This window comes from Campylobacter sp. MG1 (assembly GCF_026616895.1).
GTDB lineage: Bacteria > Campylobacterota > Campylobacteria > Campylobacterales > Campylobacteraceae > Campylobacter_E.
The window spans coordinates 57,672-288,357 of record NZ_JANYME010000001.1 but is presented as its reverse complement, the minus strand read 5'-3'; the positions used below and the strand labels follow the sequence as shown (position 1 = coordinate 288,357).

The following is a 230,686-nucleotide window of genomic DNA, read 5'->3' as shown; positions in this document are numbered from 1 at the left end:
TATTATTATCAATTATTATTGAATTATTTTCAGTATTTTTGTTAATTTTTATAAAAGATGCTAGTTATATTTTTATACTTTTTATATTGATTTTTATAAGACTTGCGGTTGCTAGTTTATATTTTCAAACTCAAATGAGTTTATTAGCTTGTATTTTTGATAGGGATAAATTAAAATTAGCAAATGAGTTATTTTCAATAATTTGGGCAGTATCTTATACGAGTGGTATGGCTTTAGCTGGATTTTTTATACATAAATTTGGCGTATACTCTGCTTTTATGCTTGATTGTTTTTTATTTTTAATTGGAATAATTTTATTATTTTTCATAAAAATAGAAGTAAGCAACAATAAATTTTATTTTAAGAATATAACAAAAATGACTAAAGAGGGTTTTTTATATATTTTTAGAAATAAAAAAATTCTTCATTTGATTTTGATACATGCTTTTGTTGGTCTTACAGCTTATGATACTTTGGTAAATTTTTTAGCTGGTTATGAATATTTTAATAAGGTATTTTTCTTTAAAGAAATGCTTAGTGTTGCGTTGATTATAGGATTAATTAATGCAGTGCGTGCCTTTTCTTTAATCATAGGTCCATTTGTTTTAAGTAAATTTGTAAATAATAAAACATTATTTTATTTATTTTTAGCACAAGGTTTTGGAATAATTATTTGGGCATATTTACAGTTTAATTTTTGGCTTTCTTTTATAGGTTTAGTATGCACCGGTTTTTTTACAAATATTATTTGGTCTTATACTTATACAGCAGTTCAAAGTGCGTGTGATAAAGAATATTATGGTAGAGTTATTGCTTATGTAGATATGATATTTATGAGTTTTTCTTTATTTGCTACATTAATTACTGGATATTTGTTTGATATTGGAATTAGTACATTTAGTATTACTATAATGCTAGGAATTTGCTTTATTTTAGGAGCTTTATATTGGTTATATTTTATAAAAACTTATGAATAGGATTTTAATGCGAAAAGTGATTTTAATAGGTGCTAGCACAGGTGGTCCAGGTCATATAAAATATTTGTTGCAAAATTTAGATCTAAATAATTCAGTTGTAGTTATTGCTCAACATATGCAAGCGAGTTTTTTACCTAGTTATGCAAATCAATTAAATAAAGAATGTTTAAGTGAAGTTGTATTGTTAGAAAATCCTTGTTTTTTAGATGATAAAAAGATTTATATTTGTCAGCATAATACAGAGTTATTTTCAAATCTAAGGGCTAATTTTAATAATGGAGTTTTTCCATTTTGTCCTAATGTAGATTTATTGTTTAATAGTGCTTCAAAACTTACGAAAGACTATGAAATACTAGCAATATTATTAACAGGGATTGGAGATGATGGTGCTAAAGGCTTATTTGAACTATACAAAAAAGGCGCTAAATGTATAGGCGAGAGTGAAAAATCTTGCATAGTTTATGGAATGCCAAAAAGAGCTTATGAATTAAATAATAATCTTTTACAACTTGATATTAATAATATAAGAAAAGAAATTTTAGCATTTGTTAGGTGATTATGTTTGATTTTTTTAAGCGTAAAGATGTAGTAAATATAAATCAAAGTTGTGAATTAAATTTTTACGATAATTTATGTGAATATGATGAATTGATAAAAAAGATTAAAGATATTTGTGGTATTGATTTAGAGATTAAAAAATCCACAATTAAGTCAAAATTATTAAAACTTGCATTAGTTAATAATATTAAAAGTTTTTCAGAATTTAAGATTAGATTATTGTGTGATTTAAATTTCAAACAAGATTTATTTAATTTAATTACCGTTTGTGAAACTTATTTTTTTAGAGAGATAAAACAATTAAAGGAAATAGTTAAGATATTAAAAGAAAATCCTACAAAACGTAAAATACTTAGTATTCCTTGTTCTAGTGGTGAAGAAATTTATTCTATTTTGATATTAGCTATGGAAGCTAATATTTATGATATAGAAATTTTTGGTATTGATATTAATTCTTTAATAATTGATAAAGCTATTAAAGCTGAATATACTTCAAGGTCGTTATATAATGTTAGTAAAGAAAATATTGATAAATACTTTATTAAAAATGGCGATAAATTTATCCTAAAAAAGGATTTATTTAATAAGGTTAATTATAAAGTTTTAAATGTTTTTGATAATGATTTTATAAAATTAGGAAAATTTGACTTAATCATCTCTAGAAATATGATGATATATTTTGATGAAGAACACAAGTATTCTTTGATAGATAATTTTTCTAAAGTTTTAAATAATAATGGCATGCTTTTTACAGGACACGCTGATTTAGTTCCAAAGCATGATAAGTTTAATAAAATTTATTTAAATAATTGTACCTATTATCAGAAAATATAATTATTTAAAATAATCAATTTGCTGGTCAATTACTATATGATTTAAATTTAAAAAACTTTTTGGCAATAAATAATATCCTGCAGCTATAGGGATATCTAGATATGTTTTTTCTAATTGTTCAGTTATCAGTGGTTCTAGTTCTTTATATATAAATGTTGTACAATATAAATTATTATCTTTTGGACTTAAGTTAAAATCTTGATTTAAATATTTTTTTAAATTTTTTATTAACAATATTTTTTCTTCTTTACTTAAATCAATTAATCTTATTATCTTTATTTGTTTAGCACCTTTAAAAAAATTTTTTATGCTAAATTCTTTTACTCCATTTTCGCCTAAATCATCATAAGTTGCATGCAAAATTTTTATAGGATGAATGCTTGATATTATACCTATATGTGTATACTTTGAATGAGTTATTTTTGATATTAATAAGCTTTGACTTCCTGTTCCTTCTCTTAAAATCAAATCTCCTATTTCTAAATTTTGAGGTATAGTAAAAGTATTGATATTCATATCGTAATTAAAATAAGTATAAAAAAATAATAAATTGATTAAAAAAGCAATTTTTTTCATATTACCTTCATTTTAAAAAATAACGGCGTATTGTAGCAGATATTTTTAAAATTCGTTAATAATATTTAAAATAGTTTCGTATTCATTTTTTATATTTTTGCTAAAGTTAAAATTATGTATATAAAAATGTAATGTATCGTTTTTATAAAATAAACTTATTTTGTGATTTAGCATTTTTGCTTTAGTGCTTATAAATTCTAATTTAAAAGGGTCTAAGTATTTAAAAGTTGCAATTTTATTGTCTGTATATAATTTAAAATATTTGTTAAATTCAACATTATCAATTGTGGTAATATCTAATTTTATGCCTAAAAATTTTTTAATTTTTGAATTATTTGCTATACTGAATGGTTTAGAATTAACATTTTCTTTTCGTATGTAAATACCTTTAAAAATATTAATTTTTTCTTGTTTATTGTTGCTATTATGGATGATATCATTTAAATTTAGTTTTAAAATACTTAAATTATCTTTATAAAATGCGTAGTCTATATTTATTTCATCACTTTTAATTAATTCTTTTTTAATATTTTTTAAATTTTGAATTTTTATAAAATTATTTTCGGTAAAAAATGGTTGAATATTAGTTTTGTAATTAATCATGGATATTAAAAAAGTTGATATAATTATGATAAGTATTCCTATAAATAAAGGCATTATGTTTTCATTATTTTTTATAATGAAAACATAAGCATAAAATACCATAAATACTAAACATAATATTCTAATAATATTTAAAAAAGTTATCATTTATTCCTCATTAAATTCTTTGATAATTTTCATAATGCTTTGATATTCATTTTTAATATTTGATGAAAAAATAAAATTATGAATATAAACTTCAAGGTAGTTTTCATTATAAATAATGCTAAATTTTTTATTTATATTTTTTGAAGCTTGAACGATATTTGCTAATTTTTTTGGATTTAAAAATTTAAAATCATCTGTGATATTATTAGGGTATAAGTAAAATTTTTTATTAAAATCAGTGTTGTCAGTCAAAAAAATCTTTTTTTCATGCATGATAATTCCATCATGGTATAAAGACATAAGGTTTTTACTAGCAAAAATTTCAAATTTATTTTTAATTTTATTAGGAATTCTTATATAAATTCCAAAAAAATAAAATCTCATTTTAAAAATATATCTAAGGTAGCTATTGCTAAATAATCTATATATTCTATCAAGCCCATCTTCTTTATCTAGCCTAAATAAAATACATTTAGCTATATCAATATTATTTCTTGAAAAAGCCCAAAAAATATGCGTATTTTCGGGATTAATCATAGTTTTTTTATATTTTTCTTTATCTATTGATTTAAAATGATTTTTATTTAAAAATGGTATTACATATAAAAAAAGATTTATACTAAAAATGATAAGAATTAGCAAAATATCAGCTACTATTAAATATAGCATATGGCTTAAATTTGTAACATCTTGAGTTTTTTCTATGTAAAAATCATTATAGGTTAAATAAATTTTATACATAGTAAAAACTAATAAAGTTATGAGAATAATTTTAAAAAATTTATTCATTAAATAAATCTTTTACATTAGGATTTTTTCTTGCATTCTCACTCGTTTCATAAAAATTAGCCTTTTTAAAATTAAAAGCATTTGCAATTAAATTTGATGGAAAACTCTCACAGACATTATTGTAACTCGTAACCGCTGAATTATAAGCCCTTCTTGTTGCACTAATTTGCTCTTCACATTCTTTTATAGCGTTTTGTAAATTTGCTACATTTTCATTAGCTTTTAAATTAGGGTAATTTTCTATTTGAATATTTAGCCCATGAATTGCTTTGCTAAGCTCATCATTTATGCTAAATTTTTGTTTATCATCGTTTGAATTTATAGCTTTTTCTCTTAATTTTACTATATTCTCCAATGTTATACTTTCGTGTTTAAAGTATGCTTTTACTGATGATACTAAATTTGGTATTAAATCATAGCGTTGGTTTAGTTGAACATCTATGCTTGAATATATACTTTTTACATCATTTCGTTTTGCTACTAAAGCATTATAATTTACTATAATTAGAACAGATATTAATATAATTATTGTCAATATTATGTAAATTATTTCCATATTTTATCCTTTGAGTTTATTGTGAATTTTGATGATTTCTTCTAAATAATCACTTATACCATCTTCTAGGCTATATTGTGGTTTATAATTAAAATTATCATCAAGTTTTGCTTCAGTATGGAATTGATAGGCACTTTTATATGGATTAGGTATATATTTTTTTTCAAGTGCTTTTTCTAATATTTTTCTTTTGACTAGCTCGTTTTGTAAAATATCTACAATACTCTCAAAACTCCTAGCCTTGCCACTACCTACATTATAAACTCCACCATTAGCATTCATTGCAGCGATATTTGCATTTGTAACATCTTTTATATATACAAAATCTCTAAAGATTTTATCACTTCCAACGAAAAGTTTAGGCGAGTTGTTGTTTAGGATTTGCAAACCAAATTGTAAAATCATAGAAGCGGTTGTATCTTTATAAAATTCATTTTTACCATAAACATTGAAATATCTAAGCCCCACAGCTCCTGTATCTTTAGCGATTTTATCCATAGTTAGTTTTGAAAAAGCATAAGGATTTTTAGGCATTTCATTAAGCCCTACGGTTTGTGGGCTTGGTGCATCTCCATAGACACTAGCACTACTTGCGTAAATTAATTTTGCATTATGCTTGTTAGCTAAAAATAATATACGATAAAATGTATTAATATTTGTTTTAAATACTATATTTTCATTATAAAGTGTAGTATCAGAAATAGCCGCAAAGTGATAAATAACCTCAGGTTTAAATTTATCAATAGTTTCATAAAAATCATCATCTAATAAGTTTGCAGTATAAATTAGCCCATTAAATTCTAATAAATTATTGAAAGTTCCAAAATATTTTCTTTTATTATTTTCGTATTTTTCACCATTATCAAAATTATCAATTACTAAAACTTCATGATTTTTACATAATTCATTAGCTAAATTTGAACCTATAAAACCAGCTCCACCAGTTATTACTATTTTCATTTTTTATCCTTTAATATAATAAATTTATTCTATCAACATCGCTCCAGCTAAGTTGATTTTGCTTTTTATAATTTAAAATTCTTTCAGCATATCTTGCCAAAATATCAGTTTCTACATTTACTAAATCGCCTATTTTATAACTATTAAAAAGTGTATCTTTTAATGTAATATCAATGATTGTAAGCCGAACACCATCGTTTATAACATCGTTTATAGTAAGGCTTACTCCATCAATGGCAATGCTACCTTTTTTACAAACAAAAGGCATTAATTTTTCATCAAGACTTATATAAAAATCTATTCCACTATTTAGTTTTTCAATTTTTTTGATTTTACCAAGCCCATCAATATGCCCACTTAAAATATGTCCATCAATCCTATCTCCAACTTTCATTGCTAATTCTGTATGAACTTTAGCTCCAATTTTAAAAGGCTTTACTATGTTTTGTGTTTCTGTACTTAAATTTAAATTAAAACCATCATTATTAATTTTTGTTACACTAAGGCAAATACCATTAGTTGCAACACTATCTCCTATGTTAGGTTTTAAATTTGAAATTAATGTAAGATTATTATTTGAAAAACTTTTTATAATTCCTGTGTGTCTTATTAAACCATTAAACATCATTTATCCTTTATAATTAGTATATTATAAAAAAAAGGATTAATGATGTATGATATTATAGTAATTGGTGCTGGTCATGCTGGTGTTGAAGCGGCACACGCAAGTGCTAAAATGGGTAAAAAAACACTACTTCTTACGATTTTAAACGATAGAATTGGAGCAACTTCTTGCAATCCTGCAATAGGCGGACTTGCAAAAGGACATTTAGTAAAAGAAATAGCCGCACTTGGCGGAATTATGCCAAAGATTACTGATTTAAGTGCGATTAATTACAAGACTTTAAATGAGAGCAAAGGTGCAGCTGTTCGTGGAACTAGAGCTCAAATAGATATGGATGAATACAATAAAAATGCTAAAAATATATTATTAAATATGCCTAATTTAGACATTTCTCAAGAAATGGTTACAGAGCTTTTAGTAAAAGATAATGAAGCTTATGGAGTAAAAACCGAGCTTAATAAAACTTATGAAGCTAAGAAAATAATTTTATGCAGTGGGACATTTTTAAATGGTTTAATTCATGTAGGTTTAAGCAAGATAAAAAGTGGTCGTGTAGGAGAGCTTAGTGCTAGTGAGTTAGGCGATAATTTAGCTGCTTTAGGGCTTAATCGCGGAAGACTTAAAACTGGAACTTGTCCTAGAATTGCAGCAAGTAGTATTGATTTTAGCGTATTAGAAACTCAAGAAAGTGATTTAAATACTAAAGGATTTAGCTTAGAATTTACTTCTCATACATTGCCGCAACTTCCTTGCTATATAGCGCATACAAATACAACAACTCATGATATTATCCGTTCAAATTTTGATAAAGCTCCTATGTTTACAGGACAAATTAAAGGAGTTGGCCCTAGATATTGTCCTAGTATAGAAGATAAAATCAATCGTTTTGCAGATAAAGAAAGTCATCATTTATTTATTGAGCCACAGACAAAAGAAGCTACAGAATATTATATAAATGGTTTTTCAACTTCTTTACCATTTGAAGTTCAACATTCAATGATACGCTCGGTTAAAGGCTTTGAAAATGCTAAAATCACAAGACACGGCTATGCAATAGAATATGATTATTTTGACCCGCTTGATTTGTTTCATACTTTAGAAAGTAAAATTATTAAAAACTTCTATCTAGCAGGTCAAGTAAATGGGACAACTGGTTATGAAGAAGCAGCAGCTCAAGGGCTTATGGCAGCTATAAATGCAAGTTTGGCAATTGATAATAAAGATGGGCTTGTGTTACGCCGTGATGAAGGATATATTGGTGTTTTAATTGATGATTTAGTTACAAAAGGCACAAAAGAGCCTTATAGAATGTTTACAAGTAGGGCTGAGTTTAGATTATTACTTCGTGAAAGCAATGCAATCACAAGGCTTAATAAATACGCTTATGAGTGTGGTTTAAGAGATGAAAATAGCTTTAAATACTATGAAAATCAAATAAATGATATTAAAAAAGGTTTAGAGTTTTTATGTGAAAGCAGGGTTGTTCCTTCAAATTCTTTTAATGAATTATTAGCAAGTATTAATGAAGAGCCGATTTCTCAACCAACAACTCTTCAAAAAATCATAGCTCGTAGCACGATAACAAAGGAAAAAATGCTTTCTTTAGCACCAAGTTTGGCTAATTTAAATGATTTTGTTTTAGATGAAATTTTACTTGATGCAAAATATTATCATTATGTAAAATTACAAGATGAAAGTATTCAAAATCAAGCGAATTTGATTAAGATTAAAATTCCAAATGATTTTACTTATCGTGGAATTAGTGGGCTTAGCAATGAAGTTGTAGAAAAACTTGAAAAAAATAAGCCTGATAATTTGTTTGATGCAAGTAGAATTAGTGGAATTACCCCAGCTGCAATTGATATTCTTCAAATTTATATTAAATTAAAGGCTAAAAATTGATTAGACATTTAAGTAAGTTTAAGAAATTTTATTCTTTTTTAGTACTTGGGATATTTATGGGTATTTTTTCTTTTTTTATATGTATAAAGGAATATTCGCTTATCAAAAGGCTTGATAATTTAACACATGATGTATTTTTTAGGGTTAATGCATATTTGAGTGGTAATATAAAAGGTGATGATAGGATAAAAATAATTGATATTGATGAAAAATCATTAGCAGCTCTTGGTCAATGGCCTTGGGATAGGGATATTCTTGCTTGTTTGGTATATAAATTAAATTTAGCTAGTGTTGTTGGATTTGATATTTATTTTGCAGAAAACGATAAGCGTGGTAATATGACTAAAGGTATGGATGATTCTAGTTTTAGCACTTTAAATATTCCTAAGTATAATTTTTGTGAGAGAACACAAGATACTGATAAGGCATTTGCACTAGCGCTTTCAAAGACTAATAGTGTATTAGCATACGCTGTAAATTTAGGTTCTTATATAAATGATACGGAAAAAAAATTAGCCCCATTAAGTAATCAAAGCATAATAGAAGATAATATTGATTATTCATTTTTACAGCATGGTAAAAATATTACAGCAAGCATAGAAGAATTAAGCGATAATGCTTATGCAAATGGATTTGTTAATTCATATTCACATTTAGATAATGTAATTAGAAGTGCTTTTATGATGATGTATTATGATGATGGGCAATTTAAACAATTACTACCTAGTCTTGGTTTATCAATGTATGCAAAATATAAAAATGTAGATAATATTAAAGCTATAGGTGATGGTTTATCTCATATTAATCTTTTTATAGATGAAAACAAACCTATAGTTTTAAGTCAGCAGGCATTACTTGGTTTATTTTTTAAAGGATATCATCCACATTATCAATATATTAGTGCTATTGATGTGCTAAATGGTAGTGTTAATGAAGAGTTTTTTAAAAATAAAATTGTTTTAATTGGTACAAGTGTTGTCGGGCTTAATGATATTAGGAGTAATGCTTTAGATGAGAATTTACCTGGAGTTGAAATTCATGCAAATGCTATTGACAATTTATTAAATCATGATTTTTTGATTTTACCTAGATATTTAGCTGAAATTACTTTTGCTTCACTAATAGCAATTATTGTTTTAAGCATTGTCTTTATGTATATAAAATCAATATTTTTACAAGTTATATGTAATTTTTTATTAATCGGTTTTATATTGATAGGGCATTATTATATATTAATTAATGATAGATTTGTTCTAAATACTTTTGAACTTGTATTAGTATCAATATTAATGAGTATTTTTGGACTTATTATAAATTTCTTTCTTGAAGCAAAACAAAAAGAATTGATTAAATTAAAATTAGAAAAAAAAGTTTCAAAAAGTGTTGCAGAGCAATTAATTAATACGGATAATAATGTGTTTAGCACTACAAAAAGAGAAATATCAGTATTTTTTAGTGATATTAGAGATTTTACTACGATTAGTGAGAATATGGATGCCGCTGATTTAGTTGAATTTTTAAATACTTATATGACCCCTATGAGTGATATTATTTTTAAATATAACGGAACGGTTGATAAATATATAGGCGATGCTGTTATGGCGTATTTTAATGCTCCAAATGATTTAGAAAATCATGCTGATTGTGCTTTACAAGCTGCAATTGAGCAAATAAAAGCCTTAAAGCTTTTAAACGAAGATTGGGGTAAAAAAGGACTTCCTTATATAAATATAGGTATAGGAATTAACACAGGTGAATGTATTGTAGGGGAGATGGGAAGCCTTTCAAGAAGTGATTATACTTGTATAGGAGATGGGGTAAATACCGCAAGTAGGGTAGAAAGCTCTTGTAAAAATTATAAGGCAAATATTTTAATTAGCGAACAAACCAAAAATGCTTTAGTTGATGAAAATTTATACGAGTTAATATTGGTTGATGAAATTAAGTTAAAAGGAAAAAATGAGTTTACAAGGCTTTATAAGTGTTTAGGTTATAAGGGTGAAAATTTAAGTTTATGGAAAAAATTAAGCTAGTTTATTACTAGCTTAAATTTTTAGAAAATTTCGTATTGATTAAAGAAAGTTTCATCATCATTTATAAGTTTTAAGTCTATTAATTTTTTTATGACTTCTTTATTACATTCTGTAGTTTCAGGCCATTTATTTATATAATTATCTAAAATATTTTTACTATAAGCAGCTACTAAAACTCCGTTTTCATCAATAATAATATCATTTGCAGGGTCATAATTATTAAAAGCTTTCCATATTAACATATAAGGGTTGTTTAAATTTACTCCTTCATCAAATAATACAACAATTCCGCCCAAATAATTTTTACATATTTCATAAATTTCTTTTAAATTATTATCTCTTTTAAGACTAATACAAGTGATTTGCGTTTTACTTTCGGCATAATAAATACTATATTCACATAATCCTAAAGGTTTTAATGTATCTAATAGATTTTTTAAATCAGGTTTATATTCTATTTTTTCTTTTTCTAAATTTTCATCTTTATATGTATTTGCATGATAGTGTGCATTATTTGTAGCGTCTAACCCAAGTTTTCCACCCATACCTAATCTTGTGCTTGAATGATCTAGTTCATCACAAATTCCATAACTTTTTAATAATCTATTTGGTGAGAAATTATTTAAAATATATTCACAAATAGCTGGATAGTCTCTTAAATTTGGTGCATATTCATCAACAAATATAGCGTTTTTTACAAAACTCATTTGTCCTACCCCCCAAAATGCATGCATATTAGCCATAGCTGAACCTAAATAATTATTTTTTATTTTTGCTATTATTAAATTATGAAAAACACCGTTTTCAGGCATACAATAATCAATCAAATCAGGGCAAGTTGTCTTAAGTAGTGGTAAAAATATTCTCTCTGTTCCATACCCCATCCATTTATCTTCAAGTGGAGGTTTTCCAACTACCGTTGCATTATAAATTGGCTCATTTTTGCCTGTAATTTTTGTAATTTTCATAACAGGAAAATTACCTTGCGGGGTATAAAATCCCGTATGGTCTCCAAATGGACCTTCAATAGCAAAATGATTTACATCAATTTCGCCTTCTATTACAAAATCACTATTACTTGGTACATACAAATCATTAGTATCACATTTAACTAATTTTGCTCCTTGTTTTTTGATAAATCCATAAAGCATTAATTCAAATATACCTTTAGGCAGTGGTGCTTGAGCGCAAAATATATGAAGTGGGTCGTCGCCTATCGCAATAGCTATTGGCATTTTTTTATTAGCCTTTTTATATTCATGAAAAAAATTATTTGCGTCTTTATGTAGTTGAAAATGCATAATTAAATGCTTACTATCAATTACTTGCAAACGATACATCCCTAAATTATTTTGCTTACCATCAAGGCTTTTGGTATAAACCTGACCCATCGTAATAAATGCACCTGCGTCTTTTTCCCAAGTTTTAAGAATTGGCAATTCATTTAGTAAATATTCTTTTTGTTTACAAGGTGCATTTTTGTTAATCTCTCTTTTTGGAGCTATATTTTTTAAAGAAAATAATTTTTTGGCTAAGTCAATTTTAGCACCAAATGTTGGTGGGATATGTAAATTTAATAAAGATGAAATTTCATTAGCAATCTCATCTGTGCTTTTTCCAAGTACTAAATTTAATGCTTTTTTATTTGCAAAAACATTCATAATTACTGGAATTTTACAAACTTTTCCATCCTTTATAGGTTTTGTGAATAGTAAAACTTTAGAATCTTCTTTTTTAGCCTCTAAATATGCTAGATGAGGTATTTCCAGCTCAGTATCAAGAGGGGTTTCAATTATGTTTAATAAATTTGCTTTTTTTAATTTTTCTATATAATTTTTCATAGCATTTCTTTTAATAATTCTTCATTTTCAGCTAGAATTTCTAAAGCTCCATGCTTTATAAATTCTTTTGCTAAAACTACCCCAAAATCACTTGCATTTGCTTGATTAATCTTTCTTTGCATTTTTATAATTTTACTAGCATCAATTAAGCCAATAATCGCATTTACACAAATAATCTCATCATCAATAAAAGCTGCATTAATTCCTATTGGAGCACCACAACCACCATTTAAAGTAGCAGTAAAATCACGCTCAATTTTGCATAATAATGCTGTTTTAGGGCAATTTAATTTAGATACAAGATTTAACACCTTTTCATCATTAATACTCTCAATCGCAACAGCACCTTGACCTGCTGAAGGTATCATAATTTTTGTATCTAAAATCTCATAATTTAACTCATCTAAAAGATTTAATCTCTTAAGTCCTGCATAAGCTAAAACTATCGCATCAAATTCGCCATCTTTTAATTTTTTAAGTCTAGTTTGTAGATTTCCCCTTAATGAATGAATAGAAAAATCATCTCTAATTAATCTTAATTGCATTTGGCGGCGAAGACTTGTTGTGCCAATTTTTGCGCCTTGTTTTAGTTCATTTAATGATTTTTCATTTCCACGAAAAACCACAACATCATTAGGAGTTTCTCTTTTGCAAATACTAGCAAGTTTAAAATCATACGCCAAACTTGCCCCAACATCTTTTAAAGAATGAACGCTAATTTGTGCAAGCCCATCGTGCATTGCGTTTTCTAATTCTTTAATAAACAAATTCTTCCCACCAATTTTTGCTAAAGGAGTATCTAAAATAACATCTCCTTTAGTGCTAAGCTCTAATAATTCTATATTTAAACTAGGCTCAATTTCTTGTAATTTCGCCTTTACAAATTCGCTTTGCCATAAAGCAAGTAATGATTTTCTAGTAGCTATTTTCATATTTTTCCTTTAAGATTGTTGTTTTATTCTGCAAACTAATGCTTCTTGTAAAAGTGTTCTTGCAACCACTGCTTCTTCTTTTATCATTTTTACATTTTCACCTAGATTGTCAAATATTTTTTTCTCATCTTTATTAATTCTTATGATTAAATTTACATTTGGTGCATAATCTATGATTTTTTTGCTAACTAATTCTAGTGTTTGTTCGTTTGATATTGTTACAATTACTGCTGCACTAGATTTTATATTCGCATTTTCAAAACTCATATCTTGTTCAGCACTTGCATAATAAACATTTTCACCTCTACTTTGTCCTAATTCAACCAAACTCATATCATTGTCTAATGCTATATAAGGAATACCTTGATTTTTTAGTTTTAATACAACTTCTTGACCTAATAATCCATAACCAAATATTACAAAATGTCCATTTAAACTATCTATTTTCGGCATAATAGCAACTATTTCATCATTTGTAATGGTAGCTATTTTTTTAACATTCTTTAGTATAAATGGTGATATTATCATACTTAATATTACTGATAATGTAAGTAGTCCTGCTATATCGTTATCTATCATTTTATTTGATAGTAATATGCTAAAAATAGCAAGAGAAAATTCTCCTATTTGTGATACACTAAGAGCTGTTTTTAATGCTTCACTTTTTGTATTTTTCAGTGATAACAATACAAAAATACAAATAGTTTTTAATAGCATTATTCCAATAGTTAGAGCTATTATTAAGAACCACTTGCTTATTATTATTTGCAAATTTATTTGCAATCCAACTGTTATAAAAAATATGCCTAATAAAATATCTCTAAATGGGATTAAGTCAGCTTCTATTTGGTGTTTAAATTCAGTTTCGGCTATCATCATTCCTGCTATAAAAGCTCCAAGTGAGTATGAAAAACCAAAATAATATGCTAAAAATGAAGCACCAACTACAGTAAATAATATTGTAGCTATAAAAATTTCTTGTGAATTAGTTTTTAATACATAATATAATATTCTACCATATATGTATTTTCCTATAAAAAATAATAAAAATAATACTATACTAGCCGATACTAATGTTTTTATTATAAGACTACTAATTGATGTTCCATTTTGTCCTAGAATATCAATCATTAATAAAAGTGGTATTACTGCAATATCTTGAAAAAGTAAAATTCCTAATGCCTTTCTTCCATATTTTTCATTTATATCTTTATTTTCGTTAAGTATTTTTAGTACTATTGCTGTAGATGATAGTGATATTGCAAATCCTATAATAAGAGATGTATTTTCATCTACATTAAATCCGTATTGAAGTAGCACAGCAAGTACTAATCCAGTAATACCCATTTGTAAAGCACCATTAACGAAAACATCAGTCTTCATAGTCATTAGATGTTTTACTGAAAATTCAAGTCCTATTGTAAACATTAAAAAAACAATTCCAAATTCAGCAATATGGTTTAGTTGTTCTGATGTTGTTACATAAAACACTTCTTCTATTATAAAGCCAGTAGCTATATAGCCTATGATTGTTGGTATATTAAATTTTTTTAATATTACATTTAACACAATAGCTATAGCACTTGTAGTTAAGAATATTTCCAAAAAGCCTTGCATTAATTATCTTTATCCTCGTAAAAAATGATATCAAATTTGTTATTTTGTTTTACCAAAGCATTTTTTTGCTTTTTTTGATTCATTAGTAATTCTTCATAATTAGATATTTGACTTTTTAATTCTAATATTATGCTAACTCCAGCTAAATTTACCCCTAAATCTCTAGTAAATCTTAAAATCATTTTGATTCTATCTACATCTTTTTGAGAATACATCCTAACTTTTCCACAGGTTCTATTAGGTTCTATTAGACCTTCTCTTTCATACTGCCTTAATGTTTGTGGGTGTATGTTTAATTGTTTAGACACTACAGAGATTAAGAATACTGGTTCATCATAATTCATTTTTTCTCCTTTATAAATACTCTTTTAATATTTTCACTACTTTATCATCAAGTGTGTTTATGTTAGGTAAAATAACCTTGACTCTTAAAAATAAATTACCTTGATTTTTAGAATAAGAATTATAAATTCCTTTTCCTTTTACCCTTATTAATCCACCATTTTTTATATTTTCACCTATTGTTATTTTTAATCCTTTTTCTTTAGGCGTATCAAATTCGATTTTTCCACCAAATAAAGCAGTTTTAAGTGGTATTTGAATTTCTTTTATTAAATCGTCCCCATCTCTTTCATATTCGTTGCTTTTTGTAATTTTTATAACTGCTTTTAGTGTTTTTTTATTATTTGTAACTGAAATTTCTTGATTATTTACAACGCCAGATTTTATATCTACTTCAAAAGATTCTCCATTTATTGTAATATATTTTTTTGCTCCTAATACAGAATCATTAAATGATATTTCTAACTCAGTTTTCATAGGTCTTGAATAATTTTTATTAAATCCATTAAAACCACTAGTGCCGAACTGTGAAAAAATATTATCAAAATCAATATCGTTAAAATCCGAGGAAAAACCGTTTCCAAATCCTCCAAAATTTGGGTTATCATAAGCTTTTCTTTTTTTCTCATCACTTAAAACTTCATAAGCTTCAGTGATTTCTTTAAATTTTTCTTCTGCACCTTTGTTTTTATTTACATCAGGATGGTACTTTCTAGCTAGGCTTCTATATGCTTGTTTTATAGTATCAGCATTTGCATCTTTTTTTACACCTAAAATTTCATAGTAATTTTTCATTTTTTAATCCTAATAATATAAAATGTTTTACAAATTTTAGCTATTAAAGCTTAATAAAGTTTAACTAGCTACTATCAACACTTAAATTATACTTAAAGGAAAAAAATGCAAAAATGTATATTGGTAATAACCGATGGAATAGGGATAAACAAAGAAAATTATTATAATGCTTTTATGAGTGCTGCTAAACCGAATTATAAAATTTTAAATGATGAGGCTAAATTTTGTACTCTAAAAACAAGTGGTAAATCAGTAGGCCTTCCTGACGGAGTCATAGGTAATAGTGAAGTAGGACATATGACTATAGGAAGTGGAAGAATTATTTATCAAAATTTAGTAAGAATTAATAATGCCATTGAAGATAAAAGTATTTATGAAAATGATACATTAAATAAATTTATATCTAAATTTAAAAGAATTCATGTAATAGGTCTATATAGTGATGGTGGTGTTCATTCAAGCTATGAGCATTTTAATGTAATTTGCGAGATTGTAAGTAAAAACAGTAAGTGTTTTGCACATATAATCACTGATGGTAGAGATGTATTGCCACAAGAATTTTATGATTTTTATGAAAAAAATCCAAGTTATATAAAACCAAGTAGTATAAGTGGAAGATTCTATGCTATGGATAGAGATAACAACCTTGATAGAACTAGAGCATATATTGATATGCTTTTTAATGAAGATGAACCAAAGGATATGAGAGAGATTGTTTTAAATGCGTATAAAAATAATATAACTGATGAATTTATAGAGCCAACAAAATTAGATACAAGTGATATTAAAATGAATGATGGTGTTATTATTGTAAATTTTAGAAGTGATAGAGCAAGACAGTTAGCTAAAGAATTACAAGTAAATTTAAGTTCAGAGCAAGTTTTATGTATGTGTGAATATGATGAAAAATTAAATTTAGATGTTATTTTTCCAAAAGTTGAAATTAATAATACTCTAGCTGAAATTTTAAGTCAAAATAATTTAAAACAATTTCACACAGCAGAAACTGAAAAATATGCACATGTAAGTTTTTTCTTTAATGGTGGGGTTGAGAAAGAATTTAAAAATGAAGCTCGTGTTTTAGTACCTAGTCCTAAGGTAAAAAGTTATGCAGAAATGCCAGAAATGAGTGCTTATAAAGTATGTGATTGTGTTTTAAAAGCCATTGATGATGGTTATGATTTTATAGTTGTAAATTTCGCAAATGGAGATATGGTAGGACATACTGGCGATTATAATGCAGCTATTAAAGCTGTAGAAAGCGTTGATTATTGTTTAGGTAAAATTATGTTGAGTGCTAAAAATAATAATTATGCTTTATTAATTACTTCAGATCATGGTAATTGCGAGGCTATGAGAAATAAAGAAGGAAAAAAACTTACAAATCATACTACTTTTGATGTTGGTTGTTGGCTTTATAATTATAAAAAAGACATAAATTTAAAGAATGGCTCATTAGCTAATGTAGCAGCAAGTGTATTAAAAATACTTGATTTAGAAAAACCGAAGGAAATGGAAGAAGCTTTATTTTAAGAATTTACTATGAGAAATCATAGTAAATTTGCATTATTTATTAATACCTAATACTTTACAATATTCACAATAGACGCAACTAACCGAGCGTTTAGCACATACTAAAGGTATGTTTCTTTTTTTAGCTTGATTTTTAATTTTTTTCATAGTGTTATGATTTAAAAAACTTGTAAGCATAACTACACAGCCAGTATCTTGTGGTATATTTTGACGATTTACTCTATTTTCATTCCTAGCATCCCAATGTGTTATATTGCTTGCACCTAAATTTTGTAATACAGCCTTTATAGGTGTAATCTCATCTGCACCAATAACTAATACTGACATTGTATATCTCCTTAAAATAATTTTGAAAATTATAATTAAAAAACTTTAAAATAAACTGATAATTATTATTATTTGATTAAAAAATAAATTTATTTTTATTTTTAAATAAGTTAAAATTAAGTAAAAAAAGAGATAATCAAAGCTTATTTTACAAAAAGGATGAAAGATGAAAATTATAGATTTAATTAAACATAATAAATATCTTACTATCCGTCATCATATCAAACACCTACATAATATCCATTAAATTATATATCGTTTTTAGTTGTGTTTTACACTCTATGATTGTATTTTAGACAAAGGAAAAAAATTGAAGAATTTAGAAAATATTTTTAAAGTAATTTTTCCACTTGCAATAGTGATTATTACTACTTATTATTGTTATCCATTTAAAGAACTTAGCGAAGCAGAGCATTTAGCTTATCTTAAAAGTTATGGCACTACTTTAGGACTTACTTCACTTGGTTTGATTATTGGTCTTACTGGTGGATTTTTATTAGCGTTTTTATTAGTGCTTAGGAATAGATTTTTAACAATGTTAATCAATGAATATTTAGATTTAATTAGGGGTATGCCATTAATGCTGCTTTTAATGATATTTGCATTTGTGGTTTTTGCTCAAGTTGAAAATGTATTTTTTGTAGCTGTTATTGCTTTAGGACTTAATTCTAGTGCTTATGTTGCAGAGATTATTAGAAGTGGGATTGAAAGCGTTGATAAAGGTCAAATGGAAGCAGCAAGGTCTATGGGTTTATCACACTTTCAAGCTATGAAAATGATAGTTTTTCCACAAGCTGTTAAAAATATCATTCCTGCTTTAGCAAATGAGTTCATATCGTTGTTTAAAGAAACTTCAGTAGTTGCGTTTATAAGCGTTGTTGATTTGACTTTTCAAAGCAAGATTTTTCAATCACTTTTATACGACCCTAAGCCTTATATTTTCGCAGGTGTTGTGTATTATGCTAGTGTTAAAGTATTTACTTGTTTTGTAAGATTATTAGAAATGAGGCTAAAAAGAAATGATTAAGATATCTAATTTATGCAAAAATTACGGGAATTTAGAAGTATTAAAAGATATTAGTGTAGAGATTAATAAAGGCGATATTATTGCTATTATTGGACCTAGTGGCGGTGGAAAAAGCACATTTTTAAGATGTTTAAATAAACTTGAAGTTGCAAGTAGTGGGGAGATTTTAATCAATAATGAAAATATCTTAGATGAAAAAATTGATATTAATAAGCACAGACAAAAAGTATCAATGGTATTTCAACATTTTAATCTATTTGCAAATAAAAATGTATTGGATAATTTGATTTTAGCCCCTGTTAGTTTAAATATTTTAAGCAAAGATGAAGCTATTAAAAAAGCTAGAAATCTTTTAGCTAAAGTTGGTTTAGCTGATAAAGAAGAGTTCTTCCCACACAAATTAAGCGGCGGTCAAAAACAAAGAATAGCAATAGCAAGAAGCCTTATGATGGAGCCTGAAGTTATATTATTTGATGAGCCAACTAGTGCGCTTGACCCTGAAATGGTAGGAGAAGTTTTAGGACTTATTAAAGAAATAGCAAGTGGAGATAATGCTCCTATTATGATATTAGTAACTCACGAAATGGGTTTTGCAAAAAATGTAGCTAATAGGGTATTTTTTATGGAAAGTGGCAAAATAGCAGTAGATGATACGCCACAAGTTGTATTTAACTCTAGCACAAATGCTAGATTAAATGAGTTTTTAAACAAAGTTTTAAATCATTAGGATTAGATATGAAAAAGATTTTTTTAGCTTTATTTATAACTTTATTTGCTTATGCAAATGAAGTTGTTAAGGTTGGTATTTCAGCAAATTACGCTCCATTTGATATGATGGTTGATGGTAAATTGAGTGGTTTTGATGTTGATTTAGTAAATGAGATTTCAAAGGTTGCTAATCTTAAGATTGAATTTGTCAATATGAGTTTTGATGGGCTTATTCCATCTTTAGTAGCTGGTAAAATCAATATGATAGCTTCAGGAATGAGTATTAGCGAAAGAAGAATGAAGAATTGTGATTTTTCTAATCCTTATTTTTTTGGAAAAACTATGTATCTTAAAAGAAAGGGCGATACTTTCATTACAAAAGAAGATTTAAAAGGTGTTAAAACAGGAGTGAAACTTGGCACAATTCAAGAAAATACTGCAAGAAAGCTAGGTGCTAATGTGATTTTACACGAAGATTCAGCAGTGGTTGTTATGAGCCTTGTGAATAAGCAAATAGATGCGGTTGTTTTTGATTCTTTTGTGGCTAAGAAATTTATGGCAAAAAATCCTGAAATTGAGAGTTTTTATGAAGAAAATGACGGGGCTTTAGGTTTTGCATTTGCATTTGCAAAGGATAAAAATAAAGACTTAATTGATATAATTAATAAAGCCCTTGAAGAAGTAAAAGCAAGTGGTAAGTATGATGAGCTTATCAAAAAATACGGGCTATAAGGAGTAGTTATGAAAAAGTTTTTATTAGTAGTGTTTGCACTGGTTTTTAGTGCTTGTTTATATGCAAATGACAAGGTTTATAAAGTTGGGATTTCTCCTGATTATCCTCCATTTGATATGTTAGTTGATGATAAGATTAGTGGTTTTGATGCTGAATTATTTGATAATTTAGCAAAAATTGCTGGTATAAAATATGAGTTTAAAGCTATGAGTTTTGATGGACTTATTGCAGCACTTAAAGCGGGTAAGATTGATGCTATTATGAGTGCTATGAGTTCAAGCGAACAAAGAAAAAAAGCTTGTGATTTTAGCAATGTTTATTATAAAGCTAAGACAATTTATCTAAAGCATAAAGATAGTAGTATCGCAACTAAAGATGATATAAAAGGTAAAAAAGTAGGAGTGCAATTAGGCACGGTTCAAGAAGCAGCAGTAAAACAAGTAGGTGCATTAGTACAACCTAATGAAAATCCTGTTGTTTTAGTAATGGCTTTAAATGATAAAAAATTAGACGCTTTAGCATTTGATGCACTTGTGGCAAGAGAATATTTAGCAAAATATCCTAATTTAGCTGAATTTTATAATGAAGATGATGGCACAGAAGGATTTTCTATAGCGTTTAGCAAAAATGAAAATGTAGAGCTAAGAGAGAAATTAAATAAAGCTTTAGAAGAATTTATAAAAACTAGCGAATATGAAGCTTTACTTAAAAAATACAATATAAATTAATATGAGAAGTGATTTTTTTAAGCCTAGATTTAAAACTAGGCAAATTAGTGTAGGCGGGGTTAAAATCGGTGGTGATGCTCCAATTAGCGTTCAATCAATGCTATTTACAAAAACTCAAGATATTAATGGATGTTTAGAGCAATTAATTGAGTTAAAATTAGCAGGTGCTGATATAGTAAGAGTTGCGTGTTTGGATATAAAAGATGCAAGGGCTTTAGCAGAACTTAAAAAGCAAAGCCCACTGCCGCTAATTGTAGATATTCATTTTAATCACAAATTAGCTTTATATTGTGCTGAATTTATAGATGGGATTAGAATAAATCCAGGAAATATCGGTGGCAAAGAAAATATAAAAGAAGTAGTAAATGCTTGTAAGCAAAGAAATATTCCTATAAGAATTGGTGTAAATCACGGAAGTATTGAAAAACAATTTGAAAATAAATACGGCAGAAGTGTAAAAGCCTTGCTTGAGAGTGCTGTTTATAATATTAAATTACTTGAAGATTTTGATTTTAGGGATATTAAAATAAGCATTAAAACTTCAGACGCACAAAGCACAATAGAAAGTTATACTAGATTAAGAGAATTGTGTGATTATCCGTTTCATTTAGGAGTAACTGAAGCAGGAACTAAGTTTCATAGCACGATAAAAAGCTCAATTGCTATAGGTCAGTTATTATTAAATGGCATAGGCGATACTATTCGTGTTTCTATGACAGGAGAGCTTAGCGAAGAAATAAGAGTCGCTAAAGCGATTTTGCAAGATAGCGGAGTGCAAAAAAGCGGTATAAATATAATCTCTTGTCCAACCTGTGGAAGAATACAAAGCGATTTATTAAGTGCTGTTAAAGTGGTTGAAGAAAAGACAAAACACATTAAAGCACCATTAAATATAAGTGTAATGGGTTGTGTTGTAAATGCTTTAGGAGAAGCTAAAGGAGCTGATGTAGCAATTGCGTTTGGCAAAAATGAAGGCTTAGTAATAAGACACGGCGAAGTGGTTGCAAAATGCAAATATGATACTTTAGTAGATAGATTTTTAGATGAAGTATTAGACGAAGCAAAACTTCACGAAGAATAGAATTTGAAATTCCTATTTCAAATTCTTATTTTAATTTCTTTAATTTTTACGAGAGATTAAAATAAGAATTAAGGAAGAATTATGAGTAAGTATTTTGATATTGAATTAGAGCAAAGTATTTTATTAGCTTGTATAGAAAATAATGAAAATATAGATATAGCCGCAAGTATTATTAAGCCAAGTGATTTTTCATATAGATTACACGCTGATATATTTGAGTTTATATTAAATAAAAGAAGACTTAGAGAGAGTGTGGATTTAAAGCAACTTAAAATTGTATTTAATAATGCTAAGGAAAATTTTTGGTCTACATTAGAAAATCAAAATTCATTAATAGATGTAGATTCTTATTCTAAGACTTTAAGAAATTTAAGTTTAAAAGATAAGTTAAATTCATTAATGCAAGTTACTACATCAGAACTTTCAAGTGTTGATGATAGTATAAAATATACCCATGATTTAAATGCTAAGATTTATTCTTTAGTATCAGGTGTAAACGATAAAAATTTAAAAAATTCAATAACTGCTATTAATGAATTTTATGAAGAATTAAATAGGGTATCAAAATTAATTGATAGGGATATTGTAGGTATAGATACAGGTTTTGAGACACTCAATAAATATACAAAGGGTTTTAAGTCAGGTGAATTAATAATTTTAGCAGCTCGTCCTGGTATGGGTAAAACTACGTTTGCACTTAATATTTTACTACATTCTTTAAAAAGAGATGTTGGAGTTGTGTTTTATAGTCTTGAAACTGAAGCACATAAAATTATGGCAAAATTAATATCACAAGATACTGGAATTCCACTACAGTCATTGCTTACTGCTAGATTAGATGGAGATATGGAAAAAATGCAGCATAGCGCTAATTTTTTGAGTGAAAAAACACTATATATTTATGATAATGGAAATTTAAATATAGAATTTTTAAGGTCATCTTTAAGAAGATTAAAAGAAGAACATACAAATATAGGATTATGTATTATTGATTATATTCAACTTATGAATTCATTAAATACGAGAGCAGATAGGCATGTTCAAGTTAGCGAGATTAGTAGGGGATTAAAATTACTTGCATTAGAATTAAAACTTCCTATTTTAGCACTATCTCAAGTTAATCGTTCAGTTGATTCTAGACAAAATAAAAGATTAATTTTATCGGATATTAGAGAAAGTGGTAGTATAGAGCAAGATGCTGATTTAATATTGTTTATTAATCAATCAGATGAAAATTATGATAGAGAAAATAATATTAATGCTGAAAAACATATGATATTAGAAATTGCAAAAAATAGAAGTGGTGGATTAGGGGATATACATTTTGATTTTCAAATTTCTAAGGCAAGATTTACAAAATTAGATACTCATCAAACTGATTATTTAGACTAAATTGTAATTTTGTAACAAATTTGTAATAAAAATTTGATTTTTATTTTATAAATTACTTAAGTGTTATAGAATGAAATTTAATTTATTTTAAGGAGAAAGTATGAAAAAGTATTTAAGCTTTGCACTTGTTTTTGCTAGTACTTGTTCATTTGCTATTGATGCAAGTGTATCTAAGACAAAATCAGCAACTGGGATTGATTTAAAAGAAGCTGAGTGGATTGTTCCTGCCACAATAGGAGATGATGGTTATATTGATGAAAATAAAATGCCAAAGGGTTCAAAATATGCAGAAGCTGTAATTTTAGGTAATAAAATTTTAAATGAAACTACTTATTATATAGGACCAAAAGCAAAAGATGAAAGTAAAAGATACGCAGGAAATAATCTATCCTGTAGTAGTTGTCATGCAAATGGTGGAACTATCCCTTATGAGTCAGGTTTTGTAGGAATTTATGCGAGATTTCCGCAGTATTTAGCAAGGGGTGATAAGGTTGCAACTATTGAAGATAGGATTAATGGTTGTATGGAACGCAGTATGAATGGTAAAATGCTACCTTTAAATTCGCCAGAAATGAAAGCTATGGTTGCTTATATGCATTATTTAAGTCAAGGGGTTGCAATAGGTGCTAATACGAAAGGTCAAGGTTTAGCAAAAATTGATTTATTAAATAGAGCAGCAGACCCTAAAAAAGGTAAAGAAATTTATGCTGATAAATGTGCTGCATGCCATGGAGAAGATGGTGCTGGTATGGTAAATGATGAACAAAGAGGAGGATATTATATTTATCCAGCTTTATGGGGTAATGATAGTTATAATACAGGTGCTGGTATGTATAGATTAATAAAAGCAGCACAATATATTAAGCAAAATATGCCTAAAGGTGATGCTACCTTAAGTACTGAAGAAGCGTTTGATGTAGCAGCTTATATTAATTCACAAGTTCGTCCTGTTAAAGAAAATAGAGACAAAGATTTTCCTGATAGAAGAACTAAACCATTAGATATGGATGTAGAGCCATATGATGATGATTTTAGTATAGAACAACACCGCTATGGTCCTTATATTGAAATGAATAAAGTAAGTAAAGCAAGTAGCAAATAATAAAAAGCCCTTATTTTAGGGCTTATAAATTTATTTTAACTAATTTGTAATGTGGGTCGAATCTAAACGATAGTAAATTTTCATAGATTCCAAAAAGCACCATAAATGTTACAAATGAACTTCCACCGTAGCTAAAAAATGGCAAAGGAACTCCTACAACTGGTGCAAAACCTATTGTCATTGAAATATTTACACCTACATAAATAAAAATTAAAATGGCCAGACCTGAGGTAAAAACTCTTGCAAAATAATCTTTTTTTAATATTCTATTAAGGCTTAATAAATGTAAAATAAGAGATAAATATCCGGCTAGTAAAATACAAGCACCTATAAATCCATATCTTTCTATTGTATAAGCAAAGATAAAATCGCTAGTACTAATAGGTAAAAATTTAAAATGTGTTTGAGTAGCGTCATCTTTGCTTTTTCCACTTACTCCACCACTACCTATTGCAATCATACTTTGTCTTACTTGATAACTTGGTTTTTCACTTAGAAAATCTACTATTCTTTTTTTTTGATAATCATTTAAATTATTATATATTAGCGGAGAAATTGGAGCTAGTATTCCAATGATTAATATTCCAGTTAGTATTATTTTATAGTTTATGCCAACTAAAAATAATACAACATAGCCAACTATTAATATAATTAAAGCCGAACCTAAATCAGGCTCACTTTTGATTAAAATAAATGGTAATATTATGTAAAAACTAAATTTTGCAAATTCTTTAAATTTATATCCTCCTGCTGGCGGTGGATTTATTTTTATTAAATATGCCAACATAAGTAAAAAAGCTGGTTTAAAAATTTCACTAGGTTGGATTGTAAAATTTGTAAAAGGAATCTCTAGCCATCTTTTAGCGCCTAATTTTGTAGCACCTAAAATATCAACTAGCATTAATAATCCTATGCAAAACCAATAAAAAAATGGTATTAGCCATTCTAATTTTCTAATCGGTAATAAAAAAAATACACAAAAACTCATAAACCCTATAGTTATATATAATATTTGCTTATGTGCTAAAACTGTATTTGCCTCATTGATTAATATGAAAGAAAAGCCTATTATAGGTAATACTATAAAAGGTAATATAAAATCAAAATGAGTGAAAATTTTACCGTCTAGTTTTATCAATTTACAACCTTTTGCTAAATTTATTTGTGAATATGAATAAAAAAGGTTAATATTGAGTAAGATTATAGCTGATAGAGTTGAAAGAATTGATGTCTTTATAGCTAATGTATTAAATGATAGTCGTTCAAAAGTAGCGAATTTAATTAAAAATAATAATATTTTAGTGAATAATAGGACAGTTAAAACATCATATAAATTAAATATATGTGATGAAATTATTATAAATTTACCAAAATTGCAAGAAACAAATATTAGATATGAAGTAAATTTTAATGTAGAAATTATTTATGAAGATGATGATATTTTAGTAATTAATAAGCCTATTAGAATAGCTACACACGGAGCTAGTAGTTTAAAAGAAGCATCTTTGGTTGAGTGGTTGCTTGATAATAATTATAAATTAGCTGATATTAATGGTAGGATTAGGGCTGGAATTGTGCATCGTTTAGATAAAGAAACTAGTGGTGTAATGATAGTAGCTAAGACAAACAAAGCTTATTTAAATTTAGCATCACAAATAAAAGATAGATTAGTCGATAGAATTTATATAGCTGTAACAAATCTTAGAGTTAATTGTGAAAATATTGAAAAATACATAAAGAGAAATGAAAATAATAGATTAAAAATGCAATCTTTAAGCGAAGATGAATGTATTAAAAAGTATGGAATGAATAAAGATAGATGGGGAAAATGGGCTAAGACCCATTTTATCAATTTATGCACTAAAGAAAATATAAATTTATTAGCTGCAAAGCTTGAAAGTGGTAGAACCCATCAAATAAGAACTCATTTAGCAAGCATAAATAGATTTATTTTAGGCGATAATATTTATGCTGACAGTAAAAATAAAATAGCAAGTAATCGTTTGATGTTACATTCTTTTTTTATAAATTTTAATCATCCTATAAGTGGTAAAAATTTATGTTTTATCGCCAAATTTGACAATGAATTTGAAAAATATTTAAATAATTTTGAAAATATTTGTTTAGATTATGAGTTTGCAATTAAATTATTAAATGATTTTAATAAAAATATTTTAAAATAGAAAAATAGTTTATTTTGAAGGGGATTATATGAATAATATTACTAAAGCTAGTTTTTTTACAGCAATGATTATAGGATTTAGTGCTTGTTCTTCTACTACGAATTTAAGTGAAGTAAGACCTGTAGATAACCTTACGAGCGTTACTAATATAAAGACATTACAGGGTATGAAAGATATTGGTTTTGAATGGGATCCTATTTATGATACAAATGTAAGTGGGTATAAAATTTTTAGAAAAGAAGTAAAAGAAGATGGTACAATAGGAAATGATGTGTTGATTGCTACAATAAAAGATAGATATGCTACGCATTTTTCTGATAATAATTTAAAAACAAATACTCAATATATTTATACATTTGCTACTTTTAATGATTCTGGATTATCAACTTTGAATCAGGTTAATGTTAAAACAAAGGGTACTATATCTGGTGTTACTTTTATACAAGCAATAGCTGGATTGCCAAATAAAATTAAAATTATATGGAGACCTCATAATGATACTAGGGTTGTAAAATATAATATTTATAAAAAAGATTTAAAATCCGATAATTGGCGTATATTAGCAACGGTAAATAATCGTTTAAGTGCTGAATACATAGATACAGTTAAGCCTAATATGTATGCTAGATATAAAATTAGTGCTGTTACTTTTAATGGTGTTGAAAGTGAATTTAGCCAAGAAGTTGAAGCTATAAGTAAGGTATTACCACCACAGGTTATAAATATTCAGGCTAGTTCAAATTTGCCTAAAAAAATAATACTTACTTGGGATGCACCAAAATATAATGATTTTGCCTATTATAGAATTTATTCTTCAAGAGCTTCATTGTTGCCTTTTTTTGAATTGGCTACAACACACGAAAATCAATATGAAGATTTAGTAAATGATGATGGAGTTACTAGATATTATTATATTACGATGGTAGATAAAGATGGCTTAGAAAGTCAAAAATCAAATGTAAATGTAGCTGGTATGAGTTTAGCAAAACCGAAATCTCCTATTATTACAGGATTTGAATTATATGGTGAAACTGGTCTTAAAGTTAAGTGGGTTAATAATGATAATCGCATAAAACATTTTAAGTTGTTTAAAAATGGTACTGAAATAGCTAATGGTATCAATGGTAATTTTTTCATAGATAGTTCTTATGTATCTGGTGATACATATCAAGTTGTAGGTATAGATGAGTATGGTATAGAATCAAAAGCAAGTTCAAAATTGAGTGTTAAATAATGCCAAATTTTAAAACAAAAGAGATATTAAATTTAGAATTACCAGTAATTTATGATGGTGTTAAATTTAATTTTAGTACCACTGAATATTTAGGTGTTGTTTTAGTTCATACAAGTATAGAAGATAAAAGTTTTTTTATACAAATAAATCATAAAAAAGATGAATTTGTGATTAAAATTGACAAAATGACAAAAATTACTGATTTAGCTTTAATGCAAAAAGCACTTATGGTTTTTGAAAAATATTTTTGTAAAAATATAATTTCTAGAGCTTATGGATTTAATGATAATAAAAAACTAGCAAATAATATTATTTCTAATGTTAGTGAATTTAAAAATTATATTAATAATACTAAAAAAAATATATATTTAGAAATAGGGTTTGGTTCAGGTAGACATTTAATATATCAAGCTAAAAATAATCCAGAAAATATTTATATAGGAATTGAAATTTATAAACCAAGTTTGATTCAAGTAAGTAAGTTAGCAAAATATTTAAATAATGTTTTATTACTTGATTTTGATGCTAGAATTGCTATCAAAGAATTAGAAAATAATACTTTAGATGGTGTGTTTTTGCATTTTCCAGTCCCTTGGGATGATGCTGTTAATAGAAGAGTTGTGTCTACTGAATTTCGTGATGAGATTATGAGAGTATTAAAAAATAATGCTTTTTTTGAATTACGAAGTGATAGTTTGATGTATGTTGATTATACTAAAAATATTTTTTCAGATTTTAATTATGACTTTTTTAAAAATAAAAATGCAAAAATAATTAGTAAATATGAGAGTCGTTGGTTAAAAAATAATAAAAATATTTATGATTTTATTGTATATAAAAGTAACAATAATGAAATAGTTTTTAACAAAAATGACAATTTTAAAGTAAATTTTAAAGTAAATTTTAAAAAAATAGAGCGTATTAAATATGTATGTGATGATTTTTTTGTTAAAATTAATAGAATTTATAATGCTGGTAATTTTATAATTTTACAGGTTGCTTATGGTTCATTTGATACACCTAGTAATTCTTATCTTTTGTGTGAAGAAGGTAAAGAATTTAAATTTTTATTTTATGAATTTTGTCCGAATAATCAAAATATTAAGGCATTTAATAAGCTCAAGGAATATTTAGAATGAATTCGGCTAATGTTTTAAATGCGTCAAATTTAACAATCGCATATAATAAAGAAATAGTGATAAATAATGTAAATTTCAGCGCTTATGAAGGAGATTTTATATTTATTACTGGCAAAAGTGGTAGTGGTAAAACAACATTGCTTAAAAGTTTTTTTGGAGAAATTAGTGATTTTGATGGCAATTTGCATGTTTTATTTAAAAATATGCATAACATAAATAATGTTGAATTATTAAAATTAAGAAGAAAATTAGGAATTATTTTTCAGGACTATAAACTTATAAATGAGTTAAATGTTATTGAAAATATAGCTTTGCCATTAAGAATTGCAGGTTATAAAAATGAACAGATAATGAATCAAGTAGATATATTATTAAAATATATTAAACTTCAGCATAAAGCAAAAAAAATGCCATTAGAGTTAAGTGGTGGAGAACAACAAAGAATTGCTTTAGCAAGAGCTATTATTCATAATCCTAAAATTATAATTTGTGATGAACCTACAGGAAATTTAGATTCTCACTCAGCAGATATTATTTGGCAAATTTTAAATAATGGTGCTAGAAATACTTTTAATTCTTGTATTATAGTTGCAACTCATCAAATTCCAAAAAAAATTGATTTTTCATATAGGCATTTTCAATTAGAATCCGGAGAATTACATGAATTCGCTTAAAATACATTTAGGTTTTATATTGCCATTATTAATTATATGTTTTTGTTTTGAATTTGTATTTTTAATTACTAATACTGTAAAACATTATGAAAATAACTTAAATAATGATTATAGTGTGGTTATAGCGAGTGATATAAAACTTAGTGAAGATAATATGAAGGATGTAAAATATTTTCAAAAATTAGAAATATTAAGTACTGAAGACATTTTAAATCAGCTAAAAAATAACATATCTCAGAAAAATTTGGATACATTAAAAGATAAATTGCCTAATTTTTATAGTATTAAATTTAATAAATTTATTAATGAAAATGAAGTAAATGACATAAAAAATGAATTATTAAAAATAAAGAATATAATAAAAGTTGAAACTTTTTCTAAGACTCATATAAAAATATATAAATTATTAGTTGTTATTAAGTTTATTTTATATACATTTTTGGTTTTTGCGATTTTATTATCAATAGTTTTATTTTTTAAACAGATTAGAATTTGGTTATATCAACACCAAGAAAGAATATATATATTAACATTATTTGGTGCTAATTTTTTTCAAAAAGCATCAACTATGCTATATATCGTTTTTTTAGATAATATCATATGTTTTGTATTGCTTGTTGCGTTTTTTCTTAATTTTTATAATATTAGTTTGATAGTAGATTATTTTGCTAGTATTGGTATTGATTTGCCGGTTTTAAATTTTTTGCCTAGCTTAATTCAAATTTCTTTTTATTCTTTAATTTTTTCATTATTGTGTGTTATTATAGTTATGCTTAAGGTTAGAAAATAATGAAAAAAATTTTATTATTTTTTTTGATATTAGATTTGTATGCTAGTAAAATGGATAATAATGCAAAAAAATTAGAGCAATCCGAATATGAAAAAAAACAAATTTCAAAAAAGCTAGAGGATTTAGCAGATGAAATAATTAGTGGTGAAAAAAAATTAAATGAAATTAATGACAAGGTTAATAAAACTTCAATTGTAACTAAACAACTACAAGAGTTAGTGAATGCTCAAAATGTAGAACTTGATAATTATAAAAATAAAAACGAGGAATTAGTTAAAAGTAAAGATGAATTAAGTAATAAATTAGTTGATATTATTGCTAGGGATTTTGCGTATAATGTTATTGTTTCTAATAAATTTGCAGATAGTTCAGACAGTGTTATATCCACTGAAGTTTTTAGAAATCTTTCAGATATATTAAATAAAGAATTAAGTCAAATTGCAAAAGATTATGATAGAACTTTAGAAAAAATTGATTATAAACAAAAAAAAATTAATGAAATAAGTACAAATATAACTAATTATCAAAAACAATCTAATGAATTAATATCTCTTAAAAAAAGACAAGAAAATTTAATAAATAAACAAAAAAACGATGAAAAAATTTATAAAAAAAGATTAGCAGATATTCAAAAGCAACAAGAAGAAATTAGAAAAACTTTAGAAAAATTAAAAATAGTTGATAATAAAAAACAAGTTGAAAATAATAAAAATAACACTAACATAAAACATTCTAATGTAAAACATTCTAGCAATTTAAATTATGATGTTAAAGTATCTAATTATTCAGGCAAAAAAACCATAGCGCCTTTAGATGATTTTAGAGTTAAGAGATATTTTGGTGATTACACAGATCCGCTTTACAAGATTAAAATTTTTAATGAAAATGTTGTGTTATCGTCTAATGTTAATGATGCTAAAGTAAAGGTAGTTTTAGATGGTAAAGTTGTATTTGCTAATGATACTCAGGTGCTTGATAAAGTTGTGATAGTTGAACACGCAAATGGTATACATACAATTTATGCACATTTATCAAAATTTAGCGAGTTTGCGAAGGTTGGTAGTATTGTAAAAAAGGGTAATGTTATAGGGAGAGTAGAAAAAGATTTAAGCTTTGAAGTAACTCAAAAAAATTATCACATAAATCCATTAGATTTAATAAGTGTTAAATAAGTGTAAAATTTATTACACTTATAAAATTTTTTTCAGTTCATTTGCATGTTTTAACCATGAATTTAAGTTTTCATACTCATTATTTTCTAGCATATTTTTAAAATTTTCTAATTCATTAATAAAACCATTTAAAGCATTTAAAACATTATTTTTATTCTCTACAAAAATACTTTCCCACATGGCAGGACTAGATTTTGCAATCCTACTCATATCAGCAAAACTACCACCAGCAAGGTGTAAAATATTTTTTTTATCTTCACATTCTAAAACATAATTTGCTAAAGAAAAGCTAATTACATGCGGTAAATGTGATATTATAGCACTATGATGATCGTGGTTTATTGCGTTCATAAAAGTTATTTTCATACCTATATTTGATAATAATTCTATTGTTCTATGCTGATGAAAAACACTTGTATTTTCGGCATTACATAAAACACACACGGCATTTTTAAATAGTTCAGCAAAAGCAGCCTTTGGACCATTATGTTCAGTTCCAGCCATAGGATGTGCTAATATAAATTGTTCTTTTAATTCATTAGGTACAGCATTTAATATACTCAATTTTGTACTTCCAAATTCTATTATTGTTGTTGTTTTTGGGATATTTTTTAAATTTTTTACTATGCTAATTATACCCCCGACAGGAACACATAAAAATATTAAATCACAGGTATTTATTTTATCAAATTCAATTATTTCATGGACTAATTTTAATTCTAAAGCTTCTTTTTCGTGTTCTTTATTAGCATCTATTCCATACACAGTGCTAATGAATTTATTTTTCATTAAATTAAGTGCTAATGAACCACCTATAAGTCCTAATCCTATAACCACAGCTTTCATTTTATTCTCCTATAAATTATAATTTAGTGATTTTGAAATTCTTTGCAATTTATCTTTGATTATTGCATTATTTTCCAACACAATTTCATATTCTAATGTATTATTTTTACTGGCATTTGTATTTGTTTTATAAAAATATAAATAATCACTAGAATATGGTAAGTTAAATTCATCTTTTTTTATTTTTATAAAATTATTATATTCTCCATTAATTTTTATACTTTTAACTTTAAATTTACTAGCTATAACTGTTACATCCTTATTATCCATTATTCCTAAGTAACTAACAAAAGTATTGTTTTGGTAGTTTGAGCGAAGCATGATTTCTTTTTTATCATTGTAAAAATCTTCTTTATATGCACATGATGTTATTAATAAAATGAAAACTAAAAATATAAGTCTTTTCATGGTAATACTCTTTTGTTAAATTTAAATATTTATAATTTTCAATAAAAAAGGTAAATAAATGAAAAAAGCATTCGCATTTACTGGCCCATCAAATTCGGGCAAAACTACACTAATTTGTAAAATTTCAGAGCATTTACAAAAGCTTGGCTTAAAGGTAGCAATAATTAAGCACGACCCAAAAGATAAAGCAGTATTTGATACGAATGGTAAAGATAGTTTTAAATTCTATCAAACGGGTGCTGAAGTTGCAGTTTTAAGTCCTGTAAAAACCACTATTTTTTATCACGAAAGCTTAGAAATAGAGCAAATAATAAAGCAATTTAGTGCTGATATTGTTTTAGTTGAAGGACTTAAAAGTTTGCCTTTACCAAGATTATGTGTGTTTTGCAAAGAAGTTGATGAGAGTTATTTAGAATATTCTTTAGCATTAGCTAGTTATTCTAATAAAGATTATGGTTTAAAGCAATTTAATTTAGATGATATTGCTAGTATTAGTGAATTTGTTTTGAATAATGCTAAGGAGATTTAATGCAAGAAATAATAGAAGCTATAAAACAAAGCGTTTTAAAGATTAAGCAAAGCTTTGATAACCCTGAATATGGCTATACAGAATTAAGCAATGCTAGTGGGGATTTACAACTAAAACAAGATGTATTAAGCGATATGATAATTACAAACGAGCTTAGTAAAATTGGCTCAATTAAAGCAATTATTAGTGAAGAAAAAGAAAATCCGCAATTTTTATACGATGATGCAAAATATATAGTTGCGTATGACCCACTTGATGGCTCTTCTTTATTTGATGTTAATTTTGCAGTAGGAAGTATATTTGCTATCTATGAAAATACTGCAGAGCCTAATAGTTTAAAAGCAGCTATTTATTCAATTTATGGCCCTAGAACTCAATTAGTAGTTTGTATAAATGAGCCAAAATTATATGAATACGATGGAAAAGAATTTAAATTCTTAAAAGATTTAAAACTAAATGAAAAAGGCAAATTAAACGCAACAGGTGGCACTCAAAAAGATTGGAGTAAAGCTCATAAAGCAATGATTGATAAAATATTTAGTGATGGATACCGCTTAAGATATAGCGGTGCTATGGTTAGTGATTTGCATCAGATTTTAATAAAAGGTGGGGGATTGTTTTCATATCCAAATACAAGCGAAGCTACATTAAATGATGGTAAATTAGGAAAACTTAGGGCTTTATTTGAAGTATTTCCTTTCGCTTATATTTACGAAAAAGCTGGTGGATTTTCAAGTGATGGGATAAAAGGTTCTAAAGGATATGAGAGTTTGCTTAATTTAAAATTTAGCACAATTCACGCAAGCACACCTTGTTATCTTGGTTCAATCAGTGAAAAGGCATATTTAGATGAATATTTATGAGAGTAATTTGCAAATTGCTAAAAAGAATTTGCAAGATTGCCAACAAAAAACACAAAATAAATTATCTTGTATAGATTGTGAAAAGCTCTGTGAGTGCGATATAAGAAATGCTTTTGTAAAGGCTACTTATGAAAATATGTCGCAAGGTGCTTCACAAGATTTTAATTTTTAAGGATTTAGATGAAAACATATATTACAACTCCAATTTATTATGTAAATGACAAAGCTCATATAGGTCACGCATATACTACTATAATTGCTGATACACTTGCTAGATTTGCTAGACTTAAAGGAGATGAGACTTTCTTTTTAACAGGCACTGATGAGCATGGTCAAAAAATAGAAGAAAGCGCTATCAAAAACAACGAAAGCCCAAAAGCTTATGCTGATAAAGTTAGTAAAAGTTTTAAAGATTTGTGGGCTGAACTTGAAATTAGTAATGATTATTTTATTAGAACAACTGATGAAAATCATAAAAATTGTGTTCGTAAGATTTTTTTAAAAATGTATGAAAAAGGCGATATTTATAAAGATGAATATGAAGGTCATTATTGTGTATCTTGCGAGACTTTTCATACAAAAACTCAATTGCTTGATAATGATAAATGTCCTGATTGCAAAAAGCCTACTAGAATTTTAAAAGAAGAAAGCTATTTTTTTAGATTAAGCAAATACCAAGATAGATTATTAAAATGGTATGAAGATAATCCTACTTGTATTATGCCAGCTAGCAAAAAAAATGAAGTAATAGCATTCGTAAAACAAGGCTTAAGGGATTTATCGGTAACTAGAACTAGCTTTTCTTGGGGTATAAAAATACCTGATGAATTAAATGATAGTAAGCATATAGTTTATGTATGGCTTGATGCCTTGAGTAATTATTTGAGTGCTTTAGGGTATTTAGATAATGATGAAAAAATGTCTTTTTGGCCTGCAAATATTCAATTAGTTGGTAAAGATATTTTAAAATTTCACGCAATTTATTGGCCTTGTTTTTTAATGAGCCTTGATTTAGAGTTGCCTAAAATGATAGGAGCGCACGGCTGGTGGACGGTTGAAGGCGAAAAAATGAGTAAAAGTGTAGGAAATGTAATAAATCCTATTGATGTTAAAAATGAATTTGGCAATGAGCCTTTAAGATATTTTTTATTATCTCAAATGCCTTTTGGAAATGATGGAGATTTTAGCAAACTTGCAATGGTTAATAAAATAAATGCTGAATTAGTAAATGAATTAGGTAATTTATTAAGCAGAAGCATATCAATGGCTAAAAAATATTTTGATTTGAAAGTGGAATTTGAATCAGGATTTAGCGAAGAATTAAATAAAGCAAATGAATATTTTAAAGCAAGTATAAATGCTATAAATGAGCTTAGAATGAATGAATATATAAGCGAAATTATGAAAGCTTTAAGTATAGCAAATGCGATGGTTTCAAAATATGAGCCTTGGACTATGATGAAAAACAACGAAAGCAAACAAACTCAAAGCTTATTAGCAGTAATTTTTAACATTTTAAAAAATGCTAGTATTTTATTAAGTCCTGTTATGCCAAAAGCTAGTGCAAAAATAGCTAATGCTTTAGGAGTAAATATTGATACTAAAACATATAACGATATGTTTAATTTACAAAAAGAATTTAATTTAAAGGAATGCGAACATTTATTCTCAAGAGTTGAGCTTAAAGTTGAAAGCAAAGAAGAAGTAAAAGAAGAAATAAAAGAGCCAAAAATCAAAATTGATGATTTTGCAAAAATCAAAATGCAAGTAGCAACCGTCTTAGAATGTGAAAATGTAGAAGGTAGTGAGAAATTATTAAAATTCCAACTTGATTTAGGAACTGAAAAAAGACAAGTTTTAAGCGGAATTGCGAAATATTATAATGCTAAAGATTTAGTTGGCAAACAAATTATTTTACTTGCTAATTTAGAGAGTAGAAAAGTATTTAAGCATTTAAGTGAAGGTATGATTTTAAGTGCTAAAAATTCAGATGAAAGTTTAGTTTTATTAACACCGCTTACTAAATGTGAAAATGGTGCAGTGATTGGATAAAAATTGAATTTAAGTAATTTTAAAGAGCTAATAAATGCTGAGATTATAAATTCCACTCAATTAAGTGAATTGAGTGGATTTAGTGCTAAATTGTCAAATTTATCTTATGCTAATGCTTTTTTTACAAATAATGAAGATGAAGCAAAAATGGCTGCAATTTTAGGTGCTTATGCCATAGTTTCAGAAAAAAAACTAGAAATAATTGATAGTGATATAGCTTATTTTAGGGTTGATTCTTTAGATATAGCCATTAAAAGACTTATTAAGTTTTTATGTATTGATAAATATGTTTTTTTAATAAATGAATTAGACTGTGAATGTTTTAAACGTCTAAATTATCAACCTTTAAAGTCAAATTTTAAGGATGATTTGGAATTATTTTGTAGCAATCATATTTTAGTTAGTTGCGATGAGGAATATTTAAAATTATTAGGGTTAAGTTACAAAAAACCTGAATATAGTATAAATTTAGTTAAAAATTCAAGTTTTTTTTATCAAGATATAAGGATTAATAATGAATATCATCAAAATATAAATATTCCTAAAATTTTTATAAAGTCAGTAGCTATTGCTAGTTCATTAAATATTAATTATTCTAATGTTAAGTTGTTAGATTATGTTTTTTTTAATGAGGAAAATATACAAGTTAAAATGAGTGAAGCTAGTAAGGTTGTGTTTTTTGAAAATAATGAAATAGTTATTAGTGAGATTAAAAAATATTTAGATTTATTTGAAATTACTGAGCTTAAAAATTATACTTTTATGCTTTATAAAGGTGATAAAATTAAGTTTTTGGAACAAATTAATAATAAACAAGATAAAGGGTTATTTTTATGATTTATATAGTTTCTTTTGTGTTTTCTTTTTTGATGCTTTATTATTTAGCTTTAGTATTGCAGTTAAATAATTATAAATTTAAAAGAGTTTTATTTAATTTTTCTAAAAAGCGTTGGCATTTTTATTATCTAATAGCACCATTTTTACTCTATGTAATTACTTGTGATATTAATCATTTTTTAGCCTTAGGAGTAGCTATAATTTATCTTTTAGCTTTAATTTTTTTAGCAAAAAATATTGATAAACCCTTAGTATTTACAGCTAGAATTAAGAGATTATTTTTATTTAATTTATTAGGTGCTTTTGTATTTACCCCAATTCATTTTTATTACAAACTTGACCCACATACCTTAGATATTATAATTTTTGCATTTTTACTTTCGTATATTTGTGAGTATTTTGTAAATAAGAGTTTTTATGATAAAGCTTACAATAAAATAAGCAATTTAAAAGATTGTAAAGTAGTATTAATCACTGCAAGTTATGGCAAAACAAGTATCAAACATTACCTAGCTAGTATTACTCAAAACTATTTTAAAATTCATTATGCTAAAGGTAGTATCAACACTCTTTTAGGGCTTATTAAAGATATTAATGAAAACCTAGACCTAAATACAAATTTATTAATAATAGAAGCAGGTGCTAGAAAAAAGGGTGATATAGAAGAAATCACAAAATTAGTCCGCCCTCATTATGTGATAATAGGTCAAATTGGCACAGCTCATTTAGAATATTTTAAAAACATAGAAAATACTAAAGAAGTTAAAAAAGAAGCCCTAAAAAGCACTAGATTAGAATTAGCAATCACTCATAGTAGTGTAGGTGAGAGCTTTAGCTATGATAGTGCTTTAAGTGAGATAAAAGCTAGTTTAGATGGGCTTAGTTTTAAATGCAATGATGAAAAGTATTTTGCTAATTTATTAGGTAGTTTTAATGCTAGTAATTTATGTGCTTGTATTTACCTAGCTAAGGCTTTAGGTTTAAATTACGAGCAAATTAGCAAAGAAATAGCTAATTTAAAAGCTACAGAACATAGATTACAAATCATCTCTCGTGAGCCAAAATTTATAATTGATGATGGATTTAATGGTAATTATGATGGTATGAGTGATAGTTATAGAATAATTAAAGATTATAACTTAGGTAAAAAAGTCTTAGTTAGTCCAGGGATAATTGAAGCAAGTGAAGAGTTAAACAAAAAACTATGCGAAGTAATTAATGAATGTTTTGACTTAGCAATTATTACAAGTGAGACTAATGCTAGAATATATGATGAGAATTTAAAAATTAAAAAAATCATTCTAAAAGATAAAGCAAAATTAATTGAAACTTTAGCTAATGAAACTAAAGAAAAGGATTTAATAATATTCTCAAACGATGCTCATAATTTTATTTAAAAGTAGATTAAGTGTATTTAATAGTTATTTTTAAATTATAAGCTATTTAATTACAACAAAATATTAATAATACAGATTTGAAATTTGTATTATAAATTTTTTAAATTTTTAAAAATAAATTAGAATTTTAATATTATTTAAATTATTATAAAAATATTACAAAAAGTAACAATTAATAAAAATTAATAAAGTTTTTTGATATTTATATTTCACTAAATGCTATGATATGAAAAATATTTAAGGTATGGTATGAAAAAAACATTAGAATTCTTAAAAATACTTTTTAAGATTTTTATAATAATTGAAATAATGATTGCTTTTTACTCAGTTTTTGTAGGTGTTAGTTCAGAATTCAATATATTTGGCGCAATTCTTTTTTGCTTTTTTGAGGCTAATGGTTTTGTTTATGAAAATTTAAGTCAAATAATAATTTTATTTTGCAAAGGACTTATACTTTATCCACTAATTTATTTTAAAGTTTTTATAATCATATTTTTTATAATACTTTTCTTTAAATTAAAAAAGAAATTTAATAACAAATTAGCTTTTAAATACAGCATAATACCTATGATAATAATATTTGCTTTATGTAGTTATTTTTTAAAAGTTGTCCCTGATTACTCAAATAAAAGTCATGAAAAAATAGTAACCTTATATGGCTATAAAAAATATCAGCAAGGCTATTGCTTAGAAGAAGATAGAATATTACCTAAAGATGAGCTTTATAAAAGAGTAGTGGTTGATGATTTTACAAAGTTATTAGTGCGTGAAGATATTCTTTATAAAATGATTTATAATAGCATTACAAATCATGAATATGAGATACATAAAGATATAAATCTAGATAATTATAAAGATTACTTAAGAAAAAATGCTTATTCTAAAGAATATGTTAATTATAAAGAATTAGAACTGGTTGATTATACTAAATATCTAGTAGTTAAAAATAATATAGCAGGATTTACTAAACCTATTATTTTACCTGTAGGGGGTGCTTCTGTTTCAATTTCAGTTTATACAGATATAGCTTTTGAATTTGAAGATGATACATACGTAACTTATAGATTATTTCTTGTTGATAAATTTGATGAGCGTGAAGATAAAGCAAAAGAATATAAACATAGGCTTGAAGATATTAATTATAAGATTTTTACATACGAAGATGATATAAAGAAAAGACTTAGTTATAGACGCAAATTTGATAATTGTGGTTATTCAAACTTTAATCCAGAAAAAGAAGCAATTGAGATCTACAATGGTATTTAAAAGTATAAAAAGGAGAAAACATGGCAAATTTTAGATTAGATTTAAATGGTGATTTTACAAGCGAAATATTATCATTGTATTTATGGGGACAAAAAAGAGCTCCTAGTAAAGATGAGATAGCAAGTAATAAATGGATAGGTAGAAAAGAAGAAAGCATTACTGCTATAGTAAATGGAGAACAGTTTGTAAATAAAGCAGGTTGATTGGAGCATACAAAATGAAAATATTAAAAATAAAACTAAATTTGAAAAAGAACCTATTCAATCAAAAGTAAAAACAAGTAATCTATGGCAAGAATATATTAAATATGAAAGTGAAAATAAAAGCAAATTAGATTATAATTTATCGCAAATTAAAATTAAAAGAGAAAAAATTAAAAAATCTTTTAAAGGCTGCAATAAATTTACATTTTATAAATTAAAAAAAGAATTAGAAGATTTAAACCAGGAACAAAAAAATACATACAAAAAGCATAAAAAAATATCTTGGAAAGATTTTTTAATCTCAAAAGCACTTGAAAACAATGAAGAAGCTATTAAAGTTTTATCTAAAAAACAAATAATACCAGATAAAGACGACAATACTATTAGTTCAGAATTAAATAATAGAAAGGTTTTTAAAGATATAAAATGTATTAGCAATGATGGTTTTATGGTATATGAAAATAATCAAAGTAAAATGATAGATAAAGGAGATTTTTTAAAACTTAAAGTAGATATTAAAGATAAAGATTTTATTTTAGATTCTCTTTTAAAATCAATGGAGAGATTTGGGCGTGTTTTAGATATTAATGGTAGCGATGATTTTAAAAAACTAATATTAGATGTAGCAAATGAATATAATTTAGATATTGAATTTAAAGACTTAGCTATGAATAAATTATATAAAGCAAACCAAAGTCATAAACAAGTTTTAAAAACTAAAAATATATTACTAAAAATAGTTGATTTACAAATTAAAAATATAAATAAAGATGATAGTATTGATAATAAAAAGAAGGAAAAAATAATAAAATCATTTAATAAAACAAAGGAAAAATTATTAAATACTAATGCAACTTTTTTTGCTGGAGAATTTAAAAAACTTGGTTTTGATTATAATGATATAGATTCTTTTGAAACCTATGAAGTTAATATACAAATTGATGGATTTAAAGTTAATGATATAAATAATAATGGTTTAAAAGCTATGAATAATTATTTATTAAACAATATAAAAGATGAAGAAGAATTAAAAAAAATTAATAAGTTTTTAAGTATTTTTGATAAATCAGATAAAATCGTAGATATTACTAAAGGTTTTTATGAAAACAGAAAAGTTGATGTTGATGAATTTATAAATAAATACAATATGCAGCTTGAAAAATTAGACAAAAAAGCTAATGCAATTAAATTAGATAGTGAATTAAATATAAAAATTATTGATGATATGTATCATAAACTCAAAAAACAATCTAAATATGATTTAAAAGTTGAAATCATAGAAAGTAATGATATAAATTTAAATGATTTTTAATTAGATAAATTAAAAAGGATAAAGATATGAAATATAATTTAAAATTAAGCGACCAAGTTAAATTTTTTTACGATAAAAATATTTTAATAGATGATGATAGTAATGGTGATAATATAAACAAAAAAGAAGTATTTAAAATTTTAAAAGAAAGAAATTATTTTTTTAAATTTAAAACTTTTAATAAATGTTATGAAAAAGATAATAATGGCATATATAAAAATTTAGATTTTAAGTCTTTACATAGGTTTAATATTTTAGATGCAAGTTTTAGGTCATTAGTATTGGAGTTGTCTCTTATATGCGAACATTTATTAAAAACAAAAATTAATTATTTATGCACTACTAATAATCAAGATGATGGATATAATAGTGTAAAAGATTTTTTAAAAAACTATATGCCAAATGAATTAAAAAGATACCATAATGGTAAAAAAAATTATTATACCGAGTCTTTTATGACAAAATATAGCTCTAATTTTGCAGTATGGAATCTTTTGGAAATTTTAACATTTAGTGAAACATTAGATTTTTATAATTTTTATATAAATAAATATTATAAAGGTAAAGATTTAAAACAATTGATACTTAATGAATTATATGCAGTTAAAAATTTAAGAAATGCTGCGGCACATAATAATTGTATTTTGTATTTACTAGGGGGAAATTTACAAAAATTAGGAAATAAATATACAAATAATAATCAACAACCTAAAGGATATTCATATAATATAAAATATATTTTATATAAAAATAATATGAATGATGATTTGGGTAGAGAATTTTTATTGCACGACTTTTTATGTTTAGTATATGTATTTAATAAATTATGTCCGACAAGCCAGTTAAAAGAAAATGGTAAAAAATCAATAGAAAATTTCTTTATAAATTGCGAAAAAAAAGTATGGTTTAAAATTCCTAGAATAATAAAATACCGATATTTATTTGTTAAAAAAGCAACTAAAATAATACTTAAGTAGAACCACATATTTTAAACTCATATTTGAGATTATGTGGTTCAGGCTAGAAGCCTTTATTCTTTCCAAGTATCGTAATTATATACTTAAAAAGGTAAATATGTTTTATTTTGAATTTAATGAATCAAAATAAGCTTTAAAAAAAATCTGGATTTTCTATGGTAGCTCTAAAATTGTTTGCATATTTTGATGCTGATGAATTTATCAGTTGTTTTTTTTATTCTTCAAATATTAATAAAAATATAATCATACCTATGCTATAGGCACAAAAAGATAAACTTGCAATAAAAATTAATAAAGCTATTATACTTATTATTTCCATTCTATTCCTTTATGATATTTATTAGCTGTATTGCATCATTCTTTTACAAATAATTTAAATCTAATATAAGCACTTCTACTCATTCTATGCTTAGCTGCTTCTTGCGTTAGCTCCAATACTTCTTCTTCTGTTAAATGAATAAGTATACTTTTTGTTCTTTTTGTATTTATATCCATATTAGAGGTCTCACCTCTTGCTGCATTTACAAAATCGTTTTCATTTAGTTTTTTAAATCCCATTTTTTTATCCTTTTATAAATTTATTTGTTTTTTCTAATAATTCTTGATAAAATTGTTCAAAATCTTCACTTGCTTTAGAATTATCAAATTCATTTATGCTTTTACCTTCAATAACAGCTTTTCTATATGCTTGTCTTTCATAAATTACACTATCAAGTAAATATATATCACTAATATTTTTTTCAACTTGCAAGTCTTTTATATAGTTTTGTAAATTTTGTAAATCTTTTTGTAAGAATGGATTAGGAGAAACTCTATTTGTTACTACAAAAACTAATAAATTTTCATTAAATTCTTTAGCTTCTATGATTAATTCAAACATATGATACAAAACACTAACATCATATTGACTAGGTAATGTTGGGATTATAACTATATTAGAATTTAAAATTGCCTTTCTCATTTCTTTACTATCACGACCACCAGTATCAATAATAATTGAATCAAATTTATCTTTCATAAGTTTTATTTCATCACCTAAACTTACACCAGTTTTGCATACATTACTAAATATAGGTTTTAGATTGTTTTGACTTCTCATATCTGAAAATACTTCGGTTGATTTTTGTGGGTCGGCATCAATTAATAAAACACTATCGCCATCTAAAGTAAGTCTAGCTGCTAAATTTACAGCTAATGTGGTTTTACCACTGCCACCTTTTTCATTAATTATTGAAATTACCATTAATTTTCTCCTTTTTGAAATTCTCATATAGTCTTTAAATTTCGTTTCTCAATTTCAATTTTTGCTTCTTCTATAGTATTATATGGTGCTGTGATTTCATTAATTATTGCCATATATTTATTAAAATCTATATTCCAATAATCTGTATCTACAAGTTCATCTGTAATTTTATTAGCTCTTATAATATCTTTGTTATTTTTAAATTCTTCTAAGGTACTAACTCTAGAAATCAATCCAGAAATACCATCTAAAAGTTCAATTAATGCTTCCTTTTCCATAAATGTTGCCATTTTTTTCCTTTTTAAAAATTTTAGCATAGGTATTAAAATTAGAGCTATGCGTTTTTCTAATTTTTTAACGATTTTAAATGCTTTAATTTCAAATAAAATATTTATTATAAAATAATACTATAATTATATAAAAATAAACTTAAAATTATATAAAATATATATAAAAATTATATAAAAATAATACTATAATAATATACCTATAATTAAACCAATAAGTAAAAATATAATCTGACCTATAATAAAAGCTATAAAAATATTTTTTTTATTAAAGTCTATATTTTTTTCATTTTGGAGTTGGTTATAATTTGAATTTGAAATTTTATTTAATTTCAGTTCTTGTAAAATTTGATGATGTTTTTTAAACTCTTCTTGGATATCACTTATTAAACTTTGTTTATAGCTTTCTAAATCAGCTTTATTTTTTATTTGTGTCTTTTCAAGCTGCTTTATATAATCATCAAACATAATTTCATTAGCTGTAACGATTGCAAAAATAGGGTCATTTTCATCTAATATCAAATGATGTTTTTTTGCTATTTCATCTATAATTTGCTTTTTATCCATTTTTTTTACTCTTAGTAAATTAATCAAAATTATATGAATTTTCTACGCTTATATTTCTTTCTAAACCTAAATATTTATTAATGGTTGCAATATTAACTTTAGGTTTTAAATCACTATTATAAATTTCAATTTGATTAAAATTACCAGTTTTTTTATCTAAAATCCTTGAATAGATTTTAATATTATCAACTAGGCCTGATTTTTGAACTTCTTTAATATTATTTGCTAGATTATCAACTACTATATCGTGATGAGCTTTATCTGTAAATCTAGCTTCAGCTGGATTTGTTTCTAACATTTTTTCATATCTTTCAAGACAAGATTTCCAACTAATATCTTTATGGCAAGTTTGAATTAATACATTTGTGTTATAACCATTATCTTTAAATAATTGTAGTGTTTTAATTGGTGTAGTAGCGGTTCTAAAAGTTCCTTCAATTACTACATTTAATTTATTTTTGATAGCTTTATCTAAAATCATTTCAGTAATCATTCCTGCAAATGTAGCAGTGTGTTTAGGTGAATCTTTACCATAAGTAGCTTGTAAATTAGCATAATCTGGATGATATTTTCTATAATCATCTCCATTTATTACGATAACATTGCTATTAAGCTCTTGTTCAATAAGCTTGATTAGTTTTGATTTACCAGCACCTGGCTGACCACCTAAAACAAATGCTTTAGGATTATTAACGGGTATAATATAATCTTTTTTTAAATCTGACCATATTATATTAAAAATATTCTCATCAATTTTCATATTTTTGCCTTAAATTTTTTATTTTTTCTTTGGTGCTTTCGTAATCTATATCTTCTTCATCAGTAGAGTATAACCATTGTTTTATTTCGTGCATTTTATTTAAATCATCTTGAGCTTCTTTTGTATCTCTATTTTTAATTAAATATCCAAAACTTGCATATTCTAATAAAACATCTTTTTCCATAATTGTTGCCATTTTTTCTCCTTATATTAAATTATGTTATTATATATAATTTATATAAATATTATATAAAAATAATATTAAAATGTTATTATTTTTATAAGTTTTTTTATATTATTTTCATATTGTTTTACAATACCAAAATATCTACTATCATAACTTCTTATATGTTCTCCTAAAACAATAAATTCATTATCTTTTAAAATAGTTTTTAGTTGATTAAAGTGTAGTGGTTGATTAAAGGTATCGTATTTAAATATTTTTGTGTTTGCTTGTAAAATATTATTGGCTCTGTTAAAATATAAGATTGCTTTTTAACTTTTTTCGCTATAATATCAATAACAAGAATTAATAATAAAGGTAGTAAAATGGCAACTTCAAGTACAGAGCTTGAAATAGTAAAACAGCTTTTTAATACTCTTAGTGATGATGATAAAAAATCCTTTCTAAAATCTATCAAAAACAAAGAAAAACCAGAGAAAAAAATTACATTTACCAAAGAGATTAAAGAGTGTCCGTATTGTAAATCCACTCATTTTAAAAAGAATGGCACAAGAAATAATGGTAAGCAGAGTTTTTTTTGTCTTGATTGCAAAAAATCTTTTGTAGCTTCAAACAACACTATATTATATGGCGTTAAAAAGGACTTATCAGTATGGAAAAAATACATCCATTGTATGATAGAAAAATATTCACTAAGAAAAACTGCTGAAATTTGTGGTATTTCATTACCCACTGCTTTTGTTTGGCGACACAAAATCCTAGATGCCTTACAAGAAATGCAAAACAAAGTTAAACTTAATGGTATCGTTGAAGCCGATGAAACATTTTTACCTATCTCTTATAAAGGTCATCACAAGGATTTTAATTTTCCACGCTTAGCAAAGAAAAGAGGCACAAGTGCAACTTTGCGTGGATTATCTAAAGAGCAGGTTTGTATATCTTGTGCTATAAATCATAATGGATTGTCTATTTCTAAAGTATCAAATTTAGGCAAACCAAAATTAGTAAATTTATTAAATGTATTAGCTAATAAAATAGCTAAAAATAGTATTTTTGTAACAGATAGTTTTAGAGCCTATTTAAAAGTAGCGTCCGATTTAGATTTAAACCATATAAGAATACCACGCAATAAATATACTTGTGGGAGTTTTAATATTCAAACTATTAATAATTATCATAGCAAACTAAAAGCTATGATAGTTTATAATTTTAAAGGTGTATCAACTAAATACCTAAATAACTATCTTGTGTATCATAATTTTGTAAATTTTGCAAAAGAAAATAGAAAAGATAAAGAACGAATTTTACTAAAACACATACTAAATAACAATTGTATAAGTAAAAACATAAATATAGCAAATAGACTTGCTGTACCATTGTTAGTGGCGTAAATGCATAAAAAACAAAAAAAAGGATAATAAAATGAGTTATAAAACAGAGGACGAAGTAAGAGACGAGGCAAGAAAAATTTTAAAATTTGATGATGATGAAAAAGGTGTCAAGCAAGGGGTGGGACAAATAACAAGCTTTAAACAATTAGGCTTTAAAGTTGGAACAAAAGATAAGCCTGACGGCTGGTATCTACCAAACAACAAAGTCAAGGTTGCCATCGTGTTAAGCACAAAAAGTGAAAAAGAGGACATTGATAAAGATGATTGGATAAAAGATATAGAAAAATATACAAATACTATCCTTTCCCAATATAAAAAAGTAGTTGGAATTTTGTATAATGGTATTAAAACTAGGGTATTTTTAAATGGTGTGGAAAGAACTGATATAATAAACGACCTGCAACCAAAAACATTTTATATAAAGCTTTTTGATATAGACAAAATTGATAAAAATTTAATATATAAACTCACTAAACGCATAAATGATTTACTTCATTTTAAATTTGGTGTTAAAAACTTATACCATAGAATGATTTTTACTGCTTGTGCTTTAGTAGCACAAAGATATGACGGAGCTCTTTTAGGTGTAAAAGGTTTAGGATATGCACCATTTCATACATTAATTCATAGCACTTTAAGTAAATCATTGCAAGAAGATAGAAAAATAAATCAAAAACTTGATTTGTTGTTAGAAGTTTTTAGTGAAGTAAAAATGAACTTTACAGAAAACCAAGAAGCTATAGATGACTTTATAGATTGTGTTTGTGAAATTAGCGAGTGTGTTAATTCTGATTTTTGGCAAGGTGAAGATGTTATGGGTATATTTTTTAACGAGTTTAATCGTTATAAGAAAAAGAGTGATAACGGACAAGTTTTTACACCAGACCATATAACAAGCTTTATGTATCGTCTTATAGATATAAATAAAGATGATTATGTATTTGACGGAGCGTGTGGTAGTGGTGCATTTTTGGTAAAGGCAATGAGTAAGCAAATTAAACAAGCAGGTGGCGTAAATTCTGCTGAAGCTGAAATAATTAAAAAATATCACTTGTATGGATTTGAGAACGATAGAGAAATAATTGCACTAGCTTATGCAAATATGATGATACATAAAGATGGAAAAACAAATTTGTTTCATATAGATACAAGGAGCGACGAAGCAAAAGAGTTAATAAAAGAAAAATTAGGGGGGGGGAGAATGCCGTTAAAGTTTTAATGAATCCACCATTTGAGCGTAAATATGGTTGTATGCAAATTGTCAGCAATGTCCTTGATTGTGTTCCAAAAAATTCAAAATGTGCCTTTATTTTACCCGATAAAAAACTTGATAAAGATAATGGTAAAAAACTATTAAAAAAACATAGATTAGAAAAAATTATAAAACTTCCAGAAAATACATTTAAAGAGGGTGTAACTACAAGTATTTTTGTATTTACAAGTGGTGTAGCTCAAAATAATAGAGAAATTTTTGCTTGTTATATTGAAGATGACGGATTAGAAACCGTTAAAAATCAAGGTCGTCACGATACTAAAAATCGTTGGCAAGAAATAGAAAATAAATGGATAGATATAATTCGCAAACAAAACGGAGATGATACTATTCAGTGGATTAAACCTAACGAATGTTTGAGTTATCAAATGCCACAAAAACCTTTTGAGATAAAAGAGAGTGATTTTAAAAAAACTATGCTTGATTATTTAATGTTTCAAAACAACATAGATACAAAAGAATTTAAAGATGAATTATATGAGAAGATTATATACAAAAGTGATATTTTAAAGTCTAAAAACAATGAAATAATAATCAGACTACAAGGCAATGGCGATGAAAATTGATACAAGTGGTTGGAAAAGGTTTTCTATAGCCGATATATTTGAAACAAAAAAACTTGGCAAAAAAGTTCAAATTCCAACAGGTGCAAGTGTGAGTGAAAAAGATTTAAAAAGCGGTAATATCCCTCGTATTAGTGCTTCAAATTTCAATAATGGTATTATAGGCTATTTTACTTCATCTCATAAAAATTACAGAGTATATGAAAACTTTATTAGTGTGTCGTTTTTAGGAACTGTTTTTTATCAAGAAAGCAAAGCTTCTCTTGATATGAAAGTCCATTGCTTAAAACCAAAAGACCACGAACTAAATACATACACTGCAACTTTTTTAGTTTCAGTTTTAAGAAGTGAAATAGGAAAAATCTTATATGATGACCAAATTTCATCAACTTCAATCCTAAAATTATCCTTTATGTTACCTGCTAAAAAATATGGCGATTTTTATGAACCTGATTATAAATATATGCAAGATTTTATGCAAAAAATTGAAAAAAAAGTCAATGATAGTTTTTTAAATTTACAAGTAGAACCAAAAGAAATAGAAAATATTGATTTAGCGAGTTGGAAAGAATTTAGTATAGATGAATTAGGTTTTATAAAATATCACGGTAAAAGATTAAAAAAAGCAGATAGGATAGACGGAGATACACCTTTTCTTACAGCAGGTAAGGAAAATCAAGGAGTTGCAACTTATGTAGATAGTAGCAAATTAGATACTTATCTTAACGCCATAACTATTGATATGTTCGGAAACTGCTTTTATCACAGAGGTAAATATGCGGGGGACGATAATATATATTTTTTGGTTAATCATAAGCTATCGGAAAATTGTAAAATTTTTATAGCTTGTTGTATAAATAATTTTTGCAAAGAAAAGTATGATTTTAGTAATCAATTTAGACAATCTGATTTAGATAGTCTTGCAGTTCTTTTACCTAGTAAGATACAAAACGACAATGTATATGAACCTGATTATGAATATATGCAAAGTTTCATAAAGAATATTTATAAATGTTCAAAAATAGAACTTAATATCTTAAAATTTTAAAGTGTCAATTATGACACTTTTCAACTTGTAATGATATTATTTATAGGACTAAATAAGATTATAGATAATTTTATTTGTGTAGAATTAGCAATCTTATATTTTAACAGAGCCATATTATTAATATAAACGCCATTAGAATTAATCTCAATCAAATCTCCTTTAGCAGCTGCAATTTTTTTTATAAGATATTCATTTGTAGTAGGAATTTTTAACATAACTAAGTCTTCTTTAACTAATGGCCCATCTATTTTTTTATATAAGCCTAAGGGCATTGACTTTGTTGTATTAATAACTAAACCAAAAGAAAAAAATAAAGGAGTAACTATTAAAACAAATGTAGCTAAGCTAAGTATTAGATATTTAATTATTTTCGTTATTGATTTACAAATATTTTTCATTTTTTAAATTATTTATATAAATTATATATATTTTTTATATAAAAATAATATAATTTATATATTAATATCCTATTCCTTGCGATTGCTCTTTTTCAAGGTTTTGTTTAAAACTTTTTAAATTAACTTTAATAAGGGTTTCAAGTTTTCTATAATCACAATCCATAGCCTTTATACTTGCATCTATCATTTTGTCTTTATCAATTAATCTTAGGTCTAATTTATAACCTGCGTTTTGAGTTAATTGATTTATAAATATTCTTTGGGTTCTTCCATTACCTTCTCTAAATGGGTGTAAGGCATTTAAATCTCCCATAAATTCAGCTAAATTTTTTGCTAATTCATCAATGCTTTTGCAATTTTTAAAATAGTTTTGTTTTTCTAAATTAGAAAAAATACGATTTGCTTCATTTGGTATAAATTGCCCATTACAAAACACACTATTTCCTTTGCACATAGGTGTTAATAAATTAAGTTCAAATCTATCCTTACCAGCCCAATGAAACACATCTTGAAAAATATGTTTATGAATTGCTTTTAAATGCTTATAATCAAAATTTCCTTTTAATGGTTTTAAATAAATTTCTCTTTCTCTTGATGTAGTGTATTTTCTAGATATTTTATCAAACTCTTTAAAATCTTCTATGCCTAATTTGTTTTTAGTTACCAATTCTTCAAAATATGTTTCAATGTCTTTCATAATCAACATAACCTTTTTCTTTGTATTCAGCTATAATTTCATCAGCACTTAAGCCATAGACAGTTTGTTTTACCATCATAATAATATCTAGTTCATCAGCATATGAATTTTCTATTGCGTGGTTTCCTATAATGCCTTTTATATCTTCATAATCTTCTTTACTTACATCATTTTTATATCTTTTTAAAATTTCTAAACTTTCTTTTAATGAATTTGACTCTTGATAATTTTTCATTTTTTCTCCTTTTTAAATTTAAATAATTATATCAAAATAAACTTAAAATAATATAAATTATATATATAAAATATATAATTTATATATAATTATAATATAATTTTAATTTGTTCAAATACTTTATCTCTAAATATTTTCAGTCTTTGTTTTGACATAAGAGAAAAACTTTTATCTTTTAAACTTTCATCAAAAGTTAGATTTTTTGAAGTTAGTTCTAGTAGGTCCTTTCCGTAAGTATCTTTGCTAAATTGTTTTAAATATATTAATGCGTTTATTTTTTCTTTTATGGCGTTATATTCTTGGGTATTTTCAAAATTATTTAAAGAGCCGTGATATTCATTACACCAAACAATAAAATTGCAATCAAAATTATTTATTAACTGAACTAAGCCTAAAATCGTATCATCTTGAGCTTGTCCGCCAACTATTGGAACGTGAAAATATATTTCTATTTTTTCATTTTTTAATAAAGATATAATTTCATTTTCTTTTAGATAATCAATTAATGGGATAAATGTAGTAGCACCTGAATCTATAATATAGTTTTTCTTTTCTTTAGAATATGCTAGTTCAATTATCTTATCAAATTCTCTTACATTAAATTTACCATCATCATCTATTAGTTTTAAAAAATTTGCATTTAATGCTTTTATATTACATAATGTAGTATTATTTGGGTCAGTATCTATTGCTAATATACTTTCTTTATTATACAAAAAATATTGGCATAATAAAGAGCTTATAAAACTTTTACCTATACCACCTTTTCCATTTAAAATAAAATGAATTTTAGTCATTTTTTAATTTTCTCCTTTTTAACTTTTCGCATAGTTAGTAAAAACTAGAGCTATGCGTGTTTTATATGCTGTTTAATTGTTCTGAATATTCAACCTTTGACCTATCGCTAAATACAGGGTCTTTAAAATACAGCATTTGCTTCCCATAAATCGCAGGTTTTCCTGAAATGAAAATTAACATATCTCCTGCTTCAATTATTAGCCCATTTTTATCTTTTTTAGCCGATGGAATTCTCATACACTCATCAGGAGTTATGAGTGGTCTTTGTACTTCTTGTATTGTTTCGCTTACATTATCTAAAACTGCTTGAAGTTTTTTGCCGCTGCTAGTGATTGAACGTTTAACGATAGTAGTAGTCCCTGACATTTCTGAAAGTAGTTTTGCTGTGTGTATATTATTAGGTGCAAATGCAATTCTAACGTGGCAATTTGAAGTTATACTTTCTTTATCTGTGTATAAATTATATAATTGTTGAAGGTCTTGTATAATTCCATAAAACTTAATTCCATATCCTGCCCAATAAGCCAAACCTTCTTCTAAAGTTGCAATTTTACCTACGCTAGTAAGCTCATCTCCCATAAACAATAATCTGTGTTTATATGTTTTTTCTTCGCCTAATTTTACATCAGTTAAGGTCCTAAAAATTTGATTAATAATTAAATTAAATAGCGGCTTTAATCTATCTTTATCTGAAGGTGGAATAATTAAATATAGACTTACTGGTTTATCGCTATTCATAAGCTCATTTATTTTAAAATCGCTTTTAGCTGTATTTTTTGCCAAAATAGGGTCTATATATAAATTTAAGCTTTCACTTGTAGTTCCTATAACTCCTGATAATTCTTGACTTGCTTTATTTTTCATAGCTCTTGCTATACTTTGTATTATTTCATTTGTATCATCTCTTGCAATATCACATTCAAGCATTTCTTCAAGTATTTCATCTATGCTCATTTTAGGGTCGTTTAAGAATTTATAAATATCTGTAAGATTAGGGATATTTTCGTTTTTATTTTTTGCAATATGTAAAGAATAAAGTATTAAAGCAACTAAAAAATTTTTTGCTTCACTTTTAAAATAACCTGTTGAATTACTTGTTTTTTCATCTGGAGTATCTCCTTTATAAATTATATTAATAGCTATGTTTTGAGTATCTTTTATTTCAAAAAAATATATTTTGCTAAAATAAATTACTAGCGCTAACAAAAATGGCGTGGTAGTTTAAGGTATTGTGGTATTTATCATTAAAGATTTTTAAATCATTTTTGCCTAAAAATACCCCGCTAAAGGCATTTACTCCACTAAGTTTTAAATGCCTAAAAAGTTCAATACTTGAGCTAAAATTAAGCTCATAATCTTTCTCAAAAATCTTTATATTTTGATAATGTGGCTTTAAAATTTGCTCTATATCGCTAATGCTTAAATACTTAAGCCCCACACCAAAATGCTCTTTAATCTGCCAAAGATTATTCACTCCAAAAGTGCTAAAAATTAAATTTGATTTTTTATCTGAGATGATATTTAAATTCGTAATTATTTTTTTCAAATCAAGCCATTGAAAACACGCATTTGAAGTAATTAAATCAAATTTGATATTATTAAATTTATTTATTTTAAAATCATTCAAATCTTGTTTAATAAATGTAAATCTTTTATCGTAATCATTGCTAAAATCATTTATATCAACACAATAAAAATTATTGAATTTGATTTTACTAGCTATCATTTTGCTAAATTCGCCTCTATTAGAACCTAATTCTAATATGTTATTGTAATGTTGATTAATCTCGCTTAATAAAATTTTTCTCATATCAATTTGTACAATAGCGTTACTATAATATGTATTTTTTGCTTTAAAAAACGAATTAGCTACATCATACATATTTCTTCCCATGAATTAAAATTATTAAAACAAAAATGTGGTTTATCCATAAAAATAATATTATTAAAACAATTAATTAATGCTTTTTGTGGGAAAATTGCATCTTCGTTTGATGAATACGCTAAATCATAATTTTGCCAAATAATAGGCATTTTTGAAATTTCTAAAATATTTAAAAGCTCGTTTTTTAATGTATTTTCACTTGCAAAATAATCTTTTAAATTATTTGCTCCAGCTTTTTTTAAAAAATCATCTAAGTTAAAATTTAATGCACTTAATTTAAAAATTCTTTCATTAATTCCAAATTCTTTATGTATACCATAACTAGTCCCGTTTATTGCTATTTTTTGTATAATATTAAAATTAGAAAAATCACATTTAGAAGCTACCATAGCACCCATTGAATAAGACAATAGTATAATATTTTGATAATTTTTACATTCATTTAAAAAATCAAGGTTAAATTTAGAATAATCATAAATAATTATTACATTATTATTACTTTTTAATGTTGCATAAGCCTTAGGTAAAAAACCAAATCCACCAAAGAATAATATTAAATTTTGTGAATTATTTTTATATAAAAATTCATATCTCATTTAAGGCCTTTATTAAATTATCTATATCATTATAATCCATACTAGCATTTAATGATAGTCTTAATCCAGTATCTTTTAGAGCAACGGTAGGGGTTTTTATACTAGGTACATAAAATCCTTTTTGAAGTAAATTTTGTGAAATTTCATCACATTTATCATTGTCTCCTATGATTATCATTTTTATATAACTAATTCCTATCACATTGTATTTTTTTAAATTTTCATTAAAATATAAACTTAAATTTTTTAAATGCCTTCTTTTTTCATCAAATTTATCCAAATTTTTAAATACATAATGCGAAAAAGCTACATTAATAGGGGCTAGGGCAGTTGAATAAATTAATCCACGAGCTTTATTGATAAAAAAATCTTTTGAAATCTCATTACATAAAATTACAGCACCAACACTGGCTATGCTTTTTCCAAAAGTTAAGACTATAAAATCAATATCATTTGAGAAATTTTTACAAAGTCCTAATCCTTTTTCTCCTAAAGAACCTATACTATGAGCTTCATCAATATACAGCATAACATTTTTAAATTCTTTTTTTAGTTTTATTAAACCATCTATATTGGCAAAATCAGCATCCATACTAAACATTGCTTCACTTAAGATTACAATTTTTTCATAATCTTTATGATATTTTATGAGCAAATTTTTTAAATCATTTAAATCATTATGTTTATAACGTTTAAAATTTGCATTTTTTATCCCATCAATTATGCTTGCGTGCACTTTTTTATCAGCTATGAATAATATATTCTTAAGAGTTGCTAAAGCACTAAGACAACTATAATTTAAGGTATATCCACTATTAAATAAAAGTGCTTTTTTTTGATAAATTTTTTCTAAATATTCTTCAAATACAAAAAATTCATCATATCCACCACTAAGACTTCTTGAAGAACTTGAGCTAAGAGCTAAATTTTTATGTGTGTTTAAAAATTCGTTTTGTAAAATTCCATCACTAGCAATTCCTAAATAATCGTTACTTGCAAAATTTAGTAGTTTTTGATTATTAAAAATTACAAATTTATTTTCATGTTTAAATCTTTTTAGGCTTCTAAAATTATTTTTATTTTTTAATTCATTTAAAGTTTCTTGCATATTATTCCTTAGCATAGTATTTAAATTTATCATTAAATACTATATTTAACAATATTTTACTTTATAAAAATAAAGGAGTTTTAAATGCAAAGTGATGAATTAATTAAACTTGACTTAGCACATATTTGGCACCCTTGCACTCAAATGAAAGAGCACGAGTTTGTCCCATTAATACCGATAAAGAGAGCAAAAGGAATGAAATTATATGATTTTGATGATAATTGTTATCTTGATTGCGTGTCTTCTTGGTGGGTTAATCTTTTTGGACATAGTAATGATTATATAAATGGTAAAATTAAAGAACAATTAGAACAATTAGAACATGTAATTTTAGCTGGTTTTTCACATGAAAGTATAATTAAGTTATCATCAAGGTTGATAAATTTATTACCTAAACCTTTAAATAAATGTTTTTACGCTGATAATGGTTCAAGTGCTGTTGAGGTGGCACTTAAGATGAGTTTTCATAAAAATTTATTACAAGGAAAATTAAAACCAAATTTTTTATCTTTATCTAATTCTTATCATGGAGAAACTATAGCAGCACTTAGTGTTAGCGATGTAGATTTATATAAAAAAACTTACAAGGAATTGCTTATTAATTGTATAAAAACCCCAGTTCCTATTAATGATGATTTTGCTAAAGAATTAAATACTTTAAATGAAATTTTAGAAAAAAATTCAAAAAATATAAGTGCTTTTATAATTGAACCATTAATTCAATGCGCTGGAAATATGCATATGTATTCTAAAGATTATATTAAAAAAGCTTGTGAATTAGCAAAATCTTATGATATTGATATTATTTTTGATGAAATTGCAGTTGGGTTTGGAAGAAGTGGTACTATGTTTGCATTAGAGCAATGCGGTGTAATTCCTGATTTTTTATGCCTTAGCAAAGGTTTAACTGGTGGATATTTACCACTTAGTGTTGTAATTACTAATGATGATGTTTATAATGAATTTTATGCACCATATGAAACATATAAAGCATTTTTACACTCTCATAGCTACACAGGGAATGCACTTGCTTGTGCAGCTGCAAATGCAACGCTTGACATATTTAAAAATGATAATGTGATTAATAAAAATAAAGAAAAATCAGCTTATATTCTTAAAAATTGGTTGATGCTAAATGAATTTAAAAATGTAAAAAATATAAGAAATCAAGGAATGGTTTTTGCATTTGATATTTTACATCAAAATCCTAGATTTGGTAAAGAAGTGTTTTTAAAAGGTCTTAAAAAAGGCTTATTACTTCGCCCATTAGCAAATACTATTTATTTAATGCCACCATACATTATAAGCTATGATGAAATTGATTATATATGTTCTAGTATAAGAGAAATTTTGCTTGAATTAGGACTTAAGTGAGTAAGCTAAATTTAGACAATTTTCAAGGCTAGGGTAGTTTGGTGTAATTGAGTTTATATTATTTTTTTTGAGTTCATTTTGAGTGCTTTTTCCTATAGATATGATATTTGTAGGAATAAATTTAAAATGATATAAAAAATCTCTTACACCAGAAGGTGCTAAAAATATTAAAATATCATCATTTTTTAATTTCTTATTAAATGGTATAAAATTATTATCAAGTGGTGTTTTTAGCCTTATATTTTCATATGCTATTACACTTGTTAAATCTATATTATTTTTTATTAAAAAATCGTCTAAGTCGCTAATTATTTCTTTGGCTCTAAAATAAATACATTTTTCATATTTTAATAATTGTAATATTTCATTTTTAAAATCTTTTGCATGGGCAGTTTTTCCAGTATAAAATGCTTCTAAATTTATTTTTTTTAAATATTCAGCAGTTTTTTCTCCAATGCAAAATATTTTTTTATTTTTTAAATTTAAATTATTTTGAATACAAGATTTTATTGCATTTTTACTAGTAAATATAATGTTTGAAAAATCATCTAAATTAATAAAAAAATCTTTAAATATAATCTCATTAACGAAAATACTTTGTATATTTGTTTTTTCTTTTAAACCTACAACATAAATTTCACTCAAAGAATAATTCCTTTTCTAATTCGCATAAAAGCAAAGCACATTCTAAGGCACATTGCTCTTGCATATAAATTCTATCACCTTTTAAATTTAGAGTTTTACAAAGTTGTTTTCCATCATCTTTTATAGCACAAATATAAACTGTTCCACTCTTAGTCCCCAAATCATCCGAACCTAAAACTCCTGTGCAGCTTATGGCGTAGTTTGATTTTGTAAGGCTTAAAACCCCACTTGCCATTGATACAGCACATTCATTAGAATAAACCATACCATTGTCTAAATTTTCATCTTTTACATTTAGCCATGCTTTTTTATATTCATTTGAATATGTTATCAAACTTCCTTTATATACACTACTTATTCCATCAATTTTTGTAAAATTACTTGCTAATAATCCACCAGTACAACTTTCAGCAAAGCTTATAGTTTGATTTTGTAAATTTAAAACTTGTCCTATATATTGATATAAATTGTTTGTAAAAATTACTTTTTTATTAAACAATGATCTAATTGATGCTAAAAAACCGACCTCATCAGAATATTCACTAGTATTGACTTTTACATATAATAAATTACTTAATAGTGGATATATACTTAATTCTATATTGTATGGTTTAACACTTGTAGTTAATAATATTTCCACATTACTCATTTCATCGTGTATTAAAAAATCATAATTTGTTTTATTATTATGTAAAATTTCTGGAAATTCAAAAATATTAGTTTTTATTATATTTATTGATACATTGTTTAATTCAAGTAAAACACTATCTTTTTGATATTTTATATATTTTTCAACTATAAATTCATCATTTATTAATATTAGTTCACATTCTTTTAAGGTAGCTAGAATTTTATTGATTGTTGAAAACGAGTATTCATCTGTAATTATTGTTATTAAACCATATTTATTATAGTTTATATCTAGTAATGTATTTAGTTTAGAATCATTATTATTTAATTTTATTATTGTATCAGGTGTTAAATTTTTAGATGATAATTTTCTATTGACCCAAGAACAAAAATATTCATTAAAACTCAAATCTTTTGTAAAATATATTAATAAATGTTTCATTTCTTATCCTTTTATTTAAAAAAGTATAGCAAAATAAGTGCATTTTAACAATCAAAAAATATTAAAGGCACATTTATGGATTATAAAGATACATTATTATTACCCAATACTACTTTTGAGATGAGAGCAAATCTTTATGAAAACGAGAAAAAAAGTTTTGAAAAATTTTCATCATTTGCATACGCACAATTAAGAGATAAAAAAGCACCTAAATTTATCCTACACGATGGCCCTCCTTATGCTAACGGGCATTTACACATAGGTCATGCTTTAAATAAAATCTTAAAAGATATGATTAATAAAACTAGATATTTTCTAGCTAATAATTCAATTTCATATACTCCTGGTTGGGATTGCCATGGTTTGCCTATTGAACAACAAGTTGAAATCAAATTAAAAGATAAAAATCCAAGTATAAAAGAAATTCACGACGCTTGCACTGAACACGCAAAAGAATTCATAGGTATTCAAATGAAAGAATTTAAAGACTTAGGAATAATTGGAGATTTTGACAAGCCTTATTTGACTATGGATTTTAAATTTGAAGCAAATATTTATAAAACTCTTTTAGAAGTAGCTAAAAATGGTTTATTAATTCAAAGAAGTAAGCCAGTTTATTGGAGTTGGGCTGCTAAAAGTGCTTTAGCTGAAGCAGAAGTTGAATATGAAGATAAAGAAGATTATTCAATTTTCGTAGCATTCAAACTAAACGATGATGCAAAAGCAAAACTTAAATCTTTAGGAGCAAATGATAGTATTTTAAACAACGCAAGAGCTGTTATTTGGACTACTACTCCTTGGACTTTACCAGCAAATAAAGCAATCGCATTAAATAAAGATGAGCTATATGTTTTAGGAGAAAATGGTCTTATCGTAGCTAAAAAAAGATTAGAAGATTTAGCAGAATTTAATATTAAACCTGTGCTTGAGTTTAAAGGAGATTTTTTAGAAAATACAAACGCATTAAATCCTTTAAACAATAATCTATCTCAATTCATAACAGGAGAGCATGTTTTAATGGATGGCGGTAGTGGTTTAGTTCATACTGCACCAGGACACGGAGAATATGATTATTATGCTTGTTTAAGATACAATATTGAAGTAGAAATGCCTGTAGGAGATGATGGTTGTTATGATGAAAATATCAAAAGATTAGTGCCAAATAAACCTGAATTATTAGGAATGCATGTATTTAAAGCAAATGAAGTAATTATTGAATTATTGGGCGAAAGTCTTTTAAAATGCTCTAAATTTATACACTCATATCCATTTTGCTGGAGAACTCATAAACCAATAATTTATAGAGCTACTAAACAATTTTTCATAGCTATGGATAAAGAATTTTACAATGGTATGACTTTAAGAGAATTAGCTCAAAAATCACTTGATGAAGTAAGTTTTTATCCAAAAGCAGGAAGAAATAGAATAGGAACTATGATTAGTAATAGACCTGATTGGTGTATTTCAAGACAACGCTCTTGGGGTGTGCCTTTAGCATTCTTTAATGATAAATCAGGGAATTTGATTATGGATTTTGAACTTTACGAACACCTTGCAAGCATATTTGAAAAAGAAGGCGTAAGAGTATGGTGGCAAAAAGATATTAAAGATTTATTACCAGCTAATTCAAAATATAAAGCAGATGAATTAGAAAAAGTTACTGATATTTTAGATGTTTGGTTTGATAGTGGCTCTACATTTAACGCTGTTTTAGCTAGTGGAAATTACGATATCAAAACAACTCAAGCTGATATGTATTTAGAAGGAAGCGACCAACATCGTGGGTGGTTTCAAAGCTCATTGTTATTAAGCGTTATTTTAAACAAACAAGCACCTTATAAAGCAGTTTTAACTCACGGATTTACCGTTGATGAAAAAGGTAGAAAAATGAGTAAAAGTCTAGGCAATGTAATAGCGCCAGAACAAATTGCAAAAAATTATGGCTTAGAAATCTTTAGACTTTATATAACATTATGTGATTATTCAACTGATGTTAAATTAGGTGAAAGTATATTAAAGCAAACTAGCGAGCAATATAGAAAAATAAGAAATACAATAAGATTTTTATTAGCAAATACTAGCGATTTAAAAGCTTATAATTATAATTTCAGTGATTTAGACAAAATGATTTTAAATAAAGCTAATAATGTGTTTGAACTTTACAAAAAATCATTCTTAGAATATGATTTCGCTAAAGGTATGAATGCACTTTGCACATTTTTAAGTGCTGATTTAAGCGGTGTTTATCTTGATATTTGTAAGGATAGCTTGTATTGTGATGCTAAAGAAGATAGCAAAAGAACAGCGTCAATTACTGCAATGGCTTTAATACTTAAAAAATTATTAGTTTTACTAGCACCTGTATTAACTCATACTACAAATGAAGCTTGTGAACACGCAAACAAATTTATATTAGGCGATATTAAGAGTATTTTTGATTTAGAAGATTTTGATTTTGCTAGTAAAATCACACCTAGCAAAAACGATTATGAATATTTATTAAAAACTCGTGTTAAATTCTACGAGCAAATTGATATATTGAAAAAAGATAAAATAATCAAAAGCACATTAGAGCTAAATCTAGCTACTAATGATGAAGTGATATTAAATTATGAAGAAGCAGCTGATTTTTATTCATTAAGTAAAATTGAAGCTTTAAATAATAACGAAGCTTTGGCAAGTTTTGAAATTGATAATAAAACATACAAAATCATAAAATCAAATCTATGCAAATGCCCTAGATGTTGGAAATACTTAAGCCTAAGCGAAGAAAGCTTATGTCCTAGATGCGAAAGGGTGTTAAAATGAGCGAACCTGTTAGCTTAGAGCTAATAGTCGGCACTATTATAGTATTAGCTATAATTAGTGCTATTGGAGTAATTTTAGTAAATAAAGGAAAGAAATGATAACTTTAGAACAAGCATTAAAATTAAGTGATAATGAATTAATAGAATTAAAAAAAGAACTAAATAAATTAGCATTAGAAAACAAACATTTAGGAGCTTATGTAGAGCAATTAATCAATACTCCTTTAGATGATATTGATTATCTAGGAGTGCCTGTAGCTATTAAAGATAATATTCAAGTTAAGGGCTGGAGCATTACAAATGGTTCAAAAATAATGCAAGGATATTATGCACCTTATGATGCAAGTGTGATTAGCAATATGAAAAAACACAAATTCGCACCATTTGGAAGATGTAATATGGATGAGTTTGCTATGGGTAATACTACAAAAACAAGCTTTTATGGAAAGACCCTAAATCCTTTAAATAATGCTTTAGTCCCAGGTGGAAGTAGTGGTGGTAGTGCTGCTGCGGTAGGTGCAAAAATAGCTCTTGCTGCATTAGGAAGCGATACAGGTGGAAGTGTTCGCCAGCCTGCTGCATTTTGTGGTTGTGTAGGTTTTAAGCCAAGTTATGGAAGAGTTAGCAGATATGGACTTGCTAGTTATTCAAGTAGTTTAGACCAAATAGGAGTATTAACTCAAAATGTAAAAGACGCTAGTATTTTATACGATGCGATTGCAGGTCATTGTGAGTTTGATAGCACTAGTGCTGATATTCAATTTGTGCCTACATTTGATAAATTAGACGCTAATAAAAAATACAAAATCGCAATTATTAAAAATTATATAGATTCATGCTCTGATGAAATAAAAACACAAACTTATAAAGCTATAGATAAATTAAAAGCTTGTGGTCATACCATAAGTGAAGTTAGCCTTGCTGATAGTAAATACGATGTAGCTGCTTATTATATAATAGCTTGTGCTGAAGCAAGTGCTAATTTAAGCCGTTACGATGGGATTAGATATGGCAATAGAGCTAAGGAATTTAAAGATTTAAACGAGTTATATGTAAATACTAGAAGCGAAGGTTTTGGGCTTGAAGTTCAAAAGAGAATTTTATTAGGAACATTCGTGCTTTCAAGTGGTTATATTGACGCATATTATAAAAAAGCTCAATTAGTAAGAGAAATTATCACTAGAAAATACAATGAAATTTTAAGCGATAATGATTTAATACTAATGCCTGTTGCACCAAGTCTTCCAAAATCATTTGATGCGAAGACTAGTTCTGTTGAAAGCTATTTAGAAGATATTTTCACTATTTCAGTTAATCTTGCAAAGCTTGCAGGTATTAGCGTGCCTGTTGCTAAAACTGAAGATAATTTAAATGTGAGCGTTCAATTAGTAGCAAAAAGATTTGATGAACAAAACTTATTAAATGCAGCATTAAGCTTGGAAAACGCTGTTAAATAATTTTATAATAATTTAGGTGTGTATTACCCTTTATAAGAGTTTGTAATTGTTATGTTATAATTGCTCTAAGCCTACATTTAAGATTTTTTGTAAAACTTGTGAAAAAGAATTTAAATTACTTGAATGTAAAAGAAGAATTTTAGATGATGGTTTAGAAGTAATTAGCTTTTATAAATATTCTAAAATTAAAAAATTATTAAATCACAAGCATTTTATTAGTGGATATTTTATATTAAATAAACTCGCATCTTATTCTTATAAAAGATTTCATTTTGATAATGAATTAGCTTATGCTATAGGCTTAGATGATGATTGCTCTAGTGGGTATTCTCATACGGCAATACTTATTAAAAATATGAAATCAAAAAATATTATTCCATTATATAACGCAATTAAAGCAAAAAATAAGATTATTTATAAAGGTAAAAGCCTTTCATTTAGAAAGAAAAATAAAAGAAAATATGAATTGCAAAAGACCTTGGAATTACCTGTAATTTTAGTAGATGATATTATCACTTCAGGTGAGTCTTTAAAACAAGCGAATTTAGTGCTTAAAAAAGCTAAAATTAAGGTTCTTTTTGCGGTCGTATTAGCCGATGCGAAAGTTTAGTTTGCTAGTATAAAAAAATCTTTACTTAAAGGAAAACAATGAATTTATTTGATAATAGTGAAATTACTGTTGTAGATATTGAAGATAGTATAAAAACAAGCTATCTTGATTATTCTATGTCAGTAATTATAGGCCGTGCCTTACCTGATGCAAGAGATGGATTAAAGCCGGTTCATAGAAGAATTCTTTATGCAATGAATGATTTAGGAGTAGGTTCAAAAAGTGCTTATAAAAAATCAGCTCGTATAGTGGGTGATGTAATCGGTAAATACCATCCGCACGGAGATACTGCTGTTTATGATGCTTTAGTAAGAATGGCACAAAGCTTTTCAATGAGATACCCAAGTATTGATGGTCAAGGAAACTTTGGTTCAGTTGATGGAGATGGTGCTGCAGCTATGCGTTATACTGAAGCTAGAATGACAATTTTGGCTGAAGAATTGTTAAAAGATTTAGATAAAGACACGGTTGATTTTGTTCCAAACTATGATGATAGTATGAGTGAGCCTGATGTTTTACCTTCAAGAGTACCTAATTTATTGTTAAACGGCTCAAGTGGTATTGCTGTTGGTATGGCAACTAATATTCCACCACATAGTTTAGATGAATTAGTAGATGGACTTTTATATTTACTTGAGAATAAAAACGCTAGTTTAGAAGAAATAATGCAGTTTATAAAAGGTCCTGATTTTCCAACTGGTGGGATAATTTTTGGTAAAAAAGGTATTATAGAAGCTTATAAAACAGGTCGTGGTAGAATTAAAGTAAGAGCAAAAACTCATATAGAACAAAAAGGAAATAAAGAGCTAATAGTAATTGATGAGTTACCTTATCAAGTAAATAAAGCAAGACTTCACGAACAAATTGCAGAGCTTGTAAAAGAAAAGCAAATAGAAGGTATAAGCGAGACAAGAGATGAGAGTGATAGAGATGGAATTCGCCTTGTAATTGAGCTTAAGCGTGATGCTATGAGTGAAATTGTGCTAAATAATTTATTTAAAAGCACCACAATGGAGACAACATTTGGTGTGATAATGTTGGCAATTCACAATAAAGAACCTAAGGTATTTTCTTTAATAGAGCTATTAGATTTATTTTTAAATCATAGAAAAACCGTAATTATTAGAAGAACTATTTTTGAACTTGAAAAAGCAAAAGCAAGAGCACATATTTTAGAAGGTCTTAAAATTGCACTAGATAATATAGATGAAGTAATTGCATTAATTAAATCAAGTGCAGATACTGCAAGTGCAAGAGATGCTTTAGTAGAAAAATTTAGCTTAACTGAATTACAAGCTAATGCTATTTTAGAAATGAGACTTAGCCGTCTTACAGGACTTGAAAGAGATAAATTAGAAGATGAGTTAAGAGAGCTTTTAGCAAAAATTGAAGAACTAAATGCAATCTTAAAAAGCGAAGAAAAAATAGAAGAAATAATTCACGATGAATTATTAGAAATTAAAAATAAATTTAAAGTTCCAAGAATTACTGAAATAGTAGATGATTATGATGAAATTGATGTAGAAGATTTAATACCAAATGAGCCAATGGTAATTACAATTACTCATCGTGGATATATCAAAAGAGTTCCTACAAAATCATATGAAAAACAAAAGCGTGGTGGTAAAGGTAAAGTTGCAGTTACTACTTATGATGATGATTTTATAGAGAGTTTCTTCACTGCAAATTCTCACGATACGCTAATGTTTGTTACTAATAAAGGACAACTATATTGGTTAAAAGTTTATAAAATTCCTGAAGGTAGTAGAACTGCTAAAGGAAAAGCTGTTGTAAATCTAATCAATCTTTTACCAGATGAAAAAATTATGGCAATAATTCCAACAACTGATTTTGCTAAGACAAAATCACTTGCATTCTTTACTAAAAATGGTCTTATTAAACGCACGAATTTAAGTGAATATAGCAATATCCGTTCAGTTGGTGTAAGAGCTATTAATCTTGATGAAAATGATGAATTAGTAAGTGTTTTAATAGCACAAAATGATGATAGTGAAAATATTGATTTGGTTGATGAAAATAGTGAAATTATTGAAGATGATAATATTCAAATTGTTGAAGAAGAAAATTCTTTAGATGAAAACCAAGAAAACCAAGAAGAGCAAGTTAGTGGAACTATGATTTTTGTAGCTACTAAAAAGGGTATGTGTATTAAATTCCCACTTACAAAAGTTCGTCAAATTGGTCGTGTAGCTCGTGGAGTAACTGCTATTCGCTTTAAAGAAGAGCAAGATTATGTAATAGGTGCAGTAGTTATTGAAAGTAATGAGCAAGAAATTTTAAGTGTTAGCCAAAAAGGTATCGCAAAAAGAACTGATGCAGGAGAATATCGCTTACAAAGTCGTGGTGGTAAGGGCGTAATTTGTATGAAACTTACTCAAAAGACAAAAGATTTAGTAGGCATTGTAATTGTTGATGATACTATGGATTTAATGGCGCTTACAAGTAGTGGCAAGATGATTAGAACTGATATGCAAAGCATTAGAAAAGCTGGTAGAAATACAAGTGGAGTAATCGTTGTAAATGTTGGTAGTGATGAGGTAGTAAGCATTGCAAAATGTCCTAAGGAAGAAATAGAAGAAGAAAATTTAGAAGAAGAGAATGGCTTATTTGATGATAATTGATATTGTTATTTTAGCTTTCTCTTTAGCAATTGACGCATTTTTTGTAGCATTAAGTATTTGCTTAGTGCTACAAAAACAATCTTTAAAAAAGTTATTAGTTTTTAGTGCATTATCTGCTTGTTTTCAAGTTTTAATGCCTATTTTGGGATATTATGTAACTTATTTATTAAATGTAAGGTATATGAAGTTAATTCAAGCAATTGACCATTATGTGATTTTTGCAATTTTTGTATTTTTAGCATATAAATTATTTAAGGAATTCTTAGATAATGAAAATGAGAATATTAATATAAGTTATGGTTCATTATTTTTGCTTAGCATAGCGACTAGTATTGATGCGCTAGGTGCAGGACTTATGATATTTTCTTTGGAATATAATTTATTTATTTCTTCTTTATTAATAGCTTTAATTACATCTTTTATGTGCTTTTCTAGTTTGTTTATAAGTAACATGAAAGTTAATAAAAAAATTTTACAACCAATAGGAAGCTTGCTACTTTTATTTTTGGCGTTTAAAATTGTAATAACACATGTAATCGATCAAATTTAATTTTGAAAAATAATTTAATAATGATAAATTAGAAACAATCATAAAAAATATAATCAATAAAAAATAATTAATCTAATTTAAATTCCTTAAAGGATTTAAATTAGAATACAAGATTATATTAAAAATATGAGGTGTTAAATACTTTCTTTTATTAAAGAATTAATAAAAAAATCTTTATTTGTTGGTTTGAGTTTAGCGTTTTTTATCATTGCTATTTTCGTTTTTTTAATGCTTGTTCAGTATTCATACAATATCTATAGTAAATACTTTAGTTCAACTTATGATAAATTTCTTAAAACCAAAAAAGAGCTTTGCTCTCTTGAAAGGCAATTAGAAGTAGAAGGCTATTTATTATTTTGGGATTTTAAAAATGAGTATACAAATTATAAATATGATTATTCTAAAAGCGGATATAAATGTAATTTAGAAAAAGAAGAAAAATATAAAAGAGCAATTGTAAATTATTTTAAATTAAGTAATGCAAAAATATATGAAGTGCAAAATTATAATAGCATTGATGAAGTTAAATCTCTTAAAACTTTAGATAGTTTAGAATTAAAAGAAGTTAATGAATTTAACAATAATCTAGTATTTTTTGAAAAAAGATTTTTTGATAAAAATTCATTTCAATTTATAGATGGAAATGAAATGCAAGTAATGTTATATAACTCATATACTAAGGAAAAAGAAGAGAGATAATATTATATAGATGGGTGTGGTTATGTAATCCCAACATATAAAATAAAATACAATTAAGAAGATATAATGGCAGTAAAACTACAAATAATGTTTAATTATTTATAGTTTTACAAGAATTTAAATCAATAGGATTAAATAAGTTCCATTGTTTGTTTTACTATTGATAATTCTTCGTTAGTTGGAATAACTAAAATTGGGTATTTTGAATCAGCTTTTGCTATATTTCTAGCTACTTTTTCACGCTTAGCATTTTTTTCTTCATCAATGCTAAAGCCAAGATGTGCAAGTTGCTTACAAACCGCAGCTCTCATTAAATCATCATTTTCACCAATACCTGCTGTAAAAATTAGAGCCTTAGCAGGAGTTACTGCAAGATATGAGCCTATGTATTTTGCAATTCTATAGCAAAACATATCAAATGCTAATTTTGCTTTCTTATCACCATTTTGCATTTTTTCTTCAATTTCACGCATATCATTTGCACCACAAATTCCTAATAAACCACTTTGTTTATTGCAAATTTTATCAAGTTCAGCAATGCTTAAACCTTTATTATATGCTAAATAAAATAAAGCTCCAGCATCAATATCCCCACATCTAGTTCCCATCATTAATCCTTCAAGTGGAGTAAGACCCATTGAAGTATCAACGCATTTACCATCTTTAATAGCACTAATACTTGCACCATTTCCTAAGTGAGCTGTAATTGCATCTATGTTTTTAATACCTAAGAATTTTTCTGCTTCACGAGTTACAAATTCATGAGATGTTCCATGAAAGCCATATCTTCTAACGCCATCTTCTTCATAATATTTATTAGCTATTGCATAGCGATATGCGATTTCTGGCATTGTTTGATGAAATGCTGTATCAAATACTGCTATATTTTTAACACTTGGAGCAAGATTTATAATTGTTTTAATTCCTGAAATATTTGCAGGATTATGTAAAGGTGCTAATTTTACTAATTCATCTAAAGCTTTTAAACATTTATCATCAACTAATGTTGCTTTAATAAATTTATCCCCACCATGCACCACACGATGACCTACTGCTGCTAATTCATTAAAATCAGTTAAAAGTCCGCTTTTAGCAAATAAATCACGAACTACTTTTAAGCCATCTTCGTGATTATTTATGCCACCTAAATGCTCTAATTCTTTGCCATCAAATTTAATTTTTGCTCTTGAATTGCTTTCTCCAATTTGCTCAACCAAACCACTCGCAACACTATCTTCATTAAAAAATAATTGGAATTTCAGTGAGCTTGAACCTGCATTTAAAACTAATATTTTTTTCATAATTTTCCCTTTTTTATAATTTATTGTGCTTGAATTGCACTAATTAAGCATGTATTTACAATATCTTCAACCAAACAACCCCTACTTAAATCATTAATAGGTTTGTTTAAACCTTGCAAAACAGGACCAACCGCAATAGCCCCTGCACTTCTTTGCACTGCTTTATAAGCTATATTTCCTGCATTTAAATCAGGGAATACAAATACATTTGCCTTTCCTGCTACTTTGCTATCAGGCATTTTTTTACTTGCTGTTGCAATATCTACTGCTGCATCAAATTGTATAGGACCATCATAATTTAATCCCTCATAAGATTTTGCTAATTCGCACGCTTGTTTTACCAAATCAACGCTTACTCCACTACCGCTATTTGCAGTTGAATAAGATAGCATTGCAACTCTTGGCTCAAAACCAAAAGCCTTATAAGTAGCTGCACTAACACTTGCAATTTCGGCTAGATTTTCAGGAGTTGGATTAGGATTTACTGCACAATCAGCAAAATACCAAACCTTATCACTTAAGCACATAAAAAATCCACCACTTACACTCTTAACACCTGGTTTAGTTTTAACTATTTGAAGAGCTGGGCGAATTGTATCAGCAGTTGAACATGCAGCCCCACTAACCATAGCATCAGCGTAGCCTAAATGAACTAATAAAGTTCCAAAATAATTTCTATCTTTTATAAGTTCTTTTGCTTGCTCAAGGCTCATTCCCTTTGATTTTCTAGCTTCATAAAGTGCATTTGCACATTCATCATCTAATGATGAATTACCTGGATTATAAGTCTTAACATCATCTAAATCTATACCTAAATCACTAGCTTTTTGTGCTATTTCTTTATTATTTCCTAAGATAATTAATTTAACAGCCCCACTTTTTAATAATTTGTCAGCTGCTTTTAATATCCTATCATCATTTCCTTCTGGTAGAACAACTGTTTTTAAATTGCTTTTAGCTTTTTCCTCAAGTAAGCTCTCAAATGCCATAGGTGTCATAAAATTAGGTTCTTTTGCCATGGCAGGACATTCGCCAACTACAGGTGTTATTCCAAAATTTTTAGCAATTTTTATTAATTCTTCACATTCTGGTTCAATTACTAGATTTAAATTTAATTCTTTTACTAATTCTAAATTTATTACAAATGGACTTAATTTTCCAAATTCTTTAAAAGTTACAACTAATACAAAACTATGTTCGCTTAGTAATTTTTTATAATCTTTAATGATATTCTTGAAAAATAAATTTTTATTTTCTAAATAATCATTCATAGCATCTTTTGTAGAATATGAAAAATATGATTTTACATCTAAATCTTTTTTGTAATTTTCTAATCTACACTGACCTGATTCACATGCAACTGGTTGATAAACTACTAAATCAGGATATTTGTTTTTTAGCATTTTTATAATTTCATTAGCTTTTTCATCGCACTCTCTTGCATAGTAAAATGATTTCATTTTTTCTCCTTGAATTTATATTTTTTAGAGTTTATAACTAAATTATTAATAATAAAAAATTAAATAATTGTTTAGCTAAAAAATAGCTAAACAAATTACTATTCGCTACATTCATCTAATAAATATGCAATGTGCTGCCATGACATATTTGTAGCATCAGCTAAACCTACCTCACATGTGCTTGAAGTACTAAAACCTCTTTTTATATTTGTAGTTGAGAAAAATGCTTTGAATTTATTCGTTGCTGAGATATTTAATTTAGGAGTTAAAAATCCTTTATAACCAGCAAAAGCACAGCAATATGTATCAACATCTTCATAAATTTTTTTATTGGTGCAAAGACTTGCTAATTCTTTTAAAACATTTTCTTTTTTTAATTTTCTCATAGCACACATTGTATAAATTGCTATCTCTTCATCTATTTTTTTGATTTTTAACTTAGGTGCAACAAATTTTAATAAAAATTCACTTAAATCATAAATTTCACTTTCTTTTTGATTAAGTATCAATTTTGAGCTACATGCGCTATGATCACTTACTATTATTAATTTTTGTTCTGCAAAATATTTTTTTAATTTTTCTTTATTTTTATCTTGTATATCTTGAAAATTTTCATAAGCTTTACCACAGCATAAATCTTTAGGTGGATAAATAACACCTATATTTGCTTTTTTGCATAGATTTTCAAATACTTCTTGTAAAGGTCTTTTATCATATAGTTTTTTATTTGGTTTAAAAGCTTTATTTAGACAGCTAGTAAAATATAAAATATTAAAATCAGTCTTTTTATCACTTGTTTTAAAATTATTTTTTTCTGGTAAATACTTTCTACTTTGTGGCATATGTAAAGCGCTTAGAGTATTATCTAAGAAGTCGTTTCCAAATTGATTTGCGACTCCTAAAGAAAATTTAGCAATACCTAATGTAGTAGGGTGGTTATTGTATGCTAAATTTGCTATGAATTTTGATATAGCTCCTACATTTTTCTTTCTATAGTCTATTGAAAAATCAGCAAAATTTATACCTAGAGGACAAACTACTGAACAAATTCCACAGGCAGCACAGGTAGTATCTACACAATATTTGTAATTTTTTCTTATATCTTTTAGTTTTTTATTACTATCTTCATTATTTAATTTTTCTAATCTTTCTATTTCTCTTAGGATAGCAATTCTTTGTCTAGGCGTTATAGTATGTTCGTTTGATGGACAAAATCTCTCGCAAAAACCACATTCCATACAAATATTTAATTTTTCATCAATAATACTAGGTTGTTTTATATTTTTTTTGTAAATTTCTTTATCTTTTGTAATTATTACATCAGGGTTAAAAATATTATTTTCATCAAAAATTTCTTTAACTTTACAATTAATTTCATATGCTTTTTTACCCCATTCAAGTTCAACGAAAGGCGCTACCATTCTACCAGTTCCATGCTCAGCTTTTATACTACCGCCATAACTTGCAACTACGCTTGACATTTTTTCTACTAGTTTTGCGAAATTTTCAAATTCTTTTTTATCATTTAAATTTGGTGTTATTATAAAATGTATATTTCCAGCTAGTGCGTGTCCAAAAATTATCCCATTATCGGCAAATCCAAATTCATTAAATAATTCTTGTATACTAGTAATTCCATTTGCTAAGTCTTTTATTTCAAAACAAATATCTTCGGTAATTACGGTAGCACCTGGTTTTCTAATTCCGGCAGCTATTGGTAATAATCCTTTTCTAATTTTCCACCATAAATCAAATTCTTTACTATCTTTACTAAAATATGATTTATAGCTTAGTTGTGATATTTCTTTGATTTTTTCTATATTTTTATCTAATATTGTTTCATCGTTATTTTCTGTTTGTATTAGAACACAGGTATTTCCGTTTTTGATATCGCCTAATAAATCTTTTAATTCAGGATATGCACTAACAGCTTTTAAGCTAGAATAATCCATTATTTCAGCTGAATTTATAAAATCAAATTTAGCAAATTCACTAATTGTGTTCGCAGCATCTTGAATTGTATTAAAAAATAACAATGCACAGGCTTTAAATTCTAAATCATCTATAGTGTTTAGTCTAACTTCACTAACAAAACCAAGTGTTCCTTCGCTTCCCACAAATAAATGAGCTAAAATATCTATTTCATCATCAAAATCAATAAATGAATTTATACTATATCCTGTTGTGTTTTTTATTTTAAATTTTCTCTTTATTAAATTATATAATTCTTCGTCATTTTTTATTTTGTTTTTTATATCACTAATTTTTTGTAATAAATTTGCATGAGTTTTACGAAAATTTGCAATACTTTCTTCATCTCCTGTATCTAATACACTACCATCATTTAGTATTACTCTTATGCTTTTTAATGTTTTGTAACTATTATCTTTAACTCCACAACACATACCACTTGAGTTGTTATTAATAATACCGCCTATTAAAGCTGAATTAATAGTAGCTGGATCCGGACCTATTTTTTTTCTTAAATTTTTTAAACTATAATTAGCATTTATACCAACTACGCCACAGCCTAAACTTATTGTTTTAGCATCTTCACTAATAGCTATTTTTTTAAACGAAAATTTAATTATAACTAAAATTGTATCACATGAACTTTGACCACTAAGGCTGGTTCCTGCGGCTCTAAAGCAAACTGGTGTTTTATGTTTATTTGCTAGAGTTATTATTGTTTTGACTTCTTCTTCATTGTTTGCAATTACCACTACTTTTGGTACATAGTGATAGCATGAAGCATCAATTCCATAAGCAAAACATCTAAGATAATCATTAAAAATTCTATCCTTAAATATATGTTTTGCATCATTAAAAAAATTTTCAAAATTATTCATTTGTTCTCCTTTGTTCTGATTTTATCATCTTTGAGTAAAAAAATATTTTTTTAAAATCATACAATTATTATCTTTTTTTAGTTATAGTTTAATTTTTAATTATTAAAAGTAAGGAGAAAATATGTTTAAATTAAGAACATTAAATTATCAAACTAACGAATTTTCAGGTTTTTTAAGTGAAGAAACATTTAGTTTTCATCATGGTAAACATCATCAAACTTATGTGAATAACTTAAATAATTTAATAAAAGATAATGATTTTGCTAAAAAAGATTTGGTAGAAATTATTAAAACAAGTGATGGTGGTGTATTTAATAACGCTGCTCAAGTTTATAATCATGATTTTTATTTTGATTGTATAGCACCAAAAGGTAAGGGCGGAGAAGTTTCAAAGGAATTAAAAGCAGCTATTGAGGCAAATTTTAAGACCTGTGAAAATTTTAAAGATGAATTTATTAAAGGTGCTACAGCATTATTTGGTAGCGGATGGTTTTGGCTAGTATTTGATTCTAATACTAAAAAATTAGAATTAGTAAAAACTAGTAATGCAGCAACGCCTATAACTGAGAATAAAGTTCCATTATTAGTGGTTGATGTATGGGAACATGCTTATTATGTAGACCATAGAAATGCAAGAGCAGCTTATTTAGAGAAATTTTATGAGCATATTAACTGGAATTTCGTAAATAGTGCTTACGAGTGGGCACTTAAGGAAGGTATGAAATCAGTAAGTTTTTATGCTAACGAATTACATGCAAATGATTAATTAATCGCCTATTTAGGCGATTATGTTTTATAAATTAATATATTAAATTTTATTTTTATTGTTTCTTTGTTTGATTCCATTATTATAGGTAAATGTATTTTAATTATATTATCAACACTATTTAGTTTATCTATAAAATTATAAAACATTTTAGGGCTATTTACTTTAGTATTCATATTTAATTGATAAATATCGTAGTCTTTATTTGTTTTTATTTGTTTTATATCAATATTATTGAAAAATTGTTCGCAATATGTTTTTAATTTATCTATATTAAAACTATTTTTAATTTTATTTAAATTTAAATCATTTTTTTGTTTATTAATTTCATCATTTAATATTTTTAATTCATTTTTATTATTTTTTTTGTTTATTAATAGAGATTTTAATTCATAATTATAATTTATATAATTATTTGATACAGGGATAATAAGTGTAAAACACAATATAAAAATACTTGTTATTGATAAAATACTCCATAGTAGTAATTTTATATGCATGTCTTTATTCATTAAATCCCTCTGAATTTGTTATTTTGTTATAACTAATAAAATCATATCCATTATTATTTTTTATAAATTTTGTATTTGTTTTATTAAAAATACTACTTAATGTTTTTTCAAAAATTAATTCATAACTTTCTTTATTTGGTGTATAACCATTTATAATTAAACTATTTTTATCTAATGAAATTTTATATAATGTTATATCATCTGGGACTAAATCTAATATATTTTTTATACTCTTTTTTAAATTTATGTTAGATGCGTTTATATCATTTGCTAAGTCTAAATATTTTTTTTCATATTCTAATATATCTTTATTCTTTTTAATTAGTTTATCATCAGCAATGATAATCTCTTTATTTATTTGAATTTGTTGCTTGATATTATTATTAATATATAAATCAAAATATTTTGTTAGTGATATAATTACCAAAATTACTATTATATATATCATTATACATATTTTATTAAAATTACTGATTATTGGTTTTAGTTTAGAATTTTTAATACTATATTTCAATTTTAACCCCTAAATCAATACTAATTAATTGTAACATTATTTCAAATATATCTAATTTTATTATTTTAGGTTCAATTAATAATATTTTTTTTAATTGATTTTGTATATTAAATTTTTGTGTATTAAATTCATAAATTATTATATTTTCTATAAAATTACTATCGTAGTTTTCATTAGTGTAATATGCTTTTAAAAAATTATTTAAATACTCATCAATATTATTAATATTATTTAAATTTATATGTTTTGCAATTTTTATTGTTTTGTCTGATATTATAATAGTTAGGTAATTTTCATTAATCAAAGCTAATAAAGTAGTTTTAGTATATATTATGTTCGACATTAATTTATGAAGTATCATAAACGGAGAATATAATAAATCAATTTTAAGATTATTGAATATTGATAAGTCTTTTTTTAAAATTTTAATATAAAAATTATCAATTTGTTTAATATTATATTCGTTGTTTGTCATATTATTTAATATTAGATCTTGTTCTCCTTGAAACATATAACTAACATAGTAAAAATAATGTTGTTGTGATAAAAAATTTATATATTTTTGAATATTTATATCATTTATATTAAAATATTTTTCATGTATTTTTCTTATTTTTTTGTTTTTTACAGAATATGATTTTATGTGATAACTATCATTAATTTTTATTATATTAATAAAGATAGTTGATAAAAAGTTTCTAATCATTAAAACCATTTTCCTTTAATTTTTTATTTAAATTTTTAAAATTTAATTCAAGTATTTTATCAGAATTAATTCCATCTAATAATATCGGTTTTGAAATAATATAAGCAATTGTAGAAAATGGCTTAGCTAAAATCATCTTATCCCAACTTTTAGCTCTATAAAATCTACTTGCAGCATTATCAAAAATAATCGTAGGAATTTTATATTTTAAAGCTATTTTATAAGAGCCTGCTGAAATGCTATGATAAGGTCCTCTAGGTCCATCAGGAGTAATATATACATCATGACCTTGCTCTAAAAGATTTTTAATTTCAAGCAATGCTTTAACTGGAGAATCATAAGTGCTACCCCTAACAGCATTTATATTAAAGTATTTCATAACACTAGCAATTAATTCCCCATCTTTGTGATTACTTATTAATACATAAGGCTTTTTTTTATAACCATTTTTCTTCATATAAGCAAAAATAAAAGCCATCATAGTAAGTTTTCCATGCCAAAAAAGTACTATGCAAGGCTCATTAGGTAAAGTTTTTTCTCCATAAAATCTTTTTTTACAAGTTAAATAAATAATATTTAAAAGTATAAATATTATAAAAGCTAAAATTTTAACTTTGTATTTCGCCATAAAGGGTTGTCCTAGAAGTCTTTGTAATCTTTACATCAACCATTTTTCCAAGCAATTCTTCGCTACCATTTACAACTATTAAGAAATTATTATCACTTCTTCCTGCTATAGTTTGATTTTCTCTTAATTCTTCAAAATATACTTTATAAGTTTTATTTAATTGTGCTGCACTAATCTCATCTAAAATTTCATTGTATAAACTTTGTAATTTAGTTAGCCTTGCACTTGCTATATTTTCAGGAATTTGATTTGGCATTGTTGCTGCAGGTGTTAGTGGTCTTTTAGAATACTTAAATGAAAAAATTTGCTCAAATCTAATTTTTCTCATTACATCAAGTGTTAATTCAAAATCTTCATCGCTCTCACCAGGAAATGCCACGATAATATCTGTTGATATACTAGCACTTGGAACTAATTCTCTTAATTTTAAAGCCCTATTTATAAACCATTCTCTAGTATAACCACGCTTCATAGCTTTTAAAATACTTGTGCTACCACTTTGTAAAGGCATATGCATACTTTTACAAATTTTAGGATTTTTTGCAAAAGTTTCTAAAAACTTATCATCCATATGAAGTGGGTGTGGGCTAGTAAATCTAATCCTTTCAAGCCCATCAACCTCGCTAATCTCATTTAAAAGATCTGAAAAATCCATTTTAGGATGGTTACTTGAAAATCTTTTACCATAATTATTTACATTTTGTCCTAGCAAAAATACTTCACTAGCTCCGTTACTAACGGCTTTTTTTACTTCATTTAAAATAATATTTTTTGGAATGCTTAGCTCATCACCACGAGTGTGTGGGACGATACAATAAGCACAATGCTTATCACAACCTATCATAATATTTACATAGCTTTTATAAATACTATTTCTAAAATCAGCAAAAGCAAAATCGCTTTCATCGTAATTTATATCATTACTTATAAATTTTGGAGTTTTAATTGCTTCTGTTATACGGCTAATATTTCTTGCACCTAACACAAAATCAACTTGTGGAGCACGCTTAAAAATCTCGCTACCTAAATGAGAAGCTGTGCAACCACAAACGCCTATTTTTGCTCCTTCTTTTTTCTCTTTTAAAAAACCACCTACTTCACTAAAAAGCTTATGGACTGGTTTTTCACGCACACTACAAGTATTTATTAATATTAAATCAGCTTCTTTTTTATCTGTAGTTACTTCATAACCTTCTTTAGTGGTAAGCTCTGCAATCATACGCTCACTATCGCGAACATTCATTGCACAGCCTAAAGTTTCTATATATAATTTTTTACTCAAAGTATATGTACCTCATAAATAAATTCATCTTCTAAGAGTCCAAAATTTATTTTATTTATATATACCTTATATTCATTTAAATTTTGAATTAGTTGTTGAATTTCTTCTTCTTTATTTGAGTTATCTAAAAATACGACTTTATCTTTTATAAGTAATGCTATTGCATCATCTAAACTAACTTCTTTTGGTTTTGAATTTAAAGTTTGTTTTGCTAGTTTGAATTTCATTTAGTTGTCCTTTTATTGATAATTTTTAAAATATAATAACAAATTAAACTTATTAAAAGTTATTTTTATGTATAATAATAATCTTCAAACTTCAATTAAAGGTAAAATCTTGGAAAGAATAGTAGATATAATAGAATCAATTGCGAATGAGAAATCATTGCCAGTTGAAGAGGTAAGTAAAAGGGTAATAACATCTATAACAAATACTGCTAAAAGACTTTTTGGTGATGATAAAGAATTTAGTGTAGATGTTAAAAAATCACTTTGTGTATATCAAAATTTAATAGTTGTAGCAGATAATGATGAATTAGTAAAAGATGATAATAAATATATAAGTTTAAGCAAGGCTAGGGCTGAATCTAATGAAGTAGAAATTGGAGATACTTTAAAGTATGAAATTTCATTTTTAAATTTAGATAGAACTGCGGTAAATTGGCTATATAAAGAGTTAGAATATAATGTTCAAAGACTTGTTGAAGAAAAATTATTTGAAAAATATCAAAGTATGGTTGATAAATTAATATTTGGAACAGTTATATTTATAGATAATGATGAAAATACTTTCATAGAATTTGATGAAATTAGAGCAGTATTGCCTAGAAAAAATCGTATAAAAGGTGAAAAATTTAAAGTTGGTGATGTATTAAAAGCTGTAATTAAACATGTTAGCGTTGATAAGAAAATAGGGCTGAAGGTGGAAATTTCAAGAACTTCACCTAAATTTTTAAATGCCTTACTCACATTAGAAGTACCTGAGATTAAGGATAATTATATAGAGATTATAAATAGTGCAAGAATTCCTGGTGAAAGAGCAAAAGTATTACTTAAGGCTAATTCTATGAGTATAGATGCAGTTGGAGCTACTGTTGGTTCTAAAGGGGTTAGAATTAATGCTGTTAGTAAGGAATTAAATGGTGAAAATATTGATTGTGTTGAGTATTCTAGTGAGCAAGCAATATTGGTATCAAGAGCTCTAGCACCGGCAATTATTAATTCAGTTACTATTGATAATGATGTAGCAAAAGTTGTAATAAATCACGACCAAAAAAGTAAAGCTATAGGTAAGCAAGGAATTAATATTAGACTTTGTAGTATGTTAACTGGTTTACAAATAGAATTGATAGAGCAAGGAAGTGTAGGTGAGCAAAGTATTAGCTCAGAAGAAGCGAAAGCAAATTTAGAAAATTTATTTAAGAATATATGATGATAGATTTAAGCAAAAATGAGAATACAAGTTATAAACTTGATGTAAGTAATATTGTAAATAGTGTTGAGACTAATAGATATAGTTTTGAGAATAATTATAAATTACATGAGGCATTAGCAAATAAATATAATTTAAAACCAGATAATTTTATTTTAGGTTGCGGTTCTAGTGATGTTATTTTTATGTTTATGCTTATGCTTAATGAAAAGGCTAAACTTGAAAATAAACAAATTGACTTTATAGTTCCAAAACCTACATTTTATGTAATTGTAGATTTTGCTAGGGCTTTAAATATGAATATTAAACCTATAATTTTAGGCGATGATTTTAAGCTAGATGTTCATTCTATAAGTTGTAGTAATGATAGAATAAATTTAATTTATATATGTAATCCTAATAATCCTACAGCACAAATGCTTAGCAAAAGTGATTTAGAATATTTAAATGATATTTGTAATAATGATACATATTTTATTTTAGATGAAGCATATAGCGAATTTGTAGAAGATTTTAATACAATAAAAATGGCTAGTAATTCAAATGTTTTACATGCTAGAACTATGTCAAAAATTTATTCTTTAGCTGGGCTTAGACTAGGGTATGGTATAGCTTGTGAAAAAACTATTGAAAAAATGAGTGCTTTTTATAATCCAGACAGGATTAATTCTTTTGCACTTTATGGTGCAATTTATGCTCTTAATAATGTTGAATTTTTAAATGTAGCAAGAGATGAAATAAGAAAAAATCGTTTATTAGTTGAAAATGAATTTAAAAAGCTTAATATTAAATATTACCCGTCACAGACTAATTTTATTTTACATGAGATAAAAGATATTAATTATAGAACATTTATGAAAGAGCAAGGAATATTAGTTGGTGGTGCTATAGAAAATTACCCACTTTTAAATAGAATAAGCATTGGCAATAAAGAAGAGATTCAAGCATATATTAAAGCTTTAAGATTAGCTAAAGATAAAAATTTAGTATAATTTTGCCACTTATTGTGGCAAAATTATTTATAGTTTTTGATTGATTCTTCAAGTATTTTTGTAGCTTCAGCTATGCCTTTAAAATCTTGAACTTTTACCCATTTACCTTTTTCTAATGCTTTGTATGTTTCAAAAAAGTTTTTGATTTTTGCAAGTTTGTGTGGTGCTAGATCTTCTAAAGATTTGATATTATCATAGCTTGGGTCAATCTTGCTAACAGGAACTGCAAGTAATTTTTCATCCATACCGCTTTCATCTTCCATAATTAAAACACCAATTAAACGGCAAGGAATAACAGCACCTGCTTGAACTGGGTATTCATTTAATACAAGCACATCAACAGGATCACCATCAGCTGCAAGTGTATTTGGCACGAAACCATAATTTGCTGGGTAAAACATAGCCGAATACATAACTCTATCAACCATGATTGTTCCACTATCTTTATCTAGCTCATATTTAATATTTGAGCCATAAGGAATTTCTATAACTGCATTTAATTTCTCTGCATTTCCACTTTTAATTTTTGTAATATCCATTTTTTTCTCCTATTTAATATAATTTATTTTAACATAATTAAAAATTCTTGTAGCTGCTATATTATTCAGCATAGTATCAGTTACAATAACACCTGATAATTTAGATATAGCTTTAAAACTACCTATTTCATTATTTGAACTATCTATTAATTTTACTCCGACTTCTAAAGACATCATACGACCATCATAGTCTAGCTTATAATCAAAACATTTAATTTTTAGTTCTCTACCTATAATATTTGATACTCTAAAACTAGTATTTATTTTTTCTTCTAAATCTTTTTGAGATACACCATTTCCACAATCTGCATACGCACTTAGATAAATTCTTTCCATTTTTTTCTCATCAATACTTTGAGTATACGAACTCATCGTGCCACAAGCAGTTAAAAATACACCTCCTAATACAATAGCAAAAAATAAAGTTTTAAATTTCATTTTTTGTTTCCTATTTAATATAATTTTCTTTTATATGCTTTACAATTTTATCAGCAGCTACATCTAACATATTTTTGTCACTTCCACCAAAAGCACCCATGCTAAGTTTGGTAGTTATTTCAAATTTATTAATCTCATTACCGTTGTCATCAATTAATCTAATATCTATAACCGATGAAGCCGCTCCTGCCCCAAAGCCTATCATATATCTAGCAAATCTATTTCCTTCATCGTAGCTTACAGTATTGCATTTAATTTTTAAATCTCTACCTGCTATGCTCATAGATCTAAGTTTTGCATTTACTTGATTTTCTAGATATTTTTCTGTTTCACTACTACCACATTCAGCATAAGCATTTAAATAAACCTTTTCAGGTGCCTTGCTATTAGCTGTCTTAATGTTTGCACTAGCCATATTACAAGCGGTTAGTAATACCCCCCCCCACAATACTTAAAATTAACGAATTTACTTTCATTTTTTCTCCTTGATTAGATTTTTTTCTTAATTTCTTCACTCATATTTGCAACAATTTCTTCAATTGTGCGTTCGCCGTTGATTTGTATATGTAGATTTTTTGCTTTATAAAAATTTAAAATATCAGCTAAAGGCTCGGTATATACTTTCATACGATTATTAAATACTTCTTCATTATCATCAGCACCCCTAGCACGACCTAAAACTCTATCTTTTGCTACTTGTTCGCTTACAAATACTTCAATAACAGCACTAAGATTTACTTCGTTTGATTTAGCTAATTCGTTATCAAGTGCGTGCATTTGTTCAACACTTCTTGGGTAACCATCTATTAATATAACATCACTTGGAGCTTTTTTAAGTGCGCTCATAATTGTATTTACAACTATTTGTAAAGGCACTAGATTTCCTTTTGAGATAAGCTCGTTTATTTGTTTTCCTAATTCGCTTCCACTTGCAACTTCAGCTCTTAATAAATCGCCTGTTGAATAGTGTGTGTAGTTTTCGTTTTTAGCAATTATGCTAGCATCAGTAGTTTTACCACTACCAGGTGCTCCTATAATTAAAAATAATTTTTTCATAGTGTTTCCTTTCATAAAATTAAATATCTAAAATTACTTTAGTTGCTACTGCTATATGATACAAAATTTGGCTTAATAATCCAGTTATTTGTAAATTATATGTTTCAACTTTAGGTAAGACTAATATAGAATCACCTGCATTTATTTTAATTTTAGAATTTCCAAATAGCCCTATTGAAATTTTATCTACTTTACCGTTTTTGTGTATTAATAATATTTTTTCTTTATCTGCTTTTGAATTTAAACCTCCAGCCATTTTTATGTAATCTTTTAATTTTAATTTTTCTTGATATATAAATGCACTAGGTATAGATATTTCACCTTGTAATACGATTAGATTGTCTTTTGCTGGGATATTTATAATATCATCTTCTTCTAATATTATTGATGCATATAAATCACTATTATCAATTACAATCTGACCTTTTGGTTCTATTTCTTTTGCTCTTTGTATGAAATTTAAAATATTATTAGACCAGCTTTCTTTTATTTTTGCTTCGTCTAGAGTTGATGAACTCGTAGTTAATGCTAAACTTTCTAATTCTTTTAATTGTGTATCTAATAATTTTTTTTGTAATTTTGCTACACTTTTTCTATAAACTTGAATAGAATCTAAATCTGATCTATCATTTATAAATAATTTATTTACAACATCTTGTAATGTTGTTCCTTTAGCTACAACTAAAGAATGCAAACCATCATGTTCTCCTTCTATGTTTATTTTTATATTATCGGTTGTGTAATCAGGTTTAAATTCTATTTCATCGCCACTTTTTATAGGTACATTTTTAAATTCACCTATAGAATATGTACTAACTTGTAATTTATTGTTATTGTCATAACTTCTTACTATGGCGTTTGTAGTTGTTGATTTTGCATTAGCTAGTTTTGCTAAATCTTCTAGTGTCTTTAAATCATTACTTAATTCAAATCTGAATGGTTTTCTTACTTCTCCAATCACATTTACATAACCATTTATAGGATGAACTAAAATTACATCACCACTTTTAAAAATATCGTAGCTAATTTTTCCATTTAATAAAAAATCATACAAGTCAATTTTATTTATTACTTTATTATTTCTTAAAATTTCAATGTTTCTAAAACTTCCATATTCAAGATTAATTCCACCAGCTTTATCAATGTATTGAATTAATGAATCAGAACTAAGCCCTTCATAAAGTCCTGGTTTATTTACATTTCCTGTTACAAATACTGGTATTGTTTGATAGCTATCTAAATCAGCATATGCATATACATTTGATTTGTATGTTTGTTTTATTTTGTTTTGAATAATTGGTGCTAAGTCTTTATTGCTAACACCTAAAAGATGAATGACTCCAACTTGTGGAATAAAAATATTACCTTGAGAATCCACTATTGATTGTTGGATCAATTCAATAGCACCCCATAATTTAATATTGATACTATCACCTATAGCTATTTGATAATCTGGATTATATATATGTTTAGTTGAATTTGAAAAATTACCTGAAAATAAGTGAGAGCCATATATATTATTTGCTATTGTTTTGTTTTCATTATCTGATGTGTTTGTTATATCCGTAGCAAACACAATAAAATTAATTAGTAATAAATAAAATATTTTTTTAATTAACACTTATGCTCCTCTAATATTGATAAACTAAATTTAAATATTCCAAAGATTAAACTTAATATAAACAAAATTGATAAAGTATTATAAATCGTATTAGGATAAGTAGGAATATCGGAAATATTAGGTTTGCTTATAATGATTAATTGTTTTAGTTTTTTACTAGCCTCTAATTTTGAATTTTGATATGAATTAAGAGCGATTTTATAAGCATCTTCGGCAAATTTTAATTTAAATGTAAGATTAGAAAATTCAAATATTAATGTATTTAATTTATTTTTATGTTCTTTTGAAGTTAATTTTGATTTTTCATTATCTAACTGATATTTTAATGAATTAATCTCTGATTTAATAGCTTGAATTTGCGGTGTGTTAGAATTTAAATAACTACTAAGGCTTGATAATTCTACTTCTTTTTCTATAATTTTATTTTCTATTTTACTTGCTATTTCTAGTTGTGTTTTTGTTTGATTTGTCGGGTCTATTAGTGCATTATTATTTTGAAATACAGTAATTTCATCTTGGGCTTTACTTAGCTCTAAACTAGCTTTTTCTAATTCTTCTTTTGCAAAACTCATTTGCTCTCTTGCAATTTTATGTGATATTTCGTTTATGAAATTTTCACTTTCCTTAAGTATCGTATCGGCTATTTTTTTAGAATCTTCTGGAGAAAATGCGTTAATTTTAATACTTAAAAGTCCGGTAATATCATCATAAACTACCTTTATTCTACTTTGATAATATTTTAAAAAATCTTCTTTTACATCAAGATTTTTCAAAAATAATTCATAGTCAATTTTTCCTTCATACATAGCTTTGATATTTATATCTTTTTGCAAAATTGCTAGCATATCGTATGAATTTATATATTCTTTAAGATACATTAAATCTTCTTTAGATGAACTTGTAAGTCCTATTATTGGTATTAGGCTAGATGTATCAGTGGTAGTGCTTGTAGATTTTACTCCAATTATTGCTGTGCTTTCATATCTTGAACTTGCTATAAAAGCAAAATAAATCAGTGAAATTAAGCTTAAAACTATGATAATTTTAAAGCTTGTTATAAATTTTATAATCTTTTTTTTCATTAGCAACTTTCTTTATATTTATTAATTCCTTCATCTACATCATCATAGATTGTGGCTATTCCATTGTCTAAAAAAACTATTTTATCACACCAAGTTTTTATTTCGTTAATATCGTGTGAAACCATAATTACCTTTGATTTTGATAATTTTTCTTCATATACTTTTCTGCTTTTTTGCTTGAATGATTTATCGCCAACTGCACCTGCTTCATCTATGAGATAGTAGTCAAAATCAAATGCCATACTAAGACCAAATGAAATCCTACTTTTCATACCTGATGAATAGCTTCTAATAGGTTCATCAAAATAATCTCCAAGTTCGGCAAATTCTTTTACATATTCTATTTTTTCTTTTAAAGCTTCTCCACTATATCCGTAGATTCTAGCTATGAATTTGATATTATCTCTAGCACTCAAGCTTCCTTGAAATCCACCTGCAAATCCAACAGGCCAAGAAATACTCTTATCAATTATTACCTTACCGCGATTAGGAATATCAAGTCCGCCTAAAATTCTTAGCATTGTAGATTTTCCTGCACCATTTTTTCCCATTAGACCGATTGAGCAATTATCAGGAAAAGTAAAATTTAAATCCTTAAAAATATAATGCTTTTTTTTGTTGTTTAATACAAAGTATTTTGTGATATTTTCAAGTCTAATCATGCAGTGCCAAGCTCCACTCTTTTTTTATAATATAAGCCGAGACTAAAAAATAATAAAACTAAAGTGCAAATTAAAGGATATTCAATATTAATTTGAGTTACTATAGGGTAGGTTTCAAAATAATTTTCTTTAAAAAGTTCAATTATATGCAAGATTGGGTTATAAGCTAGAATATCTATCATTTGGTTTGGGACTATCCATAAAGGAAACATAATAGCAGAACCAAAATACATCATAGTAAGTGCATAACCTATAATATTTTTTATAACATCTCTACCATAAAAAACAACAGCTAGTAAAAGCCCTAAAGCAAATGCAATAATAACTAGCCAAATAAACACTAAAAGACTATAAACAATATTAAATGGAATAATATTATAGTTTATAAAGAACCCCGTTGTAATCATTAAAATACAAAAAATAACAAAATATAAAATACCTTCTAGTAAGGCTCTAGCTAAAAATACATGAATAGGGCGAACTGGTTTATAAGTAAATAAACTTTTATTAGCTTCAATTCCATTCATCATAAAATTAATGATACTTCTAAACATAAAAAAAGGAACCATACCTGATATTAAAAATAATATAAAAGGTATTTGCTGTAAAAATTTATCTTTGATTAGTGAAATGATTGTTAATATAACTATAATATGCATCATAGGCTCAAATATTACTTGTATATATCCTAAAGTTGGGTTTTTGCCAAACCTAGTTTTAAGCTCTCTTAAAATAAGTGCGTTTATTATATGCCACATTTAATTTTCCTATTTCAAGTTATTTGAAATTTAAGTAAAAATTTGCATTATATTGATTGTTTTTTAATAAATACCCTTGAAATTTCAAATATAAATCATAATCGCTTACGAAATTATGAGCATTTTGCCAAAAGCTATCAAGGTTATTTTTATAGACTAAACTATCTATATTATAGATTGTATTACCCAATACTATAGTAGGGCAATTATGATAAAGTGCTTGCATTCCCACAGTGCTATTTATACAAATACAGCCTTTAGCATTTTTTAAAAGATTTGGGATATTTCCACGATGAATATAAAACACCTTATCACTTATACCAAGTCTTTTGGTAAGTTCATTTATAATATTTGAATAATCAGTATATGCAATATCTAATGGGTGGTGTTTAAATATCAAAACATTATTATTCGCTCTATTTTTAGCAAATGATTTTATGGTTTTTACTATGAATTTTTTCATACCTTTGTCTTTAAAATGCTTTTTTATTTGACTATCGTTATGCACTTGAAGAACTGCTAAAAAGTATTTTTTGGAATATTTTTTAGCTAAATTATCTACATTTTTTTCTAAAATTAAATATTTAGCTTTTCTATAAAAATGTCTAAACCATCTAAAAAGCTCCATTATATTTAGTGGTCTATGATAGTTTTTGTTATTATAAAATACTTGAAATATAATACTAAATGTATAATACATTAAAGCATAAAAAGCCATTATTTTAAAACTTGACTTAAATAGTTTTGAGTTTTCTTTATAAGTATTTAGTTTTTTATAATCATTTTTATTTTTACTCATAAGTGAGTTTGCATTAACGCCAGTCATTTCGCAAGTAATATAATTTGGCCTTAAATATCCTTCTTCAAATACATATATTTTTATATTTAATTTTTTAGCTAAATTAATTGCTATTTCATGAATTGGCCTAGTATCGCCGAATAATATAATGCAAGTGATTTTATTGAGTTTATAAAAATTATCTAAGTATGATTTAAGATTGTTTAAACTTCCTTTGTAATTATATTTTGATGGATAAAATATAAAATCACCCGCCGTAAAATTAATTTTGTATATTTTATTGTTTTTATTAAGGTATTTGCTAAAACGCTTAAAAAAAGGCCCTAAAGGTCCTTGTAAAAATAAAATATTTTCATTATTAAATTTACTTATTAAACTATTTATATTCATACTTTCTTTCACTTAGAATACTACCCCCCCCACAATTTAGTAATATTGAGCGTGGGGGGGGGTATTTTAAAAATTTTTTAGTTATATTAACCTAAACTTATTAACTAATTAATTTTTAATTATTTCATCTAAAAGTTTAAAGGTAAAATCGTTGATTTCTTTTAATTTATCTTCACTAATGCTTTCAAATCTAGCTACTAAATAAGGGCTAGTATTACTTGCGCGAAGTAGTGAAAATCCATTTTCAAATTCTAATCTCACTCCATCAATTTCAATTAGCTTAGCATTTAGATTAAGAGATTTTATTTTTTCTTTATAAGTATTTATTATATTAAATTTATCACTTTCATTTACTTTTATTTTTATTTCATTACTTGAATATGCTTTAGGTAAGTTGTTTAAAATATCAATAAAATTAGGATTTTTTAAATATAGCTCAATAATTCTTAGCATAGAATAAATCGCATCATCGTATCCATAATATTTGTCATTAAAAAATACATGTCCGCTAAGTTCTGCTGCTAAATCTACATTTAATTCTTTTATGGCTTTTTTGATATTTGAATGACCTGTTTTACACATTGAGCAAGTTCCTAGCTCGTTAATTTTATCAAAAATCACTTTTGAGCATTTAACTTCACAAAGGATTTTAGGATTTTTAATATTATTTGCAAATAGATAGCAAAGCTCATCACCTTTAATGATTTTATCTTTTAAAACACATACAATTCTATCAGCATCTCCATCAAAACCAAAGCCAAGTGTCGCAGTATTTTTAACATAGTTATTTTTATAAAGTGGAGTAGGGCAATGATGAGAAAAATTGCTAAAATTAAGCTCATTTTTAATAGCAAATAGATTTTCTTCTTCTGTTGGGTCTGGCTCGTGAGATTTAAATTCACCATCAAATTCACTAAAATAGTGAGCGTATTTAATATTTAAAATATCTAAAATGTTTGCTACAACTTCACAGGCTGCACCACTAGCCGTATCAATTGCTAGATTTATATTGGCGTTTTTAAGATGAGCAAATTCTTTTTGTAAAAACTCAATATATTTTGTTTTAATATCTAATTCTTCATATTCGGCATTTTCAATCTTATTATCAAAATCTTTTATGTGATTTGCAACTTCAGTATAAATATCACTAAGCTCTTTTGCAAAAAAACTTTCTTTATTTATAGTGATTTTAAAGCCATTGTATTCTTTAGGGTTATGTGATGCTGTTATCATAATATTTGCATCAATTTCATAAGCGTAATTGCTAAAATACCCAAGTGGAGTAGGAACAAGTCCAAGTGAATAAACCTTAATTCCTGCACGATTTAGCCCATAAATTAAAGCATTATTTAAGATTTTATTACTAAGTCTTGCATCATAGCCTACGCTTACACTTTTTGCATTTTTACTAAGCATAATTTTACCTATTACAAAACCTAAGGCCTTAGTAAAACTAGGACTAATCTCAGTCCCAAAAATCCCCCTAATATCGTATTCTCTAAATATGTGTTTCATTATACTTCCTTAATTACATTATAATTTTAATAATTTTTTATTTAAGATAATATCTCTTTTGATACTAGCTATTGCATAATTGATATTTGAAGTATTGGTATTATTTGAATTTTTTACATTATTACAAATCCAGTAATGATTACCAATAATTTTAGTAATATTATTCATAAATTTTACCTAAATATTTTATTTATCAAATTAATAGCAAAGTCTTTAAAAAATCTTTTTGGATTATGCTTTAATTTTTTTAGTTTTTTATTATTTTTAATATTTATTAACATATCTCTAAAAAATAAATTTGGAGAATACACTAATTTTCTTATTTTTCTATTTTTTATTTTTTGATTTTCAACTGGTATAACATTATTAACTTTTTGTACTACAGAATCAATTATTGGAGTTTTTTGTTCTTTTTTGATAATTGGTATATTTTTTACTTCTTTTTCTAAAGGAAATAGATGTGTTTTATCTGCAAATGAATAATTATTGCTAGAAATTTTAAAATAATCATAAATTTCATCTATAGTATTACAATAGTTTCTTTGAAAATTTTCTAAATTAAGTTCTGTATCATATAATTTTCTATTTTCTTGTCCCATTTTATCTATGTTAATTTGATTTAAAGTTAAAAATTTTTCTATTGCATTTATAAAATCAAAAATATTTTCCTTTTCAAAATAAATTACTCCAGAAGTTTTATTTTCTAGAAATTTATATCCCCCAACTTTTGCACATATTATAGGTTTTGCTAAAGATAATATTTCAATCATACTTAAGTCAAATAAACTCCCTCTATTCGGGCATAAACAAGCATCTGCCATATTTATAAAGTCTCCAGGAGAATCTGTAAAAGGTATTTGTATCCAATTTTTATGATTCATTACTTTTTCTCTATTTTCACCAACTACAACAAAATATATATTATCTTCTTTTTTTAATATATGCTTAGCGGCTTCAATAAGTAGATCATATCCTCTAATTTTTATAAATCTACCTAAATATAAAAATACTTTTGCGTTATTTGGGATATTTAATTCTTTGCGTTTTATTTTTTTTGTAGTATTTGATTTCTTTTCTTTTGTTCCTGTAGTGGTAAAGAAAATTTTTTTATTTTTAATAATATCCTTAAATTCAGGCCAAGTTTCATAATATCCTTCTATGCTATATTCAGAAGGAAAAATCAGAGTATCAGCTAATCTAAAAGCCCAATAATCACGTTCTTTAAAGAAAAAACTTAGCATATCAATCATATTTTGGTTTAAAGTATTATTTTGATTTGATAACTCTAAATCTTCAACTTCGGGCTTAAAAGGATTATGGGTTGTTAAAATTTTAAGAACTTTTGAATCAACACCCATTTTAGCCAATGAGTTATATATTGGTAAAAAATTATATGCCCCATGTATATGTATTGAACTTATTTCATGTGTATTTATTTTAGAATATAATTCTAATGGCAGTATTTCCTTAAACCAATTTTTTCTTATTTTTATTAAATTATTGTTTATTTTTTCATTTTTATACTCTTGAGTATATTGAAACCTTAGGTCTATAATATCTCTTAAAAGTTCGTTATTTAATCTCTCTGTTGGTTTAATATTTGGATATATAAATGCACATTCTATACCATTATTTGTTTTAAAATTTTTATTATAACATCTAAAAGAATCTAGGAGTATTGAATTATACCCTATAGTGCCACCTTTATTTATATCGTACCCTTGATGAAAATGTATATAATGTCTAGGCATTTTTTTCCTTGATTTGTTTTTTAATTGAATTGAATATTTTCCATTCTTTTTTCCATTTGTGGAATTTTAAAATTTTACCACTGCTAATATCACCTTTAAAATAGTGTTTAATTCCTTGCTCTTGTTCTTCTAGTGAGAAGCCATATAAATTAATTTTTGAAATTTGATTTTTTCTTTCTAAAAAAAATAATATCATAATTAAACCTAAAGACATTATTTGCATATTGAAAATATTTAAATATTTTTGTGCACTATATCTAACTATTTTTAAACCAGAATCATTTAAATTAGTGATTAAATTTAATTTAGTGATAGTAGTAGTGTGTGTTAATGGTATAAATATATATTTAATATTATTTGTATTTTCTTTATAAAAAATACTTTCTAATGCAGGTGATATTGCCCATATATCAGTTTTGCTTCCTGTGTGTCTTTGCAAAGAATAATCTACAGGATAATTATTAAATCTAACAACTATATCATGATTATCTATTTCATTCCCTTTATTTTCATTCATAATAGTCGGACTATTACCTACAATGGCAATAGTCTTATTTCTTATAAATTGTTCAAATTCTATATTATTAATTTTAATGCTATTTATAACATTAAACATGTGATAATAATGTGGTATTTCATTAAGTTCTTTAAAATTTTCTAAACCTAAATAATAGTCTGAATTGTAAAAATATTTATTTTTTAAATAAAAATGCAAATTGTTAATTATATTGTATTTTCTCATATTAAACAATATAATATTCCTAATATTAGGATGGTAATTAATTAGATTTTTGATATTTGTATTTTTACAAATAATTTTTAAAAAATCTTTAACTTGTTTTTCTGTATTTAAATTGTTTAAAGCACTTATAAAGGTATTTATAAGTAAATTAGAATTTTGTTGAAAATTTTCTTCATTTATCAAATTTAATAAAAAATTTAATTTGGATAGATAAATACTTAAGCTTGTAGAGTTATTAATATTAATAAAATTTCTAATATTATTATCAATATTGATTTTATCTTCAATAATTTTGAATTTTAATATATTTGAATTATCAATAAGTAATTTATTTTTTAGTTGTTGAAATATGCTTTTAGATATTGTTATTTTATCATTATTATTAATTATGAAAATTATTAATTTTTCTATCTTATATTTTATCTGGGTATTATTACTTCTATTGTAGTTAACTATTAAATGTGTTAATAGGTATCCAAGTATGTTTTCTTTATATTTATCTTTATATTGAAGTTTTTTATATATACTTTTTACTATTATAATAATTCTTTCAAATTTTCCATTTATCCCTACTGATTGAGTTGGAATATCTCTATAATAATAATAACTTCCGCTTGGTAAAATCCCTATATTTTTAGCACATTGATAAATATCATACATAAATTCCACATCTTCATATGATTTTGCTTTAGTATTTAGTGTTATATTATTTTCAGTTATTAATTTTTTTGAATATATGCCAAAAGTAATACCTACATTACCTAGCGATAAAAATCTAGCTATTTGTTTATCTTGAAATATAAAATCTTCATCATTTACTCCTACATTTTCAAATCTATAAATTACTTGATCTTTAAATCCTTCATGTCTTTCTATATATGTGCCATACATTACTACATCTTTTTCTTCAACACTAGCCTCTAAATAAAGTAATTCATAATAATCATCACCAACTTCATCATCTGGTTCAAATATTGCTATATAATCTTTTGTAGCTTTTGTTATACCTAAATTGACAGTACTTCCATATCCACCGTTTGTTTTATTATAGACATAAATTTTATCGCTTATATTTTTAAAAGATAATAATTTTTCATATGTATTATCTGTAGAACCATCGTTAATACAAATAATCTCAATATCTTCTAGTGTTTGTTTTATTAAAGAATTAATACTTCTATCTAAATATTTTTCTACATTATAACAAGGCACAATTATGCTAACTGACATTTAAATTCTCTTTCTAAAAATAAAATTGCATTATTAAAAGTATTTTCCATATCGGTATAAATATACTTTCCAAGTCTTCCCTCTATATACAAATTATCGTATTTTTTAGATTTATCTAGATATTTTGCATATAAATTATTGTTGGTATTAGTATTAATGGGATAATATCTATCTAGCTTAGAGTTTAATTTAAAATCTGTAGAATATTCTTTAGAAATTATTGTATTTTCACCAAGATTTTTATGAGGGTAAAAATGTTTAGCTTCTGTAATTCTAGTATAATTATATTCTAACTCTGGGTAATTAATTACTGAAATTCCTTGAAAATCATTTATATCTAATTTTTCAACTTCAAAATACAAACTTCTGTATTCTAATTCTCCAAATTCATATTCAAATAATTCATCAATAGCTCCAGTATAAATAACTTTTCCTTTTACTATTAAATTTTTTATATCTTTTAATTTAATATTTTTATTTAACTCAATACTTATATTTTCATGCTTAAGTATTTTTTTAAACAACTCAGTATACCCATTATGAGGTATAAATGAGTATTTCTTTTTATAATAACTTGTTTGATAGTTAGTTCTGATTGGGATTCTACTAATTGTTTCGCTTGGTAATTGAATAGGGTATTTATTCCATTGTTTATATGTATAAGTTTTAAAAAATGCTTCATATAATTCCATACCTATTAAAGACAAACATTTTTCTTCCATATTATTGTAGCTATCTTTATAATATTTTTTAGATAAATCTTGTAAAAATTTTTTCACTTCATTTGGATTTAAGTTAGTATCAAAAAAATCATTAATTGTAGATAGGTTGATTGGCATAGAATACAATTTATTCTTATATTTAGTTTTTACTTCATGGTGGAAAAAGTCTAATTTATCAAAATCTGATAACCATTTTATAAAATCATAATTGTCTGAATGAATAATATGTGGTCCATACACATGATTTAGTATTTTAGTATTTGGGTAAATTTCATCATAACAATTACCTCCTATATGCTTTCTTTTTTCTAATATAATGCATTTATATCCATTCTTTGCTAAAATTCTACTACAGATAATATTAAAAAGTCCAGCTCCAATTAAGTATATTGTATTCATTTAAAATCCTTAATTTTATTTTTTATTAGATTAATATAGTATTTAAATAAATCAAAAGTATTTACATTTAAATAATAAAAATAATTAGGATAAACCATTTTATTATGTATTTTGAAAAATGATTTAACTATTTGATAATTTTTTGTTTTTTTATATATATTTAACATTTGTCTATAGGCATATACATAATTAAAATATACGTCAAATTTTTGATTAGTAACCCAAGCAAGTTGTTCTTGCCAATTTTTTTCTATTGCTTGTATATTTAATTTTTTACCTTTATAATTTATAGAATTGTCACCATGTATTATGTATTCATATTTACATTTATCAATTATTTTTGTAAGTGGATTTGTGTAAAATATAGATATTCTAAATTGCTCATCTTGATAAGAAGCACCTGAACCTGTACAAAATTTAATTTTATGTCGTTGTATAAAATCTCTTTTGTAAATACCATTTGTGATACTAGGATGACTATATAATATTTTTTTATAATTTCTAAAATAAAAGTTATTTTTAGGGTGATTATAATAATTAAAAAGTCTACTTTTTTGATTGTTTTGCACTTTGTAAATGCCGTTATATTTAATAATATCTAATTCACCATCAATATTATTTATTAATTCGCTGTAAAAGTCTTTTGGTATATAATCATCAGGTTCAAAAATAGCAATGTATTTTCCTTTAGATATACTTATCCCATAATTACAACTATCACCATACCCTGTATTTTTCTTACTATATATTTTAAACCTATTGTCATTTTTAATATTGTATTCAATTATTTTTAAGGAATTATCTGTTGAACCATCATTTATAAATATAAATTCAATATCTCTCGTAAGCTGTTGTTTTAAACATTTTATACATGTTTTTAGAAATTTTTGAGAATTATATGTTGGGATTATAACACTAAGCAGCATTTAATTAGTACCATAATGTGATTTTTTAAATTTATTAATTAAAAATGGGAATAAAAATAAAGCACCTACAAAAGTATATTTTTTAGTCAGATTAATGTAATACAAACCAATATTGTATGTAAAAGTATTTTTAATTTTTTCTATTTTATAAGCATTAGGATATTTACTAATCGGTAAATTATTATTTTTATTTATTTTTTTTATTTGTATATATGTAAGATATATGACTAATAATTTTATAGGCATTAACGCTAAATCAAAAATATTATTTGAATTTTTAATTAAAGTTTTTCCTACCATATAGGCTAAATGCGATTTGATTTTATTTCTTACTGTTCCATATTTTTTTATAAATAAAATTTCAGCATTTTTTTGTTGTATAGTTTTATTTAGTGAATTTATGTTGATGTTTAAATAATTATTTTCTTCTTGTAATACATTATTTTTTATAATTTCATTTTCATATTTTTTTTCTAAATTTGAATAATTTAACTTATTATTATTTATGATTTGTTCTTTATTATTTAATAACTTATTTATATTATTAAGTTTTATTTTAATATCATTAAAATCAAAACAATTATATCCTATCAATGGATCATTGTTGTGATTAAATAAATTAATCGCAATATTGTAGTATGAAGGCAGATATCTGTTTTTAAGTATATAATTATGTTTATTAAAATATTCTTTCAGTTTTTTGTAAGTTACACAATAACTATAGGTTTTATAATAATTGTATATTTCATTAATATCATTATCAAAATAATCTATTATTTTTAATAATTTTTTAGGTAATATATTTTGTAGTTTAGGTGTTTTAGAATGATTACATACGCTATTTATTCTAACTCTATAATTATATAATTTCTCATATAAAATCACAACACTATTAATCTTAGAGAATAGTACTAAACCAAAATAATGATCTTCATGTATAATTCCTTCTATAAAGCGTAGATTTGTATCTTTGAATAATTCTAGTTTTATCATCCCATGCCAACCAAACCAAAATAATATATTTTTTGTTTGAATTAATAACTCTACTATTTCATTTTTTGTTAAGGTAATTGTTTTATTGATATTATAAAATTGAAATATTGTTTGATAATTTATTTCTGGTTTAAATTCTGTATAATCTACATTATAATCATACCATACTAAATCATTATTATTGATATTTTTTATACATCTTTCTAATATATTTTTTTCCCAAAAATCATCAGAATCCAAAAATATTATGTAATTTATGTTTTCTGGATATTTATTAGTATTGACGGAAGAATATAATACCATAGGTTCATTTTTGTATGTAATATTTGTTTTACACATATTATTTTCTATTATAGTATTTTGATATAAAATTTTATTATTAAGATAATACTCTATACCAATATTTCTTGTGTGAGATACTCCTTTATTATCTTTATTGATCAATTTTATATTTGTATATTTTGATACATAGTATTTAGCAATTTCAAATGACTTATCATTGCTACCATCATTTATTAGTAATAATTCATAGTTACTAAAAGTTTGATTAATAACTGATTTTATACAGCATTCTAAGTAATATTCAACATTAAAAATAGGAATAACAATACCAATTTTATTATTTTCGTCAGTGTTCATATATTCTCTTTATAATAAAAATAATCAAATTAATCACTTTCAACTTTATCTTTTTTTAGTAAATTAATAATATACTATCTTAAGTTATGTAAAAATGTTTTATATAAAACCGAGTTATATATAATACAATCTATGTTATTAATATTTTTTTTGATATATTTTTTTCTGAATATAATTTAATATTATAATAGTAATTATATTGATAATTATATCAAATGTATATTATCATAAGTATTAGTTTTTTTATATTTTTTAATATTTATTTTATGTAGATTATGGTTGTTTAATAGAAATTTTACAATAAATATTGTTATATATCTATTTTGCGAATACTTTTTTACAAATAAGTTTTTTTATCGTTGTTTTGTAGTAAGTAAGTATGTTATGGTTTATGTTTAAATACCTAGGATATAAAACCATAACTCCGGCTATTAGTTCGTTAGTATTTAGTTGTCTTCCGCGGTGAGATAGGATTTCTGGAGTTATGTTTTTATCAATGGTTAGACCCCAGCCGGCATAAAATGGAGCTCCGTATGTTACTACTACCTTATCTCGGATGAGTGCATCATAGCCTGCTGTTGATGTGATAGTATGAACCTCATCACAGGCTTTTATACAACTATCAATGCTAATATTAGTTATAATTTCATCACAGTATTTAAGAATAATTTTCTCATCCTTAAGTCCTTTGCGATTACCGGCTACTACATCTGGGTGAACTTTGTAGATTATATAAGCTTTTAGATTTTCAGCTCTAACTTGCTTTATGAGTTTTAAAGTGTCATATCCTAAACCACCACATTTGATAGATGCATCATCTTCTACTTGTGCTGGAATTAGTATTGTTTTTTGCTCCCTTTTTGGTAGTTCTTTATGCTTTAAACAATTATATTTAGAAAATGAATTATCCAAGATTAGTTTTCTAATCTCTTTTGCTTCTTGTATTAACTCATCGCTAAAATTGGTATTTTTTAGGATATATTCTAATCTACTTGGGGTATTTGGGTCAAAATAAATCCCTATATCATCAACTACAAGCGAGTAGGGTGTGGCGTAATTAGAACCTAGCCCAATTGAGCGAATAAATCCATCTTCAACAATACTAACATTTTTAAAGTATTTTAAAAGTTCTGATTTTTCATAGGTTTTACCCCAAATGAATGCTTTATCTTTTTCGTTTAAATTGTATTTTTTTAGTTTTTTAAGCGATGAAATATAAATAATTTGATTATTGTCCGATTTAAAATAATGCTTAATATAAAATCTCTTATACCATAAAAACCCAAATAAAAATAATCTCCCTGAATTAGCCTTATAAATTTCTCTAAATTGCACTATGGTTTTCATAGTATCAAAAATATCTGAAATATCTTCAGAATATGGGTTGTAATATTTTGTATATAAGAAATACATTGCATAAAATATTTCTTCAATATTTCTTATTTTTATTCTACGCTCACATTTTTGTTTATCTTTTGTAATTCCCCATCCTGCATAAAAAGGCATTCCATAGCACACACATTCACACCCGCAAAGTAAAGCTTCAAACCCCATTGTTGAAGTTTTTGTATAAACTTTTTTAAAGTTTTTAAGTAAAATTATTGGATTATAACTATCGCTTATAATCTCACATTCTTGTGGAATTTCATTTATGTTTATATCACTTTGTTTTTTGCTATTTAGTGTATCTGGATGAATTTTTACATAAATTTTAGAATTAGGGTTTTCCTTGATTGCGTCTTTAATCATATCAAGTGAATTAATACTATTAGCCAAACCATATTTAAGTGATAGATCATTTGCACTCTGTAAAATCACTAAAACATTATCTTTATTCTCTAACTCAAATTCCTTGTAAGCATTATTATATTTGCTTATATTATTATCTACTAGATATTTGATAGCTTTTCTTGCTTTTTGTAATTCATCTTCGCTAAACTCGTAAGTATTTAAAATATTTTCTAATCTACTTGGAGTGGTTGCATCGTAATAAATCCCAATATCATCAAATACTAGTGAAAAGCTATTTTTATCATTAATGCCAAGCCCTAAAGAGCGAATAAGTCCATCTTCAAGTAAGCAAAATTTAGCATTATTTTTTTTAGCTAATTTCTTGGCTATTTTGCCACTTTCCTTTCTTCCCCAGCCATAATAAACACCATTGCAACTTGCATCACGCCAAGAAAGATTTAAAAAGTTTTTAACATTTTTACGAAGTTTATATTGTTTAAAATATCTAATTAACATAGGATAAAAACCCCTTTTTTTAGGGGTAAAAATTATTTTTTACTTTCTTTTAGTGCAATGTGTAATTCATTTAGCTGAGCATAAGCAACTTTACTTGGTGCGTCAGTCATTAGGCATTGAGCTCTTTGAGTTTTAGGGAATGCTATTACATCTCTAATTGAGCTAGATTTTGTAACTAGCATTAATAATCTATCAAGCCCTATTGCAAATCCACCATGACTAGGTGCTCCGTAGCTTAATGCATCTAGTAAAAAGCCAAATTTTTCTTTTTGTTCATCTTCGCTAATTTCAAGTAATTTAAATACTTTTTGTTGAATATCGCTTCTATGAATCCTTATACTTCCACCACCAAGCTCAACTCCGTTTAATACTATATCATAAGCAATAGAGCTTATTTCATCAATTGGTGCATCAATATTTTTTGGCATTGTGAATGGGTGGTGCATTGCTGAGTAGCTTCCATCATCATTTTGCTCAAACATAGGAAAATCAACAACCCATAAAAACTCAAATTTATTTTCATCAATAATCTTTAATTCATTCGCTAAGAATAATCTAAATCTTCCCATATAATCTAAAACGGTTTTTTTAGCACCAACGCCGAAGAATACTACATCTCCTACACTAAAATCAGCTTTTTCTTTTAAGAAATTTATAAGTTCAGCACCTTCATCATCAAAAAATTTAGTTAATGGTCCTTTTGGTCCATCTTCTTTCATTTGAATAAACGCTAGACCTTTAGCACCAAATTTTCTAACATATTCTTCAAATCCTTGCATTTGGCGTTTTGAAAAAATATTATCTCCATTTTTAACAACAATTGCTTTTACACGATTTTTCTTAGTATCTTTTGCAGGTTCGCTAAAAATAGCGTTATTTGACTTTGCAAAAATGTGTGCAACATCAATCATTGGCATATCAAATCTTAAATCAGGCTTATCACTTCCATAAAGTTCCATTGCTTCATTATAGGTCATTCTTTTTACTTTAAGAGGCATTGTAATGCCAACACTTGCAAATGTTTCTCTTAAGAAAGTTTCAGCATTTTGCATAACCATTTCTTGGTCGCAAAAACTCATCTCAACATCTATTTGAGTAAATTCAGGTTGTCTATCAGCTCTTAAATCTTCATCTCTAAAGCATTTTGCAATTTGAAAGTATTTATCAAACCCAGCAACCATTAAAAGTTGTTTGAATAATTGTGGGCTTTGTGGTAACGCATAAAATTCGCCTTCATGCACACGAGATGGAACTAAATAATCTCTTGCACCTTCAGGTGTAGCTTTTGTTAAAATCGGAGTTTCAACTTCCATAAATCCTAATTTTGTTAAAGCATTTCTAGCTGCTGTTGTAATGATTGAACGCTTTTTAAAATTATCTAATAATTTAGGATTTCTAAGACTTAAAAATCTATATTTTAGTCTTAATTCTTCATTAACATTTAAATCATTTATGTCAAAAGGTAGCGCTTTTGCACTATTAATTAGTTCAATTTCGCTACATACTATTTCAATTTCTCCAGTTTTTAGTCTTGGATTTACTAAACCTTCGCCTCTAGCTCTAATCTTACCTTTAGCACTTATTACATACTCATCTCTTAAGCTACTTGCTATTTCGTGAGCATTTTTGTTTATTTCAGGGTCACATACTAATTGAATAATACCTTCTTTATCTCTTAAATCTAAAAATACAACTCCACCATGGTCGCGGTAGCTATTTACAAATCCAGCTACAACTACTTCTTCATCAATGTTTTTAATGCTAAGCTCAGTGCTATAATGTGTTCTCAATTTCTTTCCTTAACATGAATTTTTATTAAATTAATTGATTTTTACTCAAAAATTGTAAATTTATAATAAAAATATGAGAAAAGATTATGAAAAAAATAGAAATTAAAAAAATTATAATATTTTGTAAATTGGGTTTAGAAGAAAGTAAAGAATTAAGAATAATAGAAAAGACATTAGAAAAACATAATATAGAATATAAAACATATGTTAATACTAGAGAAAATATTGTTTTTGATACTAAAAATGTAGACTTATTGATATCGTTAGGTGGTGATGGAAATTTAATTTCAGCTTGTAGGTATTTAGCTAAAACTGATATTCCAGTTTTAGGTGTTCATGCTGGAAATTTAGGTTTTTTAACAGAAATTAGGGCTAATGAATTTAAAAAAGAATTTGATGAATATAGTTTAACGAATTATAAAATTGAAAAGCCTTTTTTATTAAGCATTCAAATAAAATTAAAAGATGGTCAAATTTTACAAAAATATGCTTTTAATGATGCTGTCTTTAATAGAATAAATCATCTTATGTTAGCTGATATTAAAACAAGTTACAAAGGTAAGATTTTTAATACTTATAATGCCGATGGACTTATTGTCTCAACTCCAGCTGGTTCAACAGCTTATAATATGAGCGCTGGTGGTTCTATTGTATATCCACTTAGTCGTGTATTTATGCTAACTCCTATATGCTCTCATTCACTAACTCAAAGACCGATAGTACTTCCTAAAAGTTTTTTTATAGATGTTTTTGCTAAAAATTGTTCTCTTAGTATAGATGGACAAGAAGTTTTTATGCCTGATGAATTTAAAAGTGTCAAGATAGGTTTATCTAATGTAAGAGCAAATATAGTAAGAAAAAAAGATAGCTCATATTTTAGTGTGTTAAATGAGAAATTAAACTGGGGAGAATTAGATGATTGAAAGGCTTTATTTTAAAAATAATATAACTTTTAATGAAGTAAATTTAGATTTTAAAAATGGTTTAATTGTATTTAGTGGTAGTAGTGGAGCTGGAAAATCAGTAATTTTTAAGAGCATATTAGCAGCATTTGGTATCTTTGAAAGTACTGCTAGTTTATTAGAAGTTAGTATTAGCGATAAAATATTTGATGAAAGTATAGAAAATGCTGATCCGAATGTTTTTAGAGTAAAAAAAGACAAGGTTACTAGATATTTTATAAATAATCAAGCTGTATCAAGAAAATTATTAAATGAATTAAATTTATCAAATATAAGATATCTTTCAGCGAAAAATTATGATGATTTTGAACCTAATTATTTGCTTAATATGTTAGATGAAATAATCATTAAAAATGATGATAATTTCAAAGATATTTTAATTAATTTTAGGAATGATTATAAAGAATTTAATAAAATTAAAATTGAATATCAAAAATTGTGTGATGATGAGAAAAAAATAAATGATTTAAAGGAATTTTTATCATATGAAATAAAAAAAATTAAGGATATAAACCCAAAAATAGGTGAGTATGAGGAATTAATAGAACTTAAAACAAAGCTTTCTAAAAGAGATAAAATAGAAAATATTTTAACTAAGGTAGAAGGTATATTTTCGTATGAAAATAGTGTATTAGAACTTTTAAGGTTATCAAATATTAATAGCGATTTTTTTGTCAGTGCTATGAGTGAATTAAATGATATTGTAAATGAACTTAATAATTTTCATAACGAAACTAATATAGAAGAAATTTTAAATAGATTAGAAAAATTAAATCACTTAGTTAAAAAATATGGTAGCATAGAAGACTGTATTATTGCTTTAAATAATAAAGAGAAAGAATTAAAATTATATGAAAATATTGATTTTGAAAAATTAAATTTAGAAAATAAACAATTAGAAATAGATAATAAATTGAGAGAATATGCTATAAAAATTAGTAATACAAGAAAAATTTACATAAAAAAATTAGAAGAAAAAATTAATGGTTATCTAAATTTGTTATACTTAGATAACATCTTTATTAGTTTAAAAGAAGCACCATTATCAATAAATGGTATTGATTATTTTGATATTAGCCTTAATAAAGCTAGTTTTAAAGATATCAGTTCTGGTGAATTAAATAGACTAAGACTTGCATTTTTAGCAAGTTTTGCCGATTTTATTGATGTAACTAATGGGTATATATTTTTAGATGAGATAGATGCTAATTTAAGCGGTAAAGAGGCTGTAAGTATAGCGAATGTTATAAGTAAATTAAGTAACTATTATCAAATATTTGTCATTACTCATATGCCTTGGATTTGTGCTAGAGCAAATCAGCATTTTTTAGTAGTGAAAGAAGATAATATTAGTTTTGTGAAAGAATTAAAAGAGAGTGATAAAGTAAAAGAAATTGCAAGAATGATTAGCGATGAAAACATTAGTCAATCAGCATTAGATTTTGCTAAAACTTTACTAGAAGGGAATAAATGAAATTATTATTAGTAGATGATAATAAAATGCTAGCTAGAATGATAACTAAAAAAGTAAGTAGTGTGTTAAAATGTGATTTTGATATAGCTTATGATTTTGCTGAAGCTAAGGAATTTTTAGATAATAATCAATATTTTGCAGCATTACTTGATTTATGTTTGCCTGATGCTATGCATGGTCAAGTCGTTGATTATGCACTATCTAAGAAGATTCCAAGCATTATTTTAACAGGACTTGATGATGATGCTACTAGAAAAAGTTTTATGGATAAAGATATAGTTGATTATGTGTTAAAAGATGGAAATGAATGTGTTGATTATATAATAGACATTATTGAACGTTTACAAAGAAATGAAAATACAAAGATAATAGTAGCTGAGGATTCTTCATTGATGAGGAATGTTATTAAAAATATTTTAAAGTCATATAAATTTCAAGTTTTCCCAGCAGCCCATGGAGCTGAAGCTTTAGGATATTTAGAACAACACCCAGATGTAAAATTAATTTTGAGTGATAAGGAAATGCCTGTTATATCAGGCGAAGAGCTTATAAGAGAAGTTAGGTGTAAATATAACAAAAATCAATTAGGAATAATAGTTTTAACAGCACATGGTAGTGATGATGTTGGTGTTAGAATGCTAAAATCAGGAGCAAATGATTTTATTCAGAAGCCATTTTCAAGAGAAAATTTAATTTGTAGGGTCAATAGTAGTATTGATTTAATTTATTATTTAGAGCAGTTAAAAGAAAGTGCGGAAAAAGATTTTTTAACTAAACTAAATAACAGAAAGAGTTTTTTCGAAATAGCAAGTGCTTATTATTCACAAATTGATGAAAAAACAACTTTTGCAGTATTAATGGCTGACATAGATAAATTTAAGAGTATTAATGATACATTAGGGCATGCAGCAGGTGATAGTGTTATAATAAGATGCGCCCATACTTTATTAGAAAATGTAAAGGGCGGTGATACTGTAGCAAGATTTGGTGGCGAGGAATTTTGTGTTTTGGTTAAAAATATAACAAAAGAAAATGCTATTAAAATGGCTGTTAAAATTAGAAGTATGTTGAAAAATACTCCTGCTTTATATTGTGATAAACATATAAATTTTACAGCATCGCTAGGATTAGCTTTGGGAAATAAAAATATCCCGATTGAAGATATGATAAAAAGAGCTGATGAAGCATTATATGAGGCTAAAGAGAATGGTAGGGATAGGGTTGAAATTTATAATGGTGGAGAAATAGATTGATAATAGATACTCACACTCATTTAGATGATAGTAGATATGATGATATTTTAGATAATGTCTTATTAAATGCTAGTAATGATGGGGTTGATTTTCATATAATTCCAGGTGCTGATTTAAAAAGTTTACAGAAAGCTTGTGATATTTCAGAAAAGTATTCTAATATTTACTTTGCTGTTGGAGTACATCCTTATGATTTGGATTATTTTGATGTAGATTATATGAAAACATTTATAACTCATAAAAAGTGCGTAGCTATAGGCGAGTGTGGTCTTGATTATTTTCAAAAACCTAGCGATGGTGAAAAATTATTACAAGAAAAAATATTTAGGCAACAAATAGAATTATCAATAGAATATTCTTTACCTTTAATAATTCATATTAGAGATGCTAGTAGTAAATCTTTAGAAATTTTAAAAGAATATAAAGGAATTTATGGGGTTTTACATTGCTTTAATGCTAGTCCTATATTATTAGAATTAAGTGATAATTTTTATTATGGAATAGGTGGGGTTTTAACATTTAAAAATGCTAAGAATTTGGTTGATATTTTGCCACAGATAAGACAAGATAGATTACTTATTGAAACAGATGCACCATATCTTACCCCGCACCCATATAGAGGAACTTTGAACGAGCCAAAGTATTGTAGATTGGTAGCTATTAAGATGGCAGAAATTTTAAATAAAACTATAGAGGAGGTAGAATATATAACAACAAACAACGCAAAAAAATTATTTAAAGGATTAATTTGAAAAAAATTTTATTATTATGTTTTATAAATATTTTATTACTTGCTAATTTTACAAATGACAAGTATTACCAGCAAGAGAAGATTTTAAATAGCATTGATGTTGATGTTAAATATTTAAAAGATGAGTCATTCATGGGCATATTTAATGAAATGAGTGATAGAGAAACAGCTTATTTTACAAAAATTTTAAATGAAGCTAACACTAGAGTACAGGTTGTTAAAGCTATTTTAAAAAAAGAAGGTATTCCTGATGTGTTTTTGTATTTAGCAATGATTGAAAGTAATTTTAAAATAGATGTTAAATCAGGTGCAAAAGCTGTTGGTGTTTGGCAATTTATGGTTCCTACTGCAAAAAATTTCGGACTTAAAATTGATAAGTATGTTGATGAGCGTAAGGATGTTGTAGCTTCTAGTATAGCTGCTGCGAAATATATAAAAAATTTAAAAGATGATTTTGGCAAATGGTATTTAGCAATTTTTGCATATAATTGTGGTAGTGGTTGTGTTAAAAAAGCTATAAGCAATGCTGGTAGTGATGATTTAGCTGTTTTATTAGATGAAGAAAAAAAATATTTACCTGGTGAAACGAGAAGATTTTTTAAAAAGATTTTAAGCACTAGTTTGGTTGTTGAAAATGATATAGCTAAGTATGGTGATGTGTATTTATTAAATCAAATTATGGCACTTAATATTAGCAAAGTTGATGTTAAGGCTAACTCTAGTCTAGCTTCAGTAGCTAGTAGAGCTGGAATGAGTTTAGATGAATTTAAAGAATTAAATCCATTTTTTAAAGGTAATGTAACTCCACCATATTCTTATCATGTATATTTACCTATTGACAAAATTGCTTTATATAAGGATAATTCTAATCCTAAAATGTATGCTAAAAATGACATAAAAAATGTTAAAAGTTATAGAGTAAAAAAAGGTGATACATTGTATGTAATAGCAAAAAATAATGGCATAAGCACTAAAATTCTAAAATCTTATAATAATTTAAAAGATGATAGATTGGGTATAAATCAAACTTTATTGATACCTATTTTAGTAGTAGATGATAATAAGGAAGCTAAGAATTGAAAAAAGTTTTATTTTTTTTAGTATTTGTTTTTATTTTTATTGCTTGTAGTAGTAATTCTTATAATGTTGTTCCAAATTATGGTACTCCTAAATCTAGCACCCCAGCTACTATGAGACCGTATGTTATAAATGGAAAAACTTATTATCCAAGTGCGGTTAATGTGGGAGATAGTGAAACAGGGATAGCTAGTTGGTATGGACCAGGTTTTCATGGTAAGAAAACATCAAATGGGGAAGTTTTTGATACTAATGCTTTAACTGCTGCTCATAAAACTTTACCTATGAATACCATAGTAAAGGTTGATAATCTTGAAAATGGCAAAAGTATAGTAGTAAGAATTAATGATAGAGGTCCATTTGTACCTGGAAGAATTATTGATTTGTCAAACCGTGCTGCATATGCTATTGATATGACAAAAAAGGGTACGGCTAAAGTTAAGATAAGTGTTTTAGGTTTTAATGATAGTACTCAAGGTATGTATACTAAATCAGCTAATATTGGTGGAAATTTTATGATACAAATAGGTGCTTTTAAAAGTATGGAAAATGCTTATAATTTAGCTAAGAAATATGAAAGTTACAATGGATATACCAGTAAGGTTTTAAATTCCAGTGATGGATTTTATAGAGTATTTTTAAAAGGCTTTAGAAGTGAAGCAGAAGCTAGAGATTTTACTCAATTATCAAATTTTTTAGGTTCATTTATATTTAGGGAATAATTATGATTAAGTTGGTTATTTTAGATATTGATGGATGTTTAAGTGATGGTAAAATTATTTATTCTCCTAATGCTGATTTGATTAAAGAATTTAATGTAAAAGATGGAGCTGCTATTTTAAAAGCTAAAGAATTGGGTATAAAATTTGCAATTATTACAGGAAGAAGTTCTGAAGTTGTTTTAAATAGGGCAAGAGATTTAGGCATTGAATATGTATATTGTGGTATTAAAGATAAACTAAGTTGTGCTAAAACATTACTGAAAGATTTAAATATTACTTTTGATGAAGTTGCTGCAATAGGGGACTATTATAACGATTTAGACCTTTTAAAATCTGTTAAGCTACCTTTTATTCCTAAAGATGGGGCAAAAATTTTTGGAAGAATTTTAAATACAAAAGGTGGATATGGTTGTGTGCATGAAATGCTTGAAATTATTGTAAAAGAAAATAATCAATTAAAGCAGTGGATTAAGTGTTAATTAAAAGTTTTAACATAGTTTTATTGGCATTAGTTTCAATGCTTTTTTTTGTTGTTATACAAAAACCATATGAAATTAATTCAGTTGATTATAAAATAGATTTTAAAAGTTTGGAGGCTGATGATATTGTTGGTTATGAAATAGACAAAAAGCTTTTAAAAAAATCATATGCTAAACATTATTTTAGACAAGGGGAACAAGATAATTTACTTGAATTCACGCTCAGTGATTTAACAAAAAGTATAAGTTCTGATAAGGTAGTAAAAGATAATGAAAATATTGTTTTTGAAAATAATGTTAATTACAAAGATGATAAAATTACTTTGAAAACAAAAATTCTCAATTATTCAATTAAAGATAAAATTTTAAGTTCTAATACATTAAGCGATGTATTTTATAATTTTCATAGTTTAAAAGCCAAATCTTTTATTTATAATACTATTAATGGAGATTTAACATTAAAAGAGGTGAATTTGTGTATAGAAAAATAATTATATTAATGATATTTAGTATTTTTTTAAATGCTGAAAGAATAGAAATTGATGCAAAGTTGTTTGAAGGTAGTAAGACACAACAAAGTGGTGTTTTTAGTGGTGGTGTTAGTGTAAAACAGGGTGAAAGTTATTTGAAATGTTCTACTTTAAGAATAGATTTGGATTCTAAAAATAAAATAAAAAGCTATGTAGCAAATTTAGTAAATGATTTTTTGATTATTATGGGTAATAAAAAATTTACAGGTAGTGCTAATGAAATTAAGTATGATGTGGCTAAAGATACTTATGAATTAAGTGGAAAAGTTGTAATTAATGAAGATAAAAAGAATTTGATGGCTGATTATGTAATCATAAATCAAAGTAATGGTACATATAAAATTAAAAGCAACACAGATGATAAACCAGTAAAAATAATATTTGAGTTACCAAAATGAATATAGTAGATTCAAAATTTTTAATATCATGTGAGAGGTATAGTCAAACTTGCGAGTATGAATTTTGTGAAATTGTTTTTTTAGGTCGTTCAAATGTAGGTAAAAGCTCTTTAATAAATGCTTTAGCAAATCGTAATGGGTTAGCAAAATCATCTTCAACCCCAGGAAAAACTCAATTAATTAATTTTTTTGAAGTTACATTTGCTGATAAAAATAAATTGATTTTTGTGGATTTGCCAGGTTTTGGATATGCTAAGGTTTCTAAGGCTAAAAAATATGATTGGAATAAGAATTTAAGTGAATTTTTACAAAAAAGAAAACAAATTAAGTGTTTTATACATTTGATTGATTCAAGACATACGAATTTAGAAATTGATGAAAATTTATATAATTATTTAAATCAATTTATAACTGATGAGCAAGAATATATTAGAATTTTTACTAAGATTGACAAGTTAAACCAGAGTGAATTAGTAAAGTTAAAAGCTAAATTTAAATCAGGTATTTTTGTATCTAATGTAAATAAAAAAGGTATAGAACAATTATTAGAAAAATTACATGATTATGCAAAATAGTAGTGTAAGATTAATTTTTTTAATCTTTAATTTATATATATATCAGTTAGCTAGTTCATTGTATTCTTTATTACCGCCATTATTAGGTTTTTTCTTTATATTTTTAGTTATTAATTATAAAAAGTATGGTTTTGACAAAAATACTTTGCTTATAATATTTTATTTATGCTTAATAGAAATAACTCATGGATTTTTTTTATTTACGGTTATTCTATATTTTTTGATATTTTTCTATTATTTATATGATAAATTAATTTATAAGCTTAAAAATGTAGAAATTTTAATATTTATTTTTATAGCATTAACTTATATTTTTGTTTTATTAATAAATTTATTTTTTTCTTACATAATTAATTTTGAAAGTATTAAATTTGATTATATATTAATTTATTATATATGTATAGAAACATTGTTATCTATAGTGATTTTTAAAGGTTTAATGTGAGATTAAAAATAGTTATTACATTTATAGTATTATTTTTTGTCTTATTGATAAGTAGAGTATATTGGCTTAGTATTTATAGTAATGAATATTATCAAGAATTATCAGAAAAAAATTCAACAAAAATAGAATTGATAGCACCTATTAGAGGTATTATACTAGATAGAAACGATACACCTTTAGCTGTTAATAAATTAGGTTTTTCAGTATCTTTAAAACCTCATTTAAAAGAACATGAATTAAATTTAATAGGTGATAAAATTAAAAATTGTTTTACTGATATTAATATAGATAAAATTTATAAAACATATAAGAGAGAAGATGGATATTATAATCAAGATTTTATAGAAATTATTGATTTTATAGAGTATGATAATATTACTAAGTGTTATTTTGAGCTAAATTTAGATGAAAATATATCAATTAAACCAAGTGTAAAACGATTATATCCATTTAACAAAATAGCTAGTCATATAATAGGATATGTAGGACGAGCTAATTCAGAAGATATGTTAAATAATGAAGTTGTTCAAATTACAAAAAGAATAGGTAAAACTGGTATAGAAAAATATTATGATAATGTTTTACAAGGTGTATTAGGCAAAAAAGTATCAAGAGTAAATTCTATAAATAAGGAAATAGAAGAATTAGAATTTAATAAACCTATTATGAATAATGATATACAACTTAGTATAGATATTAATTTTCAAAAATATTTAGATGAACTTTTCAAAAATATCAGTGGTTCAGCTATTGTATTAAATATAAAAGACGGCTCAATTTTAGCTGCTGGTTCATATCCAGAATATGATTTGAACCCATTTGTAACTGGTATCACTCAAAATGAATGGAATATGATGATTCAAGATTTAGATCACCCATTTACAAATAAATTGATAAATGGCAGATATCCCCCTGGTTCGGTTGTTAAAATGGGTGTTGGATTAGCTTTTTTAAGTAGTGGAAAAATAGATACTAACACAAGTTTTACATGCACTGGTTCGTTTGATTTTGGTGGTAGGAAATTTAGATGTCACAATATTTACGGACATGGTTCAATGGATTTAAATAGCGCTATTAGAGCAAGTTGTGATGATTATTTTTACAAAGGAAGTTTAAAAGTAGGGATTGCTGATATTAGTGCTATGTTATATAAACTTGGTTTTGGTAGAAAAAGTGAAATTGATTTACCATTAGAAAGTGTCGGAATCCTTCCTAATAAAGATTGGAAAATGGCAAGATATAATCAACCATGGTATCAAGGAGAAACTTTAATTACAAGTATTGGTCAAGGTAATTTTTTAGCGACTCCTATGCAAGTAGCAGTATATACAGCGAAAATAGCAAGTGGATATGAAATTAAGCCACATTTTATAAATAAAATTAATAATAAAAAAATAGAATTTGAAAAAAAAGAAATTTTTACGCCTAGTGAAAAACAATATTTAAAATATATTCGTAACGCTATGTATGATGTAGCAAATAATTCAAGAGGGACAGGTTATAAACACTTACAAGAAGCTAAAATAATATTAGCAGCTAAAACAGGGACTGCACAAGTTGTTGAAATTTCACAAAGTGAAAAGAAAAGAATGAGAGAAGAAAATATGGAATATTATACTAGAAGTCATGCTTGGATGAATGCTTATGGACCATATGAAGATCCTACTTATGCAGTTGTTGTCTTAGTTGAACATGGTATGCATGGTGGTTCTACCTCAGGACCAATAGTAGCTAAAATTTTTAATAAGCTAATAGAATTAGGCTATATAGATGAAAAATATGTAAAAAATAAATAATAAATTATATAAGTTTTTATTGTTTTATATTATTTTAAAATAATAATTTATTGTTTTTATCATATTTATAAAAATATATAATTATTAATCAAAATATTTTTAGCATTTTGTAACTTTTAGTAATATAAAAATATTTTATATTGTTTTGTATAAAACAAATTTATATTTTTAAACTTTAAAAGTGTAAATTAATATAAAAATTTATTACAAAGGAGTAAAAGTGTCTAGTAAAATTGAAACTGCTAAGATTGAAAATTTTTTAGGCAAACGTGTTGATGGTACTAAGTCTAGACTTCCAGCAAGACTTGATTATTATCAAAGTGCTACAGGCTTAATTTTGGCTTTATTTATGTGGGGTCATATGGCATTGGTCTCAACAGCGCTTATTAGCGAAGAATTGTTTGATAGCCTAGCGTCTTTTTTTGAACTAGAATGGTTGCTTGGTAAAGGATATCCTATTATAGATTCTATGATTGTTTTTGTACTTTTTATTGTATTTTTTACCCATGCTATGCTTGCATTAAGAAAATTTCCAATATCTTATAGACAATGGCAAATTGCTAGAGAACATTCTAAATTGATAAATCATCAAGATACAAATTTATGGTTAGTTCAAATAGTTACTGGTTTTGTTATGTTTTTCTTAGGTTCTATACATTTAGGTATTATGTGTTTTATGCCTGAAACTATGAATGTAGAAGGTGCTCATAATCGTATAGTAGAACATAATATGTGGATTTTTTATGTTTTATTATTGGTTAGTGTTGAATTTCATGCTCTAATAGGTTTATATCGCCTATGTGTAAAATGGGGTTGGTTTGATGGTGTTAATGTAGCACAATCAAGAGAGAGAAGAAAAACTTTAAAGACTGCAATGTGGGTTTTAATAGTATTTTTCTTAACTTTAGGCTGTATTAATATTATACACCACTTTTTTTAATTTGAAAGGTTTGATATGAGAGTAGAATTTACAGATGCATTAATAATAGGTGGTGGTTTAGCAGGACTTAGAAGTGCTGTAGAAGTTGCAAAAAGTGGTCAAAAGGTTACTTTACTTAGTATTTGTCCAGTCAAACGTTCACATTCAGCGGCTGTTCAAGGTGGTATGCAAGCTAGCTTAGGAAATTCGATTAAAGGTGAGGGTGATAATGAGGATTTGCATTTTGCCGATACTGTAAAAGGAAGTGACTGGGGATGTGATCAAGAAGTTGCTCGTATGTTTGTTCAAACTGTTCCAAAAGCTGTTCGTGAATTAGCTAGTTGGGGTGTACCTTGGACTAGAATTGCTAAAGGCCCTAGAAATGTTGTAATAAACGCTCAAAGGGTTACAATAGAAGAAAAAGAAGAATCTCACGGACTTATAAATGCAAGAGATTTTGGTGGGACTAAAAAATGGAGAACTTGTTATATTGCTGATGCTACAGGACATTGTATGATTTTCGGTGTTGCAAATGAAGCTATAAAACATAATGTAAAAATCATAGATAGAATGGAAGCTTTAAGAATTATTCATAAAGATGGAATTTGTTTAGGAGTAATTGCAAGAAGCCTAATTGATGGGAGTTTAACAGCTTTTGTAGCAAAAGGCACTATGTTGGCAACAGGTGGATATGGTAGAGTTTATAAGCAAACCACAAATGCAGTAATTTGCGAAGGTACTGGTGCAGCTATGGCGCTTGAAACAGGTTTATGTTCTTTATCAAATATGGAAGCGGTTCAATTTCACCCAACTCCAATCGTTCCAAGTGGAATACTTTTAACTGAAGGTTGTCGTGGTGATGGTGGTGTTCTAAGAGATGTTGATGGATATCGTTTTATGCCTGATTATGAACCAGAGAAAAAAGAACTTGCTAGCCGTGATGTTGTAAGTCGTCGTATGATGGAACACATTAGAAAAGGTAAAGGTGTTAAAAGTATGTATGGAGACCATTTGTGGCTTGATATATCTATCTTAGGTCGTGCTCATGTAGAAAAGAATTTAAGAGATGTTCGTGATATTTGTATGACATTTAATGGAATTGACCCAGCTGATGAAGGTCCTAAAGGTTGGGCACCAGTTATTCCTATGCAACATTATTCAATGGGTGGAATTAGAACTAAACCAAATGGAGAAACTCCTAAAATGAAAGGTTTATTTGTTGCTGGTGAAGCGGCATGCTGGGATTTGCATGGTTTTAACAGACTTGGTGGAAATAGTTGTGCTGAAACAGTTGTTGCCGGTATGGTTGTAGGTGATTATTTTTCTAATTATTGTAAAGATTATACAAATGAAGTTGATATGGAAGTTGTAGAAAAATTTTATAATCAAGAAAGAGATTATATAAATGAAATAGTAAATCGTAAGGGCAACTGTAATGTGTATAAAATTAAAAATGAAATGAAAGATATTATGTGGGAGCATGTTTCTATTTTTAGAACTGGAGAAAATTTACAAAAAGCAGTGGATAGATTAGAAGAATTGTATAAAGAAAGTAAAAATATAACTATTGAAAATAAAGAAATTAATTGCTCTAATCCAGAATTAGAAGATGCTTATAGGGTTCCTAGAATGCTAAAAGTTGCGTTATGTATTGCAAGGGGTGCTTTAATGAGGACTGAAAGTCGTGGAGCACATTATAGAGAAGATTATCCAAAAAGAGATGATGCAAATTGGATGAAAAGAACTATGACTTACTGGGATGATGGTGCAACTTTACCTAGAGTTGAATATGAAGACCTTGATATTATGAAAATGGAAATGCCACCAGCGTTTCGTGGATATGGTGCTAAAGGAAATATCATAGAAAACCCATTAAGTGAAAAAAGACAAGCAGAAGTTGATAGTATAAGAGAAAAGATGGAAGCAGAAGGTAAAAATAGAGTTGAAATTCAAGAAGCATTAATGCCTTATGAATTACAACCGAGATTTAAAGCAGCTAATGAAAGAATAGGAGCTAACCAATGAGTAGAAAACTAACTATTAAAGTATTTAAATATAATCCATATAGTAAAATTAGCAAACCACATTTTGCTACCTATGAATTAGAAGAAGCTCCAGGTATGACAATTTTTATAGTATTAAATTATATTAGAGAAAATTATGATGCTGGTCTTAGTTTTGATTTTGTTTGTCGCGCTGGAATTTGTGGCTCATGTGCTATGGTTATAAATGGTAAGCCAAGGCTTGCATGCAAAACTCTTACTAAAGATTTTACAGATGGTGTGATAGAACTTATGCCATTACCTGCATTTAAACATATTAAAGATTTAAGTGTTAATACAGGTGAGTGGATGGAAGGTATGTGCAAAAGAGTTGAGAGTTGGATACATACTGATAAAGAAGTTGATATTTCTAAGATTGAAGAAAGAGTTGAACCGGCAGTCGCTGAAGAGACATTCGAGCTTGACCGCTGTATCGAATGTGGTATTTGTATAGCGTCATGTGCTACTAAGGTTATGAGGCCGAATTTTATAGGTGCAGCTGGAATGATGAGAGCTGCAAGATACGAGCAAGACCCACACGATAAAAGAACTTTAGATGATTTTTATGAATTAGTTGGCGATGATGATGGAATATTTGGTTGTATGAGCTTGTTAGCTTGTGAGGATAACTGTCCTAAACAATTACCACTACAAACTAAAATTGCCTTTTTGCGTAGAAAATTAGCTACAAATAAAGGTTAAATTTTTGCTACGTTTATCGTAGCAAAATTATTTTTTACTTATTTTTTTTATTTTTAATTGTTATTTTTTGTTATTTGCTTTAAATTTAAAAATATTACAAAAAGTAACACAATAATAAGAATTAATAAAATTTTTTGATATTTTTATTTCACTAAATGCTATTATAATGAAAAAAACAATGGAGTTTAAATGTTTAAAAAACTTGGATTATCATTTATGTTAGTTTCGTTTTTAAATGCTGGATTATTTGATATGTTTCATAAAGATAAAATACCAAAAACTCCTATATATACTTTATTTGATTTAAGCAAAAAAGGATCTAAAATTGAAATAATCTTTAAGCCACAAAAAAAAGATATAGGAAAACATTTAGGGTTTTATGTTTTTTATCCTACGTATTTTTGCTATGGTAAAATAGGCAGTAAGGATTATCGTATAGTTAATTTATATGACAAAAAAATAGTAGATAATATACGAGATAATCCTTATTATCCACTTGCACTTGATATTAAAATATATGAGCTTACTAAAGATGGTAATGAGATATTAGTATTTGATAAAGTCGCTACACCAAATGATGATACATACGTAATAGGTAGTTCAATTATGAATATTAAAGGTGAAGAAGTCAGAATGGTACAAAGACATTCTAGAATTTATTTTGTACCTGAGAATAAAACATATAAAGCAGTCATTACAAATCTAATAGATGATGATAATATAAGGGGTGATTTTACAAAAATCGCAATTACAGTTAATAGAAGAAAAGTTTAAATGGCATAGATATTCATAATATTAATAATATAAACGATGATAGATTAAATCAAATCTATATGAGTGCTTGGAATTAAGTAAATTACTCTAAATTAATTTAGGGTAATTATTATTTAAATTTTTAAAAATAAATTAGAATTTTAATATTATTTAAATTATTATAAAAATATTACAAAAAGTAACACAATAATTAAATTTAATAAAGTTTTTTGATATTTTTATTTCACTAAATGATATGATATGAAAAAATAAAGGAGAATAAATGTTTAAGAAACTTGGATTATCATTTATACTAGTTTCGTTATTAAATGCTGGATTATTTGATATGTTTCATAAAGATAAAATACCAAAAACTCCCATATATACTTTATTTGATTTAAGCAAAAAAGGATCTAAAATTGAAATAATCTTTAAGCCACAAAGAAAAGATATAGGAGAGCATTTAGGGTTTTATGCTTTTTATCCTATGTATTTTTGCTATGGTAAAATAGGTAAGGATTTTTATTCAGTTCATTTATATGATAAAAAAATAGAAGATAATATACGAGACCCTTATTATCCACTTGCACTTGATATTAAAATATATGAGCTTACTAAAGATGGTAATGAGATATTAGTATTTGATAAAGTCGCTAAGCCAAATGATGATACATACGTAATAGGTAGTTCAACTATGAGTATTAAAGGTGAAAAGGTTGAAATGGTACAAAGACATTCTAGAATTTATTTTATACCTGAAAATAAAACATATAAAGCAGTCATTACAAATCTAATAGATGATGATAATATAAGGGGTGATTTTACAAAAATCGCAATTACAGTTAATAGAAGAAAAGTTTAATAAGGAGAAAGAATGACAAATTTTAGATTAGATTTAAATGGTGATTTTACAAATATTATCATTATACCCATGGGGACAAAAACTCTTAATAAAAATAAAATTACAAATTATAAAACTTCTAATTCATATTTTAAATTCTTGTAAAAATTATGAGAATTTGAAATAGGGATTTAAAAATATTACAAAAAGTAACACAATAATAAGAATTAATAAAGTTTTTTGATATTTTTATTTAAGTAAATGCTATGATATGAAAAATATTTAAGGTTTTAGTATGAAAAACACATTAGAAATCTTAAAAATACTTTTTATGATTTTTATAATAATTGAAATAATGATTGCTATTGGCTCAGTTTTAGCAGGTGTAATTTTTAGCATTGGCTCAGATGTAAATGTAATTTATTCAATTCTTTTTTGTTTTTTAGCGATTAATAGTTTGTTTTTTGGTTTTACAGGTCAAATAATAATTTTATTTTATAAAGGACTTATACTTTATCCACTAATTTATCTTAAAGTTTTTATAATTATATTTTTTATAATACTTTTCTTTAAATTAAGAAAAAAAATTAATAAAAAACTTGCTTTTACTTATAGCATAATACCTATGATAATAATATTTGCTTTATATAATTATTTTTTTAGAACCATACCTGATTACTCAAGTAAAACTCACGAAAAAATAGTAACTCTAAGTGATTATAAAAAATATCAGCAAGGCTATTGCTTAAAAGAAGATAGGATATTACCTAAAGATGAGCTTTATAAAAGAGTAGTGGTTGATCATTTTGTAAAACAACAAGAATACAAAAAGATATATACGAAAATGCGTTATAACGAAACTTGTGAGTGTGGATACTATATACATAAAGATATTAATTTAGCTAATTACAAAGATTACTTAAGAAAAAATGTTTATTCTAAAGAATATGTTAATTACGATGAATTAGAATCAGTTGATTATACTAAATATATAGTAGTTAAAAATAATATAGCAGGATTTACTAAGCCTATTATCTCCTTTGATAAAGGTGTTATTTTTTATACAGATATAGCTTTTGATTTTCAAGATGATACATATGGAATTTATAAATTATTTCTTATTGATGAATTTGATGAGCGTGAAGATAAAGAAAAAGAATATAAACATAGGCTTGAAGATATTAATTATGAGATTTTTGCATATGAAGATGATATAAAGAAAAGACTTAGTTATAGACGTAAATTTGATAATTGTGGTTATTCAAACCTAAACTCAGAAAAAGAAGCAAAAGAAAGCTTAGAAGAAATAAACTTTAAATAAAAGGAGAAAACATGGCAAATTTTAGATTAGATTTAAATGGTGATTTTACAAATATTATCATTATACTTATGGGGACAAAAAAGAGCTTCTAGTAAAGATGAAATTACAAATCATAAAACTTATAATTCATATTTTAAATTCTTGTAAAAATTATGAGAATTTGAAATAAGAATTTAAAAATATCACAAAAAGTAACACAATAATTAAATTTAATAAAGTTTTTTGATATTTTTATTTCACTAAATGATATGATATGAAAAAATAAAGGAGAATAAATGTTTAAGAAACTTGGATTATCACTCATGTTAGTTTCATTATTAAATGCTGGATTATTTGATATATTTCATAAAGATAAAATACCAAAAACTCCTATATATACTTTATTTGACTTAAGCAAAAAAGGCACTAAATTTGAAATAATCTTTAAGCCACAAAGAAAAGATATAGGAGAGCATTTAGGATTTTATGCTTTTTATCCTTTGCGTTTTGAATACGGCACAGTTGGCAAGGATTACTATGCAGTTGATTTATATGATAAAAAAATAGAAGATGATATACGAGATAATCCTTATTATCCATTATCAATAGATATTAAGATATATGAGCTTACTAAAGATGGTAATGAAATATTGGTATTTGATAAAGTTGCTAGAGCAAATGAAAATACAAAGGCAAATGGCTATAGGGTTATGGATATTAAAGGCGAAGAGGTTGCTATGGCAGTAAGATATCTTGGATTTTATTTTATACCTGAAAATAAAACATATAAAGCAGTCATTACAAATCTAATAGATGATGATAATATAAGGGGTGATTTTACAAAATTTGCAATTACAGTAGATAGAACAAAACATTAATAAGGAGAAAGAATGGCAAATTTTAGATTAGATTTAAATGATTATTTTACAAATATTATCATTATACCTATGGGGACAAAAAAGAGCTCCTAGTAAAGATGAGATTACAAATTATAAAACTTCTAATTTCTATTTTAAATTCTTTAAAAAATTATGAGAATTTGAAATAAGGATTTAAAAATATTACAAAAAGTAACACAATAATAAGAATTAATAAAGTTTTTTGATATTTTTATTTCACTAAATGCTATGATATGAAAAATATTTAAGGTTATAGTATGAAAAAAACATTAGAATTCTTAAAAATACTTTTTAAAACTTTTCTAATTATTGAATTATTAATTGCTGTTGGCTCAGTTTTTGTAGGTGGTGTTTTTGGTATTGGTTCAGAATTCAATATATTTGGCGCAATTCTTTTTTGCTTTTTTGTAGCTAATGGTTTAATTTTTACAGATTTAGGTCAATTATTTGATTTATCATATAACGCAATTTCATTTCATCCACTAATATATCTTAAAGTTTTTATAATTATATTTTTTATAATACTTTTCTTTAAATTAAGAAAGAAATTTAATAACAAACTTGCTTTTACTTATAGCATAATACCTATGATAATAATATTTGCTTTATGTAGTTATTTTTTAAAAGTTGTTCCTGATTATTCAAGTAAAACTCAAGAAAAAATAGTAACTCTAAATGGTTATAAAAAATATCAGCAAGGTTATTGCTTAAAAGAAGATAGGATATTACCTAAAGATGAGCTTTATAAAAGAGTAGTGGTTGATGATCTTACAAAGCAATTAGTATATAGAGATAAAGTTTATAAAAATCTTTATAATATCATTGCAAGTCATAAATATAAGATACATAAAGATATAAATCTAGATAATTACAAAGATTACTTAAGAAAAAATGCTTATTCTAAATATCTTGTTAATTACGATGAATTAGAATCAGTTGATTATACTAAATATCTAGTAATTGATACCAAAAATAATACAGCTGGATTTACTAAACCTATTATTCTTGTGGGTGATGGTTTAATTTCAGTTACATTTTATTTAGATTTAGCATTTGAATTTGAAGATAATGCATATAGATTTTATAAAATTTACCTTTCTGATGAATTTGATGAGCGTAAAGACAAAGAAAAAGAATATAAACGTAGACTTGAAAAAGTTGATTATTGGCTTTTATCGTATGAAAATGACATAAAAGAACAACGTATTTCTTATAATTATAAATTTGATAATTGTGGTTATTCAAACTTTGATCCAGAAAAAGAAGAAATTGAATGATAAAAATTATAAAAAGGAGAAAGAATGGCAAATTTTAGATTGAATTTAAATGGTGATTTTACAAGCGAAATATTATCATTGTATTTATGGGGACAAAAAAGAGCTCCTAGTAAAGATGAGATAGCAAGTAATAAATGGATAGGTAGAAAAGAAGAAAGCATTACTGCTATAGTAAATGGAGAACAGTTTGTAAATAAAGCAGGTAATTTTGTAAATGCTAAGGATTTTAAACTATTTGATGTATTTTTTAGTGGAAAGATGAGAGATGGTAAAAAATTAAATGTAAACAATATTAGGTCTAAAGTAGAGATTAATAATAAAGAACTTATTTTAAATCACGATCAATTTGTGGAATTGTTTTATAGAGGAACATCAGAAGAAGGTTCGGCACAAGACGCTTATAAATCTTTAAGTTTATATGATAGGAATATATACGGTGAAAATTTTGCAAAACTTGCCTTTATGTTTGGAACTATAACTGTTGGTTTAGATACTGAAAATATAAGATATGTATTAGATAAAGATTTAAACCCAATAAGAGTTGATAATGTAAGCTATATAGTAAAAGATGAATGGAAAGGTAAAAAAGAAAATTTTGATTTTGATGGTGGAAAAGGAAGTGACGATATTAATGGAATTTTAAAACAAGTTGCTGACCCATCAAATATAGGTAAAAAAGTTATAATAAAATTTGATGGAACACCTACAGTAAAAGCTGGAACTATAAGTAAAAAAGTTTTTAAGAATTTAAATAATTTAAGTAGTTTAGCTAATCAAAAGCATCCAAACATTGGTGTATGCGATGGATTACAAGATGAAGATAAAAATTCTTGCGAAATTACTTTAAAAATGCAACCATACTTTGATAAGTATCGTAAATTTTATGAAGAATATAAGCGTATTAGAGGGACTGGTGTTATTGATTTTAGAGCAGAAGATGATAGGTTGGTAATTTTTGGAACCAAGGAGAATGATACTTTAGAAGGAACAAAGGCTACAAATTTTAATTTTACAGATAATGTAAACGATGGTAATAATTATATCCCAGATTCGCTTACAGCTATGTTTTTTGATTTAAACCACTACAAACAATATATTAAAAATGGTATAGTTTATGTAGGTGGTAATGGAGCTGATAATATATTAGGAACTAAATACAATGATATATTATATGCGAGTGATAGTAGCTTATATGATGATAATTCTAATAATATCTTAAATGGAGATGATGGTGATGATATTCTTTATGGAAGTAATGGTTATGATACTTTAATCGGTGGCAATGGCTTTGATACCTACTATGCAGGAGATAAAGACGAGATAATAGATAGCGATGGAAAAGGTCAAGTAATATTTAATGGTTCTACATTAAAAGGTGGCTCTTATGATGAAGATAGGAAAGTATATATAGATGCTAAAGATACAAGTATTACATATAAGCTTAAAGACAATAATGATTTAATAGTAACTAAAGGCGATAGTAGTATAACAATACGCAATTTTAAAAAAAGCGAAGATGGATTTTTAAATATTAATTTAAATAATAACCCAGGCAAAGAAGTAGCTATAGTAATAGATACAACAGGTTCTATGGGAGATGATATAGCAACTTGCAAAGCAAATGCAAAGATTATAGCTAGTAATATCTTTAAAGAAAATTTTTATTCTAAAATATCAATAGTTACTTATAATGATAATGATATAAAAACAATTGGAACTTACACTAATTATCAGAGTTTTTTAGGTGGAATAAATAAAGTTCATTTACAAAATGGTGGCACAGAATACACTATGGCAGCTATCTTAGAAGGAATGAGCAATTTTAGTCCATACAATCATCTAAGCAAAGAAGTATATGTAATGACAGATGAGCCTGGGGATGATAATCATAGAAGAGATGAAGTAGAAAGAAAAGCTAAAAACCTTTCAGTAGGCTTTAGAAGTATTTATAATGCCAATAAATACGAAGATAATTCAGTAAAAATTAATTTTATAGCTATTCGTAATGAGTTTGAGCATTTTAAAGATTTAGCTAAAAATACTAATGGAATGTATTTTAATTCAAATTCAAGTGAAGAGCTTAGCGATGCTTTATTTGAATTAAGCAATATAGGAACCTCAAGCAATGATACAATAGAAGGTAATGATAAGGATAATAGCCTTAATGGATTTGGTGGAGATGATACACTAGTAGGTAAGGCTGGAAGCGATACTTATACATTTACTGGGCTTAATTTTGGTAACGATACCATAATAGAAAGTAATTTAAATAATATTGATAAAAATACAATTATTTTTAAAGATGTAAGCTATAAAGATGTAAGATTTAAAAAAGATTTAAATGATTTAAAAATTACACTTAATAAAGATAATAGCGTAACAATAAAAGATTTTTATAATACCAATAATGAAAGTAAAATTAGTAGCATAAGCTTTAGTGATGTTACATTAGATGAACTAGCTATCAAAAGAAGCGTAAGTATGCAAGCAAACAAAGAAGCGATAATATTCTTAAAAGAAAAAGATTTTAGCTTTTCTAATTTTGCTACATCAACATTTGCAGTAGCCTATCAAGATAATGCAAGTAATATAAGCACATCTTATAAAGATGATGTAATAATAGGTAGTAATAAAAACGATATTATATCAACCAAATTAGGCAATGATACTTTAATCGGTGGTAAAGGAGATGATAAGTTATATGGTGGATTTGGTAATGATATATATGTTTATAGGAAAGGTGATGGAAATGATTTAATCTATGACGATGGTGGGCAAGATGCTTTAAAATTACAAAATTTAAAAGCTGATGAAATATTTTTGATAAAAGATGGTAAAGACCTGCTAATAAAGTTTAAAGATGATGATACAAATAGCATAAGAGTAGCACATCACTTTGCTTGGAAATTTGGCTATCACAATCAAATAAACACAATAGAACTTGATGATAATAAATTCATCAATACAAAAACAATAGATAAACTAATAGAGCAAACTAGTGCATTTGCTAAAAATAACGGCATAGATATTCATAATATTAATCATATAAACGATGATAGATTAAATCAAATCTATATGAGTGCTTGGAATTAAGTAAATTACTCTAAATTAATTTAGGGTAATTATTATTTAAGTATTTAAAAAATATATTAATTAGGTAAAATATGTTTAAAATTTTTAAAAAATTTGATGATGATACACACGAATTTAAACCACTTTTAGTAGAGTTAGAAGATAGACCGCAAAATCCATTAGGTAAAAGTATTTTATATATAGTTTTATTTGTAATAGTTTTTAGTATTGCTTGGCTAATACTAGCTAAGGTTGATATAGTAGTAAGTGCTAGTGGTAAAGTAGTGCCTGATGGAGAAATTAAAATAATCAAACCTTTAGAAAACGGAGTAATTTATAAAATTCTTGTAAAAGAAGGTGATAAAATAAAAGCAAATGAGCCTTTAATACTAGTTGACCCAAGTGTATCTAAAGTCAATTTAGAAAGTAAAAAAGAGAATTTAAAAGCTTTAGAAGATAGTTTAAAAAGATTAAATGCACTAAGTAACGAGAGCGAATTAAAAGATGTTAGTAATGCAGAATTAAGCCTATATCAAAACCAATTAAATAGCTTTAAAAATAGCATAAACACTTATGAATTTAAAATCAAACAAACTATTAATTCATTACAAGCTAATAAAGAAGAATTAAAAAGATTAGAAATAGAGCATAAATACACAAGCTCAAAATTAAATAGACTTAGCAAGGTAAAAGATATAATCGCTTATAAAGATTATGAAAATTTATTAAAAACAAAGCAAGATTTACAATTACAAATACTTGTAAATAAAAACAAATCTTTAGAATTAGAAAATAAATTAAACGAACTCACAAAAGAACTTGAGAGCTTTAAAGCAAATTTTATTGCTAAAAATTACGATGAACTCTTAAAAACTAAAAATGAAATAGCATTATTAAAGGCAGATATAAACGCGATAGAATTTCAAAGTCTAAGGCAAGTTATTTCATCGCCAGTTGATGGATATGTAGGAAAATTATTTGTAAATACTGAAGGAAGTTCTGTATCAAGCAATGAGCAATTAATATCAATAATCCCAATTGATAAGCCACTTATAATAAAAGCAAATGTATTAAATCAAGATATAGGATATCTTAAAAAAGGGCAAAATGTAGCTATCAAAATAACCACATTTAATTTTCAAAAATACGGCAAACTAGATGGAATTTTAGAACATATTGGAAACGATGCTATAAAAGATGAAAAATTAGGAGATATTTTTGAAATTAAGGTAAAACTTTTAAAAAATCATTTGATAGTAGATGGGGAAGTAAAAGAAATAGAACCAGGAATGCAAGTAATAGCTGAAGTAAAGGTTGGCAAAAGAAGAGTAATAGAGTTTTTCATATATCCTATTATTAGATATCTTGATGAAGGGCTTAGTATTAGATGAGAATTATTTTTGTTTTTCTTATAATGCTTAGCACATCAATAGCTAAAGATTTTTACACCATACTAGACTATGCACTTAAAAATTCTCCTATCATAAATATCGCAAAAATAGATATTAAAAGCGCTAATTATAATTATGATTTTTATAAATCATATTTGTATCCAGAATTATCATTTAATGCAGATTTTAAGTATTCAAATACAAAAAGTAATGATTATAAAAGAGAGCTTTTTAGCAATTATAACAATCATCAAAGCACAATATCACTTATATTAAAATATGATTTATTCAAATTTGGAAATGATTATTATAAAATCAAATCAGCCAAAGAAAATATCGCTACAAGTAATTACAATAAGTGTTATAAGGAATTGCAATTATCACTAGATTTATTAGAATACTACAAACTCGCACTATTAAGTGAAAATAAATTAAAAACATATAAAAATTTAAGCCTTGCTTATGAAAGTTTATATAAATTATCAAAGAGATTAAATAAAGTTGGAGAATTAGATTTAATCAATGTAAATTCTTATTTTTTGGACTTTAGTGATGCAAAAACGCAGATTTTAAAACTAGAATTTGAATTAAGAAATTATTTATCATATATATCGTATTTATCAAATCTTAATATTGATAAAATAGATGATTTTAGTAAAATTGATGAAATTGCTTTAGACTTTTTAGAATTTGAAAAAACAAATAAATTTTTAGAATTAAATTCTAAAATAAAAAGCTCAATGTATGAATTAAAATCCCTAAATCAACGCCCTACAATAAGCCTTTATTCAAGATATGATTTTTATGATAAAACCAAAAATAATTATCAAGACCTTGCCGATAGTTCTAAAAAACACGGGTACTTAGTAGGAATTGGGATTAACTATATTATATTTGATGGATTTAAAACAAGTTCATCTAAAGAGTTAAAACAATTAGAAATAAACAAATTAAATCAAGAGCTAATACAAGCAAAGCTAGAATATGAAAAACAAATAAACGAGCTTATATTTTTCATACAAAACAAAGATGAAATAATAAAAACCTTAAAAATAATAAGCAAAGAAGCAAATGCAAATATGCATAATGTAACCAAACTACACAAAACTGGTGAAAAATCAAAATTTGAAGTCATAAATGCAAGTATAGAAAACTATAAAAAACTCCAAGATTTAAATGAATATATAATAAATGCAAATGCAAACGCTATTAAAATTAATTTAATAAATAATCAATTTAATAATTGTAAAAAAGGATATTAATATGCATACAGCCTTAGGTTGCTTATCACTTTGTGCACAATTTGCAAATATTTCAATAGATATTAATGCGATTTGTAACAAATACGCTTTAAAAGATAGCGAGCCAAGTATTTACGAACTAGCAAAAATCGCTAAAGATAATGATTTTAAGGTAAAAATCAAAAAGCTTAATTTAAAAAACCTTCATTTATATAAAGCACCTTTTATATTTTTGAAAAAAGATTTAACATATTTTGTAGTTTTAAAACTTGATTTTAATAATCAACAAGCTCTTATTTTTGATGGTGGAAAAGAAGCAAGGCAAATTAGCTATGAAGAATTACATAATTTATCAAGTGATAAAATCTTAATCCTAGCACACAAATTATTAAACGATAGTGTAAAGTTTGGCTTCTCTTGGTTTTATAAAAGAATGCTAAGTTATAAGGGTATTGTATTACAAATTTTATTAGCAAGTTTTGTTATGCAATTATTTGGCTTAGTTACACCTTTATTTACCCAAGTAGTCCTTGATAAAGTCTTGTTGCACCATAGTATAAGCACACTTAATGTAATTGCTTTTGCATTTTTTAGCGTTATTGTTTTTGAAAGTTTATTAAGCCTTAGTAGAAATTATATCTTTACTCATACTACCACAAAAATTGACGCAAAATTAGGCAGTGAGTTATTTACACATTTATTATTGTTACCTATGGTGTATTTTGAGAATAGAAAAGTAGGCAACATAGCAGCTAGAATAAGAGAGCTTGATAATATAAGAGATTTTATAGCCAACAAATCAGTAAGCGTGATTTTAGATTTATTATTTAGTATAGTTTTTATTTTGATGATGCTTTTATATAGCGTGAAGCTAACATTTGTTTCATTAGCTTTTGTGATTTGCATTGCTTTGATTTATTTTTTTATAACGCCTATTTTAAGAGCAAGGCTTGAAGATAAATTCCAAATGGGAGCAGCATCTAATTCATATCTAGTAGAAAGCATAACAGGAATGCAAACCATAAAATCCCTAGCCATTGAAGGTAGTATGAAAAAATACTGGGAGGATTATTTAGCAAAATATTTAAAATCATCTTTTAATTTAAGTAATCTAAGCAATATCGCAAGTACTTTTGCTAATTCTTTACAAAAGCTTATGACATTAGCAATTTTATATTTTGGAGTAGGATTAGTAATTGACGGGAGTTTAAGTGTAGGACAATTAATAGCCTTTCAGATGTTTGCCAATCAATTTAGCGCTCCTATTATGCGACTTGTAAGCTTGTGGAATGAATTACAACAAGCCATTTTAAGCGTAGATAGATTAGGAGATATTTTAAATACACCGCAAGAGCAAACTACAAATAAACCTATATCGCTAAATCAAGTATCAGGTAATATAAAATTTGATAATGTAAGCTTTAAATATAACCCAAATTCTAACTATGTCTTAAACAATCTAAGCTTTAACCTACAAGCAAATAAAAGCATAGGAATAGTAGGACGCAGTGGCAGTGGTAAAAGCACCATAACAAAACTCATAGAAAGACTTTATATCCCAAACGAAGGCTCTATTTATATAGATGGAATAGATTTAAGACATTTAAATCCTTATGTTTTAAGGAGTAATTTAGGCGTAGTTTTACAAGAAAATTATTTATTTAGCGGTAGTATCAAAGAAAACATAAGCCTATCAAAGCCAAGTGCATCAATGCAAGAAATAATAAATGTATGCAAAATAGCAGGAGCACACGATTTCATAAGCGAACTTAGTGCAGGTTATGATACTTTAGTAGGAGAAAGAGGCTCTGCATTAAGCGGCGGTCAAAGACAAAGAATAGCAATAGCAAGAGCCTTGCTACATAATCCAAGGGTTTTGATATTTGATGAGGCTACTTCGGCACTAGATTATGAAAGCGAGAAAATCATCACATCAAATCTATCGCTAATCAAACAAAACAAAACCTTTATAATAATAGCACATAGATTAAGCACGGTTAAAGATTGTGATGAGATATTAGTCCTTGATAAGGGTAATTTAGTTGAGTGTGGAAATCATACAAAACTAATGGAGCTTAATGGATACTACGCACATTTATACAAACAACAAAATCTATAAACACTAAAACTATAAATAATTTAATAAATATTATTTATAGTTTTAAAAGAATTTGAATTAGGAATTGGAAATTAAATTAAAAATATTTTTTAATATTATTTATTACAGAAAGTAACATATATTAATAATTATTTTTAAATTTTATGAATTTTTATTGTTTATTTGATAGAATCAATAAATTTTAAATTTAAGGAGAAATAATGGCTTTTAAAAATGCAATTATTGATGATAGATTAGAGAAGAAATATTCTTTTGTAGATATTTGTATTAAGCATACTAATGATTGGTATCTCAGACAACATCATAAATTTCCTTTTGAAAAACGCATTGTAATAGATGAAGAATTAGACTGCTGGTTTATAAGATGTATGAATTTTGATGACCCTGAGCTAGACCATGCAAAGCTTAGTAAGTCTTTGTGGATTTTATATTATAAAGGCGAGCATATAAGGATAGTTTTAGATTATGATATCAAACAAGAGATTGATAATGTAGTTTATAATAGAGTTTATAAAATTCTTTCTATAAGAGATAATAAAACATTAAGTGAAAAAGAAATAATAGCCTTATTAAGAGAAATATTAGCTGTTTATAAATGGGACGGAAGCTTAAATAATGATAAAGAATTTAAAGCATATATAATAGATGAAGTATTAGGAGATGATGAATGAAATTATTATCATCAAAAGAAGCTAATGAGGCTTTAAAATATGTAAAAACAGAAAAAGATATAGTAGATATACTAAACAGATTAGACCTTAGTGCAAGAGATAGTGACGGTAATATAAAAGAATACAATACTACAGTTTTATACAGTAATAAGCCAAAGCAAATGGGTGATATTATAAATACTAGGACTATAGATAAGACTAATGCTAATTATTTTTTAGATTTAGATGAAAATGATGCTTTAAAACAAGCTTTAAAGAGAATTTACTCTTATGATGATGACCAATTTGATGACGATTTAAGAAAAGAAACAAAAGAATCTAAAATAAAGCAATTTTTATTTAAAGCAGAAGAAGGAGGGGCTTGGAATACAGTATCTAAGCGCTTTGTCGAAGAAACTAGTGGTAAAGTAGTAGTTATAGTAGGAGAAGATTTTAAAAAAGAAAGAATATTTGGAGCTACCGAGTATCCTACATTGCTTAAATCAGATAATATAACCACAATCAATGGTGTACCAAAAGACACATTTAAAAAAATTAATAGTGATAGTAAAATTATAAATGAAGCTTCTAAAAAATTAATACTGTTAACTAGCGATATAATAACCAAAGACAGAATAACTAATGTAACTATCAAGGACACTTCTAATTCAAAACTAAATACTGAAAGTTTAAACGAAGATTACATGTTTAAACAATTAAATAGAGAAGAGAATAAAATAAAACTTAAAGAAATAAAAAATTGCATAGATAATCCTATTAGCATTGCAAATGGATTGCAAAAATTAGGAAAAGTTGGTTCGCTTATTAGTTTAAGTATTACTTCTTTAGAAGCAGCTGAAGCGTATAGAGAAGGTGATAGTGAGAAAGCAAAAAATATAATTGATGAGTATATTATATCTTCTGCTGAAAGTTTTGTTGGTGGAAATTTTGCTTCTTTTGCTACAAGATTTGTACTTTTTGCATTTGGAGTAACAGGTGGTTGGCCTTTAATTGTCGGCTCAGTTGCTGCAGGTATATTTGGTGGTTTAGCTAGTGAAGGAAAATTAAGAAAACTTTTAGGTTTTAATAACGATAATGAAAAGCAAAAATTTGAAAACAATTTAAATGATACTAAAATAAAAACAGAAATACATTCTCATTCTCAAACAAATACTAAACTCTATGACCCACTAGTCCTAGACCTAAACAACAACGGCAGAATAGATACAATCACTCTTAATAATTCTAAGGCATTTTTTGACCACAATAATGACAATATAGCTTATAAATCATCTTGGATTAGCAAAGATGATGGATTATTAGTATTAGATAAAAACAATAATAATCTAATAGATAATGGTAATGAATTATTTGGAAACTTTACTGAAATTCCAAGTAGTGATTTTAAAGCTTTAGATACCAATAATAATCAAACCTTAAATCCTACTCAAACCACATTTGCTCTAAACGGCTTTGAAGCCTTAAAGCTTTTAGATAGTAATAAAGACGGAGTAATTGATATAAACGATAAAGAGTTTAACAATCTTAAAGTATGGCAAGACTTAAACGAAGATGGCATAACGCAAATAAACGAGCTAAAGTCTTTAAAAGATTTAAACATAACTAGCATAAATCTAAACTATAAAGATACCAATCAAAAGCTTGATAGCGATAACACCATCACTCAAACAGCTACCTTTATCAAGGATGATAAAGAAAGCTTATTAGCTGATATTAATTTTAGCGTTAGTAGTATAGAAAGAGTATTTAAAGACAAGATAAAATATTCAGAAGAAGAATTAAATCTAGCAAATCTTAAAGGCTATGGAGTATTAAGAGATTTAAGGGACGCTGCTTGTTTAGATGAAGAATTAAAAGCATTGCTTAAAGATTATTCATCTACAAACAGCAAAGAAGAGCAATTAAACAAGCTTGATAGTCTAATTTATGCTTGGGCTAATACTAATAAAGCTTTAAACAAAGACTTTAACCTATCTAAAACCAAAGAATTTGATAGCAATAATCCTAGCAATACTGATAGTATAAGGGATTTATGGCTTACACCATCACAAGCTAGAGAATATGCTAATTTTACTATTAGCGAAAGTTTAAAAAATGAGTTTAATGAGCTTAAGCAAAAAATATCAATTATTAATTCATTTTTAGGCGTTAATAATCAAGATTTTTATATAGCTAGTTTAAATGAGTTTAACGAGCTTAGAAATAGCTTTAATAATACTTATGATAGTTTAAGAACTTATGTTTATAAGGGATTGTTATTTCAAACAAGATTAAAAGAATACTATGATGAAATAAACATTACTAGCTACGAAAACAATGGCTCGTATGAGCTTAAATTAGATTTTTCTAAAAGTATAGAGAAATTTAAGACTATTAAAATTACAAAACTTTATAATTTTAATAGTTGTGAATTTGCTGTTTAGAGGAAATAAATATATGGGATTATTGTATAAAAAATGCGATATTTGTGGTAATAAAATTGATAAATTGCAATGTTTAGTTTATGGAGGTTTTATTAATTTAATAAAATGTAAAAAATGTAAAACTGAATATATAATTATAGAAACATGGTTTTATAGAGTAATTAATAATATATCTACAAGTGTCGTTTCATTCCTTAGCTTGTTTTTTGCACTTGTTGCTGGTTTTTATATTGATAAAATTTTTACAGGATTAAGTGGAATTTATGTTTTTATATTGGTAATTTTATTGACTTTATTATTTATGTTTTTTGTAGCTACATTTTTACAAGCTTTATTTATGCTATTATTTATAGTAAAATTTGAAATTAAAAAAGATATTGTAGAAAATAAAAAAATAAAAAATATATTTAGTAAATTTTTTAATAGAAATTAAAGGAGTATAGTAATGGAAGAGATTGAGCGTGCTGTTAAATTTGGAAGAGACTTTATACAAGGTGCTTGGGATACTATTATAGTAGCCCCTTTTAAATTTGGTATGTTTTTGGGAAATTTGTCTGGATTTGCTGGAGAAAAACAAAAAATAAAAGCAGAATTGGAGTTGGAATTTACAAAAAAGGCTTTATCAGCATTTTGGAATAATACTAATGGAGCAAGAGATTATATCTTAAAAGAACTTGATAAAGATTATAGTAAAAGACCTGGATATTATATTGGTGCGTTTATGATAGGTTTAAATATTAATGCCCCTTCCACATTTATAAAGATTGGAGAAAAAACAGTAAATTTAGCTAAGCTAAAAGTAATCATTGGACAATCAATGATATATGGTGGTAAAGCAGATATATTATTAAGTGAAATGTATGATAAATTTTTAAATTTTACATCAACACAACCAATTTTTAGATCAGAGCTAGATTTTAAAGAAAATATTGATAAAAATTTTTATAACTACCTAAATAAATATAACGATCCTTACTGTTTACTGCAATTCTACGACCCACTAGTTCTTGATTTAAATGGTGATTTTAAAATATCAACTCTGAATTTAAATAACGGAGTGTTTTTTGACCACAACAATGACAACATAGCATTTAAATCATCTTGGATTAGTAAAGATGATGGATTATTGGTATTAGATAAAAACAATAATAATCTAATAGATAATGGTAATGAATTATTTGGAAACTTTACCGAAATTAGTTCAAATTCTTATGCTTTAAACGGCTTTGAAGCCTTAAAGCTTTTAGATAGTAATAAAGACGGAGTAATTGATATAAACGATAAAGAGTTTAACAATCTTAAAGTATGGCAAGACTTAAACGAAGATGGCATAACGCAAATAAACGAGCTAAAGTCTTTAAAAGATTTAAACATAACTAGCATAAATCTAAACTATAAAGATACCAATCAAAAGCTTGATAGCGATAACACCATCACTCAAACAGCTACCTTTATCAAGGATGATAAAGAAAGCTTATTAGCTGATATTAATTTTAGCGTTAGTAGTATAGAAAGAGTATTTAAAGACAAGATAAAATATTCAGAAGAAGAATTAAATCTAGCAAATCTTAAAGGCTATGGAGTATTAAGAGATTTAAGGGACGCTGCTTGTTTAGATGAAGAATTAAAAGCATTGCTTAAAGATTATTCATCTACAAACAGCAAAGAAGAGCAATTAAACAAGCTTGATAGTCTAATTTATGCTTGGGCTAATACTAATAAAGCTTTAAACAAAGACTTTAACCTATCTAAAACCAAAGAATTTGATAGCAATAATCCTAGCAATACTGATAGTATAAGGGATTTATGGCTTACACCATCACAAGCTAGAGAATATGCTAATTTTACTATTAGCGAAAGTTTAAAAAATGAGTTTAATGAGCTTAAGCAAAAAATATCAATTATTAATTCATTTTTAGGCGTTAATAATCAAGATTTTTATATAGCTAGTTTAAATGAGTTTAACGAGCTTAGAAATAGCTTTAATAATACTTATGATAGTTTAAGAACTTATGTTTATAAGGGATTGTTATTTCAAACAAGATTAAAAGAATACTATGATGAAATAAACATTACTAGCTACGAAAACAATGGCTCGTATGAGCTTAAATTAGATTTTTCTAAAAGTATAGAAAAATTTAAGGCTATTAATGAAACAAATCCTAAAAAAGCTTTCGTTGATTTAGCTGAGTTTATAACAAGCTTTAAAGATATAAATTCTTTAAATGATTGTGTAATATTGCTAGGTGATTTTATAAAAACAATGAATAATTATACTTTAAGTGATTATTTAAAACTTTTAGATGAAGATACTATAAATGCACTATCAACTCAAACAGGAACAAGTGGTAATGATACATTAGTAGGGACAAATTTATTAAATGGTAAAGATACTTTATATGGACTTGATGGCGATGATACCTTAATCGGTGGAATTGGTGATGATACTTTAGTGGGTGGTAATGGCAATGATACTTATGTTTTTGATAAAGATTTCGGGCACGATACTATCATAAACTATAAATCAAATCTAAATGATATAGATTGTATTAAATTTAACGATGCAAGTATAAATGCCAATAATTTAAAATATGTAAGAAATTATGATGATTTAATGCTGATTAAAGATGATAATAATAGCATTAGAGTTAAAGACTTTTTTGCATATGAAGATTTAAGAAATACTATTGATGAAATCAAATTCGCTAATAATACAAGCATAAATAAGGATGAGATAATTAATAGAATTTATACACCTACAAATGGTGATGATAACTTTACAATGTTTTTTACAAATAAAGATTATGTAATAACTATGCTAGATGGCAACGATACCATAATCACACATAATGGAGATGATATTATTGATGGTGGGGATGGAGATGACATCATAAGAAGTGGAGCAGGAGCAGACATCATAAATGGTGGCAATGGTAATGATGATATTTATGCAGGAGATGGTGATGATATCATAATAGGCGGAGCAGGAGATGATATCTTGCAAGGCGGTATGGGGAATGATAAGTATATTTATAAAGGAGTTTGGGGGAAAGATACAATAATTAATCTTAGAAACGATAATGCTTATGATGAAATAATCCTAGATGTTAGCTCATCATTTGTAAAAATTACTAGAAATAATGATGATTTAATAATAAACAAGCTAAAAAGTGCTGGTTGGTTTAGAAAAGTGGTTGATGAAAGTTCATCTATAAAAGTTGTAGATTTTTTCAAAAAAGATTATGATATATCTGCTTTAGTATTACAAGATAAGACTTTAAGTGCTAATGATTTAAGACAAATGGTATTAACTCCTACTTGGGGCAATGATACTTTAATTGGAAGTGAATATAGCGATAAAATATATGGCTTATTTGGTAATGATACTTTAATTGGTGGTAAAGGAGATGATTATTTAGACGGCGGTGCTGGAAATGATACATATATCTTTAATAGAAATGATGGAAATGATTATATAAAAGATGCCTTAGGATATGATACTATTAAATTTAATGATATTAGCTTTAGTGAAGTTGTGCTTAAAAAAGATGTAGATAATCTAATCATCAAATATAACAATAATAAAGATAGCGTTACTATATTAGGTAATTTTGGGATAGGATTTAATAAGATTGAAAAATTTGTTTTTAGTGATAAAACTTTATGCTATGATGAGTTTATAAATACAGCCGCAAAAGAATTACCAAGCTATGAGGATTTGGTAAATAAAGTGATTAAACCTGATTTATCATCTTATTTAAAAAATACAGAAAGACTAATACAAGATACGAATGCTTACTCGCCTAATTCATCTGGATTTATTACATATACAGATGATAAAAACAACAATATTCAAGTATATTTATAAACTAAACGTTGATTTATATTTAATACAAAATTTAATTTAAATTATATGAAATATCATAAAATTTAAATTAGAAACTTAAAATTAAATTTAAAAATATTATTAATTGAATTTAAAATTAATCTTAATAATATTTATTACAAAAAGTAACATAATTTTAATAATTGTTTTTTAGATTTTATGGGTTTTTATTGTTTATTTGATATACTAATATTTATTAAAAAATAAAATATAACAAGTAACAAAAAGGCAATTAAATGAAAAAATATTTAATACTTTTATCCAATTGGGTTACTAACAATATCAAAGCTAGAGAATTATTTTTAATAGAATTTGATTATCTTAGTGTTGTGTTATTTCCTTTTTATTATTTAAAAATTAGTATTTATAAATTTTTGTTTATATTATTTTGTTTAAAACTTTATTTTTCTGTTGATTTAGGGCTTTTAACTAAAGCATTTTCACATAACTCAAATGATAGCTATATATTTTTCAATATCATTTTTACGATTATTCATTTTTTAATTTTACCTTGTATGTGGTTTTTTGTTGGTTTTAAAAATAGAATTTTACATAAAATTGATATTGAATATACATATGTTGGTCTTATGTTTATAAGTGCATTTATTTATTCTTTTTATTACTTGTTTTCATATTTTAATTTGTTAGTTATATCTTTAGTAATACATATTGTGTGCTATTTTTTAAGAGTTAAGACAATTTATTTATTTTTTTTAAGTATTGCTGTTTTTATTACTTACTACCTACAATTTTATAAAATATTTTTTGAAAAAGATATTTTAAATATTAATTTATTTTATATGTATTTAGCATTAGCAATAAATTATATTTATGATAAATTTATTTTTAGGAGAACAATATGCCATATTTAATATTGAAACTAACAATAATTTTATGATTTTTATATGTTGTAATATAATGAATATGTATAAAAATAAATATTAAATATAATAATATTACTAAGTTTATTAATATTATGATAAGTATTATTATAAATCAAATAAAATTATCGTATAATATAAGATATCGTATTTTTTAAATACTTTGTAATTTAAAAAATTTTTACATATAAGAATATAAATTATAGAATATATAAAGCAAATATGATGTGAAAAACCTTAATTTTTTGTATAAAGAGCTAGTAAAAAAAATAAAAAATCAATATAAATAAAAAATAAATTTTAAAATAATTAAGAGCTTTTTTTAATAATCATCAATAATTATTATCTTATTTTCTAATATCTAATTCAAATTCATAATGAATTTGAATTAAAAAAATTTTATTTGCTTATAAATCTTAGCCAAATATAGCCTAATACAGCTGATACAAAAGAAGCACTAAGTATTGCTAATTTTGCGCTATTAAATAATTCAGGATTATTTTCAAATACAAGAGTGTTTATAAAAAAGCTCATAGTAAAACCAATACCTGTTAGTATGCAAACTCCATATAATTGAACTTTATTTGATGGTAATTTAAAGCCAAATTTACTAGCAATTAAGCAAAAGCTAAAAACACCTAATTGTTTGCCTAAAAATAGACCTAAAAATACTCCAAAAAATACTGCATTAAAATCATTTAAATTAAGACCATTAATCAAAACTCCAGCATTAAATAAAGCAAATAAAGGCAATATAAAATAATTTATATAAGGTGTCAAATCGTGCATTATGTGTTCTAAAAATTCTTTATTATCTTTAGTGTTTAATGGTATAAAAAACGCACACGCCATACCAGCTAAAGTCGCATGAACTCCACTTTTAAGAACGCAAACCCAAATAAATGCACCAATAATTACATAAAGGCTTTTTATACAAATATGCAAATAATTTAATAATAGCAAAATAGCTAAACCACAAGTAGCAAGGCTAAGACTTAAAATACTTAGCTCATTTGTATAAAATAAAGCGATTATAATAATTGCAGCAACATCATCAAATATTGCAAGGCTTAGTAAAAATATTGTTAAAGATTTTGGAATTTTATTTCCAAGTAATAACAAAACCCCTAAAGCAAAAGCAATATCAGTTGCAGTTGGTATTGCAAAGCCTTGTAAAGCAAAGCTATCGTTTATATTAATTAAACTATAAATTATAGCAGGGACAATTACTCCACCAAGTGCTGCAATTAGTGGCAAACTAGCAGCTTTTATATTGCTTAATTCTCCTATTAGGATTTCTTTTTTAACTTCTAATCCAACCCAAAAGAAAAATATAGCCATAAGCCCATCATTTACCCATAAAGTAAGTGGTTTTATAAGGTTTAAATCTCCAAAAATCACACCTGCTTTATAATTAGTAATGAGTTCATAATAAGTGTTTAGATTTGAATTTTTAAGAGCTAAAGCAAGTATAGTCATAAAAATCAATAAAATTGGAGCAAAAAGCTCGTGAGTTATAATTTTTTTAAGCATAATATCTCCTTGTTAAAAATTATTTTTTAGCAAGAAAAGTTTGCAATATATTAAACAATATATATTTTTTAGAAATTTATTATAAATCTTTTAATATCTCTTCATCGCTTTTAACAACTATACCAGAACCATGAATAACACTTGGAATACAACTTGTACAAATATCTACTGGTTTATTATTTTTATGAGCTCTAATAAATACAGCATTTTCATCTTCACTGGCTCTTAAGCAACAAACATTACAAATCATTTCATTATTTAAAATCATCTTTTCTCCTTTTATTTTATATTATACAAAAAATATAATATAAAAATTGTTTTTAATCAAGTTGATTGAATTTTTAAATTTAATTCATTTTGGAACAATAAATGTGATAAAAAAATTACAAAAAATACAGGCAAAAAGAAACCTAAATAAGGGATATTGCATATTAAGTAAAATAAAAAAATGCAAGTTAGATATTTAATCTTAAATGGATTAAATGATAAAAAATCATTTTTATTTAATACAGAACTTGCTACATCGTGTATTAAAAAATTAAAAAATAAATAAAACATTACAAAAAATAATAATATAGGTGCTAATAAATTTAATACCGGTATAATATAAAAAATCATCGTAAAAAATAATAAAATTAAGAATTTAATAAATAATTTTGTTAATAACCAGCATATATAAATGAAATTCACTTCATCTAATTTGCAATAATGATAATGCTTTAAATTAATTTCTTTTACTATAAATGGTGTTAAAAATGAAACTATAATAATAGCAAAGAATACTGATAAATGTAATGTTAAAAAGCCACCACCAGCAATAGTAAAAAGCATTATTGCAATATGTAATATTTGTAATACAAATGCCCCAAGAAAAAAGTTAAAATATTCTTCATTTAAATTTATATTATTTATATAATTTATTAAATATATAAATAAAGATAAAAATAAGGTAAAACTAGCTATTAATGGAGCTAATGAAAATATCAAAAATTTAAATGTAAAAAAATCTTTTAAACTTATAAAAAAATTATTCATCTTTAAACCAATAAATAGCTTGTGAGTATATATCAGATTCATTAAAGCTTTTTATATTTAAACCTTTTATTTTATTGCTATATACTAAATAATTGCTGTATGAAGCTAAAAATATATAAGGGGGATTTAATTGAATTTGTTTTATAAATTCTTTATAATAATTTTCTTTTATTTGTGTCGCTATATTAGAATCTGTTAGTTGACTTTTTGTAGCAGTTTTTTTTGTTTCTTGATTTATCAAACTAAATAAATTTATAACTTCTTCTGTTTTAATATCATCTATTTTAAATTGCGTATCATCATTTAAGATAGATATTAAAGTTGCGGATATCCCAAAGTCTTTTAATTGTTGGATTATATTATTTGCTATATCTATATGTATTTTATTTTTTTCATTTGCATATATTTCTAATTTTAATTCATTATTGTCTTTTTTATAATAATTATTTTCTGATTTTTTATTTATATTTAATTCTATACTTTTTCTTTCTTTGTAATATCCTAGATTATTTAACAATTCTTTAGCTTTTTTTCTATCACAATCATAAAATATTTGATTTTTATAGATATTTTTATTTGTAGTATTAATCATTTCTAAATAATCGTAGTTTTGAATTAGATTTTGTTTACAAATTATTAATGACAACGCATATCTTAATTTTCTATCATCAATAGTTTTATTATTTATATTTAAAACTGCTATTTTGTTTGATTTTATTTTATCTATATTTATGTTTAAATTTAAGCTTTTTAAATACTTATAATCAATTGTCGCTATGTCTATTAAATTATTGTTTAGAGCATTTTTTATTTGAACATCATTTTGAAAAAAATGAAATATTAAACCATTGTTACTTGTTTTTATGTTTGAATTTTTATTTTGTAATAAAACTATTTGTTGATTATCTATTTGTTTTAAATAATAAGGTCCTAAGCCTATAGCATTAGTTTTAAAGTAATCTATACCTAGTTTAGCTACTGCGTTTTTTGACATTATCCCTAAAGTTAAATTATTTAGAAAATTATCATCATATTCTTTCAGTATAAATTGTATGTTGTATTTATCAATTACTTTGATTTCTTTTATGTTTTCATAATAGATTTTATATTTTGATTTAAATAAATTATTTTTTATTAAATCATATGTAAATTTAACATCTTCAGCATTAAATTCACCATAATTTACATCATCTTTTTTAAAATATATACCTTTGATTAATTGCAAATCATATTTTAGTTTATCTTTACTTATTGTGTATCTATCAACTAATACCGGTTTTAAAATTTTATTATTGTCTTTATAAAATAACCCTAAATATAGCAATTTAACTATACCATCATCTCTATTGTATATAGGGTTTAAATTTAAATCATCACTTTTTAATGCAATCTTTATTATACCATTAGCATATAAGCTTTGAAAAAATAAGAAAAATAATAATAAAATTTTATTCATTAAAATCCTTAAATAGCAAGATAAAACTTGCTATTTTTTGATTAGAAATTAGCTTTAATTTGTTCTACCCAGTTTGCAATTCTTTCGTCTGTTAAATCTTCTTGATTGTCATTATCTAATGCAAGACCAACGAATTTACCATCAACTACAGCTTCTGAATCTTCAAAATCATAACCATCAGTTGATACTTCACCAACTAAATTTGCACCAGCTTCTTTTAATGCTGTAGCTAATTTTCCCATAGCACCACAGAAAGTATCTGAATAGCTTGAACTATCACCCATACCAAATACAGCTACTGTTTTACCACTTAAATTTAAACCACTGAAGTCAAAACTTTCCCAATCGTCTTGTAAATCACCGCTTCCCCAAGTTGAAGTTCCACAAACTAATTTATCAAAACTATTTAGTTTATCAGCATCAACATCAGCGATATTTAATAACTCAGCACCTAAAGCTTCAGCTATTTTTTCTGCTGCACCTTCTGTATTTCCCATAGCACTTCCGAACACTACTGCTACTGACATAATTTTCTCCTTAATTTTGAAATGAACTGTAATTCTACCATTTAGTTTTATTGTTAATCATTAACCAAATATATGAAAGAAAAAAAATACCTAAAAATATTTTAAAAATAACTAATCGTTTTTTTTTTTTTAATATCTTAACTTGAATTATTATTAAACTTATTTTTTAATTAGGAGGTTTTATGAAAACTAAAGATAGAAGAGACTTTTTAAAGTTTTCTGGCTTAGTGTATGGCTCTATTTTAATGCCTAATATTGCTTTATCTAATAGTATAGATATTGATAATATAAAATGGGATGAATATTATGATGCAATAGTAATTGGAAGTGGTTTTGCAGGAAGTGCAGCTATGCTAAGTCTTTTGGATAATGGTATTAAAAATGTTGTTATGATTGATAAAATGCCTTATTTAGGTGGCAACTCGGCTTATTCAGGTGGTTCAATGGCTGTTGCTGGCTCAAAATTACAAGCTAGAGATGGAATAGTTGATGATATTAATCTACACATACAAGATACATTAAAAAGTGGTAAGAATTTAAATGATTTAGAATTAGTAAATATTATGATAAATGATGGAGTAAAAACTCTTGATTGGCTTATAGATAATGGAGTTAATTTTAAGTGGGTTAGCAGAAGTGGTGGTCATAGCGTTCCACGCTCTCATTCAGCAGGTGCAGGTAGTTATATTACAAGACCATTACAAGAACAAATTCTTAATAGAGGCGGTAAGATTTTAACAAGAGTTATAATGGATGATATTTTATATGATAAAAATCATAAAGTTGTTGGAATTAAAGTAAGAGAAAAATATCAATTTAACTTTGAGCGTGGATATGAAGAAAAAAACAATGAAAGTGGAATTACTAAATATTATAGAACCTTTGGTGGTATTATCTTAGCTACTGGTGGTTGGGGAGCTGATTTAAAATTTAGACAAATATTTGACTCTAGTTTAAGAGATGATGTATTAACCACAAATCATTTAGGAGCTACTGGCTACACAGCACAAAAACTAATAAATGATAATGTTAAATTCATAGATATGCAATATATTCAAAGTATGCACGTAACAAGTCAAGATGAAGGCGGTTTTGGATTTGCTTATAGATGGATTACTAGGGCTTATGCTTATGGAATGATGGTAAATCCTAAAACAGGAAAAAGATTTGTAAATGAAATTACGGATAGAAAACAAGGTAGCGATGCAATATTAGCTATGAATGAAAAAGGTTTGAATCCACCTGTTTTAATTATGGATATAAATGGCACTAAAACGGTTGATATAGAAGATTTAAATAGGGGCTTATTGGTTGGTGCTGTAAAACAATTTGAAACAATGGATGAATTAATAGCTCATTATAATATCAATAAAGAGCCTTTCTTAGAGCAGTTAAAAAGATACAATGAATATGTTGAACTTGCTTCAAAAGATAAAAATTATAAAGACCCAGAATTTAATCGCAATTTTTCAGATTACAAAGGAAAGTATATAAAAATAGAACAAGCTCCATTTTTTGCTGCAAGACCTGGACCAAAAGTTCATCATTGTATGGGTGGAGTAAAAACCAATAAAGATTGTGAAGTATATGATAATGATATGCAATTAATTCAAGGTTTGTATGCGTGTGGAGAAATTACTGGCGGAAGACACGGATACAATAGATTGGGTTCTAATGCGGTTTTAGATTGCTTAGTTTATGGAAAAAGAGCTGGAAATACTCTAGCAAAAAATTATAATTTATTAAGGGGTTAGCAATGAGATTTATTAGCATTATATGCTTATTTGCCTGTTTTTTATTTGCAAATGAAAATGTATTAAAGGATTCGTTAGGAAAAGTAAATGTAGATTTTAGTGAAAAAGCCTATGAAGTTAAAGGAATTCATAAAAAATTAAATCTTAAGTGTAATGATTGCCACCTAGAAGCACAAGAGAAAGATTATTCATCAGCTATGCTAAATAGTTGTATAAAATGCCACGGGGATTATTCAAAATTAGCAGAATATACTGCAGGTTACGGACATAATAACAATGTTCATCAAAGCCCACATTATGATAAATTAGACTGCGATAATTGTCATAAAACTCATAAGCCATCTGTTAATATGTGTGCTAGATGCCATAGCCAAGAAATCTTAAAAAATTTAAAAGTAAAATAAAGGAGAATACATGAAAAATAAAATAGCTTTTACTTGTATGATAGTAATCATAACTCTTGTTTTAGTATTCTTAGGAGAAAAAATTGTTCATGTAACAGGCAAATATCCGTTTTGTGGGAGTTGCCATTCTTGGGATGGACCTATAGCAATCACAAATGTTAATGATGATATACACGGGGCTAAAAATCCTAAAGGAGTGGTAGTTAATTGTGCTGATTGTCATTTACCACACGATAATTTGGCAAAATACTTATTGACTAAAGCTAAAAACGGAATAGCAGAAGGCTTTACAACTTTAACAAAAGACCCAACTAAAAAAGATTGGCTAGCAAATAGAGAACACGCTAGAAAAAATTATACTTTTGATAGCTCTTGTCTAAAATGCCACGAAAATGCTTTCGTAAAAGACAATGAAAGCACATTACCAATCCATCTTACTTATCTAAGCTTTAAAGGTAGTGCTGATGAGATGAAATGCACCGATTGTCATAAACATGTAGGGCATAAAGATTTAGCACAAACTTTATATGATTTAAAGGACACAACTCCACATAGTTGGGAAGATTGGGAAAAACAAAGAGCTAATAAAAATAATTAATTTAAATTTAGGATTTAAAATGAAATTTTAGATCCTAAAATTTATAAAATTTTGTATACAATTTATTATTTTTTGTTAATATTAAAAATCACATCAAAATAATGGAACTTTAATGCAAAATATAAGAAATTTTTCAATAATAGCACATATAGACCATGGTAAAAGCACTTTAGCAGATTGTTTAATCACAACTTGCAATGCTATAGAGCAACGCAAAATGAGTAAGCAAGTAATGGATACTATGGATATAGAAAAAGAGCGTGGAATTACTATAAAAGCTCAATCAGTTAGATTAAATTATACTTATAATAAAGAAAATTATATTTTAAATCTTATTGACACCCCAGGTCATGTGGATTTTTCGTATGAAGTTAGTAGAAGTTTAGCAAGTTGCGAAGGGGCATTATTAGTAGTTGATGCTTCACAAGGCGTTCAAGCACAAACAATTGCGAATGTTTATATGGCAATTGAGCATGATTTAGAAATAATTCCTGTAATTAATAAAATTGACCTACCCGCAGCAAATCCTGCAAAAGTAAAGGCTGAAATTGAGCATATAATAGGAATTGATTGTTCTAATGCAATAGAAGTTAGTGCAAAAGCTGGGATAGGAATTGCTGAATTATTACAAGCAATTTGTGAGAGAATTCCTGCACCAAAAAGTAATCAAAATAAGCTAAAAGCATTAATTTATGATAGCTGGTTTGATAGCTATTTAGGGGCTTTAGCTTTAGTTAGAGTAAGGGATGGAGAGATTAATAAAAACGATGAAATATATTTAATGCACGAAGGCGTAAAGCATAATGTATTAGATTTACGCTATCCACACCCACTAAATCCAATGCCAACAAATACAATTAAAGCAGGAGAAGTTGGTATCGTCGTATTAGGATTAAAAGACATAGCACAAATTAGCGTAGGAGATACAATAACCCTAGCAAAAGATAAAGCAACAGAGCCAATTGAAGGTTTTGCTAAAGCAAAAGCCTTTGTATTTGCAGGGATTTATCCGATTGAAACTGATAAATTTGAAGATTTAAGAGATGCTTTAGATAAATTAAAACTAAATGATAGCTCAATCTCATACGAGCCAGAAACTTCACTTGCTTTAGGTTTTGGTTTTAGGGTTGGCTTTTTAGGTTTATTGCATATGGAAGTTATAAAAGAACGCTTAGAGCGTGAGTTTAATTTGGATCTAATAGCAACCGCTCCTAGCGTTACTTATGAAGTTAATTTAACCGATGGAAGCGTATTAAATATCCAAAACCCAAGCGACTTACCACCTATAAATAAAATAGACCACATAAAAGAGCCTTATGTAAAAGCTACTATAATAACTCCTAGCGAGTTTTTAGGGAATTTAATTACTCTTTTAAATAATCGCCGTGCAATACAAACAAAAATGGATTATATAACAGAAAATAGAGTATTGCTTGAATACGATATACCTATGAATGAGATTATTATGGACTTTTATGATAAATTAAAATCACTTACTCGTGGATATGCTAGTTTTGATTATGAATTTTGTGATTATAGAGTGGGAGATTTAGTAAAGCTTGATATAAAAGTGGCAGGAGAAGCGGTTGATGCGTTAAGTATTATCGTGCCAAATCAAAAGGCTTTAAGCAAAGGTAGAGATTTAGTAAAAGCTATGAAAGATATTGTGCCTAGACAATTATTTGAAGTAGCAATTCAAGCAAGTATAGGCAATAAAATCATAGCTCGTGAAAATGTAAAATCAATGGGTAAAAATGTTACTGCTAAATGCTACGGCGGGGATATTACTAGAAAAAGAAAGCTACTTGAAAAGCAAAAAGAAGGTAAAAAGCGTATGAAAGCAATAGGTAAAGTATCTTTACCACAAGAAGCATTTTTAAGTATTTTAAAGATTGATTAAACTTTCTTAAATTATAAATTAAATTATAAATTTAATTTATAATATTTTTCATATTAATAAATTGTTATTTTAACATTTATTATTTTTTATTAAAATATTTATTCTAATAAAAAATGAATTCTTAAATTAAATAGTTTTATAGATGAGGTTTTGATGAATATTAAAGAAGTAAAAAGTTTTAGTAAAAGTATAGAAATTCTTAATAAATATAAACATAAATTAACTAATGAACAATTTGAAAGAATCTTTTCAACTATAAGTTCACATGCAATAGAAAATCAATTTGCAAACGAACAAAATATTTTAGATTTAATTGCACTTGAAACAGAAGAATTAGATGTTGATGAATTAATAAAAATTATTAAAAAAAGGTGTGATTATGAGTGATTATTTTGAAGAACTTATTACAAAAAATAAATTAGGCATAAGTGATTATAAAAAATTTGAAAATGCATCAAAAAATTTAACAATTATAAGAGCACATACTTTAATTAAAAATCCTATTAAAGGAAAATTTGATTATAAACATTTAAAAGCTATTCACAAACATATTTTTCAAGATGTTTTTAGTTGGGCTGGTAAAGATAGATATGAATTAGGCTTATATTCTGCTATGTTTAAGGGCAATAGTATGTTTTGTGCTGGTAAATTTATACCTAGTGAAGCTAATAGAATTTTTAATAATTTAGCTAAAAAAAATTATTTTATGGATATTAAAAATATAGATGACTTTGCTGTTAATTTAGCTGAATTTTTAGGTGATTTAAATGCTTTACATCCATTTAGAGAAGGCAATGGTAGAACTGAAAGAATTTTTGTAAATGAACTTGCAAAAAATGCTGGATTTAAATTAGATTTAGGTCTTATTAGTCAAAAAGATACTATTGATGCTAGTATAAAAGCTATGGATTGTGATTTTTCTTTATATGAAAATTTAATTAAGGCTATGTTAAAGGAAAATATCTATTAGATTGTAAAAAAATAGAAAAATGGCGACATTTATGGAAAAAGAAGTTTTAAATTAAATTTTTATATTAGGTGGTAATGTTAGGAGAATATGAGTTTTATAAAAATAAAAACGTGTAATTTATATAGAAATGATAAAAGATATACGAAAAATAGATTATTAAGATTTAAATTTTGAAAAAGTAATGCAAAAAATTAAATAAATTAAAGCCTTATATAAAGAAATACTAGAATTTAAATATTATATTAAAACACGAAATTTAGAATTTATTGAAAAGTCAAAAAGGAGAAAAAATGAAAAATTATCAAGAATCAAATTCATTAAAAGAGAGCTTAGAAATTTTAAAAAGATATAAAAACGATGTGAGTAAAGAAGCTTATGAAAATATAAAATCTACCATTTGTTCTCACGCAATAGAAGATATTTATGCAGATGAGTTAAGTATTATTGTGATGGTAAAAAAATATAATAAAAATCTAACAACCGATGAAGTTTTAGCCGAATACAAAGAAAAAGGTTATGTTGATTATGAAAGAAAATAAATTAAGTTTTGAAGAACTTGTAACTAAGAATAAATTAGGTATAGAATATATTAAAGAATTTGATAAAGCTTCAAGAATTTATACTCTAGCTAGAGCAGAAGAATTAAAAACAAATCCCATTAAAGGCAATTTTGATTATGAGCATTTAAAAGCTATTCATAAACATATTTTTCAAGATGTATTTAGCTGGGCTGGTCTTGATAGAGATGATTTAGGTTTAAAAAATGAATTTAAAAAATTAGCACCTAATGGAACTTATAGTGAATTTGTCCCTGGAATTTATTTAAAAGATACTGCTAAACAAATATTTGATTTTTTAAAAGAAGATAATTATCTTAAAGATTGTAAAAATATTGATGAATTTGCAAGTGCTTTAAGTGAGGTTTATAGAAATATTGATTATTTACACCCATTTAGAGAAGGTAACGGAAGAACTGAGAGAATATTTTTAAATCAATTAGCGCAAAATGCAGGATATAAACTTGATTTAGGTTTGATTGATAAAGATAAATTAATTCAAGCTTCAGCGATGGCAAATCAATGTAATTTAGTGAAATTAAAAACTATTATTTTAAAAAACCTTAAAAGTTTTAAAGAAAATAATAAGGAAAAGTAATGGCAACAATTATGGAAAAAGATGTTTTATTAGAATATGCAAGTTTTGGGTATTTAATTGATGATGAGACTCTAGATGGAGAGCAAGATTTAATTAAAATGCACGAAATAAAAGAATATTTATATGATACAAATTATGCAGATATAGATTACGAAAGCACCAAAGAACAAATAAAAAAATTAAGGCAAAAATATGAAAATTGATGAAAAAATATTTAATAAGATATGGAAAAAAGAATGTGCCAAATTTAATGCAATATCTACAGATAATCCTAAAGCATTTGTTTTAGGTGGTCAGCCAGGTGCAGGTAAATCAAACTTAATAGAAACCGTAAGAAAAGAATTGAATAAAAATGTTATCGTAATAAATGGAGATGATTATAGAAAATATCATCCAGATTATGCTAATTTACAAGCTATTTATGGCAAAGATTCGCCTAAACACACTGCTACATTTGCAGGAATGATTACTGAAATGATTTTAGATAAAGCTATCAAAAATAAATTAAATATAGTAATTGAAGGAACTTTTAGAACCACTACTACACCAATTAAAACACTACAATTATTTAAAGATAATGGTTATAACACAAATGTATTAATTCAAACTTGCCATAAAGATATTAGTTGGCAATCTTGCCTTGAAAGATATGAAAAAATGTTAGAAACAAATCCAGCTGAAGCTAGATTTACAGATAAGGTCCATCATGATTTAGTGGCTAATTGTTTAGCTAATAATATTAAAGAGGTTTATGATTCTAATTTAGTTGATGATATGAGAATTTATATAAGAATAAATAATTTTAATAAAGAATTAAATATTGATAATAGTCTTAGTTTTAATGTAGATATTTTAAATAGTTACATAAATTAAATTTAAAAAAATATCAAACATAAAAAAATCATATTCTTTAACTTATAAATAATGCTATTTCATCACTTAGTAAATAATTATTATTATAAAATCTATTATTTATTATTTTAATCAAGCCATCATTTTCTAGTATTTTTAATTTATTAATATCTACTAAATTTATATCAACTCCAACGCTACTTCTTAATCCTAAAAAAATTTTTTCAAATTTATTATCATCTAAACTAAGCGTTTCGCATATTCTTTTAGTAGGATTTTTTATATATTCAATTAAATCATTGCTAGCATAAAATCTTTTAAGTTCTGTAGTCCCAACGCTACTAAGTCCTAATCCTATATAATTTTCTTTATTCCAATATGCTTTATTGTGATTACATTCATATTTAATATTTGTAGCAAAATTACTAATTTCATATGCTTTTAAACCAAGATTATTAAGTTCATTATAAAAATAGCAATTTAATTCATCATTTTTTTGTAAAAATTCAGTTTTATTAGCAAATGGCGTATTATTTTCTAATATTAAAGTATAAGCACTTAAGTGATTTATATTTAAATTTTTTATAACACTTAATTCATCATCAAGCATTTTTTTATCATCTAAAAATGTTCCATAGATAATATCAATACTAAAATTTATACCTATTTTTTTTAGCATCATTATTTTCTCTATTGCGATTTTGCTAGTATGAGCTCTATTTAAAAAAAGTAATTTTTTATCATTAAAACTTTGCACTCCTAAGCTTATGCGATTTACACCATAATCTAACATATTCTGTATCCATTCATAAGTTAGCGAATTAGGATTTGCTTCTATGCTTATTTCAGTTTCATTATCTATGTAATTTTTAAATTTATCAAAAATATTTTTATAGTATTTTGCATTAATTAAACTTGGCGTACCTCCACCAAAATATATACTTTTTATGTTATTTTTTAATGGTAAAAAACGCTCTAAATCTAAATTTAATGCTTCAAAATATTTAATTACATTAGATTGATTTGTAACACTTGCAAATGAACAATAAGAACATTTACTAACGCAAAATGGTATATGAATATAAAATCTCATTTAAACTTCTTAATTTTTGATTGTTTTCGTATATAAGTTTATTTTATATAAGTTAAAAATTACCTTTAATTAAATTTTTCTTATTAGTATCCACTAAAAATATTTAGGTTGAATATTGATGGAGAAGAAATTTAGAAAAAATGTTGCGGCGATAGTTTTATCTCAAGATTATCCATTTTCGTGTAAAATTTTAGTAGCTTTGAGAATGGATATTGAGGTTTGGCAATTTCCGCAAGGTGGTATAGACGATGGAGAAACTCCTAAAGAAGCATTATTCAGAGAATTAGAAGAAGAACTAGGAACTAATTGTTTTGAGTTAATAGCTGAGTACCCTGAATGGCTTAGTTATGAGTTTCCAACTGATGCTGTTAAGAAAAAATATAATTTTGATGGACAAATTCAAAAGTATTTTTTAGTTAAAATTAAAGAAAATAATGCTATTAATTTAAACACAGCTGAACCTGAGTTTAAAGAGTGTTTTTTTGTTGATTATAAAGATATAAATTCTTATATAAATCATTTTAAAAAACCAATTTATACAAAGGTTTTAAAATATTTTCAAAAAGAAGGGTTTTTAGGATGTTAGTGGTTCAAAAATATGGTGGTACAAGCGTTGGTAATTTAGAACGTATAGAAAATGTTGCAAATAGAGTTATCAAATCTCGTAAAATTTATAAGGATATGGTTATAGTTGTTTCTGCTATGAGTGGAAGGACAAATCAATTAATAGATAATGCTAATTTTTATTCAAGTTGTCCTAATAAAAAAGAAATGGATATGCTTCTTTCAGTTGGCGAGAGAGAAACAGCAGCACTTTTAGCTATAGCTTTAATATCTAAAGGATATGATGCTGTATCTTTAAGTGGAAAAGAAGCTGGTCTTTTAACTACTGATGATTATACGAATGCTAAAATTATTAGTATTGATACTGATAGAATTAAAAATGAATTAGAAAAAGGAAAAATCGTAGTAATAGCTGGTTTTCAAGGATTTGCAGCGAATGGAAATACTACTACACTTGGCCGTGGTGGCAGTGATTTAAGTGCTGTTGCATTTGCTGGAGCATTAGGTGCTGATTTATGTGAAATTTATACAGATGTTGATGGAGTTTATACTACAGATCCTAGAATTGAGCCTAAAGCTAGAAAATTAGATAAAATTTCTTATGAAGAAATGTTAGAACTTGCTAGTTTAGGAGCTAAAGTTTTACAAAATAGAAGCGTTGAATTAGCAAAAAAATTAAATGTAAAATTAGTTACTAGAAGTAGCTTTAATGAAAATGAAGGAACAATAATTACAAGTGAGGAAAAAATGGAACAAGCATTAGTTAGTGGAATAGCGTTAGATAAAAATCAAGCAAGAATTACTTTAAGACAAGTAGAAGATAAACCTGGCATTGCAGCTAGTATTTTTACAACCTTAGCTAAAAAAGATATAAATGTAGATATGATTATTCAAAATGCAGGATACGATGGAACTACAAATATAGGTTTTACAGTTCCACAAAGTGAGTTGAATAATGCTGAATGTGCTATGAGAGAATTATTAGGTAATAATGCGATTATTACAACTGATAGTGAGATTGTAAAGGTTTCTGTTGTTGGAGTTGGAATGAAAACTCATTCTGGCGTTGCTAGTGCAGCATTTGAAGCGTTAGCAAAGGAAGGAATTAACATAGAAATGATTTCAACTAGTGAGATTAAAATTTCTATGGTAGTTAGTTCAAAATACGCTGAACTTGCCGTAAGAACGCTACATAAAGTTTATAATTTGGATAAATAATGCAAGATTCTTCAAATTTCATAAAAGATTTTATTGATAAACAGGGTTTATTTTATAACTGGCTTGATAGTAGACGGTTTGAAATAGGTCCTTTTTTAATGACTAGGCTTAGTTTTTTATTAGATGGCAAGTCATTTATAGTCATTACTGATGATGAAAGAATATGGTTTGAAGAATATTTTTTAAATTTAGTAAATTCAAAAAGCACCAGACCTTTGGTGCCTTTTTTTAGTTTAAAGGGCTTTAAGCTTGATAATTACGATAAAAATGAAGATTTATTAGATGATTTATTAAACATTGCTTTTCCTGATGGCTATGTATATTTTTATGTTGGAAAAGATAATTCAAAAATGGCTAAACTTGCAAAAAGTAAGGATAATTCTTTATTGTTTATTTTTGATGAAGAATATGATAATTCTTTTTGCATTAAGTCAAATGATGAGCATAAGGATATAAAATTAATAACAATAGCACAATTAATAAATGTATGTATTGATGGTATAATATTTTCTAGGGTTAAAATTTGAATAGCGAAATTATAATTACGCAAGATTATGATTCTTATATTAAAGATTTGTATGAGAATAATAGAATTTGCAAGGTTTATCAAGGTGATGAATTTTTATTAGAAAATGCTAGAGATATTATGCAAAATGCATATTTGATGGAAGAGCATGATAAAATTTTTGTTTTAGCGTACAAAGATTATAGTGTTCAAGCACAAAATTATATGTTAAAATTGTTAGAAGAGCCACCAGTCGGTGTTTATTTTAAAATTTTGGTTTATTCTAAAAATATTTTATTACCTACTATAAAATCTAGATTAATATCTAAAAAATTATATAGTAATAAAATTGATTTAATATTAAATTTAAATTTACATACAATTACTTTAATTGAAATATCTGAACTTAAATTAGATTATTCTCCTAGTGATTTTGTAGTATTATTATTTAAAGAGTGTATTAAACAAAATATTAGATTAAGTACTACCTTGCTTGATGAATTTTATAAATGTTATGAATTGGGTAAATTAAATTTGAATATTAAGGTTATAGCTATTAGATTATTGTTAGGGATAATACGTGAAAGAAGCTGAATTTTTTATTGTAGATAAAGATGATGCAATAAATATTAATGCTACACCATATGCTGAGGATAGATTTTTTAAAAAGACTAACCAGCATTATATTTATATAAAAAACATAAGTGCAGTTGCTGCTAATATTTTAAAACAAGATGCAATTAGTGTTGGTGCTAATGTTTTAAATCATAAGAATGCTATTTTGGGTAATAGTAAAAACGATAGTATTTTAGAGATTAATGATGTAAATATAAAAGATTTATCAGATAAACTTAAATTACAGCAATTTTCATGTAATAGATTAAGTAATTTTTTAGATAGATTAAAAATAAATAAAAAATACCCAAAAATAATGGCTATTATGAATATAAATAATGATAGTTTTTATGAAAATTCTAGAATTAAAATAGATGATTTTTTAACAAAAACTTATGATTTTATAGAAAATGGTGCAAGTATTATTGATATAGGAGCTATGAGTTCAAGACCAAATTCAAAATATTTAGGTGAAAATATAGAATTTGATAGATTAAAACCTATTTTTAAAATTATAAAAGAAAATAACTTATGTGATAAAATAGATTTTAGTCTTGATAGTTTTAGTGAAAAATGTCTTAAAAATGCACTTGATTTAGGCTTTAAATATATAAATGATATTAGCGCAAATACATCTTTATCAAATTTAGCTATTCAATATGATGCAACATATATTTTAATGCATTCTAAAAATAATTATATAGAAAATTATGTTAATTCTAACTGTATTACTTCAAATTATAATAATGATAAATTTGTTATTTTAAATGAAGTTTATAATTTTTTTAAAACAAAATTACAAGAGATTAGTAGCAAGGTAATAATAGATTTTGGTATAGGATTTGGTAAAAATGAATTTGAAAACTTGGTTTTAATAAAATATTTAAATCATTTTAAAACATTAGGCAAAGAAATTTTATTAGCTGCTTCAAATAAAAGATGTTTTGCAAATGAAAGAGAATTATTAAGTTTAATAGCACATGCTAAAAGTGGTGCTGATTACATTAGAGTTCATGATGTTAAAAAACAATCAGAACTTTTAAAATATTTAAAAAAAATGGATGAAATATGAATGAATATTTAGAAAATATCAAATTAGCAAATACTTGGGCAAAAGCATATTATTTAGGTGAAAATTCATTAGCTAGTGATGCTGAATATGATGCACTTATAAAAAAAATAAAAGAATACGAAAAAGAAAACCCAGATAATATAAGTTTAAAATCTCCTACTCAAAGAGTTTTTCCTATAAGTCAAACTTTAATAAATGATGGTTTTAAAAAAGTAGCTCATATAGAAAAAATGTATTCTATGGAAGATGTTTTTAGTGAAGAAGAATTAAAAGCTTGGATAAAAAGAAATAAATTTGAAAATGAAGATTTTTTTATAGAGCCTAAATTTGATGGTGCAAGTTTAAATTTACTTTATGAAAATGGAGAATTAGCACTTGCATTAACTCGTGGTGATGGTGAAGTTGGTGATGATATTACAATAAATGTTATGCAAATTGATAGTATTCCAAAAAAAATAAATTACTATCATAAAATAGAAATTCGTGGAGAAATATTAATTTTAAAAGATGATTTTTTAAAATTAAATGAATTGAAGTTAAAAAATAATGAAAATCCATTTTCTAATCCTAGAAATGCCGCTAGTGGTTCATTGAGATTAAAAGAGCCTAATGAAGTATCAAAACGAAATTTACAGTTTTATCCCCATGGTATAGGTTATAATGAACTAACTTACAAAACACATAGTGAAGCGATGGAATTTGTTAGAAGTTTAGGTTTTAATAAAGATGATTTTTGCAAAGTTGTAAGAGCGAATGATTTACAAACTGAATATGATTTTTTGCAAAAAGAAAGAGATAAAAAACCAATGATGTTAGATGGTTTTGTGTTAAGAGTAAATGACCTAAGTAAATGCACTGATTTTACAAGTAAATTTCCTAAATTTATGGCTGCTTATAAATTTGCAGCTTATGAACAAATTACTAAATTATTGGCGGTTAATTATCAAGTAGGAAGAACTGGGGTAATTACTCCAGTTGGAGTTTTAGAACCTGTAAATATTGATGGAGCTATTGTAAAATCCGTAACTTTACATAATTATGATGAAATTACTAGACTTGAGTTAATGATAAATGATAATGTCAGCATTATAAGAAGTGGTGATGTTATTCCAAAATTAACTAGAGTTTTTAAAGATAGAAGAAATGGAAGTGAAATTTACATTAAAAAACCGAGTGTATGTCCTTCTTGTGGTGAAAATTTATTTTATGAAGATATTATGATTAAATGTGTCAATCTTAATTGTAAGGCAAAAATGTTAAATCAACTTATATATTTTGCTAGTAAAAAGTGTTTAAATATAGATGGGTTGGGTGATAAAATAATTGAACTTTTGTTTAATGAAGGCAAAATTAGTACATTTGAATGTATTTATGAATTGACAGCAGTTGATTTTATAGGACTTGCTGGTTTTGCTGATAAGAAAATTAGTAATATTTTAAATTCTATTGAAAAATCAAAAGAATGTGAATTAAGTAGTTTTATTAATGCGTTAGGAATTGAACATATTGGAGAAGTTGCAGCAAAAAAAATAGCTAATGAATTTGCTTATGAGTGGTATTTAAAAACTGAAGATGAATATCTAAAAATAGATGGATTTGGTGAGCAAATGGCTAAATCAGTAGTAAAATTTAGTGCTATTAATAAAAATTTGATAGAAAAATTTTATAAAATTTTAAATTTAAAAAACACTAATATTAAATCAAGTGATAGTTTGTTAGGTAAAATTTTTGTAATTACTGGTACTTTAAGCAAACCAAGAGATTATTATGAAGAGATAATTATTAAAAATGGTGGCAAAACAAGCTCTAGCGTTAGTAAGAAAACTTCTTATTTATTATGTGGAAGTGATGCTGGTAGTAAATTAAGTAAAGCTAAAGAATTAGGTATTTTAATAATTAATGAAGAGGAATTTCATAAGCTTTATGAGAGCTGATATTTTTGTATCAAATAATCTTAAGATTAGCAGAAATAAAGCCGCAGAAATGTTAAAAAAAGGCTTGATTTTAATTAATGATAAAATAAAAAAACCAAGCGATGATGTAAATATAGATAGTATTTGTAAAGTAATTGATGATATTTATGTAAGTAGAGCAGCTTATAAATTAAAAGGTTTTTTTGATGATTTTAATTTAGATATAAGTAATTTTGATTGTCTTGATGCAGGTTCAAGCACTGGTGGTTTTACTCAAATTTTACTTAGTAAAAATGTAAAAAGTATAACTTGTGTAGATGTTGGCAATAATCAATTACATATTAGCTTAAGAAATATTGACAAAATAAAAATATATGAAAATACTGATATTAGAGAATTTAATGTAGGAACATATGATTTGGTTGTTAGTGATTTAAGTTTTATATCAACTAAAATTATAATGAAAGATTTAATAAGGCTTAGTAAAAATTATATAATAGTTCTTTTTAAACCACAATTTGAAGTAGGTAAAAATGTAAAACGAAATAAAAAAGGCGTAGTAATTGATGAAAAAGCTATAAAAAATGCTTGTTTAGAATATGAAAAAGAAATGGCGAAACTTGGATTAATTTTAGAAAAAAAAACAATTTCAACCTTGAGTGGTAAAGAGGGGAATTATGAATATTTTTACGCTTTTAGAAAATAATTTTATCAAAGCTAGTGAAAATGAATTAAATAGTGTTACTAGTATTGCGATAGGGTGTTTTGATGCTTTGCATTTGGGTCATTTTAAACTCATAGAAAGATTAGATGAAAACGGAGCCTTGCTTGTAGTTTATAAAAAAAATTTTGGTGAAATAACACCACCTTTTTTAAAAGAAAAAATAGCTAAAAGAAAAATTTTTTTTGTTATTTTAGATGAGATTAAAGAAATTGATGCATATACTTTTGCAAATAATTTAAGGCGTTCTTTTATAAGACTTAAATATTTTGTAGCTGGATATGATTTTAGATTTGGAAATAATAGACAAGCACATGCTAATGAATTACAAAATTATAGCGGAATTCCTTGCATTGTAGTTGATGAATTTAGATTAGATGGTCTTAGTATTCATTCAAGTGGTATTAAAAATTATTTAAGAAATGGAGAATTAAATACAGCAATTAAGCTTTTAGGAAGACCTTATGAGATTATAGGAAAACAAATTAAAGGGCAAGGTTTAGGCTCTAAATTTTTTGTTCCAACAATTAATATAGATTATAAAGATTATTTTTTACCAAAGGAAGGTGTATATTTTGCTAAAATATTTTTAGATGATAAAGAATTTTACGGAGCAGTATTTATAGGAAAGCGTTCAACTGATGATAAAATAGCTGTAGAAGTAAATATATTAAATAATTTTTATGATTTTAAATTTCAACAAATTACCATTCGTTTTTTAGAATTTTTTAGAGAAAATAAAAGATTTGATAATTTTAACGAATTAAAAATACAAATTGATGATGATATAAAAAAACTTACATTGAGGGCTAAAAATGAAAGATGAAATTTTTTCACAAAATATTATAAAACAATTTGAATTTGATGATAAAGTTGTTCGTGTTTTTGATGATATGGTAACACGAAGTATTCCTTATTATATACAAAATCAAGAGTTAATTTTTAGTATTTTAAGTAAAGTTTTGCCAGAAAAAGCAAAGATTTTAGACTTAGGATGTTCAACTGCAAATACATTGCTTATGTTATCACAAAGAAATGATTTTCAATTATTTGGGCTTGATAATTCAGTGGAAATGATAAAAAAGGCTACACAAAAAGCGAATGATTTGGGTGTAAAAATAAATTTTATAAATGAAAAAATTGAAAATATTTTAAATTTAGACGGAAAATTTGATGCTATAATTTGCTCTTATACACTTCATTTTATAAGACCTCTTTTAAGACAAGATTTGCTTAATAAAATTTATGAAAAATTAAATGAAAATGGCATTTTTATTTTATGTGAAAAAGTTCTTTATGAAGATAAAATTTTACAAAAAAATATAATAGATATTTATGAAAATTATAAAGAAACTCAAGGATATTCAAGATATGAAATAGCTCAAAAAAGAGCCGCACTTGAAAATGTCTTAATTCCATTTACATATGATGAAAATATTAATATATTGAAAAATGCTGGTTTTGCAAAAATAGATTGTTTTTTTAGATGGATAAATTTTTGTTCTTTAATAGCTTTTAAATAAATATTTGTTTCAAAAAGTTACATAGTTATTAAAATTTATTAAAAATACTTGACAAAAAAAGAATTTTATGTTTAAAATCACGGAATATAATTTTAAAGGATATTATTATGATGATGCAGATGCAATAGCGTCTGGCTTAAAAACTTTCTTTTTTAGCTGGACGCAAATAAAAAATACAAAGCAAGCAGCTAAAAAGAAAGATAAAATATTTTGCTTACTTCATATTCAAACAAAGATTTTATTTTTCTTTAAATTTGTTTTTAAGGAATATTATGATTGAAATTAAAAATTTAAAGAAGTTTTATGGTGAAAATTGTGTAATAAACGATGTCAGTTTAAATATCAAAAAAGGTGAAATTTTTGCTATAGTTGGACATAGTGGTGCTGGAAAAAGCACGCTTTTAAGATGTATTAATGCATTAGAAAAATACCAAGAAGGCTCTCTTAAGGTTTTTGGAAAAGAAATTAATGCTTTAAAAGAAAGCGAGTTAAGAGAGTTAAGAACTGAAGTTGGGATGATTTTTCAACATTTTGCATTAATGAATAGAAAAACAGCTTATGAAAATATAGCTATGCCTTTAATTTTACATAAGAAAGAAAATATTGATAAAAGAGTAAAAGAATTATTAAATTTAGTAGGTCTTAGCGAAAAAGCTAATTCATATCCAGCAAATTTAAGTGGTGGTCAAAAGCAAAGGGTAGCTATAGCAAGAGCGTTAGCACTTAATCCTAAAATTTTATTAAGTGATGAGGCTACCAGTGCACTTGATCCAGCTACAACTAATCAGATTTTAGATTTATTAAAGCAAATTAATAATGATTTAGGAATTAGTATAGTTTTAGTAACTCATGAAATGGAGGCAGTAAAAAGAATAGCACAAAATGCATGTTTGCTTGAAGCTGGACAAATAATAGGTCAGGGTAGTATAACAGATATTTTTCAAAGACCAACTAAAAAAATGAGAGAATTTTTAAGTGAAGATGAAGTTGTTCCTGAAAGCGGTTTAAATATTCGCCTTATTTTTCCTAAAGAAGTTGCACAAAATGGTGTGATAGCAAAAATGGCTAAAGAATTAAATATAGATTTTTCAATAGTATGGGGAAAAATAGAAAAATTAAATGATATAGCATTGGGAACATTAGTGATAAACATTAATGAAAATGATAAAAAAATAGTGTGTGAGTATATAGAAAAATCAGGTGTATTATGGGAGGAAGTATGAATTATTTAGAGCAATTTTTTAATCATTATCAAAAAATTTTACACCCAGCGTTGAAAGAAACATTATATATGAGTATTACGTCTACTAGTATAGGTTTTATTCTTGGTTTGGGTCTTGGAATTTTATTATTTGTAACTAAAAAAGATGGACTATATGAAAATGTTAAATTTTATAGAGTTTTAGATTTTTTTGTAAATATAGTTCGTTCTTTTCCATTTTTAGTACTAATAATTGCACTTATTCCTTTTACGAAACTCTTAATAGGTAAGAGTATAGGAACCACGGCAGCTATAGTCCCATTAACGATAGGTGTAGCACCTTTTATAGCAAAATTAGTCCAAAATGCATTTAATGAAGTTGATTATGGAATTATTGAGGCTGCTAAAAGTTATGGTGCTAGTAGATTACAGATTATTTTTAAAGTGGTGCTTTATGAGGCATTGCCAGCATTAGTTAACGCTGCAACTCTTACCTTAATAGTTGTTATAGGCTATAGTGCTATGGCAGGAATTGTCGGAGGAGGTGGATTAGGAGACGTTGCAAATCGTTATGGTTATCAAAGGTTTAAGACTGATATTATGATAGAAACTGTAATAGTTTTAATAATTTTAGTTCAAGTAGTTCAGATTTGGGGTGATTTTGTAGAAAAAATTACGAGAAAAGGCAAAAATACGTTGCTTTATATATCAATAGCAATATTAATTTTTGTGTGTATTTATTCAGGTATTTAATTTTATTAAAAGGAGAACAAATGAAAAAAATTTTTAGTTTAGCTGCTTGTGTAGCTTTAAGTGCAAATTTATTTGCTGATACAATTACAGTTGGTGCAACACCAGTTCCACATGCGGAAATTTTAACAGAGGTTGCTAAAATTTTAAAAGAACAAGGTCATGAGCTTAAAATAGTTGAGTTTAATGATTATGTTTTACCAAATTTAGCAGTAAATGATGGTGAATTAGATGCAAATTTCTTTCAACATAAACCATATTTAGATGAATTTAATAATCAAAAAGGTACAAATTTAGTTTCAGTGCAAGGTGTTCATTTAGAACCTATGGGAGCATATTCTAAGGTAATTAAAAATATTAGTGAACTAAAAGAAAAAGCATTAGTTTATATTCCAAATGACCCAACAAATGAAAGTAGAGCTTTAAATATTTTAGAAAAAGCAGGATTGATTGAACTAGATAAAAATGTAGAATTAAAAACTCCACTTGACATTACTAAAAATCCTAAAAATTTGGAATTTAAAGAATTAGAAGCTGCACAATTACCAAGAGCGTTAGAAGAATGTGATTTAGCGGTTATTAACTCAAATTATGCACTTGCAGCGAATTTAAACCCAACAAAAGATGCAGTAATTATTGAAAGTAAAGATAGCCCTTATGTTAATATCGTTGCTGTTAAAAAAGATAATGCAGAAAGTGATAAAACAAAAATTTTAGTAAAAGCAATATCAGATGAAAAAATTAAAGCTTTTATAGAAGAAAAATATAAAGGTGCAATTATACCAAGTTTTTAATTATTTTTTTAGCTATTAGCTTCAATGCTATTAGCTAAATTTACATTATGAAAGGAAAATTTATATGAAAAAATTGATTTTTTTTACTATTTTAAGTTTATTTTTAAATGCAGAAACCATAAAAGTTGGTATTACACCATATCCAAATGCTGTGATTATGGAAAATGTAAAAGATGATTTAAAACAATTAGGATATGATTTAGAGGTTATTGAATTTAATGATTATATTTTACCTAATCTTGCATTAAATGATGGCGAATTAGATGCTAATATGTATCAACATAAGCCATTTTTAGAGGATTTTAATGAAAGCAAAAATACTGATTTAGTAGCAGTTGCAAATGTTTTTTTACCACCTATGGCAGCATATTCTAAAAAAGTAAAAGATGTAAAAGATTTAAAAGATGGTGCTTTAATTTATATTCCAAATGATCCAACCAATGAGAGTAGGGCATTAGATGTTTTAGAACAAGCTGGTCTTATTAAAACTAATAAAAATGTTAAATTTAGAAGCGTTTTAGATATTACTGAAAATCCTAAAAAATTAGATATAAAAGAATTAGAAGCTGCACAAGTACCAAGAACATTAGAAGAATGTGATTTAGCAGTCATTAATACTAATTATGCACTTGCAGCAAATTTAAATCCTATTAAAGATTCAATTATATTAGAAGATTTGAATAGTCCTTATGTTAATGTTATTGCTGTTAAAAAAGGTAAAGAAGAAGATAAAAAAACTAAAGCATTAATCGAAGTTATAAAAACTCCTAAAATTAAAAAGATTTTAGAAGAACAATTTAAAGGTGCTATTATTCCAGCATTTTAATATTTCGCCTTATACTAGGCGAAATTATATATGTATTTTTTAAAAATTAATATTTATTTTATAAATGTTATTTTTTTAATACTATAATCGTGGCTATTTTTTATTTAGGAGAATGAATGAAAAGAGAAGAAATAAAAGAATTAATAGATATGTTTGCTCAAGCAAATATAGGCAAAATTAAAATCAAAGAAGGCGATTTTGAAATTAGCCTAGAAAAACAAGGAACTACTGTAGAGTGTGCTCCAGTACCGGTAGTGCCACAAGCAGCCCCAACTCCAATTAATGTAAATGTTGTAAATGAGGCAAAACCTAGCAAAAATCATCAAGCTATTACATCTCCTATGGTAGGAACTTTCTATCAAGCACCTAGCCCAGGAGCTGCTACATTTGTAAAAGCTGGTCAAAGCGTTAGAAAAGGTGATACTATTTGTATTATTGAAGCTATGAAAATTATGAATGAGATAGAAGCTGAATTTGATTGCAAAATAGTAAATATATTGATTGAAGATGGACAACCAGTAGAATACGGCACTGAATTATTTGAAATTGAAAAATTATAATTTAGGTGTGCTATGAAAGAAATAAAAAGAATTTTAATAGCTAATCGTGGTGAAATTGCTCTAAGAGCTATTAGAACGATTAAAGAAATGGGTAAAGAAGCTATTTGTATATATTCAAGTGCTGATAAAGACGCTTTATACCTAAAATATTGTGATGCTAGTATTTGCGTTGGTGGTCCAAAATCAAGCGAGAGTTATTTAAATATCCCATCAATTATTAGTGCTGCTGAATTATGTGGTGCTGATGCGATTTTTCCAGGATATGGCTTTTTGAGTGAAAATCAAAATTTCGTAGAAATTTGTGAGCGTCATAATATTAAATTTATAGGTCCAAGTGTAGAAGCTATGAATGTAATGAGCGATAAAAGTAAGGCTAAACAAGTTATGAAAAGAGCAGGTGTTCCTGTAATTCCAGGTAGTGATGGTGCTTTAAAAGATGTAAATATGGCAAAAGAACTAGCTGAAGAAATGGGTTATCCTGTTATTTTAAAAGCTGCTGCAGGTGGTGGTGGTCGTGGTATGCGTGTGGTTGAAAAAGCTGCTGATTTAGAAAAAGCATATTGGTCTGCTGAAAGCGAAGCTACAAGTGCATTTGGAGACGGAACTATGTATATTGAAAAATATATTAAAAATCCACGCCATATTGAAGTTCAAATTATAGGTGATAGCTTTGGAAATGTTATTCATATAGGTGAGCGTGACTGTTCTATGCAAAGACGTCATCAAAAATTAATAGAAGAAAGTCCAGCTATTGCACTTGAGCCTAAAACTAGAACAAAATTGCTTGAAACTGCAGTAAATGCAGCTAAAGCTATCGGATACGAAGGTGCAGGAACATTTGAGTTTTTATTAGATGATTATCAAAATTTTTATTTTATTGAAATGAATACAAGATTACAGGTTGAGCATTGCGTAAGTGAAATGTGTAGTGGAGAAGACATTATTCGTCATATGATAAATGTAGCTGAAGGAAAAGCTCTACCTAAACAAGAAGAGATAAATTTTAAAGGTCATTCAATAGAATGTAGAATTACCGCAGAAGACCCTAAAACATTTACACCTTGCCCAGGTACAATTAGTAGATATACAGCTCCTGCAGGTGCTAATGTTAGAATGGAAAGTCACATTTATCAAGGATACAGCGTTCCTCCGTTTTATGATAGTATGATAGGAAAGCTTGTAGTATGGGCTCCTACTAGGGCTATGGCTATACAAAAAATGAAATGTGCTTTGCAAGAATTAATAGTAAGTGGTATTAAAACTACAAAAGATTTTCATATTTCTATGATGGAAAATCCTGATTTTATAAACAATAAATTTGATACAAACTATTTATCAAGAAGATAATTCCTAAATGAAATTCTTTAAGAATTTCATTTAGTCCTAAGTAATGCTATGAAAGAAATTAATTTTTATAAATTATCTTTAAATATTTATTTAGAAATGCTACTTCGTTTTAGTTCTATTGTCATAAATACTATTATGATTAGTAGATACAATGTGTTTTTAATCGGAGCCATGAGTAGTGCAAATCAGATTTTTATAATAGCTACAACTATATTTTCATTCCTTTCAATTGGCTCAAGTGTATTAATATCTCAAGCTTTAGGCGCTAATAACAAAAACTTAGCAATAAGGTCAGCTCATATTAGTATATCTTTTAATATGGTTTTAGGTATTTTGATATTTTTTATAATTAATTTTTTTGATGGCAATATGCTTAGGTTGTTAAATGTTCCTAATGATATATTTGATTATTCATTAATATATTTACAAACTATAGCTTATGTAATATTGTTAGATTGCTTAAATATAGCTTTATCATCTGTAATTAGAACTTATGCTAAGGCTAAGGAATTAATGATTGTATCGCTTATTATGAATGCAGTTAATATTGTTTTTAATGCTATATTTTTATATAAATATGATTTAGGCTTATTTGGAGTGGGAATTTCAAGTGTAATTTCTAGGATAGTAAGCCTTGCAATGCTAATTTATATATATTTTAAGATTGCAAAACTTAAGATTTATTTTGAGCTATTTTTTAAAATTAATAAAAAAATATTAAAAAATATTTTGACAATAGGTGGCTTTAGTGCAGGAGAAAATCTACTATGGTCAGCACAATATATGGTTATTTTTGCTTTTGTTGGATTATTAGGAAAAGATGCTTTAAGTATTCAAAGTATATTTTTTCAAATTTCAATGTTTATATTTACTACTAGCTCTGCTTTAAGTGTGGCTAATGAGATAATCATCGGTAGGCTAGTTGGTGCAAAAGAATTTGAAAAAGCGTATAAACAAAGTTTTAAAGTATTAAAAATTGCAATAATTTGTAGTTTAGTATATGCTAGTTTTGTTTTTTTAATTCAAGATTATATATTTCAAGCACTTAGTTTAAGCAATGAATTAATAAATATTATAAAACCGCTTTTTATAATAAGTTTTTTCTTAGAAAGCTCAAGAGCTTTAAATATAGTAATGGTTAATTCTTTAAGGGCTAGTGGGGATGCTGCTTTTCCTTTTTATGCTGGAATTGTTTTTATGTGGGGAGTTAGCGTTCCTTTAGCTTATATTTTAGGGATACATTTACATTTTGCCATGGTTGGAATATGGAGTGCTTTTGTAGTTGATGAACTTTTAAGAGGACTTGCTAATACATATCGTTGGAAAAGTAAAAAATGGCAAAGTAAAACATTAAGCCATAAATATTCTAAATAATTAAAAATCTTTTATTCTCAATTAAATCATTAACAAATATTTAATTTTTTTAAATTTAATGCAAATTTAACTATCAATAAATTCACAAAAAAGTTACTAAAATACACAATATTATAAAATTTAAATTTTTAATTATTAGATTAAGCTATTTTTAAGGGGGGGGGTATTCTTAAAGCAAATTTCAATTAAAAAGAACGAAAAAATATTAATTTTGTTCTTTTTTAAGGAGGGAAAATGCTTTATGATTTAGTCATTAAAAATGGTTTTGTAGTTTCAACTGAAGCTACAATAAAATGTGATGTCGCAATAAAAGGCGAAAAAATAGTAGCTTTGGGAAATTTTGATAAAAGCCAAGCTACTAAAATTATTGATGCAAAAAATAAATATGTCTTACCCGGGTGTATAGAAGCACATATGCATTGTCAAGCCCCATTTCAAGGATGTTTAGGTGCAAATACTTTCTATGAACAAAGCATTAGCGCAGCATTTGGTGGTGTTACTACTTTTATGGATTTTGCAAATATGAGTGTTAAAGATTCACCATATCAGCAAGCATTAGCAAGGCTTGATGAGATGAGTGAAAGTGCTATTGATTATAGTGCGCATGGAAAAATCATTCAAGCTAGTAAAGAGATATTAGTTGATATTGAAAAATTAGTTAAATTTGGAATTCCTACTTTTAAGATGTTTATGACTTATAAAAAAGAAGGTGTAATGAGTACCGATGAGACTATGCTTAAGGTTTTTAAGCTTTCAAAAACTCTAAATGTCTTACCAATGCTTCATTGCGAAAGTAATCCTATAGCTGAATTAAATATTCAAAATTGTGTAAAAGAAGGCAAACTAACTTGGAGAGATTTTGCAAATTGCAAACCTATTGAATGCGAAGCAGAAGCATTTACAAGGGCTTTACAATATGCAAAATATATAAATTGTGCTATTTTAGTAGTGCATACTACAAACAAATTAGCACTTGATGCAGCAAGGATAGAACAAACTAAAGGCTTTCCTGTTTATATTGAAACTTGTCCGCATTATCTAACTTTGTTTGATAATTTATATGATGGAGATGATGGACATTTAGCAGTTTGTTCTCCTCCGCTTAGAACTCCTAAAGACGCTGATGATTTATGGCAAGGTTTAATAGATGGGACTATTTTACTTACTGGTTCTGATGATTGTACTTTTAAAAGAGCAGAAAAAGAAATGTTTTTGCAAAAATCAAGCGATGGAAAAATAATACAAGATTTTACAAAAGTCGTAAATGGCTTATCAGGACTTGAAATAAGACTTCCATTACTTTTAAGCGAAGGTGTTAATAAAAATAAATTTAGCATAAATAAACTCGTAGCACTTACAAGCACAAACATAGCTAAAATTTACGGTTGCTATCCGCAAAAAGGCGTAATAGCTGTAGGTAGTGATGCTGATATAACAATAGTTGATTTAGATAAAACTATGCTAATTTCAAAGGATACATTACATAATAATTGCGATTATTGTTTACACGAAGGATTTGTGGCTAAAGGTTGCGTAGAAACTACTATTTTAAGGGGAGAGATAATAGTAGAAAATGGTACTTTTAAAGGCACTAAGGGTGCAGGTAAATTTATACGAAGAAAAATTAATTCACAATATTTAGAAAAATACGGTTTAAATTAAAGGAATATTTATGGAAGATGATAAAAAATTAAGAAATTCTGAATTATTACCAACTGGTGATGATGAAAGAAATATGAGTTTATTTGATTATACAATTCTTTGGTCTGGTATGACTATTAATATAGTAGCTTTTAGTTTAGGAGCACAATATTATAATGGTGGAGATGGTTTAAGTCTTTGGACTATGGTTTTGGTTATGTTAATAGGTTATGCGATAGTTACATTATTTACAGCTATGGTAGGAGATATCGGCACAAAATACGGAGTACCTTTTGCTGCTTATATTAGAGCACCTTTTGGATATAAAGGTGCTAATATTGCTGGGCTTGTTAGAGCTATACCAGGGCTTTATTGGTTTGGATTTTTAACATATATTGGTGCTGGGTCTATGAATAAAATTTTTAATATATTATTTGGTTTTGATAATTTATCATTAATGATAATAATATTTGCAGCTATTCAAATATTAAATACTATGTATGGTTTAAAGGCTATGGCTAAATTTGGTTGGATAGCAATTCCAGCATTGGCTATTATGTTTTTAGCTATTTTAATTAATACATTAAACAAATATAATATTACAATCCCAGAAATTATGGCAATCGAGACTAAAGGTGGATATTCATTCGCTTTTGCTGTAGCAGGAATTGCAGGTGGTTGGCTTACAATGGCACTTAATGGAAGTGATTTGTCAAGACAAATAAAAAGAGATAAAAATTATAATGAATTAGGTTTTTTTAAAAGAAATAAAAGAGCATTAATAGGTCAAATAATAGGTCTTATGATGGTTGGTGTCATTACTATGCTAATAGGTGTAGCTAGCGGTATTACATCAGGATATTGGGATTTAAATGATGTTATACCTGATTTATTCACTAATAATTTAGCACTTATTTTATGCTTTATAACCGTTGTTTTTGCACAATGGTCTACTAATACAGCTGCAAATTTATTACCACCAGCTTTAATTTTATTAAATTTTTCTCCAAAACTTAAATTTTGGATGAGTACAATTATTTGCGGGATTTTTTCAATAGCAATACAGCCATGGAAAATTCAAAGTTCAGGTGGATTTTTAGTAGATGTGCAAAGTTGGATATCTCAAATGTTAGGACCTATTATAGGCATAATGCTATGTGATTATTTTATTATTAGAAAAACAAATCTTAATGTAAGTGATTTATATACATACAAAGGAAAATATTATTATACAAAAGGTTATAACATCAGTGCTTTAATATCTCTTTTTGGAAGTTTTTTATTAGGACTTAATTTTGGTGATTATGCATTTTTTGTCGGTCTTTTTTCTAGTTCGTTGATATATTTATGCTTGATGTATAAATTTAACCCCAACAGCTTTATTAAATGTGTATGATTTTTTATCATACATATTTTTTATATCTTAAAATAAATTAAAGAAAAATATTTAATATAAAAACTTATATAGTTTTACACTTTTTAATAAAAAAATTAAAAGAAAATTCTTATTTTTTCAAAAAGTAACAAATTTTTTAAATAGCGATAGCACAATAAAAATAACCTATTATAATTATAAAAATACGCTTTATTTTTTGAAAAAATAATCATTTATAAAGTTTTTTTTGCAATAATCATAAAAAATAAAAGAAAATTATTTAAAAATACTAGAAAGGAGATTAGATTATGTCAGATTTGCAAAATAACAAAAAAGTAAAAGAATTGCAAAACGAAAAATTATCTTTTTCTCAAAATTTAATTTTTGCACTTCAGCATCTTTTAATTATGGTTGCTGGTGCTATTACTGTTCCATTGATAATCGGTTCAGCCGGTGGCTTAGATCATTCTCAAATGGCATATCTTGTTAGTTGTGCTTTATTAGCTGGTGGTATTGCAACATCAATAGAGTCTTTTGGTCTTACTAAATTTTTAGGTGTAAGGTTACCAATCGTATCAGCAACTTCATTTGCAGCTGTTGCAACTCTTACTGCTATTATCAGCGAATATAAATACACAGACCCAGTTTTAGGATTGCAAGTAATAGCTAGTGGGGTTATAGGTGCTGGAATTTTTTGTTTTTTATTTGCTGGCGTTTGGAGTAAAATGCTAAGATTTTTTCCAAAGGTTGTTACTGGAACTGTTATAACAGTTATAGGTTTAGCTTTATTTCCTATAGGAATTAAATGGATTACCGGAGGAGTAAAATTGGCAGATGGTGCAAAGATAGTTGATATTATTAAACCTGAATATTCAGAATATGCACATAATGTCGTTTTAATGGGTATACCAGATACAAAAACTTTAATAATAGCTGGTTTGGTTTTATTAGTTACTTTGGTTTTATTTAAATTACTAAAAGGAATTTGGTCTAGCCTTGCTATTTTATTTGGATTGGGTTTTGGTGTTATTTTAGCATGTATGATGGGTGTTACAGATTTTTCACAAGTAAGTAATGCATCTTTAGTAGGCTATGTGGTACCATTTCACTTTGGTTTCCCTGTTTTTGAAATAGGTGCAATTATATCTATTACTGTTATTATGTTGGTACTTATGACAGAAGCTACAGGGAATTTTATGGCAGTTAGCAATATAATAGGAAAAGATATATCAGATAAGGAATTAGCTAGAGGTCTTAGATCAAGTGGTTTTTCAACCATTATATCAGGTTGTATATACTCATATCCAGTAACACCATTTGGTCAAAATGTTGGTTTAGTTGGTTTATCAGGTATAAAAAGTCGTTTTGTGACAGCTACTACTGGAGTAATGTTGATAATATTAGCATTTTTTCCTAAAATGGCTGTTATGATAACAGCAATTCCACAATCGGTATTAGGTGGTGTAAGTTTTGCTATGTTTGGCGTGGTTGCAGTTGGTGGTATTAGAACTTTAGGAAAAGTTGATTATGAAGGAAATAAAAATAATATCATAGTAGCAGTTAGTATAGGTTTGTCATTAATACCAACTGTAGCACCTTTGTTTTTTCATAGTTTATCAAAAGGTGCACAAAACTTTTTACATAGTGGAATAACAATAGGTTGTATATCAGCTATTGTTTTAAATATATTTTTTAATGAGTTAAAATTTTTTAATAAAAATTCAAAAGAAAGAGGTAATTCATGAGTGAAAGAATGTCTTTAATACCATTCTCAAATCTAATTGAATGGTCACTAGCAGAGTATAAAGATAGAGGTGCAGTTTTTGGTGTTCGCAAAGAAAAGTTTTACAAAAATAATAGTGGAACTAGAGTTGAATTATTTGGTGAAAGATTAGCTAGTCCAGTAGGTCCTGCAGCTGGTCCAAATTCACAATTAGCTCAAAATATAATAGCATCATATTTGGCAGGTTCAAGATTTGTTGAGCTTAAAACTGTTCAAATTATGGATGGTGAAGAATTAAGTAGATGCGTTCCTCGTCCCTGTATAAATGCTATGGATGAATGCTACAATCAAGAATGGAGTACAGAACTTGAAGTTCCACAAGCATTTAATGAATATGTAAAAGCACATTTTGCTTTATATGTACTAGCAAAAGAATTTGGAATTAGTGATGAAAAAGATTTTTCATTTAATATGAGTGTTGGCTATGATTTAGAAGGTATTAAGTCTAAAAAAATTGATACTTTTATTGAAGGTATGAAAGATGCTTCAAATACACCTATTTGGAAAGAATGTGTTGAATACCTTAAAGCAAATATGAGTAAATTTAAAAGATTTAACGAAAAAGATTTAGAGAAAATTACAACTAGAATAAGTACAGGTATAACATTATCAACATTACATGGTTGTCCACCAGAAGAAATTGAAAGAATTGCAAAATATTTATTAGATGAGAAAAAAGTAAATACATTTATTAAATGCAATCCGACTCTTTTAGGTTATGAATTTGCTAGAAAATTAATGGATGATATGGGTTATGGTTATGTTGTTTTTGATGATCATCATTTTAAAAATGACTTACAATATGATGACGCAATTAAAATGCTTACCAGATTAATGGCTTACGCAGATGAAAGAAATTTAAAATTTGGTGTAAAATTAACAAATACTTTCCCAGTTCAAAAGAAAAATAATGAACTTCCAGGCGATGAAATGTATATGTCAGGTAGGGCGTTATATCCTTTAACAATTAGCTTAGCTAAAAAATTAGCGGTTGAATTTAAAGGTAAACTTAGAATGTCTTTTTCAGGTGGTGCTGATGCGTTTAATATAGTTGATATCTTTAATACAGGAATTTATCCTATTACAGTAGCTACTACTATTTTAAAACCGGGTGGCTATGAAAGAATTAAACAAATGGCTACAGAATTAGAGCCTCACTTAAGTGGTAAATTCTATGGCGTAAATGTTAAAAATGTATCTTTCTTAGCAGATAATGTAATTCATAATAAAGATAATTTAAAAGAAAGTCGCCCAGTAGCTAGCAGAAAAACAAAATCAGAATTGCCATTGTTTGATTGCTATAAAGCTCCATGTAAAGATGGTGGATGTCCTATTAACCAACAAATTCCTGAATATTTAAGTTTAGTTAGTAAGAAAAAATATAAAGAAGCTTTGAATGTAATTTTAACTGATAATTCAAGTCCAGCTGTTTTAGGTGTTTTGTGTGACCATCAATGCCAACACAAATGTACAAGACTTGACTATGAAGAATCATTACAAATTAGAAGTGCAAAAAGACATGCAGTTGTTAATGCTATGGATGAATATATTGCAAATCAAAAGCAAACTCCTATAATTACTCCTAAAAAAGCTGTAGTAATTGGTGCTGGTCCTGGTGGTGTTTCAGTCGCATATTTTTTAAGAAGAAATGGTATGGCTGTTAAAGTTTTAGAAAAAAGAGAACAACCTTATGGTATTGTAAAATATGTAATTCCTGAATTTAGAATTGCTGATAAAATGATAGAAAGAGATTATAACTTAGCAGTTAGTGCTGGAGTAGAATTTGAATTTGGTGTAAATGAAAATTATGATATTCAAGCATTAAAAAAAGAATATGATTTTGTTATCATAGCAACTGGTGCTTGGTTAGAACCTAAGGCTCCATTTAAAGAAGGTGCTGATAAATTATCTAACGCTCTTAAATTCTTAGAAGATGCAAAAACTAGCGATTTAACTTTAAAATTAGGAAAAAGAGTTGCTATTTTAGGTGGTGGTAGTGTTGCTATGGACTGTGCTAGAAGCGCATTAAGATGTCCAGGTGTTGAAGAATCTATTATAGTTTATAGAAGAACAGCTGAATTTATGCCAGCAGAACCTGAAGAAAAAGAATTAGCATTACAAGAAGGAGTTAAATTCGCTGAATTATTAGCGCCATTATCATATGATGGAAAAGTTTTAAAATGCGAAGTTATGAAACTTGGCGAAAGAGATAGTAGTGGTAGAAGAGGTGTTGAAAGCACTGGTGAAATAAAAGAATTAGAATTTGATACAGTTGTAAATGCTACAGGTGCTAGGGTTTGCAATGAATTGTTTAAGAAAAATAATTTACCATTAAATGAATGGGGCTATGTAGATATTAATAAAAATAATGAATCAAAAATAGAAAATGTATATACCTGTGGTGATTGTAAGGCTGGTGCTTCAACTATAGTAAAAGCTATAGCTGACGCTAAAGTTGTAAGTAAAGACATTCTTAAAAAATGCGGTTTAGTTCATGATTTTATTAAACATAATTTACCTCAAGATATTGATTCTATGTATGAGAAAAAAGGTGTATTACAAAGAGCAAAAACATCTAATGAAGATGGTGGTAGATGTTTAACTTGCGACCAAATTTGTGAAATTTGTGCTGATGTATGTCCTAATAGAGCAAATGTTGCTATTGAAGTAAATTCAGGAACAAATACATTTAGTAATATTCATCAAATAGTTCATATTGATGGAATGTGTAATGAATGTGGTAACTGTGGAGTGTTCTGTCCTCATAGTGGAAATCCATACAAAGATAAAGTTACAGTATTCTGGACTGAAGAAGACTTTATTGATAGTACCAATAAAGGATTTTATAGAACTGGTGAGGATACTTACAAGGTTAGAAATGAAGATGGTAGTATAGTAGATTATAAACTAGGTGGTAATAATATTTCTGAAGCTATGAAAGAAATGATAGTAGCTGTTGCGAAAGATTACCCTTACTATATAATGAATTTATAATAAAAAAAGGGTCATATTGACCCTTGTAAATAAAGGAGATTTTATGATTTTAATTGGTAATGCAAAATTAGTTACGAGAGATGATGAAAATAGGTTAATTGAAAATGGTGCTGTCTTAATAGATGGAAAATTTATTAAAGAAGTAGGAACTACAAATGAACTTAAAGCTAAATATCCTAATGCTGAATTTAAAGATGCTAAAGGTCGTTTAGTTTTACCAGGATTTATTAATACTCATATGCATTATTATAGTACATTTGCAAGAGGAATGAATTCAAATAGCAAACCAGCTACAATGTTTGCTGAAATTTTAACAGGACTTTGGTGGAAACTTGATAAATTATTAACACTTGATGGTGTTTATTATAGTGCTATAATGCCTATGATTGAACAAATTAAACAAGGTATAACCTCATCAATAGATCATCATGCTAGTCCTTACGCTGTTAAAGGTAGCCTTTTTAAAATTGCTGAAGCTGCAAAAAAAGTTGGTATTAGAAGTAATCTTTGTTACGAAATTTCAGATAGAGATGGTGAAAAAATTGCAAATGAAGGCATAGAAGAAAGTGTTGATTTTATAAAATATGCTAAGTCACAAAATGATGATATGTTAAAAGGTTTATTTGGTTTTCACGCTTCTATGACGATTAGTGATAAAACTCTAGATAAAACTTTAAAAGAAGCTGATAATTTAGGCGTTGGATTCCATGTACATTGTGCTGAAGGTATCGAAGATGTTGTAGATAGTATAGCAAAATATGATATGAGAGTAATTGAAAGATGGTTTAAAAGAGGTGTTTTAAGCGATAAATCTATTGCAGTGCATTGTGTAAATATTAAAGACTGGGAAATGGATATGTTAAAAGAAAGTAATGTTGCTGTTGTAACAAATCCTGAGTCAAATATGGGTAATGCAGTTGGTTCTACTCCTATTGTTGAGCTTATGAAAAAAGGTGTATTACTTGGACTTGGAACAGATGCATATACAACTGATATGATGGAAAGTTATAAAGTAGCTAATATTATTCCAAAACATAATGCAAAAGACCCTACATTAGGCTGGTATGAAGCACCTACAATGTTATTTAAAAATAATAGAACAATTATGAATAGATTTATTGATGGTGAAGTAGGGGTTATTAAAAATGGAGCGTTAGCTGATATTATTATAGTTGATTATGACGCACCAACACCTATTACAAAAGATAATATTGATATGCATTTATTGTTTGGTGTAACTGGTAGAAATGTTGATACTACTATTATTAATGGTGTGATAAGATACGATGAAAGAAAGTTAGTTGATATTGATTATGCTGAAGTTGCAGCAAAAAGTCAAGAAGAAGCAAAAAAACTTTGGTCTAAAATTTAAGTACAGGAAGTAAGAAAGGAGTAATTTTTTAGTTGTGGATATGAATTATCCACTTTATAATTGGTTTTTTTCTTAAATCACATATTAGTGTGAAATGAGGAAAGAGCACATTAAATTAATTTAATTTTAGGTGTAGAAATGAAAGAAGAAAATCATAATAATTTAAATGGACGAGAATTAATATATCAGTTGGAAGGTCGCCCACCTTTTATGGTGGCATTCCCTTTAGGTTTGCAACATATTTTAGCAATGTTTGCTGGAAACTTAGCTCCTATACTAATTATTATAGGTGTTTTAAATGGTGTTGATCCTAGCTTAGGTTTCGCAATTTCAGCTGAAAATAGTATAAAAATGGTTCAAGTTGCAATGCTTGCTTCTGGACTTACAACTTTGTTACAATTATATCCTTTTAGAAAAGGCAACTTACAAGTAGGTGCAAATTTACCTATAGTAATGGGGACAGCTTTTGCATTTGTACCAACAGCGATTACTATAGCTGGCAATTACGGATTACCAACTGTTTTAGGCTCTTGTTTAGTTGGTAGTTTTGTTACTATAGCGATGGGATTTTTATATAAACATCTTAAAAAATATTTTACGGAACTAGTAATAGGTTCAGTGCTTATTGCTATTGGAATACATTTGCTTGATGTTGGTGTTCAATATTGTGCAGGTGGAGCAGCAGCAAAAAAACTTGGTGGATATGGTTCTGTTTCTAACTTAGCTTTAGCATTTACAACCTTTGCTGTTATAATTTTCTTACAAAAATTCGGTAAAGGAATGTTTAAAATTTCAGCTATCTTAATAGGCTTGGTAGTTGGATATATATTAGGTATATTTACCGGAAAAGTAAATTTAAGCATTATAGCTAATGCTGATTGGTTTGGGTTACCTATGCCAGCAATGTTTATTACTGATTACAAATTTGAATTAGCACCAATAATAAGTGCTGCAATAATATATGTAGTAATAGGACTTGAAACTATAGGTAATGTTAATGGTATTACCATAGCTGCATTTGATAGACCAGCTAAAGAAAAAGAAACTAGTGGAGCTATATTAGCCGATGGTGTTGGTTGTTTGGTAGCTAGTTTATTAAATGCTTTACCTAATACTGCTTTTGGTCAAAATGCTGGAATTATAGCTATGACTAAGATTGTTAATAAATGGTGCATTACTTTAGGTGCATTTTTAATAATCGGTGCTGCATTTATACCGAAATTAGGTGCTGTTTTTAGAGCTATTCCTGATTGTGTTTTAGGTGGAGCAGTTATTACTGTTTTTGCTATGATAGTTATTAATGGTATAAAAATGATATCTCAAGCAGGATTTAGTAATAGAAATGTAATGGTACTTGGTATTACTTTTGGTTTAGGATATGGTTTTGGTGTTCATCCAGAAATTACTCAAGGATTACCATCTTATATTAGTTGGATTTTCAAAGATACTGTTGCTTGTGTATGTATGATAGCAATGCTTGCTTCTATAATATTCCCTGATGATAAATCAGTTAAAGAATAGTTAATTTATAAGGCAAAATATTTTGCCTTATAAAATTTAATTGTTTTTATTTTTTATATACATTTTTATTATACTATATGTCTAAAAGGATATTTAATGTATAAAATACAATTTTGCATTCATAAAAAACGATATAAACAAATGAACTAGGATTTATTTTGAAAAGTGCAGGTATTCTTTTAGCAGCTGGTTACTCTAGAAGATTAGGACAAGATAAGTCATTTGTAAAATATAAAGGGTTTAATTTAATAGATTTAGCTATTAAAAATTTTTTACTTTCAAATTTAAATAAACACATAGTTATAGCTGGTTTAAATAATTATGATTACATACATACAAAATATCCAAAAATAAATGTAATATTAAATTTAAACAACACTGGTCAAAATAGTAGTATAAAGTTAGGTATAGAGAATATAAAAGATTATGACTTTGCTATGTTTATGGCAATAGATCAACCATTCTTAAAATTATCAACAATTAATAAAGTTATAAGTAATTATAAAAAAAATCATATTGTAGTATCTAGTTATAATGGTAATAACGGGTTACCAACTATTTTTGATAAGATTTATTTTAATGAACTTTTGCAAATAGTAGGAGATAAGGGAGGTAAAGATGTAATAACAAAATATTTAGACAAGGTAATTTTTGTAAATGGTTTAGATGAAATAGAAAATTTTGACATTGATACACAAGAAGATTTAGAAATTTTAAGGAGAAATTGTGAAATCAAATAATACTGTAGGAGAAAGTGTTACTAGATGGGACGCTTATGCTAAAGTGACAGGTAGAGCGAATTATACAGCTGATATACCAACTAAAACAAAATTATATGCAAGTATAGTAAGAGCAACTATAACTCATGGTTATGTTAAAAATTTTGATTTTAGTGAAGCTTTAGAAGTTGAAGGTGTGATTAAAATTTTAACATATGAAGATATGCCAAAAAATAAATTTTCAACAGCTGGACATCCATACGGACTAGATCCAGCAACAAGGGATAGATATGATAGGAATATATTAACAAATCATGTTAGATTATATGGTGATGAGATAGCTGTTGTAATAGCTACAAATGAATTAGCATCAAGAATAGCTGCTAGTAAAGTCAAGGTTGAATATGATGAGTTGCCATTTTATTTAACTCCAAAAGAGGCTTTATCTAAAGATGCAGTTTTAATACATGAGGATTTAGACAGTAATATATTAAAACATACTACAAGTAGTGTTGGTGATATTAAAAAAGGTTTTGATGAATCAGATTTTATTTTTACCGATAATTTTAAAGTTCCAATACAGCAGCACTGTCATTTAGAAAGTCAAATTGCCTGTGCTTACAAAGGTGATGATAATCGTTGGATTGTTATATCATCAACTCAAATTCCACATATTTTAAGAAGAATTTTAGGTGAAGCTTTTGGTATAAGATGGAGTTCTTTTAGAGTTATCAAACCTTTCATAGGTGGTGGATTTGGAAATAAACAAGATGTTACTATAGAACCACTTTGCGTTGCTTGTTCTATGGCTATGAATGGTCAGCCAGTGCAAATTGCATTAAGTAAAGAAGAAAGTATTGCCTATACTAGAACAAGACATGAAATGGAATATTCTGCAAAAATGGGTATAAGTAAAGATGGTATAATAAAAGCACTCGATATAGAAGTATTATCTAACAAAGGTGCTTACGCTTCACACACTCATGCTGTAGGAATAAAGGGTGGTGGAATGTTACTATCGCTTTATGATATACCAAATTTTAGATATGATATTAAAACCGTTTATACAAATATTGCTACTGCTGGTGCTATGAGAGGTTATGGTATTCCACAAGTTATGTTTTTTATTGAAAGCTTTATGGAAAATATTGCTAGAAAAATGGGTTTTAATTCATTTGAATTTAGACAAAAAAACATTATAAAAAATCACTCTTATAATCCACTAAATCAAGTTACACAAGAATCTGTAAAATTGCAAGAATGTATGGATTTAGCTAAAAAAATATTTTGTTACGAAGATAAATTAAAACAATGTAAAAACTATAAGCATAATTATAAAAAACGTGGTATAGGAATGGCAAATTTTTCTTATACTACCGGTGTTTATCCAAAGGGCTTAGAGATTGCTAGTGCTAGAGCTATACTAAATCAAGATGCTAGTATAAAATTAATGCTAGGTGCGACTGAAATCGGGCAAGGTTCTGATACCGTTTTAGCACAAATTGCAGCTGAAGTTTTAACAATTCCATATGAAAGTGTTATAGTAGATAGTATTACTGATACTGATACAGCACCATTTGATACAGGCTCATATGCATCAAGGCAAAGTTATGTAAGTGGTGAAGCAGTTAAAAGGGCTGCTATAGATTTGAAAAATAAAATCATAAAAAGTGCTGCTAAATTTAAAGAATTAGATTCTAATGAGTTAATCTTATCAAATTCAAAAATAATAAATACAAATGGTGATTTTATAATGAGTTTAGAGGAAGTCGCTTTAAATTCTATGTATAATTGGCAAAAAGCTGAAATTTTAGTGGGTGAAGGTTCTTATAATTGTCATAATAATTCTTATTCTTTTGGTACTTGTTTAGCTTATGTAGAAGTTGATTGCGAGAGTGGAAAGGTTAAAATTTTAGATATTTTAAATGTTCATGATAGTGGTAGAATTTTAAATCCATTATTAGCTAGTTCTCAAGTAGAAGGTGGTATGGGAATGGCTATTCCTTATGCTTTAAGTGAAGAATTAAAGTATGATAAATTTGGAAAAGTATTAAATAATAATTTATTAGATTATAAAGTTCCGACTGCTATGGACTTACCTGATTTAAATTCAGCTTTTGTAGAAAATTATGACCCATATGGACCTTTTGGTAACAAATCTTTAGGTGAACCTCCTATGTGTTTACCAGCTCCAGCAATTAGAAATGCAATAGTTAATGCTTTAAATATTGAAATTAATGAAATTCCAATTACACCAGAAAAAATTTTTAATCTAAAGGCTAAATCATGTATCAATTAAAATCATATACAGAAACTAATAGTATTTATCAAGCAAGTGAAATTTTAATAAATAATGAGAACGCAATGATAATAGCGGGTGGCACAGATGTTTTAGTAAAAATGCGAGATTTAAAAAAATCTTACATAGATAAAGATTTAGTTGGCATTACTAGAATAAAAGAATTAAATGAAATTTATAAAGATAAAGAAGAAAATATAATAATAGGTTCGTGTGTAAATTTTACTAAATTAGAAGAAAATGAGATAATTTTAAAAAATATTCCTATACTTGCAAAAAGTTCTAGTTTGGTTGGTGGTCCTCAAATTAGGAATATGGGAACAATAGGAGGTAACATTTGTAATGGTGTAACTTCAGCTGAGAGCGCATCTGTTTTATTTGCATTAAATGCTAAATTAGAAATTGAAAATATTAATAGAAAAAAAATTATACCTATTGAAAATTTTTATATTGACCATGCAAAAGTATTGTTAAAGCAAGGGGATATTTTAAGCAAAATTATTATCAATAAAAAAGATTATGAAGGTTTTAAAGGAGTTTATTTTAAATTTGCACCAAGAAACGCTATGGATATAGCAACTATAGGAGTTTCTGTCATGCTTAAAGAAAAAAATAATAAAATAGAAGATATAAGATTAGCCTACGGAGTTGCAGGTCCTATTCCATTAAGAGCAAAAAATACTGAAAAATTATCAATAAACCTTGAATTGAATGAAAAAAATATAGATATTATTTGTGACAATGTATTAAAAGAAACAAATACTAGAAATTCTTGGAGAGCTTCAAAGGCTTATAGAGATAATTTAATTAAAGTTTTTACAAAAAGAGCAATTTTAAATCTTATAGGGGTTGATTATGAAAATTAAAGTATGCGTTAATGGGCAATGGTATGAAAAATTTATTGACATTAGAATTTCTCTTTTAGAATTTTTAAGAAATGAACTTAATTTAACAGGTGCAAAAGAATGTTGTTTAGTAGGTGAATGTGGTGCTTGTGCGGTATTAGTTGATGGCGTAAATGTAAATAGTTGTATTTATTTAGCTGCTTGGGCTGATGGCAAAAATATTACTACTATAGAAGGTATTGAAAAAAATGGAAAATTAAGTGATATTCAAGAAAGTTTTATTAAAAATGGTGCGGTTCAATGCGGATTTTGCACTCCAGGATTAATTATTAGCTCAACAGCTTTATTAAATAAAAAGTCTAATCTAACTAAATTTGAAATAAGGCGTGGAATATCAGGTAATTTATGTCGTTGTACCGGTTATCAAAAAATAATAAACGCAATTAGTGAAGTTGATAAAAATAAGTGTAATAAAAATGAACAATGACTTAAATCAAATTTTAGATATAAAAAATAATGATGTAGTAGCTATTATAGGTAGTGGTGGTAAAACAAATTTAGCTTATAATTTATCTAAAATTAATCAAGATAAAATAACTGTTTTAACAACTACTACAAAAATGTTTATTATAAAAAAAGATGATATTAATGCGTCAGTTAATGAAAATTATAATAAATTTATTTCACCAACTAAAGGTATAAATATTTTTGGAAATATTTATGAAAATAAAATACAACCATTAGATAATGATAAAATGCAAAATCTTATTAAAGAATCAGAATTATTTATTTATGAAGCTGATGGGTCAAAAATGTTACCTTTAAAAGCTTGGAATGATAAAGAACCTGTAATTTTAGAAAATACTACAAAATGTGTAGGGGTATTACCTTTGCACATTTTAAATCACAAAGTATCGCCAGAAATTATTCATAGATATGATTTATTTTTAGATAAATTTAGTGTAAAAGAAGGACAAATAATAGATGAGGCATTAATAGTGAAAATATGTAATGAGATGTTTTGTAAAATAGATAATAAAATTGAAAAATTTATATTTTTTAACAGGACTTTAGATACAATAAATGCAACTAAAATATCAAAATTATTAAAAAAATACAAAATTTTTATAGGTGATTTATTTAAAGACAAATATATAAAAATTAATTTTTAAGGGAGATAAAATGGATATTGATTTTAAACAAATAGAAAATAAAGTATTAGAATACAGAAGATATTTACACGCTCATCCAGAGCCTTCATTTGAAGAATATAAAACAACTGAATTTATAGCACAAGAATTAGAAAAGTTAAAAATTTATGAGATAAGAAGATTAGCAAAAACTGGAATTGTAGCTGATTTTAAAGTTGACAAATCTAACAAAACTGTAGCTTTTAGAGGTGATATTGATGCACTTATATTAGAAGAAAAAGGGAAATGCGAATTCGCTTCAAAAAACAAAGGTGTAATGCACGCTTGTGGGCATGATGCACATACTGCAATGCTTCTTGGTTTAGCACATGCTATAGCTAGTAATCCTAATAATATTAAACAAAATATAAGATTGATTTTTCAAAGTGGTGAAGAATTAGCACCGGGAGGAGCTAAAACACTAGTTGATTTAGGAGTAATGGATGGAGTTGATGCTATTTTTGCTATACATGTTATGCCGGGAAAACCTTGTGGGACAATTTCAATAAAACCAAAAATTGCTAGTGCTAACAAAGACACATTTGATATTATCGTAAATGGTAAAGGTGGACATAGTTCAATGCCGCAAAATTGCATTGACCCTATTTTAGTAGCTTCATCAATAGTTGTAAATTTACAAAGTGTTGTATCAAGAGGGGTAAATCCATTTAGTACTGCTGTTGTATCAACTGCTAGTTTTAATTCAGGTTCAGAATATGGAGTAATCCCAAATGATGCTAGAATTACTGGTGCTGTTAGAAGTTTTGATAATGATGTAAGAGCAGTTGTGAAAGAAAAAATGCAAAGCATAGTAGAAGGAACGGCTAATGCTTATGGTGCAAAAGCGAGAGTAATTTTTCCAGAATGGGATTATTCAGCAATTTATAATGATCCAAATTTATGTGAGTGGTTATGTGGTTTAATTCCTAATTACCTAGGAAAAGATAAGTTAATAATAGATGAATTTCCACAAAGTTTTAGTGAAGATTTTTCAGAATATTTAACTAAAAGTCGTGGTGTAATGGTGTGGCTTGGAATTGATAATATAGATAAAGATACCCCAAAATTACATAGTCCATATTTTGATCCAAATGAAGCTGCATTTATTGAAGGTGTTAAATACTTTTATATGATTGCAAAGGAGTTTTATCATTATGAATGATTTAGTAATAATTAGAGGTGCTGGCGATATTGCTACTGGTATAGCTGTTAGATTATATAATTCTGGTTTTAAAATTATTATGCTTGATATTTCACAACCTAGTGCAATTAGAAGAAAAGTCGCATTTTCAGAAGCAATTTATGATGATGAATGTATTGTTGAAAATATAAGAGGCAAAAAATCAAATTTTGATGATATTTATAACTGTTTATCTCAAGGAATAATACCAATAATCGTTGATGAGAATTTAGCAATTTTAAATCATATTAAACCAAAAATTTTAGTTGATTCTATTTTAGCTAAGAAAAATTTAGGAACTAATATAAATATGGCTGATATAGTTATAGGTATTGGACCAGGATTTAATGCAAAAATTGATTGTCATGCTGTAATAGAAACAAGTAGAGGACATGATTTAGGTAGAGTAATTTACAACGGTAGTGCTAAAGCAGATACCGGTGTTCCAGGAATTATTGCTGGAGTAGGTGCTGATAGAGTTATTCATTCACCTTGTGAGGGATTTATTAAATGTGTTAAAAATATAGGTGATATTGTTATGAAAGATGAAATTCTAGCATATGTTAATAAAATTCCTATAAAAGCTACTATAAGTGGAGTTTTAAGAGGAATTATTAAAAATGAATATTATGTTACAAAAAATTTCAAAGTAGCAGATATTGACCCTAGAATAAGTGAGCAAAAGAATTGTTTTAGTGTGTCAGATAAAGCAAGAAGTGTTGGTGGTGGCGTACTAGAAGCAATTTTATATTTAAATAAAGGATAATTATGGAAGAAAATATTTTAAAACAAGTTTATGATGCGGTTGCAAAAAATGAAGCAATAGCGCTAGTTACATTAATAGAAGTAAAAGGTAGCACCCCAAGAGATGCTGGTTCTATTATGGCTGTTTATTCAGATGGTAGAATTATAGGTTCAATAGGTGGAGGACCTATGGAATATGAGGTTATTAAAGAAGCTTTAGATGCTATAAACAAAGGTGAGTCAAAAGAATTTAACCATGCTTTAACTCCACAAGGTGAATTTAAAGCCCAATGTGGTGGATACGCTAAAGGATATATAAAAGTTTTTAATACTAAAAGTAAGCTCATAATAGCAGGTGGTGGACACATAGGTAAAAAATTATTAGAACTAGGTAAATTTTTAGGATTTTATTGCATTATAGTTGATAACAGAGAAGAATATAAAACTGAAAAATCATTGCAAATTGCCGATGAAATAATAATTTGTGATTATTCTAATATAAATGAATTTTTAAAAATTGATGAAAATAGCTATATTGTAGTTGTAACACAAAATTGTTATTGTGATTTTGACTGTGTGAAAAATATACTGGATAAAAATTTTAAATATTTAGGCGTCATAGGTAGTAAATCAAAGCAAAATTTCATAAGAAAATCTTTAAAAGACTCAGGTTTTAACGATATTTTAATAAATAAAATTTATGGTCCTACTGGACTTGATATATCTAATCAATTACCAGAAGAGATTGCATTTAGTATTTTAAGTGAAATTTTATTGATAAAGAATAATGGAAAATTAGTTCATAAAAAAGATAAAAATTAAATAAATAATATAGATTAATTATTTTTTTTACATAATTTATATTTAATTGTGTAAAAAATAATAATTTATAGTAATTTATAATAATTTTTTATTAATTTTTAAGCATATTTTTGATAATTTTTACATATCCTAATAAAAAATAGGTAAAAATTAAAATTATTTTATTAAAGATTAACCAGATACTGGTAAAATTAAATTGTTTTTGAAGTTTAAGGTTATTTTTTAGCCTTATTTGGTGATCGTAAGATCTTTTTTTAAGTTATGTTATTAATTTTTTAAGAAAGGGTAAAAGATGGATTTTGAAGCTATAAAAAAAGCTGCAGAAGGCTATAGAGCGGACATGACTAAGTTTTTAAGAGACGTAGTTAAATTCCCAGGTGAGAGTTGCGGTGAAGAAATGCACGCAAAAAGAATTCTAGAAGAAATGCAAAAAGTAGGATTTGATGAGTGTGGTATTGATAAATTAGGTAATGTATATGGTTATATGGGTAAAGGTAAAACTTGTATAGCATTTGATGGTCACATTGATACAGTTGGTATCGGTAATAGAGATAACTGGACATTTGACCCATATGAAGGTTATGAAACAGATAGCGAAATTGGTGGTCGTGGTGTAAGTGACCAATTAGGTGGTGTTATATCAGCTGTTTACGGTGCTAAAATTATGAAAGATTTAGGTCTTTTAAATGATAAATATAAGGTTTTAGTATATGGAACAGTACAAGAAGAAGACTGCGATGGTATGTGCTGGGAATATATTATTAAAAAATTAGGTATCAAACCAGAATTCGTAGTTTCAACTGAACCAACTGATGGTGGTATTTATAGAGGTCAACGTGGTAGAATGGAAATTTATGTAGATGTTAAAGGTGTTTCATGCCACGGTTCAGCTCCAGAAAGAGGAGATAACGCTGCTTATAAATTAGCTGAAATTATTCAAGACATAAGAGCATTAAACAATAATGGCGCTGGTGAAAGTACATCAATCAGAGGTCTTGTTAAAATGCTTGATGAAAAATATAATCCAGAATGGAAAGAAGCTAATTTCTTAGGTAGAGGAACTGTTACAGTATCTCAAATATTCTATACTTCTCCAAGTAGATGTGCTGTAATAGATTCATGTAGAATTTCACTAGATAGAAGGATGACTGCTGGTGAAACTTGGCAAAATTGTTTAAAAGAAATTGAAGAATTGCCATCAGTTAAAAAATATGGTGCAAAAGTTGGAATGTATGATTATGATGTTCCATCATGGACAGGTGAAAGATATCCAATTGAATGCTACTTCCCAACTTGGGTAATTCCAGAAGATCATAAAGTAACAAAAGCTTTAGTTGAAGCTTATAATGGTTTATATGGAACAGAAAGAATTGGTTCTAAAGAAACAGTTGCAATGAGAAAGAAAAGACCTTTAGTTGATAAATGGACATTCTCAACAAATGGTGTTTCAATCATGGGTAGAAATGGTATTCCTTGTATAGGTTTTGGACCAGGTGCAGAAGCTGAAGCTCACGCTCCAAATGAAAAAACTTGGAAAGATGACTTAGTTGTTTGTGCAGCAGTATATGCAGCTCTTCCAACAATTTATACAAAATAAGTTGAGTTTAGGCGATTTTAATAATCGCCTTTTTTATTTTTGAATTTTAATTATTTTATTTTAAAGAAAAGGAAAAAAAATGGCAAACATTAATTTTGACGCTATCTTAGCAGATCTTAAAAAACTTGAATTTTCAAATATGTATATGAATGACTTCCTATTAACTTGGGAAAAAAGTGTTGATGAATTAAAAGCTACATTTGCAGTTGCTGATGCTTTAAGAAATTTAAGAGAAAGAAATATCTCTACAAAAATTTTTGATAGTGGTTTAGGTATTTCACTATTTAGAGATAATTCAACAAGAACAAGATTTTCATTTGCAAGTGCTTGCAACCTTTTAGGTCTAGAAGTTCAAGATTTAGATGAAGGTAAATCACAAATCGCTCATGGTGAAACAGTTAAAGAAACAGCTAATATGATTTCTTTTATGGCTGATGTTATTGGTATTAGAGATGATATGTATATTGGTAAAGGTAATACATATATGAGAAATGTATCTTCTTATGTTAGAGAAGGTAAAAAAGATGGTAACTTAGAACAAATCCCAACATTAGTAAACTTACAATGTGATATTGACCACCCAACTCAAGCAATGGCTGATGCACTACATTTAGTTCATGAATTTGGTGGAATTGAAAATTTAAAAGGTAAAAAAATCGCTATGACTTGGGCATATTCTCCATCTTATGGTAAACCACTATCAGTTCCACAAGGAATTATTGGTCTTATGACAAGATTTGGTATGGACGTTGTACTAGCACATCCAAAAGGCTATGAAGTAATGCCGGAAGTTGAAGCAGTTGCTGCAGCTAATGCAAAAGCTAGTGGTGGTTCATTCAAAAAAGTTAATACAATGGCTGAAGCATTTGAAGATGCTGATATAGTTTATCCAAAAAGCTGGGCACCATTTGCTGCTATGGAAAAAAGAACTGATCTATATGGTAAAGGTGATTTTGATGGAATTAAAGCTCTTGAAAAAGAACTTCTTGCACAAAATGCTAATCATAAAGATTGGGAATGCACAGAAGAATTAATGGCTAAAACAAAAAATGGTAAAGCTCTTTATATGCACTGCTTACCAGCAGATATTACTGGTGAATCTTGCAAAGAAGGTGAAGTAGCTAAATCAGTATTTGATAGATACAGAGTTCCACTATATAAAGAAGCAGGATTTAAACCATATATTATTGCAGCTATGATGTTCTTAGCTAAAGTTAAAGATCCAGTAGCTACATTAAAAGCTTTAGAAGCTCAAGGTAAAGATAGATTATTTAACGCATTTTAATTTCTAATTTTATCCCAACCTAAATTTAAGGTTGGGATTTTATACAATACATCCTCACATAAGGAGAATACATATGAGTAAACAAAAAATAGTTGTTGCACTTGGTGGTAACGCACTTGGAAATAGTGCTAAAGAACAAAGAGAAGCTTGTCAAGCTACTGCAAAACCTATCGTTGATTTAATAGAACAAGGTCATCAAGTAGTAATCGTTCATGGTAATGGTCCTCAAGTTGGAATGATAAATGTTGCAATGGATGAAGCACAAAAGAAAAATCCTAAAGTTGGTGATATGCCTATTACTGAATGTGTTGCTATGTCTCAAGGTTATATAGGTTATCATTTACAAAGATTTATTAGAGATGAACTAGAATCAAGAAAGATAAATAAAAATGTTGTAACTGTAGTAACAGAAGTTTTAGTTGATAGTAATGACCCAGCATTTAAAAAACCTACTAAGCCTATTGGAGCATTTTGTACTAAAGAAGAAGCTGATAAATTAGCTAAAGAAGGTCATACTATGGTAGAAGATGCTGGTAGAGGATATAGAAGAGTTGTTGCCTCTCCTAAACCAATTGATATTGTTCAAAAAAATAGTATTATTAAATTAATTGATGCTGGTGATGTTGTAATCACAGCTGGTGGTGGTGGTATCCCAGTTTCTTTTAAAGATGGTAAAACTGTAGGTGAATTTGCAGTAATTGATAAAGACTTCGCATCAGCTAAATTAGCTGAAATAATTGATGCTGACTATCTTATTATATTAACAGCAGTTGAAAAAGTTGCTATTAATTTTGGAAAACCTAATGAAAAATGGCTATCAAAATTAAGTATAGAAGAAGCTAATCAATATATAAGTGAAGGACATTTTGCACCAGGTTCAATGTTACCTAAAGTTGAAGCAGCGATTAAATTTGCAAATTCAAAAGAAGGTCATAAAGCTTTAATTACATCTTTAGAAAAAGCAAAAGATGGTATTGAAGGCAAAACTGGAACAGTAATAGTAAAATAAGGAGTTAAAATGGCAAAATATCCAGCAGCGATAGGTCCTTACTCAGCTTATAGAGTAGTAGGGAATTTAGTATTTTGTTCAGGACAACTTCCTGTTGATCCTGAAACAGGAAATTTTCCTTGCGATTGTATTAAAGAACAAACAAAACAATCTTTAAAAAATGTTAGTGCTATATTAGAAGAAAATGGATTAACACTTGCTAATGTTGTAAAAACAACAGTATTTTTAGCAGATATTGCAGATTTTGGTGCTATGAATGAGGTGTATGGTGAATTTTTTAAACAACCTTATCCAGCTAGAAGTGCATTTGCGGTAAAAGATTTGCCAAAAGGTGCAAAAGTTGAAATTGAAGTAATTGCAAGTAAATAATGGGGTATAATGATGAAAGATATTGAGTTAATAAAAAATACAAAAGCTAGAACTTCTGAAGGTCAAAGATATGAATTAAAAGATTTTGATAAGGAAGTTATGGATGAAGTTAGAAATTTCCATAAAACTTTACCGGACTATGAACCAACTCCACTAGTTGACCTTAAAAATTTAGCTAAATATTTAGGTGTAAAAAAAATCTTAGTTAAAGATGAATCAAAAAGATTTGGTTTAAATGCATTTAAAGTTCTTGGTGGTTCTTATGCTATGGGAAAACATATTGCTGAAATTCTAGATGTTCCTATGAAAGATTTACCATTTGATGTAATGATTTCAGATGAAACTAAGAAAAAATTAGGCGATGTTACATTTGTAACTGCTACTGATGGTAACCATGGTCGTGGTGTTGCATGGACAGCAAATAGATTAAAACAAAAAGCAAGAGTTTATATGCCTAAAGGCTCAGCTCAAATGAGATTTGATAACATAAAAAAAGAAAATGCTTATGTTGAAATTACAGATTTGAATTATGATGACGCAGTTAGGAAAGGCAATGCAGAAGTTGAAGAAAATGTTGCTAAAGGTAAAAACTATGTAATGGTTCAAGATACTGCTTGGGAAGGATATGAAAAAATTCCTTTATGGATTATGCAAGGTTATGCAACTATTATGAGTGAAATGTTAGAACAAGTAAAAGATTTGAAACCTACACATGTTTTTGTTCAAGCTGGTGTTGGTTCATTTGCTGGTGCTATGCAAGGACTTTTGAGTAAAACTTTTGGTAAAGATAGACCTATTGTAGTTGTATGTGAACCACATCAAGCAAATTGTATTCATAGATCATTTAAACAAAACAATGGAAAACCATTTAATATTCCAAATACAGAAGATTTATCAACTTTAATGGCAGGTCTATCATGTGGAGAACCTTCAACAATTAGTTATAAAATTTTAAATGATTATACAGATTATTCAATTTCATGCAACGATAAAATTGCAGCTCACGGAATGAGAGTTTTAGGTGCTCCTCTAGGTGATGATACTAGAGTAATATCAGGTGAATCAGGTGCTGTTGGTTTAGGTTTAGTTTCTACTTTACTTGACCCTTCAAAAGGATTTACTAATATAGCTAAAGAAATAGGATTAGATGAAAATTCAGTAATTTTATGTGTTAGTACAGAGGGTGATACAGATGTAGAAAGCTACAGAAATATCACTTGGAATGGAACTTATACTAGCTTATGATTTTTTGGGTAGATTGTCTACCCAATTTTATTCTTATATTTTTTATTAATATCAAAATTTAAAAATCATTTTATGTTATAATTTTCAAAATTTTAGGAGTTAAGAATGAAAATTATTAAAAATGGAACTTTGGTTACTGGAAATGGTAAAATAAGAGCGGATTTATTAATTAATGGTGAAAAAATTGAAGCAATAGGACTAAATTTCAATGAAGAAAAATGTGAAGTAATAGATGCTAGTGGTATGCTAATATTCCCAGGAGCTGTTGATGCACACACACATTTTGAACTTGATGTAGGTCGTAATATAGTTTCGGTTGATGATTTTACACAAGGTAGTATTTCAGCTGCTTGTGGCGGTGTTACTACCATAATTGATCATATGGCATTTGGTCCTGTTGGATGTGATTTAACGCATCAACCAAAAATTTATCATAAAAAAGCTGACAATAAAACATTTATAGACTATTCATTTCATGGTACAATTCAACATGTAGATGATAAAATTTTATCACAAATGCAAGATTTAATTGATGAAGGTATTACCAGCTTTAAACTTTATACTACATATGGTTTTAAAATTTCAGAAGCAGACATTTTAAAAGTATTTAAAAGGGCTAAAGAATTAAATGCAGTAATAGCTATTCACTGTGAAGATGATGCTATGATTAATCATAAAAAATCAGAATTAAACGCTAGTAATAAATTTGCTGTAAAATATCATCCGATTAGTCGTCCGGATATTTGCGAAGAGGCTTCAGTTGAGAATATGATTAGCCTTGCTAAATTAGTTGATGGGGTAAAAATATATATAGTCCATCTATCTACAAAAGCTGGTCTAGATGATTTAATACAAGCTAGAAAACAAGGTTTAAAAAATATTTTTATAGAAACTTGTTCTCAATACCTATCATTAGATGATTCTTTATATGAAGGCGATGGTGCTTTAAAATATACAATGTCTCCACCTTTAAGAAAACAAAAAGATATAGACGCTTTATGGCAAGGTTTGAAAAATGGATACATAGATGTGATTGCTACCGATCACTGTCCTTTTAATTTAGCTGTTGAAAAACAAATAGGAAAAGATGATTATAGATTATGCCCAGGTGGAGCACCTGGAGTTGAGGAGCGTTTCAGGGTAGTTTATACTGAAGGTGTTTGTAAAGGTAAAATTTCTTTAGAAACTTTTGTGAAAACTATGTGTGAAAATCCTGCAAAAATTTATGGAGTTCCTAATAAAGGAAAACTTGAGCCAAATTATGATGCTGATATCATTATATATGATCCAAATGTTGATGATTATATTAGACATTCAGATTTACACGGAAATGTTGATTATTCAATTTATGAAGGTTTTAAAGTTAAAGGTAAAATAAAAAAGGTATTTTTAAGAGGAGAATTAATTGTAAGTGATAATAAATTCCTACACGAAATCCCAAATGGTAAATTTATAAAAAGAACTATAAACAGTTTTTAATATTCATGGATAATACCATGAATATTTTTGCTATATTTAGTTTTAAACTGAGTATAATTTTTTATTATTTTTGTTTTATTTTATTTTAAAAAATAATAAAAATAATTTATTTTTCTTTATTTTTACGCTTTTTTTGTTACAAATAGTAAAAAAATACAATTACTTTATATTAATTAAGTAAGTGTTTTTTATTATTTTATATAATCAAATTTCAAACCAATTTTAAAAAAAGGAGTTAAATATGGCTGATATCTACGCATTAGATATAAATGGTAAAATTTATGAAACCAGTAAAGATATGCCTCTCTTAAGATATTTAAGAGAAGAGCTAAATATAATATCAGCAAAAGACGGCTGTAGTGAGGGCGCATGTGGAACATGTACTATAATCGTTGATGGTAAAGCAACTAAATCTTGCTTACTAACGACTAAAAAGGCAGTAGGTAAAAAAATTCAAACAATAGAAGGATTTACTGAAAAAGAAAAAGAAGCATTAGTATATGCATTTGGTGTAAAAGGTGCAGTTCAATGTGGATTTTGTATTCCAGGAATGGTTGTATCTGCTAAAGCACTAATAGATAAAAATCCAAATCCAAGTGAAGAAGACATTAAACAAGCAATTAAAGGCAATATTTGTCGTTGTACAGGTTATAAAAAAATTATTGAGGCTATATATTTAGCCGCTGCTATTCTAAGAGGCGATGAAAAAATTGATGAAAGCTATGAAAGAGGCGATAATTTTGGTGTAGGTAGCAAGAAAGCATTTAGAATAGATGTAAGGGATAAGGTTTTAGGACAAGGAATCTATCCTGATGACTATAGGACTGATGGAATGGTTCATGCAAGTGCTATAAGAGCTGCTTATCCTAGAGCTAAAGTTTTAAAAATTGATGCGAGTGCTGCTTTAGCATTACCTGGTGTTATAGGTGTTTTGACAGCAAAAGATGTGCCTGTTAATAAAGTAGGACATATTCAACAAGATTGGGATGTAATGATAGCTGAAGGCGATATTACTAGGTTCGTAGGTGATGCTATTTGCTTAGTTGTAGCTGAGACTGAAGATATACTTAATGAAGCGAAAAAACTTGTAAAAGTTGATTATGAAGTATTAGAACCTATTAGAACTATTTTTGAAGCTAGAGAAGAGAATGCACCTAAAATTCACGAAAAAGGTAATCTTTGCCAGTCAAGACATGTAACAAGAGGTGATGCTAAGAAAGCTTTAGCAGAAGCTAAGTATGTTGTAACACATACTTTTGAAACTCCATTTACAGAACATGCATTTTTAGAGCCAGAATGTGCTATAGCTTTCCCTTATAAAGATGGTGTAAAAATTTTATCAACTGACCAAGGTGTATACGATACTAGACATGAAATTGCACATATGTTTGGTTGGGATCAAGAGAGAATAGTAGTTCAAAACCTATTAGTTGGTGGTGGTTTTGGTGGCAAAGAAGATGTTTCAGTTCAACATATAGCAGCTCTTGCAGCAGTTAAATTTAATAGAACTGTTAAAATTAAATTTTCACGCCAAGAATCATTAAATTTCCACCCAAAAAGACATGCTATGGTTGGAACATTTACACTAGGTTGTGATGAGAAAGGTAATTTTTTAGGACTTGATTGTGAAATTAATTTTGATACAGGCGCTTATGCTTCACTAGCTGGACCAGTTTTAGAAAGAGCTTGTACACACTCAGTTGGTCCATATACATATCAAAATACAGATATTAGAGGATTTTCATATTATACAAATAACCCGCCTTCAGGAGCATTTAGAGGATTTGGTGTTTGTCAAAGTGAATACGCACTTGAAATGTGCATAGATTTGTTAGCTGAAAAAGTAGGAATTTCACCTTGGGAAATAAGATACTTGAATGCTATTGAACCTGGCAAGGTTTTACCTAATGGACAAATTGCGGATTGTTCAACTGCACTTAAAGAGACTTTAGAAGCAGTAAAAGATGTATATGAAGCAAATAGAGGTAGAGCTGGAATCGCTTGTGCTATGAAAAATGCCGGGGTAGGGGTTGGATTACCTGATAAGGGTAGGGCTAAACTTCTAGTAAAAAATGGTATAGTAGAATTATATTGTGCTGCTAGTGATATAGGACAAGGAAGTTCAACTGTTTTTGTTCAAATGGTAAATGAATCTACAAAATTACCTATTAATAAAATTAAAAATATGGGTTCAAATTCTGAATTTGCTCCAGATTCGGGTACTACTTCAGGTTCTCGTCAAACTTTAGTTTCAGGTGAAGCAATCAGAATGGCGTCAGTTGCATTAAAAGAAGAGCTGGATAAAGTAGGTGGAGATTTGAGCAAATTAGAAGGTTTAGAAATTTATAAAGAATATTTTGAGCCTACTGATAAATTAGGAGCTGATGTTCCAAATCCTAAATCGCATATAGCTTATGGCTATGCAACACATGTTGTAATTTTAGATGATGAAGGTAAAGTTACTGATGTATATGCTGCGCATGACTCTGGTAAAGTTGTAAATCCTATATCAATTCAAGGACAAATTGAAGGTGGTGTATTAATGGGTCTTGGTTATGCATTCACTGAAGATTGGGTATTAAAAGATTGTGTACCTACTCAAAAATTTGTAAGTTTAGGATTATTTAAAGCTCCTGATATTCCAAATATTCATGCAATTTATGTAGAAAAAGATAAGTTATTAGGTGTAGCGTATGGCTCAAAAGGTATAGGCGAAATAGCTACAATACCAACAGCACCAGCTGCAGCACTTGCATATTATTATAAAGATGGTAAATTTAGAAATATATTACCTATGCAAGATACTTATTATTCTAAAAAATATAAATTAAAAGCTAAGAAAAATTATTGTGAATTAGATAAATAATTTAAGAGAGAGACTAAAAAGTCTCTCTTTGATATTTTATTATTAATAAAATGCGAATTAACAATTTTATAAATTTTTATAATATTGTAGTTGTAATACAAAGATGATTGTGCAAAAGTTGAATAATTTATTTTAATGTATGATTTTACATAGACAATAATAAAACTAACATAGCTAAACTTTACAATTTTATAATGTTAAATAATATATAAAAAATGATGGAAAATCCATTTATTATTTTTATAAAAATAAAAAAACTATAAAAAATATATATAATATTTTGTTTTCAATGTAAATTGTAAAAGTTAAAAGAAAATAATTTTTTAAAATAAATTATAAAAATTAATTTATTATATAAATAGTTTGTTTTTTTAATTATTATGAAAATATTATTAAGAATTATTCTGTAAAAAGTAATGTTAAAAAACATTAAACACATTAAAGCTAAATTATTTTGAAATTCAAATAATTAAAATAGAAATTATTGTTGGTAAAATTTATTAAAATTAATTTAAATTTAATGCAAAACTTACTTAATTTGAAAAATAAAATTATATTATAAAAATTTTATTCAATTACTTCTTTGTTACAATTATCATAAAAAGTATTTACTATATTATTTGTGCTTGCTTTTTGGTAAAACAAATTTGTAAATTGTCTTTCATTCCCATCAAATATAATTTTAAATTTATCAGGATTTGCACTTCTTGATAATGCTACATAAAGTTGTCCTTGTGCAAAAATTTTATCGCATTTACATACTAATTTTTCTATTCCCATACCTTGACTTTTGTGTATTGTAATAGCATATGATAATTTTAAAGGAAAGGCTGTAACAACCACATCTGGATTTTGCGTTACTTCTGATGGATTAACTCTGTAAATAGCTGCTATTTGTGGATTAGAAAAATAATAAAATTCCTTTGGTTTAATATTATAAATGAAAGAATTTGATTTAATTCTTAATTCTTGTTCTTCTAAATTGTAATCAATAATTTCACCTTGCATACCATTATAATAATTTTCAGCATTATGAGTAAAAATAACTTTTGCACTTTTTTTAAATATAAATTCATCTTCAATAGGCAAGGATTTTAACCAAATATTTAAATCATTTTCCTCTTCTTTGTTTAAGTCTTTATTAAATTTAATTTTTCTTTCATATATAATTTTTGGATAATCAATAGCTCTTAATTTTTCTATATTAATATTTTTAGCTTCAGCATTAGTACCACATATTATTGTATAATCATCATAGTTATTAATGCTATCATTTGTTATAAAATTTCTAAAATATTTAATACAATCATTTGTAATATTACCTAACCTTATATTTTTTAAATGTCTATAAAATTCATTATCATCTAATCTATGTTGCACCTTTAATTCTAAAACCTTAAAATTAAATTTTTCCCAAGCCGGTGTAGTAAAAGCATAACTACCATTAGCATTAACTGGTTCTAATTGATAAAAATCGCCCACTAATAATAATTTTATATGAGAATATCCTAACAATCTTAAAGCTATCATTTCAAATAATTCTGCACTAATCATAGAAATTTCATCAATTATGATTAGATTTATGCTAGATAAAACCTTATGTAAATTATACAAATCATCTTTACTTGTTCTTAGTTCATTAATATTTTTTGCTAATCTAAATTTAAAAAATCTATGAACAGTATCACCACCTATATTAATAGCAGCTAGTGCGGTACTAGCTAATACTACTGACTTAAATTGCTGACTTTCAATAATTTTTTCTATAGTGTATGATTTTCCAACTCCAGCACCACCGGTTAAAAAAACATTATTGTGTTTAAGAATATCTAAAATATATTTTGTATTATTCATATATTAATTTTACTTTATAATTTTTGTATGTTAATTTATTTAATCTATTAATTAAATCATCATAATTATTACCATCATAAGGGTAATATGCTATGCATTCACATGATTTAGAATTTAAAAAAGTATTTATTTCATTACTAATATTTTGAGTAAATTTTTTACTAGCTCCAGAAAATAAAATTACTATACCATCTTCAAATTCAAAAACACAATCAGTATTTCTTAAAATTCCAGCTATCATTTTTTTGTGTTCTTTATTAGGACTTTTTATAAAGGTTAGACAAAATTCAAAACTATCATTTTTCAAAAATCTACTTATATTTGAAATAAAAAAAGTTATTATTTTTTTCATATCATTTTTTGAAAATAGACACATTACTCATTCCTTAAAGTTTTTATAACATTAATATTGCTAGCTTTAATTGCTGGATAAATTGATGATAAAACTACAATAAAAATAGCGCCAAAAACAATTATAAAAAAATCTTGAATACTTAAATTAACTGGTAATTTTGATGAGCCATAAACATCTGCTGGTAATGATATAATATCAAATTTATCTAAAATCTCAATTCCTAAAAACCCTAAAATAACGCCAAAAATAATTCCAGCAAATCCTATAAAACAACCTAAAGCCATAAAAGATTTTCTTACTTCAATCTTGCTAGCTCCTAATGCTAAAAGTAGTGCTATTTCATTTCTCCTATTTAAAACTATCATAAATAATGATGTTATAATGTTTAAACTAGCTATTAAAACTATCATCATTAAAATAAAAAATAATGCTTTTTTCTCTAAGTCAATAGCACTTAAAATATTACCGTTTTGTTCCCACCAGCCTATAATAAAATAATTATCTGAATATTTATTTTTTAATTTTGTAATATCACTTTTAGGATTATCTGAATATATATGTATTCCTGTTATATTATCGCTTTTTAATACTTTTTTTAAATCGTTTATATCCACATAAATATAGCTAGCATCATAAGCATTTAAACCTGAATGAAAACTAGAATTAACATAAAAATTTTTAATAGTTGGTGATAAAGAAAATGCACTAGCACTTAAATTTGTAAAAATAATACTAATTTTATCATTTTCATAAACACCTAATCTATTTGCTAATTCTTGTCCTAAAATAGCTGAATATTTTTCTTTATTATTGTTGTAATATTTATTAAAAATACTATTGATTTTTTTTTCTTTTTCATAATCCACACCAAAAACAACAGCTCCATGTAGTTCATCTTTAAATTTAACAGCAGCTTGAGTTTGAATAAATGGACTTATTAAATAATCTTTATTTAATTCATCTATTAAATCGTCACTAATCAATAAATGTTTAGGATACAGTGTTAAAGGATAGTTCATAGTTAATAATCTATCTATGAAATTTTTATTCATACCATTCATAACCGCCATAGATATTAGTAAAACACATACTCCAAGACCAACGCCTACAAAGGCTAACAATTTTGTAACCATAATAAATGGCATAGATTTATCAAATCTTAAATATTTTAATAATAAGTATTTAATCATATATATTTTTTTATCACTTCCATAATTTCAGTTTCACTCGCATCTTTTACAATCAAATCAACAAAATCTAAATTTTTATTAGTATGTTTATTGCCTAAAAATAACATTATAAATGTATTTGGATTTTTCATCTTTACATGACTAATATTGCTTTTTAGTGTCTCATAATCATAAGATATACAATTATATCCTATTGCTATAATTTTATAATTATTTTTTAATTCCTCTTTAAATGAACTTATACTATCTACTTTTTTATTTAATTTTGCATGTTTTTCTGCAACATTTAATAAATATTCACTAGCTACATTAGAATCTAAAAAAATTAACATATCATTAGATAAATCATTTTCTTTCATATCTATCTTATGTTCTTTTAAAATTTCTAATAGTATATTTTTTAGTTTTATTTTATTAATAGGTCTTCTTATGATATTAGACTTATTATAGTTATCACTTAAAATAATCGTATTTTCTTTATTATAATCGTATTTTTCATCAACAACAACACAAGCATAATCTCTAAAATCACTGATTTTAGAGAAAAATACAACTTTCATACCATACTGTTTTAGTATATTTTCTAATAAAAAATTTTCTAATATATTATCATTAACTACTGCCACTTTTACATTAGCAAAATTAAAATTTAAATCATTTATAAAATTATTATAGTGAGTTTCATATTGTATTGTAGTTTTTGTAAGAGAATATATATTTTTTATGGTTTCATCATTATATTTTTCAATTAATTCTCTTGTATAATCTAAATTTTCCGTATTAGTATATGATAATACCTGATTAATATTTTTTAAATTTCTAGCTTGTTCATTTAGGCGTTCATGTAAAAATTCATTATTGTTTTGTGAATTATTATTTTTTTGTTTTAGCTTATAAATTTCATCGGTTACTAATTTTAAAATTTCATTTAAATCATTTTTACTATTTGTAATACCTATGCTTTTTAAAATTTCTTTTAGTATATATATTTTCTTATCAGTAGTGCGTTTTCTATTAACAGCAGCTATAAAAATTAATAAATTTAAAATAAAAATAAATACTAATAAAATTATGAAAATAGTATTATTGAATAAATTAAAAATAATTCCAACAAGTAAAGCAATACAAAATAAAACACTCAAAAAACTCGGAATCAAAATTCTATCCTTAGTTAAAATATATACATTATTATGTCTATTATAATAAATGAATATTAAATATTTTGCTTTATTTTATTTGCTATATTTTTATTGGTAATTTTTAACAATTCTTCATAACTTGCTTCATAAATTTTTTCATAATTTCCATAATAATTTAAAAGTTTTAGAATGTTAGCCTTTGATATGCCTAATTTTTCTAATTTTGAAGATTTTATATCTTCTTTTCTTTTATGTTTTTTATGATTACTTATAGCAAAACGGTGAGCTTCATCTCTTAGCTTTTGTATTAATTGTAATATTTCATCATTTGGTTTTAGTCTATATTCCTCATCGTTATAATGTAAAATATCTTTAGCAGAACCTTTAGCTCTATGTGATAAATGATTTAGTTTTTCCTTTGATATAGCAATTACATCTAAATTTATTTCATTTTGAGCTAAAAGCTCGTTTGCTAAATTAAGTAAAGTTTTACCACCATCAATTATCCACAAATCAGGGCATGATAATTCATCAAAGGACTTTATTCTCCTTATAAGCATTTCTTCCATTTGATTATAATCGTTATTTGAATTTAAATTATAAATTCTATAATTATTTTTTTCAAATTCATTAGTATTTAAATTATAACTTACCATGGCACCAACTACAGCTTGACCTTGAAAATGTGAGTTATCAAAAATTTCAATTTTATACGGACTGTGATTAAGATTAAAAAATAGTTTTAATTTTTCTATAATATTATTATCAGTATTTTCTAGGGTAATTTTTGCATTATTTTTAGCTAATTCTATCAATTTTAATATATCTTTATTTTTAGTTATTTTTATATTAACTTTATGTTTTGCTTTATTACTCAAATATTCACTAGCTATTTTTGCATCATTATAAATATTTTCAATATAAATATTACTTGGAATTATACCTTCTTTATAATTTGCAAATAATAATTGTGTAAAAAAATCTCCTACTTTATTTTCAATTTTTTCATTGATTACACTAATAACTTTACCATGGTTAATTATTAGCCTAGTACTAGCAATATATTTATCACTACTAACAATAGCAAAAACATCAAAATCTATATCACAAGCTAAATCAACTTCTATATTTTTATTTAAATTATTAATAGTTTTTACCATATCTCTAATTTTTGCTGCTTCTTCGTAGTTTTCATTTTCTGCAAATTTAAGCATTTTATCATTTAAAATACTCAACATTTGCTTAGGATTCTTTAACGCACTTAAAGCACCTTTTAAAATATTACTATATTCATTTTTTACATTAAATTCACAAGGAGCAATACATCTATTAATATCATAAAAAATACATCTTTTTTTACAACTTTTCATTTGTCTTAATGGATAACATAAATATAAAGCATCTAATAATTCTTTAACACCACTTGTATATGGTCCATAGTATTTTATTAAATTATCATTTTTTACTTTTCTAGTAATTTCTAATCTTGGGTATTCATCTGATAAATTTATACAAATATAAGGATATGTCTTATCATCTCTTAATAAAATATTATATTTTGGGTGTAATTGTTTTATGAGTGAATTTTCTAAAATTAAAGCATCTAATTCTGAATTAGTTTTAGTATATTCTAAATGAGTTGTTTGTTCTATTAAATTTATAATTCTTGCTGAATTTCTAGGATTAGCTCCAAACACAGGACTAAAAACAAAATAACTTTTTACACGTTTTTTAAGATTTTTAGCTTTACCAACATAAAGTAATATATTATCCTTATAATATCTATAAACACCAGGTGAATCTGGCAAGTCTTTAATTTGTTTTAATAGACTTAAGTTTTGCATTAGTTTTTTTTATACTTTCCCTTAATTGTTCTACTAAATGATATGTATATTTATTTGCAACATTTTTAAAGTCACAATTTTGAATATCCTTAATTATAATACTAGGAGAATTATTGTATTCATAATCTTTGTAAATTTTAAGAATATTATTACAATTAATTATTATTTCATCATCTTTTATTAAATTTATATAAAAATCATTTGGATTGTATTTTTTATAGTTCTTAATGTAATTTTTTATTGTATTTTTTGTATAGTCACTCTTAAATTCCATTGTTAAAGCTGGATGATATGTTCTAATTCTAAAATAATATGAATAATTATCATTAAAAATATCTCTTTTTTTAAATATATCGCAAATAACTCCATCTTGTGTTAATTTGTGTTTAAGGTCTAGTGGCATACTATTAATAAAAAACTTTATTTGTTTATTTAATTTTAAAAATAAAAGGCTTTTATAATGAGAAGAAAGAATTTCAATAATATCTTTACTTTTTTTAAATTCCATTATTTGTTTTTACTCTTTTCCCTAGTTTTTACTGCTTGCGGTTTTAAAACTGACCCAGTGTACTATGATAACAACGATAAGCAAATGAAAGAACTACCTTTTATTAATTTTAAATAAAATAAAAAACTATTTTTCAAAGGAGAAGCTATGGATATAGCATTTACATGGGCTGGTATTTTATGCCTAGTGGTATTTATCATCGGTTACTATTTTATTGCAGCTGAGGATAAATATCATATAAATAAAACAAAACCAGCAATATTTATTGGGACTTTAATGTTTATAATTTTGGGTATTTATTTAGTTTTAAATAATCACAATACCACACACTTAGAAGAAGAGGTTAAGCATTTAATAGAAGAGATTGCTGAAATAGTGTTTTTCTTAATGGTTGCTATGACTTATATTGAAGCTTTAATTGAGCGTAATGTTTTTAATACCTTAAAATATAAGCTTGTAACAAAGGGATATACTTATAGAAAGTTATTTTGGCTAACTGGGCTTTTAGCATTTTTCATATCTCCTGTTGCTGATAATTTAACTACAGCTTTAATTCTTTCAACCGTTTTACTTACAATTGACAATCAAAAAAAGGAATTTTTAGTTCCTGGTGCTATAAATATAGTTGTAGCTGCAAATGCAGGTGGAGCTTGGAGTCCTTTTGGAGATATTACAACTCTTATGGTTTGGACTGCTGGTAAAAGTCCTTTTATAGACTTTTTCGCATTATTTCCTGCTAGTTTCCTTGGTTGGTGGCTTACTGCGTTTTTATTAAGCAAATTCGTTCCAAATGTAAAACCTAATTTTGATTCAAGTAAAATGAGTGAGGAAAGAATAAAAGATGGTGGAAAAATCATTATTTTATTGGGTGCTTTAACGATTTTTAGTGCAGTTTTAATGCACTCATTATTTGGTTTACCTGCTATGTGGGGAATGATGTTTGGTTTATCACTTTTAAGTCTTTATACTTATAGATTTAATGTCGCTCGTGGTAAAAAAGATATAAATATTTTTCATTATATGACAAAAATTGAAATGGATACATTGTTATTTTTCTTTGGTATTTTAGCCGCTGTTGGAGCACTTCATTTTGCAGGTTGGCTAGCTTATGCTTCAAGATTATATGATTTTGCTGGAGTTACTACTACAAATATCGGAGTAGGGCTTTTAAGTGCTATTGTAGATAATGTGCCTGTTATGAGTGCGGTTTTAAAAGCAAATCCAAATATGAATATAGATGATTGGCTTTTAGTAACTCTAACAGCTGGAATAGGGGGTTCATTAATTAGTTTTGGTTCTGCTGCTGGGGTTGGAGTAATGGGTAAAATGCGTGGAATTTATACCTTTGGCTCTCATATGAAATATGCTTGGACTGTTTTATTAGGTTATGTTCTAAGTGTTATCATTTGGTGGTTACAATTTGAATATTTTGATTTATATTAGGAAAGGAATTTGATGGAAAAGGCAGATATTTTAGTGCTTGATTTTGGGTCGCAATACACCCAACTAATTGCTAGAAGGCTAAGAGAGCAGGGGGTTTATACGCTTATTTTACCATTTAATGTGAGTGTAAATGAAATAAAAAGTTATGAACCTAAAGGAATTATTTTAAGTGGTGGTCCTGCTAGTGTTTATGCAAATGATGCTTATTTTTGTGATAAAGAAATTTTTAATTTAGGATTACCGATTTTAGGAATTTGTTATGGAATGCAATTAATGGCTCATCATTTTGGAGCAGTTGTTGCACCTGCAGGTCATAAAGAATATGGAAAAGCTAGAATTGACATAAAAAGCGATAGTTGCTTATTTAATAATTTACCAAAATCACAAATAGTATGGATGAGTCATTCTGATAAGGTTGAAAATTTACCTGATGGTTTTAAAGTTGTTGCTACTAGCGAAAATAGCCCATTTTGTGCATTTGCAAATGAAGAAAGAAAAATGTACGCTTTACAATTTCATCCTGAAGTGCAACACAGTGAATTCGGTAAAAGTATTCTTAAAAATTTCGCAAAATACGCTTGTAATTGCGAAAGTATTTGGAATATGGGCTCATTTGCTAAGACACAAATTGAAAAAATTAAAGAGCAAGTTGGAGATAAAAAGGTTCTTTGTGCAATTAGTGGTGGTGTAGATAGTAGCGTTGTGGCTGCATTGCTTGCTAGTGCTATTAAAGAACAAACTATTTTAGTTTTTGTTGATACTGGATTGCTTAGAAAAAATGAAAAAGAGCAAGTAGAAAGTATGCTTAAATTAAAATTCGGAATAGAATTAAATACAATTGATGCAAGAGAAATTTTCTTAAAGAAATTAAAAGGTGTAACAGACCCAGAAACTAAGCGTAAAATTATCGGAAATACCTTTATTGAAATATTTGAATATTTTGCAAAAAAACAAGAAGGTGTTGAATTTTTAGCTCAAGGCACTTTATATACTGATATTATTGAAAGTAGCGTTGTAGGTAGCTCGAAAACAATTAAGAGCCATCACAATGTAGGTGGCTTACCTGAAAAGATGAATTTAAAATTAGTTGAACCTTTAAAAGAAATATTTAAAGACGAAGTAAGATTGCTTGGACTTGAATTAGGTCTTACTAAAGACTTAGTATATCGCCATCCTTTCCCAGGTCCAGGACTTGCAATTAGAATTATGGGTGAAGTAAATGAAGAAAGCCTAAATATCTTAAAAGAAGCTGATGATATTTTCATTCAAGAGCTTAAAGCAAATGGTTATTATGATAAAACTTGGCAAGCATTTTGCGTATTGTTAAATGTAAGAAGCGTTGGAGTAATGGGTGATAATAGAACCTATGATAACGCGATAGCTTTAAGAGCAGTTGATGCAAGTGATGGTATGACAGCTACATTTTCTCATTTACCTTATGAATTATTAGAGAATGTAAGTAGAAGAATTATAAACGAAGTTAATGGAATTAATAGAGTAGTTTATGATATTTCTAGTAAGCCACCTGCAACTATAGAATGGGAATAATTTTTATTAGAAAACCATCATTTTGGTGGTTTTCTAGCTTTTTATGTATATTATTTTTTAAATAAAAAATCTAACTAATAAAAATAAAAATGGCAAAAATGCTAGATGAAATTAAAACCTATTGGCAGCAAATAAAAAACGAATACGAAAATAAATATGTGGATAGTTTTTTAAGAGATTATGAAAAATCAAAAGAATTTCTTCAAAGAATGCAAAATTATTTATTAAAAGAACAAACCGAATTTTCTAATAGTATTGATATTGTATGCACGCTTGCTTCTGTAAAATTAGAGCTTAGAGAAAATAAAGATGATTGTATAAAATTATTAAATGATTTTTTAAATAAATTTGAAAATATTTTTAATAATACACAAAAAGCAAGAATTTATACAAATATGGCTTTTTATGCTGATTATTCTACTCTTACATTAAAATATTTAAAAAAGGCTTTTAATTTAAAATCTAATTTTTCACAAACATATAAAGGACTTGGACTATATTATTTTAGTGAATATGAAATTTATCAAGATAATAAAATTTTATCGTTAAGCAAGAAATATTTTGAAATAGCGAAAAATATGAGTGAAAATTACGAAAATAATTTTAATTATGCGGTATGTTTATATGAGCTTAATGAATATGAAAAAGCCAAAGAAATATTTATAAATTTATTAAAACAATATCCTAATAGAATGAGAATTATGCTTTGCATTTCTTATTGTGAAGCATATTTAAAAAATAAAGAAAAATCAAAATTTTATTTACAACAAGTAAAAAGCGACATAGATGATAACTATCATCTAGAAACTGATAATATATCAGAATATGAAATTTATAATGTATATTATGTACTTAACGAACTTGATGAATATTTAAATTACTGGAGTGAAGATGATATTTTAAAATATTATATAGCCGATTGGAGGCATTATTTTTATGCTCTATGGATAAAAAATAAAAAAGAGTTATTTTTTAAATTTGAAAAACAATACAAAGAATATTTTAAAAACTCTATAAAAGAAGCAATTATTGATGAAGATTATGAAAGCGAAGAAGAAAAACAAGAATTTATTGATGATTGTAAAAAGGAGTCAAAAGAATTTGATGAAATAATAGAGAATATAAAAAATGGCATTTTAAAACCTGAAATTAAATTACCCTTATATCCTGAATATTCTTGTTTTATGATAGATTGTATTAGACATAATTTCTAAATATTTGTTTTATAATTTTATAATGTTTATAATAATTTATTTTAAAAATTACATAAAGGAGAAGTAATTATGAGCAAATTTAATCACGAATTTTTTGGAGTAATTGATACACAAAAAGATTTAGACAATGGTTTAGGAGATATTTTTGGTGATGGAATTAGTGTTCTTTGGGAAGAGGAATATAAGGGAATTATAGTAACGCTTTGGTATGATAAAAACTATGAAATTACAAATGAAATTTTAGATATTTTTTCTAATTTTTTAAAAAATTATGACTTGCATGATAAAAATTTAAGACTTGTACTCAAAGAATATTTAAAAAAAGATAATGAATATATAGTTTTTCATAAAGATGCAGGACTTAAAGTGCCTAATGATATATCAGAATTTGTAGAAAAAATGCAAGTAAATTCTATCGCTTTATGGATTGGAGAAGATTTTATTAATGTTGATTTTATGATTAATCCTGATGAAAGTGATGAAATTTTATGCGTTAAATTAAATAATAATCTAGAAGTAAAGAGTATAGATTGGGAAAGCTAAAAAATAAATTTATTGATTTTACAAATATAAATTTTATATGCTAAATTAAATATTTTTATTAGCCATATATATAATTTATAATAATAAAAACATTTATTAGGAGGGGTTGAATGTATAGTATTTTTGATAATGATATAGCTTATAAAGCTTTAAATGATTTAAAAAATTCAAAAAACATTATTGGTGATATTGAAAAATATTTTGATAAAGTGATTAATTCTAAGCATATAGAATTAGATGAATGTTATTATGCTTTAGTATCAGCGGCAATAATTGATAGTGTGGTTAACAATACGCAATATAGATGTGATGAAGATTTTTTAGAATGGGTCAAAACACTTAAAAAGCTTAACTTTTCTTCACTTATACAAAAAGCTATAAAAGCTATTGATAGCATTGTTTTAAGCAATTCTAAATTAAAAGAAATATGGTCAAGCAATAAATGGCAAGTAGCTAATATTGCTATGAAAGAAAGACTTGCTAACAATTTAAATATTTTAGAGCAATGTCAAAAGCTAAATGAAGAAAGTGAATTTGAAAAAATAATCACTATTTTAGAAATTTTAGAAAAAAATATCCCAGAAATTGATAGCGAACTAGCTCGTGCTTACGCAAATTTAGGAGCTAATAATAATGATAAGAAATTGCTTTATAAAGCGATTGAATTATTAAAGCCTCATAAAGTTTATTTTGCCGATGATTATTTTTACAATTACAGAATGGGTTTTGCAAATTACTATCTTAACGAGATTTTAAATGCTTTAAATTATTTTAATAAAGCTTTAGAAATTAAACCTAATGATGAAGATAGTAAAAATTACATTGAAAGTTGTCTAACAATGCTTTCTTTGCCTAAATTTGAAAAAACTTTTAAGAAAAGAGTTGAGAATGCTTGGAATGAGTTTTTAAAAAACGAAGCAAAACTTCGTAATCTTATAGATACTTCTAAAGTATCTGAAAATAGCGAAGAATTAGTAGAATTTTGTGGTGATATACTTCATATCGCTTTTAAAGATATTTCATTTGAATTGGGATTTAACGGCGAAAAATACGAACTTATTCTCATATCAGAAGGAGATTTGATAAATTTATTTGAGCTAGATTATTTTGCAAAAAATACACCGAAGGAAATATTTAAACATTGGAATATTGTATTAGGAAGACAAGCACACAAAAATATGGGAATTGTCATAAGTGATTTAAAAGTTGATGGCAATGATGTAAAAGTTTGGCTTGATATAGATGAAAATGAAACTTGGTATGATGATGTAGATGGTAGATATATTGGCCTAAGTATTTATTGTGAAAAATTATTACCTTTATGTAAAGATGATTACAATAGAGCATATTGGATGCTTGCTGCATTAGTTGACCAAAATTTAGGCGAATTATTTTGTATGAAATATATCCAAGCTTTTGATATTTTAGATACACCTAAAGATGAAAATTTTATTTTGCTTACAAATTTGCCTGAAAAATTACAAGAATTAGATTTTAAATTAGATGTTAATGCACAAAATTTACTTGAAAATTATTTTGGATATAAAGGAGAGGCAATAAAAGATAGTGATGAATTTAGGCTAGATATCATGAGCGGAGTTACTTGTTGTCATCCTATAGTTAATGCTTATTTAAAAAATGATGAATATTATATAAATAAACTATATGAAAATGGTAGTGTAGCTGGGTTTTTGGCATATCCTTTGTGTGATTTTCAAGGTGATGATATAGTTAAAGAAATTTTTAATTTTAGAGATAGCTTAGAAGAATATTTGCTTAATAATTGCGAAAATTCAATAACACTAATCGGCGGTGCTACAGGCGAAAATTATGGATATGTAGATTTTATTGCGTGGGATATAGATGATGTTTTAAAAAATGCTAAAGAATTTTTTAATAATACTGATATTAGATGGGCTTGTTTTAATGTATTTAGAAAAGAGGCATTTTATGTGCCTTTAAAAAATGAAGATACAAAACAAGTAGAGCAAAGCATTACATTTAATCCTAATAATATTGAATAATTTTATGAAAATTTGTATAAGTTAAACGATAAAAATCAATTTTCTCTTTGCATTAAGACATTACAAGAAGTCCTTGAAGAATTTCATAATTATCGCTATTATTATGAATTGGTTAGAGCACTTGAAAATTATGCAATTATTGGCGATAATGGATTTCAACCTTCTTATGACAAGTATAAAAAAGCTTTATATGAAGCAATAGATATTTTAGAATCTATCCGCAAAGAAGGAGAAACAAAAGCTAATTGGAATATGAGAATGGCTTATGCTTATCAATATCTTAATCAAGGAGAAAAAGCCATAATGTATGCTAAAACATGGAGTGAGCTTGACCCTGAAGATGAAGACGCAAAATTGGTTATTAATGAATGCAAAGAAGCAATAGAAAAAAGAGAGAAATAAAATGAATAAAAGCAATATTTATTTTGCAAATTTTGATTTTACGAATTTTTGGGATGATAGTGATTATGCTTTAGAAGAGTATGTAAATGATATTCCATCAGATGAGCTAATGAAAAGCATAGAGAAAGAATTAGGCTATAAATTGCCTGATTCTTATATTTATCTTTCAAAACAGCATAATGGTGGTATTCCTGTTAATACTTGTTTTCCTACAAATAAACCTACAATGTGGGCAAAAGACCATATTGAAATTACTGGGATTATGGGTATTGGGCGAGATAAAGATTGTTCTTTATGTGGGAGATTTGGTAGTCAATTTATGATTAGTGAATGGGGATATCCTAATATTGGTGTAGCAATTTGTGATACTCCTACCGATGGGCATAATATGATTTTTTTAGATTATAGAGAATGTGGAATCAAAGGAGAGCCTAAAGTAGTAAATATTGATCAAGAAAATGATTATGAAATTACGCATTTAGCCGATAATTTTGAGAAATTTATATGTGGTTTAGTAAGTAGAGAAAATTTTAATTATGATTAGTAAAAACAGGCGAAAATGTTTTCGCAAGATGGAGATTATGTAGAGCTTGTAATCAAATAGTACGCTTATTTTAGTGAATAAAATTATTTGATTAGGGGAGGTAGAAATTATGAAAAATATTTATCGTTTCCAAAGAATTGAAGGAAGATACATTCCAGGTATTATAAAAAATGGAAATTATTTTTTTACAACAGTAGCTATTTATGAAGTTGGAGTAATTAACTGTTGAGAAAAAGTTGAGTTTCATGATATTAAAAAAGTAATTGATAGAGATTGGCTATGTTGCGAAATTCCAAATGGAAGGAATTTTTCCATTTTTGAAGTTGGAGATTAGATTATAAAATCAGCTAAATGGACTTACAATAAAGATACTTATTATAAATCTATTGTAGAAAATATAAAAGAGTTAAATCCCTGTATAGAAGAAATTAATACAATAGTAAGAAAAATTCCAAAGGAATATGATAAAGAATTGATGATGATTACTTCAAATCCATTTAAAATGGAATATAAATCTAAATTATACAGCCGTTTAGATGATAATGATACTTTTATTTTTTACAATTTTAAAGGAGAATTTTATTTAACTACTTTAATAGCTTACGAGGACAAAACTTTAAAAATTGGAATGTTAGAAAAAGAATACTTTTCTTTAGAAGAAATAAAAGATATGTTTGATAAAAATATTCTTACAACAGAGGTAAAGGATAAATTTTTTATAAAAGATTTTGCGGAGATAAAAATAGAAAGTATTGGCTATTTTGTAAAAAAAAGCCAAAAATTTAAAGAGATAGAAGATATGATGAAAAAAGTTTGCGGAGAGAAAACAACTCTTGAATTATGTAAAGAAGCATATCATCAGTATTTGTCTTACCAATGTGACTATACAAAAGAGAAATTAAGAAAAGCTTATGAGGCTGTTCCAGAACATGAAAGAATTTATCTAGAGGATATGGATTCTAAAGATTGGGACTACCAAAGAATTTTATATTCTAATGAAAAAAGAGAGGTATAAACCTACTTGATGAAAAGAAAGAAAAAGGGTTAATCAAAGAGGTCCTATTGTAGTAGAGTTAAATTAAGGAGAATATAAATATGATTATAGATGAAAGAAAAAAAGTTTTAGAGCATTTAGTGTTTAAAGCCAGTGTTGCCGGAAATAAAGATTGCTTTGATATGTCAGAAGAATAATTTTTAAAAGAATTTTTAGAAGAAACTAAGCAAGATGAGGAATGGATTGTTTATAAGGAGTTTTCAAAGCAAAGAAAATATGGAACATTTTGTAGCAGCTCCTTTTGTGATTATTCCAACTGTAACTGCAGTTCATGCTTTGCTTGTTGGACTTTTAGTAAGATAAATAGGGTAGAATGAAGAATATGTTATTTATCCATGTTGTAAGCAAGAAGTTTATAAAGAAGCGATTATATGCCTTTTTGTAAGTTTGGAACAGCTTAAATTTATGAATTAGTTAAATAAAACATATAGAAAAAACTTGAGGATTTGGAGGTAAATAAAAAATGTTTTGATAGAACTTATCGAAAAATATTTATTGATATAATAGGTTGACTACTAAATCCCAGTTTATCTAACTAACTATTAATTGTTTTAAGGACACTTACTAAAAAGTAGGTGTCTTTTTTATGTCCATTTTTAAGAAAGGAGGGATATAAGTGGCAAATAGAATAAAGGGTATTACAGTTGAGATTGGTGGAGATACTACAGGTCTTGATAAATCATTAAAAGGAGTAAATTATCTAACAAGTATTATAAAGGAGGATTTATGTGGCTTTTTAAAAGAAAAAAAGAAATAAAAAAAGTTGATGTATATGAGAACAAAGTAGTGTTAGATGATAAAGTTTTAAATTTTCCTTTGTCATTAAAAGATATTTAAGAAATCTTAGGAAAGCCAAATCGTATTTATCAAGCAAATGAAGTGCGTATGAAATATATTTATGATGAGTTAGGAATTGTTTTTGGTGCAACTTTATCAAATATAAAAAAAATTTTATAAATCTTGCAATATTGATGTAGATGATAATCACAATATTAACTCTATTATTCTTTATTTAGGAAAAACCGTCATACCGGCAACCTATGAAAAAGATGATGAATTACCTTCTAAGACTTGCAATGCAATGGTGATGTTTGAAGGTAATAAGCCTCATTTTTGGGGTGGCTCTACTTATATTAGTGATTTTTGGATATATTATGGCGAAAATATAGATGGTGAAATCAAAAAATTAAACAACACTCTTTCTATCCATTTCTCACCAAAACCTATCAAAAAACCAGCTAATTATAAGATTAAAAATAATCTTGTAAACGCCTTACATTTTGATAATTTAAATTTTAAACTTGCCGTTATACAAGTGTTGATGTATGATTTAGAAATTTTAGAACCATATTTTGATATTTATGATTTTGCAGAGCAATATAATGGCAAAGAAATTGATACAGAAAGCGAAACTATTATAAAACCTGCACTTAATTTTTTCAAAAAATTGCCGATACCAAAAGAGCTTGCAACTAAGGTTGAGGAAATTTATATGGATGGCTGAAATGACATATATCTGAATATTATTCCGCAATGGGACGGCGAAGATGGGATTTTTGTATAAATGAGATAACTTTACTAGAGTTAAAACAATTCCCAAATCTTAAAAAAGCGACCATAATGAGTAGCAATTTTGATAAAGTAGGAGAAATTTTTAAAATAGCAGGTATTGAAGTAGAATTGTTATAATAAAGTATGTAAAGAAAAATAGTTTTAAAATAAAAATTAAATTATTGCTTCAGATGTAATATGGATTATATATATGATAAAATAGTAATATTATTAAATTAGTATTGAAAACTATAATTTTCAAACAATTATTTATCCCACTAATTTTATTAATTTGTTTTACTTTTTAAATTTAGACAAAAAAGTATTGTTTTCCATACTTTATATTACTTAACTTTATATAAATTTTACGTGTTTTAAAGCTTATATCTTTCATACTATATAATTTTAAAACATTCAATAAAAAATTTTCACACTTTTTATATGTATAATTTTATATATAAAAATACATAAAATTATACATAAAATTATTAGTAAAATATTATGATAATTTTATATATTTAACTATATAGCAAGTAAAATATAAATTTATATTTGTACTATTTTTTCTATAGATAAAATATTTAAAATAATTTTATATTGAAAACATTTTTTGATATACTAAAATAAAAAAGGATATAAAAATGAAATACCCTCTTGATTGTGAAGAAAATTTTAATAATTCTATGTTGTTTTGGCTTAGTAAATTTTTGAAATTCAAAATAAATTCATTGTCTAATAAATTACTAGATAATCCAGATTTATTGCGTGATATTAATATAAAGTTAAATACAACTCCAAAAAATATAACAGAATTAGATAATTTAGCAAAACAAATTAGAAATATAGGTATAATAGGAATTAATACTTATTTTAATCCATTGAAAAAATTTTATGAACAAATTATTCATTACAAGCTCTACTCTCTTAAAATAATTGATGAGGATTTAGTTATTGAAATTCTTGCAAGTATTACAGCTGGTCTTAGTGATGCTAGTAAAAAAAATTATAAGATAGCTATAGTTAATTTTTTTAAATTTTTAAATTCTCAAAATAAAGATGACGATGGTAGTCATGTTTTTGAAATAGAATTAAAAAATTGGCTTGGTCTTAAAGCTAGTGCTGGTCAAAAATTACCTGAATATATGAATGAAGAGCAAATGAAATTATTTTTAAAAACATTAGATGAATTTAATTTTAAAAGTAATTCCGACAGAAACAAATTAGCCATAAAAATAATACTTTTTACAGGTATTAGGGTTAATGAAGTTTTAAGATTAAGATTAAAAGATATTAGTTTTGAAAATGAATTAGTCAGTTTAAGAATTCACGCAAAAGGAAATAAATATCGCGTGGTATTATTAGATATAAATTTAATAAACAATCATTTAAATTATTTAAAAAATATAATAGCACAAGATGATTTTATTTTCATTGGACGCAATAGTAAACCACTAACACAAGCTTATATTTCTAGACTAATTGAAAATGTCTTATTACAAGCAGGGATTAGAAAAGAAAAAAATGGAGCCCATATGTTAAGACATAGTTTTGCTACCCTACTCTATAAAAAAGAAAAGGATTTATTATTAGTTCAAGAAGCCTTAGGTCATGCTTCGCTTAATACTTCAAGAATTTATACTCATTTTGATAATGATAAATTAAAACTAGCAGCAAAAATCGCTAAAAATTTAAAAGATGACTCTTAGCATTATCAAAAAAGCTATATTCATTAATATTTTATAATTTTAAAATATTAATGAATTTTATACTATTTTCAGTATAAAAAATACTAAAATATTTATATTTTACAATATTAAACTTATATTAATATTTTTATATTTTAAAAAATAAACAAACAATATTTTAAAGAAAGCTTAAATATTTTAAAAAAGCGCAAACACATAAAGTGTTTGCAATTATTATTTTATTTCAATAGTTACACGCCTATTTGGTTTTAAGCATTTTACTTGTTGCTCTTTTTTATCTACATTAGCACAGATTTTAACTTGTTCTCTTTCGCCTATTATATTTATTTTTATTTTTTTGTAACCTAATTTTAAAAGTTCATTTTCAACACTTTTTGCCCTACTCTCAGCTAAGGTTAAATTATAATAATCACTTCCAAAATAATCAGTATGTGCCCTTACATAAATTGTAGTATCTTTATCAATATTACTGACAAATTTCTTAAGTTTTTTGATTTCATCATTTTTTATATCAAATTTATCAAAATCAAATAATAATTCTATTTCTTTTTCTTGCATAATCTTATTATCTTTTTTCTCAATTAATTCAATACAATTTTTTGGCTTATAAAAAAAACTTTGTGCTTTTTTATTTTTATCAAAAATAATCTTGTATTGACATTGAATAATATTATTATCGCTAGATATAAAATTAAATAAATAATCCCATTCAACCGGAGAAAACATTCCTTCGGAATAATGTGGATGACTGATTAATGCATAAATTTGATCCTTAGTCATATCTTTTTTTATTTTTTTAAGATTTTCTATATTAGGATATGTCCCACCTTTTATCCAAGCAGAATCAATTTTTGGCCACCTTACTTCATCATATTTCATTATTCCATCTTTTGGGATATTTTTAGTAATATAATCAGAACAACCAAACATTAATAAAGATAAAATTCCAACCGTTATTTTTTTATACATAAAAATCCTTTCATCAAAAAAGAGTTTAAAACTCTTTTTATATTACCAGTGAAATCCAACTGAAGCTGCTCCACCTACATTTCTTTGTGAATCATAACTCATAGCACCTTTAAATACCCACTTGCCACTATCAGACATTTTTGATATTCCAAAAGCTGCTGCATTTTGTCCATTATATGTTCCATATCCTAAAGAAAACATTCCTTTACCAGGTATAGTTGATTGAGGTAAATTTCCTACAGCTAAAGCATTAGCAGTTCCTGCATTTGCTTCTTTTTTATTTTTATTAACAATTTCATTTAAGCGAATATTATCTCCCTTAATACTAGCTATCGCATCATTTATATTATTTGCACCAGTACCACCGATATTTAAATTTTTATTAATTTCAATTTTACCTGTCTCTTCATTTACTGTAACAATTTTACCTTCTGGTAATTCATAACCAGCACCTAATATCATAGTATGAACTGTTTCTACTATTTGTGAAACATTCGCTGCATCTGTTTGTTTTGTTCCAGCTGCAACATTTTGAATCTTTTTACCACCAGCATTTATACCATCATTATTGATAACGACATCACCAGATTTAAATTCATTAGCTACTACTTGATTTGCAGTAATATTATTAAATGTAGGATTTTTTTTCATCTCTATTTTAATTACTCCATTACCTTGATTATATTCATAAGTAGTTGTAATATTATTTGATGAATAATTTTCACCAGCAACTTTTTCGCTTCCTATAACACTAAGCCTTGATCCTAAATTTTGTTGAGTATTTGTATCATTACCAGTATTACCATTAAATACCAAACCTTTATTAACAGTATCAATAATATCATCAATGATAGCGGTTACTTCTTTATGTGTTTTAGGTTCATCTGTTCCATCACTATTTTTTATAGCATGAAAATCAGGTTTTGCAAAACCATCTTTACTATCATTAAGTGCAAGTCCTAAAGCCTCTCTTAAACTATCTAATTGACTACCATTAATAACATCTTTAGAATCCTTACTAATATCTCCATTAGATACATTTGTAATTTTTGCATCATTTACATTTAATTCGTTTTTGTCCTCATCAAGTGTAATTTTTGTAGCACCATTAGTAAGTGATGAAATTTCATCCAAGTCACCTTTTACATTTATCTCATAAATATCATGCCCATCTAAACCTTGACTGCTTACAATATTTACATTTTTACCTTCTATCACTTCAGTTCTAGCACTAGCTGTCGCTTTATTTACAATATTAGCTACATTATCTCCAGTTACGAAAGCATTATTAGGTGTATTACTTGTAATTGTTTTACCATCGCCTGATATACTTAATTCTGATTTTACAACTGATAAGTCATAAATTGTTTGTTTATTATTACCTAATTGCTCTTTAATATTTACCGAACCATCATTTGACACAACTTCAGTTTTTGCCGCATTAATATTTTCGTTTAATTCATTTTTTAGATTATAAATTTGACTACCATTGATAGCATCTTTTGAATTAGCATTAATCTCACCATCAGCTACATTTGTAATTTTTGCACCATTTACATTTAATTCGTTTTTATCCTTGTCAAGTGTAATTTTTGTAGCACCATTAGTAAGTGATGAAATTTCATCTAAGTCGCCTTTTACATTTATCTCATAAATATCATGCCCATCAGCTCCATTAGTAGCTACCACGCTTACATTTTTACCTTCTATTACTTCAGTTCTAGCACTAGCTGTCGCTTTATTTACGATATTAGCTACATTATCTCCAGTTACGAAAGCATTATTTGGCGTATTACTTGCTATAGTTTTTCCGTCATTTGATATGCTTAATTCTGATTTTACAACTGATAAATCATAAATTGTTTGTTTATTATCACCTTGTCTTTCAGCAATATTTATTGACTTATCATCTGATTCCACTTCAGTTTTCGCTGCGTTAATATTTGTATTTAATTCATTTTTTAGATTATGAATTTGACCACCATTGATAGCATCTTTTGAATTTTCAGCGATATTACCATCAGCTACATTTGTAATTTTTACAGGAGAACTATTACCATTACCTTTTAATGTGATTTCATTGTCTTTAAATTCAATTCCACTTTTACCATTATTATTAATAGAATTACCATTAATAACAGTAGAACCATTATTATCTTTTATTGTAACTTCACTAAATTCAGGTTTATCTTTAAAACCTATTACAATTTTATCATCTTTTACAACTGAAGCAATATTTTTATTTGTGTAATCATTACTTACATTATTGCTTTCAAAATTAAAATCGCCTGTAGTAATTGATAATGTATCACCTAGCTGTTTTGTAGTAATTATACCATTATCAGCATTAAACACCCTACCCTTATTCATAGCTAATATCAAATCATCAATAGCATCTTTATAACTTGTAGTAGGAGCATTTTTACCAGCTGTAATCGCTGTAAAATTAGGTGCTTTAAATCCATCACCAGTATCATTTAAACTAAGACCTAATTTATCACCTAAATCTTTCAACTGGCTACCATTGATAGCATCAGTTGAATTATCAGTAATACTACCTTTAGCTAAATTTGTTAATTTTGTAGGAGTAGTTGATGTGCCGTCTGGATTAACCATAGATATAACAACATCATTAGAATCAACTTTTGAATTCATATCAGGCTTACCATCTTTTATTTTATAAAATTCATCACCAACTTTAGTAACTTGTGTGCCATCTGCGGTTGTAAATTGTATAGGCTTATCTACATGAACATTATAAATCGTTTGATTATTTGTTCCTACTTCTTGTGTAATTATAGTTGCACCTGTGCCTGTTACTTCGGTTTTTGAAGCGTTAATACTTGTATTTAATTCATTTTTTAGATTATGAATTTGACCACCATTAATAGCATCTTTTGAATTTTCAGTGATATTACCATCTGCTACATTTGTGATTTTTTGATTACCAGCATTTATACCTTTGTCTTTCTCAATTACTATACCACCAACATCAACTTTATCAGCGTTAATATCTTTAAATGTAGGACTGTCTTTGAAACCTATTATAATTTTACCATTTTCAGCTTTAGTTTGTAAATTACTACCAACAAAAACATTATCTATATTACCAGCATTTATATTTAGAGTCGAACCTAATGCTTGTTTTGTTGTTCCAGTATCAGCATTAAATGTTAAACCTAAATCTTTTAAATAATCTAAGCCTGTATTAACGACATTAGCTACATTACCAGCTGTTACTAATTTATCAGCACCAGTAGGATTTACTATTTTACCATTATTATCATTACTTAAACTTGCTGTTAATGTATTAACTGTGATAGTTGTTTTACCATTATTGTCAGTACTCACATCTACACTTGTAGTATTTGGAGTAGTAGTTACAAATTCAACCTGGTTGCCACTGGTAATTAGGTGTTTATTAGCATTATTTTCACCTGATACATTCCAACCTATTGCACCAAGCATATTATCAATAGTAGGTGCGTCATAGAATGTATTTGCAACATTTGGTGTAGTTGGTATTGTAATAACGCCATCGGTAATTGTAGGTTTATTTGCTAGATTAACATTAAATGTAACCTTTGTAGCACCATTTTCATTGACAACATTTGCCGTAGTTCCTGTGCCATTAGCAAAATTTACCTTGCTATCTTTTCCTATTTCAGCAACTTTTTTGTCATTACCTCGAATTTCCCATTTGCTACCATTCACAGCGTTTGTTACAGCTGCATCAACATAATCTTTATTCGTAGCGTCCTTACCATTTGTAGGAGTTGCTACATTTGTTATAGGTTTATTACCTGCATTTATACCTTTATCTTTATCAACTACTACATCACCAGCGATAAATTTATCTGCTTTAACCTCATTAAATGTAGGTTTTTCACTCATTTTTATAGTGATAGTCCCATCACCATTTTCATTTTTATATTCTGTAGTAATATTATCACTAACATAATTTACACCATTAGTAGCTGCTGAACCTACAACACTAAGTTTTGAGCCTAAATATTGAGTATTTTCACCAGTATTATCTGCAAAAATCATTCCACTATTTACTCTATCTATAGTGCTATTTAATACATTTAAATAAGTAGCTTGATTAGTCGTTATATTTTTTCCTTGCTTATCTTTTAATGCTGTAAAAGTAGGATTATCAAAAATGGTATCATTTGAATTTAACCCTAAAATATTACCTAAATTATGTAATTGTGAGCCATTAATAGCTTCTTTTGAACTATCACTAATGGCACCGGCTGCTACATTTGAAAGTTTTACATTACTACCTAATAAACTAACATTATCATCATTAAATTTTATACCTGTAGTATTAGCATTATTATTTTTACCTTGTATAGAATTACCCGATATTACCATATTATTAGCATTATTATCACCGACCTTAACACTATTAAATTCAGGATTATCCTTTAAACCTATAGCTAATTTTCCATCTACAATGCTGGTTTGTAAATTTTGACCCTTATGATCATTGCCTATATCATTAGCTACTACTTCTAATGTTTCATCAAGCTTCTTACTAACTTCGCCATCTTGAGTTTTGAATGTTATGGCTTTTTCTTTAAATGCATTTAGTTCATCATTTTTTGCTGTAATCTTAATAGTTGTAGTCTTATCATCATTTTTTTCAACCACTACTTCAGTGGTTTTGTCATTGCCTGATATAAATTTAACATTACTATCATTTTTAACAAAATTTTGAGCACCATTTTTATCTGAAACACTCCAGCCTATGTTATTTGCTATTGTGTTAATAGATTTTACATCATAAAAACTATTTTCATTATTTTGAGCTAATACTACTTTATTATCATTATTTAAAGTAGCACTTAATTTATCTACATTAAATGTAACCTTTGTATTTCCACTATCATCAGTAACACTCGCTGTCGTGCCTGTACCATTTACAAACTGAACTTTATTATCCTTGCCTACTTTATTGACTTCAGCACCATCATTACCTGCGATAATCCATTTATGATCATCAACATATTTTTTATTTGCCGCATCATTATCATCTGTAGGAGTTTCTACATTTGTAATTTTTTTATCACCAGCGTTAATACCATTGTCTTTATCAATAGTAACTTTACCAGCTGTAAATTTATTAGCTGTAACTTCACTAAAAGTAGGTTTATCGCTAAAACCAATTTCAATAGAATTGCCATTTATTCTAGTTTCTAGATTAGTTCCTTTATAATCATCAAAATCATTTGTAATAATAGCTAAACTTTCACCTAAATTCTTATGAATTTTACCTGCTGTTCCGTTATTATCAGCTGTAAAATCTAAGCCTAAATTTGTTAAATCAGTTTTTAATTCATTTAAATTACTAGCTACATTACCAGCTGTGATAAGATTATCTTTATTATGACTACCTGTAGTATCTGCGACATAATCTCCATCAGCACCCTTTGATACAGTAGTAGTTTTTGTCGCTATTTTAATGGTCGGCTCGTTTGCATTAGTTTTATCTAATGTTACACTTAATGTATTATCGCTATCACTTTTAAATGAAAGTTTTTTCCTATCTATTTCAGTTGTTAAATTATTATCTATTTCAGCATTATTAGTTCCGTCGCTTACATCAAAACCTATAGTATCAGCATAGGTTTTCAAATTTGAAGCTGTGTAATATAACTGAGAGCCGTTGATTGCGTCAGTAGAAAATTCATCTACTACACCAGCTGCTACATTTTGGATTTGCCTTTCTTTACCAGCTGAACCAACTGAAAATACTGACATTGATTTATTTTTAATTTCTTTAGATGCATTTAATCTTTCGTCTGAGCTAAGATTTATATCCTTAGACTTAGTAAATAGCGCTTGATATTCATCTTGGGTTAAAAATTTATTATCTGGTTTAGCACCTACGTTATCATTGTTCTCAATAGAATTTATTGAGAAAACATAATTACCAGTATTTACCCCTGTAACTTCTGAATCAGCTCCGATAGCAACACTACTAAAAATATTTGTACTACCAACTATCTTTGCACCATCACCTATAGCAACACCTTTGCTAACATCATTTATAGCATTTCCTAATGATATAGATTTTTCGCCATTAGCTTGAGAATTTGAACCTAAAGCTATACTATAATTACCTTTAGGTAAAGAATTTCTACCTATACCTATAGCTTGAATTCCAACTAAACTCATATCATTTTCTTTACCGACTTCTGAACCAGCACCATAACCTATCAAAACCGATGAATCATTAGCATTTTTTATACCAGTTCCTAGTGATATAGAAAAATCACTTTTTCCAATTTCATTACTAACATCAGCTCCTATAGCTATTGAGTTTTCAGCCCTTGCCCCGTCGTTTTTATAATTGCCATCAGCTTTTGAATTTATAGAAAAATATGGAGTATAGTTTTTAAGTGCTACTGCATATAACTGCGACCCATTTACGGCGTCAGTTGATGTAGGTGAAATTTCTCCAGCTGCTACGTTCATAATCCTACGCTCACCACCAGCATAACCAACGCTAACACCACCTATTGAAGTAGCTCCTGCAAATATATCAGCACTTCCTGTTTCTCCACCATACACTATCGCTTTTTTTGTTCCTTTAAGTATAGTTCCTTTTGTAATGGTTCCATTTGAGCCACCAGTAGTAGTAGAACCTGCTTGGTTATCTTTATCAAGATTTTTCGGAGCATTTGCAGTGTTTTCAGTATTTATAAAATTACTATATGTAATAGTAGAATTATCGCCCAAATATAAAGAATTACTAACTTTAGCTACAACATTATTACCTAAAACATATGTATTTGCACCAGTTACGTTATTATTATTACCTATTGCAAATGAATTATTCTTAACAATTGTATTTTTATTACCAAAAGCTGCAGAACTATCAACACTCGTTAGAGTATTTTCATTACCAATAGCTATTGAATTTTTTGAACTTGTAGCATTATTGCTATTACCAAATATTTGAGTTAGATTAGAATTTGATATATTTTTATTACCAATAATACTAGAATTACCAGAACCTGAACCGTTATTGCCACTACCAATTAAATTTAAAGAACCTTTACCTGTTTCGTTAAAATCTCCACCGCTAGATGAAGTTATATTGTTCCTACCGATTATAAACACACTATCTGAATTTTCATCACTGTTTTTGTATCCAAAAATAAGTGAATTTTTTGTATTAGTAGATTTATTTTCATTACCAACTAATTGAGTATTATTTAAACCTTTGTTATCAACATTGTTAAAACTTTCATTTTTATTTCCTAAAAGAAAGCTATTTTGAGCGTCGTCTATTTGGTTTCCTATACCTACAATTGTGGTATCACTGCTATTTTTTATTGTATTATTGCCTCCGATAGCATAGGCTTTTCCACTGCCATTTTGCTTAGTACCATTATTCGTAAATGCTTGAATTTTATTATCATTTCCGAATATGCCTGAATTTATGCTATCACTTATACTAGAATTATTACCTAAAACAATAGCATTATCACTCTTTGCTGTCGCATTAGGGCCTATTGCCACTGAGTTTGTAGCAATAGCTCCATCATTTTTCTCGTTACCTGTTTCACTAGAATTTACCGAAAAATACTTTATAGTGCTACCTGATTTTGATGAGATAGTAATAGTTGTTGTTTTATCACTATCTGAATTTTCTACGCTAACAGTAGTATCGCCACCACCTACAAATTTAACTTTTTTATCATTTGTTATTTTATTAGTAACTTGAGTATTATTATTAGTTCCAGAGATATTCCAACCTACACTATTTGAATATTCCTTTAATTTCTCAGCTGTAAAAAATAATTGCGAACCATTAATAGCGTCAGTTGAAGTCGCACTGATATCTCCTGCAGCTACATTTACGATTTGGCGTTCTTTACCAGTATCTCCTACTGAAAACACCGAAGTACCCGAAGTACCATCTTTAGGGAGTCCAGCTACAGTATTTGTAGCAAGTGTAGTAACAGCAAATGGATTATAAAAATAAGTTCCACTTGTATTAGCATTCTTAGTTTTAGAATAGCTACCCATTGCAACGCTATTATCATTACTAGCGGTTGCGTTTTGTCCTATAGCTATAGCACTATCATTTGCTGAATTAGCCATGTAACCTATAGCTATAGAATTATTCTTTTGAGCCTGTGATTTAGACATTATAGCTAGGGCATATTCGCCACTGGTAATAGCAACCTTCTTTGTTAAAGTACTACCGTCTGTAGTAGTTTCTGAAGTTGTTCCAGCTTTAGAATCTGAACCTAATGCTAAAGAATAATTGCCTATAGCCTGAGAGTGCGTTCCTAGTGCAACTGAACCATTACCATTAGCTATCGTTGGTGTCCAATAACCACTTCTACCACTATCATCGCCACCTATAGCTACAGCACCATAACCAAATGTTTTTATATCATTTCCTATACCGATTGATTGATCTCCACTAACAAGTAAGCCAGAGCCTATACCAACTGATTGTGCTCCAGATACAAGGGTAAATGATTGAGCATTATCAGTATGACCATTATTACTTCCTATAGCGAGTGATCTATTACTTGTTGCATAAGTGAATGCACCAATAGATGTTGAAAATATACCACTAGCTAATGCATAATTACCTATACTAAGTGATTTTTCACCTGTTGATTGATTTATTGTTGGTTGGCTTACTTTAGAAAGATATTTATTAACTTCACTATATACCGAACCAGCATAATTACCTAAAGCTAAGGATTCTTTTCCATTAGCTAAAGCATTTGGTCCTATTGCCATAGCATTAGTTCCTTTTGCACCTAGGCTATCTTTATTACCTGTGTCAGTCGAGTTTATTGAAAAATACTTAGTATACATATTCAAAGTAGTTGTATTACCGGCCGTATTTAAAGATAATTCTATATTATTAGCACCATTATCACCTGTTTTGAAATTTACAATATTGTCATTTATTATCTTAGTATTACCAGCGCCGTTTGCTTGTATTTTCCAACCTACAGTATCAGAATAATTCTTTAAATTTTCAGCTGTGATATATAATTGTGCTCCATTGATAGCATCGGTTGATGTTGCACTCACTACACCTGGAGAAACATTTTGAATTTGTCTAGTTAATCCACTTTTACCTATTGAAAATACAGTTGCTCTACTTTCTACTGATATAGTTTTACTATTATTCATACCTGCTGTGTAGGTGTAGTCTCCTGTATTTAGACTATTAGCTACTGATTCGCTACCTATAGCTACAGCATTATTAATGCCACTCCCTACTTGTGCTACTTTTCCTATCGCTATTGCGTTATTAGAACTCACACTAGAACCCCACATCATTGCTAGGCTATATTCATTGTTTGCTATAGCATTAGAACCTAAAGCAAGTGAAGCATTTCCTGTTGCCTTAGAAAGAGAGCCCACAGCTACTGCACCATTTCCAGTAGCTTCAGTAGTTACATATTTTGTGCCATTTATAGGTATAACTTCATCACCACCTATAGCTATAGAACCTGCTCCACTAGCATTACTTTTTTTACCTATAGCCACTGAACTACTACCTGATGTTTTAGCCGTATTACCTATAGCTATTGAGTTATTTTCTGTAGTTGTCGCTGTATTACCTACGGCTATTGAATTTTCACCACTAGCACTAGATCCCCACATCATAGCCAAACTGTAATTACTGTTAGCATTAGCGTTAGCACCTAAGGCTAATGACGCTGTGGCTGTAGATTTAGTATGGGTTCCTATAGCTACTGAACCTTGCCCTGAAGCTGTAGTTCTTGGATAACCTAAATTATTAGATAAACTTCCCATATCATCACTACCTAAGGCTATAGCACCCTCACCTGTAACATCAATATCGTTACCTATACCTATAGATTGTCTTTTCGTAACATTAATACCAGTTCCTATGCCTATTGATTGCTCACCAGTAACTGTTGTTTTACGAACACCATCGGTCCCAGCACTATCACTACCTATAGCTATAGCCCTTCCTGTATTAGCCTTATCACTAGTTGCTGTAGAATTATTTCCTATAGCCATATTATTATTAGAATCAATATTGACATTATTACCACCACCAGTCACTGCATACAAATCAACTGGAGTGCAAAATATTACCGAACTTACAATTATACTTAAAGCTGGATTTATACTAAAAAATTTACTAAAAACCCCACATTCTTGATTAGATTTTGAGTTACTAACTACTGCTCTTTGACCTTTACAAAATGAAGATGACTTTTCACTGATAGGGACATATCCTATACCTTGTTTAAATGTGAGTTTATAATTTTTATTCATTAAATATTCCTTAAATTAATCGCTAATACATATAATTAACGAAATAAAAGTTAATTTTTTTCATCTTTGTTACATTTTTTCACAACATACCCATAAAAAATGGAGGGTCATTATAACAAAAAAAAAAAAAAACACGAGTATATACTTTGGTGAAATTTTGTATTTTTTTTAAAAAAAATTGATTTTTTGCTATGCAACTAGCTATTTTTTAAAAAATTATTAAATATAAAGCCTTGTAATCTAAAAATGATTTGTTTTATAATGTTTTCTTGGTCTAAAAATTTAGTGCTTTTTAAGATTAAAATTTTGTTATTGAATATAATTACTTATTTATACAATTAATTAATAACAAAATTTATATTATAAATATGTTTAAATTTTAAATAAATACTAAATATGATTTAATATTTATCTAAATGCCATTTTCATTTAAGATTTTATAACTTTTACATCCAGCTTCGCTTCTTAAATCACAAGCCTTGCCAAAATATTCTTTAGATATTTCTAAATTTTTTCTAGAATTATCAATGTTTGCATAAATTTTACCTAATTGTTCGCAACTTTTAGCGTTTTTATTCATACATAATTTATGTTTTAATGATAATGCTTTTTTTAATTGCTCTTGAGTTAATTTAGGATACAAATTTTCTAATGTATTACACGAATTAGCGTATGATTTAGAACAAGCATTTTCTAACAAACTAATACCTTTCATAATGTCTTGTTTAATATTAAATTTAGAATTAATGAAAATATCAGCGGCTATCATACAACTAGAATATAAGTTTTTTTCACAATTTTTTGAGTAAATTTCTAAACTTTTTGAGATATTTTGTCTAACTCCTGTGCCGTTTTTGTAAAAATCAGCTATTTTTTCGCATGATTGTAAGTATTTTTTATCACACGATTTTTTGTATATATCATACGCTTTAAAAGAATTTTTATCAGTTCCTTGTGCATTTTCATACATAAATGCTAAAATATAGCAAGAACCTTGCTCTTCATTATCACAAGCCTTATTTAAATAATACATAGCATTTGTGTAGTTTTGTTTTAAAATCTTACCTTCGTAATACATCACGCCTAAAATATTACAAGCATCTTTATTATTGTCATTACACAAGCGTTCAAATTTAATTAAGGCTGATTTTATATTGCCTAAATTAAAATCTTTTCTAGCGTCATCAATAGTTAGTGATAATGCTAATGTAGTAAGTAATGCAACTAAAAAAATCTTTTTCATAATAGCTCCTAAAACTTCACATAATACTTAAAAGTAGTGAATAATTATAGTATAAATGGATTTTTATATATCTTTATGATAACTTAAAAAAATCAATATAAAATTTATAAAAATACGGATATATCAACAAAAGATAAATTTTTAAGAACTTGAAAATTTAAAAAATAAATTAGAATTTAAAAATATTTAATCAAATTTTCTAAAAGTAAAAATATAAAAATTAAATAGATAAAAAGTCACTAAAATAAATAATATTTAATAAAATTAAGATTATGAAAGAGCTTTAAAATAAAATTAAAAAATATCAAAAAATTGTGTATTGCTAAAGAATTTAACAAAATATAAAAAGTAATATTATGATAAACCTTTTTTGAGCTTTCTTATAATAAATCTTGCTGGGTGCAAGGCTTGTTCATAACTTTTTAACATACCACTAGGGATACCTTTGATATTGCTTACAATTAATCTAGCACTTGTTAAACTAGTAGCAAGTCCTCTTGACCCGTGTGCTGTACTTATGAAAATCCTTGATTTTTCTGGTATTTCTTGTGGTTTTGTTTTTGTAAATTGTAAATTCTTATATGTATTAATGTAATAATCATCAGTTCTAATAGCACCAACTATCGGGAATCTATCTGATGAATAACATCTATAACCTACTCTATTGCCGATTATTAAATGGCTTAAATCCTTAGAAAATACACTTTTATAATTATTGATATTTATTAGGTCATAACTTGGATGAGCTGGTGCTATTAAATTTCTATCATAGGTTGCACCTAAAACCATAACGCCATTTTTTGCAATAGTTAAGTATGCTTTAGAACTTACTGAGTGTTTTAGTTTATAATCTGATTTTAACCAAGTTACTTGACCTCTTTGAGATGATAAGGTTAAATGTTTAAAAAAATTATTAACACCTGTAGCAAAAATAACAATATCAAATTCTTGACTTTTGTCATTAAAATTTAAAATAACACTATTCTCATTTTCGTTAAATGATAATAGCTCATGATTTAAATAAACTTTAGCCTTTGAAAGTGAAAATATATAAGGGACTAATTTATAAGGTTCTAATGCTCCACCGTCTTTTAAAAATGCAAAGTCATTATAAAATTTTAAAAATGGATTATCCTTTTGCATAACAAATCTACGCTTTAATTCATCATTAAAGGCATGTTCTAAAACTCCATTTAGTTCAATACCTAAATTTTTATATAAATTTGAGCTATGCCAAAAAGAAAATTCACTAAACTGACCTAACAAACTTTGTGGATTTTGTATAAGCATCGTTAATAACCCTATTTTATTACCACTACCTTCGTTTGCTAATGTGTTATGTCTTTCAAAAACACTTATTTCATAATCAAATTTAGATAATTCATAAGCTAAACAAGCACTTGCTACCCCACCACCTACTATAGCTATTTTTTTAGCTTTTAATGGTGTTTTTGCAAAATATCCATCTTGCTGTGCGGTGATTTTGGTATCATTATAAATCGCTAATGTGCTTTCTCTTTTAATACCTAAATTTATATTTTCTATACTAAAACCTAATGTTTTTAAGGCATTTTTGAAATTTGAATTTGAACTATAGCTTAATAATTTTGCATTTGGTTTTAGTAATTTTGTTAGCTTTTCTAAATTGACATAAGAAAACATATCATTATTTTTTTTAGGAGAAAATCCGTCAGCATAAATTATATCAGCTTTCAAGTCTAAATTATCTAAGGCATCGTTAATGTCTAAAAAAACTAAATCAATAGTGATATTTTCATAACTAATTCTATAAATTCCGTTCTTGCACGGTGGATAATATTTTATAAAATCATCATCAAAATTTAAATTAAATTTTTTAGCAAAAAAAATCAAATCTTTTATATTATGATAATAATTTTCTATTGAAACATAATAAAGTTTTATACCTTTTTCTTTTGCTAATTTTGCACTTAATAAAAAATTAAGTCCTAGTCCAAAGCCAAATTCTAAAATAGTTAAAGTATCTTTAATATTACTAAAAGCATTATTCACATATACACCATAACGCTCTTTTAAAGGTTCTTTTGTGTTATAATAAAAATCATTAAAATCTAAAGAAAAAATCTCATTATCTTTTAAAATCCAGTTTGCTTTATTCATAATTTAGCCTTATTTATTTTTTGCAAAATAGCCATCTATACCATTTACTATACCATTTACCAAATAATTTTGATATTTATCATCGGCTATATTTTTACCTTCAACTGGATGTGAGATATAACCAACTTCAATTAATACAGCTGGCATTAAAGCACCTACTAAAACCCAAAATGGTGCTTCTTTTACACCACCATCTTTTTTAAGATAAGATTTAGGAATAGCACTTAAAATTCCACCTTGTATATCAATGGCTAATTTATTAGAAGATATTATTTTTTCACGATTTAAAAAATTTAAAAATGTTTGTTTAGAAAAATAATTCATCTCTTCTATATCACCTTTATTCTCTATAGCAGCAGCATTTTTACTTCTTTCACTTCTAGCAGGTGATAAAAAATATGTTTCAATCCCATAAACTTTATTTGATTTGTTTGCTACTGAATTTGCGTGTATGCTTATAAATAGATCACTTTTTTTATCATTTGCCATCTTTGTTCTTTCACGAAGACCTATATAAACATCATTCTTTCTGGTCAAAAATACCTTATAACCCTTTTGTTTTAATGCTTTTTCTAATTTTAATGCTATTGATAAAACTATATGTTTTTCTTGCCTACCATAAGCACTAGCACCAGAATCCTTACCACCATGACCTGCATCTATAGTTATTAATAAATTTGATTTTTTAAAACTATTTTTATAATTTTTCACATCATTATCTTCTAAATAAATTTCAATACTGTTTTTATCGGTTTTATAAGATATGGTTTTATCTTTCTTGCTATTTATATTTATTCTAATTTTTTTTGCATCAAATTGCACAACACTAATTGAATAATCTTTAAATTTATGATTTTGTTTTTTTGTTTTCAAAATAGCATTTAATTCTATAATTTTATTATTGCCGTGAGAAAAAATATTTAAGTCTTTTTCATCTATATTTGATGAAAACTGTAATTTTATACCAGAATTTGTTTTACTTATATTATTAACATAAAAATCTTGTTTTATTTGTTTTTCAGTAGGATTATTGACTTTTATATCTTGTGTTTTATTTTTATTATTTATTATTGAATTATCTTTAGAATTTTGTTTTTGACTTTTAACATTTTGAGTTATTTTTTTATCTTCTATTTTTGAATTTATATTTTCTATTTTTGAATTTAATTCTAAAGTTAATATATTATCATTTATTGTATATTTATATTCTAATTCATCTTTACTTCTTAATACTATCCTAGTCCTAACTAGATTAAATTGAGCGATACTAACATCATAATCGCCTAATTTTATATTTTGCCTACCTGTATCTAAAATAGCGTCAAATTCAATAATTTTATTTTTAATTTCTTTTGTATTATATACAAATTCTTTAATATCACTTTTTTGTAATTTACCCTTTAATTTGATTATAATTTGATTATCTTTTTTACTAACATTAGTTATATATATTTTATTATTTTTAGTATTATCTTTTTCACTTGTTTTTGTTAAATTTTCTTTAGAAACCTTATCGTTATTTTTTGTAGTGTTTTTATTAATTGTAGTTTTATTGACATTCTTATCAGGCTGATTATTTTGTTTTATTTTATTAGAATTATTATCGTTTTTATTAATTATAGTTTTATTAATTTTACTAGCTTGATTATTTTGTTTATAATCATTATTATTTGAAATTTTATTAGGATTTACACCTAAACTTGATAATTCTTTTTCATAAGTAGAAGCATCTAAATTTAAAATTTTAGAACTTAAAACAATTCTTTTCAATGCTTCTTTTTTAGTATTATTATCATCTGAAACTAAACTTTTAATATAAATTGTTTTTAATTTTTGATGTAAAGACAACTGAGTTTGTTTATTAGAATTTAAAAATATATTATCAAAATTTTTAAAGTCTTTATCAAACTCACCGGCAAATAAAAAAATACTAATTAGTAAAAATAAGATTTTATTCATCTTCACCATTAACTAATTTTTCAATCAACTCTTTAACACTAATTAACTTATTTAATCTATATCCATTAGCACCTGTAAAAAATAACCCACTTTCCTTTTTTCCACTATAAGCATCATAAAGTCTTTCGGCAATACAATATCCTACCTTTTTAGCGCCCCTACCACGCTCACATGGTGCAACACAATTTGCTATACAAGAAATTTTAGGAGCAGTGCCTTCTTCTATCATTTTTTGAAGGTTTGTTCTAATACCACGAGCAGGATAGCCAACAGGACTTTTTAGCAATTCTATATCTTCTTTTTTGGCATCTAATAATACTTGTTTAAATTCAAGTGCAGCATCACATTCATAAGTTCCTATAAATCTTGTTCCCATTTGAACCCCATTTGCACCTAAACTAATAGCATTTAAAATGTCATTTTTATTCCAAATTCCACCAGCTGCAATTAAAGGAATATTATCTCCCCATTCATTAAGTTCAGCTCTTACTTCAGGAATTAATTTTTCTAATTGGTAATTTGGGTCTATACATTGCTCGTATGTAAATCCTTGATGACCACCACTTAAAGGCCCTTCAAGAACAACTGCATCAGGCAATCTATCGTATCTTTGAGTCCATCTTTTACAAATTATTTTAAGAGCTTTTGCTGATGATACAATAGGAATTAATGCAACATCAGGAAAGTCTTTAGTAAATTCTGGCAAATTTGTAGGTAATCCTGCACCACTAATAATTGCATTAAAACCAACATTGCAAGCGTCTTTTACTATTCTTTCATATTCATTTGATGCATGCATTATATTACAACCTAATGGAGCATCTTTACAAATTTTTCTAGCATTTTTTATAACAGCATCAAGTCCTTTTGTAGAATAAAAATTCTCACTTCCATAAGGTTTACCGTTTAGTTCTTTGTTAATATGTGCTCTATTTTCATAAAAACCTGTCCCAACTGAACTAATAATACCTAAAGCTCCATTTAAACTAACATTACCAGCTAATTTATCCCAACTTATTCCAAGTCCCATACCACCTTGAAATACCGGCACTTTTAATGTAAAATTTCTTATTTTTAGTTCTGGTAAACCCATTATTATCCTTTTATTATTACTTTTGCAAATTTTCTTTTTCCAACTTGAATTATAAATTCACCATTGCTTAATTTTAGTTGCTCATCGCTAATTTTTTCTCCATTAACACTTACAGAATTAGCCTTTATAGCTCTTCTTGCTTCACTGCCTGAACTTGCCAAATTAGTATCTTGCATTAGTTTTACAATCCATTGTTCTTCATTAAAATTAAACTCCGCAATATCACTTGGAATTTCATTTTTACTATGAATATTATCAAACTCATTTTTCGCATTAATTGCTAAATCTTTACCCCAAAATCTCTCAACTATTTCTAAAGCCAAATTTTCTTTAGCAACCTTTGGATGTAGAGTATTGTTTTTAATATTGTCAAAAATATCATTAATTTCTTTTGTTGTTTTAAAGCTTAAAAGATTGTAATATTCTTTCATTAATTCATCACTTATACTAAGTAATTTTGCATACATAGAATTTGGTTCTTCACTAACTCCGATATAATTACCCAAACTTTTACTCATTTTATTAACACCATCAAGACCTACTAAAAGTGGTAACATTATAATACCTTGTTCTTTACCTGTATTATAAGTTCTTTGTAATGTTCTTCCCATTAATAAATTAAATTTTTGATCAGTTCCACCCATTTCAATATCACATTTTAATGCAACGCTATCATAACCTTGTAAAAGTGGATATAAAAATTCGCTAATTGATATAGGGCTTTGTTCTTTAAATCTTTTCGTAAAATCATCTCGCTCAAGCATTCTAGCTACACTAAAAGTTGATGTAAGTTCAACTATGCCAACTGCTCCTAAAGCATTAAGCCAAGTTGAATTAAATTTTAATTCAGTTTTTTCTTTATCTAAAATTTTAAAAACTTGCTCTTCATAAGTTTTTGCATTTTTTAAAACTTCTTCCTTGCTTAATTGTTTTCTAGTAGCACTTTTGCCTGTTGGATCACCTATTTGAGCAGTGAAATCTCCTATTAAGAATTGAACTATAGCACCATGATTTTGTAAAAATCTCATTTTGTTTAAAATAACACTATGACCTAAATGTAAATCAGGTGCAGTTGGGTCAAACCCAGCTTTTACATAAAATACTTCGCCCTTTTCATAGTAATTTTTAATCAAATTCTTAATTTTTTCTAAATCAATAAATTCTGATACACCGCGTTCTAAATCATTATAAATTTCATTCAAATTCATTTTTATCCCTTTTCATAAGCATCGTTTAAAGATACAAATTCATAAATTTTACACTTATTTTTCATAGTATCTATAGCTATATCAATATTTTGAGTATCTGGAATTTCAAATTGCATTTCAAAATATTCTAATAAACTATCTTTATTTTTATTAATGTTAATACTACTAACATTAATATTTAATTTTACAACTTCATTTAATAAACTAGCTAACGCACCCCTTTTGTTTTCTAAAGAAAAAATCATTTTATATTTTTTAGGCGCATGTTTTGGCCATTTTACTAAAACCATTTCTTCTCTTGGATCATCTAAAAGTTTATTAGCCCTTTCACATAATTTATTATGTATTGTAACGCTATGGTTATATTTAAAAGCTATTATTTCATCGCCCCTTTTTGGATTGCAACAATAATCAAAATCTATTGTATTAATCTTATGATTAGAATAAATTACCATATTATCAACTCTTTGTTTTTTTAAATCGTAATTTCTAACCAACCAAATTCTTTTTGCATGTTTTTTAAGACTATCTATCATTTTTGATAATAAAATATTATCACCAACACATTTTCTAATACTTTTTGATAAATTTTCATCATCTATCCAATGATTTAATTTGTTTTCATCCACACTAAAAATAGTTTGTAATAATTTCATACCAACTTTTTGATCAATAGCTGAGGTTCTTTGCTTGCAATGTGATTTAATAATAGCTTTTGCTCTAGCAGTTTTTACACTATCAAGCCAAGAATATTTAGGTTTTGCATTATCATCAATTTCAATTCTTACAATATCTCCATTTTTCAATATTGTTAATAAAGGTGATTTTACCCTATTTATATAAGCATGACTTGCTTTAAGACCAATTTGTGAATGAACTTCAAAAGCAAAATCAAGAGCAGTTGAACCTCTAGGTAATGTAAAAATTTCTCCTTTTGGAGAATAAACTGCAATATCTTCAACATATAAGCTATCTTTTGCGTATTCATAAAATGCTAATTCATTATCTTTTTCTTCTAGTGAATTATTAGTAGTAATATCACTTACCCAATCAGCCTTATAGTCTTCTTTATTGTTCTTATATCTCCAATGAGCTGCAATTCCAAGTTCTGCAGTTTCGTGCATTTTATATGTTCTAATTTGCGCTTCTAT

At 26.5% G+C, this 230,686-nt stretch carries 210 protein-coding genes and 1 pseudogene (2 of these 211 only partly in view); 133 read left to right on the top strand and 78 right to left on the bottom strand.

The features are described from left to right. The 3 genes in view from NY022_RS01345 to NY022_RS01335 are tightly spaced (at most 7 nt apart) and all read left to right on the top strand, a layout consistent with a single transcriptional unit that may run on beyond the window. Positions 1-977, top strand: partial view of an MFS transporter gene (locus NY022_RS01345; protein ID WP_267523220.1) — the 3' portion only. Its footprint begins 289 nt before the window's first position; the window shows 977 of its 1,266 coding nt (coding positions 290-1,266); the start codon falls outside the window, past its left edge; it ends in the stop codon at positions 975-977. A 7-nt stretch (positions 978-984) separates the two neighbouring features. Then, entirely contained in the window at positions 985-1,533 is a 549-nt protein-coding gene (locus NY022_RS01340; protein ID WP_267523219.1) for a CheB methylesterase domain-containing protein, read from the top strand. 2 nt (positions 1,534-1,535) lie between these two features. Next, positions 1,536-2,369 (top strand): CheR family methyltransferase, encoded by an 834-nt coding sequence (locus tag NY022_RS01335; RefSeq protein WP_267523218.1) that lies wholly within the window; start codon positions 1,536-1,538, stop codon positions 2,367-2,369. Here NY022_RS01335 and NY022_RS01330 read toward each other — a convergent pair whose 3' ends face one another. The 6 genes from NY022_RS01330 to ribE are packed head-to-tail and all read right to left on the bottom strand — an operon-like array spanning position 2,370 to position 6,625. Beyond that, positions 2,370-2,945, bottom strand: coding sequence for a YiiX/YebB-like N1pC/P60 family cysteine hydrolase (locus tag NY022_RS01330; RefSeq protein WP_267523217.1), 576 nt, complete (start codon positions 2,943-2,945; stop codon positions 2,370-2,372). A gap of 45 nt (positions 2,946-2,990) precedes the next feature. Beyond that, positions 2,991-3,695: a DUF3137 domain-containing protein gene (locus tag NY022_RS01325; RefSeq protein WP_267523216.1), complete on the bottom strand. Its 705-nt coding sequence runs from the start codon at positions 3,693-3,695 to the stop codon at positions 2,991-2,993. Beyond that, on the bottom strand, positions 3,696-4,436 hold the full coding sequence (locus NY022_RS01320; protein WP_267523215.1) for a DUF3137 domain-containing protein: 741 nt from the start codon (positions 4,434-4,436) through the stop codon (positions 3,696-3,698). A gap of 40 nt (positions 4,437-4,476) precedes the next feature. Then, positions 4,477-5,040, bottom strand: coding sequence for a LemA family protein (locus tag NY022_RS01315; RefSeq protein ID WP_267523214.1), 564 nt, complete (start codon positions 5,038-5,040; stop codon positions 4,477-4,479). A 3-nt stretch (positions 5,041-5,043) separates the two neighbouring features. After that, positions 5,044-6,000, bottom strand: coding sequence for an ADP-glyceromanno-heptose 6-epimerase (rfaD, locus tag NY022_RS01310; protein WP_267523213.1), 957 nt, complete (start codon positions 5,998-6,000; stop codon positions 5,044-5,046). 10 nt (positions 6,001-6,010) lie between these two features. Then, a complete protein-coding gene (gene ribE, locus NY022_RS01305; RefSeq protein ID WP_267523212.1) occupies positions 6,011-6,625 on the bottom strand; it encodes a riboflavin synthase in 615 nt (204 codons plus the stop codon). A gap of 45 nt (positions 6,626-6,670) precedes the next feature. On the opposite strand from ribE, the gene mnmG reads away from it, so the two are divergent. Together mnmG and NY022_RS01295 are read left to right on the top strand one after the other, a co-directional pair. Beyond that, entirely contained in the window at positions 6,671-8,527 is a 1,857-nt protein-coding gene (gene mnmG, locus NY022_RS01300; RefSeq protein WP_214116728.1) for a tRNA uridine-5-carboxymethylaminomethyl(34) synthesis enzyme MnmG, read from the top strand. Further along, the gene (locus NY022_RS01295) at positions 8,524-10,560 is read left to right on the top strand and encodes an adenylate/guanylate cyclase domain-containing protein (protein WP_267523211.1); all 2,037 of its coding nucleotides are present in this window, start codon (positions 8,524-8,526) and stop codon (positions 10,558-10,560) included. Before mnmG ends, NY022_RS01295 begins: the two co-directional genes overlap by 4 nt. Before the next feature lie 20 nt (positions 10,561-10,580). Here the strand turns inward: NY022_RS01295 and NY022_RS01290 are convergent, their stop codons facing one another. Genes NY022_RS01290 through NY022_RS09695 form a run of 5 tightly spaced genes read right to left on the bottom strand, consistent with a single transcriptional unit; the run spans position 10,581 to position 16,087 of the window. Next, positions 10,581-12,401: a menaquinone biosynthesis decarboxylase gene (locus NY022_RS01290; RefSeq protein WP_267523210.1), complete on the bottom strand. Its 1,821-nt coding sequence runs from the start codon at positions 12,399-12,401 to the stop codon at positions 10,581-10,583. Further along, positions 12,398-13,333, bottom strand: coding sequence for a hydroxymethylbilane synthase (gene hemC / locus NY022_RS01285; protein ID WP_214116758.1), 936 nt, complete (start codon positions 13,331-13,333; stop codon positions 12,398-12,400). Before hemC ends, NY022_RS01290 begins: the two co-directional genes overlap by 4 nt. 9 nt (positions 13,334-13,342) lie before the next feature. Then, on the bottom strand, positions 13,343-14,950 hold the full coding sequence (locus NY022_RS01280; protein WP_267523209.1) for a cation:proton antiporter: 1,608 nt from the start codon (positions 14,948-14,950) through the stop codon (positions 13,343-13,345). After that, positions 14,950-15,294: a heat shock protein transcriptional repressor HspR gene (locus NY022_RS01275; protein ID WP_267523208.1), complete on the bottom strand. Its 345-nt coding sequence runs from the start codon at positions 15,292-15,294 to the stop codon at positions 14,950-14,952. The genes NY022_RS01280 and NY022_RS01275 overlap by 1 nt, the downstream gene beginning before the upstream one ends. 10 nt (positions 15,295-15,304) lie before the next feature. Beyond that, positions 15,305-16,087, bottom strand: coding sequence for a DnaJ domain-containing protein (locus NY022_RS09695; protein WP_324287461.1), 783 nt, complete (start codon positions 16,085-16,087; stop codon positions 15,305-15,307). Between the two features lie 105 nt (positions 16,088-16,192). On the opposite strand from NY022_RS09695, the gene gpmI reads away from it, so the two are divergent. Beyond that, the gene (gpmI, locus tag NY022_RS01260) at positions 16,193-17,620 is read left to right on the top strand and encodes a 2,3-bisphosphoglycerate-independent phosphoglycerate mutase (protein ID WP_267523207.1); all 1,428 of its coding nucleotides are present in this window, start codon (positions 16,193-16,195) and stop codon (positions 17,618-17,620) included. Between the two features lie 33 nt (positions 17,621-17,653). Here the strand turns inward: gpmI and NY022_RS01255 are convergent, their stop codons facing one another. After that, on the bottom strand, positions 17,654-17,947 hold the full coding sequence (locus NY022_RS01255) for a DUF2325 domain-containing protein (RefSeq protein ID WP_267523206.1): 294 nt from the start codon (positions 17,945-17,947) through the stop codon (positions 17,654-17,656). 310 nt (positions 17,948-18,257) lie between these two features. Here NY022_RS01255 and NY022_RS01250 point away from each other — a divergent pair, with 310 nt between their 5' ends. From NY022_RS01250 to NY022_RS01220, 7 genes are all read left to right on the top strand, one after another. Continuing rightward, positions 18,258-18,974: an amino acid ABC transporter permease gene (locus NY022_RS01250; RefSeq protein ID WP_250325159.1), complete on the top strand. Its 717-nt coding sequence runs from the start codon at positions 18,258-18,260 to the stop codon at positions 18,972-18,974. Continuing rightward, on the top strand, positions 18,967-19,701 hold the full coding sequence (locus NY022_RS01245) for an amino acid ABC transporter ATP-binding protein (protein WP_214117900.1): 735 nt from the start codon (positions 18,967-18,969) through the stop codon (positions 19,699-19,701). Before NY022_RS01250 ends, NY022_RS01245 begins: the two co-directional genes overlap by 8 nt. 8 nt (positions 19,702-19,709) lie before the next feature. Beyond that, on the top strand, positions 19,710-20,414 hold the full coding sequence (locus tag NY022_RS01240; protein ID WP_267523205.1) for a transporter substrate-binding domain-containing protein: 705 nt from the start codon (positions 19,710-19,712) through the stop codon (positions 20,412-20,414). A 9-nt stretch (positions 20,415-20,423) separates the two neighbouring features. Next, entirely contained in the window at positions 20,424-21,143 is a 720-nt protein-coding gene (locus NY022_RS01235) for a transporter substrate-binding domain-containing protein (protein ID WP_267523204.1), read from the top strand. Position 21,144: 1 nt separating this feature from the next. Next, entirely contained in the window at positions 21,145-22,224 is a 1,080-nt protein-coding gene (gene ispG, locus NY022_RS01230; RefSeq protein WP_214149785.1) for a flavodoxin-dependent (E)-4-hydroxy-3-methylbut-2-enyl-diphosphate synthase, read from the top strand. Between the two features lie 81 nt (positions 22,225-22,305). Continuing rightward, positions 22,306-23,616 carry a DnaB-like helicase C-terminal domain-containing protein gene (locus tag NY022_RS01225; protein ID WP_267523203.1) on the top strand — a complete coding sequence of 437 codons (1,311 nt, stop codon included), beginning with the start codon at positions 22,306-22,308 and terminating at the stop codon, positions 23,614-23,616. Between the two features lie 100 nt (positions 23,617-23,716). Continuing rightward, positions 23,717-24,718: a c-type cytochrome gene (locus NY022_RS01220; protein ID WP_267523202.1), complete on the top strand. Its 1,002-nt coding sequence runs from the start codon at positions 23,717-23,719 to the stop codon at positions 24,716-24,718. 22 nt (positions 24,719-24,740) lie between these two features. On the opposite strand, the gene NY022_RS01215 is transcribed toward NY022_RS01220, so the two are convergent. Beyond that, positions 24,741-25,856 carry an FtsW/RodA/SpoVE family cell cycle protein gene (locus NY022_RS01215; protein WP_267523201.1) on the bottom strand — a complete coding sequence of 372 codons (1,116 nt, stop codon included), beginning with the start codon at positions 25,854-25,856 and terminating at the stop codon, positions 24,741-24,743. 52 nt (positions 25,857-25,908) lie between these two features. On the opposite strand from NY022_RS01215, the gene NY022_RS01210 reads away from it, so the two are divergent. From NY022_RS01210 to NY022_RS01185, 6 genes are read left to right on the top strand one after another with little or no spacing between them, the layout of a single operon-like run. After that, positions 25,909-26,901, top strand: coding sequence for an RluA family pseudouridine synthase (locus tag NY022_RS01210; RefSeq protein ID WP_267523200.1), 993 nt, complete (start codon positions 25,909-25,911; stop codon positions 26,899-26,901). 28 nt (positions 26,902-26,929) lie between these two features. Beyond that, a complete protein-coding gene (locus NY022_RS01205) occupies positions 26,930-28,135 on the top strand; it encodes a fibronectin type III domain-containing protein (RefSeq protein ID WP_267523199.1) in 1,206 nt (401 codons plus the stop codon). Then, positions 28,135-29,274, top strand: a complete 1,140-nt coding sequence (locus NY022_RS01200; RefSeq protein ID WP_267523198.1) for a tRNA (guanosine(46)-N7)-methyltransferase TrmB — start codon at positions 28,135-28,137, stop codon at positions 29,272-29,274. Before NY022_RS01205 ends, NY022_RS01200 begins: the two co-directional genes overlap by 1 nt. Then, positions 29,271-29,948 carry a cell division ATP-binding protein FtsE gene (locus tag NY022_RS01195; protein ID WP_267523197.1) on the top strand — a complete coding sequence of 226 codons (678 nt, stop codon included), beginning with the start codon at positions 29,271-29,273 and terminating at the stop codon, positions 29,946-29,948. Before NY022_RS01200 ends, NY022_RS01195 begins: the two co-directional genes overlap by 4 nt. Next, the gene (locus tag NY022_RS01190) at positions 29,935-30,738 is read left to right on the top strand and encodes an ABC transporter permease (protein WP_267523196.1); all 804 of its coding nucleotides are present in this window, start codon (positions 29,935-29,937) and stop codon (positions 30,736-30,738) included. The genes NY022_RS01195 and NY022_RS01190 overlap by 14 nt, the downstream gene beginning before the upstream one ends. Next, positions 30,738-31,910, top strand: a complete 1,173-nt coding sequence (locus tag NY022_RS01185; protein WP_267523195.1) for a murein hydrolase activator EnvC family protein — start codon at positions 30,738-30,740, stop codon at positions 31,908-31,910. Before NY022_RS01190 ends, NY022_RS01185 begins: the two co-directional genes overlap by 1 nt. 18 nt (positions 31,911-31,928) lie before the next feature. Here NY022_RS01185 and NY022_RS01180 read toward each other — a convergent pair whose 3' ends face one another. Further along, entirely contained in the window at positions 31,929-32,756 is an 828-nt protein-coding gene (locus NY022_RS01180; RefSeq protein WP_267523194.1) for a prephenate dehydrogenase, read from the bottom strand. 9 nt (positions 32,757-32,765) lie between these two features. Continuing rightward, a complete protein-coding gene (locus NY022_RS01175; RefSeq protein ID WP_267523193.1) occupies positions 32,766-33,164 on the bottom strand; it encodes a hypothetical protein in 399 nt (132 codons plus the stop codon). A gap of 58 nt (positions 33,165-33,222) precedes the next feature. Between NY022_RS01175 and mobB the strand changes: the two genes are divergently transcribed. The 10 genes from mobB (at position 33,223) to NY022_RS01125 (ending at position 42,600) form a co-directional block, all read left to right on the top strand. Then, positions 33,223-33,693 carry a molybdopterin-guanine dinucleotide biosynthesis protein B gene (gene mobB / locus NY022_RS01170; RefSeq protein WP_214117536.1) on the top strand — a complete coding sequence of 157 codons (471 nt, stop codon included), beginning with the start codon at positions 33,223-33,225 and terminating at the stop codon, positions 33,691-33,693. Then, entirely contained in the window at positions 33,693-34,556 is an 864-nt protein-coding gene (locus NY022_RS01165; protein ID WP_214117535.1) for a class 1 fructose-bisphosphatase, read from the top strand. The genes mobB and NY022_RS01165 overlap by 1 nt, the downstream gene beginning before the upstream one ends. Continuing rightward, positions 34,543-34,728, top strand: a complete 186-nt coding sequence (locus NY022_RS01160; RefSeq protein WP_214117534.1) for a hypothetical protein — start codon at positions 34,543-34,545, stop codon at positions 34,726-34,728. The genes NY022_RS01165 and NY022_RS01160 overlap by 14 nt, the downstream gene beginning before the upstream one ends. Positions 34,729-34,736: 8 nt before the next feature. Further along, on the top strand, positions 34,737-36,608 hold the full coding sequence (metG, locus tag NY022_RS01155) for a methionine--tRNA ligase (RefSeq protein ID WP_267523192.1): 1,872 nt from the start codon (positions 34,737-34,739) through the stop codon (positions 36,606-36,608). Between the two features lie 3 nt (positions 36,609-36,611). After that, positions 36,612-37,445: a hypothetical protein gene (locus NY022_RS01150; RefSeq protein WP_267523191.1), complete on the top strand. Its 834-nt coding sequence runs from the start codon at positions 36,612-36,614 to the stop codon at positions 37,443-37,445. Then, on the top strand, positions 37,442-38,842 hold the full coding sequence (locus tag NY022_RS01145) for a UDP-N-acetylmuramoyl-tripeptide--D-alanyl-D-alanine ligase (protein WP_267523190.1): 1,401 nt from the start codon (positions 37,442-37,444) through the stop codon (positions 38,840-38,842). The genes NY022_RS01150 and NY022_RS01145 overlap by 4 nt, the downstream gene beginning before the upstream one ends. A 249-nt stretch (positions 38,843-39,091) precedes the next feature. Beyond that, a complete protein-coding gene (locus NY022_RS01140; RefSeq protein WP_267523189.1) occupies positions 39,092-40,108 on the top strand; it encodes a hypothetical protein in 1,017 nt (338 codons plus the stop codon). A gap of 20 nt (positions 40,109-40,128) precedes the next feature. Continuing rightward, complete coding sequence (locus NY022_RS01135; protein WP_267523188.1) at positions 40,129-40,311, top strand: hypothetical protein; 183 nt, start codon at positions 40,129-40,131, stop codon at positions 40,309-40,311. A gap of 448 nt (positions 40,312-40,759) precedes the next feature. Beyond that, positions 40,760-41,623 (top strand): LPD7 domain-containing protein, encoded by an 864-nt coding sequence (locus tag NY022_RS01130; protein WP_267523187.1) that lies wholly within the window; start codon positions 40,760-40,762, stop codon positions 41,621-41,623. 26 nt (positions 41,624-41,649) lie between these two features. Further along, complete coding sequence (locus tag NY022_RS01125; RefSeq protein WP_267523186.1) at positions 41,650-42,600, top strand: Abi family protein; 951 nt, start codon at positions 41,650-41,652, stop codon at positions 42,598-42,600. 354 nt (positions 42,601-42,954) lie between these two features. On the opposite strand, the gene NY022_RS01120 is transcribed toward NY022_RS01125, so the two are convergent. From NY022_RS01120 to NY022_RS01095, 6 genes are all read right to left on the bottom strand, one after another. Further along, on the bottom strand, positions 42,955-43,158 hold the full coding sequence (locus NY022_RS01120) for a hypothetical protein (protein WP_267523185.1): 204 nt from the start codon (positions 43,156-43,158) through the stop codon (positions 42,955-42,957). 4 nt (positions 43,159-43,162) lie between these two features. After that, the gene (locus NY022_RS01115) at positions 43,163-43,843 is read right to left on the bottom strand and encodes an AAA family ATPase (protein WP_267523184.1); all 681 of its coding nucleotides are present in this window, start codon (positions 43,841-43,843) and stop codon (positions 43,163-43,165) included. 23 nt (positions 43,844-43,866) lie between these two features. Next, entirely contained in the window at positions 43,867-44,133 is a 267-nt protein-coding gene (locus NY022_RS01110) for a hypothetical protein (protein WP_267523183.1), read from the bottom strand. Positions 44,134-44,316: 183 nt separating this feature from the next. Beyond that, on the bottom strand, positions 44,317-44,697 hold the full coding sequence (locus tag NY022_RS01105) for a conjugal transfer protein TraM (protein ID WP_267523182.1): 381 nt from the start codon (positions 44,695-44,697) through the stop codon (positions 44,317-44,319). 19 nt (positions 44,698-44,716) lie between these two features. Then, positions 44,717-45,457, bottom strand: coding sequence for a zeta toxin family protein (locus NY022_RS01100; protein ID WP_267523181.1), 741 nt, complete (start codon positions 45,455-45,457; stop codon positions 44,717-44,719). Next, the gene (locus NY022_RS01095) at positions 45,447-45,653 is read right to left on the bottom strand and encodes a hypothetical protein (RefSeq protein ID WP_267523180.1); all 207 of its coding nucleotides are present in this window, start codon (positions 45,651-45,653) and stop codon (positions 45,447-45,449) included. The genes NY022_RS01100 and NY022_RS01095 overlap by 11 nt, the downstream gene beginning before the upstream one ends. Positions 45,654-46,006: 353 nt before the next feature. Between NY022_RS01095 and NY022_RS01090 the strand changes: the two genes are divergently transcribed. The 4 genes from NY022_RS01090 to NY022_RS01075 are packed head-to-tail and all read left to right on the top strand — an operon-like array spanning position 46,007 to position 49,916. Further along, on the top strand, positions 46,007-47,032 hold the full coding sequence (locus tag NY022_RS01090; RefSeq protein ID WP_267523179.1) for an IS1595 family transposase: 1,026 nt from the start codon (positions 46,007-46,009) through the stop codon (positions 47,030-47,032). A 31-nt stretch (positions 47,033-47,063) separates the two neighbouring features. Further along, a complete protein-coding gene (locus tag NY022_RS01085) occupies positions 47,064-48,251 on the top strand; it encodes an HsdM family class I SAM-dependent methyltransferase (RefSeq protein ID WP_267523178.1) in 1,188 nt (395 codons plus the stop codon). Further along, on the top strand, positions 48,251-48,871 hold the full coding sequence (locus NY022_RS01080) for a hypothetical protein (RefSeq protein ID WP_267523177.1): 621 nt from the start codon (positions 48,251-48,253) through the stop codon (positions 48,869-48,871). The genes NY022_RS01085 and NY022_RS01080 overlap by 1 nt, the downstream gene beginning before the upstream one ends. After that, entirely contained in the window at positions 48,861-49,916 is a 1,056-nt protein-coding gene (locus tag NY022_RS01075) for a restriction endonuclease subunit S (RefSeq protein ID WP_267523176.1), read from the top strand. Before NY022_RS01080 ends, NY022_RS01075 begins: the two co-directional genes overlap by 11 nt. 20 nt (positions 49,917-49,936) lie before the next feature. Here NY022_RS01075 and NY022_RS01070 read toward each other — a convergent pair whose 3' ends face one another. From NY022_RS01070 to NY022_RS01035, 8 genes and pseudogenes are all read right to left on the bottom strand, one after another. Beyond that, complete coding sequence (locus tag NY022_RS01070; RefSeq protein ID WP_267523175.1) at positions 49,937-50,314, bottom strand: S26 family signal peptidase; 378 nt, start codon at positions 50,312-50,314, stop codon at positions 49,937-49,939. A 61-nt stretch (positions 50,315-50,375) separates the two neighbouring features. Further along, complete coding sequence (locus NY022_RS01065) at positions 50,376-51,011, bottom strand: Fic/DOC family protein (RefSeq protein ID WP_267523174.1); 636 nt, start codon at positions 51,009-51,011, stop codon at positions 50,376-50,378. Then, on the bottom strand, positions 50,998-51,246 hold the full coding sequence (locus tag NY022_RS01060) for a hypothetical protein (protein WP_267523173.1): 249 nt from the start codon (positions 51,244-51,246) through the stop codon (positions 50,998-51,000). Before NY022_RS01060 ends, NY022_RS01065 begins: the two co-directional genes overlap by 14 nt. An 89-nt stretch (positions 51,247-51,335) precedes the next feature. Then, positions 51,336-52,043, bottom strand: coding sequence for a conjugal transfer protein TraL (locus tag NY022_RS01055; protein WP_267523172.1), 708 nt, complete (start codon positions 52,041-52,043; stop codon positions 51,336-51,338). Positions 52,044-52,104: 61 nt separating this feature from the next. Beyond that, positions 52,105-53,208, bottom strand: a pseudogene (locus NY022_RS01050) (type IV secretory system conjugative DNA transfer family protein); the annotation flags it as partial. 16 nt (positions 53,209-53,224) lie between these two features. Next, positions 53,225-53,926 (bottom strand): SAM-dependent methyltransferase, encoded by a 702-nt coding sequence (locus NY022_RS01045; RefSeq protein WP_267523170.1) that lies wholly within the window; start codon positions 53,924-53,926, stop codon positions 53,225-53,227. Beyond that, positions 53,914-54,525 carry a pimeloyl-ACP methyl esterase BioG family protein gene (locus NY022_RS01040; RefSeq protein WP_267523169.1) on the bottom strand — a complete coding sequence of 204 codons (612 nt, stop codon included), beginning with the start codon at positions 54,523-54,525 and terminating at the stop codon, positions 53,914-53,916. Before NY022_RS01040 ends, NY022_RS01045 begins: the two co-directional genes overlap by 13 nt. Then, on the bottom strand, positions 54,515-55,633 hold the full coding sequence (locus NY022_RS01035) for an aminotransferase class I/II-fold pyridoxal phosphate-dependent enzyme (RefSeq protein WP_267523168.1): 1,119 nt from the start codon (positions 55,631-55,633) through the stop codon (positions 54,515-54,517). The genes NY022_RS01040 and NY022_RS01035 overlap by 11 nt, the downstream gene beginning before the upstream one ends. Before the next feature lie 84 nt (positions 55,634-55,717). Between NY022_RS01035 and NY022_RS01030 the strand changes: the two genes are divergently transcribed. Next, the gene (locus tag NY022_RS01030) at positions 55,718-57,007 is read left to right on the top strand and encodes an adenosylmethionine--8-amino-7-oxononanoate transaminase (RefSeq protein WP_267523167.1); all 1,290 of its coding nucleotides are present in this window, start codon (positions 55,718-55,720) and stop codon (positions 57,005-57,007) included. Here the strand turns inward: NY022_RS01030 and NY022_RS01025 are convergent. Further along, entirely contained in the window at positions 56,993-57,652 is a 660-nt protein-coding gene (locus tag NY022_RS01025; protein WP_267523166.1) for a uroporphyrinogen-III synthase, read from the bottom strand. The two genes, NY022_RS01030 and NY022_RS01025, sit on opposite strands and share 15 nt — an antisense overlap. Next, entirely contained in the window at positions 57,645-58,724 is a 1,080-nt protein-coding gene (locus tag NY022_RS01020; RefSeq protein ID WP_267523165.1) for a CinA family protein, read from the bottom strand. The genes NY022_RS01025 and NY022_RS01020 overlap by 8 nt, the downstream gene beginning before the upstream one ends. 75 nt (positions 58,725-58,799) lie before the next feature. On the opposite strand from NY022_RS01020, the gene ileS reads away from it, so the two are divergent. The 6 genes from ileS to NY022_RS00990 all read left to right on the top strand — a co-directional run bounded on the left by ileS (position 58,800) and on the right by NY022_RS00990 (position 67,489). After that, positions 58,800-61,532, top strand: coding sequence for an isoleucine--tRNA ligase (gene ileS, locus NY022_RS01015; RefSeq protein ID WP_267523164.1), 2,733 nt, complete (start codon positions 58,800-58,802; stop codon positions 61,530-61,532). 94 nt (positions 61,533-61,626) lie between these two features. Continuing rightward, positions 61,627-62,988 carry an Asp-tRNA(Asn)/Glu-tRNA(Gln) amidotransferase subunit GatA gene (gene gatA / locus NY022_RS01010; RefSeq protein WP_267523163.1) on the top strand — a complete coding sequence of 454 codons (1,362 nt, stop codon included), beginning with the start codon at positions 61,627-61,629 and terminating at the stop codon, positions 62,986-62,988. A gap of 46 nt (positions 62,989-63,034) precedes the next feature. Next, entirely contained in the window at positions 63,035-63,598 is a 564-nt protein-coding gene (locus NY022_RS01005) for a ComF family protein (RefSeq protein WP_267523162.1), read from the top strand. 38 nt (positions 63,599-63,636) lie between these two features. After that, entirely contained in the window at positions 63,637-66,240 is a 2,604-nt protein-coding gene (gene gyrA, locus NY022_RS01000; RefSeq protein ID WP_267523161.1) for a DNA gyrase subunit A, read from the top strand. Beyond that, positions 66,218-66,790 (top strand): manganese efflux pump MntP family protein, encoded by a 573-nt coding sequence (locus NY022_RS00995; RefSeq protein ID WP_267523160.1) that lies wholly within the window; start codon positions 66,218-66,220, stop codon positions 66,788-66,790. The genes gyrA and NY022_RS00995 overlap by 23 nt, the downstream gene beginning before the upstream one ends. Positions 66,791-67,018: 228 nt before the next feature. Next, positions 67,019-67,489 carry a hypothetical protein gene (locus NY022_RS00990; protein ID WP_267523159.1) on the top strand — a complete coding sequence of 157 codons (471 nt, stop codon included), beginning with the start codon at positions 67,019-67,021 and terminating at the stop codon, positions 67,487-67,489. Between the two features lie 131 nt (positions 67,490-67,620). Here NY022_RS00990 and NY022_RS00985 read toward each other — a convergent pair whose 3' ends face one another. From NY022_RS00985 to NY022_RS00975, 3 genes are all read right to left on the bottom strand, one after another. Then, entirely contained in the window at positions 67,621-68,790 is a 1,170-nt protein-coding gene (locus NY022_RS00985) for an acetate kinase (RefSeq protein ID WP_214117921.1), read from the bottom strand. Positions 68,791-68,810: 20 nt separating this feature from the next. Then, entirely contained in the window at positions 68,811-70,250 is a 1,440-nt protein-coding gene (gene pta, locus NY022_RS00980) for a phosphate acetyltransferase (protein WP_267523158.1), read from the bottom strand. 98 nt (positions 70,251-70,348) lie between these two features. Further along, positions 70,349-73,099: an FAD-binding and (Fe-S)-binding domain-containing protein gene (locus tag NY022_RS00975; protein ID WP_267523157.1), complete on the bottom strand. Its 2,751-nt coding sequence runs from the start codon at positions 73,097-73,099 to the stop codon at positions 70,349-70,351. Positions 73,100-73,220: 121 nt separating this feature from the next. Here NY022_RS00975 and sodB point away from each other — a divergent pair, with 121 nt between their 5' ends. Beyond that, on the top strand, positions 73,221-73,865 hold the full coding sequence (sodB, locus tag NY022_RS00970; RefSeq protein ID WP_267523156.1) for a superoxide dismutase [Fe]: 645 nt from the start codon (positions 73,221-73,223) through the stop codon (positions 73,863-73,865). Between the two features lie 20 nt (positions 73,866-73,885). On the opposite strand, the gene NY022_RS00965 is transcribed toward sodB, so the two are convergent. From NY022_RS00965 to NY022_RS00940, 6 genes are read right to left on the bottom strand one after another with little or no spacing between them, the layout of a single operon-like run. Further along, positions 73,886-74,377 carry a hypothetical protein gene (locus tag NY022_RS00965; RefSeq protein WP_267523155.1) on the bottom strand — a complete coding sequence of 164 codons (492 nt, stop codon included), beginning with the start codon at positions 74,375-74,377 and terminating at the stop codon, positions 73,886-73,888. Further along, positions 74,370-74,891 carry a hypothetical protein gene (locus tag NY022_RS00960; RefSeq protein ID WP_267523154.1) on the bottom strand — a complete coding sequence of 174 codons (522 nt, stop codon included), beginning with the start codon at positions 74,889-74,891 and terminating at the stop codon, positions 74,370-74,372. The genes NY022_RS00965 and NY022_RS00960 overlap by 8 nt, the downstream gene beginning before the upstream one ends. After that, positions 74,881-75,597: a hypothetical protein gene (locus NY022_RS00955; RefSeq protein ID WP_267523153.1), complete on the bottom strand. Its 717-nt coding sequence runs from the start codon at positions 75,595-75,597 to the stop codon at positions 74,881-74,883. Before NY022_RS00955 ends, NY022_RS00960 begins: the two co-directional genes overlap by 11 nt. Then, on the bottom strand, positions 75,590-76,225 hold the full coding sequence (locus NY022_RS00950; RefSeq protein WP_267523152.1) for a lysophospholipid acyltransferase family protein: 636 nt from the start codon (positions 76,223-76,225) through the stop codon (positions 75,590-75,592). The genes NY022_RS00955 and NY022_RS00950 overlap by 8 nt, the downstream gene beginning before the upstream one ends. After that, positions 76,206-77,507 carry a tRNA (N6-isopentenyl adenosine(37)-C2)-methylthiotransferase MiaB gene (miaB, locus tag NY022_RS00945; protein ID WP_214120363.1) on the bottom strand — a complete coding sequence of 434 codons (1,302 nt, stop codon included), beginning with the start codon at positions 77,505-77,507 and terminating at the stop codon, positions 76,206-76,208. Before miaB ends, NY022_RS00950 begins: the two co-directional genes overlap by 20 nt. Beyond that, positions 77,504-77,734 carry an HP0268 family nuclease gene (locus tag NY022_RS00940; protein WP_267523151.1) on the bottom strand — a complete coding sequence of 77 codons (231 nt, stop codon included), beginning with the start codon at positions 77,732-77,734 and terminating at the stop codon, positions 77,504-77,506. Before NY022_RS00940 ends, miaB begins: the two co-directional genes overlap by 4 nt. A 109-nt stretch (positions 77,735-77,843) precedes the next feature. Here NY022_RS00940 and nusA point away from each other — a divergent pair, with 109 nt between their 5' ends. After that, complete coding sequence (gene nusA, locus NY022_RS00935; RefSeq protein WP_267523150.1) at positions 77,844-78,938, top strand: transcription termination factor NusA; 1,095 nt, start codon at positions 77,844-77,846, stop codon at positions 78,936-78,938. Continuing rightward, positions 78,935-79,930 (top strand): pyridoxal phosphate-dependent aminotransferase, encoded by a 996-nt coding sequence (locus NY022_RS00930; protein ID WP_267523149.1) that lies wholly within the window; start codon positions 78,935-78,937, stop codon positions 79,928-79,930. The genes nusA and NY022_RS00930 overlap by 4 nt, the downstream gene beginning before the upstream one ends. Positions 79,931-79,953: 23 nt before the next feature. Here NY022_RS00930 and ppa read toward each other — a convergent pair whose 3' ends face one another. The 18 genes from ppa to aspS form a co-directional block, all read right to left on the bottom strand. Beyond that, complete coding sequence (gene ppa, locus NY022_RS00925) at positions 79,954-80,469, bottom strand: inorganic diphosphatase (protein WP_267523148.1); 516 nt, start codon at positions 80,467-80,469, stop codon at positions 79,954-79,956. A 9-nt stretch (positions 80,470-80,478) separates the two neighbouring features. Further along, complete coding sequence (locus NY022_RS00920) at positions 80,479-80,907, bottom strand: hypothetical protein (RefSeq protein WP_267523147.1); 429 nt, start codon at positions 80,905-80,907, stop codon at positions 80,479-80,481. A gap of 10 nt (positions 80,908-80,917) precedes the next feature. Beyond that, positions 80,918-81,322 (bottom strand): DUF4410 domain-containing protein, encoded by a 405-nt coding sequence (locus NY022_RS00915; RefSeq protein ID WP_267523146.1) that lies wholly within the window; start codon positions 81,320-81,322, stop codon positions 80,918-80,920. 74 nt (positions 81,323-81,396) lie between these two features. Next, positions 81,397-81,963: an adenylate kinase gene (locus NY022_RS00910; RefSeq protein WP_267523145.1), complete on the bottom strand. Its 567-nt coding sequence runs from the start codon at positions 81,961-81,963 to the stop codon at positions 81,397-81,399. Positions 81,964-81,982: 19 nt separating this feature from the next. Further along, positions 81,983-83,578, bottom strand: a complete 1,596-nt coding sequence (locus NY022_RS00905; protein WP_420707970.1) for a polysaccharide biosynthesis/export family protein — start codon at positions 83,576-83,578, stop codon at positions 81,983-81,985. Next, on the bottom strand, positions 83,578-84,666 hold the full coding sequence (locus NY022_RS00900) for a capsule biosynthesis protein (RefSeq protein WP_267523143.1): 1,089 nt from the start codon (positions 84,664-84,666) through the stop codon (positions 83,578-83,580). Before NY022_RS00900 ends, NY022_RS00905 begins: the two co-directional genes overlap by 1 nt. After that, entirely contained in the window at positions 84,666-85,328 is a 663-nt protein-coding gene (locus tag NY022_RS00895; RefSeq protein ID WP_267523142.1) for an ABC transporter ATP-binding protein, read from the bottom strand. The genes NY022_RS00900 and NY022_RS00895 overlap by 1 nt, the downstream gene beginning before the upstream one ends. Beyond that, a complete protein-coding gene (locus tag NY022_RS00890; RefSeq protein WP_267523141.1) occupies positions 85,325-86,086 on the bottom strand; it encodes an ABC transporter permease in 762 nt (253 codons plus the stop codon). The genes NY022_RS00895 and NY022_RS00890 overlap by 4 nt, the downstream gene beginning before the upstream one ends. A gap of 19 nt (positions 86,087-86,105) precedes the next feature. Beyond that, a complete protein-coding gene (locus NY022_RS00885) occupies positions 86,106-87,287 on the bottom strand; it encodes a capsular biosynthesis protein (protein ID WP_267523140.1) in 1,182 nt (393 codons plus the stop codon). Between the two features lie 96 nt (positions 87,288-87,383). Next, positions 87,384-88,790 (bottom strand): phosphomannomutase/phosphoglucomutase, encoded by a 1,407-nt coding sequence (locus NY022_RS00880; protein WP_420707967.1) that lies wholly within the window; start codon positions 88,788-88,790, stop codon positions 87,384-87,386. Positions 88,791-88,808: 18 nt separating this feature from the next. Beyond that, positions 88,809-88,958, bottom strand: a complete 150-nt coding sequence (locus NY022_RS00875; protein WP_267523139.1) for a hypothetical protein — start codon at positions 88,956-88,958, stop codon at positions 88,809-88,811. Between the two features lie 5 nt (positions 88,959-88,963). Beyond that, positions 88,964-90,541, bottom strand: coding sequence for a glycosyltransferase family 4 protein (locus NY022_RS00870; protein ID WP_267523138.1), 1,578 nt, complete (start codon positions 90,539-90,541; stop codon positions 88,964-88,966). Beyond that, positions 90,534-92,513, bottom strand: coding sequence for a glycosyltransferase family 29 protein (locus NY022_RS00865; RefSeq protein ID WP_267523137.1), 1,980 nt, complete (start codon positions 92,511-92,513; stop codon positions 90,534-90,536). Before NY022_RS00865 ends, NY022_RS00870 begins: the two co-directional genes overlap by 8 nt. Then, a complete protein-coding gene (gene glf, locus NY022_RS00860; RefSeq protein ID WP_267523136.1) occupies positions 92,498-93,634 on the bottom strand; it encodes a UDP-galactopyranose mutase in 1,137 nt (378 codons plus the stop codon). The genes NY022_RS00865 and glf overlap by 16 nt, the downstream gene beginning before the upstream one ends. After that, the gene (locus tag NY022_RS00855) at positions 93,631-94,560 is read right to left on the bottom strand and encodes a glycosyltransferase family 2 protein (RefSeq protein WP_267523135.1); all 930 of its coding nucleotides are present in this window, start codon (positions 94,558-94,560) and stop codon (positions 93,631-93,633) included. The genes glf and NY022_RS00855 overlap by 4 nt, the downstream gene beginning before the upstream one ends. Next, on the bottom strand, positions 94,561-96,192 hold the full coding sequence (locus tag NY022_RS00850) for a glycosyltransferase family 2 protein (protein ID WP_267523134.1): 1,632 nt from the start codon (positions 96,190-96,192) through the stop codon (positions 94,561-94,563). Between the two features lie 318 nt (positions 96,193-96,510). Next, positions 96,511-98,439 carry a capsular polysaccharide biosynthesis protein gene (locus tag NY022_RS00845; RefSeq protein WP_267523133.1) on the bottom strand — a complete coding sequence of 643 codons (1,929 nt, stop codon included), beginning with the start codon at positions 98,437-98,439 and terminating at the stop codon, positions 96,511-96,513. Positions 98,440-98,471: 32 nt separating this feature from the next. Further along, positions 98,472-100,229 (bottom strand): aspartate--tRNA ligase, encoded by a 1,758-nt coding sequence (aspS, locus tag NY022_RS00840; protein ID WP_267523132.1) that lies wholly within the window; start codon positions 100,227-100,229, stop codon positions 98,472-98,474. 86 nt (positions 100,230-100,315) lie between these two features. Between aspS and NY022_RS00835 the strand changes: the two genes are divergently transcribed. The 29 genes from NY022_RS00835 (at position 100,316) to NY022_RS00695 (ending at position 135,099) form a co-directional block, all read left to right on the top strand. Beyond that, on the top strand, positions 100,316-101,152 hold the full coding sequence (locus NY022_RS00835; protein ID WP_267523131.1) for an NAD(+)/NADH kinase: 837 nt from the start codon (positions 100,316-100,318) through the stop codon (positions 101,150-101,152). Continuing rightward, the gene (locus tag NY022_RS00830) at positions 101,145-102,665 is read left to right on the top strand and encodes an AAA family ATPase (protein WP_267523130.1); all 1,521 of its coding nucleotides are present in this window, start codon (positions 101,145-101,147) and stop codon (positions 102,663-102,665) included. Before NY022_RS00835 ends, NY022_RS00830 begins: the two co-directional genes overlap by 8 nt. Next, complete coding sequence (locus NY022_RS00825) at positions 102,662-103,918, top strand: diguanylate cyclase (RefSeq protein ID WP_267523129.1); 1,257 nt, start codon at positions 102,662-102,664, stop codon at positions 103,916-103,918. Before NY022_RS00830 ends, NY022_RS00825 begins: the two co-directional genes overlap by 4 nt. Then, a complete protein-coding gene (locus NY022_RS00820) occupies positions 103,915-104,670 on the top strand; it encodes a TatD family hydrolase (protein ID WP_267523128.1) in 756 nt (251 codons plus the stop codon). The genes NY022_RS00825 and NY022_RS00820 overlap by 4 nt, the downstream gene beginning before the upstream one ends. After that, on the top strand, positions 104,667-105,749 hold the full coding sequence (locus tag NY022_RS00815) for a lytic transglycosylase domain-containing protein (protein ID WP_267523127.1): 1,083 nt from the start codon (positions 104,667-104,669) through the stop codon (positions 105,747-105,749). The genes NY022_RS00820 and NY022_RS00815 overlap by 4 nt, the downstream gene beginning before the upstream one ends. After that, positions 105,746-106,468, top strand: coding sequence for a septal ring lytic transglycosylase RlpA family protein (locus NY022_RS00810; RefSeq protein WP_324287460.1), 723 nt, complete (start codon positions 105,746-105,748; stop codon positions 106,466-106,468). The genes NY022_RS00815 and NY022_RS00810 overlap by 4 nt, the downstream gene beginning before the upstream one ends. A gap of 2 nt (positions 106,469-106,470) precedes the next feature. After that, positions 106,471-106,947, top strand: a complete 477-nt coding sequence (locus NY022_RS00805) for a KdsC family phosphatase (protein ID WP_214117989.1) — start codon at positions 106,471-106,473, stop codon at positions 106,945-106,947. After that, the gene (locus NY022_RS00800; protein ID WP_267523126.1) at positions 106,941-107,438 is read left to right on the top strand and encodes a hypothetical protein; all 498 of its coding nucleotides are present in this window, start codon (positions 106,941-106,943) and stop codon (positions 107,436-107,438) included. The genes NY022_RS00805 and NY022_RS00800 overlap by 7 nt, the downstream gene beginning before the upstream one ends. After that, a complete protein-coding gene (locus NY022_RS00795) occupies positions 107,423-107,875 on the top strand; it encodes an LptA/OstA family protein (RefSeq protein WP_267523125.1) in 453 nt (150 codons plus the stop codon). The genes NY022_RS00800 and NY022_RS00795 overlap by 16 nt, the downstream gene beginning before the upstream one ends. Beyond that, positions 107,872-108,450: a ribosome biogenesis GTP-binding protein YihA/YsxC gene (gene yihA / locus NY022_RS00790; RefSeq protein ID WP_267523124.1), complete on the top strand. Its 579-nt coding sequence runs from the start codon at positions 107,872-107,874 to the stop codon at positions 108,448-108,450. Before NY022_RS00795 ends, yihA begins: the two co-directional genes overlap by 4 nt. A gap of 441 nt (positions 108,451-108,891) precedes the next feature. Continuing rightward, complete coding sequence (gene mrdA / locus NY022_RS00785) at positions 108,892-110,691, top strand: penicillin-binding protein 2 (protein ID WP_267523123.1); 1,800 nt, start codon at positions 108,892-108,894, stop codon at positions 110,689-110,691. 220 nt (positions 110,692-110,911) lie between these two features. Further along, positions 110,912-111,631, top strand: coding sequence for a fumarate reductase cytochrome b subunit (locus tag NY022_RS00780; RefSeq protein WP_267523122.1), 720 nt, complete (start codon positions 110,912-110,914; stop codon positions 111,629-111,631). 15 nt (positions 111,632-111,646) lie between these two features. Next, positions 111,647-113,635: a fumarate reductase flavoprotein subunit gene (locus NY022_RS00775; protein WP_267523121.1), complete on the top strand. Its 1,989-nt coding sequence runs from the start codon at positions 111,647-111,649 to the stop codon at positions 113,633-113,635. After that, complete coding sequence (locus NY022_RS00770; protein WP_267523120.1) at positions 113,632-114,354, top strand: fumarate reductase iron-sulfur subunit; 723 nt, start codon at positions 113,632-113,634, stop codon at positions 114,352-114,354. Before NY022_RS00775 ends, NY022_RS00770 begins: the two co-directional genes overlap by 4 nt. Positions 114,355-114,543: 189 nt before the next feature. Further along, positions 114,544-115,128, top strand: a complete 585-nt coding sequence (locus tag NY022_RS00765) for a hypothetical protein (protein ID WP_267523119.1) — start codon at positions 114,544-114,546, stop codon at positions 115,126-115,128. Between the two features lie 262 nt (positions 115,129-115,390). Beyond that, a complete protein-coding gene (locus NY022_RS00760) occupies positions 115,391-115,969 on the top strand; it encodes a hypothetical protein (RefSeq protein WP_267523118.1) in 579 nt (192 codons plus the stop codon). A 12-nt stretch (positions 115,970-115,981) separates the two neighbouring features. Further along, complete coding sequence (locus tag NY022_RS00755) at positions 115,982-116,113, top strand: hypothetical protein (RefSeq protein ID WP_267523117.1); 132 nt, start codon at positions 115,982-115,984, stop codon at positions 116,111-116,113. A gap of 130 nt (positions 116,114-116,243) precedes the next feature. Next, positions 116,244-117,269, top strand: coding sequence for a hypothetical protein (locus tag NY022_RS00750; protein ID WP_267523116.1), 1,026 nt, complete (start codon positions 116,244-116,246; stop codon positions 117,267-117,269). A 275-nt stretch (positions 117,270-117,544) separates the two neighbouring features. Beyond that, positions 117,545-118,126, top strand: coding sequence for a hypothetical protein (locus NY022_RS00745; protein ID WP_267523115.1), 582 nt, complete (start codon positions 117,545-117,547; stop codon positions 118,124-118,126). Positions 118,127-118,404: 278 nt separating this feature from the next. Further along, a complete protein-coding gene (locus tag NY022_RS00740) occupies positions 118,405-119,424 on the top strand; it encodes a hypothetical protein (RefSeq protein WP_267523114.1) in 1,020 nt (339 codons plus the stop codon). Between the two features lie 24 nt (positions 119,425-119,448). Beyond that, entirely contained in the window at positions 119,449-122,517 is a 3,069-nt protein-coding gene (locus NY022_RS00735) for a VWA domain-containing protein (protein WP_267523113.1), read from the top strand. Positions 122,518-122,588: 71 nt separating this feature from the next. Further along, the gene (locus NY022_RS00730; protein WP_267523112.1) at positions 122,589-123,887 is read left to right on the top strand and encodes an HlyD family type I secretion periplasmic adaptor subunit; all 1,299 of its coding nucleotides are present in this window, start codon (positions 122,589-122,591) and stop codon (positions 123,885-123,887) included. Further along, positions 123,884-125,149 (top strand): TolC family protein, encoded by a 1,266-nt coding sequence (locus tag NY022_RS00725; RefSeq protein WP_267523111.1) that lies wholly within the window; start codon positions 123,884-123,886, stop codon positions 125,147-125,149. Before NY022_RS00730 ends, NY022_RS00725 begins: the two co-directional genes overlap by 4 nt. A gap of 1 nt (position 125,150) precedes the next feature. Continuing rightward, on the top strand, positions 125,151-127,247 hold the full coding sequence (locus tag NY022_RS00720) for a peptidase domain-containing ABC transporter (RefSeq protein ID WP_267523110.1): 2,097 nt from the start codon (positions 125,151-125,153) through the stop codon (positions 127,245-127,247). Between the two features lie 200 nt (positions 127,248-127,447). Further along, positions 127,448-127,918, top strand: coding sequence for a hypothetical protein (locus NY022_RS00715; protein WP_267523109.1), 471 nt, complete (start codon positions 127,448-127,450; stop codon positions 127,916-127,918). Beyond that, positions 127,915-130,341, top strand: coding sequence for a hypothetical protein (locus tag NY022_RS00710; RefSeq protein ID WP_267523108.1), 2,427 nt, complete (start codon positions 127,915-127,917; stop codon positions 130,339-130,341). Before NY022_RS00715 ends, NY022_RS00710 begins: the two co-directional genes overlap by 4 nt. 13 nt (positions 130,342-130,354) lie before the next feature. Beyond that, positions 130,355-130,774, top strand: coding sequence for a hypothetical protein (locus NY022_RS00705; RefSeq protein ID WP_267523107.1), 420 nt, complete (start codon positions 130,355-130,357; stop codon positions 130,772-130,774). A gap of 12 nt (positions 130,775-130,786) precedes the next feature. Further along, positions 130,787-134,209 carry a calcium-binding protein gene (locus tag NY022_RS00700; protein ID WP_267523106.1) on the top strand — a complete coding sequence of 1,141 codons (3,423 nt, stop codon included), beginning with the start codon at positions 130,787-130,789 and terminating at the stop codon, positions 134,207-134,209. A 254-nt stretch (positions 134,210-134,463) separates the two neighbouring features. Further along, the gene (locus NY022_RS00695; protein WP_267523105.1) at positions 134,464-135,099 is read left to right on the top strand and encodes a hypothetical protein; all 636 of its coding nucleotides are present in this window, start codon (positions 134,464-134,466) and stop codon (positions 135,097-135,099) included. A gap of 408 nt (positions 135,100-135,507) precedes the next feature. Here NY022_RS00695 and nhaA read toward each other — a convergent pair whose 3' ends face one another. The 5 genes from nhaA to fldA all read right to left on the bottom strand — a co-directional run bounded on the left by nhaA (position 135,508) and on the right by fldA (position 139,659). Next, complete coding sequence (gene nhaA, locus NY022_RS00690; protein ID WP_214117954.1) at positions 135,508-136,641, bottom strand: Na+/H+ antiporter NhaA; 1,134 nt, start codon at positions 136,639-136,641, stop codon at positions 135,508-135,510. Positions 136,642-136,720: 79 nt separating this feature from the next. Then, positions 136,721-136,909, bottom strand: a complete 189-nt coding sequence (locus NY022_RS00685) for a hypothetical protein (RefSeq protein WP_267523104.1) — start codon at positions 136,907-136,909, stop codon at positions 136,721-136,723. A gap of 56 nt (positions 136,910-136,965) precedes the next feature. Then, positions 136,966-137,676, bottom strand: a complete 711-nt coding sequence (locus tag NY022_RS00680; RefSeq protein ID WP_267523103.1) for a hypothetical protein — start codon at positions 137,674-137,676, stop codon at positions 136,966-136,968. After that, positions 137,669-139,132, bottom strand: coding sequence for an ABC transporter substrate-binding protein (locus NY022_RS00675; RefSeq protein WP_267523102.1), 1,464 nt, complete (start codon positions 139,130-139,132; stop codon positions 137,669-137,671). Before NY022_RS00675 ends, NY022_RS00680 begins: the two co-directional genes overlap by 8 nt. Positions 139,133-139,173: 41 nt before the next feature. Then, positions 139,174-139,659 (bottom strand): flavodoxin FldA, encoded by a 486-nt coding sequence (fldA, locus tag NY022_RS00670; RefSeq protein WP_267523101.1) that lies wholly within the window; start codon positions 139,657-139,659, stop codon positions 139,174-139,176. Positions 139,660-139,841: 182 nt separating this feature from the next. On the opposite strand from fldA, the gene NY022_RS00665 reads away from it, so the two are divergent. The 10 genes from NY022_RS00665 to NY022_RS00620 all read left to right on the top strand — a co-directional run bounded on the left by NY022_RS00665 (position 139,842) and on the right by NY022_RS00620 (position 147,313). Next, positions 139,842-141,413 carry a flavocytochrome c gene (locus tag NY022_RS00665; protein ID WP_267523100.1) on the top strand — a complete coding sequence of 524 codons (1,572 nt, stop codon included), beginning with the start codon at positions 139,842-139,844 and terminating at the stop codon, positions 141,411-141,413. A gap of 2 nt (positions 141,414-141,415) precedes the next feature. After that, entirely contained in the window at positions 141,416-141,817 is a 402-nt protein-coding gene (locus NY022_RS00660; protein ID WP_239802709.1) for a cytochrome c3 family protein, read from the top strand. Between the two features lie 10 nt (positions 141,818-141,827). Next, the gene (locus tag NY022_RS00655) at positions 141,828-142,415 is read left to right on the top strand and encodes a cytochrome c3 family protein (protein WP_267523099.1); all 588 of its coding nucleotides are present in this window, start codon (positions 141,828-141,830) and stop codon (positions 142,413-142,415) included. Between the two features lie 112 nt (positions 142,416-142,527). Beyond that, positions 142,528-144,315, top strand: a complete 1,788-nt coding sequence (lepA, locus tag NY022_RS00650) for a translation elongation factor 4 (RefSeq protein WP_267523098.1) — start codon at positions 142,528-142,530, stop codon at positions 144,313-144,315. Between the two features lie 153 nt (positions 144,316-144,468). Then, a complete protein-coding gene (locus tag NY022_RS00645) occupies positions 144,469-144,702 on the top strand; it encodes a hypothetical protein (RefSeq protein ID WP_267523097.1) in 234 nt (77 codons plus the stop codon). Further along, positions 144,695-145,285: a Fic/DOC family protein gene (locus NY022_RS00640; protein ID WP_267523096.1), complete on the top strand. Its 591-nt coding sequence runs from the start codon at positions 144,695-144,697 to the stop codon at positions 145,283-145,285. Before NY022_RS00645 ends, NY022_RS00640 begins: the two co-directional genes overlap by 8 nt. Positions 145,286-145,575: 290 nt before the next feature. After that, the gene (locus tag NY022_RS00635) at positions 145,576-145,824 is read left to right on the top strand and encodes a hypothetical protein (protein ID WP_267523095.1); all 249 of its coding nucleotides are present in this window, start codon (positions 145,576-145,578) and stop codon (positions 145,822-145,824) included. Continuing rightward, positions 145,811-146,440, top strand: coding sequence for a Fic/DOC family protein (locus NY022_RS00630; RefSeq protein WP_267523094.1), 630 nt, complete (start codon positions 145,811-145,813; stop codon positions 146,438-146,440). Before NY022_RS00635 ends, NY022_RS00630 begins: the two co-directional genes overlap by 14 nt. After that, positions 146,440-146,643 carry a hypothetical protein gene (locus tag NY022_RS00625; RefSeq protein WP_267523093.1) on the top strand — a complete coding sequence of 68 codons (204 nt, stop codon included), beginning with the start codon at positions 146,440-146,442 and terminating at the stop codon, positions 146,641-146,643. The genes NY022_RS00630 and NY022_RS00625 overlap by 1 nt, the downstream gene beginning before the upstream one ends. Then, a complete protein-coding gene (locus tag NY022_RS00620) occupies positions 146,633-147,313 on the top strand; it encodes a zeta toxin family protein (RefSeq protein WP_267523092.1) in 681 nt (226 codons plus the stop codon). Before NY022_RS00625 ends, NY022_RS00620 begins: the two co-directional genes overlap by 11 nt. A gap of 37 nt (positions 147,314-147,350) precedes the next feature. Here NY022_RS00620 and hemW read toward each other — a convergent pair whose 3' ends face one another. Next, on the bottom strand, positions 147,351-148,385 hold the full coding sequence (gene hemW, locus NY022_RS00615; protein WP_267523091.1) for a radical SAM family heme chaperone HemW: 1,035 nt from the start codon (positions 148,383-148,385) through the stop codon (positions 147,351-147,353). 112 nt (positions 148,386-148,497) lie between these two features. Here hemW and NY022_RS00610 point away from each other — a divergent pair, with 112 nt between their 5' ends. From NY022_RS00610 to xdh, 38 genes are all read left to right on the top strand, one after another. After that, positions 148,498-148,971 carry an RNA pyrophosphohydrolase gene (locus tag NY022_RS00610; RefSeq protein WP_267523236.1) on the top strand — a complete coding sequence of 158 codons (474 nt, stop codon included), beginning with the start codon at positions 148,498-148,500 and terminating at the stop codon, positions 148,969-148,971. Then, entirely contained in the window at positions 148,965-150,167 is a 1,203-nt protein-coding gene (locus tag NY022_RS00605) for an aspartate kinase (protein ID WP_267523090.1), read from the top strand. Before NY022_RS00610 ends, NY022_RS00605 begins: the two co-directional genes overlap by 7 nt. Then, on the top strand, positions 150,167-150,694 hold the full coding sequence (locus NY022_RS00600) for a HobA family DNA replication regulator (RefSeq protein ID WP_267523089.1): 528 nt from the start codon (positions 150,167-150,169) through the stop codon (positions 150,692-150,694). Before NY022_RS00605 ends, NY022_RS00600 begins: the two co-directional genes overlap by 1 nt. Further along, on the top strand, positions 150,691-151,266 hold the full coding sequence (locus NY022_RS00595; protein ID WP_267523088.1) for a DNA polymerase III subunit delta': 576 nt from the start codon (positions 150,691-150,693) through the stop codon (positions 151,264-151,266). Before NY022_RS00600 ends, NY022_RS00595 begins: the two co-directional genes overlap by 4 nt. Continuing rightward, entirely contained in the window at positions 151,253-152,359 is a 1,107-nt protein-coding gene (gene folP, locus NY022_RS00590) for a dihydropteroate synthase (protein ID WP_267523087.1), read from the top strand. Before NY022_RS00595 ends, folP begins: the two co-directional genes overlap by 14 nt. After that, positions 152,356-154,293, top strand: a complete 1,938-nt coding sequence (ligA, locus tag NY022_RS00585; protein WP_267523086.1) for an NAD-dependent DNA ligase LigA — start codon at positions 152,356-152,358, stop codon at positions 154,291-154,293. Before folP ends, ligA begins: the two co-directional genes overlap by 4 nt. After that, on the top strand, positions 154,283-154,978 hold the full coding sequence (locus NY022_RS00580) for a TlyA family RNA methyltransferase (protein ID WP_267523085.1): 696 nt from the start codon (positions 154,283-154,285) through the stop codon (positions 154,976-154,978). Before ligA ends, NY022_RS00580 begins: the two co-directional genes overlap by 11 nt. After that, entirely contained in the window at positions 154,950-155,819 is an 870-nt protein-coding gene (locus NY022_RS00575; RefSeq protein WP_267523084.1) for a bifunctional riboflavin kinase/FAD synthetase, read from the top strand. The genes NY022_RS00580 and NY022_RS00575 overlap by 29 nt, the downstream gene beginning before the upstream one ends. Further along, entirely contained in the window at positions 155,809-156,516 is a 708-nt protein-coding gene (gene cmoA, locus NY022_RS00570; RefSeq protein ID WP_267523083.1) for a carboxy-S-adenosyl-L-methionine synthase CmoA, read from the top strand. The genes NY022_RS00575 and cmoA overlap by 11 nt, the downstream gene beginning before the upstream one ends. 67 nt (positions 156,517-156,583) lie before the next feature. Then, positions 156,584-156,796, top strand: a complete 213-nt coding sequence (locus tag NY022_RS00565; RefSeq protein WP_267523082.1) for a hypothetical protein — start codon at positions 156,584-156,586, stop codon at positions 156,794-156,796. Continuing rightward, on the top strand, positions 156,789-157,739 hold the full coding sequence (locus NY022_RS00560; protein ID WP_267523081.1) for a methionine ABC transporter ATP-binding protein: 951 nt from the start codon (positions 156,789-156,791) through the stop codon (positions 157,737-157,739). The genes NY022_RS00565 and NY022_RS00560 overlap by 8 nt, the downstream gene beginning before the upstream one ends. Further along, a complete protein-coding gene (locus NY022_RS00555) occupies positions 157,736-158,470 on the top strand; it encodes a methionine ABC transporter permease (RefSeq protein ID WP_267523080.1) in 735 nt (244 codons plus the stop codon). The genes NY022_RS00560 and NY022_RS00555 overlap by 4 nt, the downstream gene beginning before the upstream one ends. 20 nt (positions 158,471-158,490) lie before the next feature. Then, positions 158,491-159,261: a MetQ/NlpA family ABC transporter substrate-binding protein gene (locus tag NY022_RS00550; RefSeq protein ID WP_267523079.1), complete on the top strand. Its 771-nt coding sequence runs from the start codon at positions 158,491-158,493 to the stop codon at positions 159,259-159,261. Positions 159,262-159,325: 64 nt separating this feature from the next. Continuing rightward, positions 159,326-160,087, top strand: coding sequence for a MetQ/NlpA family ABC transporter substrate-binding protein (locus tag NY022_RS00545; RefSeq protein ID WP_267523078.1), 762 nt, complete (start codon positions 159,326-159,328; stop codon positions 160,085-160,087). A gap of 116 nt (positions 160,088-160,203) precedes the next feature. After that, complete coding sequence (gene accB / locus NY022_RS00540; RefSeq protein WP_267523077.1) at positions 160,204-160,647, top strand: acetyl-CoA carboxylase biotin carboxyl carrier protein; 444 nt, start codon at positions 160,204-160,206, stop codon at positions 160,645-160,647. 12 nt (positions 160,648-160,659) lie between these two features. Continuing rightward, positions 160,660-161,994, top strand: coding sequence for an acetyl-CoA carboxylase biotin carboxylase subunit (locus NY022_RS00535; RefSeq protein ID WP_267523076.1), 1,335 nt, complete (start codon positions 160,660-160,662; stop codon positions 161,992-161,994). A gap of 48 nt (positions 161,995-162,042) precedes the next feature. Continuing rightward, a complete protein-coding gene (locus tag NY022_RS00530; protein WP_267523075.1) occupies positions 162,043-163,368 on the top strand; it encodes an MATE family efflux transporter in 1,326 nt (441 codons plus the stop codon). A 234-nt stretch (positions 163,369-163,602) separates the two neighbouring features. Further along, positions 163,603-165,030, top strand: a complete 1,428-nt coding sequence (hydA, locus tag NY022_RS00525; protein WP_267523074.1) for a dihydropyrimidinase — start codon at positions 163,603-163,605, stop codon at positions 165,028-165,030. Between the two features lie 10 nt (positions 165,031-165,040). After that, positions 165,041-166,405 carry a cytosine permease gene (locus NY022_RS00520; RefSeq protein WP_267523073.1) on the top strand — a complete coding sequence of 455 codons (1,365 nt, stop codon included), beginning with the start codon at positions 165,041-165,043 and terminating at the stop codon, positions 166,403-166,405. Positions 166,406-166,692: 287 nt separating this feature from the next. Continuing rightward, positions 166,693-168,129 carry a nucleobase:cation symporter-2 family protein gene (locus tag NY022_RS00515; protein WP_267523072.1) on the top strand — a complete coding sequence of 479 codons (1,437 nt, stop codon included), beginning with the start codon at positions 166,693-166,695 and terminating at the stop codon, positions 168,127-168,129. Next, the gene (ygfK, locus tag NY022_RS00510) at positions 168,126-171,161 is read left to right on the top strand and encodes a putative selenate reductase subunit YgfK (protein WP_267523071.1); all 3,036 of its coding nucleotides are present in this window, start codon (positions 168,126-168,128) and stop codon (positions 171,159-171,161) included. Before NY022_RS00515 ends, ygfK begins: the two co-directional genes overlap by 4 nt. 43 nt (positions 171,162-171,204) lie before the next feature. Next, positions 171,205-172,533, top strand: a complete 1,329-nt coding sequence (gene ssnA, locus NY022_RS00505; protein ID WP_267523070.1) for a putative aminohydrolase SsnA — start codon at positions 171,205-171,207, stop codon at positions 172,531-172,533. 138 nt (positions 172,534-172,671) lie between these two features. Further along, entirely contained in the window at positions 172,672-174,054 is a 1,383-nt protein-coding gene (locus NY022_RS00500) for a uracil-xanthine permease family protein (protein ID WP_267523069.1), read from the top strand. Positions 174,055-174,212: 158 nt separating this feature from the next. Continuing rightward, positions 174,213-174,794, top strand: a complete 582-nt coding sequence (locus NY022_RS00495) for a nucleotidyltransferase family protein (protein WP_267523068.1) — start codon at positions 174,213-174,215, stop codon at positions 174,792-174,794. Further along, a complete protein-coding gene (gene xdhA, locus NY022_RS00490; protein ID WP_267523067.1) occupies positions 174,781-177,072 on the top strand; it encodes a xanthine dehydrogenase subunit XdhA in 2,292 nt (763 codons plus the stop codon). Before NY022_RS00495 ends, xdhA begins: the two co-directional genes overlap by 14 nt. Next, positions 177,060-177,938, top strand: a complete 879-nt coding sequence (gene xdhB / locus NY022_RS00485; protein ID WP_267523066.1) for a xanthine dehydrogenase subunit XdhB — start codon at positions 177,060-177,062, stop codon at positions 177,936-177,938. The genes xdhA and xdhB overlap by 13 nt, the downstream gene beginning before the upstream one ends. Further along, complete coding sequence (xdhC, locus tag NY022_RS00480) at positions 177,928-178,404, top strand: xanthine dehydrogenase subunit XdhC (protein ID WP_267523065.1); 477 nt, start codon at positions 177,928-177,930, stop codon at positions 178,402-178,404. Before xdhB ends, xdhC begins: the two co-directional genes overlap by 11 nt. Beyond that, positions 178,394-179,089, top strand: coding sequence for a selenium cofactor biosynthesis protein YqeC (gene yqeC / locus NY022_RS00475; RefSeq protein WP_267523064.1), 696 nt, complete (start codon positions 178,394-178,396; stop codon positions 179,087-179,089). The genes xdhC and yqeC overlap by 11 nt, the downstream gene beginning before the upstream one ends. A gap of 10 nt (positions 179,090-179,099) precedes the next feature. Further along, a complete protein-coding gene (locus tag NY022_RS00470) occupies positions 179,100-180,269 on the top strand; it encodes a M20 metallopeptidase family protein (RefSeq protein ID WP_267523063.1) in 1,170 nt (389 codons plus the stop codon). Beyond that, complete coding sequence (yqeB, locus tag NY022_RS00465) at positions 180,262-181,053, top strand: selenium-dependent molybdenum cofactor biosynthesis protein YqeB (protein WP_267523062.1); 792 nt, start codon at positions 180,262-180,264, stop codon at positions 181,051-181,053. The genes NY022_RS00470 and yqeB overlap by 8 nt, the downstream gene beginning before the upstream one ends. Before the next feature lie 2 nt (positions 181,054-181,055). Continuing rightward, positions 181,056-181,853, top strand: a complete 798-nt coding sequence (locus NY022_RS00460) for an XdhC family protein (RefSeq protein ID WP_267523061.1) — start codon at positions 181,056-181,058, stop codon at positions 181,851-181,853. A gap of 292 nt (positions 181,854-182,145) precedes the next feature. Beyond that, on the top strand, positions 182,146-183,450 hold the full coding sequence (locus NY022_RS00455) for a YgeY family selenium metabolism-linked hydrolase (protein WP_267523060.1): 1,305 nt from the start codon (positions 182,146-182,148) through the stop codon (positions 183,448-183,450). A 79-nt stretch (positions 183,451-183,529) separates the two neighbouring features. Next, positions 183,530-184,735, top strand: coding sequence for a knotted carbamoyltransferase YgeW (gene ygeW, locus NY022_RS00450; protein ID WP_267523059.1), 1,206 nt, complete (start codon positions 183,530-183,532; stop codon positions 184,733-184,735). Positions 184,736-184,808: 73 nt separating this feature from the next. Continuing rightward, the gene (arcC, locus tag NY022_RS00445) at positions 184,809-185,744 is read left to right on the top strand and encodes a carbamate kinase (RefSeq protein WP_267523058.1); all 936 of its coding nucleotides are present in this window, start codon (positions 184,809-184,811) and stop codon (positions 185,742-185,744) included. Between the two features lie 9 nt (positions 185,745-185,753). Further along, positions 185,754-186,113 carry a RidA family protein gene (locus tag NY022_RS00440; protein WP_267523057.1) on the top strand — a complete coding sequence of 120 codons (360 nt, stop codon included), beginning with the start codon at positions 185,754-185,756 and terminating at the stop codon, positions 186,111-186,113. A 9-nt stretch (positions 186,114-186,122) separates the two neighbouring features. Further along, positions 186,123-187,358: a diaminopropionate ammonia-lyase gene (gene dpaL / locus NY022_RS00435; protein ID WP_267523056.1), complete on the top strand. Its 1,236-nt coding sequence runs from the start codon at positions 186,123-186,125 to the stop codon at positions 187,356-187,358. 105 nt (positions 187,359-187,463) lie between these two features. Beyond that, a complete protein-coding gene (gene hydA, locus NY022_RS00430) occupies positions 187,464-188,837 on the top strand; it encodes a dihydropyrimidinase (RefSeq protein WP_267523055.1) in 1,374 nt (457 codons plus the stop codon). Positions 188,838-189,078: 241 nt separating this feature from the next. Continuing rightward, complete coding sequence (xdh, locus tag NY022_RS00425) at positions 189,079-191,703, top strand: selenium-dependent xanthine dehydrogenase (RefSeq protein WP_267523054.1); 2,625 nt, start codon at positions 189,079-189,081, stop codon at positions 191,701-191,703. Positions 191,704-192,270: 567 nt separating this feature from the next. On the opposite strand, the gene NY022_RS00420 is transcribed toward xdh, so the two are convergent. From NY022_RS00420 to NY022_RS00395, 6 genes are read right to left on the bottom strand one after another with little or no spacing between them, the layout of a single operon-like run. Then, entirely contained in the window at positions 192,271-193,557 is a 1,287-nt protein-coding gene (locus NY022_RS00420; protein WP_267523053.1) for an ATP-dependent DNA helicase, read from the bottom strand. Continuing rightward, positions 193,550-193,933, bottom strand: a complete 384-nt coding sequence (locus tag NY022_RS00415; protein ID WP_267523052.1) for a hypothetical protein — start codon at positions 193,931-193,933, stop codon at positions 193,550-193,552. Before NY022_RS00415 ends, NY022_RS00420 begins: the two co-directional genes overlap by 8 nt. Then, on the bottom strand, positions 193,933-195,102 hold the full coding sequence (locus NY022_RS00410; protein ID WP_267523051.1) for an ABC transporter permease: 1,170 nt from the start codon (positions 195,100-195,102) through the stop codon (positions 193,933-193,935). Before NY022_RS00410 ends, NY022_RS00415 begins: the two co-directional genes overlap by 1 nt. Beyond that, positions 195,099-196,259, bottom strand: coding sequence for a hypothetical protein (locus tag NY022_RS00405; protein WP_267523050.1), 1,161 nt, complete (start codon positions 196,257-196,259; stop codon positions 195,099-195,101). The genes NY022_RS00410 and NY022_RS00405 overlap by 4 nt, the downstream gene beginning before the upstream one ends. A 56-nt stretch (positions 196,260-196,315) precedes the next feature. Next, on the bottom strand, positions 196,316-198,085 hold the full coding sequence (gene uvrC, locus NY022_RS00400) for an excinuclease ABC subunit UvrC (RefSeq protein WP_267523049.1): 1,770 nt from the start codon (positions 198,083-198,085) through the stop codon (positions 196,316-196,318). Further along, positions 198,054-198,593 (bottom strand): hypothetical protein, encoded by a 540-nt coding sequence (locus tag NY022_RS00395; RefSeq protein ID WP_267523048.1) that lies wholly within the window; start codon positions 198,591-198,593, stop codon positions 198,054-198,056. Before NY022_RS00395 ends, uvrC begins: the two co-directional genes overlap by 32 nt. A 147-nt stretch (positions 198,594-198,740) precedes the next feature. On the opposite strand from NY022_RS00395, the gene nhaD reads away from it, so the two are divergent. The 13 genes from nhaD (at position 198,741) to NY022_RS00335 (ending at position 210,622) form a co-directional block, all read left to right on the top strand. Beyond that, the gene (gene nhaD / locus NY022_RS00390) at positions 198,741-200,036 is read left to right on the top strand and encodes a sodium:proton antiporter NhaD (RefSeq protein ID WP_267523047.1); all 1,296 of its coding nucleotides are present in this window, start codon (positions 198,741-198,743) and stop codon (positions 200,034-200,036) included. A 12-nt stretch (positions 200,037-200,048) separates the two neighbouring features. Then, positions 200,049-201,584 (top strand): glutamine-hydrolyzing GMP synthase, encoded by a 1,536-nt coding sequence (gene guaA / locus NY022_RS00385; protein ID WP_267523046.1) that lies wholly within the window; start codon positions 200,049-200,051, stop codon positions 201,582-201,584. A gap of 89 nt (positions 201,585-201,673) precedes the next feature. Then, positions 201,674-202,798, top strand: coding sequence for a tetratricopeptide repeat protein (locus NY022_RS00380; protein ID WP_267523045.1), 1,125 nt, complete (start codon positions 201,674-201,676; stop codon positions 202,796-202,798). Between the two features lie 69 nt (positions 202,799-202,867). Beyond that, positions 202,868-203,341 carry a DUF2004 domain-containing protein gene (locus tag NY022_RS00375; protein ID WP_267523044.1) on the top strand — a complete coding sequence of 158 codons (474 nt, stop codon included), beginning with the start codon at positions 202,868-202,870 and terminating at the stop codon, positions 203,339-203,341. A 110-nt stretch (positions 203,342-203,451) separates the two neighbouring features. Beyond that, entirely contained in the window at positions 203,452-205,365 is a 1,914-nt protein-coding gene (locus NY022_RS00370) for a DUF4259 domain-containing protein (protein WP_267523043.1), read from the top strand. A gap of 12 nt (positions 205,366-205,377) precedes the next feature. Further along, complete coding sequence (locus NY022_RS00365; protein ID WP_267523042.1) at positions 205,378-205,767, top strand: hypothetical protein; 390 nt, start codon at positions 205,378-205,380, stop codon at positions 205,765-205,767. A 1-nt stretch (position 205,768) separates the two neighbouring features. Continuing rightward, positions 205,769-206,311 (top strand): SMI1/KNR4 family protein, encoded by a 543-nt coding sequence (locus tag NY022_RS00360; RefSeq protein ID WP_267523041.1) that lies wholly within the window; start codon positions 205,769-205,771, stop codon positions 206,309-206,311. 109 nt (positions 206,312-206,420) lie between these two features. After that, positions 206,421-206,540 (top strand): DUF7638 domain-containing protein, encoded by a 120-nt coding sequence (locus NY022_RS09720; protein WP_420707965.1) that lies wholly within the window; start codon positions 206,421-206,423, stop codon positions 206,538-206,540. Between the two features lie 246 nt (positions 206,541-206,786). Beyond that, positions 206,787-207,326 (top strand): DUF7638 domain-containing protein, encoded by a 540-nt coding sequence (locus tag NY022_RS00355; RefSeq protein ID WP_267523040.1) that lies wholly within the window; start codon positions 206,787-206,789, stop codon positions 207,324-207,326. A gap of 655 nt (positions 207,327-207,981) precedes the next feature. Further along, on the top strand, positions 207,982-208,122 hold the full coding sequence (locus NY022_RS00350) for a hypothetical protein (protein WP_267523039.1): 141 nt from the start codon (positions 207,982-207,984) through the stop codon (positions 208,120-208,122). 330 nt (positions 208,123-208,452) lie between these two features. Continuing rightward, complete coding sequence (locus tag NY022_RS00345) at positions 208,453-208,869, top strand: DUF6892 domain-containing protein (RefSeq protein WP_267523038.1); 417 nt, start codon at positions 208,453-208,455, stop codon at positions 208,867-208,869. Positions 208,870-208,898: 29 nt separating this feature from the next. Then, positions 208,899-209,054 carry a hypothetical protein gene (locus NY022_RS00340; protein WP_267523037.1) on the top strand — a complete coding sequence of 52 codons (156 nt, stop codon included), beginning with the start codon at positions 208,899-208,901 and terminating at the stop codon, positions 209,052-209,054. Between the two features lie 503 nt (positions 209,055-209,557). Then, on the top strand, positions 209,558-210,622 hold the full coding sequence (locus NY022_RS00335) for a tyrosine-type recombinase/integrase (protein ID WP_267523036.1): 1,065 nt from the start codon (positions 209,558-209,560) through the stop codon (positions 210,620-210,622). Positions 210,623-210,835: 213 nt separating this feature from the next. Here NY022_RS00335 and bamE read toward each other — a convergent pair whose 3' ends face one another. The 8 genes from bamE to NY022_RS00295 form a co-directional block, all read right to left on the bottom strand. Beyond that, positions 210,836-211,591: an OmpA family protein gene (gene bamE / locus NY022_RS00330; protein ID WP_267523035.1), complete on the bottom strand. Its 756-nt coding sequence runs from the start codon at positions 211,589-211,591 to the stop codon at positions 210,836-210,838. 42 nt (positions 211,592-211,633) lie between these two features. Further along, on the bottom strand, positions 211,634-221,893 hold the full coding sequence (locus NY022_RS00325) for a YadA-like family protein (RefSeq protein WP_267523034.1): 10,260 nt from the start codon (positions 221,891-221,893) through the stop codon (positions 211,634-211,636). A 412-nt stretch (positions 221,894-222,305) separates the two neighbouring features. After that, positions 222,306-223,136 carry a tetratricopeptide repeat protein gene (locus NY022_RS00320; protein WP_267523033.1) on the bottom strand — a complete coding sequence of 277 codons (831 nt, stop codon included), beginning with the start codon at positions 223,134-223,136 and terminating at the stop codon, positions 222,306-222,308. Positions 223,137-223,490: 354 nt separating this feature from the next. Beyond that, positions 223,491-225,275, bottom strand: coding sequence for a bifunctional tRNA (5-methylaminomethyl-2-thiouridine)(34)-methyltransferase MnmD/FAD-dependent 5-carboxymethylaminomethyl-2-thiouridine(34) oxidoreductase MnmC (gene mnmC / locus NY022_RS00315; RefSeq protein ID WP_267523032.1), 1,785 nt, complete (start codon positions 225,273-225,275; stop codon positions 223,491-223,493). Between the two features lie 9 nt (positions 225,276-225,284). Next, a complete protein-coding gene (locus NY022_RS00310; protein ID WP_267523031.1) occupies positions 225,285-227,234 on the bottom strand; it encodes an N-acetylmuramoyl-L-alanine amidase family protein in 1,950 nt (649 codons plus the stop codon). Further along, entirely contained in the window at positions 227,227-228,327 is a 1,101-nt protein-coding gene (locus NY022_RS00305) for a nitronate monooxygenase (RefSeq protein ID WP_267523030.1), read from the bottom strand. Before NY022_RS00305 ends, NY022_RS00310 begins: the two co-directional genes overlap by 8 nt. 2 nt (positions 228,328-228,329) lie before the next feature. After that, positions 228,330-229,535, bottom strand: a complete 1,206-nt coding sequence (tyrS, locus tag NY022_RS00300) for a tyrosine--tRNA ligase (protein WP_267523029.1) — start codon at positions 229,533-229,535, stop codon at positions 228,330-228,332. Positions 229,536-229,537: 2 nt separating this feature from the next. Continuing rightward, positions 229,538-230,686, bottom strand: partial view of a RelA/SpoT family protein gene (locus NY022_RS00295; RefSeq protein WP_267523028.1) — the 3' portion only. The gene runs 1,026 nt beyond the window's last position; only the last 1,149 of its 2,175 coding nucleotides appear in the window; the start codon falls outside the window, past its right edge; the stop codon is at positions 229,538-229,540.

Bases quoted from the DNA above. Each gene is read 5' to 3' on its own strand.
- NY022_RS01340 (WP_267523219.1), top strand. From the start codon at position 985: ATGCGAAAAGTGATTTTAATAGGTGCTAGCACAGGTGGTCCAGGTCAT.
- NY022_RS01335 (WP_267523218.1), top strand. From the start codon at position 1,536: ATGTTTGATTTTTTTAAGCGTAAAGATGTAGTAAATATAAATCAAAGT.
- NY022_RS01330 (WP_267523217.1), bottom strand. From the start codon at position 2,945: ATGAAAAAAATTGCTTTTTTAATCAATTTATTATTTTTTTATACTTAT.
- NY022_RS01325 (WP_267523216.1), bottom strand. From the start codon at position 3,695: ATGATAACTTTTTTAAATATTATTAGAATATTATGTTTAGTATTTATG.
- NY022_RS01320 (WP_267523215.1), bottom strand. From the start codon at position 4,436: ATGTATAAAATTTATTTAACCTATAATGATTTTTACATAGAAAAAACT.
- NY022_RS01315 (WP_267523214.1), bottom strand. From the start codon at position 5,040: ATGGAAATAATTTACATAATATTGACAATAATTATATTAATATCTGTT.
- rfaD (WP_267523213.1), bottom strand. From the start codon at position 6,000: ATGAAAATAGTAATAACTGGTGGAGCTGGTTTTATAGGTTCAAATTTA.
- ribE (WP_267523212.1), bottom strand. From the start codon at position 6,625: ATGTTTAATGGTTTAATAAGACACACAGGAATTATAAAAAGTTTTTCA.
- mnmG (WP_214116728.1), top strand. From the start codon at position 6,671: ATGTATGATATTATAGTAATTGGTGCTGGTCATGCTGGTGTTGAAGCG.
- NY022_RS01290 (WP_267523210.1), bottom strand. From the start codon at position 12,401: ATGAAAAATTATATAGAAAAATTAAAAAAAGCAAATTTATTAAACATA.
- hemC (WP_214116758.1), bottom strand. From the start codon at position 13,333: ATGAAAATAGCTACTAGAAAATCATTACTTGCTTTATGGCAAAGCGAA.
- NY022_RS01280 (WP_267523209.1), bottom strand. From the start codon at position 14,950: ATGCAAGGCTTTTTGGAAATATTCTTAACTACAAGTGCTATAGCTATT.
- NY022_RS01275 (WP_267523208.1), bottom strand. From the start codon at position 15,294: ATGAATTATGATGAACCAGTATTCTTAATCTCTGTAGTGTCTAAACAA.
- NY022_RS09695 (WP_324287461.1), bottom strand. From the start codon at position 16,087: ATGAAAAATTACTATGAAATTTTAGGTGTAAAAAAAGATGCAAATGCT.
- gpmI (WP_267523207.1), top strand. From the start codon at position 16,193: ATGCAAAAATGTATATTGGTAATAACCGATGGAATAGGGATAAACAAA.
- NY022_RS01255 (WP_267523206.1), bottom strand. From the start codon at position 17,947: ATGTCAGTATTAGTTATTGGTGCAGATGAGATTACACCTATAAAGGCT.
- NY022_RS01245 (WP_214117900.1), top strand. From the start codon at position 18,967: ATGATTAAGATATCTAATTTATGCAAAAATTACGGGAATTTAGAAGTA.
- NY022_RS01240 (WP_267523205.1), top strand. From the start codon at position 19,710: ATGAAAAAGATTTTTTTAGCTTTATTTATAACTTTATTTGCTTATGCA.
- NY022_RS01235 (WP_267523204.1), top strand. From the start codon at position 20,424: ATGAAAAAGTTTTTATTAGTAGTGTTTGCACTGGTTTTTAGTGCTTGT.
- ispG (WP_214149785.1), top strand. From the start codon at position 21,145: ATGAGAAGTGATTTTTTTAAGCCTAGATTTAAAACTAGGCAAATTAGT.
- NY022_RS01225 (WP_267523203.1), top strand. From the start codon at position 22,306: ATGAGTAAGTATTTTGATATTGAATTAGAGCAAAGTATTTTATTAGCT.
- NY022_RS01220 (WP_267523202.1), top strand. From the start codon at position 23,717: ATGAAAAAGTATTTAAGCTTTGCACTTGTTTTTGCTAGTACTTGTTCA.
- NY022_RS01205 (WP_267523199.1), top strand. From the start codon at position 26,930: ATGAATAATATTACTAAAGCTAGTTTTTTTACAGCAATGATTATAGGA.
- NY022_RS01200 (WP_267523198.1), top strand. From the start codon at position 28,135: ATGCCAAATTTTAAAACAAAAGAGATATTAAATTTAGAATTACCAGTA.
- NY022_RS01195 (WP_267523197.1), top strand. From the start codon at position 29,271: ATGAATTCGGCTAATGTTTTAAATGCGTCAAATTTAACAATCGCATAT.
- NY022_RS01190 (WP_267523196.1), top strand. From the start codon at position 29,935: ATGAATTCGCTTAAAATACATTTAGGTTTTATATTGCCATTATTAATT.
- NY022_RS01185 (WP_267523195.1), top strand. From the start codon at position 30,738: ATGAAAAAAATTTTATTATTTTTTTTGATATTAGATTTGTATGCTAGT.
- NY022_RS01180 (WP_267523194.1), bottom strand. From the start codon at position 32,756: ATGAAAGCTGTGGTTATAGGATTAGGACTTATAGGTGGTTCATTAGCA.
- NY022_RS01175 (WP_267523193.1), bottom strand. From the start codon at position 33,164: ATGAAAAGACTTATATTTTTAGTTTTCATTTTATTAATAACATCATGT.
- mobB (WP_214117536.1), top strand. From the start codon at position 33,223: ATGAAAAAAGCATTCGCATTTACTGGCCCATCAAATTCGGGCAAAACT.
- NY022_RS01165 (WP_214117535.1), top strand. From the start codon at position 33,693: ATGCAAGAAATAATAGAAGCTATAAAACAAAGCGTTTTAAAGATTAAG.
- NY022_RS01160 (WP_214117534.1), top strand. From the start codon at position 34,543: ATGAATATTTATGAGAGTAATTTGCAAATTGCTAAAAAGAATTTGCAA.
- metG (WP_267523192.1), top strand. From the start codon at position 34,737: ATGAAAACATATATTACAACTCCAATTTATTATGTAAATGACAAAGCT.
- NY022_RS01145 (WP_267523190.1), top strand. From the start codon at position 37,442: ATGATTTATATAGTTTCTTTTGTGTTTTCTTTTTTGATGCTTTATTAT.
- NY022_RS01140 (WP_267523189.1), top strand. From the start codon at position 39,092: ATGAAAAAAACATTAGAATTCTTAAAAATACTTTTTAAGATTTTTATA.
- NY022_RS01135 (WP_267523188.1), top strand. From the start codon at position 40,129: ATGGCAAATTTTAGATTAGATTTAAATGGTGATTTTACAAGCGAAATA.
- NY022_RS01130 (WP_267523187.1), top strand. From the start codon at position 40,760: ATGGTATATGAAAATAATCAAAGTAAAATGATAGATAAAGGAGATTTT.
- NY022_RS01125 (WP_267523186.1), top strand. From the start codon at position 41,650: ATGAAATATAATTTAAAATTAAGCGACCAAGTTAAATTTTTTTACGAT.
- NY022_RS01120 (WP_267523185.1), bottom strand. From the start codon at position 43,158: ATGGGATTTAAAAAACTAAATGAAAACGATTTTGTAAATGCAGCAAGA.
- NY022_RS01115 (WP_267523184.1), bottom strand. From the start codon at position 43,843: ATGGTAATTTCAATAATTAATGAAAAAGGTGGCAGTGGTAAAACCACA.
- NY022_RS01110 (WP_267523183.1), bottom strand. From the start codon at position 44,133: ATGGCAACATTTATGGAAAAGGAAGCATTAATTGAACTTTTAGATGGT.
- NY022_RS01105 (WP_267523182.1), bottom strand. From the start codon at position 44,697: ATGGATAAAAAGCAAATTATAGATGAAATAGCAAAAAAACATCATTTG.
- NY022_RS01100 (WP_267523181.1), bottom strand. From the start codon at position 45,457: ATGAAAATTGATGAGAATATTTTTAATATAATATGGTCAGATTTAAAA.
- NY022_RS01095 (WP_267523180.1), bottom strand. From the start codon at position 45,653: ATGGCAACAATTATGGAAAAAGATGTTTTATTAGAATATGCAAGTTTT.
- NY022_RS01090 (WP_267523179.1), top strand. From the start codon at position 46,007: ATGGCAACTTCAAGTACAGAGCTTGAAATAGTAAAACAGCTTTTTAAT.
- NY022_RS01085 (WP_267523178.1), top strand. From the start codon at position 47,064: ATGAGTTATAAAACAGAGGACGAAGTAAGAGACGAGGCAAGAAAAATT.
- NY022_RS01080 (WP_267523177.1), top strand. From the start codon at position 48,251: ATGAATCCACCATTTGAGCGTAAATATGGTTGTATGCAAATTGTCAGC.
- NY022_RS01075 (WP_267523176.1), top strand. From the start codon at position 48,861: ATGAAAATTGATACAAGTGGTTGGAAAAGGTTTTCTATAGCCGATATA.
- NY022_RS01070 (WP_267523175.1), bottom strand. From the start codon at position 50,314: ATGAAAAATATTTGTAAATCAATAACGAAAATAATTAAATATCTAATA.
- NY022_RS01065 (WP_267523174.1), bottom strand. From the start codon at position 51,011: ATGAAAGACATTGAAACATATTTTGAAGAATTGGTAACTAAAAACAAA.
- NY022_RS01060 (WP_267523173.1), bottom strand. From the start codon at position 51,246: ATGAAAAATTATCAAGAGTCAAATTCATTAAAAGAAAGTTTAGAAATT.
- NY022_RS01055 (WP_267523172.1), bottom strand. From the start codon at position 52,043: ATGACTAAAATTCATTTTATTTTAAATGGAAAAGGTGGTATAGGTAAA.
- NY022_RS01045 (WP_267523170.1), bottom strand. From the start codon at position 53,926: ATGTATGATGTAGCTAATTCGTTTTTTAAAGCAAAAAATACATATTAT.
- NY022_RS01040 (WP_267523169.1), bottom strand. From the start codon at position 54,525: ATGAGATATGAATTTTTATATAAAAATAATTCACAAAATTTAATATTA.
- NY022_RS01035 (WP_267523168.1), bottom strand. From the start codon at position 55,633: ATGCAAGAAACTTTAAATGAATTAAAAAATAAAAATAATTTTAGAAGC.
- NY022_RS01030 (WP_267523167.1), top strand. From the start codon at position 55,718: ATGCAAAGTGATGAATTAATTAAACTTGACTTAGCACATATTTGGCAC.
- NY022_RS01020 (WP_267523165.1), bottom strand. From the start codon at position 58,724: ATGAAACATTTATTAATATATTTTACAAAAGATTTGAGTTTTAATGAA.
- ileS (WP_267523164.1), top strand. From the start codon at position 58,800: ATGGATTATAAAGATACATTATTATTACCCAATACTACTTTTGAGATG.
- gatA (WP_267523163.1), top strand. From the start codon at position 61,627: ATGATAACTTTAGAACAAGCATTAAAATTAAGTGATAATGAATTAATA.
- gyrA (WP_267523161.1), top strand. From the start codon at position 63,637: ATGAATTTATTTGATAATAGTGAAATTACTGTTGTAGATATTGAAGAT.
- NY022_RS00995 (WP_267523160.1), top strand. From the start codon at position 66,218: ATGGCTTATTTGATGATAATTGATATTGTTATTTTAGCTTTCTCTTTA.
- NY022_RS00990 (WP_267523159.1), top strand. From the start codon at position 67,019: ATGCTTGTTCAGTATTCATACAATATCTATAGTAAATACTTTAGTTCA.
- NY022_RS00985 (WP_214117921.1), bottom strand. From the start codon at position 68,790: ATGAAAAAAATATTAGTTTTAAATGCAGGTTCAAGCTCACTGAAATTC.
- pta (WP_267523158.1), bottom strand. From the start codon at position 70,250: ATGAAATCATTTTACTATGCAAGAGAGTGCGATGAAAAAGCTAATGAA.
- NY022_RS00975 (WP_267523157.1), bottom strand. From the start codon at position 73,099: ATGAATAATTTTGAAAATTTTTTTAATGATGCAAAACATATATTTAAG.
- sodB (WP_267523156.1), top strand. From the start codon at position 73,221: ATGTTTAAATTAAGAACATTAAATTATCAAACTAACGAATTTTCAGGT.
- NY022_RS00965 (WP_267523155.1), bottom strand. From the start codon at position 74,377: ATGAATAAAGACATGCATATAAAATTACTACTATGGAGTATTTTATCA.
- NY022_RS00955 (WP_267523153.1), bottom strand. From the start codon at position 75,597: ATGATTAGAAACTTTTTATCAACTATCTTTATTAATATAATAAAAATT.
- NY022_RS00950 (WP_267523152.1), bottom strand. From the start codon at position 76,225: ATGGCGAAATACAAAGTTAAAATTTTAGCTTTTATAATATTTATACTT.
- NY022_RS00940 (WP_267523151.1), bottom strand. From the start codon at position 77,734: ATGAAATTCAAACTAGCAAAACAAACTTTAAATTCAAAACCAAAAGAA.
- NY022_RS00930 (WP_267523149.1), top strand. From the start codon at position 78,935: ATGATGATAGATTTAAGCAAAAATGAGAATACAAGTTATAAACTTGAT.
- ppa (WP_267523148.1), bottom strand. From the start codon at position 80,469: ATGGATATTACAAAAATTAAAAGTGGAAATGCAGAGAAATTAAATGCA.
- NY022_RS00920 (WP_267523147.1), bottom strand. From the start codon at position 80,907: ATGAAATTTAAAACTTTATTTTTTGCTATTGTATTAGGAGGTGTATTT.
- NY022_RS00915 (WP_267523146.1), bottom strand. From the start codon at position 81,322: ATGGCTAGTGCAAACATTAAGACAGCTAATAGCAAGGCACCTGAAAAG.
- NY022_RS00910 (WP_267523145.1), bottom strand. From the start codon at position 81,963: ATGAAAAAATTATTTTTAATTATAGGAGCACCTGGTAGTGGTAAAACT.
- NY022_RS00900 (WP_267523143.1), bottom strand. From the start codon at position 84,666: ATGAAAAAAAAGATTATAAAATTTATAACAAGCTTTAAAATTATCATA.
- NY022_RS00895 (WP_267523142.1), bottom strand. From the start codon at position 85,328: ATGATTAGACTTGAAAATATCACAAAATACTTTGTATTAAACAACAAA.
- NY022_RS00890 (WP_267523141.1), bottom strand. From the start codon at position 86,086: ATGTGGCATATAATAAACGCACTTATTTTAAGAGAGCTTAAAACTAGG.
- NY022_RS00880 (WP_420707967.1), bottom strand. From the start codon at position 88,790: ATGAAACACATATTTAGAGAATACGATATTAGGGGGATTTTTGGGACT.
- NY022_RS00875 (WP_267523139.1), bottom strand. From the start codon at position 88,958: ATGAATAATATTACTAAAATTATTGGTAATCATTACTGGATTTGTAAT.
- NY022_RS00870 (WP_267523138.1), bottom strand. From the start codon at position 90,541: ATGCCTAGACATTATATACATTTTCATCAAGGGTACGATATAAATAAA.
- NY022_RS00865 (WP_267523137.1), bottom strand. From the start codon at position 92,513: ATGTCAGTTAGCATAATTGTGCCTTGTTATAATGTAGAAAAATATTTA.
- glf (WP_267523136.1), bottom strand. From the start codon at position 93,634: ATGAATACAATATACTTAATTGGAGCTGGACTTTTTAATATTATCTGT.
- NY022_RS00855 (WP_267523135.1), bottom strand. From the start codon at position 94,560: ATGCTGCTTAGTGTTATAATCCCAACATATAATTCTCAAAAATTTCTA.
- NY022_RS00850 (WP_267523134.1), bottom strand. From the start codon at position 96,192: ATGAACACTGACGAAAATAATAAAATTGGTATTGTTATTCCTATTTTT.
- NY022_RS00845 (WP_267523133.1), bottom strand. From the start codon at position 98,439: ATGTTAATTAGATATTTTAAACAATATAAACTTCGTAAAAATGTTAAA.
- NY022_RS00835 (WP_267523131.1), top strand. From the start codon at position 100,316: ATGAAAAAAATAGAAATTAAAAAAATTATAATATTTTGTAAATTGGGT.
- NY022_RS00830 (WP_267523130.1), top strand. From the start codon at position 101,145: ATGATTGAAAGGCTTTATTTTAAAAATAATATAACTTTTAATGAAGTA.
- NY022_RS00825 (WP_267523129.1), top strand. From the start codon at position 102,662: ATGAAATTATTATTAGTAGATGATAATAAAATGCTAGCTAGAATGATA.
- NY022_RS00805 (WP_214117989.1), top strand. From the start codon at position 106,471: ATGATTAAGTTGGTTATTTTAGATATTGATGGATGTTTAAGTGATGGT.
- yihA (WP_267523124.1), top strand. From the start codon at position 107,872: ATGAATATAGTAGATTCAAAATTTTTAATATCATGTGAGAGGTATAGT.
- NY022_RS00775 (WP_267523121.1), top strand. From the start codon at position 111,647: ATGAGAGTAGAATTTACAGATGCATTAATAATAGGTGGTGGTTTAGCA.
- NY022_RS00770 (WP_267523120.1), top strand. From the start codon at position 113,632: ATGAGTAGAAAACTAACTATTAAAGTATTTAAATATAATCCATATAGT.
- NY022_RS00765 (WP_267523119.1), top strand. From the start codon at position 114,544: ATGTTTAAAAAACTTGGATTATCATTTATGTTAGTTTCGTTTTTAAAT.
- NY022_RS00760 (WP_267523118.1), top strand. From the start codon at position 115,391: ATGTTTAAGAAACTTGGATTATCATTTATACTAGTTTCGTTATTAAAT.
- NY022_RS00755 (WP_267523117.1), top strand. From the start codon at position 115,982: ATGACAAATTTTAGATTAGATTTAAATGGTGATTTTACAAATATTATC.
- NY022_RS00750 (WP_267523116.1), top strand. From the start codon at position 116,244: ATGAAAAACACATTAGAAATCTTAAAAATACTTTTTATGATTTTTATA.
- NY022_RS00745 (WP_267523115.1), top strand. From the start codon at position 117,545: ATGTTTAAGAAACTTGGATTATCACTCATGTTAGTTTCATTATTAAAT.
- NY022_RS00740 (WP_267523114.1), top strand. From the start codon at position 118,405: ATGAAAAAAACATTAGAATTCTTAAAAATACTTTTTAAAACTTTTCTA.
- NY022_RS00735 (WP_267523113.1), top strand. From the start codon at position 119,449: ATGGCAAATTTTAGATTGAATTTAAATGGTGATTTTACAAGCGAAATA.
- NY022_RS00730 (WP_267523112.1), top strand. From the start codon at position 122,589: ATGTTTAAAATTTTTAAAAAATTTGATGATGATACACACGAATTTAAA.
- NY022_RS00725 (WP_267523111.1), top strand. From the start codon at position 123,884: ATGAGAATTATTTTTGTTTTTCTTATAATGCTTAGCACATCAATAGCT.
- NY022_RS00720 (WP_267523110.1), top strand. From the start codon at position 125,151: ATGCATACAGCCTTAGGTTGCTTATCACTTTGTGCACAATTTGCAAAT.
- NY022_RS00715 (WP_267523109.1), top strand. From the start codon at position 127,448: ATGGCTTTTAAAAATGCAATTATTGATGATAGATTAGAGAAGAAATAT.
- NY022_RS00710 (WP_267523108.1), top strand. From the start codon at position 127,915: ATGAAATTATTATCATCAAAAGAAGCTAATGAGGCTTTAAAATATGTA.
- NY022_RS00705 (WP_267523107.1), top strand. From the start codon at position 130,355: ATGGGATTATTGTATAAAAAATGCGATATTTGTGGTAATAAAATTGAT.
- NY022_RS00700 (WP_267523106.1), top strand. From the start codon at position 130,787: ATGGAAGAGATTGAGCGTGCTGTTAAATTTGGAAGAGACTTTATACAA.
- NY022_RS00695 (WP_267523105.1), top strand. From the start codon at position 134,464: ATGAAAAAATATTTAATACTTTTATCCAATTGGGTTACTAACAATATC.
- nhaA (WP_214117954.1), bottom strand. From the start codon at position 136,641: ATGCTTAAAAAAATTATAACTCACGAGCTTTTTGCTCCAATTTTATTG.
- NY022_RS00685 (WP_267523104.1), bottom strand. From the start codon at position 136,909: ATGATTTTAAATAATGAAATGATTTGTAATGTTTGTTGCTTAAGAGCC.
- NY022_RS00680 (WP_267523103.1), bottom strand. From the start codon at position 137,676: ATGAATAATTTTTTTATAAGTTTAAAAGATTTTTTTACATTTAAATTT.
- NY022_RS00675 (WP_267523102.1), bottom strand. From the start codon at position 139,132: ATGAATAAAATTTTATTATTATTTTTCTTATTTTTTCAAAGCTTATAT.
- fldA (WP_267523101.1), bottom strand. From the start codon at position 139,659: ATGTCAGTAGCAGTAGTGTTCGGAAGTGCTATGGGAAATACAGAAGGT.
- NY022_RS00665 (WP_267523100.1), top strand. From the start codon at position 139,842: ATGAAAACTAAAGATAGAAGAGACTTTTTAAAGTTTTCTGGCTTAGTG.
- NY022_RS00660 (WP_239802709.1), top strand. From the start codon at position 141,416: ATGAGATTTATTAGCATTATATGCTTATTTGCCTGTTTTTTATTTGCA.
- NY022_RS00655 (WP_267523099.1), top strand. From the start codon at position 141,828: ATGAAAAATAAAATAGCTTTTACTTGTATGATAGTAATCATAACTCTT.
- lepA (WP_267523098.1), top strand. From the start codon at position 142,528: ATGCAAAATATAAGAAATTTTTCAATAATAGCACATATAGACCATGGT.
- NY022_RS00645 (WP_267523097.1), top strand. From the start codon at position 144,469: ATGAATATTAAAGAAGTAAAAAGTTTTAGTAAAAGTATAGAAATTCTT.
- NY022_RS00640 (WP_267523096.1), top strand. From the start codon at position 144,695: ATGAGTGATTATTTTGAAGAACTTATTACAAAAAATAAATTAGGCATA.
- NY022_RS00635 (WP_267523095.1), top strand. From the start codon at position 145,576: ATGAAAAATTATCAAGAATCAAATTCATTAAAAGAGAGCTTAGAAATT.
- NY022_RS00630 (WP_267523094.1), top strand. From the start codon at position 145,811: ATGAAAGAAAATAAATTAAGTTTTGAAGAACTTGTAACTAAGAATAAA.
- NY022_RS00625 (WP_267523093.1), top strand. From the start codon at position 146,440: ATGGCAACAATTATGGAAAAAGATGTTTTATTAGAATATGCAAGTTTT.
- NY022_RS00620 (WP_267523092.1), top strand. From the start codon at position 146,633: ATGAAAATTGATGAAAAAATATTTAATAAGATATGGAAAAAAGAATGT.
- hemW (WP_267523091.1), bottom strand. From the start codon at position 148,385: ATGAGATTTTATATTCATATACCATTTTGCGTTAGTAAATGTTCTTAT.
- NY022_RS00605 (WP_267523090.1), top strand. From the start codon at position 148,965: ATGTTAGTGGTTCAAAAATATGGTGGTACAAGCGTTGGTAATTTAGAA.
- NY022_RS00600 (WP_267523089.1), top strand. From the start codon at position 150,167: ATGCAAGATTCTTCAAATTTCATAAAAGATTTTATTGATAAACAGGGT.
- ligA (WP_267523086.1), top strand. From the start codon at position 152,356: ATGAATGAATATTTAGAAAATATCAAATTAGCAAATACTTGGGCAAAA.
- NY022_RS00580 (WP_267523085.1), top strand. From the start codon at position 154,283: ATGAGAGCTGATATTTTTGTATCAAATAATCTTAAGATTAGCAGAAAT.
- NY022_RS00575 (WP_267523084.1), top strand. From the start codon at position 154,950: ATGAATATTTTTACGCTTTTAGAAAATAATTTTATCAAAGCTAGTGAA.
- cmoA (WP_267523083.1), top strand. From the start codon at position 155,809: ATGAAAGATGAAATTTTTTCACAAAATATTATAAAACAATTTGAATTT.
- NY022_RS00565 (WP_267523082.1), top strand. From the start codon at position 156,584: ATGTTTAAAATCACGGAATATAATTTTAAAGGATATTATTATGATGAT.
- NY022_RS00560 (WP_267523081.1), top strand. From the start codon at position 156,789: ATGATTGAAATTAAAAATTTAAAGAAGTTTTATGGTGAAAATTGTGTA.
- NY022_RS00555 (WP_267523080.1), top strand. From the start codon at position 157,736: ATGAATTATTTAGAGCAATTTTTTAATCATTATCAAAAAATTTTACAC.
- NY022_RS00550 (WP_267523079.1), top strand. From the start codon at position 158,491: ATGAAAAAAATTTTTAGTTTAGCTGCTTGTGTAGCTTTAAGTGCAAAT.
- NY022_RS00545 (WP_267523078.1), top strand. From the start codon at position 159,326: ATGAAAAAATTGATTTTTTTTACTATTTTAAGTTTATTTTTAAATGCA.
- accB (WP_267523077.1), top strand. From the start codon at position 160,204: ATGAAAAGAGAAGAAATAAAAGAATTAATAGATATGTTTGCTCAAGCA.
- NY022_RS00535 (WP_267523076.1), top strand. From the start codon at position 160,660: ATGAAAGAAATAAAAAGAATTTTAATAGCTAATCGTGGTGAAATTGCT.
- NY022_RS00530 (WP_267523075.1), top strand. From the start codon at position 162,043: ATGAAAGAAATTAATTTTTATAAATTATCTTTAAATATTTATTTAGAA.
- hydA (WP_267523074.1), top strand. From the start codon at position 163,603: ATGCTTTATGATTTAGTCATTAAAAATGGTTTTGTAGTTTCAACTGAA.
- NY022_RS00520 (WP_267523073.1), top strand. From the start codon at position 165,041: ATGGAAGATGATAAAAAATTAAGAAATTCTGAATTATTACCAACTGGT.
- NY022_RS00515 (WP_267523072.1), top strand. From the start codon at position 166,693: ATGTCAGATTTGCAAAATAACAAAAAAGTAAAAGAATTGCAAAACGAA.
- ygfK (WP_267523071.1), top strand. From the start codon at position 168,126: ATGAGTGAAAGAATGTCTTTAATACCATTCTCAAATCTAATTGAATGG.
- ssnA (WP_267523070.1), top strand. From the start codon at position 171,205: ATGATTTTAATTGGTAATGCAAAATTAGTTACGAGAGATGATGAAAAT.
- NY022_RS00500 (WP_267523069.1), top strand. From the start codon at position 172,672: ATGAAAGAAGAAAATCATAATAATTTAAATGGACGAGAATTAATATAT.
- xdhB (WP_267523066.1), top strand. From the start codon at position 177,060: ATGTATCAATTAAAATCATATACAGAAACTAATAGTATTTATCAAGCA.
- xdhC (WP_267523065.1), top strand. From the start codon at position 177,928: ATGAAAATTAAAGTATGCGTTAATGGGCAATGGTATGAAAAATTTATT.
- yqeC (WP_267523064.1), top strand. From the start codon at position 178,394: ATGAACAATGACTTAAATCAAATTTTAGATATAAAAAATAATGATGTA.
- NY022_RS00470 (WP_267523063.1), top strand. From the start codon at position 179,100: ATGGATATTGATTTTAAACAAATAGAAAATAAAGTATTAGAATACAGA.
- yqeB (WP_267523062.1), top strand. From the start codon at position 180,262: ATGAATGATTTAGTAATAATTAGAGGTGCTGGCGATATTGCTACTGGT.
- NY022_RS00460 (WP_267523061.1), top strand. From the start codon at position 181,056: ATGGAAGAAAATATTTTAAAACAAGTTTATGATGCGGTTGCAAAAAAT.
- NY022_RS00455 (WP_267523060.1), top strand. From the start codon at position 182,146: ATGGATTTTGAAGCTATAAAAAAAGCTGCAGAAGGCTATAGAGCGGAC.
- ygeW (WP_267523059.1), top strand. From the start codon at position 183,530: ATGGCAAACATTAATTTTGACGCTATCTTAGCAGATCTTAAAAAACTT.
- arcC (WP_267523058.1), top strand. From the start codon at position 184,809: ATGAGTAAACAAAAAATAGTTGTTGCACTTGGTGGTAACGCACTTGGA.
- NY022_RS00440 (WP_267523057.1), top strand. From the start codon at position 185,754: ATGGCAAAATATCCAGCAGCGATAGGTCCTTACTCAGCTTATAGAGTA.
- dpaL (WP_267523056.1), top strand. From the start codon at position 186,123: ATGATGAAAGATATTGAGTTAATAAAAAATACAAAAGCTAGAACTTCT.
- hydA (WP_267523055.1), top strand. From the start codon at position 187,464: ATGAAAATTATTAAAAATGGAACTTTGGTTACTGGAAATGGTAAAATA.
- xdh (WP_267523054.1), top strand. From the start codon at position 189,079: ATGGCTGATATCTACGCATTAGATATAAATGGTAAAATTTATGAAACC.
- NY022_RS00420 (WP_267523053.1), bottom strand. From the start codon at position 193,557: ATGAATAATACAAAATATATTTTAGATATTCTTAAACACAATAATGTT.
- NY022_RS00415 (WP_267523052.1), bottom strand. From the start codon at position 193,933: ATGTGTCTATTTTCAAAAAATGATATGAAAAAAATAATAACTTTTTTT.
- NY022_RS00410 (WP_267523051.1), bottom strand. From the start codon at position 195,102: ATGATTAAATACTTATTATTAAAATATTTAAGATTTGATAAATCTATG.
- uvrC (WP_267523049.1), bottom strand. From the start codon at position 198,085: ATGCAAAACTTAAGTCTATTAAAACAAATTAAAGACTTGCCAGATTCA.
- NY022_RS00395 (WP_267523048.1), bottom strand. From the start codon at position 198,593: ATGGAATTTAAAAAAAGTAAAGATATTATTGAAATTCTTTCTTCTCAT.
- nhaD (WP_267523047.1), top strand. From the start codon at position 198,741: ATGGATATAGCATTTACATGGGCTGGTATTTTATGCCTAGTGGTATTT.
- guaA (WP_267523046.1), top strand. From the start codon at position 200,049: ATGGAAAAGGCAGATATTTTAGTGCTTGATTTTGGGTCGCAATACACC.
- NY022_RS00380 (WP_267523045.1), top strand. From the start codon at position 201,674: ATGGCAAAAATGCTAGATGAAATTAAAACCTATTGGCAGCAAATAAAA.
- NY022_RS00375 (WP_267523044.1), top strand. From the start codon at position 202,868: ATGAGCAAATTTAATCACGAATTTTTTGGAGTAATTGATACACAAAAA.
- NY022_RS00370 (WP_267523043.1), top strand. From the start codon at position 203,452: ATGTATAGTATTTTTGATAATGATATAGCTTATAAAGCTTTAAATGAT.
- NY022_RS00360 (WP_267523041.1), top strand. From the start codon at position 205,769: ATGAATAAAAGCAATATTTATTTTGCAAATTTTGATTTTACGAATTTT.
- NY022_RS09720 (WP_420707965.1), top strand. From the start codon at position 206,421: ATGAAAAATATTTATCGTTTCCAAAGAATTGAAGGAAGATACATTCCA.
- NY022_RS00355 (WP_267523040.1), top strand. From the start codon at position 206,787: ATGATGATTACTTCAAATCCATTTAAAATGGAATATAAATCTAAATTA.
- NY022_RS00345 (WP_267523038.1), top strand. From the start codon at position 208,453: ATGTTTGAAGGTAATAAGCCTCATTTTTGGGGTGGCTCTACTTATATT.
- NY022_RS00340 (WP_267523037.1), top strand. From the start codon at position 208,899: ATGGGACGGCGAAGATGGGATTTTTGTATAAATGAGATAACTTTACTA.
- NY022_RS00335 (WP_267523036.1), top strand. From the start codon at position 209,558: ATGAAATACCCTCTTGATTGTGAAGAAAATTTTAATAATTCTATGTTG.
- bamE (WP_267523035.1), bottom strand. From the start codon at position 211,591: ATGTATAAAAAAATAACGGTTGGAATTTTATCTTTATTAATGTTTGGT.
- NY022_RS00325 (WP_267523034.1), bottom strand. From the start codon at position 221,893: ATGAATAAAAATTATAAACTCACATTTAAACAAGGTATAGGATATGTC.
- NY022_RS00320 (WP_267523033.1), bottom strand. From the start codon at position 223,136: ATGAAAAAGATTTTTTTAGTTGCATTACTTACTACATTAGCATTATCA.
- mnmC (WP_267523032.1), bottom strand. From the start codon at position 225,275: ATGAATAAAGCAAACTGGATTTTAAAAGATAATGAGATTTTTTCTTTA.
- NY022_RS00310 (WP_267523031.1), bottom strand. From the start codon at position 227,234: ATGAATAAAATCTTATTTTTACTAATTAGTATTTTTTTATTTGCCGGT.
- NY022_RS00305 (WP_267523030.1), bottom strand. From the start codon at position 228,327: ATGGGTTTACCAGAACTAAAAATAAGAAATTTTACATTAAAAGTGCCG.
- tyrS (WP_267523029.1), bottom strand. From the start codon at position 229,535: ATGAATTTGAATGAAATTTATAATGATTTAGAACGCGGTGTATCAGAA.